The organism is Stenotrophomonas sp. 8(2023), from assembly GCF_030345295.1.
In the GTDB taxonomy this organism is placed as follows: Bacteria; Pseudomonadota; Gammaproteobacteria; order Xanthomonadales; family Xanthomonadaceae; genus Stenotrophomonas; species Stenotrophomonas muris.
Genome location: NZ_CP128404.1, coordinates 4,117,480 through 4,341,680, shown reverse-complemented (window position 1 = coordinate 4,341,680; position 224,201 = coordinate 4,117,480). Strand labels below are relative to the sequence as shown.

Genomic DNA, 224,201 nt, shown 5'->3' with positions numbered 1-224,201 from the left:
GCACCCGCGGTCATGGCGGTGGCAGCCAGCTGGCCCGCGACGCTGCAACGATCACCCTGCATGACATCTACCTGGCCGTGGGCGCACCACCGCTGGTGCAGGTCGGCGCCCGCGACGCCGGCGGCGGCTGCCCGATCCAGCAGCTGGTCAACAGCGCGCTGCTGGAGGGGGCACGCGAGGCACAGCGGTTGCTGGAGGCGCGCCTGCGGGCGACCACGCTGGACCAGCTCGGCGCCGACTTCGCCCGCCATCTCGCCCATCACCGTTCCCTGGAAGGTCCTCATGAATCCTGATGTGCTCATTGTCGGCGGCAGCTACGCCGGCATTGCCGCCGGCCTGATCCTGGCCCGCGCCCGGCGGCCGGTCACCGTCATCGACGCCGGCTCGCCGCGCAACCGCTTCGCCAGCCATTCGCACGGGGTGCCAGGGCTGGATGGCATCAGCGGCGCCGAGCTGCTGAAGACCGCGCGCCAGCAGCTGCTGGATTACCCCAGCGTGCGCTGGGTGCATGCCGAGGCTGTGCAGGCCAACGCCAGCGCAGAGGGCGTGGAAGTACGTACCGCCGATGGCCAGGTGCTGGCCGCGCGCAAGCTGCTGCTGGCCAGCGGTATCGCCGACCAGCTGCCGGAACTGCCCGGGCTGGCCGAGCGCTGGGGCAGCACCGTGCTGCACTGCCCCTACTGCCATGGTTACGAAGTGGGTGGCGGCGCCATCGGCCTGCTTGGCGGCCATCCGATGTCCGCCGGCAAGGCGCGGCTGTTTGCCGACTGGGGCAATGTCACCTTCTTCAGCCAGGGCCTGCCGATCACCGATGAGGAACGGGCTGCCATGCAGCAGCGCGGCGTGCAGATCGAGACCTCGCCGGTGCTGGGCGTGCAGGGCGACCAGCCGACCTGGCTGGAAGTGGAGCTGGCCGATGGCCGCCGCATCGCCCAGCGTGCGCTGTTCGTACCGGCCACCCAGGCGATGGCCACGCCATTGGTGCAGCAGCTTGGCTGCACCTTGGTCGAGAGCCCGCTGGGGGTGCTGATCGAGGTCGACATGATGAAGCAGACCTCGGTGCCCAACGTGTACGCCGCAGGCGATGCGACGACGGTCGGCAACATCACCCTGGCCATGGCCGAAGGCGTGCGCGCGGGCATCGGCGTGCATCATGCGCTGGTGGCCGAAGACAGCGTGCCGCGCTGAATGTGGCGGGGTCAGATCCCTTTCGCAGAAAGCGATCTGACCCCCGACGCGACGTGCTGCTCTGGTAGAGGCCGGCCTTGGCCGGCACTGCTCCGTTACCCCTTCACGCACAGCACCTGGCGCAGGGTGTGCACCACCTCGACCAGGTCCAGCTGTGCGGCCATCACATCGTCGATCGACTTGTACGCGGCCGGTGACTCGTCCAGCACGCCGCTGTCCTTGCGGCATTCCACGTGCGCGGTGGCCTCGCGGTGCTGGGCCAGCGTGATCTGCTGGCGCGCCGTGCCACGGCTCATCACCCGGCCGGCACCGTGGCTGCAGCTGTGGAAGCTGTCGGCGTTGCCCTTGCCGCGCACGATGTAGCTGCGCGTGCCCATGCTGCCGGGAATGATGCCCAGCTCGCCTTCGCGCGCACTCACCGCCCCCTTCCGGGTCACCAGCAGTTCCTGGCCGTGGTGCGTCTCCTTCTGCACGTAGTTGTGGTGGCAGTTCACCGCCATCGCTGCCAGCTGGAACTTCGGCAAGCGGTGGCGCATCTCGGCAAGCACGCGCGACATCATCGCCTCGCGGTTCTGCCGGGCGTAGTCCTGCGCCCACGACACGGCTTCGACGTAGTCATCGAACAGCGGCTCGCCTTCCATGAAGAACGCCAGGTCCTTGTCCGGCAGGTGGAAGCCGAGCACGCGCCGGGCCAGTTCCTCGCGCGCCTTCTCGATGAAGTAGGTGCCGATCAGGTTGCCGGTGCCGCGCGATCCGCTGTGCAGCATCACCCACACCGTGTCCGTCTCGTCCAGGCACAGTTCGATGAAGTGGTTGCCACCACCCAGCGTACCCAGCTGGCGGTCGAGCTTGTCGGTGCGGATTCTGCGGTGCCTGTCCTTGATCTTCTCCAGGCCGACGGCCAGCCCGGACTGCACCAGCCGGGTGTGGATGCTGTCGGGCATGCGGTGATGCTCGCCGCCGCGCCCGTTGCCGACCGGAATGCTGCGCTCGATGCTGTTGCGCAGCTGCCGCAGGTCGTCGGGCAGGTCGTTGGCGCGCAGCGTGGTGCGTACCGCCGCCATGCCGCAGCCGATGTCGACGCCGACCGCGGCCGGGATGATCGCACCGCGGGTCGGAATCACCGAGCCGACGGTCGCGCCCTTGCCCAGGTGCACGTCCGGCATCACGGCCACCCACGGCCCGACGAACGGGATCGCGGCGATGTTGCGCAGCTGCTCATGCGCCTGCGCTTCCAGCGGCACACCGTTGACCCAGCCCTTGATCGGCGTGGTGCCCTCGGCGTGCAGCCATTGATAGTTGTGTTGAGTGTCCATGTCTTCGTGTATGTCCTTGATGGGCCGGCGGCGCGTCCCTGCGCCGCCGCTGCCCCCTACCTGATCGTCACCAGCTGCTTCAGCACGCCATCCAGGCCGCCGAATACGGTGAGCGTGTCGATCTTCTCGGTGACCTTCTCCAGTGCCTCCAGCTCCTTCAAGCGCATCAGCACCGGGTTGTCCTCGATCAGCTTTGCGGTGTTGAGCTGCGAACGCGTGGCGTTGGCCTCCTCGCGTCGACGGATCACGCTGGCCTGGGCCTGCTTCTCGGCCAGCACCACGCCATTGAGGATCTCCTTCATCTCGCCCGGCAGGATCACGTCCTTGATGCCCACGCCGAGCAGCCGCACGCCGTGGCCCTCGATCGCGGCCTGCACATGGGCGGCGATCTCGCCGTCCAGCGCCGCCTTGTCGCCCAGCAGCTCGTCCAGGCTGCGCGCGGCAATCGCCTGGCGCAGGCCGAACTGCAGCTGCCGGTAGACGAACTCATCGGCATTGCTGAGCGTGCGGTGTGCACGCACCGGGTCGATCACCTGCACGGTCGCGGCCAGGTTCACCCGCAGGGTCACCTTGTCGCGGCTGAGCAGCTCCTGGCCGGACACGTCCAGCGAACGTGCACGCAGTTCCACGCGCTCCACCGACACGTTGCCGTTGAAGTTCCAGAACGCGTGCAGGCCGGCGTCCAGCGTCTGCCGCAGCGTGCCATCGATGAACAGCAGGCCGACCGACTCGCTTGGCACGGTGCTGATCACCGCCACACGCGGCAGCACGCCCAGCTGGCCCAGGCGTTGCTGCACGTCCGCCGGGATGCGCGGCTCGTCACCCAGCGCCATCACGCGTACCTGGGTGTCGACCGAACCCCGCCAGTACAGGCGGCGGCTGCCCGGCGGCAGCACTTCATCGATGCGGCCGTTGCGCAGCAACAGGCCGACTTCGGTGGCGCTGACATTGGCCATCACGAAGTGCGTGTCCAGCGTCGCGCCCAGTGCCTCGATCAGGCTGTCCTGGTCGCTGCCGGTATAGGCCGCGCCCTTCGATGCGGTGTGGATGTCCACGTGCGGGCGGCCGCCGAACGGCGACAGGCGGTGCACGCCCGGCAGCAGCATCTGCTGGAAACGACGGTTGCGATACACCAGGCCGCGCTCGCCGTCGCCGATCACGACCTTGATGGTCCAGAACATGGGAGTCTCTCCTTGTATGGCTCTGGTGGTTCGACCCGTTGCGGATGAATCGCCATGACCCGGGTCGATCAGGTCGTGGCGCGGCCGCCTGCACACCACGTGCAGGCAGCGGAAGAGGGCGGCCATCGGCGGACGGTCCGCGCGCGGAGCCTTCGGTGCGCCGGCAGTGCTGCCATCGCCGTTCCCGGCAGGCAGCACCGGGGCGGAACGTGGCTGGCAGTGGCGGCGGGCCGGGGCCCGGCGTGCGGTCCGTTGCCTTCCACGCCCCGCCCGAAGGCGATGGCGGTGGACGGCGACGATGGCCGCTGGGGCTTGCGCCCCGGGTGTTGCTTCAAGTCATGACGTGACAGGTCATGTGGTTTGGAGTGGGAGTCGAACCCACGACAGACGGAATCAGGATCCGTTGCTCTACCCTACTGAGCTATCCAGTTGGGGACCGCGCGGAATCGAACCGCGTACCGGCGAACCGGCGCCTGCCTCCAGCAGGCGATCCAGGCGATGGCATGTCCGCGACCTCCGGCATACGCCACGGCAACGCCGCGCGCACCAGCCCGTGATGGAAACGGGACCGTTGGAGAATCGAGGGTGCAGGCCACCGACATTATCGACGAGCGATAATGTTTTGATGCGATGCAGATAATGTCCGGGCGCAGCCGATCGCGCGAAGTAAATCCTTCGGCGGGGCGGGAGAAACCTGGGTCAGTGAGCGGCGGGTTGCCGCGCGGGGTGCAGTTCTGGCATCGCGGGTGCTTGTGCCGACGCAAACGAAAACGCCCCCGGGACTTGCGTTCCGAGGGCGTCGTCAGGCCTCGGAGATCGGGGGGCCGATCTCCGCAGGGCGGGTATCAGGCCGTTGTCAGCTGGTCTTCCTTGCCAAACGCGCGCGCCAGCCCGTCCATGCGCAGGCATGGCAGCAGTTTGGCGATGGCGACGGAATGCGCGTTCAAGGGAAGTTTCCAGTGGTTGTTGAAACGAGGTGCGCACGATAAACCACGATTTAGTCGCGTGCAACCATTTTGTTCAATTATTTTCTTCGCTGTTGTGCAATGCCGGCCAGCGGCCGGCACTACCGGGCCTCACGCTTCGGCGCTGGCGGCATCCAGCTGCGCGACATCCTGCACGCTCAGCGACACGTTGGCCGCTGCCAGCAGATCGTGCAGCTGTTCGACGCTGGTGGCGCTGACGATCGGCGCGGTGATCGACGGCCGCGCGATCTGCCATGCCAGTGCGATCTGTGCGGCGCTGGCATTGTGCTTGCTGGCCACGTCATCCAGCGCCTGCAGGATGCGCAGGCCGCGCGGGTTCAGATAGCGCTTCACCACCGTTTCGCCACGTGCCGGGCTCTTGGCCGCATCGGCCGGTGTGCGGTACTTGCCGCTGAGGAAGCCACTGGCCAGGGCGTAGTAGCCGATCACGCCGATCTGTTCGCGCTGCACCAGCGGTTCCAGCTCCTTCTCGTAGCCGGCACGGTCGTACAGGTTGTACTCCGGCTGCAGGGTTTCGTAACGCGGCAGCTTGTAGTCGGTGGACACCTTCAGCGCATCGGCCAGGCGCGTGGCGCTGTAGTTGGAGGCACCGATGGCGCGCACCTTGCCGGTTTCGATCAGGCGGCCGAACGCGGCCAGGGTCGCTTCCAGTGGCGTCGACTCATCATCCTCGTGGGCCTGGTACAGATCGATCACGTCGGTCTGCAGGCGGCGCAGCGAATCCTCGACCGCCGCATTGATGTTGTCCGGGGTCAGGCCGGGGCGTTCGGCCCATTTGGCCACCTTGGTCGCCAGCACCACCTTGTCGCGCTTTCCGCTGCGCGCGAACCATTTGCCGATCAGCGTTTCCGATTCGCCGCCGGCGTTGCCCGGCACCCAGGCCGAATACACATCGGCGGTGTCGACCAGGTTGAAGCCGGCGTCGACGAAGGCATCGAGCAGGGCGAAGCTGGCCTTCTCATCGGCGCTCCAGCCGAACACGTTGCCACCGAAGGCGAGCGGACGTACATGCAGGCCGGAACGGCCCAGTTCGCGGGTTGCCGTCATGGGCACGGACTCCTTGGGGGAAGTGCTCCAGAATAAAACGCGTAGTGTGACCGTGCTGCGGCGGCGACCACAAAACAGTGTTCCGCGATACGCACGCGGCTAACGTTTTGTGAACACCTGGGGCGCCGCGGCTGCTAGTCTCGCCGCATCTTCCGCTGGAGTCGCTCCGATGATGCCTGCTTCGTCCCTGCGTGGTTGCCGCCTGCTGCTTGCTTCGGCCCTGCTTGCCGCTGTTCCTGCGTTTGCCGCACCGGCCACGGTCGCGCCGGCGAAGATCCAGGTGTCGCCGGCCATCGACGCGGCGGTGAAGGCGCCCACCCGCGATGCCAACAACGTCAAGCGCGACGGTTTCCGCCACCCGGCGCAGACGCTGTCGTTCTTCAAGGTGACGCCGGAAAAGACCGTCATCGAGATCACCCCCGGCAACGGCTGGTACTCGGAGATCCTGGCGCCGCTGCTGCACGACAAGGGCCACTACGTTGCTGCGGTGGTCGATCCGATGGCGGTGCCCGAAGGCCGCGGCCGTGACTACCAGCAGCGCAGCCGCGACAGCCTGGAAAGGAAGTACGCCGCTGCACCGGCACAGTTCGGCAAGACTGCCGTGGTGGCCTACGATCCGGCCAAGCCGGTGTTCGGCCCGGCCGGTTCAGCCGATGTGGTGCTGACCTTCCGCAACGTGCACAACTGGCGCAAGGCCGGCCAGGCGCAGGGCATGTTCCAGGGCTTCTTCAACGTGCTCAAGCCGGGCGGCGTGCTGGGCGTGGTCGAGCACCGCGCCAAGGCCGACGTGGCCGACGACGATGACACCGGCTATGTCGGCCAGCAGCAGGTGATCGCGATGGCCGAGGCCGCCGGCTTCAAGCTGGACGCGCGCAGTGAGGTCAACGCGAACCCGCGCGACACCAAGGACCACCCGAACGGCGTGTGGACGCTGCCGCCGACCAACCAGCACGACAAGGCCGATGATGCGAAGTACCAGACGATCGGCGAAAGCGACCGCATGACCCTGCGCTTCATCAAGCCGTAAGAGGGGTGCCGGGCTGGCGCATGCTGACTCTGTAGAGCCGAGCCCATGCTCGGCTGCTGTTGCGTTCCGCCGTGCTGTGCGCGATGAGCCGAGCATGGGCTCGGCTCTACAGCCGAGTGGCGCGTGGCGCGGCATGGGACAATGCGCCACCCGCCGACTGCCGTGCCCGCAATGCTGATCGCCTTCAACAAGCCCTTCAACGTGCTCTGCCAGTTCACCGACCGCAGCGTACCGCCGCGACCGACGCTGGCTGGGTTCGGCCTGCCGCCGCGCGTGTATGCCGCCGGTCGCCTGGACCATGACAGCGAAGGCCTGCTGCTGCTGACGGATAACGGCACGCTGGCGCACACGTTGACCGACCCGAAGCACAAGGCCGACAAGACCTACTGGGTGCAGGTGGAAGGCACGCCCAGCGATGAGCAGCTGCAACGGTTGCGCGATGGGGTGGAGCTGAATGACGGGCCGACCTTGCCGGCGAAGATCGAGCGCCTCGATCCGGCGCCGTCGCTGTGGACACGCGATCCGCCGGTGCGCTTCCGCAAGACCGTGCCCGATGCCTGGCTGGCGATCACGATCCGCGAGGGCCGCAACCGCCAGGTGCGGCGGATGACCGCGGCAGTGAACCTGCCAACGCTGCGGCTGGTGCGGGTGGCGATGGGGCCCTACCGGCTGGACGACCTGCAGCCGGGGCAGTGGCGGCAGATCGGTTGAAACAGAAAGGGCCGGATACCTCGCGGCATCCGGCCCTCTCGTAGCTGGTAGGGTCAGAGCCCTTGCTGCGGAAGGGGTCTGACCCGGGCAGCTTCACGCGTCGCTGCCGATATCGCTGTGCTCGTCCACCACGGTGTCGTTGCGGCGGTCGCGTGCGTGGATGCGCTGCGCCTGCCCATTCACCACGTGGCCATTGGCAGCCTTCTTCTTCTGCTGCTTGCGGTACAGCGCATAGCCCAGCAGGCCGACGCCGACGGCAGCCGCGGCAATGGTCACGGCCGGGTTGCGGCGGGCGAACTTGGTGGCGACCTTGCCGCCGGTCTTCACTGCGCCGAGGGCGGCGCCGGTCTTGATCCAGTCCGCGTTGCGCAGGCTGCCACCGGCGCTCTTCAGGCCATCGCCGGCGGTGTGGGCCAGCTCCAGGGCGCGCTCCAGAGCGCGGTCGGTGATTACGGTCAGCTTGCTCATGCGGGGGTCCTTTGCCTCGGGTCGAAGTCCAGTGTCGCGTGTTGCCCGTAAACGGTATGTCAGTCGGGGACGCACGTGGTGTGACTTTACCGCAGCCATTCAGGATCAGGCAGGCTCCGCACCCGGTAGTGCCGGCCGCTGGCCGGCAATGCTCTCCGCCTGGTGCCAGGGGGCTGCCGGCCAGCGGCCGGCACTACCAATCAGGTTCCGCGCGGCTTGGCCCGGTGCGTGGCCGTCGCCGTCCACGGATCATCCGGCCATGGGTGGCGCGGGTAACGGCCCTTCATCTCCTTTTTCACTTCGGCGTAGGTGCTTTCCCAGAAGTTGCGCAGATCCTGGGTGACCTGCAGCGGGCGGCCGCCGGGGGAGAGCAGGTGCAGGGTCAGCGGCACGCGGCCATCGGCGATGCGCGGCGTGTCGGCCAGGCCGAACAGTTCCTGCAGCTTCACCGCCAGCACCGGCGGCAGCGGATCGCCGCTCTCGCTGTCCAGCGCATAGGTGATCGGCCGCTCCAGTCCGGACGGCACGGTGATGCGGGTCGGCGCATGACGCTCGACCAACTGCCGTTGTGACCACTCCAGTGGCGATTTCAGCGCCTCGCCGAAGCTGGATTCATCCAGCGCATCCAGTCGCGTCCTGCCGGCGAACGCGGGCTGCAGCCATTGTGCGCGCGTGGCCAGCAGGGCATCGTCGCTGCAGTCGGGCAGGCCGAGCTCGGGCATCCAGCGCCGCAGCGATTCCACCCGTGCCTGCCACTGGCGCAGGCCCTCGGTCCACGGCAGCGCCTGCAGGCCGAGCTCGGCCACCGCATCGGTCAGCGCCTGCGCGGCGTGCTGCGGATCGACCCGGCCGGCCGAGCGGCTGTCCAGCACGATCCGGTCGAAACGGGTCTCGCGCAGCGCCACCAGGGCGCGTCGCTCGCTGTCCCAGCGCACCACGTCTTCGGTGACGAAGCGCTCCGGCCATGCCTTGCGCAGCTGGCCTTCATCCACCGGTGCGGCACGCAGCAGCAGCGCATCGCGCGCCTCGAAGCGCAGTTCGCTGGCCACCAGCCACGGCTCACCGCGCAGGTCACTCAGTTCGTGCAGGCGCGCGCTGCGGCCATTGGCCAGCAGGTAGCGCAGCGGATCGCCGGGATGCTGGAAACCGATCCGGTCGGGAAAGGCGTGTGCAAGCAGATCGCCCAGTTCGTGCGCCTCGATGCTGGCCGGCGGCGTAGCCTCGCAGCGCAGGCGGCGACGCCACTGCTTGGCGGCGGCATCAATGGCGGCCAGCCCGCTGCGGTTGGCATCGCCCGGCGCGCGGCCAGTGCGGAACGCGGCCAGTGCGCGCCAGCGGGCCGCCAGCGCGTCACCGCCCTGGCGCAGCGGGTCGCGCGCTTCCAGCAGGGCGGCCAGATCGGCGGCCAGCGCCTGCGCGCGGGCATCGGGCGCTGCCAGCAGCATCGCCGCCATCCGCGGGTGCGTACCCAGCGCCAGTACACGGCGCCCGAGTGCGGTGATCGCGCCCGAGTCCGACAGTGCACCCAGGCGTTGCAGCAGCTCGCGCGCCGCACCCATCGGGCCGGCCGGTGGCGGGTCGAGGAAGCGCAGGTCGCTGCTGCCCCACGCGGCCAGTTCCAGCGCCAGTCCGGCCAGTTCCACCTGGTCGATCTCCGCGCGGCGCTGCGGCTCCAGCCGCTGCGACTGCGGCCACAGCCGCCAGGCCACGCCCTCGGCCACCCGACCGGCACGGCCCGCGCGCTGGTCGGCCGACGCCTGCGCGATGGCCACCACGTCCAGCCGGGTGAAGCCGCTGTTGGGGTCGTAGCGCGGCTCGCGCGCCTGGCCGCTGTCGATCACCACGCGCACGCCGGGCAGGGTCACCGACGACTCGGCCACGTTGGTCGCCAGCACCACGCGACGGCGGCCATCGCTGGCGGCCTGCAACACGCGCGCCTGTTGTTCCACCGGCAGTTCACCATGCAGCGCCAGCACCTCGACGTTGCCATCGAGTGACTCCTGCAGGCCGGCCTGGACGCGCGCGATCTCGCGCTGGCCGGGCAGGAACACCAGCAGGTCACCGGGGTGCTCGGCCAGCGCCTGCTGCACCGCGCGGCGCACCTGCAGTTCCAGGGCTTCATCGCGGCGCGCCGGGAAGTGGCTGATCGCCACCGGATAACTGCGGCCCTCGCTGCTCAGCCGCGGCGCATCGAGGAAGCGTGCCAGCCGCTCGCCGTCCAGCGTGGCCGACATCACCACCAGGCGCAGGTCGTCGCGCAGCTGCGCCTGCACGTCCAGCGCCAGCGCCAGGCCCAGATCCCCACTGAGATGGCGCTCGTGGAATTCATCGAACAGGATCGCGCCGACGGTTTCCAGCATCGGGTCGTCCTGCAGCATCCGGGTCAGGATGCCCTCGGTGACCACCTCGATGCGGGTGCGCGCGGATACCTTGTTCTCGAAGCGGATGCGGTAGCCGACCGTGCCGCCGACCTCCTCACCCAGCTGCCGTGCCATGAACAGCGCCGCGCTGCGCGCGGCGACCCGGCGTGGTTCCAGCAGAATGATCTTGCGGCCCTGCAGCCACGGCGCGTCGAGCAGCGCCAGCGGCACCTGGGTGGTCTTGCCGGCACCGGGCGGGGCCTCCAGCACCAGCCGTGGTTGCACGGCCAGCTGCTGCTGGATCTGCGGCAGCAGCGGGGAAATCGGGAAGAGCGGGGCGTTCATATGCAAAGGATAAGGGGCCACGGCAGGCGCAGGTACAATGCGCGGGCACTTTTCCCCCGCGATGACCATGCACCTGATCGATATCGGCGCCAACCTGACCCACGACTCCTTCGACCGCGACCGCGATGCCGTGCTGGACCGCGCGCGCCAGGCCGGCGTGGTGCAGATGGTCATCACCGGTGCCAGCCGCGAGCACTCGCCACTGGCCCTGCAGTTGGCCCAGCAGCACCCCGGCTTCCTGTACGCCACCGCCGGCGTGCACCCGCACCACGCGGTGGAATACACCGAGGAATGCGATGCCGAAATGCGCGCGCTGCATGCCCACCCGGAAGTAGTGGCGGTGGGGGAGTGCGGGCTGGACTACTTCCGCGATTTCTCGCCGCGCCCGGCCCAGCACCGCGCGTTCGAGCGCCAGCTGCAGCTGGCCGCGGACAATGGCAAGCCCCTGTTCCTGCACCAGCGCGATGCGCATGCCGATTTCATGGCACAGATGAAGAACTTCGAAGGCCGCATCGGCCCGGCGGTGGTGCATTGCTTCACCGGTGAGCGTGACGAGCTGTTCGACTACCTGGACCAGGACTGGTACATCGGCATCACCGGCTGGCTGTGCGACGAGCGCCGTGGCGCGCACCTGCGCGAACTGGTGAAGAACATCCCGGCCAACCGCCTGATGATCGAGACCGACGCACCGTACCTGCTGCCGCGCACGCTGAAGCCGATGCCGAAGGACCGCCGCAACGAACCGATGTTTCTCTCGCACATCGTGGAAGAACTGGCGCGTGACCGTGGCGAGGACGTGGCAGTTACCGCCGCGAATGCAACCGCCGCGACGCGTACGTTCTTCCGCCTGCCCGGCGCAGGTTGATGGTAGTGCCGGCCAGCGGCCGGCACTACCGGAGCAGGTCGCGCAGGCCCTCACGGTAGCTGGGGAACCGCGGCGCCCACGCCAGTGCTTCACGCGTGCCACGGCTGTCGATGCGCTTGTTGCTCTGGTAGAAGCGTCGCAGGGTCGGGCTGAGTGCAGGGTCGTCCCATGCCACGGCAGGTGGCATCGCAAACCCGCCCAGCTGCGCGGCGAAGGCCAGTACCTCCTGCGGCGGTGCCGGCTCGTCATCGGCCGGCAGATACAGGCCATCCACGCACGGCCGCTGCATCGACGCGATAACGACCGTCACCAGGTCATCCACGTGCAGCCGGTTGAATAGCAGCCCGGGACGCACTACGTGGCGGGCACGTCCCTGCGCCAGCTGCAGCAGCGCATTGCGCCCCGGCCCGTACAGGCCGGGCAGGCGGAACACTGCCGATGCGATGCCGCGTTCTCCTGCAAGCGCACGCCATTGCGCTTCGGCCCGCAGGCGCTGCACGCCGGCTGCTTCAGTGGCATCGGCTGCGCTGCGCTCGTCGACCCAGCCGCCGGCGCGGTCGGCATACACCGAGGTGGACGACAGATAGCCCACCCAGCGCAATGCCGGGCTGGCCCGCAGCGCGGGCAACAGCAGGCGCAGTGCAGGATCGCCATCGGCGTCGGGTGGCACACTGCACAGTACGGCCTCGGCCTGCGCGATCTCATCGAGCAGGGCGGGCGATGGCGTGGCATCGGCACCCAGCGGATGGCGACGCAGACCATCGCGTGGTGCCGATGCGGGATCGCGTACCGTGCCGGCGACGTGTGCGCCCAATGCCTGCAGATGTCGGGCCATCGCACCGCCACTCCAGCCCAGCCCGAGGATCAGCACCCGCGAGGGCAATGCACTGGCGGCAGAGATGAAGCTCACGCGCCGCGCAGTGCCTGGTAGGCCTGCAGGCTGCTGTAGGCGACCTGCAGCAGCAGGGCTTCCTGGTCGGCCTTGCGCGCGCGGGCCAGCATGTCGCCGACGATCTGTTCGGCCTCCACCTGTTGGCCGGCTTCCAGGTCACGCAGCATCGATGCCTTCAGTGCCGAGCCGGCCTGGGTCAGGGTGCCGCGCGCGGTGTCCTGCGCGGCCTCGGGAACCGGTTCACCGGCGGCTTCGGCCACGGCCAGGCATTCGTCGTACAGGCCGCGCACGATCGCCTCGCCATCATCGGTGGCAACGATGGTGCCGATGTCGGCGCGCAGCAGGCAGGTCGCCGCCGCCAGCGCGGTCAGGAAGGTGTACTTGATCCATTGTTCCTGGCCGATGTGTTCGCTGGCCAGGTGATCAAGATGGGCCTGCGCGCAGACCGCAGCGAAGGCGCGCACGCGCGTCGAAGCCAGGCCGCCGTCGCGCTCGCCGAAGGTGAGCTTGGCCGGTTTGCCCAGGTGCAGCACCGCACCGTCGGGGGCCTTGGTGGCGCTGATGAAGCACAGGCCGCCAAGCACGGCGTCGCGGCCGAAGCGCGCGTCCAGTGCGTTGTAGTGATGCAGGCCGTTGAGGATCGGCAGCACGGTGGTGCCTGCGCCCACGGCCGGGGCAATGGCGTCGATCGAGCTGTCCAGGTCGTAGGCCTTGCAGCTGAGGATGACCAGGTCGAACGGCTTCTGCGCGGCCAATGCGGGCAGTGCATCAGCGGTGACATGCTGCACGGGGAAGCTGGCATCGCCGAGCGGGCTGCGGATGACCAGGCCGTCGCGATCCAGCTGGGCGGCGCGCGCGGGGCGCACGAGGAAGGTCACGTCCACACCGGCCTGGGCCAGGCGACCACCGAAGTAACCGCCGGTACCGCCGGCGCCGAGGATCAGGATGCGCATTGCACGTTCACCGTGTTCTGGGGAATCAGGATTTCGATTGTGCCGGAGATCGCGGCCAACGGCGGTGCCCCTCGTGGTGGTTCGCGGAAAGCACGGTTCAGCGGGGTTGGCCGGGTGCGGCCACCACGGAAAACAGATCAGGAGCGGAAGCGGGTCGCTCGCTGCGCGAGCGCGTGTAGAACCGCGCTCAGGGCAGCTGTTCGCTGAAGCCTTCGGTGTATCCCAATAGAAGCGTGGTGCGGGAGGACAGCGTTGCAGCCAGTTGTGACCAGGTGTCGTGCGTTCCGGCAGCGTAGACGCGCTGCAGGTCCGCGACCAGAGCGTCCGCTTCCGCAGGCGACGGCGCGCTGTCACGCTGGAAGCCCAGCCACGATGCGCCAAGCCCGAACAGGCGGTAGTCGTAATGCTCTTGCAGGTGCCGGATCAGGGCGTGGTTCTGGAAGATGTTCCAGTCCGCGCTGAAGTAGCCGTTGGGCAGGGCGGCGATCAGCAGGTCGTCACGATCCACGGGCACCTGTTGTACGCAGACCACCTCGTCGACGATGAGATCCGGTGCGGCATTGGCCGCGACCAATGCCTCGATGTCCGCGTCATTGCACATCAGCGTGCCCGCCAGCGTGCTCCATTCCAGCCGATGCGTCGAATGCTCAAGCTGCGCGACCACATGCGCCAGCAACCGCCCGCGTGCCGCCAACGCATCGTCGGGGGTTGCCGGGTCTTCGTCCTCGTAGAGCGCGATGCGCGCGTCGTCTGATGCGTGCATGCTGGTGTAGCGGCACTGGCCGGCATCATCGAGCGTGCACAGGTAGCGATACCGGGGATCAGCCGCGTGCCGCGAGGCGAGGTATTCCAGCACCTCATCCAGCGTGGGTGAATCGCGCAGCAACGCATGGCTGAAGGCATCGATGGGGCCGTCCGACACGGCTTTGTCCAGCGCAATGGAAGTGATCTTCATCGCCACAGCCTAGCCGCAATCCCGGACGAGAAAAGCGGAACATCGGCTTTGCCGTGAAAGCTCCATCCACGCATGGCGTCGATCCATCGTGTCGACCAAGGTCGACACCTACCAGCAGCAGCGGAGAACGACATCCCGGCAGATCGCCGGAATTTGCCATCCCCCGGATAGTCAGCTTTTGCCGTTGCCGTTGCCGTTGCCGTTGCCGTTGAAGTTGACGTTGAAGTTGACGTTGATTCGGCGGGTGCAGGGCCGCAAGCCCTGCAGGCCACCCTTAGCTGCGCATGCCCACGCCACGGCGCAGCAGCCACAACGCCAGCGCCGTCAGCGCCACCACGAAGCCGATCATCAACCCATAGGCCACCGGCAGCGGCACATCGCTGCTGCCCAGCAGGCCATAGCGGAACGCATTGACCATGTAGAAGATCGGGTTCGCGTGCGTGGCCGCTTCGGCCCAGCCCGGCAGCAGCTTCACCGAATAGAACACGCCACCCAGGTAGGTCAGCGGGGTCAGGATGAAGGTCGGCACGATCGCCACGTCGTCGAACTTCTTCGCATACACCGCATTGATGAAACCGGCCAGCGAGAAGATCGTCGCGCCCAGGATCACCGTGGTCAGCATCACCAGCGGGTGCGGAATGCGCACCGGGGTGAAGAACATCGCGATGATCAGCACGATCACGCCCACCATCAGGCCGCGCAGCACGGCGCCGGCCACGTAGCCCCACAGGATCACCCAGTTCGGCATCGGGCTGACCAGCAGCTCTTCCACGTGGCGGCCGAACTTGGCACCGAAGAACGAGGAACTGATGTTGCCGTAGCTGTTCTGGATCACGCTCATCATCACCAGGCCCGGCACGATGAACTGCATGTACGTGTAGCCGCCCATGTCACCCACGCGCGATCCGATCAGGTTGCCGAAGATCAGGAAGTACAGGGTCATGGTGATCGCCGGCGGCACCAGGGTCTGGCCCCAGATGCGCATGATGCGGGCGACTTCGCGGCGCACGATGGTCATCAGTGCGATGCGGTTGCGCTGGCCGTCGGTCAGCTCGGTGGTGCTCATGCAGGCTTCTCCAGGTTGCCGGTGAGGCGCACGAACAGCTCCTCCAGGCGGTTGCTCTTGGTACGCATCGAACGCACGCGGATACCGGCCTCGTTGAGCGTGGCGAACACGCGGTTGAGGTCCATTGCGCGCGGCATGTCGATGTCCAGCGTGTGCGGGTCCGGCGCGGTCAGGGTCGCGCCCTCGATCACCGGCAGCTGCGCCGGCAGGTCACCGTCGATGTCCAGCAGGAAGCCCTCCACGTCCAGCTTGGCCAGCAGGGTGCGCATCGGCCCCTGCTCGACGATCTGGCCATGGTTGATGATCGCCAGGTGGCGGCACAGGTACTCGGCTTCTTCCAGATAGTGCGTGGTGAGGATGATCGTGGTGCCGGCAGCGTTGATCTCCTTCAGCACGCGCCACATGTCGCGGCGGATCTCGATGTCCACGCCGGCGGTCGGCTCATCCAGGATCAGCAGGCGTGGGCGGGTCATCATTGCGCGGGCGATCATCAGCCGGCGCTTCATGCCGCCGGACAGCGTGCGGCTCATCACCTGCGCCTTTTCCCACAGGTGGGCCCGCTTCAGTTCCTCTTCGGCGCGCTGCTCCGCTTCCTCGCGCGGCACGCCGTAGAAGCCGGCGTAGTTCACCAGGATGTCGAAGGGCTTTTCGAACAGGTTGAAGTTGATTTCCTGCGGCACCAGCCCGATCAGGCGCATGGTGGCGCTGCGGTTGCGCACCAGGTCGCTGCCGAACACTTCCACCTGGCCCTCGCTGAGGTTGACCAGGGAGCTGATGATGCCGATCAGGGTCGACTTGCCGGCACCGTTGGGGCCCAGCAGGGCGAAGAAGTCGCCCGGGGCCACTTCCAGGGAAACCCCCTTCAGGGCCTGGGTGCCGTTGTCGTAGGTCTTGCGCAGGTCGCGCACGCGCAGGGCGGGCGCCGTATCGTTCTGGGATGCCAAGCTCGAAGCCTTCGCGCCCATGGGCTGGCGCTGGAGAGGGGCGGGGAGGGGCTATTATAGAAGACCCCGAGGGCTTGCCCCGGCCACACACTGTCCCGAAAAGTCGTGCCTGTTCAATTCCCCCTCAAGCTGGTCGGCCGCCGCATGCTGGCCCCGACCGTCGGCCACTACCAGTTCGTGCGTGACGATGGGCAGCCGCTGGATTTCCAGCCCGGCCAGTTCATCCAGGTCCATTTCAGCTACGCCGATGGCACCGAAACCAAGCGCAGCTACTCGCTGGCGACCATTCACGACCACGCACTGGGCCCGGGCGAGGCGGTGGATATCGCGGTCAGCTTCGTGCCCGGTGGCGCCGCCACCGCGCTGTTCGAGGCGCTGGAGCACGGCGGCCAGATCAGTGCATCCGGCCCCTACGGCCGCTTCTGCCTGAATCCCGGTGACCACAATGCCCGCTACCTGCTGATCGCCACCGGTACCGGCGTTACCCCGTACCGCTCGATGCTGCCGCTGCTGGAAAAGGCCATGGCCGAACGTGGTGCGCAGATCGTGCTGCTGCAGGGCGCGCGCAGCCCGGGCGAGCTGCTGTACAGCGAGGATTTCTACAGCTTCGCCGAAAAACACCCGAACTTCCGCTATGTTCCATGCCTGTCGCGCGAACTACCCGCCGATCCGCATCCGGACGTGCAGCACGGTTACGTGCAGCAGGCGCTGGCCGGTTTCACGCCGGACCCGGCCACGGACATCGCCTACCTGTGCGGCAACCCGGACATGGTCGATGCCTGCGCCGAGCTGCTGAAGGCCGCCGGCCTGGGCAACCCGCAGATCCGCCGCGAGAAGTACGTCAGCAGCAAATAGGTCCGGCTGGCGCCGGCCGCTGGCCGGCAACCCCACGAACCTGGTAGTGCCGGCCGCTGGCCGGCAACCGCACGAACCCCGGTAGTGCCGGCCGCTGGCCGGCAACCGCATGAACCCCGGTAGTGCCGGCCGCTGGCCGGCAACCGCATGAACCCCGGTAGTGCCGGCCGCTGGCCGGCAACCCTGGAAACCGGAGGCGACCCCACGCCGCCCCCGGTGCCCTGCCTTCAGTACTCGATCCAGGCATCACGCCAGGCAGAGCCGGTACCCGGGCGGTAGGCCTCTGCATTGATGTTGCACCAGGCGCCTTCCGGGAACGGGCGGCAGGCATACAGCTTGCCGTCGGTGCCCTTCACCACGGTCTGGCCCGGCGTGTAGCTGCCGATACCCGCGGGGTATACGAAGTCGTAGTCGTCAGCCGGCGGCGGATCGATCGGATCGACCGGATCCGGCACGCGGGTATCGAGCTGGAACAGGTGGCCTGGCTTCAGATAGACGCGGTTCCCGGTAGCCGAGGCGACGGGCGTGATCACGCCGTTCTTCATCACCCCCACGCGCGCCTGCTGCGCAGTGCCATTGACCTTGTGGGCCAGTGCCAGCGGCCACTGGTTCGCAGCGGTCTGGCCGGCGGCAAGGGTGATCTGCGGGCTTTCCAGATCGTTGCCCTGGGCGTTGAAGACCCGCAGGGTCAGGATGGTGCCCACGTCCAGCGCACCACGGGCAGTGACCGGACCCGCGTCCTGCCACTGCGGCGGCGGGGTCACACCACCGCCCCCCTCGAAGCGCACGTCTGCGCAGGTATAGAACGCCTCGCCCGAATCCGAGCGCTGCCAGGTGTTGTAGATGATGTGCTGGCCGCTGCGCTTGGGTAGCGGGCAGTCCAGCTTGTAGACGTCACCGGAGATCGGCACGTTGCCCAGCGTGCAGAATTCCTGCAGGTCGGCCCAGCGCAGCGGGCTGCCCGGTTGCCAGCCATCGCGGGTGACATAGAACTTCCACTCGCGGGTGGCATGCGGGGCCGGCGCCTTGAACTCGAACGTGTAGCGGCCACGGGCGTCGGCTCGGATCGGCGAGGTCTCCCAGTCACTGCGGTTCAGATCCAGGCCGCGGTATTTGCTGTTGCCGCCGCTGCACAACTCGCCATCGGGCACGACGGCCTGGTGGTTGCCATGGGCCTCGGCCTGGTTGATCCCGGCCCAGTCATAGAACGGTTGCGCACCACCGATGGCCTTGGCGGCAGCGCAGGCGGGGTTGGTCGGATTTTCGGGATTGCCCTGGTAACAGGCATAGACACGGCTGGCGGGTTTGGACAGGGTGCCGTGGGCGAACGCGCTGCCAGAGGTGGCAATGCCTGCGATCACAGACAGCGCGATGACGGTCCGGTGTGACAGATGCATGGAGATCTCCTGTGGGTGGTGAAACCCCGCGAAGTCTCGACATCCCGCCCGCCCGCATCCATCGGATTACGTTGAAAAAAGCATCGCGTGGTTGCATATGGGAACGGCTTCCCACTCACACGCTGGCGCGTCTCACGCTATGCAGGGAACGGCGCTCTGCCACCGTTCCCTGTACCCGGTCTCAGTATGCAATCCATGCATCGCGCCAGGCCGCACCCACACCCGGCCGGTACGCCTCGGCGTTGACGTTGCACCATGCACCTTCCGGGAACGGGCGGCAGGCGTACAGCTTGCCGTCGCTGCCCTTCACCACGGTCTGGCCCGGCACATAGCTGCCGATGCCCGCCGGGTACACGTGGTCGAAATCACCGCCCGGTGACGGTGTACCCGGGTCGGGCACCTGGGTATCGAGCTGGAAGCGGTTGCCGTCCTTCAGGTACACGCGGTTGTCGGTGGCCGAGGCGGTCGGCGTGATCACGCCATTGGCAAGCACGCCCACGCGCGCGTGCTGGGCACTGGCATTGACCTTGCGGGCGAGCACCAACGGCCACTGCGCGGGTGCGGTCTGGCCGCTGGCCAGGGTGGCCTCCACACGTTCGACGTCATTGCCGTTGGCGTTGAACACGCGCAGCGCCAGCGTCGTGCCAACCGGCAGCTCACTGCGTGCGGTGACCGGGCCGGCGTCCTGCCATTGCGGTGCCGGTGCGGTCCCTCCGCCTCCCTGGAAGCGCACGTCCATGCAGGTATAGAACGCCTCGGTCGAATCCGAGCGCTGCCAGGTGTTGTAGATCACATGCTGGCCGGTGCGCTGCGGCAACGTGCACTGAAGCTTGTAGGTGCCGTCGGCCGACAGCGGCGTATTGCCCAGCGTGCAGAACTCCTGCAGGTCGGCCCAGCGCAGCGGGCTTCCCGGCTGCCAGCCTTCGCGGGTGACGAAGAAGCGCCAGTCGCGCGTGGCGTGTGGTGCGGTCGCCTTGAACACGAAAGTGAACTTGCCATTGGCATCGGCCTGGATCGGCGTGGTCTGCCAGTCACTGCGGTTCACGTCCAGGCCGCGGAAGGTCGGGTTGTTGCCGCTGCACAGCTTCCCGTCGGGCACCACGGCCTGATGGTTGCCGTTGGCGTTGGCCTGGTTGATGCCGTTCCAGTCGTAGAACGCCTGTGAACCGCCAATCGCTTTTGCAGCGGCACAGGCCGGGTTGGTCGGGTTCTCGGGATTGCCCTGGAAGCAGGCATAGACGCGGCTGACCGGCGTGGTCATCGTGCCGTGGGCGAACGCGCTGCCGGCCAGGCACAGGCCCGCAGCGGCGAACGAGGTGGCCAGCAACAGCGGTGTGGATCGTAATGACATGGCGCATCCTTGTGGTCGTCGAAAGGGAACGGTGACCGCAGGAGCTGCGCTGCGCGGCGGACTTTCGGCGGCACCACGGCGAGTATCGAGCCGCACTGCAGGGGACGGAACCATCGCAGTGCCGATCCGTGACTGCGCATGTGAAGCCCTTCCCGCAGGCTTCACGCAGGGCTGAACGGATGCGCTGGACGTCACGTGACCGGCGTGGCATCGATCACGTCATGGAGATCACGCGACGCAGTCCCGGTACCCACCCGATCTGCCTGGCACGAGAAACAGCCATGCGCCGCGTTGTGCAGCTGCACGAACGCCACCGACGGGTCGGCAAACAGTGCATCCAGGTGGTCGGCCACCTCGGTGCCCGCGCAGACCTGGGCACCGCACATCAGCGCGGCGTGGTCATAGGCACGCATCGAGATCATCCGGCGCTGCACATACGGGGGCACCTCGCCCGGCGGCAGGACGCAACGGGTCACGCCGCGCTGCACGAAGATCGGGCCGGCGGCGCGGTACGGCGAATGCAGCGGCAGGTGGACGTGGGACAGCAGGAGCAGCTCGCTGCCAGGCGCGGGGTCGCTCAGGCTGATCCGGCAGGGATGTCCGCCGTTGGCGCCGGCCCAGCGACGCTGGATGCCGAGCGTGGCGAGCGCGCTGTCGCTCATCTCGAACAGGTGCAGGAACGGGCGGTGGTCGATGCCGCCGAGGTACCACGCGTGCATGGGCGTCTCCTTGGGTTTTCCGCGGATTGTGCGCATGCGCCGGTCGCCGTGCTCGCCGTTTTCAGACCCCGCATCGCCGTCGGGCCGGAACACTGGCCCTTGGGGTGCTGCTGGCCGCCGCCGATGCCGCCCTGCACGGGCCAAGGCCGAGCGCGGGACTGCCAGGTCTGCGCGCCGTCGGCGGCGGATTCGTCATTGCCCATCGCCGTCGGCGCGCTGCCCGTGTAAGTTGGGTCACATCTTCCGCGGCAGCCCGTCGTGGTCGACAGGAACGTCCTCCAGGGGAAACGAGCACGATGCAAAGACACCACCTCGCGCTGGCCGGGATGCTGGCCAGCCTGATGCTTGCCGGGTGCAGCCAACCGCCGCCGGCCGCCGCCGGAAGCGCCAGCGATGCACCCAGCCGCCGCTTCGGCACGATCGACTTCCAGCCCTGCACGTTGTCCACCGAAGGCGCCAGCGCCAACGTGGAGGCGCAGTGCGCCACCCTGCAGGTGCCGGAGAACCGGGCCCAGCCCGATGGCCGCCGGATCGGCCTGCGCATCGCCTGGCTGGAATCGGGCAGCAGCGGCGCCAGCCAGCCCGACCCGGTGTTCTTCCTGGCCGGCGGCCCCGGCCAGGCGGCCAGCGAGGTGGCGGTCATCGTCGATACCGCACTGCGCCAGGTGCGCAAGCAGCGCGACGTGTTCCTGATCGACCAGCGCGGCACCGGCGGCTCCAACCCGCTCAGCTGTCTGGGCGCAGATGGCAAGCCGCTGCAGATGGACGAGGATGCCGCGCCTTCCGAGGCATCGCTGCGCGACTACGCCCAGCGCTGCGCCGCATCGCTGCAGGGGCGTGCCGATGCGCGCTTCTACACCACCACCGAGGCGATCGCCGATCTGGATGCGGTGCGTACGGCGCTCGGTGTGGACCAGCTGAACCTGGTTGGCGGCTCCTACGGTACCCGCGTGGCCCAGCGCTATGCCGGGGCCTATCCGCAGCACACCCGCAGCATCGTCATCGATGGCGTGGTACCGAACGAGCTGGTGGTCGGTGGCGACTTCGCGACCACCTTCGAGGATGCGATCGCCCTGCAGTCGGCGCAGTGCCGCAAGGATGCCGCGTGCAGCAAGCGTTTCCCGACCGATACCCGCGCGCAGCTGCGCAGCGTGGTCGACACCCTGCGCCGTGCACCGGTCTCGGTCGAGTATCGCGACCCGGGTACCAACGCACCGCGGCAGGATGTCCTGACGCCGGACAGCGTGGTCGGCCTGGCCTTCGCCTTCTCCTACGTGCCGCAGTATTCCTCGCTGCTGCCACTGGTGCTGGATGAAGCCGCGCACGGTCGTTATGCCCCGTTGGCATCGCTGGCGCGCGGCGCGAACCGCAGCATGGATTTCCAGATCAACCGCGGCATGCAGTGGTCGGTGATCTGCAGCGAGGATGCGCCGCGCTACCACGCGCCGGCCGAGGACCCCGAGCGGCTGTTCGGCAACGAAGTGGCCAGCGCCTTCTTCGCCGCCTGCCCGGTGTGGCCGCACCGTCCGGCGCCGGCAACCGATGCCGTGCCGCTGCGCAGCGACGTGCCGGCACTGCTGCTGTCCGGTGAGCTGGACCCGGTGACCCCCCCGCGCTACGCCGCACAGGTGCTCAAGGGCCTGCCCAATGGCCGTGCGCTGGTCGCCCGTGGCCAGGGCCATGGCACGTTGACCGCCGGCTGCATGCCGCGGCTGCTCGGCCAGTTCATCGACAAGACCGATGCCAAGGCGCTGGATGCCGGCTGCCTGGACACGCTGAGCTACGTGCCGGCGTTCACCTCGTTCAACGGATGGGAACCATGATCGTCGCCGACAACCTGCACAAGGCCTTCGATACCCGCACGGGCCGCATCCAGGCGGTCGCCAACGTCGGCTTCCGCGCCGGCGATGGGCAGATCACCGGCCTGCTCGGCCCCAACGGTGCCGGCAAGACCACCACCATGCGCATGCTCTACACGCTGATGACCCCTGACCAGGGCAGCATCAGCGTCGATGGCATCGATGCCGCCGGCAATCCGGTGGAGGTACGTCGCCACCTGGGCGTACTGCCCGATGCGCGCGGCGTCTACAAGCGTCTGACCGCGCGCGAGAACATCGCCTACTTCGGCGAGCTGCATGGCCTGTCGGCCGAGCGCATCCGCGAACGCATCGAGGTGCTGTCGCACGCGCTGGACATGGGCGACATCCTCGACCGGCAGACCGATGGCTTCTCGCAGGGCCAGCGCACCAAGACCGCGATTGCCCGCGCGCTGGTGCACGATCCGCGCAACGTCATCCTCGACGAACCGACCAACGGCCTGGACGTGATGACCACGCGCGCGCTGCGCCGCTTCCTGCTGGGCCTGCGCGAAGAGGGTCGCTGCGTGATCCTGTCCAGCCACATCATGCAGGAGGTGGGCGCGTTGTGTGACCACATCGTGATCATCGCCAAGGGCACGGTGATGGCCGCGGGCAGCGCCGATGATCTGCGTGCGCAGGCCGGTGAAGCCAACCTTGAGGACGCGTTCGTGAAACTGATCGGCAGCGAAGAGGGCCTGCACGCATGAGCATGATGTCGACCCTGATGACGGTGATGCGCAAGGAACTGCGCGACCTGTCGCGTGACCGCCGCACGCTGCTGCTGACCCTGCTGTTCGGGCCGCTGCTGTACCCGGTGCTGCTGCTGGGCATGGGCAAGCTGGCCGAGAGCCGGGTGCGCACCCAGATCGAGGAGCCGTTGCAGATCCCGACGATCGGCGCGGAGAACGCGCCGAACCTGGTGCGCTTCCTCGCCGCACAGGGCCTCAATGCCGCACCGGCGCCGAAGGACCTGGCCGAGGCCATCCGCAGCCAGGATATCGATGTGGCGCTGCGCATCAGCGGGGACTTCGGCAAGGACTGGGCCGAGGGCAAGCCGGCGCTGGTGGAGGTGATCAAGGACAGCACGCGTCGCACGGCCGAGGTACCCAGTGCACGCCTGGAGGCGGCGCTGGCCACCTACAACGGCCAGGTCGGTGCCTTGCGCCTGATGGCACGCGGCATCGATGCACAGGTGGCACGCCCGCTGGACGTGGCACGCCAGGACCTGGCCAGTGCCGAAGCCAAGCGCGGCATGATCCTGTCGATGCTGCTGCCGGTACTGCTGACGCTGACCTCGTTCATCGGGGGCGCCTACCTGGTGATGGACGCCACCGCCGGCGAGCGCGAGCGGCAGTCGCTGGAACCCCTGCTGGCCACGCCGGGCTCCCGCAGCGCGATCGTCAGCGGCAAGATCGCCGCCGCCTGCGTGGTCGGTTTCGTGTCGCTGCTGCTGACCCTGGTCGCGTTCAAGGTGAGCGCGCAGATCGCACCCGGCAACATCGGCCGCCAGTTCAACATGAACGTCGGCTCGATGCTGCAGATGCTGCTGGTGATGCTGCCGATGCTGCTGATCGGTACCTCGCTGCTGACCTTCCTGTCGGCCGCGGCCAAGAGCATGAAGGAAGCGCAGAGCCACATGACCTGGCTGATGCTGCTGCCGATGCTGCCCGGCTACGCACTGGTGGCCTATCCGCTGAAGAGCGAGATGTGGCAGTACGCCGTGCCGTTCCTGTCGCAGAACCAGATGCTGCTGAAGGTGATCCGCCACGAGACCATCACCCCGACGGTCTGGGCGATCTACCTCGGTGCCAGCCTCGGCCTGGCCGCCGTGCTGTGGTTCGCCGCCGTGCGCCGCTACCACAACGAGCGCCTGGCCATCTCCGGCTGACCCCAAAAAAGGGGACGAAAAAAGGGGACGGAGGGGATTAAGTCGTTTCTGCCCCTCCCGTCCCCTCCTTGCGCGGGCGGCCTTGTCTTCGCATCGCCACCGGGCGCCCGAGCGTCTTCTCTACCATCCGCAGGAACGCAGCATCCCCCAACGGACGCTGTTTGGCGCTATGACTGCGGATTGCGGGCAGATCGGCGGACGCATTCACATCGCGCAGGAATCGCGCATACACCGTCGTCCTGTTGCGAGCGGTTGCGGCCAACGCTCTGAATGCGGGATGCGGGGTCAGCATGGGGTCATCGCGTCGTTGAAGGTTGCCGTGCACGCTGGACCACGGATGATCTTCAGCACTGACCGCAATGCCGGCGCGAACGGGATTGCGTTCGATGTAGCGGTATACGCTGAGCAGGTAAGCGTCGCTGTCGATCATCGAGGAATGGAAGCGGCCCTGCCACAGGGGACCGGTGCGGCCGTGCCGCTGGTTGAAAGCCTGCACATAGTTGTTGCCCTGCATGCGCATTGCATCGGCCAGCCCACGCTGCGTGGATGGCGTGGCCAGCAGGTGGATGTGGTTGTCCATCAGTACGTAGGCATGCAGTGCGACGCGGTGCTTGAGGAAAGCGCTGTGCAGCAGATGCAGGAACAGTTGCCGGTCGATGTCGTCGACAAAGATCGCACCCTTGTTCACACCGCGCTGGATCACGTGATAGGCCTGGCCGGCCAGCATCAGGCGCGCTTGTCGGGGCATGGGATTCCCAGGTCGAAGGGGGCCTCAGCCTGGCATCGGCACCGTGGCGTAGGGCATCAGGTAATGCCGCGCAGGCGTATCGGAGGAGTCAGAAGCGACTTAATCCCCTCCGTCCCCTTTTGCGTACCGCGCGGGCGTTACCCCCATCTCGCGCTTGAACACGTTGATGAAGGAACTGGGCGTGTCGTAGCCCATCGACAGGGCGACGCTGATCACCGGTTCGCCTGCCAGCAGGCGTGGCAGTGACAGCAGCACGCGCAGGCGCTGCCGCCACTGGCTCAAGGTCATGCCTGTTTCGGCCTGCCAACGGCGGGCGAGGCTGCGGCTGGACAGTCCGCTGGCGGCTGCCCACGCTTGGACGCTGCGCAGGTCGTCCGGCGAACGCGCCAGCGCCGCCGCGATCCGCCACAACCGGCGATCCCGCGGCTGTGGCAGGGCAAATGGCAAGGGAGTGCTGGCACGGATCTCATCGGCGATGACGCCGGCCAGGCGTGCCTGCGCAGCGTCCAGTGCCTGATGCGGCCAGCGCAGTGCGCGCGTCACCGCCGCCTGCAACAGCGCATCGGGTTGGAAAATACGGGGCAGCGGGGGCAGATCCAGGCCGGCATCGGCGCGGACGTACAGGCTCCAGCCATCGAACCCGTCTGCCCCGAGCAGCGCATGGGGCAGCAGCGGCGGTATCCAGGCAACGTGCCCGGCCGGAAGCAGCCACTGCAGATTCCCGGCTTCGATCCGCAACAGGCCCTGATGGGCGCCCAGCAATTGACCGCGCCGGTGTTGGTGGCGGGCGGTGCGCCGCCTCCCGGGCACGCGCAGCTGGCCGGCCAGCACGATGGGGCCGTCGTCGGCGTCCGCCAATGCCGGATCAATCAAGCCGGTCGGTGTCTGATCTGCCATATCCATTGGCAGTTATACGGCAGAAGCGCCGATCCGCGCGCGCCACACTGGGCGCCCATTTCAACACGAGCCGCCCCGATGCAGCCCCAGGACATCCTTCCCGACCACCAGAACGAAGTACAGGTAAACGGCCTCACCGTGCGCAAGGGCAGCGTCGGCGCCTTCCTCGCCAGCGTCCGTGACTGGCAGGACCCCGCCAGCGATGACGCCACCCGCGCCACCGCCGAAGCAGATCTGCGTGGGCTGCTGCCGGGCCTGCATGCGCTGGGCCTGTTCCAGGTGCTGGCCGCGCGCGATCCGGCACTGCAACGCCTGATCGACAGCCTCTCCTGAAACGAACACGGCCCGGACATGCCGGGCCGTGTCCTCATTGCGGGGGCGGAAACGACTTAATCCCCTCCGTCCCCTTTTTGCGGTCAGGTGCCGCCCGGGGCGAATACCAGGGTACGGCGGGTGGTGACCGGTGCGCTGACCGGCTCGAAGCGCCAGCGCTTGACCGCGTTCATGGCTTCGCGATCGAAGACGCGCGACGGTGTTGCGCGCAATACGCGGGCGTTGGTCACTGAGCCGTCGGTGCCGACGGTGATTTCCACCAGCACTTCGCCGGAGGTGCCTGCACGCAGTGCCTCGGACGGATAGCGCGGCGCCGGGGTGCTGACCGGGCGCAGGTTCGGCGCCGCAGCGGCCGCTGGAGCCGCGGCCTGGCGTGCGGCACTGGCCTGCTGGGCGGCGGCCTGCTGCTGCTTCAGTTCGGCTTCGCGGCGCGCGGCGGCCTGGCGCTCGGCTTCCTGGCGCTCGTTGTCGCGGCGGGCGGCATCCTGCTGCGCAGCGATCTGCTTGGCCGCGTCGGCTTCCTTGGCACGCTGCTCGGCCAGGCGCTGCTGTTCTGTCTGCTGCTTGCTGCGGTCCTCGGCGTCCTTCTTGGCCTTCTCGGCTTCGGCCTCGGTGCGCTTGGCCGCGTTCTGCACGCCCTTGGCCAGGCCGTCCTTCAGGCGCGGCAGGGCCGGCGCGGATGCATCCACCTTCTCGATCAGCGCCACCAGCCGCTGCGCTTCGGTGTAGTCCTCGCGCCCCAGGTGCTGCTCGGCGGCGATCAGGGTGTAGGGCAGCAGGTCGGTCAGCGCGCTCTTCACCGAGGCGTCGTCCGGGGTCTTGTCGCGCAGGGCGAGGTAGTACTCGATGGCGTTGTCGCCGGCCGGCGCGTACATGCGGTTCTCGCGCAGGGCCTGGCTGGCCGACTCACGCAGCTGCTCGGTGCCCATCGACTGCACCTTGGCGGCGACCACCGGTGCGGCCGGTGCAGCGGCGGTGGGGGCGGCGGCCGGAACCGGTGCTGCGGATTCTTCCTTGCCCGAGCAGGCGGCCAGCGCCAGTGCCAAGGCAACCGGCAGCCACCGGCGCGCGGCGGTGATCGTTGAGACGTGCGACATCCTGCTCCCCTTTAGAAGACGACGTGACGTAAATCATTGATATGCATGGCCGGGACCCGTGGTCCAGGCGCGGCAGGGTGGCGTTTCCCGACGCCACCGCCGGCAACGGCGAGGATGCAATCTAGCATCCCGGCCACCGCCCCGCACAAGGGGTGGTGGCCGGGTGGGGCCGCGGCGATCATGTCGTGGCCGGCAGCGACCTCAGTGGTCGTGTGCCTTGTCGTGCGACTTGCTGTGGCCGTTGGACATCAGCTTGTCGGTCCAGGCGATGCCGATCGCCGACAGGATGAACACGCAGTGGATGATGGTCTGCCACAGCACGCCTTCCTGGGTCATGGTCGTGCAGGTATCGACGCCAGCGTTGTAGAAGCTGGTCGAAGCCGAAGACACTGCTGCCGCCCATTGTTCCGGCTTGCACAGTGGCAGTCCCTTCAGCGCGCTGGTGGCAATGAAGGTCTTCAGCAGGTGGATCGAGGAGATGCCGATGATCGCCATCGCCAGCTTCACCTTCAGCACGCTGGCGTTGACGTGGCTCAGCCATTCCGGCTGGTCCGGGTGGCCTTCCAGGCGCAGGCGCGAGACGAAGGTCTCGTAGCCGCCGACGATCACCATCACCAGCAGGTTGGAGATCATCACCACGTCGATCAGGCCCAGCACGATCAGCATGATCTGCTGTTCGCCCATCGACACCGAGTGGGACAGCAGGTGCCACAGTTCCTTGCCGAACAGGAACACGTAGACGCACTGGGCAAGGATCAGGCCCAGGTACAGCGGCAGCTGCAGCCAGCGCGAGGCGAAGATCAGCGTGGACAACGGGGACAGGGGACGAGGACTGTGGCTCATGAAGGACAGTGCGTTTCGGGGGAGCCGCGAGGTTACCGGCCCGCCATGACGGTGCCAACCCAACTCACGCACTAGACTTCAGGTTCCTTTCCGCACCCCGAGCCGACGCCATGATCGACCTGTATTACTGGCCCACCCCGAACGGCCACAAAGTGACCCTGCTGTTGGAGGAAGCCGGCCTGGAGTACCGCATCCACCCGGTCAACATCGGCTCGGGTGACCAGTTCAAGCCAGAGTTCCTGGCCATCTCGCCCAACAACAAGATGCCGGCCATCGTCGACCACGCCCCGGCCGATGGCGGTGCCCCGCAGAGCGTGTTCGAGTCCGGTGCGATCCTGCTGTACCTGGCCGAGAAGACCGGCCGCTTCCTGCCCAGCGACCCGCGCGGCCGCGTGACCACCCTGGAATGGCTGTTCTGGCAGATGGCCGGCCTGGGCCCGATGAGTGGCCAGATGGGCCACTTCAACGTGTACGCACCAGAAAAAATTCCCTATGCCATCGAGCGCTACGACAACGAAGTGCGCCGCCTGCACGGGGTGATGGACAAGCGCCTGGCCCAGCACGCCTTCCTGGCCGGCGACGAGTACACCATCGCCGACATGGCCAGCTACCCGTGGATCGGCGCCTACGACAAGCTGCCGGTGGACTTCGCCGCGTTCCCGAACCTCAAGCGCTGGCACGAGGCCATCGCCGCGCGCCCGGCCACCCAGCGCGCCTATGCGCTGCGCCAGCAGGTGAACCCGAACGCCGGCAAGCCGCTCAGCGACGAAGAGCGCAAGCACCTGTTCGGCCAGCGCTGACCCGCCGCGGGGTCGGATCCCTTTGCAACGCAAAGGGCCCTGACCCCAGCACCGCAGCATGGGCAGAAGGTCATGCTGCCTTCCTGCACGGGCTTGGTTAGGATGGGGGAACGACCGCCCCGCGCCCGCCGCCGGGCGGACCTGCCGTTTGCCGGGATCCTCCATGCGCCACCTGTTCGCTTCGCTTGCCCTCATGCTCGCCACCAGTACCGCCGCCCACGCCGAAAAGCTGACCCTGGAGGCCATCACCGGCCCGCTGCCGCTGTCCGGCCCGACCCTGATGAAGCCCAAGGTGGCGCCGGACGGTTCGCAGGTCAGTTTCCTGCGCGGCAAGGACAGCGATCGCAACCAGCTGGATCTGTGGACCTACGACATCGGCAGTGGCCAGACCCGGTTGCTGGTTGATTCCAAGGTGGTGCTGCCCGGCACCGAGACCCTCAGCGATGAGGAAAAGGCGCGCCGCGAGCGCCAGCGCATCGCCGCGATGACCGGCATTGTCGATTACCAGTGGTCGCCGGACGCACAGCGCCTGCTGTTCCCGTTGGGCGGCGAGCTGTACCTGTACGACCTGAAGCAGCAGGGGGCGGCGGCCGTGCGCCAGCTGACCCACGGTGAGGGCTTCGCCACCGACGCCAAGCTGTCGCCCAAGGGCGGCTTCGTCAGCTTCATCCGCGGCCGCAACCTGTGGGTGATCGACCTGGCCAGTGGAAAGCAGCTGCAGCTGACCCGCGACGGCAGCACCACCATCGGCAACGGCGTGGCCGAGTTCGTCGCCGATGAAGAGATGGACCGCCACACCGGTTACTGGTGGGCACCGGACGATTCGGCCATCGCGTTCGCGCGCATCGACGAGGCACCGGTGCCGGTGCAGAAGCGCTACGAGGTCTACGCCGACCGCACCGATGTGATCGAACAGCGTTACCCGGCCGCCGGTGACGCCAATGTGCGCGTGCAGCTGGGCGTGATCGCACCGGCCGCCGAGGCGCAGCCGCGCTGGATCGACCTGGGCAAGGAACAGGACATCTACCTGGCCCGCGTCGATTGGCGCGATGCGCAGCACCTGAGCTTCCAGCGCCAGTCGCGCGACCAGAAGCAGCTGGACCTGGTGGAAGTGGCACTCGACTCCAACCGCCAGCGCGTACTCGCCCACGAAACCAGCCCGACCTGGGTGCCGCTGCACAACAGCCTGCGCTTCCTTGAAGACGGCAGCGTACTGTGGTCGTCCGAGCGCACCGGCTTCCAGCACCTGTACCGCATCGACAGCAACGGCAAGACCACCGCGCTGACCCACGGCAACTGGCCGGTGGACGAGCTGCTGGCGGTGGATGAGACGGCCGGCAAGGCCTACTTCCGTGCCGGCATCGAAAGCCCGCGCGAAAGCCAGATCTACGCGGTATCGCTGCAGGGCGGTGAGCCGCAGCGCCTGTCGAAGGCGCCGGGCATGCACAGCGCCACGTTCGCCCGCAATGCCAGCGTCTATGTGGACAGCTGGTCCAACAGCACCACGCCGCCGCAGATCGAGCTGTTCCGCGCCAACGGCGAGAAGATCGCCACACTGGTGGAAAACAACCTGGCCGATCCCAAGCACCCGTATGCGCGCTACCGCGACGCGCAGCGCCCGGTCGAGTTCGGCACGCTCACCGCCGCCGACGGCAAGACGCCGCTGCACTACAGCCTGATCAAGCCGGCCGGCTTCGATCCGTCCAGGCGCTACCCGGTGGCGGTGTATGTCTATGGCGGCCCGGCCAGCCAGACTGTCACCGACAGCTGGCCCGGCCGTGGCGACCATCTGTTCAACCAGTACCTGGCCCAGCAGGGCTACGTCGTGTTCTCGCTGGACAACCGCGGCACCCCGCGCCGCGGCCGCGACTTCGGTGGTGCGCTGTACGGGAAGCAGGGCACGGTGGAAGTGACCGACCAGCTGCGCGGCGTGGCCTGGCTCAAGCAGCAGCCGTGGGTGGACCCGGCGCGCATCGGCGTGCAGGGCTGGTCCAACGGCGGTTACATGACCCTGATGCTGCTGGCCAAGGCGTCGAACCAGTACGCCTGCGGCGTGGCCGGTGCCCCGGTCACCGACTGGGGCCTGTACGACAGCCATTACACCGAGCGCTACATGGACCTGCCGGCGCGCAACGACGCCGGTTACCGTGAAGCGCGCGTGCTGACCCACATCGATGGGCTGCGCTCGCCGTTGCTGCTGATCCACGGCATGGCGGACGACAACGTGCTGTTCACCAATTCGACCAGCTTGATGAGCGCGCTGCAGAAGCGCGGCCAGCCGTTCGAGCTGATGACCTACCCGGGTGCCAAGCATGGCCTGTCCGGCGCCGATGCCCTGCATCGCTACCGTGTGGCCGAAGCCTTCCTGGGGCGCTGCCTGAAGCCTTGAAACACAGACGGGAAGGAGCCCGCCGATGACACTGCCGCCGCCGATTCCCACCCACGGCCCGAAGCCCGCCGGCTGGTGGTCCCGCCACTGGCGCTGGGCGATGCCCGTGGCCGTGCTGCTGGTGCTGGCCGGGGCCGGTGGCACGGTGGCCTGGAGCGTGCTGCGCTGGAGTGAGGCGGCACGCGAGAGCCCACCGATGCGCGAGGCGATGCGTCGCGCCGGCTGCAGCATCGAACTGGTGGAAGCCTTCGGCGAGCCGCTGCGTGCCGAATCGATGCCGCTGGGCAGCATGCAGACCGCGCTCAACGGCCAGCGCGATGTCGGCCTGACCGTGGCCCTGGAAGGCCCCCGCGCACACGGCCGGTTGTTCGTGAAGGGCACCCGCAGTGACGACGTGTGGGACTACCCGGTGATGTACGTGCTGGGCGAGAACAAGCAGACCTTCGACCTGACTGCGCTGGATGACGATGAGGCCGCGCAGGAATGCGAACTGCAGGCCTGCCGCGAACGCGGCGAATGCCCGCTGACCGCAGCGTTGTGACCTCCGGCCGATTGTCGCCACCGCGCTGAGCGCGTAGGGTGCGGGCAACCCTGTCCTGGAGTGCACCATGAAGCCGATCGCGTTGGCCGTTGCCCTGGCCCTGACCGCCGCCCCGCTGCTGTCCGCACCGCCGGCGCTGGCGGCACCCGCCGCCAAGGCCGCCACACCGGCCAGCCCGGCCTGGGTCGCCCGCAGCAACGCACTGGCGCAGATCCTGCTCGATGCGCAGGGCCCGTTCCAGCCGGAAGAAACCGGCTTCTTCGGCGTGCCCGGCTACGACGACAAGGTGGCCGACCTCGGCGCGGACAACGGCAAGCGCTACCGCGCCGCGATGGCCAAGGCCCGCGACGAACTGAAGGCGAAGCTGGCCACCGAGCAGGATCCCAACGTCCGCCAGGACCTGGAGATCATGATCCACGCCGCCAACCAGAACATCGAAGGCAGTGAGCTCAACGAGAAGTACCTGCTGCCGTGGAGTGACGCGCCGCAGACGGTGTTCAGCGGCCTCAACCTGCTGCTGTCCGACCAGGTGCCGGCCGAGCGCCGGGCCAAGGCGATCGACCGCCTCAAGGCTTACGCCGGCCTGCAGCCGGGCGGCACCGCGTTCACCACGCTGGCCCGCCAGCGCTACGAAGAGCGCTTGAAGGACAGCAGCCTGTTGCAGCCGACGAAGATCGAAGTGCAGCAGTCGCTGGACAACGTCGAGACCTACATCAGCGGCATCGAGTCGCTGCTGAAGAAGTACCAGATCGCCGGCGCCGATGAAGCGATGAAGGCCCTGGCCGGGCAGATGAAGGACTACGCCAGCTGGACGCGCTCGACCGTGCTGCCGAAGGCGCGCACCGACGCACGGCTGCCGGCGCCGCTGTACGCCTACCAGCTCAAGCAGGTCGGCATCGACATCGACCCGAAGCTGCTGATGCAGCGCGCGCAGCTGGAGTTCATGGAAACCCGCTCGGCGATGCAGCAGCTGGCGCCGCTGGTGGTGAAGGACAAGGGCCTGAAGGTGGCCGACCCGAGCGACCCGGTGGCGGTGATCCGCGCGCTGAAGGCCGACAAGATCGCCGACGACCATCTGGAAGGCCACTACCGCAAGGTGATCGATGCGATCGATCCGCTGATCCGCGAGCATGCCATCGTCGACGTGCCCAAGCGCGCCATGCAGATGCGCCTGGGTTCGGCCGCCGAGAGCGCGGCCAGCCCGGCCCCGCATTTCCTGCCGGCGCCGCTGGTCAACAACACCGGGCAGCAGGGCACCTTCGTGCTGCCGCTGGGCAACCCGGCCGCGGGCCCGGGCGCACAGTACGACGACTTCAACTTCGGTGCGGCGGCGTGGACGCTGAGCGCGCATGAAGGCCGCCCCGGCCACGAGCTGCAGTTCACCGCGATGGTCGAGCGCGGCGTGTCGCTGGCACGCACCATGTTCGCGTTCAATTCGGTGAACGTGGAAGGCTGGGCGCTGTATGCCGAGGCCGAGATGGTGCCGTACGAGCCGCTGGACGGGCAGATGATCGCCCTGCAGTTCCGCCTGCTGCGCGCCGCACGCGCGATGCTCGACCCGATGCTCAACCTCGGCCTGACCGACCGCGCCAACGGCGAGCGCGTGCTGATGGAGCAGGTCGGCCTGTCCAAGGCGATGGCCACCCAGGAACTGGACCGCTACATGGTGCGCATGCCGGGCCAGGCCGGCAGCTACTTCTACGGCTACACCCGTATCCTGGAACTGCGCATGCAGACTGAGCTGGCACTGGGTGCGAAGTTCGACCGCCTGGCGTTCAACAACTTCCTGCTCGACCAGGGCCTGCTGCCGCCGGACCAGCTGGCCGACGCGGTGAACAAGGTGTTCGTGCCGAAGTACAAGCGCTGAACGCCCTCCGGTAGTGCCGGCCGCTGGCATCAAGAGGATTTCTGAGGTTGCCGGCCAGCGGCCGGCACTACCTGCGGTGATGCTGCCGCGTCACCGCTGCGGGGTGATCACCTGCGTCGGCAGTCGTGCCGGCGGTTCCGGGTTCGGCACCCAGATCGCCACGCCGGCGGCGCGCTTCTGCGTGGTCGGAATACCGATGCCGACGCCACCGCCGACATGCGAGCCGAACGTGCCGGCACCCACCGACATGCCCACCGGTGAGCCGCTGCTGCCCACGCCCATCAGCACCACGCCATTGGCGCCCAGCGCTGCGGCCTCGCGCTTCAGGCGCGCCACCGCTGCATCGGTCTGGCCCTGCGTGCCGAAGCCCACGGCAGACGCCGATTCCAGCTGGGCGATTTCCTGGGAGCCGGCCGGCGGCGTCGAATAGATCTGCACCAGTGCCGGATCGATCGGCGCGCGGGCGCTCCCCAGCATGACCTTGGAGGTGCTGGCACAGCCAGCGGCGACCAGCAGGATGGCCGCCAACGCGGCCCAACGGATGTTCATGGCACGACCCCTGTAGGACTGGTTGCGATCATCGGCGGGCCACTCTGAATCGGCGCCAACACCCGGCCCAGAGCAGGCACGGCGGCACGCTAGCACGGTGCCGGTGACAGCCCCGCCAACGGCAGTAGGCGGCGACGGCGGGAACGACTATGGTGCACAGACAGGAACCAACTGCGGGAGAGTGGAATGGGCGTGATCAGTCTGTTGTGGGGCGTACTGGCGCTGTTGTGGATGATCCTGGCGCTGATTCCGCTGCTGGGCTGGGGCAACTGGTTCCTGATCCCGTTCGCCGCCGTGGGCGCGGTGATCGCCGCGCTGGGCATCCTGTTCACCCACCCGACCAAGCGCGGCCGGGCCTGGGCCGGGCTGGTGCTGAACGGCATCGTGGTGGTGGTCGGCATCCTGCGCCTGGGCCTGGGGGGCGGCGTGATCTGAGCCGCATCGCCGGGTGCGACAGGGCGTCGCAGGTACACGGCCGCGGGCCGGGCAGGGGCGTACAATGAACGGCTGCGCGAGCCCCCCGCGTGCCTGTGAATCCGCGCCCGGCGCGGCTGCCCCATGATCATCCGACCCCGTCCCCACGGCTGGCAACTGCTGTACATCCTGCGCGGCTCGATCGTAAAAGCGATCGCGCCGAAGGTGCTGGCCATCCTGATCCTGTCCATCGCGGTGGCCGCGGTGGTGGAGCTGGCGCCGCCGACCGGCATCGAGCGCGTTTCCGTCACGCCGTTCACCCTGCTCGGCCTGGTGCTGTCGATCTTCCTCAGTTTCCGCAACAGCGCCTGCTACGACCGCTGGTGGGAAGGCCGCAAGCTGTGGGGCCAGCTGGTCTACGAATCGCGTTCGCTGGCCCGCCAGGTGAACCTGCTGCTGGCCGATGACGCCGGTCGCCGCCGCCGCATCGCCTACCTCACTACGGCTTTTGCCCATGCGCTGGCCGCGCGCCTGCGCGGGCGCATCGTGGCCCTGGCGGCGTTGCCGTGGCTGGACAAGCCGCAGCGCGAGCAGCTGGGCCAGCGCGAGAACGTGCCCGACGCATTGCTGTCGATGATCGCTGCCGAGCTGGCCCAGGCCCTGCGCGCCGGCGAACTCGACCCGATCCTCTACACCCAGCTGGAAGAGCGCCTGCACGCGATGTCGTCGATCCAGGCCGGCTGCGAGCGCATCCTCACCACGCCGCTGCCGTTCGCCTACACCCTGCTGCTGCATCGCTGCGCATGGATGTTCTGCGTGCTGCTGCCGTTCGGCCTGGCCAGCTCGCTGGGCTGGGGCACGCCGGTGCTGTCGGCGGTGCTGGCCTACGCCTTCTTCGGCCTGGACCAGCTGGGCGAAGAAATGGAAGACCCGTTCGGCCTGGAGCCGAACGACCTGCCGCTGGACGCGCTGGTGCGCACGATCGAGATCGACCAGCTCGACGCGCTCGGCGAACGCCCGTTGCCCGAACCCCTGCTGCCGCAGGGCTACCTGTTGCAATAGCCACTCCTCGGAGCCTGCCATGTCCCACCCGCTTTACCGCCCGCGCCGCATGCGCCACGACGAGTTCTCGCGCCGCCTGATGCGCGAGAACACGCTGACCACCGACGACCTGATCTACCCGGTGTTCGTGCACGAACGGGCGGGCCGCACCGCAGTGCCGTCGATGCCGGGCGTGGAGCGGCTGTCGATCGAAGAGCTGCTGAAGGTGGCCGAAGAAGCGCTGGAACTGGGCATTCCAGTGATCGACCTGTTCCCGGTGATCGACCCGTCGCTGAAGTCGCTGGACGCGTCGGCGGCGTGGGCCGAGGACGGCCTGGCGCAGCGTGCGATCCGCGCGCTGAAGTCGCGCTTCCCGGAACTGGGAGTGATGACCGACGTGGCGCTGGACCCGTACACCACCCACGGCCAGGACGGCATCATCGACGACAAGGGTTACGTGCTCAACGACATCACTGTCGAAGCGCTGGTCAAGCAGTCGCTGTCGCACGCCGAGGCCGGTGTGGACATCGTCTCGCCGTCGGACATGATGGACGGCCGCATCGGCGCGATCCGCCGTGCGCTGGATGCCGACAACCACATCAACGTGCGCATCATGGCCTACTCGGCCAAGTACGCCTCGGCGTTCTACGGCCCGTTCCGTGATGCGGTGGGCAGCGCGGCCAGCCTCGGCAAGGCCGACAAGAAGACCTACCAGATGGACCCGGCCAACGGCGACGAGGCCTTGCGCGAGATCGCGCTGGACCTGGAAGAGGGCGCCGACATGGTGATGGTCAAGCCGGGCATGCCGTACCTGGACCTTGTGCGCCGGGTGAAGGAGACATTCGGTGTGCCGACCTTCGCCTATCAGGTGAGTGGCGAGTACGCGATGATGAAGGCCGCCTTCGCCAACGGCTGGCTGGAGGAACGCGCCTGCGTGCTGGAGTCGCTGCTGGGTTTCAAGCGGGCCGGCGCCGATGGTGTGCTGACCTATTTCGCGCCGCAGGTGGCGCGATGGCTGCGCGAGCGCTGACAATAGCGCCACGATAGACGGAGGACTGCGCGATGGGACCCGAACTGGGATGGATGCAATGGCTGATCTGGGGCACCGGTACGCTGGTGTTCGGCGCCATCATCGTCGCTGTCTTCATCGCCGCCTGGCGGGCCGGCAAGCGCCCGCCGGAACAGCTCTCCGCTGCCCGCCACGTGGCCCGTGAGCAGGCGCTGCCGGAGACCGTGCAGGCCGAGCTGGCCGCGTTGAACCAGCGCAAGGACAACGGCCAGCTGAGCGAGATGGAGTACGAGCAGTTGCGCGCCAAGGTGTTGTCGCGCTGACGGGGCGTTTCATCCACGCATGGCGTGGATCTACTGGTAGTCGCCAACCTTGGTTGGCGCTTTCATGTATGCCAACCAAGGTTGGCATCTACCAAACGGCCATCCACGCATGGCGTGGATCTACCGCGCGCACCCGGCCACCGCCGCCACCTTCGGCACCGCCAACCGGTACACGTCCACGCCACCGGCACGCGGCGCCTTCGCTGCACTGCTGGCCACCATCATCTCGCCCGGTTTGGCGTTGTCGACCACCGGCGCACCGGTCCAGCCGCCGGCCTGGTTGAACGACAGCCCCAGCGGCTGCAGCGCTACACCGCTCCACGCACAGCCGCTGCTCCAGACCTGCGCGGTACTGCCGTTGCCGCGGCTGAACACCACGGCGCCGTCCTGGCCCAGCCAGTCGCCGTCGGTCTCGTCGTCGACGCTGTTCAACGCGCTCAGTGCGCTGGCCTGGCCGCGCAGGCCCTGCGCATCCAGCGTCGCCACGAACAGGTCCCAGCCGGCGCCACGGCCCTGCTGGCGGGCAAACAACAGCTGCTTGCCGTCCGCGCTCAGGGCCGGCCCGCGCTCTTCCCGGCGCCCACCGTCACCGGCCAGCGGCTGCGCCGGGCCCAGCCGGCCGTCGGCGGCCAACGCGGCGCGGTACAGCGCCAGCGCGCCCTCGCGGCCGGCCGCGAACAGCAGCCAGCGGCCGTCACGGCTGAAGTAGGGATCGCGGGCTTCACCGGCCACGCCTACCGGCAGTACCTGTGCCTGCTGCCAGCGACCGTCCACCACGCGCGCCTCCCACAGGCCCCAGCCGGCCTCGCCGCGGCGGGCGAAGACGATGCGCTGGCCATCGGCGCTGATCGTGGCGCGGCCTTCGTCGGCGCGGGTCGAGACCACGCCCATGCCTTCGATGCCGTACTCGTTCAACGCCATCGCCACGGGGGCAGAGAGTAGACTGGCGGCGAGCACCAGCAGGGGCGGGGTGATGCGCATCATCCGGTTCCGTGCACGAAAGAGCATCAGTCTAGCCAGCTTGAGGATTCCATGACCGACCGTTACGCCGTCTTCGGACACCCCGTTGCCCACTCGAAGTCGCCGCAGATCCACGCGACGTTCGGTCGCCAGGAAGGCATCGCCATCGACTACCGCGCGATCGACCTGGCCCCGGATGCGTTCCTGGCCGGACTGGAGGCCTTCGCCGCCGAGGACGGTGTCGGCGCCAACGTCACCCTGCCGCACAAGGAAGCCGCGTTCTCGGTGTGCACCACGCTGACCGCGCGCGCGCGCCGCGCCGGCTCGGTCAACACACTGCTGCGCAAGGGCGACCGCTGGCACGGCGACACCACCGATGGCATCGGCCTGGTGCGCGACCTGACCGACCGCCACGGCCTGGACCTGCGCGGTCGCCGCGTGCTGATGATCGGCGCCGGTGGCTCGGCGCGCAGCGTCGCCCCGGCGCTGCTCGATGCCGGCATCACCGAACTGGTGGTGGTCAACCGCACGCCGGAGCGCGCCGACGAACTGATCGACGCGATGGGCGAGCCCGGCCGTGCGATCAGCCGCTACTGGGAAGACCTGCGCGACCTCGGCGACTTCGAACTGATCGTCAATGCCACCTCGGCTGGCCGCGACCGCGACGTCGAGTTCAAGCTGCCGCTGTCGCTGGTCAATTCGATGACCACTGCTGTCGACCTGAACTACGGCGAGGCGGCCATCGCCTTCCTGGCCTGGGCCCGTGCGGCGCAGTGCCGCAATACCGTCGACGGCCTGGGCATGCTGGTCGAGCAGGCCGCCGAGAGCTTCCTGCAGTGGCACGGCGTGCGCCCGCAGACCGGCGAGGTCTACCAGTCGCTGCGCCAGGGCTCGGCCGTGCTGGCCGGCGAGGACTGACCGATGGACAGCACAACCCTGATGGTGACCGTGCTGAGCATGGTCGGCGTGCGCCTGCCTGTGCTGATCGCGCTGTGCGTCGGCCTGGTCTGGGTGGTCGGTGCGCCGCGCGATGCCACCCGCACCGGCGCGCTGGTCGGCCTGCTGCTGTTGCTGCTGTCCAGCCTGGGTGGCCTGGCGGCGGGCATGCTGCCGATGTGGCTGGTCAGCAGCGGCAACTTCAGCGCCATCTCGGGCATGAGCGCCATCTTCGGCGTGGTGCACTTCGCGCTGGCGATGGTCGAGGCCATCGGCGTGGTGCTGCTGGTGTGGGCGCTGGTGCGCCTGCTGCGTAGCCGTCCCGCCCCGGTCGCCTGAGCGCTGGCGCCGGGCCACGCCCGGCGTGTTTCGCCCTTGTGCGGCGCGGGCTTCGGACCGTGCGCGCCGGCGGGCGTCGTCGCTGGCTCGTTCAGGGTGCCAGCAACAGTGAACGCGGCCGGCCATGCGACAATGACCGGCCTGATCCAGCTACGGTAGTTCCCGGCGTGACCGAAACCGTCGCCGCTCCGCGCACGCTCGATGACACCTTGAAGGACGCGATCCGCAAGGCGTACACGACGCTGCAGGCCAACACCCCCGGCTTCTCCACCCGTCGCTCGCAGAGCCAGATGATCGGCGTGGTGTCGCGCGCGCTGTCGAAAAGCGGTGGCGTTGGCGTGGTCGAGGCGCCGACCGGCGTCGGCAAGAGCCTGGGCTACCTCACCGCAGGCGTGCCGATCGCGCTGGCCACCAAGAAGAAGCTGGTGATCAGCACCGGCACCGTGGCGCTGCAGTCGCAGCTGGTCGAGCGCGATATCCCGAATTTCCTGAAGGCCACCGGCCTGGAAGCGACCGTGGCGCTGGCCAAGGGACGCACCCGCTACCTGTGCACGCGCAATGCCGCCGAGGCGCAGGGCGAGGGCTCGCAGGGCGGCATGTTCGACGATGACGCGCCACTGTTCGACCGGCCGCTGGCGCCGATCGAGATGGACATCGCCAAACGCCTGACCGACGCCTTCACCAGCGGCAGCTGGGATGGCGATATCGACAATGCGCCGGAGACCATCAGTCCCGGCCTGCGCAGCCGCATCACCACGCCGGCCTCGGGTTGTGCCGGGCGACGCTGCGCCTATTCGGCGCAGTGCGCGGTGCTGCGCTCGCGCAATACGGTGCGCGACGCACAGATCGTGGTCACCAACCACGCGCTGCTGCTGTCGGCGCTGTCGATCGGTGACAGCGACAACGGCCAGCCGTTGATCGCGCCACCCTCGGACATGCTGCTGGTGCTGGACGAAGGCCATCACATCGGCAACGTGGCGATCGACCAGGGCGCGGCCAGCCTCGCGCTGGACGAGATGGCCAAGCGCACCGGCCGCCTGCAGATCCTGATCGCCGGTGCCTACCGCGCGGTCGACAAGGACCGGCTGGGCAACCTGCTGCCCAACGAAGCGATCGAAGTCGCCAGCAACGTGGCCAAGCAGCTGCGCGCGTTCCGTGATCACATCGAGCGGGTGTGGATGCCGGCGCCGGCGGACGAAGAGCCGATGTGGCGCGCGGCCAATGGACGCCTGCCCGAGGCCTGGCGCGAGCCGATCGAGGCACTGGCCGACGATACCCGCAGCCTCTACAACTGGGCGCATGCGGCCACCACGCAGGTGGCCAAGGGCAAGCCGGACGATGCCGCGCGCGAGCGCCTGCAGCGCAACCTGGGCATGGCGCTGGAGATGATCGAGCAGCAGTACAACCTGTGGCAGGCGTGGCGCCGCGAAGACAAGGACGGCGCGCCGCCGATGGCGCGCTGGGTGACTGCCACCCGCGATGGCGACCTGGTGCTGCACGGTTCGCCGGTGTCGGCCGCGCACGTGCTGCGCAAGCTGCTGTGGGATGAAGTGGACTCGGTGGTGATGACCTCGGCGACGCTGACCGGCGGTGGCGACTTCCAGGCGCTGGCGATCGACAACGGCATTCCGGAAGAGGCCGAGATGGTCTCGCTGTCGTCGCCGTTCGACCTGCCCAACCAGGCCGAACTGATCGTGCCGAAGTTCCCGGTCACGCCGGACGACCGCGAAGGCCACCCGCGCGAAGTGGCGCGCTACCTGGACACCGAACTGGACTGGGCCAAGGGCTCGATGGTGCTGTTCACCTCGCGCTGGAAGATGGAGAAGGTGGCCGGGCTGATGCCGGCCGCGCGCCGCAAGCAGGTGCTGGTGCAGGGCGAGATGTCCAAGACCCGGCTGATCGAGGAACACCTGAGGCGTGTCGAGGCAGGCGAGGGCTCGGTGCTGTTCGGCCTGAACTCGTTCGGCGAGGGCCTCGACCTGCCCGGCGAGGCCTGCACCACGGTGGTGATCACCCAGGTGCCGTTCGCCGTGCCGACCGACCCGCAGACCGCCACCCTCAGCGAGTGGTTCGAGGGACGCGGGCTCAACGCGTTCAACCTGATCGCCATTCCGCATGCGCTGCGCACGCTGACCCAGTTCGCCGGCCGCCTGATCCGCACCTCCACCGACACCGGCCGCGTGGTCATTCTTGATTCGCGGCTGCTGACCCGCCGCTACGGCAAGCGCATCATCGACGCGCTGCCGCCGTTCAAGCGCGTGATCGGCTGAAAAAGGGGACGGAGGGGATTAAGTCGTTTGAGGCACAAACGACTTAATCCCCTCCGTCCCCTTTTCCCAGATGGCGGCCAGCGGCCGGCACTACCGGATCGGCATCAATCGCCGAGCAGGGCGGTGTTGCGTACGGCGCCCTTGTCGGCGCTGGTGGCCAGCAGGGCGTAGGCCTTCAACGCGCTGGTGACCTTGCGCGGGCGTGGCGCGCGCGGTTTCCAGCCACGCGCGTCGGCGTCGGCGCGGCGCTGGGCCAGCGTGGCCTCATCCAGCAGCAGGTCGATGCGGCGGGCCGGGATGTCGATGCGGATGCGGTCGCCGTTCTCCACCAGACCGATGACACCGCCGCTGGCGGCTTCCGGCGAGACGTGGCCGATCGACAGGCCCGAGGTGCCGCCGGAGAAGCGGCCATCGGTCAGCAGCGCGCACTGCTTGCCCAGTCCTTTCGATTTCAGGTAGCTGGTGGGGTACAGCATCTCCTGCATGCCCGGGCCGCCCTTCGGCCCTTCGTAGCGGATCACCACTACCTCACCCGGTTGCACCTCGTCGGCGAGGATGCCGGCGACGGCGGCGTCCTGGCTTTCATAGACACGCGCGGGGCCTTCGAACACGTGGATCGATTCGTCCACGCCGGCGGTTTTCACCACGCAGCCATCCACGGCCAGATTGCCACGCAGCACGGCGAGGCCGCCTTCCAGTGAGTACGCATGCTGCAGCGAGCGGATGCAGCCCTCGGCGCGGTCCATGTCCAGGGTCGGCCAGCGCGTGGCCTGGCTGAAGGCCTCCTGGGTAGGGATGCCGGCCGGGCCGGCCTTGAAGAAGGCATGCAGGGTGTCGTTGTCACTGCGCACTACGTCCCAGCGTTCCAGCGCGTCGGCCAGGCTGGCGCTGTGCACGGTCGGCACCGTGGTATCGAGCAGGCCGGCACGGTCCAGTTCACCGAGGATGCCGAACACGCCGCCGGCGCGGTGCACGTCCTCGATGTGGTACTTCGGCGTGTTCGGCGCCACCTTGCACAGCTGTGGCACGCGCCGCGACAGCGCGTCGATGTGGGTCAGGTCGAAGTCGACCTCCGCCTCCTGTGCTGCGGCCAGCAGATGCAGGATGGTATTGGTGGAGCCGCCCATGGCGATGTCCAGGGTCATCGCATTGGCGAACGCGGCCTGGGTGGCGATGCCGCGCGGCAGCGCGCTGGGGTCTTCGCCGCCGTACCAGCGATGGCAGAGTTCGACGATCAGGCGGCCGGCGCGGCGGAACAGCGCCTCACGGTCGGCGTGGGTGGCCAGCGTGGTGCCGTTGCCGGGCAGCGACAGGCCCAGCGCCTCGGTCAGGCAGTTCATCGAGTTGGCGGTGAACATGCCTGAGCAGGAACCGCAGGTGGGGCAGGCGCTGCGCTCGAACGCGGCGACTTTCTCGTCGGAGGCGCTGTCATCGGCGGCCACCACCATCGCATCGACCAGATCCAGCTTGTGCTCGGACAGCTTGGTCTTGCCCGCTTCCATCGGCCCGCCGGAGACGAACACCACCGGGATGTTCAGGCGCAGCGCGGCCATCAGCATGCCGGGGGTGATCTTGTCGCAGTTGCTGATGCACACCAGCGCGTCGGCGCAGTGCGCGTTGACCATGTACTCCACGGCGTCGGCGATGATCTCGCGGCTGGGCAGCGAATACAGCATGCCGTCGTGGCCCATCGCGATGCCGTCGTCCACGGCGATGGTGTTGAATTCCTTGGCGACGCCGCCGACCTGTTCGATCTCGCGCGCGACCAGCTGGCCGAGGTCCTTCAGGTGCACGTGGCCGGGCACGAACTGGGTGAAGGAGTTGGCGATGGCGATGATCGGCTTGTGGAAGTCGCCGTCCTTCATGCCGGTGGCGCGCCACAGGGCGCGGGCGCCGGCCATGTTGCGACCGGCGGTGGAGGTGCGGGAACGGTATTCGGGCATGGCGGGCGGAACGGGCGGGCCGTACGACGTGGGGGTCAGCCGATCATGGCCAATTTTTTCGGTTGCTGCTGCAACCACCTTCACCGCTTGCAGCGGCTTGGCGGTCCGCGCATTTCCCCTTATCCCCGCGCCTTCGGCGCGCCCCCCTTGAACAACAAGGGGGCTTCTTGCCGGAGACTTGGCTGCGCGCGCCGGGCATGACCGGGCGCCGCGGGATGTGTACCAACCAAGGTTGGCACCTACCAGAGCGGTGCGTCGCCTGGGGTCGGATCCCATCGCGGCGCGATGGGCTCTGACCCCAATGCCGACGAAAATGAAAGTCCGTTCATCTTTCGCACTTTGCCGATTCCGGTTGCTGGCCCGGATTTGGCATCATTGGGGCATTGATCCGTCGACAGGGCATGAGGCCATGAAACGTTCCCGCACCACCGCGCTGCTGCTGATGAGCGCCGCGCCGCTGCTGTTCACCGCCTGCCAGAAGGAGCCGGAGGTGAAGGTGCAGGAAGGCCTGTATACCTCGGTGGAGGCCTGCACCGAGGCCACCGGCGATCCGTCGTCGTGCCGCAATGCGTTCGCTGAAGCGCAGAAGCAGGCCGCCGATGCGGCGCCGAAGTACGCCAGCAAGGAAGCCTGCGAGAAGGACTACAAGCCGGAACAGTGCGTGCAGCAGCACACCTCGGCCGGTACCTCGTTCATCGGCCCGATGATGATGGGCTTCTTCATGTCGCAGATGCTGAGCAACCGCGGCGGCCTCGCCCCGCAGGCGCCGGCGTCGGCACCGGCTTATCAAGACAAGAATGCGGGTTGGGCGCGCCCGGCACCGGGCGGCACCGGTGGCCTGAACACCGCCAGCGGCATCGGTGCTGGCAAGGCCGGCCTGGCCCCGGTCACCAGCGAGCCGAACCGTGCGGTCACTGCCAGCCGTGGTGGCTTCGGCAACACCAGCGCACGCCGCAGCACCAGCGGCAGCTACGGCGGCTGATCAACCCATGCAGCGCATCCGGATTGCCGAGCGTGCCCAGTGGCGGGCGCGCGCGGAAGAGGCGGGTTTCCGCTTCCACACCATCGACGGCCAGCCGTACTGGGATGAACGCGCGTATTACGCCTTCACCCTGCGCCAGATCGAACAGGACATCGAAGACCCCAGCGCCGAGCTGCACCAGATGGCGCTGGATCTGGTCGGTGATGTCATCGGCAGCGAACGCTTGATGGACCAGCTGGCGATTCCGTCGCACTACCGCGACTGGATCGCCGACAGCTGGCGCCAGCGCCAGCCGCACCTCTATGGCCGCCTGGACCTGGCCTACGACGGTACCGGCCCGGCCAAGCTGTACGAATTGAACTACGACACGCCGACCTCGCTGTTCGAAGCCAGCTTCTTCCAGTGGCAGTGGCTGGAAGACCAGCGCAATGCCGGCCGCCTGCCGCAGCATGCCGACCAGTTCAACGCGATCCACGAAGCGCTGGTCGAGCGTTTCGGCGACCTCGCCACGCAGCTGCCGCCGCCGCTGTACTTCAGCGCGGTCGGCACTTCGGAGGAAGACCGTGGCACGGTCGAGTACCTGCGTGACTGCGCATCCCAGGCCGGCCTGTTCGGGCAGGCCATCGCCATCGAGGACATTGGCCTGTCCGAGGACGGCCGCTTCACCGCGCTGGACGACTCGGTGATCGGCACGCTGTTCAAGCTGTATCCGCTGGAAGACCTGATGGCCGAGGAATTCGGCCGCGCGCTGCCCGGCTCGGGCGTGCAGCTGCTGGAACCGGCCTGGAAGGCGGTGCTGAGCAACAAGGGCATCCTGCCGCTGCTATGGCAGCGCAACGTGGGCCATCCGAACCTGCTGGAGGCGCATTTCGATGACGGCAGCGCGCTGGCGTCGGGCTGGGTGCGCAAACCGCTGTTCTCGCGCGAAGGGGCCAACATCGAGATGCACCTGGCCGATGGCAGCACCCAGCGCAGCGACGGTCCCTACGACGGCCCGGCGATCATCCAGCGTGCGCATCCGCTCACCCGCTTCGAAGGCGGCTATCCGCTGATCGGCAGTTGGGTGATCGGTGACCATGCCTGCGGCATCGGCATCCGCGAGGATGACAGCGCGATCACCCGCGACAGTGCGCGCTTCGTGCCGCACGCGATCGTCGACGAGGCGCCGACGCGGATCTACGTCTGATGACGGTGCGGCGCAATCGCGACCTGCGGCCTGCGCCGCTGCCGGGCCGGCATCTGGATGACGGCCACGCCCTGTGGCGCTATTCGGACCGCATCGCGGTGCGCTGCCACCGCTGCGATACGCCCGGCTGGGTGGTGCGGACGCCGGAATCGCGACGTTTCCGCTGCCTGGGCTGCAGCGCAGCCCTCGACAGTGGATGCGGCTGCGGTTGCTGTGCCGCGGGCGACTGGGTCGGGCCCGTGCGCTACAGCGGCTATCGTCCCTGCGGATACTGCGGGCACAAATGGGTCCGCGCCGAGCTGCACCGTGCGCGTGCAGTGTCGCCGTTGCGGACGCTGGCGGCGGACTGCAGTCAGTGCGGACGCAGCAGCGAGGTGGAGGTCACGTTGTCGCGATGGCGTGGCAATGAGGCGATCGATCCGCATTTTGGCTTGCCGCTGCGGCTGGTCGAAAAGACTGCGGCCGGCGTGCTGTGGGCCTACAACGAAGCCCATCTGCAGGCACTGCACGACTACGCTGCCGCGCCTCTGCGCGAGCGCGCGGGCGTTACCAACGGTTCGATGTTCTCGCGCCTGCCGCAGTGGATGAAGCTGGGCCGCAACCGGGTGCTGCTGCAGCGTGCGGTGGAGCGGTTGCAACGTCGGTTGCTTCAGGGGTAGTCCCGGCCGCTGGCCGGCAACCGGTTTTGGTAGATGTCGACCCTGGTCGGCGCTGTGGGTTCGTGCCAACCAAGGTTGGCACCTACCAGGGCGATGCATCGGTTGCCGCAGGGGTAGTGCCGGCCGCTGGCCGGCAACCGGTTTTGGTAGATGCCGACCTCGGTCGGCGCTGTGGGTTCGTGCCAACCAAGGTTGGCACCTACCAGGGCGATGCATCGGTTGTTGCAGGGGTAGTGCCGGCCGCTGGCCGGCAACCGGTTTTGGTAGATGCCGACCTCGGTCGGCGCTGTGGGTTCGTGCCAACCAAGGTTGGCACCTACCAAGGCGATGCGGCGGTTGTTGCAGGGGGTAGCGCCGGCCGCTGGCCGGCAACCGGTTTTGGTAGATGCCGACCCTGGTCGGCGCTGTGGATTCCGTGCCAACCAAGGTTGGCACCTACCAGAGCGATCGCGGGTATCAGAGCAGCCCTTCGCGCTTCACCGCCAGATAGCGTTCCACCAGCGCGCCGGGCAGGGCATCGGCGGTCACGTCCAGCACCATCACCTTTTCGCTGCGCAGGGCCTCATGCGCCTTCGCGCGTTGCTGCAGGTACAGCGCGGCGGCACCGGCCTGGGTGGCGTCTTCCAGTGTCTGCACCTCGCCCTCCAGTGCGCCGTCCAGCTCGCGTTCGCGCAGGCTGGCCACGCACACCAGGTGGCGCCGCTGCAGCAGGCGCACTGCCGCCAGCAGGTCTTCGATGTCCTCATCACGCACGTTGCTGACCAGCATCACCAGCGCACGCCGGCGCTGGCGCAGCGACACCTCGGTGGCGGCGGCCAGGTAATCGGTGGCCACCGCGCGTGGCTGCAGGTCGTAGCTGGCGCGCAGCAGGTGCTCGACCGTACCCATGCCGCGCTGCGGTGCCACCCAGCGGCGTTCGCCACCGGCAGCGTACAGGCCGGCAGCGTCGCCCTGGCGCAGCGCCAGGTAAGCCACCACCAGCGAGGCGTTCAAGGCATGGTCGAAGTGCGAGAGCCCGCCTTCGCTGGCCAGCATGCGCCGGCCACTGTCCAGCATCAGCAGCAGCTGCTGGTTCTTCTCGTCCTGGTATTCGCGCGAGATCAGCTTGCGCGCACGCGCGGTGGCCTTCCAGTCGAGCTGGCGCAGGCTGTCGCCGATGCGGTACTCGCGCATCTGGTGGAAATCGGTGCCTTCGCCACGGCGGCGCTTCACGTGCGCACCAACCAGCCGCGAGGCCTGGTCGGCACTGAACAATGCGAAGCGGGTGAGCGGCACGAAGTTCGGATAGACCCGCACCTCCAGCGCCGGCGGCAGCGTGCGTTGCTGCCACCACAGGCGCCACGGCGAACGCATGCGCAGGTGCACCCCCTCGAAGCGGAAGTGCCCACGCTGCAGCGGCTGCAGGTGGTAGTGCAGGGTGGACGCCGTACCGGCCTGCAGGCGCACGCGCTGCGGCAGCGCTTCCAGCGGCCAGCCGCCGGGCACCAGGTCGAACACCTGCACCGTCATCGATTGCTCGGCCTGCAGGCGCAGCGCCGCCTCGCGGCGCACGCCCAGCGCCAGCGCTTCGGGCAGCTCGCGCTGTACCTGCGGCGACGGACGCCGCGACTGCCGCCACAGATCCCACAAGGCGGGCAGCGCGATGACGACGGCTGCCAGCGCCCAGCTCCAGCGCGGCAGCCACCCGCCCAGCACCAGGCCGCCCAAGGCAGCCCAGGCCAGCAGCAGCGCCAGCAGCAGCGGGGCCGGTCTCATCGGCGCGGTGCTTCCACCTTGGCCAGCAGCGCGCCCAGCACGTCGTCGGCGTCCTGGCCTTCGATCTGCAGCTCCGGGGCCAGTGCAATGCGGTGGCGCAGCGCCGGGCGCGCAATGTCGCGCACGTCGTCCGGCGTGACGAAGTCACGGCCGGCCAGCACCGCCTGCGCGCGCGAGGCACGCACCAGCGCGATGCTGCCGCGGGGGCCAGCGCCGACCGCGATGCCCGGCCACTGCCTCGTGGCCGCCACAATCCGCACCGCGTAGTCGATCACTTCGTCATCGACGGTGATCGCCGCGGTCGCGCGCTGCAGTTCCAGCAGCTCGCCGGCCCCCAATACACGCGGCACCTGGCTCAGGTCGAAATCGCTGGCGGCACGGCCACTGGTGATCGCGGTCACCATGCGCTTCTCGGCCTCCAGCTGCGGGTAGTCGATCAGCACCTTCAGCAGGAAGCGGTCCAGCTGTGCTTCCGGCAACGGGTAGGTGCCTTCCTGTTCCAGCGGGTTCTGCGTAGCCAGCGCCATGAACGGCGGCGCCAGGGTGAAGGCCTTGCCTTCGATGGTCACCTGGCCTTCCTGCATCACTTCCAGCAGGGCCGACTGGGTCTTGGCCGGGGCACGGTTGATCTCGTCGGCCAACAGCAGGTTGGTGAACACCGGGCCGCGACGGATCTTGAAGCTCTCGCTCTTCGGGTCGTACACCGCGTGGCCACTGACGTCGCTGGGCATCAGGTCGGGGGTGAACTGCACGCGCCCGTAGTCCAGCTCCAGGGCCTGTGCCAGTGCACGCACCAGCAGGGTCTTGCCCAGACCGGGCACGCCTTCGATCAGCACGTGGCCACCGGCCAGCAGCGCCACCAGGATCTGGTCCAGTACATCGGCCTGGCCGATGAAGGCGTGTCCAACGGCGGTGCGGATGGCATCGACGCGTTCGATCAGGCGGGCGTTGGCGGCCGCCGGCAGCTCGGGGACTTCGGTCATAGCAGGGATCTCATCTGGAGCAGCAAGCGGATGCGCTCGCGCAGGGCGGAGGAATCGTGCGGTGGCGGGGGCGTGAGCGCGCTGGCAACACGGCCTTGCGGCCATTTCAGCAGTTCGGCGATGGCCTGATCGCGCGGCGCACCGTCCAGTGCAGCGGCTACCGGTGCGCGCAGGCGCAGGCGATGCAGGAACAGGGCGAACACGGCGTCGTACAGGCGCGTGCCGTGGCCGAAGCGCAGCAGCAGCTCGCCACTGGCACGCACGTGCTCCAGCAGCGAGCGGCGTTCCAGCACCGGCGACGGCAGCAGGCTGCCAAAGCGCTGCGAGCGGGCCCACAACCAGCCCAGCAGGGCCAGCAGCAGCGGCGCCCACAGCGGCCAGGCCTGGTAGAACAGGCGCGCCCACAGCGACGGCGGGCGGCTGGCGTAGACCAGCCAGAAAGTGCCCTTGCCGTAATTCGGGTCGAGCAGGTAACGGGTCAGGTCGCGGTGCGAGAGATCGTGCAGGCCATCACTGGCCTTGCCTGCGGCCGACGCCAGGCGTGCCGCCGGTGAGTCCACCTCGCCGCGCATGAACTCCATGTCGGCCAGCACGCTCACCTTGCCCTGGCCATGGCGCAGGCGCGCGAACACCAGGTTGCGCTCGTTGCCCCAGCGCCGTTCGGCCCGCGCATTGGCGGCAAAGCCCAGCGTGAAGCGACGGCCGCCGCAGAACTCGACGTGGCTGGGATCATCGATGACGTGGAATGGCTGGCAGTCACTCTGCTGATACAGGCTGTCCACGCCCAGCTGGTCCAGCAGGGGCCCCTGCGTGCTGCTGGCGTCGTCCTCGGCGGGCGGCGGCGTACGCACCAGCAGATGGCCACCACCATCAACCCAGGCCAGCAGGGCCCTGGCCGCCGGTGCCGGCAGTTCGCTGCTGTCCTGCAGCAGCACCACCGTATCGTGCGGGCCCAGCGCCATCTGCTGCAGGTCCAGCCGCGGCCGCGAGTGCACCTCGATGCCATCGGCACGCAGGGCCTGGCCCAGCACGTACAGCGGGTTGTAGCCAGCTTCGCCCTGCGGCGGCAGCTGCACGGTCTCGGTCACGCGTTCGTGCGTGCGCAGGTAAAGGATCGTCAGCGGCACGCCGAACAGCACCAGCGCGCCCAGCAGCAGCGACCAGAACAGGCGCGGACTCATGCCAGCCACCTGTACTGCCGGCGCAGGGTATCGGCCAATGCATCGAAATCGGCGCGGCTGGGCAGGCGGCCACCGTAGGCGGCGTACTGCCACATGCGCACGATGCGCGCGAACAGGTCACGGTCGGTGGCATCGGGCATGCGCCGCGACGCGCGCAGGCATTGCGCTTCGGTAGCACCGGGCGGAAGCGCGATGCCGCTGCGCTCGCCCACCGTGCGCACGCTGGCGCGGTACAGCAGGGCCAGCGCCTGCCGCGGCCGCCCCTGGTCCCACAGCAGGCCGGCCTGGGTGGCCACGTCCGGCGGCAGCACGACCGGCAGTTCCACCGGTTCTTCCACTACCTGCGGTGCGGCCTCGGCCTTGCGCCGGCCACTGCCGCGCAGCCACGGCAGCCACAGCCGCGCGGTCAGCAGCAGCACCAGCAGCAGGATGCCGAGCAGGCCCCACAGGCCCCACTCGGCCAGGCGTGCCAGCCAGGCGATGCCGTCCTTGCGCGCTTTGCGTTCACCCTTGCTGTTGGTGTCACGCTGCAGCTGCTTGTCTTCCTTCTTTTTTTCCTCGGCCTGCTCGATCGGCTTCCAGCGCGTGACCTGGCGGGTCGGGCGCTGCAGCGGGTCCTCATAGGCGCGGTTAACCGCCTGGCGGAAGCCGGCGGTGTCCACTGGCGCTGCACCGAAGATCATGGTCGGTGCATTGGCCGGATCGTTCGCCGCAGTGGCCGGTTCCTCCGCGCTGTCCTCGTCCTCTCCGGCATCGTCCGCCTGTTCTGCGGCCGTCTGCGCGTCCTGCGCATGCACTGGCGCGGAGGCCAGCGGCAGGGCAAGGCACAGCAGCAGGGCCAGCGTCGATGCCGCCGGCAGCAGCCGCTCGCGCAGGCGGCGCAGGGCGATCTCCACGTCCCACGCTTCCATCTGCGTGCGCCGGTTCAAGTACAGGCCGAAGCCGGCGCCGACGTAGAACGGACCGATCAGCAACGAGGCCAGCCAGCACGCCAGGTTGAAGCCGGCCCGCGCCCAGGCGGGTGTGTCCTGGCCGATCATGTCCCACGCGGCACGCCATGATTCGGACATCAGCTCCAGCGGCATGAACATGAACACCGCGCCGATCGCACCGGACACCAGCACCGCTTCAAACGCCATGCAGGCCACGGTCAGCACGGCGGCGGCACCCGCCGCACCAGCGGCCACAGCGCGGCGGCGTGCACCGCGCTGGGCCGGCGCATTGCCCTCCAGCAGGTTCACCGGCAGGCACAGGCTGCGCAGCACGCTGAAACGGCGCCAGCCCAGGTAGCCCCAGAAACCTGCATTGCCCCAGCTGCGTTGCGCGCGCAGGGCCGCCAGCGTACCGACCGGCTCGCCGAAGATGCCACGCGACAGCACGTACAGCGGCGCCCGTTCGAACAGCGGCTTGCACCACCACATCGCCAGCCACGCCCAGCCGAATGCATCCAGCCACCAACCCAGCGCGTTGAAGACCACGAACAGCGGCGCACTGGCCAGCAGCCAGCTGCCCCATACCGCGCGTGCGTGGCGGCGCGACAGGGCACTGCCCAGCTCCATTGCTTCCCAGCCGCTGCGCGCGCGCAGCACCACGTCCAGGTGGTCAATGCGCATGGCCGCCTCCGCGTCCGCCGCGCCACAGCCACAGCAGCACGCCGGCCCACAGCATGCCGGCCACGCTGAACTTGCCCCACGCCGGCACGTCGGCAATCGACGACCAGAAGGCTTCGATGAACGCGGCCACCAGCAGCATGAACGCCACGCCCAGGCACAGGCGCGCACCGATGCGGCCGCCCTCGACCAGTGCATCCAGGCGGCTGCGCCGGCCGGGTGCCAGCAGTTTCATGCCCAGCTGCAGACCGGCACCGCCGGCGATCACGATCGCGGTCAGCTCGAAGGCACCATGGCCTGCGACGAAGCGCCAGAACGGATCACCATGGCCGATGTGCTGCAGGTGGCCCGCCACCGAACCGATGATCACGCCGTTGAACAGCAGCACCAGCAGCGTGCCCAGGCCGGCCAGCAGGCCGCTGGCGAAGGTACGCAGGGCGATGCTGATGTTGTTGAGGATGTAGTGGCCGAACATCATCCAGTCGGTGCCGCTGTCGCGTCCCAGGCGCTCGGCGGCCGGATCGTACATGCGCTCCATCTCGGCGATCTGGCGGTTGTCCATCACCATGTGGATCAGGTCCGGATAGACCTGCACCAGCACGAAGCAGGCCAGCGCCGGCAGCGCGAACATCGCCAGCGCCACCCACATGCTGCGCGCCTGGCTGCGCACCAGCAACGGGAAGTCGGCCACCAGGAATTCCAGCGCACCGCGCCAGCGCGTCGGCGGCGTGCGGTACAGCACGCTGTGGCCCTGCTGCATCAACTGCTGCAGGCGCTGCACCAGCTGCGGGCTGTAGCCGCGCTCGCGGGCCAGCGCCAGCTGCTGGCACAGGCGCCGGTAGCGCTGCGGGAAGGCGGTATCGTCCAGCGCGAGCGCGCTGGCCTTGCGCCGCGTGCGGCGCGAAGCACCGGCGCGCAGCAGCAGCCAATGTTCCAGGTCCTGCCATTCCTGCTGGTAGCGGGCGACGAACTGTTCCTGCTTCATCGCCGCCCCAGCAGCCAGTTGGCCATGGCATACAGGCGCAGCACGCCGACCTGGCCGTGGGTGCCGGTCAGTGGCTCGGCAATGCCGGCCAGTTCCTGCTGGCGTGCCGCCGACAGCCGCGGCGCGCGCTCGGCAAAGGCCATCAGCGCCGCCTGTTCTTCCGGTCGCAGCGGCTGCGGCGGGGCCAGCACGCTGTCGATGGTGGGCGGAGGCGGCAGGTACAGCACCGGTGCATGCACCACCACGGTACCGGCCACCAGGTCGCCGAGGCGGCGGCCGTGGGAATCGAACAGGCTGCTGATCAGGCCCAGTGCATAGCCGAACGGCAGCATGTCCACGGTGCGCAGCAGGTTGCGGGTGATGGCGGCCATCCAGCCCACCGGCGCGCCATCGCGCGCGAGCACGTGCAGGCCCAGTGCGCGCTTGCCCAGGGTGCGGCCCCACCGCGCTTCGCAGACGATCGGGTAGGCCCAGTAGACCAGGAACATCAGCACCAGGCCGAGCCCGGAGCCGAACGAATCCAGCAGTGCCAGCGGAATCGACATCAGCACCAGCACCGCGATGCGCACACCCAGATCGATCAGCCAGGCCATCGCCCGTGGCACCGGGCCGGCCGCCGGCAACTGCAGCGGCACACCCTCCGGCGTCACCACCTCGCGGTAGGTATCGAGCATCGGTGCGGCCATCAGTGCGATGGCCTTCGTTGTGGGCGGCGGAGTCCTCTCCGGCAGGCAGCCACAGGCATGGGGGGTCTCGACAGGTCCTGGTCGGGCCCAGACTTTAGCAGAGCCGCATGGCGGCGTTGGCCGTTCAGCCCAGGTATTCGTCCTTCAGCCGCACGTAGTGGTCGGCCGAATAGTGCAGCGACTCGATCTCCTTGTCGCTCAGCGTGCGCGCCGGGCGGGCCGGGTTGCCCACCCAGAGCTCACCTTCACCGACCACCTTGCCCGGGCCGACCACCGCTCCGGCACCGACGAAGCCATGGCGTTCCACACGGGCGCCATCGAGGATGCAGGCGCCCATGCCGATCAGGCTGTAATCACCGATGGTGCAGGCGTGGATGATGCAGCCATGGCCGACGGTCACGCCTTCGCCGATCAGGGTCGGGTAGCCGGCCTTGTTGTACGGGCTGTGGTGGCTGACGTGGATGATGGTGCCGTCCTGCACATTGGTGCGCGCACCGATGCGGACGTAATTGACGTCGCCGCGGATGATCGTACCCGGCCACACTGATACGTCCTCGGCCAGTTCCACGTCACCGATGAGGGTGCAGGCCGGATCGATGTACACGCGCTCGCCGAGGACGGGCATCTTGTCGCGGAAGGGGCGCAGCGGGTTCATCGGTGTCTCCGGAAATCAGGGCGTTCACCGCGATGATACCTGCGTGGTAGTGCCGGCCGCTGGCCGGCAACGTCATGGGCGTACCTGGAATTCTGCGGTTGCCGGCCAGCGGCCGGCACTACCCGAGTCAGGTGCAGCCGCTCAGATCGGCGCGTGCTCGGCCAGCATCTGCCGGAACAGCTCATCCAGCCACGCCGCATCACCGTGTCCAGCGGGCAGCTGCGGCGCCTGCGCAGTCCGGATGGCCAGTTCACGATCGATGAAATCGCTGATCGCCGCGATGCGTGGTCCGGCACTGACCTCGGCACTGGCGCGTTTAACCGCCAGCAGGGCATCGATGGCTTCACGCACCGGGCCGTGCGTCAGCAGCCGGTCCAGCAGGTCCTCGAAGGCCATCGGCGGGGGGGTCTGTTCGTGCTCGATCCACTGGCAGGCCAGCAGTGGGCGCAGCACGTACAGGTACTTCTTCGTGCGTACCGTTTCGCCACGCAGGTAACCGCGATGGTTCGAGCGCGCCATGTTGAAGTAGTGCCACCACGTGCCCAGTGGTGAATAGAACGACTCAGCTGCCTTCCAAAGCTGCGACACTGCGGTGTGATCCTGCTGGTAGATGATCGGCGAGCGCAGCCATTCAATCAGTGTCGGATTGGATTTTGAAACCAGGCGCAATGCCTTGCGCAGGTCCCAGCCGCTGACATCGAGCTCATCGTCGATCGGCAGTTCGATCACGTCCCGCTGCGCATCGCCGGGGCCGGTGCTCTCGTTGACGGTGAGATACCACGGCTGGCGATGCACGTAGATGAAGCGTGCATCGTAATCGCTGTCCGGCGAAGAGAAGCCCCAGCCACGGCTGCCGGACTCGCACGCCAGCAGAACGCGCACGTCGTGTCGCCGTTCGATGTCGGCGAGGCTGGAAAGAATGGCGGCGCGCTTGTCCGGCGCGATCGGGTGGATGTCGTCCATGCAGTCGTGATCCGTTGATGTCGAGCGTGCTCGACTGTAGCGCAGTTGCGCACGGGTAGTGCCGGCCGCTGGCCGGCAACCTCAATGGACGCACCTGGAATTCTGCGGTTGCCGGCCAGCGGCCGGCACTACCGGCTAGGGTTCGTAGCTGTAGCCCATGCCGTACACCGAACGGATCGGTTCGCCTTCCATGCCGGCGTCGGCCAGCTTGCGGCGCAGGTTGCGCACATGGCTGTCGACGGTGCGGTCGACCACTACGCGGTGGTCCAGGTAGAGGCGGTCGAGCAGCTCATCGCGCGCCCAGATCCGGCCGGGCGTGGCCAGCAGGGTGCGCAGCAGGCGGTATTCCACCGGCGTCAGGTCCAGGCCCTTGCCGTTCCAGGTGGCGCGTGCCGCCGGTTCGTCGATATGCAGGCCGCTGTTGGCGCGTGCAGCGGGGTCCGGGCGGTAACGGCGCAGCACCGCCACCACCCGCGCGACCACTTCGCGCGGACTGAACGGCTTGCAGATGTAGTCGTCGGCACCGATGTCCAGGCCCAGCAGGCGGTCGATCTCTTCCACCCGCGCGGTGACCATGATCACCGGTACGTCGCTGCCGGCGCGCAGTTCGCGGCACAGGTCCACGCCATCGCGTTGCGGCAGCATCAGGTCCAGCAGCACCAGGTCGGGCTGGTAGCGCGCGAATGCGTCGATCACCTGGCCGCCATCGTCCACCCATTCGCTGGTCATGCCGGCGGCGGCCAGGTAGTCGCGCAGCACCGAGGCCAGGCGTGGCTCATCCTCGACGATCAGGATCTTCGCGGACGCGGCGGGGGACAGGCTCATGCGGACTCCGGCAGGGTGACGACCACGCGCAGCCCGCCCAGCGGCGAGGGCTCGGCGTGGATATGGCCGTGGTGGGCGAGGATGATGTTGTGGCTGATGGCCAGGCCCAGCCCGCTGCCGCCGCTGGCGCGGTTGCGCGAACTCTCCACCCGGTAGAAGCGCTCGAACAGCAGCGCGCACTTGTCGGCCGGTACGCCCGGCGCGGTGTCTTCCACGATCAGCTGCACGCCGGCGGGCACGCGCGCAGCCTGCACGCGCACGCGGCCGCCGCCATGGGTATAGCGCAGTGCGTTTTCCAGCAGGTTGGCCAGCACCTGCTGCAGGCGGCGCTCGTCACCGGACACCTGCAGCGGTGTGGCGGGCAGCGCTTCTTCCAGTGCCAGCCCCGCCGTGGAGAAGCGCACGCGCATGCCATTGAGCTCGCTACGCAGCAGCGCCACCAGGTCCAGCGGGGCGAAGCGGTAGGCCAGGCCACCGGACTGGGTCATCGACAGGTCGTGCAGGTCGTCGATCAGCTTGCCCAGCTGGCGGATCTCGCCCTGCAGGGCACCCAGGTTGGCGCGGTCCAGCGGGCGGATGCCGTCCTCGATCGCCTCCAGTTCGGCGCGCACCACCGCCAGCGGCGTGCGCAGTTCGTGCGAGATGTCGGCGATGAAGGCGCGGCGGTTGCGCTCGGTGTCGTCCAGCGCCTGCGCCATCCGGTTGAAGTCGTTGACCAGTGCATCCAGCTCGTCATCGCTGGTGCGCTCGATGCGGGTGGCGTAGTCGCCGGCGGCGAGCCGGTGGGTGGCGGCGGCCAGCTTGGCCAGGCGCTGGCGTAGCGCGCGCGACACCAGCCAGGCCAGCACTACGGTCACCAGCAGCAGCGAGATGCCGATCACCCACCATGCGCGCACCTGGGTGTTGTAGAAATTCAGGTCGTTGGTGGCGATGACGGTCTGGAACGGCACCATGCCCAGCCAGCCGACGGTGTGTCCGTCCACCTGCACACTGTGCGGCTCGTCGTCGCTGATCGCGTCCGGGTTGCCGGCCACGAACCGATGCTGCGCATCGAACAGGCCCAGCCGCGAGGGAACGCCGGTCTGGTCGGACAGCGGCGGCACGGGCCCCTCGTGCCCATGGCCCAGGTCCGGGCGCAGCAGCCGCGCCCAGCGGTCACTGTCACCGCGCAGATGCTCCCAGCCGCCGTGCGTGCGGTACTCGCGCTGCAGGTGTGGCATCACGCGCTGCATGCGCAGGTCGCCCTGGTCGTTGAGGTAGTCCAGGAAGCCGGTCTGGAACGCCACGCGGCTGGCAATGCCGTTCACTGCCAGCACCAGCAGGCAGGCGGTGAAGATCGCGAGGAAGGTCTTCGCGGTCAGGCCGAATTTGAATCGAATCTTCGCCATCGCCGGGCCATTAGCGGCGCATGCGGCGCCGAAAGCAAGCGCCCGCTGAGCCGGTCGCACAATCTCCATATTCTCTGCACACTTTCACGGCAGCGTGCACGGGTCAACGAAAGGCCCCCACGCCCCCCATGTCACTCCTGCGTCCGCTGTTCCGCTTCCCCCGTGCGTTGTTGCTGCCCCTGCTGCTGGCCCTGGCGGCCTGCTCGGCGGGCAGGACCGAGGCCCCGGCCACCCCCGAAGTCGGCGTCATCACCGCCCGCGCGCAACCGCTGGCACTGCAGCAGACCCTGCCCGGCCGGGCGGTGCCGTTCGAGGTGTCCGAGGTGCGGCCGCAGATCGGTGGGCTGATCCGCCAGCGGTTGTTCACCGAAGGCCAGCAGGTCAAGGCCGGGCAGCTGCTGTACCAGGTCGATCCGGCGCCGTACCAGGCCGCCTTCGATACCGCGCGTGGCCAGCTGGCGCAGGCCGAGGCCGCTGTGCTGTCGGCGCAGCCGAAGGCCGAGCGCACCCGTACGCTGCTGGGCATGGACGCGGCCAGCAAGCAGGACGCCGACGATGCCACCTCGGCACTGAAGCAGGCCCAGGCCAACGTGATTGCCGCGCGCGCGGCATTGCAGGCCGCGCGGATCAACCTGGACTACACCCGGGTGACCGCACCGATCGACGGCCGCATCGGTACCTCCAGCGTCACCGCCGGCGCGCTGGTCGCCGCCGGCCAGGATGCGGCGCTGGCGACCATTCAACGGCTGGACCCGGTCTATCTGGATGTGACCCAGTCCAGCACGCAGATGCTGGCGCTGCGCAAGCAGCTCGACGCCGGCCTGGTGAAGGCCATCGATGGCAAGGCCCAGGTGAAGGTGCTGCTGGAGGACGGCAGCACCTATGCCCATGAGGGCACGCTGGAGTTCGTCGGCAGCGCAGTCGATCCAGGCACCGGCAACGTGGTGCTGCGCGCGGTCATTCCGAACCCGGAGGGCCTGCTTCTGCCAGGCATGTACCTGAAGGCGGTGTTGCCGATGGCCACCGATGCGCGTGCCCTGCTGGTGCCGCAGAAGGCGGTGCTGCGCAATGAACGTGGCGAGCCGCTGCTGCGCCTGCTCGACGCAAAGGATCGCGTGGTCGAGCGGCGGGTCAGCACCGGCCAGGTGGTGGGCAACCAGTGGCAGATCACGCAGGGCCTGAAGGCTGGCGAGCGGGTGATCGTCAGCAACGGCAGTGCGGTAGCGCTGGGCCAGCAGGTGAAGGCGATGGCGGCCACCACGGCGCAGCTGGCGGCGATGCCGGCGGTCGACCCGAACGGCAACACCGACGAAAAGTCGCACTGAGGCCTGCCGCGCATGGTTCGTTTCTTCATCGACCGGCCGATCTTTGCCTGGGTGATCGCCATCGCGGTCAGCCTGCTCGGCCTGCTCGCGATCCTGATCCTGCCGGTGGACCGCTACCCGCAGATTGCCCCGCCCACCATCACCATCCGCGCCACCTACACCGGCGCCTCGTCGCAGACCGTGGAAAACGCGGTCACCCAGGTCATCGAGCAGTCCCAGCAGAGCCTGGACCACCTGATGTACATGACCTCGACCAGTGCTTCCGACGGCTCGGCGCAGGTCAACCTGGTGTTCGCCACCGGCACCAACCCGGACACCGCGCAGGTGCAGGTGCAGAACCAGCTGCAGGCCGCGATGGCGACGCTGCCGCAGGCGGTGCAGCAGAACGGCCTGACCATCACCAAGTCCAGCGGTTCGATCTTCGAGGTGCTGTCGTTCACCAGCGAAGACGGCAGCATGGACAACTTCGATGTCGCCAACTTCATGGAAGCGCGCATCGACGACCAGATCAGCCGCGTCAGCGGTGTCGGCAACATCCAGCCGATCGGCCAGGAATACGCCATGCGTATCTGGCTGGACCCGGAAAAGATGCGCCAGTACGCGCTGATGCCGTCGGACATCGAGACCGCACTGCAGGCGCAGAACACCGACGTGTCGGCCGGTGAACTCGGTGGCCAGCCGGCGCTGAAGGGCCAGCAGCTGGACGCGACCGTGACCGCGCGCAGCCGCCTGCACACGCCCGAGCAGTTCGCGCAGGTGGTGCTCAAGGCCGATGCCAGTGGCAGCGTGGTGCACCTGGGCGACGTGGCGACGATCGGCCTGGGCCCGGAAAGCTATGACAGCATCAGCACGTTCAACGGCAAGCCGTCGGCCTCGCTGGGCATCGAGCTCAACGCCGGTGCCAACGCCATCGCCGTCTCCAAGGCCGTCGAGGCACGACTGCAACAGCTGCAGAAGTACTGGCCGCATGGCTACACCTACCACGTGGCGTTCACCACCACGCCGTTCGTGACCATCTCGCTGAAGGAAGTGGTGATCACCCTGATCGAGGCGATCGCACTGGTCGTGCTGGTGATGTACCTGTTCCTGCAGACTGGCGGGCCACGCTGGTCCCGACCATCGCGGTGCCGGTGGTGCTGCTGGGCACCTTCGGCGTGCTGGCCGCCTTCGGCTATTCGATCAATACGCTGACCATGTTCGCGCTGGTGCTGGCCATCGGCCTGCTGGTGGACGACGCCATCGTGGTGGTGGAGAACGTGGAGCGGGTGATGACCTTCGAAGGGCTGGCACCGAAGCCAGCCACGTTGAAGGCGATGGGCCAGATCACCGGCGCGCTGGTCGGCATCGTGCTGGTGCTGACCGCGGTGTTCCTGCCGATGGCGTTCTTCAGCGGTGTCACCGGCGTGATCTATCGCCAGTTCTCGGTGACGATCGCCGCTGCGATGATCCTGTCGGTGCTGGTGGCGATGACCATCACCCCGGCGCTGTGCGGCAGCATCCTGCACCAGATTCCCAAGGGCGGCCATCCGCATGGCGACCACGCTGGCGAGCCGGGCCTGCTGGGCAAGTTCTTCATCTGGTTCAACCATCGCTTCGAGCGCACCTCCAACCGACTGCGCCATCGCGTCGACCGCTTCCTCGGCCGGCGCACGCTGGGCGTACTGTTCTACCTGGTGCTGAGCGTGGCCACCGGCCTGTTGTTGTGGCACCTGCCGGGCGCGTTCCTGCCCGATGAAGACCAGGGCATGCTCAACGCGCTGGTGAAGCTGCCCGCCGGGTCCACCCTGGAGCAGACCCGTGCCGTGATGGATCGCCTGAGCGCCGCCGCGGTGAAGGACGACAGCGTACTGTCAATCCAGGCCACCGCAGGTTTCAGTGTCAGCGGCAGTGGCCAGAACGTCGGCCAGGCCTTCATCCGGCTCAAGGATTGGGACGACCGCAAGGACGATGCCGATACCATCGCCGCGCGCTTGACCGCGGCCATGGCCAGCGTGCCCGATGCGCAGGTGTTCATCACCTCGCCACCGGCCATCCTCGGCCTCGGCGATGCCGGTGGCTTCACCCTGGAACTGCAGGACGAAGGCGGTGCCGGCCATGCCGCCGCCGTGGCCGCGCGCAACACGCTGCTGAAGGAGGCTGCCAAGGATCCGAAGCTGGTCAACGTGCGCTACGCCAGCCTGGAAGACGCGCCGGTGTACGCGGTGAAGGTGGACGACGCCAAGGCGCAGGCGATGGGCGTGAATCCGCAGGACATCAATGACACCTTGAACGCCGCGCTGGGTGGCGACTTCGTCAACAACTTCATCTACAAGGGCCGCATCAAGAAGGTGTTCATCCAGGGCACGGCCGAAGCCCGCATGCAGCCGCAGGACATCGAGCGCTGGAGCGTGCGCAACCAGGCCGGGCAGATGGTACCGCTGTCGTCGCTGGTCAGCGCGCACTGGACCAGTGCGCCGGCCGCGCTGCAGCGCTACAACGGCGTCTCGGCGATGGAGATCACCGGCCAGCCGGCACCGGGCGTCAGTTCCGGCGAGGCGATGGCCGAGATCGCACGCCTGGCCGACACGCTGCCGGAAGGCTTCAGCCATGCCTGGTCGGACATGGCCTACCAGGAACAGCTGTCGGGCAACCAGGCGCCGATGCTGTATGCCATCTCGCTGCTGTTCGTGTTCCTGTGCCTGGCCGCGCTGTATGAAAGCTGGGCGGTACCGTTCGCGGTGATGCTGGCGGTGCCGGTAGGCGTGTTCGGCGCCGTGCTGATGATGAACCTGCGTGGCCTCAACAACGACGTGTACTTCCAGGTCGGTCTGTTGACCACGATTGGCTTGGCTGCGAAGAACGGCATCCTGATCGTCGAGTTCGCGCGCATCCTCGAGCAGCAGGGCAAGCGCACCCGCGAAGCGATCCTGCAGGCGGTCTACCTGCGGCTGCGCCCGATCGTGATGACCTCGCTGGCATTCCTGATGGGTGTGCTGCCGCTGGTGTTCGCCACCGGCGCCGGTTCGGCCGCGCGCCGTTCGCTGGGTACCGGCGTGGCCGGCGGTACGGTCGCCTCGATGGTGCTGGGCATGTTCTTCGTGCCGTTGTTCTACCTGCTGGTGCGCCGCCTGTTCCCGGGCCGCGCGCCGGCCGACGCCACTGCCCCGGAGGCACGCCCATGAAGCCGATGCTGCTGCGCGCCCTGGCGGCCGCAACGATGACCACCGTGCTGGGCGGCTGCGTGAGCATGGCCCCGCACTACCAGCGCCCCGAGGCGCCGGTGCCGGCACAGTTCGCCAATGCCGCCACCGGCGAGACCGGGCCAGCACTGGCGATGCCGGCCTGGCGCGAGGTGTTCCCGGAGCCGCGCCTGCAGCAGGTCATCGCGCTGGCACTGCAGAACAACCGCGACCTGCGCGTGGCGGTGCTGCAGGTGGAGAAGGAACGCGCGCAGTACCGCATCCAGCGCGCGGCGCTGCTGCCGTCGGTGGATGCCAGCGGCAGCGTGACCCGTTCGCGGGTGAGTGATGCCAACAGCGAGATCGGCGTCAGCCAGGTGACCGAATCCGATGCCGTGCAGGTGGGCTTCAGCAGCTGGGAACTGGACCTGTTCGGGCGCATCCGCAGCCTGAAGAACGAGGCGCTGCAGAACTGGCTGGCCAGTGCCGAGAACCAGCGTGCGGCGCGCACCAGCCTGGTCGCCGAAGTGGCCACGGCCTGGCTGGCGCTGGCGGCCGACGAGCAGTCGCTGGCGTTCACCCGGCAGACGCTGGACAGTCAGCAGCAGACCCTGCAGCGCACCGAGGCCCGCCATGCACAAGGCCTGGCCTCGGGCCTGGACCTGTCGCAGGTGCAGACCAGTGTGGACGCCGCGCGCGCTGCGCTGGCCAGGCTGCAGACCCAGCAGGCGCAGGATCGTGATGCGCTGCAGTTACTGGTGGGTGCTCCGCTGGACGCGGCATTGCTGCCCAGCGCTCAGGCACTGGACGGCACCGTGGCGCTGGCGCCGTTGCCTTCCAACCTGCCCTCGAGCGTGCTGCTGCAGCGTCCGGACGTGCTGTCCGCCGAACACGCGTTGCAGGCGGCCAACGCCGATATCGGCGCCGCGCGCGCCGCGTTCTTCCCGACGCTGACGCTGACTGCCAACTACGGCCACAGCTCCACCTCGTTGTCGACGCTGTTCTCGGCCGGCACCCGCGGCTGGTCGTTCGCGCCCAGCATCACGGCGCCGATCTTCCACGCCGGCGCGTTGAAGGCCTCACTGGATGCCTCGAAGATTGGCAAGGACATCGGCATCGCTCAGTACGAGAAGGCGATCCAGCAGGCCTTCAGTGAAGTGGCCGATGCCCTGGCCACGCGCGATCACCTGGCCGCGCAGGTGGAGGCACAACGGGCACTGGTCGCCGCCAGCCAGCGCAGCTACACGCTGGCCGAGGCGCGCTATCGCACCGGCCTGGACGGCTATCTGCAGGCGCTGGATGCGCAGCGCAGCCTGTTTGCCGCGCAGCAGGACCTGATCGCGCTGCAGCAGCAGGAAGCGGGAAACCGGGTGACGCTGTTCAAGGTGCTGGGCGGTGGCGCAGACGCACGGTAACGCGCCCTGCTCTGGTAGGTGCCGACCTTGGTCGGCACGGAAGCATGGAGTGTCGCGATCTGATGATTCGTGCCGACCAAGGTCGGCACCCACCAAGGCAGATTCATGTGCCGACCCAAGTCGGCACCCACCAGAAGCGGACGGTGCTGCCTACGCCACGCGGCCCCGGCGTGCACGCTCCAGGTGCACCAGCAGCAGCGAGATTGCCGCGGGGGTCATGCCCGGGATGCGCTGCGCCTGGCCGATGGTCTGCGGGCGCACGCGCTCCAGTTTCTGCAGCGCTTCGGCCGACAGCCCGCGCACCGTGGCGTAGTCGAAGCCTTCGGCGATCGGCGTGGCTTCATGCCGCTGCTGGCGCTCGATCTCCTCGCGCTGGCGGTCCAGGTAGCCGGCGTACTTCACGCCGATCTCCACCTGCTCGGCCACCTTGGCGTCGGCCACGGCCGGGCCCAGCGACGGCACCTGCATCAGCTGCGCGTAATCCAGCTCGGGGCGCTTGATCAGGTCCAGCACGTTGGTTTCGCGGCTGACCGCCACGCCCAGCGTGTCCTGCACTTCGCGGCCCAGCGCATTGGCCGGGGTCGCCCACAGCGCGCCCAGGCGCGCGCGCTCGGCGGCGACGGCGGCCTGCTTGGTCTCGAACGCGCTCCAGCGCTGGTCATCCACCAGGCCCATCTCGCGGCCGGCCGGGGTCAGGCGCTGGTCGGCGTTGTCCTCGCGCAGCTGCAGGCGGTATTCGGCGCGGCTGGTGAACATGCGGTACGGCTCGTTGGTACCGTGGGTGATCAGGTCATCCACCAGCACGCCCAGGTAGGCCTCGTCGCGACGCGGGCACCAGCCGTCCAGCCCACGCACCTGGCGTGCGGCGTTGAGGCCGGCCAGCAGGCCCTGCGCGGCGGCTTCTTCATAGCCGGTGGTGCCGTTGATCTGGCCGGCGAAGAACAGGCCGTTGACCAGCTTGGTTTCCAGCGAAGCCTTCAACCCGCGTGGATCGAAGAAGTCGTACTCGATCGCGTAGCCCGGGCGGGTGATGTGCGCGTTGCCGAAGCCGCGGATGCTGCGCACCATCTCCAACTGCACGTCGAACGGCAGCGAGGTGGAGATGCCGTTGGGGTAGATCTCGACGATGCCCAGGCCTTCGGGTTCGACGAAGATCTGGTGGCTGGCCTTCTCGGCGAAGCGCACCACCTTGTCCTCGATGGACGGGCAGTAGCGCGGGCCGATGCCTTCGATCTGGCCGCTGTACAGCGGCGAGCGGTGCAGCGCGTCGCGGATGATCTGGTGGGTCTGTTCGGTGGTGTGGGTGATCCAGCAGCTGACCTGCTGCGGATGCTCGTCCACCGAACCCAGGAAGGACATCACCGGGCGCGGCAAGTCGCCGGGCTGCTCGTCCATCACGCTGTAGTCCAGCGAGCGGCCGTCGATGCGCGGTGGCGTGCCGGTCTTCAGGCGGTCCACCTGGAACGGGCGCTCGCGCAGGCGCGCCGCCAGCGTGGTGGCCGGCGGGTCGCCCATGCGGCCGGCGGCGTACTGGGTCGGGCCGACATGGATCTTGCCGGCCAGGAAGGTGCCGGCGGTCAGCACCACGGCCTCGGCATCGAAGCGCAGGCCGGTCTGGGTGATGACCCCGCGCACGGCGTCGCCGTCGATGACCAGGTCATCGACGGCCGCCTGGAACACGGTCAGGTTGGCCTGGCCTTCAACGATGGCGCGGATCGCCATGCGGTACAGGTTGCGGTCGGCCTGGCAGCGGGTGGCGCGCACGGCCGGGCCCTTGGAGGCATTGAGGGTGCGCCACTGGATGCCGGCACGGTCGGCGGCATGCGCCATCGCACCGCCCAGGGCGTCGATTTCCTTGACCAGGTGGCCCTTGCCGATGCCTCCGATGGCCGGGTTGCAGCTCATCGCGCCCACCGTTTCGATGTTGTGGGTCAGCAGCAGGGTGCGCACGCCGGTACGGGCCGCGGCCAGCGCGGCTTCGGTGCCGGCGTGGCCACCGCCGATGACGATGACGTCGTAACGATGGAAGGACGGGTTCATGGGGCCGTTCAGCTGGGGGCGGGCGCGGCCGGGGCGGCGCCGGGGTGGCGATTTTAGCGCCATTCGGGGCCGCGGCGTCGGTGCCGGCCGGCCGGCGTCGAAATCAGCCCTAAAGTTGGCAGGATTATTGCAGATAACCCAATAGCACCCACCGTGGCTGGCGCCGCAGGCGCCCGTGACCGGAATTGGAACAGGGGCCGGTACAGGCGCACGGTGGGGGAGCAGAGGGCCGGCAGTCGGGGGACTGTCCGGCCCTGTTTTTTTGGGATTGCCGGGAAAGGCCCGACCACGCATGGCGTGGATCTACCGACGCTGGGGCTCTCTCCGGTTGGCGACCCGGCAAAACAGACGGCCCCGCAGTGCGGGGCCGTCTGTCTTCAGAGGTGCCGACATCCGACAGGGCCGGAACAGGGGGGATCCAGATGTTCCTGTCGGATATCGACGTAGAGATTTTTGCGGCGGCCCGTCTCGCTTTTTGTCACTTTGTGACGCGGGCCGTCACCGGTTCCGTAGAGTGCAACCTGGACCGGGTGAAATGCAAGACGGTTCAGCGCTCAACTGTGCGCTGCGTCCCACGATCCATGTTGCGCCACGGGGAACCGTTCATCCTCGGCGCGCTCGGCGCCGGGGTCGGACGGGCCGGCGGTGGCGGCGCCGACGGCTGGATGTTCGACTGCGGCGGGCGACGCATCGAGTCCATGTTCCGCCACGGCGAACCGCCGTTGTACGACGGCCGCGGCGGCGGCGGCGGACGGTTCTCGCCACCGTTGCCGGGCGGGCGCGGTGGCGGACGGTGGTTGTGCGGCGGGCGGTAGATCGGGCGCGAGTAGTACGGATTGCCATAGCCGCCGTAGTAGCCGCCATAGCCGCCGTAGTAAGGGTAGCCGTAGTTGTAGGGATAGCCGGCCGGGTAGCGGTACTCCACCGACGGCGCACCGTGGTAGTAGCTGCCGCTGCGGCCACCGCCGACATAGTCGTAGGTGGTGCAGCCGGTCAGGGCCAGCAACAGGCCACCGGCAAGCATCAGGCGCGTTTTCATGGTGGGTCCCCCCAGAGGACGGGTTGTGCAGTCAGCTTCGTGCGCAGGCGTTGAATCGGCCCTTAACTTCACTGCCCAGGATGAATGGAGGTGAAGGCCCTCATGCTGGCATGACCTGTGCCGGGGTCGCCAGCGTGGGGCCATACGTTAATCTTGCGTCATGAGCGATTCACTGTTGCCCCGTGCCGACGATGTCCTGGCTGCCGCTGCGCGGATCGCGCCGCACGCCAGCGTGACCCCGGTGCTGCGCTCGCGCACGCTTGATGCGCTGGCCGGCGCGCAGCTGGCGTTCAAGGCCGAGCACCTGCAGCGCGGCGGCGCATTCAAGTTCCGCGGGGCCTGCAACGCGGTGTGGTCGCTGGATGCCGATCGCGCCCGTGCCGGCGTGGTCACCCATTCGTCCGGCAACCACGGCGCTGCCCTGGCCCTGGCCGCGCGCACCCGTGGCATTCCCTGCCACGTGGTGGTGCCCGAAGGTGCGGTGGCGGCCAAGCTGGCCAACATCGCCCGCCACGGTGCCACGCTCTGGCGCTGCCCGCCGACCATCGCCGACCGCGAGGCCGCTTGCGCCAAAGTACAGGCTGATACCGGCGCGACCCTGGTCCATCCCTATGCGGACCCGGCGGTGATGGCCGGGCAGGGCACCGCGGCCCTGGAGCTGCTGCACAGCGACGGTCCGTTCGACGTGCTGGTAGTCCCAGTCGGAGGGGGCGGCCTGGCCAGCGGTACCGCCCGGGCCCTGCAGTTCGCCAGTCCCCAGACCCGGCTGGTGCTGGCCGAACCGGCCGGTGCCGACGACACCGCGCGCTCGCTGGCCGCAGGCGAGCGCCAGGGCGCGTTCACCCCGGACACCATCTGCGACGGCCTGCGTACCCTGATCGGCGCCCCCAACTTCGCGCTGCTGCGCGCGGCCGGCGTCGAGGTGATCGTGGTCGACGACGCCGCCACCATGGCCGCGATGCGCCTGCTGTGGGAGGTGCTCAAGCAGGTGGTCGAGCCGTCCTCGGCCACCGTGCTGGCCGCGGTACTGGCACAGCCGCAGCGGTTCGCCGGCCTGCGGGTGGGCCTGGTGCTGTCCGGTGGCAATGTCGACCTGCCCGCGCTGCGTTGGGGGGCGCCTTGAGCCGCGACGGGCACCGGCCCCGCACCGGCCTGCTGGGCTGGCTGTGGCGGCTGTTCGTGCTGCTGGTGGTCTGGCTGCTGGGCGTGACCGCCTGGATCGTCTGGGTGGGGGAGCGCGACCAGGCGGCCAAGGCCGACGCCATCATCGTGCTCGGTGCGGCGGCCTATGACGCCAAGCCGTCGCCGGTATTCGAAGAACGCATCCGTCATGGCCTGGATCTCTATGAAGCCCAGTACGCGCCACTGCTGATCTTCACCGGCGGCTACGGTGGCACCGGCGCGCGCTTTTCCGAATCGCAGGTGGCGCGGCGCTATGCGCTCAAGCATGGCGTGCCGGACGATGCGATCCTGATCGAGACCGCCTCGCGCAACACCGTGCAGAACCTGGTCGAGGCCAAGCGGCTGATGGACCAGCGCGACCTGCACCGGGTGATCATCGTCAGCGACCCGTTGCACATGGCGCGCGCGCTGCGCCTGAGCAAGGCGCTGGGCATCGATGCGCTGGCCTCGTCCACGCCCAGCACGCGCTTCCGCAGCTTCCACACCAGCTGGCGCTTCCTGGTGCAGGAAATCTATTTCTTCCACCGCGACCTGGTGCGGCCGCCGCTGAGTTCGCCGGCCAACACCTGAGGCGGAAACCTGATTTGGGCAGACGCCCATCGTGGAATCGTGAGGTTGCCGGCCAGCGGCCGGCACGACCGGGCGATCAGGTCTGCTTGCGCCGGATCGGAATCGCCGACACCGGCACCGAGGCCACGTCATGCCCGCCTTCGCGGATCGGTGCGCCCGGGTCCGGTGCCCAGGCGTGGGCATAGATCACTTCCCAGCTGCTGGGCAGCTTGCCGTCGGCGCGTCGCATCGGTTCATACGCCGCTGCCGCCGCGGCGAAGCGGCCACGCCCGGTCAGCGTGTGGCGGCGGTCCACCCGCGCATTGGTCGCGCCCATCGCGCGCAGCTCCCGCATCAACGAGGGCAGGTCGTCGTAGGTCAGGGTGAACAGGTCGCGGTCCAGCACCGGGTCGCGGAAACCGGCCATCATCAGCGCATCGCCGAACTGGGCGATCTGCGCGAAGCGGCTCACGTGCGGGCGGTCATCGGCGGCCGCGAACGCTTCGTTGAGTTCGACCAGCGTGTCCGGGCCGAAGGTGGAGCACAGCAGCAGGCCGCCGGGCTTGAGCACGCGACGGAACCCGGCGAACACCGCCGGCAGGTCGTCCACCCACTGCAGGCACAGGTTGCTGAAGATCACGTCCACGCTGTTGTCGGCCAGTGGCAGCGCGGCGGCGTCGCCGCACAGGCGCTGGAACGGCTTCCACCAGCCGGCCTGGCGCTTGGCCTGGTCCAGCATCGGCAGGGCCACGTCCAGCGCGATCACCTGCGCCTTCGGCCAGCGCTTCTTCATCAGCGCACTGGCGTGGCCGGTACCCGCGCCGATGTCCAGCACTACCTCGGGCTTGCGTGCCTCCAGGTAGTCCAGCGATTCCACCAGCCGCGCCTGCACCTCGCGCTGCAGGGCGGCGGCGGCGTCGTAGCTGTTGGCGGCGCGGGCGAACGCGCGGCGGACATGGCGGGCATCGAAGTGGGACGGCATTGCGAAAGTCTCTTAGAACGTACCGGGGTAGGCGCCGCCGTCGATCAGCAGGTTCTGCCCGGTGAGGTAACCGGCCTGTGCGCTGCACAGGAAGGCGCAGGCCGCGCCGAATTCATCCGCCGTGCCGAAGCGGCCGGCCGGGATCTGCTGGCGGCGGCGTTCGGCCACTTCGGCAGCATTGCCGTCCTTGCCCGCACTGTGGGCGAAGTTGGCGCGCAGGCGGTCGGTGTCGAACTGGCCGGGCAGCAGGTTGTTGATGGTGACGTTGTGCGCCACGGTACGGCGCGACAGGCCGGCGACGAAGCCGGTCAGGCCGCTGCGCGCGCCGTTGGACAGCGCCAGGATGTCGATCGGGGCCTTCACCGCCGACGAGGTGATGTTGACGATGCGGCCGAAGCCACGCGCGATCATCGCGTCCACGGTGGCGCGGATCAGCGCGATCGGCGCCAGCATGTTGGCGTCCAGCGCGGCGATCCAGTCGTCGCGCTCGAAACTGCGGAAGTCGCCCGGCGGCGGGCCACCGGCATTGGTGACCAGGATGTCCACCTGCGGGCACGCGGCGAGCGCTGCGGAGCGACCGGCCTCGGTGGTCACGTCGGCGGCGACCACGCGGACTTCGGCGGCGCCGGGCAGCGCGCGCAGCGCTTCGGCGGCGGCCTGCAGCGCAGCCTCACCACGGGCCACGATCACCACGTTGACGCCCTCGCGCACCAGCGCGCGTGCGCAGCCCAGGCCCAGCCCCTTGCTTGCGCCGCAGACCAGTGCCCAGCGGCCGTTGATACCCAGATCCATGCATCAATCCTGCGGAATGAGGAAGGCGCTCATTGTCCGCCATCGGCCGGTGACAGGCCGGCAACGAAGTGTTGCAGGGCGGCGGCCACCTCGTCGGCATGGCCGAGGAAGGGCGCATGGCCGCCGTGGGCGATGGTCAGCGCCTGCGCACCGGGGGCCAGTGCCGCGGCGGCCTGCATTGCCGCCGGAGACACCAGCCGGTCACGCTGGCCGGCGATCCACAGGCTGGGCTTGGCCAGCGTCGGCAGTGCGCCACGCAGGTCGGTGCTTTCCAGCAGGCGCAGGCCTTCCAGCAGGGCGCGTTCGGTGGGTGCACCGCGCTCGACCAGGCGCTGGCGCAGCGTGCGCAGCTCCTCGCGGGCGTGTGCCGAGCCCATGACATCCAGCGCCAGGAAGCGTTCCAGGGTGCCACCGAAGTCGGTGGCCAGCTCGCGCCCGAACTGCTCGAACACCGCCGGCTCCACCGCATGCGGCCAGTCGTCGCCACGCACGAAGCGCGGCGTGGCCGCGATCATCGCCAGCCCGCGCACCTTCGGCAGTGTCGCGGCGGCGTGCAGCGCGAACAGGCCGCCCAGCGACCAGCCGCACCACACCGCAGGCGGCGTGGCCGCGGCAATGGCATTGACCACGAACGGCAGGCGCAGCGGCGTGGTGTCCTCGCGGCTGTGGCCATGGCCCGGCAGATCAACCAGATGCAGGGTGAAGTGACCGGCCAGGCGTTGCACCAACGGCGCGAACACGCCGCCCTGCAGGGCCCAGCCATGGATCAGTACCAGGTCCGGCCCCTGGCCGGTGACGTCGATATGCATGGGGAAACGGCAACAGGCTCAGGCAAAGACAGGCAGCGGCGGTGGCGCGGCCTCACGCGCGGCCAGGTCGACGCGATCGCGCGCGCTGGCAATGGCTTCGACCAGGCCACGCACCTGCTCGGGGGTGTGCAGCGCGGACAGCGTGACGCGCAGGCGTGCCTTGCCTTCGGGAACCGTGGGCGGGCGGATCGCGCCGACCAGCCAACCGGCCTGTTCCAACGCTTGGGACATCGCCACGGCGCGATGGTCGTCGCCACACAGCAGCGGCTGGATCGGCGTTTCCGAGGCCATCAGGTCCAGGCCATGGCGGCGGGCTTCGCCGCGGAACAGCGCGATCAGATCGGTCAGTTTCGAGCGCCGCCAGTTGTCACGGCGCGCCAGGCGCACCGCTTCCAGTGCTGCGGCGGCCAGCGCCGGCGGCATCGCAGTGGTGTAGATGTACGGGCGTGCGGTTTCGGCCAGGTGCTCGACCAGGTCGTCGCGGCCCAGCACCAGCGCGCCGGAACCGCCCAGTGCCTTGCCCAGCGTGACCAGCTGCAGCGGCACATCGTCCACGCCCAGCCCGGCGGCGGCCACGGCACCACGGCCATCACCGACCACGCCCACGCCGTGTGCATCGTCCACATAGAACAGCGCCTGCTGCAGGCGTGCCACCAGCGACAATGCACGCAGCGGTGCGATGTCGCCATCCATGCTGAAGACACCGTCGGTGGCCAGCATCGCCGCGCCATCGGGCGCGTGCTTGAGCTGGCGCATCGCGCCTTCGGCGTCGAGGTGCGGATAACGGCGCAGGCGCGCACCCGCCAGCCGCGTCGCATCGAGCAGGCTGGCGTGGTTGAGCTTGTCCTGCACGCACACATCGTTCTCTTCGCTCAGCAGCGCCTGCTGCACGGCCAGGTTGGCGGCGAAGCCACTGCCGAACAGCAGCGCGCGCGGGTAGCCCAGCCACTCCGCCACTTCGCGCTCCAGTGCCTCATGCAGAGCGTGGTGGCCGCAGACCAGATGCGAGGCGCCCGCGCCGGAGCCTTCGCGTGCGGCCGCATCCTGCAATGCGTTGACCACGCTGAACTGCTGGGCCAGGCCCAGGTAATCGTTGCTGCAGAAGCCGGTCAGCCACTGGCCGTCCACCTCCAGGCGGACGCCATCACGACGGCTGACCGTGCGCCGCGTGCGGCGACGGCCTTGGGCATCGCGCAGGGCGCGTTGGGCGTGGAGGCGGGCGGTCAGGTCGGGGCGGGCCATGGCGGCTGAATGCGGCGACGGGGCGGCTAGGGTAGCGCGTTGCCGCGGCGCCTGCTTGCGGCCCGTCTCAGGCCGCGTGAGCGCAGCCACAGGCGGGCGCATCGGCGCTGATATCAGCGTGCACGGTGCCGCCGTGGTCGTGGCCCTCGGCATCCACCTGCACCGCCATCGGCTGCAACCCCAGCCGCGCGAACAGGGCCAGGTCGCGCTCGCTCTCCGGGTTGCCGGTGGTCAGCAGCTTGTCGCCGTAGAAGATCGAGTTGGCACCGGCCACGAAGCACAGCGCCTGCAGTTCGTCGCTCATCGCCTCGCGACCGGCCGACAGCCGCACCATCGAACGCGGCATGGCGATGCGTGCCACCGCGATCATGCGCACGAACTCGAACGGATCCAGTTCGGCACTGCCATGCAGCGGCGTGCCCGCCACCTGCACCAGCTTGTTGATCGGCACCGAATCGGGATGCGCCGGCAGCGTGGCCAGCGCCAGCAGCAGGCCCACGCGCTGCGCGCGCGTCTCGCCCATGCCGACAATGCCGCCGCAGCAGGTTTTCAGACCGGCATCGCGCACGTGCGCCAGCGTGTCCAGGCGGTCCTGGTACTGGCGCGTGTGGATGATCGAATCGTAGTAGTCCGGCGCGGTGTCGAGATTGTGGTTGTAGTAGTCCAAGCCGGCGTCCTTCAGCGCACGCGCCTGCTCGCCACTGAGCATGCCCAGCGTGGCGCAGGTTTCCAGGCCCAGCGCCTTCACCCCGGCGATCATCGCCGCCACCTTCGGGATGTCGCGGTCCTTCGGCGATCGCCACGCGGCACCCATGCAGAAGCGCGATGCGCCGGCAGCCTTGGCCTGGCGTGCCTTGGCCAGCACCGCGTCGGTGTCCATCAGCTTCTGCGCGTTCACCCCGGTGCTGTAGCGCTGTGCCTGCGGGCAGTACGCGCAGTCTTCCGGGCAGCCGCCGGTCTTCACCGACAACAGCGTGGACACCTGCACCTGCGCTGGGTCGAAGTGCTCGCGATGGACTGCGGCAGCGCGGAACAGCAGCTCGGGGAACGGCAGATCGAACAGCGCCTGCAGTTCGTCGTGTTGCCAGTCGTGGCGGATGGCAGCAGCCATGGCGGGACCTTGGGTACGAGTGGAGCGAGGGCGGCAGTGTGGGTGGGTTGGTGAGCCCTGTCAACTTGATTGATTCCCATGTGGTTTACATCGACTGACCGCCATGAATGGGCGCTACGGTGTAAGTTCATTGCTGCATACGGACGCGCGAGCACGTGCCATGAACAGCTACCAGCCCTACCCGATCCGCCGCGACGCGGTGCTGTGCAGTCTTGCCGAACTGCCCGACGGCGGCCTGCGCGTGGTGCTGGATGATCTGCGCCAGTCCGACACGCCAGGGCAGTGGAAGAACCACGTCTTCGTGACCTTCAAGGACTACCCGGCAGGGCAGTTCGATCCGGCGACGTTGCCCAAGGAGGAACTCGAGGCTTTCGGCCACTATGTGCTGGTTCGCCTGTTGGCCATCAATGGCTGCCTGCGCGATACGGACGAGCGCTCCGACAACGATGCCCATCTCACTGACCTGGCGCGGCAGAACATCGCCGCGCTGACCAGCGAGGACATCGCCTCGATCGATGAGCAGCTGTTCTCCCTCTGCGACGGGCAGTTCCGAAAGATCGCCTACATTGTGGGCATGGTCATGTCGCTGCAGCCGAAGTGCCGATCGGGAATTCCCGATGTGTTCTATGCAGGGCGTGTACGCATGCTGGTGGAACGGGGCATGTTGCAGGCACAGGGCGACCTCACGCGGATGGGCTGTTGCGAAGTGCGCGTCCGGCAGTAGGCTTGCGCCCACCAGGACCTGGCTGGAACTGTGCTTACATCTACCTGCTGGAAGGACACATGCTGAAGTCCATCCAGAAGATGGCGGCAGCTGAGGCAATGAAAGAAGGATGCGCATGGAACCGGACACGATGCCGCAGGGCGGAAAGCTGCTGATACTCGATCTGGATGAGACGCTGGTGCATGCCAGCGAGCGTGAACTGGAGCGAGCCGCGGATTTCCGCCTCGTCGGCTACCACGTCTACCTGCGGCCCCATCTGCAGGCATTCCTCGACTATGCCTTTGCCCATTTCACGGTGGGTGTGTGGACGTCGTCCGGGCAACTGTACGCCGAACCGCTGGTGGACCGGCTGATGCCGGGGCGTCCGCTGGCGTTCCTGTGGTCCGCGCCGCGGTGCAGCACGGCCCGTGATTGGGAAACCGGCGGTTACACCTCGCAGAAGCGGCTGGGCAAGCTGAAGCGCCACGGCTTCCGTTTGGAGCAGATGATCGGTATCGATGACACGCCCGGCAAGTACGCCAGAAACTACGGAAATCTGGTCGCGGTGCGTGAGTTCACCGGTGATCCGGCTGATGACGAGCTGGCCCATCTGCAGCTGTATCTGGAGTGGCTGCGGCAGCAGCCCAACGTGCGTGCGGTGGAGAAGCGCCGGTGGCGGGAGCGCCTGCAGGCATAGGTAGCTGCACAGGGCAGGTGCTATCGGCGAGCACCCGCACTCGCGCGTTTCACCGCATCCTGCAAGGCCTGCAGCCACAATAACCGCTGCCCAACGCAAGCGCTGGCGCGCAGACTGTGCCCCATGACCGATCTCCATCGCCTCCGCGGCCGCATCACCGCGCTGGTTCTCAGCGAGGCCTGGCGCCGCCGCGCCGCGCTCTGGGGCGGCGCTGTGGCCGTAGCGCTGGTGGCCATCCTGTTCGCCAAGGCCAGCGACGCGGCCTTCCATCTGTTCCAGCGCATCACCGCGCACTCGCCGTGGTGGGGCCTGCTGCTCACGCCGGGCATCTTCGCGCTGTTGGCCTGGTTGACCAGTGGCGTGCTGAAGCCCACGCGGGGCAGCGGCATTCCGCAGGTCATCGCTGCGTTGGACAAGCCCGATGAGCCATTCCGGAAGACCAATCTTTCGCCTGCGGTCTCAGCCGGCAAGCTGCTGCTGACCTCGTTGTCGCTGCTCGGCGGCGCGTCCGTCGGACGCGAAGGTCCCACGGTGCATGTGGGTGCCAGCCTGATGTACCTGTTCGGCCGCTGGTTCGGCTTCAAGGATCCTCGCGAGCTCTCGCACTTCCTGCTGGCCGGCGGTGCAGCGGGCATTGCCGCGGCGTTCAACACGCCGCTGGCCGGCATCGTATTCGCCATCGAGGAGCTCAGCGGCCGTTTCGAGCATCGCTTCTCCGGCACCCTGCTGACGGCGGTGATCGTCGGTGGCGTGGTGTCGCTGGGCCTGCTTGGCAACTACACCTACTTCGGCCATGTGAGCGCGCGGCTGCCGCTGGGGCAGGGCTGGCTGGCGATCCTGCTGTGCGGCGTGGTGGCCGGGCTGCTGGGCGGCCTGTTCGCGCGCGCGGTGCTGGCCAGTGCGGCGGGCCGCCCGCGTTGGCTGGGCCAGCTGCGCCAGCGGCATCCGGTGCTGCTGGCCGCAGGCTGCGGCCTGGCGGTGGTGGCACTGGCTTTGACGTTCGGCGACGGCGCGTTCGGCACCGGCTACGAGCAGGCGCGCAGCCTGGTGCAGGGGCAGGCGTTGGTCGGCCACGAGTTCGGGTTGATGAAGCTGCTGGCCAACCTGGCATCGTACGTGGCCGGCATACCCGGCGGCCTGTTCTCGCCCGCGTTGGCGGTCGGCGCGGGGCTGGGCCACAACCTGGCGGTGCTGATGCCGGGCGTGGATCCGCGCGCGTTCGTGCTGCTGGGCATGTGCGCGTACCTGACCGGCGTCACCCAGGCACCGCTGACCTCGGCGGTGATCTCGCTGGAGCTGACCGACAGCGGCGATCTGCTCCTGCCGATCCTGGCCACGGTGCTGATCGCGCGGGGCGTGTCCGGTCTGGTATGCCGGGTGCCGATCTATCGTGGGTTGGCGGAGGTGTTGACGGCGTCGGCCGTTGCATCAACCGGGCCTGGGCAGGGCGGACGCCTTTCCTGATCGGCAGCACCCTCTGCAGTTGCGGGCAGTCCCGACACTGCGATCGGTGCTTCGCCGATGGCCGCACATGGGCAGCGCGATGAAGCATGGGCAATGCGTATTGATCTCCTGCATTCGGCAACCCGTGTCTCCCGCGCACTGCTGGGTGTCCTGCTGCCACTGCGCTGCCTGGTCTGCGGCGATCCGGGCCATGATGATCTCGATCTGTGCCGCGCCTGCCTCGCCGGACTGCCCTGGGCCGGTCGCGCCTGCCTGCGGTGTGCACTGCCGTTGCCGGATGAGGGCCTGATCGTCTGCGGCAGCTGCCGCGAGGAAGCACCACCGCAGACGGCCACGCACGCCAGCCTGCTGTACCTGCCGCCGGTGGACCAGCTGCTGCTGCGCTACAAGTTCCATCAGGACCTGGCGGCCGGTCGCCTGCTGGCGCAGTTGATGCAGCGCGCACCACCGCCCTGGTCCTGCCCGCCGCTGGTGCCGGTGCCGCTGCACCGCCGGCGCCTGCGCCAGCGCGGCTACAACCAGGCTGCCGAGCTCTGCCGGCTGCTGCCGTTGCCGGTCTGGCAGGGGCTGTACCGGCGGCGGCACACCGCACCGCAGTCCGAACGCACGGCCGAACAGCGCAGGGAAAACCTGTTCGATGCGTTCGATGTCCACGGGCCGGTGCCCACGCATCTGACCGTGGTCGACGACGTGATGACCACCGGCAGCACGGTGATGGAAATCGCCGAAACCCTGCGCTGCGTGGGCGCCAGAGAGGTGCGGGTATGGGTGTGCGCGCGGGTGCCGTGATCGCTCCCTTCATCGCCACGGGCTAGGATGAACCCGGTTCCGGATCGAAGGAGTGACCATGAATTCCCCCTTGTCTCCCTTGTTGTCAGCGGTTGGCCGCAGCTGGTGGATCCTGCTGCTGTATGGCCTGGTCGCGCTCGGCTTCGGCATCATCGCCATCGGTTGGCCGCTGTCCGCAGCCATGGCATTGGCCTGGACGCTGGGCGTGATGGCCATCATCGAAGGGGTCATCAGCCTGTTCGCACTGATCAGTGGTGGCAGCGGCGCCTCGCGCGGCTGGCTGGCGCTGTATGCCATCGCTTCGCTGGGCTTCGGCATCCTGGCGGTGATCAACCCGCTGGCCACCGCCAGCGTGCTGGTGCTGTTCCTGGCGGCGTGGCTGCTGGTAGCCGGCATCTATCGCATCGTCTTCGCGATCCGCGTGCGCAAGCAGATCCAGGGCGAGTGGCTGCTGATCCTCAGTGGCGTGCTGGCGGTGGTGCTGGGGCTGCTGTTCGCGGCCAATCCATACGCAGGCGTGGCGGTGACCACGCTGTGGATCGGCATTGGCAGCCTGCTGTACGGGCTGCTGCAGGTGCTGGTGGCGTTCAAGCTGCGGAAGCTGAAATGAGGGGCGCGCTTCCGCTCCTGCTGGGCGCGGCGCTGGTGCTGGCCGGATGCATGCCGGGTGCCACGCCCGGTGCGCTGGCAGGCAAGGATCATGCGCCGCGCGCCGGCGTGGACGTGCGCCTGAGCGCGGTCGATGCGGCTGGCAACGGCACTCCGGCGCACTGGCAAGGTGAAACCCTGGCCCTGCGCGAGCCGCCGATTGCCGGCAGTGCGGACATCGCCGATGTGCGCTACGTGCTGGACGATGCCAAGCAGCCAGGCCTGCAGATCCGCTATCGGCCAGAAGCGCATCAGCGCATCCACGATGGCACCTCGGCCCTGGTGGGCCAGCGCGCGGCGATCAGCGTGGACGGCCGCGTGCTGATGGTGGCGACGGTGAAAGGCCCCTTCGGGGAATCGATGATGCTGAGCGGGCTGCCGAGCATTGCCGAGGCGCAGGCGCTGGCCAGGCACATCACCGGTCAGTGACGGGCGCGCCAACACCACCGCGCTACGCGCGGAGGTCGACCAAGGTCGACCAAGGTCGACCGCTACCGTGCGAACCGTGCCTCGATCTCCTCCAGTGACTTGCCCTTGGTCTCCGGCAGCCAGAACGCGGCTACCAGGAAGAACACGAACGTGCACGCCGCCCAGAACAGGAACATGCTGGCGTAGCCGTAGTGGCCCACCGTGGGCAGGAAGATGGCGGCGATGGTCGTGGACACGAACTGGTTGATCAGCAGGGCGATGCTCATGCCGTTGGAGCGGATGCGATTGGGCATCAGTTCCGACAGTGCCAGCCACACGCAGACGCCGGGGCCGACCGCGAAGAACGCGACGAATACCAGGATGCAGGCGGCTACCGCCCAGCCATGCGCCGGCGGCGGCACCGGGCCGATGCGGGCCTGCTCGATGCGCAGCGGTGCCTGTGCGGCCTTGGCCGGGTCGGCGAACGGGTTCAGATGCAGCTTGCGGAAGAACGCGCCGATCACACTGTCCGGCTGCACGGTCCCGGCACGCTCGATGCGCAGCTCGCGGTCGGTCAGGCTGTCGCTGCGCAGGGCGCGCACATTGGTGAAGTCACCGTAGGCGTACGACACGGTCAGCTGCATCGGCCGGCCTTCGCTGTCGATGCCGGCGCCCAGGCGCTGCCACTGTGCGTCGTCCAGCACCAGCTGCAAGCCATCGGCGCTGACCGCCGCGTGCAGTTGCGGCTGCACGTCGGCGCGGCCACGCTCGGCCTGGAAGAACAGCGTGGCGGCGGCCAGCAGGGCCACGCAGATGCCGCCGCTGCCGAGCATCAGCAGGAACTTGCGGCCCTTGCGGTCGACCAGCAGCAGCGCGACCACGGTCATCACCGCGTTGAGCAGCTTGATCGCCACGTCGGCGCCGTTGGCCACCGAGCCGGACAGGCCGGCCTGGTTGAGGATGTTCACCGCGTACGCCAGCACCGAATTGATGCCGGTGGCCTGGGTGCAGGCCAGCACCACGCAGGCCAGCACGAACGGCACCACGTAGCGTCGGCTGAGCAGTGGGTCGCGCTTGCCGTCGCTGCTGCTCGATTCCGGCGCCTGGATCTGTGCAAGGGTGGGTTCCACGTCGGCAGCAGGCAGCACCCGCTGCAGGCTGCGGCGGGCATCATCGACGCGGCCGCGGCGCACCAGCCAGCGCGGCGATTCGGACAGCCAGAAGATGCCGGCACAGAACAGCAGGCCTGGCGCCAGGCAGCTCCAGAAGATGGTGCGCCAGGCCTGGTCCTTCACCGTGAACAGTTCCTGCGCCTGCTGCGCCAGCGGCAGCGAGCGCACGGCTTCGGCGGCGGCATCCACCGCATGTGCGTGGTACAGCCCGATCAGTGCCGCCAACACCAGGCCGATGGTCAGCAGCAGCTGGAACATCGCCGCACCGCGTCCACGCCGCTCGGGGCTGAGCACTTCGGCCAGGTACAGCGGGATCACCACGCCGATCAGGCCGCCACTGATGCCCTGCAGCAGCCGCCCGAGCAGCAGCGGCGTGTAGCCCGAGGCCAGCGCCATGATCGGAATCGACGCGGTGAACAGCAGGCCGGCCAGCAGCATCGCACCGCGGCGACCGATCAGGTCGGCGACCATGCCGGCGAACAGCGAGGACAGCACGCTGCCCAGCAGTACCGCCGCCACCACGAAGCCGAGTTGCTGGCTGCTGAGCTGCCAGGCGTGGCTGGCCGTTGCCTCCAGGTAGGGCAGGGCACCGGCGATGATGCCGATGTCGATGCCGTACAGCAGGCCGCCGAGGCCGCCGATGAAGAGCAGGTAGCGTACGGGCCAGCGCGGGGCGGTGCTTGCAGTCATCGGCAGTTCCTGTGGTAGCGCCGGGCCAGGCCCGGCGGCGGTTCGTCGCAGAGTGCATTCTGTAGAGCCGAGCCATGCTCGGCTGCTTTCCGTTCCGATATCGAGGTTCCCCATGCCGCGCTTCGCGCGGTGAGCCGAGCATGGCTCGGCTCTACAGGGAGCCCGCGCGGCATCCGGGCCGCATCGCTTGCGTCAGGTCAGATCGACCACGCGCCCACCAATGACCACCTGCTGCAGGCGCAGTTCGGCGTCCAGCACCACCAGGTCGGCGCGGGCGTCGGGCGCGATGCGGCCGCGATCGCCCAGGCCCAGATAGTCGGCCGGGAAGGTGGAAACCCGCTGCGAGGCGTCGGCCAGGTCCAGGCCGACGCGCACCAGGTTGCGCAGCGCCTGGTCCATGGTCAGTGCGCTGCCGGCCAGCGAACCCGTCGCCAGGCGCACGCAGCCGCCGCACTTGTGCACGCGCTGCTCGCCCAGCGCGTACTCGCCGTCGGGCATGCCGGTGGCGGCAGTCGCGTCGGTCACCGCGTACAGGCGCGGGATCGCGCGCGCGGCCAGCCGGATAACGCCGGGGTGGATGTGCTGCAGGTCGGGGATGATCTCGGCGTACTGCGCATGCGCCAGCGCCGCCGCCGCAATGCCCGGGCGATAGTGGTCAACGCCAGTCATGCCGTTGAACAGATGGGTGAAGCCGGAGGCACCGGCCTGCAGCGCCGCCACGCCCTCCTCGTAGGTGCCGGCGCTGTGGCCCAGCTGCACGCGGATGCCCATCGCCGAAAGCGCGGGTATCAACGCGGTGTGCTCGCCGATCTCCGGCGCCAGCGTCATCACCCGGATCGGCGCCAGCGCGTGCAGCTGCTGCACCAGTGCCACCGTCGCCTCGATCGTACGATTGGGCTGTGCGCCCAGCCGCTGCGGGCTGATGAACGGTCCTTCCAGATGCACGCCGACGATGCTGGCGGCGTCGGTATCGGGCGCCGCCATCGCCGCAGCGACGCCGTGCAGCGCGTGCTCGATCTCGTCCAGCCCGGCAGTCATGGTGGTCGCCAGCAGCGTGGTGGTGCCGAAGCGCAGATGGGTGCGGGCGATGGTGCGTGCCACGTCGCCGCCCTGCATCAGGTCCACGCCGGCCGCGCCATGCACATGCAGGTCGACGAAGCCGGGCAGGATCACCGGCAGCTGCAGGTCGTCGGCGCCGCTGTGGTCGTCCACCTGCAGCCGGCGCACGCGTGAATCGAAGTGGACGTGCCCGCGCCGCCAGCCCAGCGGGGTGAGGATGCGGCCATGCAGGGTGCGGGTGTCGGTCATGCGGTGGGCTCGGCGATGATCACTTCGATGCCCAGCCGCTGCAGCCCTTCGCGGGTTGCATCGTCGATGCCGGCGTCGGTGATGATGGCGTGGATCTGGTCCAGCAGGGCGATGCGGTGCAGGCTGACGCGGCCGAACTTGGAGGCATCGGTCAGCACCACGATGCGGCGCGCACGCTCGACCATGCGGTGGTTGAGGCGGGCTTCGGCCTCGTCGTGGGTAGTCAGGCCGAACTGCAGGTCCAGGCCGTCCACGCCCAGGAACAGGGTGTCGAAGCTGTACGAGTTGAGGCTGGCTTCGGCCTGGCTGCCCTGCAGCGACAGCGACTGCTGGCGCAGCAGGCCACCGGTCAGCAGCACGGTGATGCCCGCGGCATTGGCCAGTTCCCAGGCGATGTTCAGGCCGTTGGTCATCACCGTCACGTCGCGATGCGCGCGCAGGTGGCGGGCCAGCGTCATCGTGGTCGAGCCGGAATCGATGATGATGTTGTCACCCGGCTGCACCAGGCGCGCAGCGCGCGCACCGATCGATTCCTTCAGTGGCAGGTTCAGCGCGTCCTTCTCATGGATGTCCTGTTCCTGCGGCGGCGTGCGCACCAGGGTCGCGCCGCCGTGGGTGCGGTTGGCCAGGCCCTGCGATTCGAAGTGGGTCAGGTCGGCACGGATCGTCACCGCCGACACGCCGAAGCGCTCGACCAGATCGGCCACCTGCACCGAGCCGTGCTCGATCAGCAGCTGCAGGATCTGTTGCCGGCGGGAGCGGGTGTTGCGCATGGCCATTCTCGGTTTTGCGGGAAAAGGTAGAGATTAGCCGTTCGCAGGAACGCCGGCAGCCGAACCTGCGTTCTGCGTGCGGGGTCCGGCCTGGTTGGCGCTGCAGGCACGGGCGTACTCACCCAGGCACAGGCCGATGCGGTGCTGCACCAGCGCGGTGGGGGTGTTGGCCAGGCTGCCTTCGCGCACGGCGCGGTACTGCTCCGGCAGGTACTGGCTGAGCAGCACCAGCGGCGGCGCATGCTGCTCCAGGTTGGCGAACAGGGTCTGCACCGCCTGTACCAGCGCCGGCTCGCCCCAGTAGTAGCGGCAGCGGTCGCTGAAGGAATAACGGCGCAGCAGGCGCAGCGCGGCGGCATCGCCCTGGTAGTAGGACTGCCAGTACTTCGGCTGCGCCACCATCACCTCGTCCAGCACCTGCGGCAGGCGCGAGCACTGTGCGGCCGGCAGCAGTTCGGCCTCGATCGCGGCCAGCGCGAACAGCGCCTCGCGGTAGGCGAAGGTGGCCGCCGGGCCGACCTTGAGGATGGCGAAGTGGTCGCGTACCAGCGCATGCAGGCCGCTTTCGCGCTGGTAGTCGGTGGAATGCGCTTCGAACACGATGCGCGGCTGCCGCTCGAGGAAGTCGGCCAGCGCATGGGCGGCGTCCGGGTTGTACTCATGCACGCTGCTGTGGTCGAAGTCCACGCCGGGCTGCACCACCATCGCGATCACGCGCTGCCACGCATCGCGCAGCTGTGGCGTGTCGAACGCCTGCTGGTGGATGGCCAGGGTCTGCGCGGCGGCAGCCGGCGTGGTCACCTGCAGGCCTTCGGCCAGCGAGGCTTCGCCGCCGGGAATCGGCACCTCGGTACCGATCACGTAGACCGGCGGCGGCAGGCCGTGTTCGGCGGCGGTGCGTTCGGCGATCTCGGCAAGCTCGGCCGAACGTGCAGCGACGATGGCATCGGGCAGCGGCACCGGGTCATCGGCGCAGGACATGCTGCAGTCGAGGTGGATCTTGTGGAAACCGGCGGCGACGTAGGCTTCGATCAGCACGCGCGCGTGGGTCATCGCTTCGGCCGCCGGGCGCTTCTGCCAGGCATTCGGGCCGAGATGGTCGCCGCCCAGGATCAGCCGTTCGCGTGGGAAGCCTTCCTCATCGGCCAGGGCGCCGACGTAATCGCGGTACTGCGGCGGGGTCATGCCGGTGTAGCCGCCGAACTGGTCGACCTGGTTGGAGGTGGCCTCGACCAGCAGCACGGTGCCATGTGCCTGTGCCACGTGCATGGCCGCGCGCAGCACCTGCTCGTTGCTGCAGCAGACGCTGTACAGGCCGACATTGGCACCGGCGCGGTGGGAAGCAAGCAGGGTCTGCAACGGGGACATGGTCAGGCTCCGGACATCAGGAAAACGAGGGTTGGCAGGCGAGCAGGGCGGCACCACGTGCGCCACCGGCATCGCCGAAGCGTGGCGGCACGATCGGTGGCACCTGCACACCCTTGAACAGGTGGGCGGCGATGGCGGCGGGCAGGTGCTGGTACAGCGGCGCGTACTGCGAAAGGCCGCCGCCGAGCACGATCACGTGCGGGTCCAGCGCCAGCACCAGCGCGGCCAGGCTGTGGCCGAGCAGGTCGCGATGGATGTCCAGCGCCTTGCGCGCGCGGGCATCACCGGCTTCGGCCAGGGCGATCACCGCGCTGGCGTCGGCGGCGCTGCCACCAAGGTGGCGCTCGATCATCGCCACGCCACTGCCGGACACATAACGCTCCACGCAGCCCTGCAGGCCGCAGGCGCAGTCGATCAGCGGCAGGCCGTGGCGCTGCAGCAGATGACCGGGCACGCTCCAGTGGCCCCATTCGCCGGCCAGCCCGTTGAAACCGGTCAGCAGGCGGCCCTGCACGCAGAAACCACCGCCAGCACCGGTGCCGAGGATGGCGCCGAACATGCTGGGGTAGCCGTCGGCGGCACCGCCGTGTGCTTCAGACAGGGCAAAACACTGCAGGTCGTTGCCGAAATGCAGCGGGCGTTGCAGCCGCGCCTGCAGGTCCGCGGCCACGCTGTGGCCGGTCAACGCAGGCACGTTCGCGCTGAGCTGGCGGCCGCTGCGGCGGTCGCGCACGCCGGGCAGGGCGATGCCGATCGCCGCATCACTGCGGCCCAGTGCGGCATCGGCCTCGGCGACCAGCGCCACGACTGCCTGCAGGAAACCGTCGTAGTCACCCTGTGGGGTGGCCACGCGGCGGCGCCAGGTAACCTGCATCGCCACATCGCACGCCACCAGCTCGATCTTGGTGCCGCCGATGTCGATGCCGTAGCAGGCGTGGGCGATCAGCTCAGCCATGGTGGATGGTGACGCCCTTGACGACGCGGTTGACGGTGCCGTCCGGGAACGGGTTGTCCGGGGTCAGGCCCAGCGCGGCCGAGCGCTGTAGTGCGAACAGCTGCGCAAAGCCCAGCCACACCGGTGCCAGCCACGGATCGTCCAGTGCCGGCACGGTGAGGGTGTATTCGTCGTCGGCGCCGATGTCCGAATGCGGACCGATCGCCAGCACCTGGCCGGCCACGCCGTCGCGGCGCAGTTCTTCCAGCAGGTCCTGTTCGTAGCGGCGCGCCAGCGGCTGCACGCTGCGCAGCACCACCACCAGGGTGTTGCCATCCAGCGTCGACTTCGGGCCATGACGGAAGCCCAGGGGTGTGTTGGCCAGCGCCAGCACGCGGCCAGCGGTGAGCTCCAGCACCTTCAGCGCGCACTCGCGTGCCAGTGCTTCCAGCGGGCCGCTGCCGAGGTAGATGATGCGGTTGAACGGGCGCTGCGCCAGTGTCGCCACCGGTGCATCCCACTGCGCCAGGCCTTCGCGGGCCAGCGCGGCGATCTGCTTCAGGCGCGTCACGCGCGCATCCCACGGCGAACGATCGAACACGGTCAGCGCGGCCAGCAGCATGCAGGTCAGGCTGCTGGTCATGGCGAAGGCGCGGTCGCAGCTGGCCGACGGCATCAGCAGGGTGCAGGTGTCGGCACGGCCGGCGCCACGGCGGGCCAGCTCGCCATCGGCGTTGCAGGTGATGTCGAGGAAGCGCGCGTCATCCACGTCGCTGCGCACGCGGTCAACCGCCGCCACGCTCTCCGGGCTGGAGCCACTGCGGCCGAACGAGACCAGCAGGGTCGGACGGTCGCGCTGCAGGTACAGCGCCGGGTGGGTCAGCAGGCTGGTGGTGTGCACCACGCGCACCTCGGCAGGCCATTGCGCGTTGATCGCGTCGGCCACCATTTCGGCGATGAAGCCGGAGCTGCCGGCGCCGGTGAACAGCACGCGCTGGTTGGGATCGTTGAGGCTGTCGCCGAGGAAGGCCTGCAGGCGGTCGCGGGCACGCGACAGGTCCTGTGCGAGGGCGTCCCACAGCGCAGGCTGCTGGGCGATTTCGGTAGCGGTATCGGCTCCGCCAAGGCGCTGCCAGGCGGACACATCGGAAAGCAGGGTGACGTCCATTCGGAGGTTCCAGTTGGGCCAGCGCACCATCTGCGTTTTCTTTCGAAATGTCAAACATCGAAAGTAAAAAGAAAGAAAAAAGGTGGGTGGCTTTGCCCCGTGCGCAATGCCGGGAAAAACGAAAGGACCCACTGAATGCCGTATCGCACAATGCTTAACAGGCACCTGCAAGCGCTTACACAAAGTATTGCGGCGCAACAACTTTCGTTTCAACGGAATATATCTTCCTTTTTTCTTTCAATTTGTTGACATCTTTCGAATCGCTGCCCTAGAGTCGGCCCAATCGCTTTCGAAACGCCCGGTGAACGGGTTGGGAGTCCGCGTGGAAAACTGCGTTCGTCGCTCGCCGCTGATGCTGGCCCTGGTGCCGGCCTTGATGCTGGCGTCCATGACGGCCCGCGCCGAGCCGGTCGGCAACCTGCGTACGGTCAGCGCCAGCGCCAGCCGCGACGGCGTGCAGGGCTGGGACCTGCAGACCGACAAGGGCGCGCGCATCCGCATTGAACTGCCGGCGACCGACATCATCCGCGTGCAGGCCGGCCGCAACGGCACGTTGACCGGCGCCGGCGACAAGGCCGCGCCGATCGTGCTGCCGCAGCCCAAGGCGAGCGTGCAGGCGCAGCTGGAAGAAGACGCACAGGAAATCCGCGTGCGTACCGAGGCACTGGTACTGCATGTACAGCGGCAGCCGCTGCGCCTGCGCCTGGAACGGCTGGACAATGGCCAGCCCACCGCGCTGTGGCAGGAACTGCAACCGCTGGACCTGGATGCCACGCAGAGCGTGCAGGTGCTGTCCTCGCAGGCCGATGAGGGCTACTTCGGTGGTGGCCAGCAGAACGGCCGTTACCAGTTCAAGGGCCGCGAGCTGGAGGTGTCCTATTCCGGTGGCTGGGAAGAAGGTGATCGGCCGAGCCCGGCGCCGATGCTGCTGAGCAGCCGTGGCTGGGGCATGCTGCGCAATACATGGAGCGATGGCAGCTACGACCTGCGCCAGAGCGACCAGGCCACGCTGCTGCATCGCGAAGACCGCTTCGATGCGTACTACTTCGTGGGCGCCGACCTGCCCAAGCTGATCGAACGCTACACCCAGCTGACCGGCCGCCCCAACATGGTCGCGCGCTGGGCGCTGTCCTATGGCGATGCCGATTGCTACAACGACGGCGACAACAGCAGGAAGCCCGGCACCGTGCCCGAAGGCTGGAGCGACGGCCCGACCGGCACCACGCCCGATGTGATCGACAGCGTGGCCAAGCAGTACCGCGCCCACGACATGCCCGGTGGCTGGATCCTGCCCAACGATGGCTACGGCTGCGGCTACAAGCAGCTGCCGGAAACGGTGAAGGGGCTGGCCGGCTACGGCTTCCGCACCGGCCTGTGGACCGAGAACGGCGTCGACAAGATCGCGTGGGAAGTGGGCAAGGCCGGCAGCCGCGTGCAGAAGCTGGACGTGGCCTGGACCGGCAAGGGCTACCAGTTCGCGATGGACGCCAACCGCCAGGCATTCAACGGCATCCTCGACAATTCCGATTCGCGCCCGTTCCTGTGGACGGTGATGGGCTGGGCCGGCATCCAGCGCTACGCGGTGGCATGGACCGGCGACCAGAGCAGCAGCTGGGATTACATCCGCTGGCACGTGCCGACGCTGGTCGGTTCGGGCCTGTCCGGCATGGCCTACGCCAGCGGCGATGTGGATGCGATCTTCGGCGGAAGCGCCGAGACCTTCACCCGCGACCTGCAGTGGAAGGCGTTCACGCCGGTGCTGATGGGCATGAGCGGCTGGTCGTCGAACGCGCGCAAGCACCCGTGGTGGTACGACGAGCCCTACCGCAGCATCAACCGCGACTACCTGAAGTTGAAGATGCGCCTGACGCCATACATGTATGGGCTGGTGCACGAGGCCGCGCAGACCGGTGCACCGCCGGTGCGTGGCCTGATGTGGGACAACCCGCGCGATCCGCATGCGCAGGATGAAACCTACAAGTACCAGTTCCTGCTCGGCCGCGACCTGCTGGTGGCGCCGGTGTACCGCAGCCAGGCCGCCAGCCGTGGCTGGCGCCGCGACATCCACCTGCCGGCCGGCGGCTGGATCGACTACTGGGATGGCCGTCGCGTGCAGGCCGCCGCCGATGGCCGCCAGCTCGACCGCCAGGTGGACCTGGCCACGCTGCCGGTGTTCGTGCGTGCCGGTGCGATCCTGCCGATGTACCCGTCGATGCTGTTCGATGGCGAAAAACCGCTCGATGAAGTGACCTTCGACCTGTACCCGCAGGGCGACTCGCAGTACACGTTGTACGAAGACGATGGCAACACGCGCCGCTACCAGCAGGGCGAGTCGAGCACGCAGGTAATCCGCGTGCAGGCGCCGGCGCAGGGCAGTGGCCCGGTGCAGGTGCAGATCGACGCCGTGCAGGGCCAGTACAACGGCCAGCTGGCGCAGCGCCGCTACGGCCTGCGCGTACTCAGCCGGCAGGCACCACGTGCGGTGCAGGCCGGTGGCCGCGCGCTGCCGGCGCTGGCCGATGCTGCCGCCTTCAACAGCGCCAACGAGGGCTGGTACTTCGATGCCAAGGACCGCCGCGGCACCGTGCATGTGCGCACTGCCACCCAGGACATCCGCCAGCCACTGCAGCTGCAGCTGGACTTCGCAGTCGCTGCCGCAGCCGCCGATGATGCCTATCCGGCCGCGCCGGTGCTGGGCCGCGAACTGCCGGCCGACAGCCTGCTGGTGGTCAACCGCCCGGCCGAAGAGCCGGGCCATGCGTTGGAGAACGCCTTCGACGACGATCCGGCCACCTGGTTCCGCAGCGTGCGCAACCAGGCCGTGCGCACCGGCGCCCACGAGTGGGTGATCGGCTTCGGCGAGCGGAAGATGATCGATGGCATCGACATCGCGCCACGCAATGACAAGAACTGGAAGCACGGGCAGGTACGTGACTATGAGGTCTACCTGGGCGACAGCAACGGTGAGTGGGGCGAGCCGATCGCCCGCGGCCGCCTGCAGTTGAAGGAAGGCGTGCAGCGCATCGACTTCCCGGCCCACGCCGGCCGCCTGCTGCGCTTCCGCGTGCTGAGCGTGCAGAACCCCGAAGGCGACGGCGCCAGCAGCACCGACCCGATGGTCACCGCCGCACAGGGCAGCGCCCGCGCGTTCGATGCACTGCAGCCGCGCGATGTCGGCCCGATCGCCCTGTCCACCTTCCACATCCTTGAACACCAGGAACCGGAGCGACCGGCCCGGCAGCGCTATCTCTCCGAGCTGCCGGTGCCGGCCGCGCTGGCCAGCCAGCTGCGTACCGACCAGTCCTTCCGTGGCGACGCCGGCATGCGCATGAACGGCCTGCAGTTCCGCCGTGGCCTGGGCGTCGGCGCCAGCAGCCGCATCGACCTGCGCCTGCAGGGCGGCTGGCACCTGCTGCGTGCCGACCTCGGCATCGACGACGCCTGCCGCAGCGCCGGCGGCCTGCAGTTCCAGGTCTGGGGTGACAACCGCCTGCTGTACGACAGCGGCCTGGTCAAGGCGCCCGGCGTGGTCAAGCCGGAGCTGGACATCCGTGGCCTTTCCACCCTGAGCCTGCGCACGCTGGGTGCGCAGGGCAGTCAACCCGCCCAGGTCTGCGCCAACTGGGCCAACGCCGTACTGATCGGCGAGGAGGGCGACTCCGCCAGCATCGTCGCCCCATGACCCCCACGTAACACCGCTCCTCCCCCGCCCAATCCGACTACGGCCCTCATGGCCGTGGCCCGGGAGCGTTTTGCCCGCCGAACGCCCACGCGCTCACTTTTTGCGCCGCACCCCTGCCAGGAGAGAACCCCGATGTTGCCCGCCCGCCACCACCGCCCCCCCTGTCGCTCGATCGCTCCGCTGACGCTGGCCATCGCCGGCGTGCTGCTGTCGGTCGCCGTTCCCGCCTTCGCCCAAGAGAGCAAGGACAAGGCGACCGACCTGGCCCGCATCGAGGTCACCGGTTCCAACATCCGCCGCACCGACGTTGAAACCGCCTCGCCGGTGCAGGTGATCAGCAAGCAGGACATCCAGAACATGGGTGCGCGCACGCTGCTGCAGGTGCTCGACAACCTGCCGGCCGCACGCCCTGCGCAGCAGGATGCGCGCTCGCTGTTCACCGGTTCCGATGGTGCCTCGCAGGCCAACCTGCGCGGGCTCGGCGCACAGGGCACGCTGGTGCTGCTGAACGGTCGCCGCCTGTCGTACTACGGTGCGCCGGCCGGCTTCCAGACCCAGTTCGTCAACATCGATGCGATCCCGGCGGCGGCCATCGAGCGCATGGAAGTGCTGACCGACGGCGCGTCGGCCGTGTACGGTACCGACGCGGTGGCCGGCGTGATCAACGTGATCACCAAGCGCAACTTCCAGGGTGCCGAGATCAGCTTCACCAACGACACCTCCTCGCGCATCGATTCCTACGGTGAGCGCCAGGCCAGCATCACCGCCGGCTTCGGTGACTTGGCCGAGAACCGCTTCAATATCTATGGCGCGGTCAACATGTACCGTCGCGACGCGATTCCGCTGAGCGATTTCTACGACAAGCGTCCGGACCAGTACTACGTCAACAACCCGAACTACCTCAACAACCTGCGCCTGGGCGTGGGCAGCAAGCCGGGCGAGTTCAACCCGGGCACCTACTTCGCCTTCGATCCGGTCACCGGCCGCCGCGTGCAGGAAGCTGCGCCGGGCTGCAGGAACGTGCTGACCAGTGAAGCGGCCGGCCCGCGTTGCGTCTGGGAAACCTGGATGAACAACGAGATCGATGCCGGCGCCAAGTCCGAGCGCAACACCGCCTACCTCAACGGCACCTTCCTGGTCGGTGACAACACCGAGATCTTCGCCGAGGCGACCTATACCGACATCGACCTGCGCGCCAACGGCGGCACGCCGCGCACCTATGGCACCACGACCGGTAACCCGACCAGCTGGTTCTCGCGCAACACCGGCAACACCGTCAACCAGTTCCTGTATCCGTTCCTGGGCCCCAACAACGAGTACAACCACGCCAGCCCGCAGTTGAAGGCCATGATGGGCGGCGTGGTCGGCCTGAACTACCTGCTGCAGGATGCCGGCGCGAACTACTTCGGCCAGCGCAATACCGACAAGAGCTACCGCGTGCTGGCCGGTGCGCGTGGCAACCGGGGCGACTGGAACTGGGAAACCGCATTCGCCAGCGCGGGTACCCACTCCACCACCTACCAGACGATCAACGTCAACACCAAGGGCTTCGAGAAGGCCTTCGGCCCATACACGATCGATCCGGGCACCGGTCGGGTGATCATCTCCGACCACCCGGCTTACAAGTTCGGCGAGATCAGCGAAGCCAACGCCGCGCTGATCCGTGAAGCGTTCCCGACCTTCGACATCCAGTCGTGGACCCGCCTGCACACCCTGGACGGCAAGATCGAAGGCCCGCTGTTCCAGCTGCCGGCCGGCGAGATGCGCGCCGCATTCGGCTTCAACGCCAGCCGCGAAACTTTCTACACCCCGGGCAACGCCGATGCAGCCAACGGCCTGATCACCCAGCAGGGCGGCTCGTGGTTCGACGGCAAGCGCAACACCTACGCGCTGTTCGCCGAGACCGTGGCGCCGATCACCGACAAGCTGGAGCTGGATGCCGCAGTGCGTGTGGACAAGTATCCGAACTTCAGCGCCAACATCGCGCCCAAGATCGGCTTCAAGTACCAGGCGTTCGACCAGCTGATGCTGCGCGGTACCTACTCCACCGGCTTCCGCGCACCGAGCCTGGCCGAGTCCGGCAACGGTGGCGTGTTCGCCCAGCTCGGCGGCTTCCGTGACGAGCTGCGCTGCAACGAGACCAACGCCATCGCCAACCTGCTGCTGAAGTCGCAGCGGCCGGGCGATGTCGATCTGGGCAAGAGCCTGCTGAACGTCGATTGCAGCCGCACCGTGGCGCGCATGACCCAGCCGAACAAGGACCTGAAGCCGGAGAAGGCGAAGATCGCCACCCTCGGCTTTGTCTACGAGCCGGCCAGCTGGCTGTCGGTGTCGGCCGACTACTGGTTCATCTACCGCAACAACGAAATCGTCGCGCCGGACTATCGCCGCATGGAAGACATCATCTCGATGTCGCGCTCGCCGATCACCGACAGCGACCGTGCCAACCTGGCCCAGCTGGCGGCAATGTGCGCCGATCCGGCCAGCGGCGTGAGCTGCCCGGCCACTCTGCCGGGCTACTCCGCCGGCAACGTGGCCAGCGTGGTCGGCCAGTACAAGAACCGCGGCAAGACCCTGATCGACGGCTTCGACATCGATGCGCGCAGCCGCTTCTCGCTGGGCGACTGGGGCAACCTGAACATCGGCCTGGCCGCCACCATCGCCAACCGCAACCGCTTCTACATGGACGCGGAGAACGGCTGGTACTACGGCGACGTTGTGGGTTATTACAACAATCCGCGCCTGCGCGCCACGCTCAATGCCGACTGGACCTACAAGCAGGTGACCACCAGCATGTTCGTCAACTATGTCGGCGGCACCAAGTGGGCCACCGACCAGATCGACGAAGAGAGCAACAACAAGGAAACCTGCACCGGCGGCTACCTGGCCCTGCAGAAGAGCAAGTGCGATGGTGCACCGTCGTGGTGGACCGCCAACATGAGCGTCACCTGGCGCCCGGACGATGCGTGGAACCTGAGCTTCACTGTCAAGAACCTGTTCAACCGCCTGCCGTTCTACGATCCGAACAGCTTCCTGGGTGACTCCAGTGACTACGCAACCATCTTCGGCCGTGGTTACAGTGTGACCATCGGCTACCGGTTCAAGTAATTCCGTTTGCGTGACCTGGCGTGCCGGCTGCGGCCGGCACGCTGCCAAGAGGAGAGATGTCTGCCATGAAGCGTAGGGAATTCATCGCGGCCAGTGCCGCTGTCGCCGCCAGCAGCCTGCTGCCGCAGACCCCGGCATGGGCACGCGGGCGCAAGGTGCGCCTGGCCATGATCGGTACCGGCATGCGCGGGCTGGTGCTGCTGAAGGAGCTGGTGCGTCGCGACGACGTCGAAGTGGTTGCCCTGTGCGACATCGAGCCGATCATGCTGGGCCGTGCCACAGAGATGGTGGCGAAGGCCGGCAAGCCCGCGCCGAAGACCTATGGCCAGGATCGTGATACCAACGCGTGGAAGCGCCTGCTGGAACAGAAGGGCATCGATGGCGTGATCATCGCCACGCCGTGGGAGTACCACGCACCGATGGCGATTGCCGCCATGCAGGCCGGCGTGGCCGTCGGCTGCGAAGTGGTGGCCGGCATCACCCTGCAGGACCACTGGGACGTGCTGAAGACCCAGCTGAGCACCGGCACCCCGTACATGCTGCTGGAAAACGTCTGCTATCGCCGCGACGTGATGGCGGCATTGCAGATGGTGCGCCAGGGCCTGTTCGGCGAGCTGGTGCATCTGCAGGCCGGCTACCAGCACGACCTGCGCGGCGTGAAGTTCAATTCCGGCGACCCGAACCAGCCGTACGACAGCGGCGTGGAGTTCGGTCCCAAGGGCTGGAGCGAAGCACGCTGGCGCACCGAGCATTCGGTGGAACGCAATGGCGAGCTGTATCCCAGCCACGGCATCGGCCCGTGCGCGATGTACACCGGCATCAACCGTGGCAACCGCTTCACCCACATCAACGCTTTCGCGACCAAGGCGCGTGGCCTGCACGAATACACCGTGGCCAAGAGTGGCGGCACCACCCACCCCAGCACCAAGGTGAAGTTCAAGCTCGGCGACATCGTGACCACCACGCTGGCCTGCGAGAACGGCGAGACCATCCTGCTGCAGCACGACACCTCGCTGCCGCGCCCGTACTCGATGGGCTTCCGCGTGCAGGGCACCAAGGGCCTGTGGATGGACGTCAACCATTCGATCCACATCGAAGGCCGCAGCCCGCCGCACCAGTGGGAGGAGTTCAAGAAGTACCAGGATGAGTACGAACACCCGCTGTGGAAGCAGAATGCCGACACCGCCGCCAGCGCCGGCCACGGTGGCATGGACTGGTTCGTCATCCATGCATTTGTTGAAGCACTGAAGGCCAAGGCACCGATGCCGATCGACATCTACGACGCGGTGACCTGGAGTGCGATTACCCCGTTGAGCGAGCAGTCGATCGCCAACGGCTTCCAGACGCTGGAGTTCCCGGACTTTACTGCTGGTGCGTGGAAGACGCGCAAGCCGATCTTCGCGTTCGACGGGAAGTATTGAGGTTTATCCCTTCCCTGCTGTGATGGAAACGCCGGGCCATGCCCGGCGTTTCTGTTTCTGTGGGCATTCGCCTTGTAGAGCCGAGCCCACGCTCGGCTGCTTGTGCGGTCGGCCGTTCGCTTTATCAGAAAACTCTGAAATCCGACCCACTCCACAGTTTCTGACTTGAATGTGTAAACCACATCGGAGATAACGTCCCCCATGCGGTCAGGCCGCATTCCGGACCAGGGACGATCCGAAGCATGACGTGGTGAGGCAACCGCCCCACGTTCTCGTTCCTGCCGGTGCTGTGTTTGTCCAGGAAGGAGAACAGGGATGTTGGAACGACTGAAGACCATTTCGTGTGCCGCACTGGCGATGATCGCGCTGGGGAGCTTGGCTCCTTGGGCTGCGCAGGCGCAGGAGGTGCAGAAGAAGTGGGAGAGCTACCTGTCGATGGGCCAGCCGCGAGCCACCGAAGCGGCGGTGCAGAAGGACATCAAGTCGCTCTTTTCCCAGTACGAAAAGGACAAACCCTTCGATTGGCATGTCAAACGCCAACGCGTCCTTGGAAAGAAGGTCATCTACGATTACCGGGTGAGACCCGAGAAGATCGTTACTACCGACTGGGTCTACATCCACTCAGGGCAGGAGTACTCATCCGAAGATCAGATTCGTAGCGTGATCCTCGCTACCCGCGTCAGCGACCCGCAGTGCCCGGCGACTTCACTCACGGAGGATCCTTGGGTGGAGCTCCTTGGACTTGGCAGGGGCGACGACGGTAGCGTCACCAACGAGGAGAAGGATTTCCATTACACCTTGAACTTCTATCATCAGAGCACTCAAGAATGCTCGTCGATAGTGGGGTGGGAGCGTGTGCGCCGGGCCAGAACGGCGCTTTGTCCGAATCGACCGTCCCTGACGTGGAATGAGGCCCTGCAGATGTGCTCACTGGTCCAGCAGGACGAGCCGCACATGTCGCCCATGCTCTCCTACACAAGCGCGCCGCTGCCGCCGCAGCAGTGTCCCGTTGGTAACCCGTGTGACCCGACCACTGGCGATAAATCCCAGCCTGAGCCGGATTTCAACCTTGGATGGGTGAACTTCCAACGCCACTATCACTCCCTGACAAGCACGGCGGGTGGCGCGTTGGGCACGGGCTGGACCCATTCCCACAATCTGCGGCTTACCGCAGGCGTAGACGATTCCACCTTCCCTCCCAGCCCCGAACTGAAAGTTGGGCTGATCGGCGCCGATGGCGGGCAGACCGCATTCCAGAAAGTGGGGGCAAGCTACGAAGCCATCGACGGAAGCGGCGATCGCGCGGTCCAGCAGGGCACCAACTGGCAACTTTCACGTGCCGGAGAGCGCATTCATTTTGATGCTGATGGCTTGATGCAGCGCCGCGATTTCGAAGACGGAACGTCGCTGACCTATGCACACGACGGCCGCGGCCGCCTGCTCAGCATCACCCATTCAACCGGCCGACGCGTGGACGTCCAGTACCTCGCGCCGGGCGACGATTCACTGATCTCGGCCCTGGTGATCGCCGGCCAGCCTGTGGTGAGCTACGCCTACTCCCCGGCCGGGGAACTGATCACCGCGACCTATGCAGACGGTGCCAGCCGTACGTATCATTATGAGGATGCCCGCTTCCCGGGCTACCTGACCGGCGTGACCGCCGAAGACAACCAGCGCTACAGCTGGTACGGCTATGACACGCAAGGGCGAGTCACCTGCAGCCGCCATTCCGGCGATTGCAGCCAAGCCGACGTGGGCATTGATGGCGTGCGCCTGGAGTACACCCCGGCAGGCACCACCATCGTCACCGACGCACTGGGCAAGCAGAGCACCTACGCCTTGACCGCCAGCGGCACCAGTGGCCTTCCGCGCAAGGTCAATGGCATCACCGAAAGCAATGGCAGCATCACTCGCGCCTATCTGCCCGAGGGCACCGATTTCCGGCGTCGGCTTCAGTCAGTGACCGATCGCCGTGGCGTTGTTACCAACTACGCCTATGCGGAGGCCAGCGACGCTGTCGCAGGTGCTGTCAGTGTGACCACCACCACCGAAGCGGCAGGTACTCCGGACCAGCGCATCAGCGAAACGCGCGTGGCCATGGACAGCAATCGGCTGGTCCAGCAGACCGTTGGCAACCGTGAGATCCGCATCGCGCGCAATGCGCGCCTCCAGCCGACCACCATCACCGTGCGCGACAGGGTGACCGGTGACACCCGCGTCACCACGCAGACCTACTGTGAGGCAGAGGGCCCGGAGTGCCCGCTGGTGGGACTGCTGCGTAGCGTGGATGGCCCACGCAGTGATGTGGCGGATGTCTCCACCTATGCCTACTACACCGCGGACGACGCGGGATGCGCGACCAGTGGTGCCTGCAGTTATCGCAAGGGCGACCTGCGCAGCGTGACCAATGCGCTGGGCCAGACGGTCGAGACCTTGGCCTACGACGCGTTCGGGCGGCCGTTGTCGGTCAAGGATGCCAACGGCGTGGTCACCGATTACACCTACCATGCGCGCGGCTGGCCGACCTCGGTCACCGTGCGCGGTGCCACCACAGCCGAGGACCGGGTGACCCAGATCAGCTACTGGCCGACCGGCCAGGTCCAACAGGTCACCGAGCCTGACGGCAGCAGCGTTACCTATGTCTACGACGCCGCCCAGCGGCTGACGGACATCGCGGACAGTGCGGGCAACACCATTCACTATGCGCTGGACAACGCCGGCAACCGCCTCAAGGAAGACACGCTGGATGCAGGCGGCACCCTGCGCCGCACCCTGGCACGGACGTTCAACACGCTCGGCCAGCTGACCGCGCTGAAGGACGCTGGCAATCACGCCACCGGCTTTGCCTACGATGCCAATGGCAACCCGCAGACGGTGACCGACGCCCTGCAGCGCGTGACCAGCCAGCAGTACGATCCGCTCAACCGACTGGCGCAGACCCTGCAGGATGTCGATGGCGTGGCAGCGGAGATCCGCAGCCAGTACAACGCGCTGGACCAGGTCACCCAGGTCACCGACCCGAAGGGCCTGCATACCACCTACGCCTACAACGGGTTCGGTGACCTGACCGGGCAGGTCAGCCCGGACAGTGGCGCCAGCAGCTTCACCGTGGATGCCGCCGGCAATCGCAAGACCGCTACCGATGCGCGTGGCGTCACCGCCACCTATCACTATGATGCGCTGAACCGTTTGATCGGAGTTGCCTATCCGGACCCCAATCTGGACGTGGGCTACAGCTATGACGTGGCGCCGGCCGCCTGTGCCGCAGACGAGCGCTTCGCCAAGGGGCGCCTGGGGCAGGTGCTGCACGCCAATGGCAGCACCCAGTACTGCCACGACCGCTTCGGCCAGATCACCCGCAAGGTGCAGACCGTCAACGGCGTTGCCAGTACGCTGCGCTATGCCTACAGCAAGTCGGGGCGCCTGACTGCGTTGACCTACCCCGACGGCAGCGTGGCCGACTACGTGCGCGATACCCAGGGGCGCATCAGCCAGATCGGCCTGACCCGGCCCGGCCAGGCACGCCAGATCGTGGTGAACAACGTGACCTATGCGGCCTTCGGCCCGGCGACGGGCTGGACCTATGGCAATGGCCGCCAGCTGCAGCGTCCGCTGGACCTGGACTATCGCCCGCAGGCGGTGCATGACCCGGCCGCAGGCGGCCTGTCGCTGGGCTATGGCTACGATCCCGTCGGTTCGATCACCGAGCTGAAGAACGGCGCAGGCTCGTCGGTGCTGGCCAAGTACGCCTACGACGCGCTGGGTCGCCTGACCCAGACCCAGGACGGGACGACCGGCACGCCGATCGAAACCTATGCCTATGACGCCACCGGCAATCGCACCGCGCTGACCACCTCGGCAGGCACGGCCAGCTACACCTATCCCGCAACCAGCCACCGGCTGACCGCCGTGGACGGCGAAGCGCGCGACCATGACGCGGTGGGCAACACCACCCGCATCGGCGGCAAGTCGTTCATCTACAACGATGCCAACCGCATGAACGCGGTGAAGCAAGGTGATGCCGTGCTGGAAAGCTACGGTTACAACCATCGCGGTGAGCGCGTGCTGCGCACCCCGGCTGGTGGCGCGGCTCAGATCACCTTGTACGACGAGGCGGGGCAGTGGCTGGGCAACTACTCGGCCACGGGCCAGGCGCAGCAGCAGGCCATCTGGCTGGACAACTACCCGGTAGCGCTGATCAACGTGCCGGCTACCGGCGTGCCGGAGCTGGCCTACGTCCAACCAGATCATCTGGGTACGCCGCGCGTGGTGATCGATCCGGTGCGTGATGTGGCGATCTGGGAGTGGAGCAACAAGAGCGAAGTGTTCGGCAACCAGATCCCAAGTGCCGATCCGGATGGCGATGGTGTGGCATTCGAGCTGGCACTGCGCTTCCCGGGCCAGCAGGCAACGGACGGGAGTGGGTTGTTCTACAACTACCAGCGTGAGTACGACCCATCCGTGGGGCGGTATTCGCAGAGTGATCCAATAGGGTTGATGGGTGGGGTGTCCACTTATCTTTACGCGTATGCGAATGCGCTAGGTAATGGTGATCCTTATGGTTTGAAGACAACAGTTATTGTCACTTCAAAATCGGGCATAGGCACTCACGCTGCCGTGCATGTAGACGGCAAGGGAGCGGAGGGGGTTTTGTATGATCCGGCTGGAGGCTATCCGGGCGCCAACCCAAATTCGCCCACGCGCGGAAGTGGTGACATATTCTCAGGCGCTGACGCCAATCTCACGAACTTTGTGAATCATCATTTGGCAGAAGGGTCAACGGTACACGCGCTTAGCTTTGAAACTGATGAGTATAGCGAGCTTCAAATTCAAGAATACTCCGAGCAGTTGGGGGGGGCGATCGGAGGGCTTTGCGCCATCAAAACATCCTCCGCAATCAATGGGGTCGGGCCATTTGAGAGTCTTGGTGTTAAATTTACGCCTGCAACACTGGGTAAGTCTTTGTCAAAGCTTCCCGGAGTTAAGATCAGAGTCTATTCTCCAAAGAGGTGATTAAATGGATGGGCGAAATTTACTTTATGCTGGGATTTCACTGGTCGTCTCGATGGTGATGTATGTTGGAATTCCGGAGCCTCTATGGGATATGTATCAGTTTGATACTGAGAGGTTGTTTCCTTGGCTGTATATGGCAGGCCTGGTTCTATTTGGTGTGTTGCTCAGGCCCTATGGAAAGGGGGGGGGGTGGAAATGCGCGGTCTGGGGAGGGGGTGTCGGCGTGGTGGCTGGATTATTTGCTCAGGCGATAGTAATTTTTGTTGAGCGTGAAAGATTTTATTCTTTCAATGCAGGTTTCATGTGGCAGGCATTGGTATCGTTCGGAATTATAAGTACTGTTTTAATGACGCCGGTTTGGGGTGCAGTTTCAAGTGTTGTGTCCTTCTTGCTTTTAAACCGAAAGGCCGGTGCGAACCCGAAGGAATAGAATTGCGCTGAGCTGGTTATGGGAAGGGGGGGGATCGGGTCTTTCGCCCTGATCCGTCTCCGGCAAGCGAAGGGTGGATTCAATGTCCGCGCGCAACGCCTTCACACCTGCTCCGGGCCAATTTCGGTTTGCAGCGATAAGAGGTGGTCCCTGAAGACATGGCCAGCAGCGCCGGCAGCAACATGTTCACCTACAACGATGCCAACCGCATGAACGCGGTGAAACAGGGCAATGCCGTCCTGGAATGCTACATCTGCAACCACCGCGGCGAGCGCGTGCTGCGCAGCCCGGCCGGTGGCGCAGCGCAGGTCACCCTATACTACGAAGCGGGGCAGTGGCTGGGCAGCTTTCGGCCATGGGCCAAGCGCAGCAGCAGGCCATCTGGCTGGACAGCTACCCGGTGGCGCTGATCAATGTGCTGAGCGCCGGCGTGCCGGAGCTGGCTTACGTCCAGCCAGATCACCTGGGTACGCTACGCGTGGTGATCGATCCGATGCGGAATGTCGCGATCTGGAGTGGAGCAGATTGGGTGGCTTCGCCGCCTTTTCTGACTTGAAGATATGGGGCGAGATAAGGTCGGTGGTGGATCTCTTTCGGTCCCTCCACTGCTTGGAGTTGGGTTTGGCGTCATGTCGGGATCTGGCTACACAGTTCCTGGTCAGATAGCTGCGCTGACTGCAAAAGGATGCGGGTGTCCTTGAGATGAGAAAATACAATAGTTTTTTTCAGGCTTACTACATCATGTTCTTCTGGGCGCTCAGGCTGGTTGCTTGCCTTGGAGTTGCCGTAAATTCAGTGCTCCTTGCTTTTGTGCTGGTTGATATTTCTGATGGTGGACGAGACTACGGATTTGCGGGTTTGGCGTTTGTCGCGCTCTCTCTTTGCACAGCGTTTGCCATGTGGAAAATCGGGTCTGTCGGCCTGCTCCGTCTTCGGCAAAGGAGGGCACCATAGATATTTCCAGGGATGCTCTGAACAACTGCCGGGGTAGTGCCGGCCGTACGCAGGTGGCGTCCCGTTGTATTTGGTAGATCCACCTGGTCTGTGCCCGTGTGAGTGCGTCGACTACTTGGGCGTGACGTTCGGTGTGGCAGACCTCGCCTTTGGAGGCTTGGAAGCTGTGAATGGCGAAGGAGTCACCATTGCCGGTGTTTTGTCTCCGCAGCCCGAAGTTGCAATCCCCGGATTCCTGGTAATGGTGAATGGTCGAGCAACGGCGTACGATGGAGTGTCAGTGATACAAACCGCTCAGGATGCAAAGGAAAGAGAGTCCATCTATACCGAGGTGGCGGGGGGCAGTTGGCGCGAAGACGGGAGAGCTGTCGTCATTCGGCTTGACGTTCAACGGTCACCTTAAGGCCACACGGAACTGTTGCACTGCATAGCCCCTGACAAGGATGCGCTGGATGCCATGAAGGCGGTGAAGGATGTTTCGGGTGGGTCTGGGTGCAGTTGCATATAATGGAGGTGATATGCATATGCGCAAGAAAATAATGAATTGGCTTGGTTTGTTGTTATTTGCGCTAGTTTTTTTGAGGTCCTCGTCCTATCTTGTATTGAAGGTGTATGCTATTGGTCATCTTGAGAGGCGTGATTATTTTGTAATGTTGCCTGTGGCGCTGGGGGCACTCCTGATTTGCGGCATGTTCATGGCAATTGTGATTAAAGGAATGAAATCCAATCAGTAGGCTGCGCCTGGAGCATCACGCGCGACGTATGGTTCCGACAGGTGATTGCATGGGTATCACTATTCACGATTTCCAGCTGGTTGGAATTCGTCTTGATCCGGTGTCAGGTGTGACTGTTTCTCTGTTCGATGAATCTTCGCGGGCATCCTATGATTTGGTCTTTGGCCAAGTCAGGAGAGCAAGCATTGATGGTTTCTCTAGCCAGAATGTCGTGCTCGATCTCAAGGTCTTCAATCGAAAGGATGATTCCTTTGAATTCAAGCGGTGTTGCTTCCTCCTTGGCCTAGATCCAGTGGCTGCCAGGGAAATTGTCGACGGTGACACCTTGGTCTTCATTGAGGCTTCTGCCGGCGCAGAGATTGCACTTCTAGTAGAGGGCACTTGGGATAGCCGGTTGATTCCTGTCAAGTCATGATTCCTGATCTGTCGAGCGCATCGCTCCAAGACGCACGCACCGCTTCGCTTGTAGGTCGACAGGGATCTGACGGAGAGATGGATTGTGGGACGGACCACCATCGGGCCAACGCAATGGGCTCTACCGTGCGTGCAGCCCGATGAACATCATGGATCCTGTACTCAGCGAACTGCTTTCCCGGCTCGGTGTCTACACTGACTTCGGAGATGCGGCGCTGACTTGTCCGGAGACCCGAGGAGCCTATGAGGACACGCCCCTGCATGTGGTGGCCTATTACAACGATGTGGCTCTCCTCAGCGCATTGATGCCCTTCGTGACCAACATCGATGTGCGTGGTGATCTTGATCTGACGCCGCTGACAAGCGCGGTGGCACATGGCAGCGTCGCAGCTGCGGCCCATCTCCTATGGTGTGGTGCAGACCCACACGCATGGAATGAGCTTGATCGGACACCACTGGAAATGATGTGCCAGGACCCGAGGTTTGATGATGTGGTGCGTATGGTCGACGCCGCAGATGGAACCTGCTGATGGAAACTTCTGAAAAGAGGTTCTACCGATGCGCCTGATGAGCTTCATCTGTCCACTTTGTGGCGCCAGCGGGCAGCGCTTTCCCCTGCGATTTGCTGGAAGGCGTCAAACAAAGATGTCCTGCCGGAGGTGTCGCGTCGAGCTTCGTTCAGACCCGCGGTTGGGCACGTACACGCTCTATCTTCTGTACACACAGGTCGTCATCTTGGTGGCGGCATTGCCGCTGATCGGGGCCAGTGTCGCGGGTGAATGGGTACGGCTGGGAACGATCTGTCTGGTAGTGCTGGTGCTCTGCTGGTTCCCGGGCGTGATCAGGCACGCACGAAGTCCGATCGTGCGTGCCTGCCGGGATGCCGATTACAGCTATGCGCGCAGGCCAGGTGCTTCGATTGCGCACGCTGCCGCAAATCCGGAGCAGCGTAGCGACACGCCAAGTGCCAGCCCATGATAGGGAATTAAAAAAATGACATGCCATCTTGGGCGCGGGGTACAAATCCTACGAATTGGGGGGCACCAGTTCAGTATGCCCAGCGAGTAAGGAGTTTGGTCAAGTTCCCGGAAAAGGGCAGGGGTCAAACTTGAGCAAGCTTAAAATAATATGCGGAAACCAACTTCACTCCGAGCGGTGAAAAGCCTGGATTCTTTGAAGAGTTCTTTCTCAACTTCAGTCAAGATCCTCTGATGGACGCAATTCCAGAAGAGCTTGGGTCGATGGCGTCATTTAGGTGGGAGCTTGTGATGGCTGATATATATCCGGTTGGGATTGCTGCGCAGGGGAGGGTCGTCTGGTTTGCGTGGGTTTCAGATGAATATGATTATGTGCTATCAAAAAACGGGAGGCCTGTGTCAGCCGGCAGTAGGGAGGGGCTCGATTACGAAGTCGCTGCCTGCGAGGGGGCTGTGGACTGGGAAGGTGAATCGTTACTTGACTTTGAGTCATTGATAGATTCGATCGATTCGGGAGTTGGCGTTAGCCCAGATGCTGTTATTGATGCTTGGAACTTCATGACCGATCTTTTCAGGGTGGTAGCAAATGCTCCGCGAAAGATGTTTCATGCCGACATGATCGATACGTACGACACATTTTTCTCGCAATGCGAGATCGCTCGAGCCGTTGGGCTGGCGGCGGTCTCCATCTCTAGACGTGACCTCGATCGCGCGAAGATCGTTTTGCAGAACGGGTTGCAGATGGTGCTCAGCATTTAGCCGGTCCCTTCTAGGGCTCTCATGTCTATGGCTGGCGAGTCGATCAGCAGTGACGCCCGATGTAGAAGGTTGGGAGTGGAACAGTATGGGTGAAGCGTCCGGTGTTCGGGCATCAGCACGCCGCTCTGGGGCATAGTGCTGGTTGCCCTCACTGCCGCTTGCCACCGCGACAACAACCCACATCAGGCCTCGAACCCATGAAGCGCCTGACTGCCTTTTGCCTCGTGGTTGCACTGACATCCTGTGCGGCGCATCCGAACCGCACCACGAAGTGTCCGCCGGCCCATTTCACCTACGTCGGCACCGAGAGAGTCGACGGACTGACCTACGGGCGCTTCCAGGTCACCCACAATGCTGATCAGCCGCTTCAGCTGTCGGTGGATGAGAGACGCAGGTTGAACTCAAGGACCGCTCGCGCAGAGATGAGGCGAACCGGCGGAGATGCCTGGCGGCCTTACAACGTGATCCTTGAGGAAATCACGCCGGGAGCGATCGGGCTGTCGATCGGGCAGGGTGAACAGCAGAGCGTTTTGTTCGATGGTGATGGCGTGTTCCTGCCCGGCCAATCCAGTGCGGACACGGAGTACTCCATCGTGGTACGGGATGCAGCCGGTTGCGAGCATCGCTCGGCAACGTTCATTCCCTGACATTCCTGGCGGCGTGCCGGACACCTCGCGACATCGCAGCATCGCCCAGTTGGGACGCTGCGTACAGGCAATGAAGGAAAAATGGCGCGCCCGGAGGGATTCGAACCCCCGACCAATGGCTTCGGAAGCCACTACTCTATCCGGCTGAGCTACGGGCGCGTTGTAGAACCGCCGCGCCGTCGGCCGGTGCCGGGGCGGGCATCGCAACGCCATGAAGCGGTGCGGGACCGGCATTCTATCCAGTTTCGCCGAACAAATCTCCCCCCACGGGCAAAGCCGTGCCGGAGGGGCAGGAGTATCCTATCGCCATGGCTGATACCCCCCTCACTTCGCCGCAGTCGCCGGCGACGCCGCGTTGGCGGCATTACTGGAGTCTGATGCGCGCTGATCGCCCGATCGGCACGCTGCTGCTGCTGTGGCCCACCTGGTGGGCGTTGTGGCTGGCCGCGGGCGGCCTGCCGCCGCTGTGGACGCTGTTCGTGTTCACCGCCGGCGTGTGGCTGACCCGCTCGGCCGGTTGCGTCATCAACGACTACGCCGACCGCTGGCTCGACCCGCATGTGGAGCGCACCAAGGCGCGCCCGCTGGCCACCGGTGCGATCAGCGGCCGTGCCGCGCTGGCGCTGTTCGCCGTACTGATGCTGGTGGCGTTCGGCCTGGTGCTGACCCTGAACGGGCTGACCATCGGCCTGAGCTTCATCGGCGTGTTCCTGGCTGCCAGCTATCCGTACCTGAAGCGCTACACCCATCTGCCGCAGGTCTACCTGGGCATGTCGTTCGGCTGGGGCATCCCGATGGCGTTCGCCGCCGTGCAGGGCGAGGTGCCGATGCTGGGCTGGCTGCTGTATGCCGGCAACATCCTGTGGTCCACCGCCTACGACACCTGGTACGCCATGGTCGACCGCGAGGACGACCTGAAGATGGGCTCGCACTCCACCGCGATCCTGTTCGGTGATCTCGACCTGGTCATCCAGGGCGTGCTGTACGCACTGTTCCTGGCCACGATGGCGCTGGTCGGCGTGCGCGGCGGGCTGGGCGGGTACTACCTGGCCGGCGTGGCCGTGGCCACCGCGCTGGTGGTGTACGAGTTCTGGATCTGCCGCAACCGCGAACGCGGCCCGTGCTTCAAGGCGTTCCTGCACAACAACTGGGTGGGTGCCGCGCTGTTTGCCGGCATCGCCGCGGACCTGGCGCTGCGTTGATTGCCCGGGGTCGGATCCCTTTTCCTGTGGGAAAGGGCTCTGACCCTTCTGCCGCGCCGATACCCGGCTCGGGGTCAGAGCCCTCTCCTGTGGAGAGGGATCCGACCCCGCCACCTACGACCAATAGGTGGCTGACAGCCCGCACCCCACCGCCCAGAATCGATCCATCGAACCTGGGAGGGTAGGCGATGGCCTCTACGGCAGCAGTACAGGACGGCTGGATGGCGCGCGCAGCGCTGCGTTCGGCCGCCTGGGCGGAAAAGTGGTTCCCCGACGCGTATGTGTTCGCGGTGCTGGGCGTGGTCATCGTCGCGCTGGCCGCGATGGGCTTCGGCTCGACCCCGCAGGCCACCGCCAGCGCCTTCGGTGACGGCTTCTGGAGCCTGATTCCCTTCACCATGCAGATGGCCTTCGTGGTCATCGGTGGCTACGCCGTGGCGACGGCGCCGGTGGTCGCACGCTTCATCGATTTCCTCGCCCGGGTGCCGCGTACCGGCCGCGGTGCGGTGGTGTACGTGGGCCTGGTCAGCATGCTCGCCTCGCTGCTCAGCTGGGGGTTCTCGCTGGTGTTCGGTGGCCTGCTGGTGCGTGCGCTGGCCCGTCGTACCGAACTGCGCATGGACTACCGCGCCGCCGGTGCTTCGGCGTACCTCGGCCTGGGTGCGGTGTGGGCAATGGGGCTCAGTTCCTCGGCCGCACAGCTGCAGGCCAACCCGGCCAGCATGCCGCCGGGGCTGGTGGAGATCACCGGCGTGCTGCCGTTCACCGAAACCATCTTCCTGTGGCAGTCGATCGCGCTGACCTCGGTGCTGATCCTGGTCTCGCTGCTGATCGCCTGGCTGACGGCACCCGCGGCGGGTAGTGCGCGTACCGCCGAGGCGTTCCCCGGTGCTGCACAGGCCGAGCCGGAACCGCTGCAGCGACGCACGCGCCCGGGCGAATGGCTGGAATACAGCCCCCTCCTGACCGTGCTGCTCTCGCTGCTGGCGTTCGGCTGGCTGTTCAACGAGTTCGCCAACAAGCCGGTGATCACCGCCATCGCCAACCTCAATACCTACAACTTCCTGTTCATCTCGTTGGGCCTGCTGCTGCACTGGCGCCCGCGCAGCTTCCTCAACGCGGTGGCCAAGGCGGTGCCGAGTACCACCGGCGTGCTGATCCAGTTCCCGCTGTACGGCGGCATCGCGATGATCCTCACCCACGCCGCTGGCGGTGACGGGCAGACCCTGGCGCACCGGCTGTCGAGCCTGTTCGTGCACGTGGCCAGCACCGATTCGTTCGCGCTGGTGATGGGCGTCTATTCGGCCGTGCTGGGCTTCTTCGTGCCGTCCGGTGGCGGCAAGTGGATCATCGAGGCGCCGTACGTGATGCAGGCCGCCAACGAACTGAAGGCGCACCTGGGCTGGGCGGTGCAGGTCTACAACGCGGCCGAAGCCCTGCCCAACCTGATCAACCCGTTCTGGATGCTGCCGCTGCTGGGCGTGCTGGGCCTGAAGGCACGCGACATCGTGGGCTTCACCTTCATCCAATTGCTGGTGCACATCCCGCTGGTGCTGGGCCTGTTGTGGCTGCTGGGCATGACCCTGGCGTATGTGCCACCGGTGATGCCGTAGTCCAGTATCCCCGGATCATGCGGCTTCCTGCTTTGAAAGCCGCATGGCCAGAACGCGCGCTGCTCAGATTTCATTGGGCTTGTTGCCCAGTGCGGCATCCGCTTCGAACCAGCTTCGCGCAGTATTGCCAACATACTTGGTCAACGCATAGTTGGCCCCTGAGCCGATGACGACTCCGATGCCGAACGGAACGGCTTTTTCCAGCGCCTTGCGGGTAAAGGTGATGCCGATCTTCTTGAAGAGTTCCTTGAGAGCTTGCAACACGGCGCCCTTCAAGTACTGACGGACCATCTTTACGCCGGCATTTGAGGCGATCCGAGTCGACGCTTCGACGCCGAGCTTCTCCAGAGAACCTCCTGCGGCGATGAGAAAAGCCAGGTGCCTGGCGTCTTCGCCATTCACGTCCCATCCATAGGCCTCAGCCAAGCACATGGTCATGTCGACCTGCAGTTTCATGCTGATGCTTGCATCGGCGAGACCACCGCCAACCATTGCCAGGGCCGTACCAATTCCCGGGATGACCCCGGTCAGAGCAGTCGCTCCCCCCGTGGTGGCTGACATCCGGCAATAACGGCTGATGATCTTGTCGGCCACCAACCCTGCAACCTCGTGCTGGCCGCGTGTTGGATCCCGGGAGAGAATCTGGCGCCTGTACTGGGCGACGAGGGCCTTCGCGTCTGCGGGACTGATCGCGATGCTCTCGACCGCTTTGAGGAGGCGAGAGTCACTTGCTTCTGCAACCACGGCGTTCATTTAGACGTTCCTTGTTGATGCTTGGAAAGATGGGCCGTCCATAGCAGCCCGTCCGCAGCCTATCGGCTTCGGGTAGCCATTCTTGAGCGAACGCTCGCGCATTCCGGTGCGCCCTACAGCACTGAATACGTGCTCCTGTCATTACCACATAAGGACATGCCGAACCCGCATGAATCCTTCAGCGGCTTGTGCCGCAAGGACTTTCGCGTGTTCATTCACGCGCGTACACACAGGTGTAGCCGTCCGCCAACGCGCGATTAACTCTTCGCTGCAGACGATGGCCCCGTCCACCGCATTCCGCGCGTGGCTTTGGAGATCGGACATGGCACAGCAGAACCAGAACCCGAACCAGAAGCAGCAGGGCCAGCAGAACCAGCAGGATCAGCAGCAGGGCCGTGGCCGCGACCAGCAGCAGCAACAGCAGCAGGAACAGCAGCAGCGCAACCAGCGCAATCAGCAGCAAGGTGGGCAGGACGAGGAAGAGTGACGTCGGTACCCACCCTGGGCACCCCCCGAAGCCCCGCCGCGCGCGGGGCTTCGCTTATTCCAGCACGCCGATGCGTTGCAGCACCGGCGCGGCCGACATGTCATTGGGATTGGTGCCGGGCTGATCCTGCGGCACCTCCATGCCCATGCCGCGGTACAGATCGACCCAGTGCTGTGCGATCTGCCCGGTCTGCGGATTGCGGAAGTTCATCGGCTGCAGCGCGAACACATGGTGCGCACGGAACGCACGCTCGATGAAGTCGGAACAGTAGTAGCTGTCCTCGTTCAACACATACGACGTGTTGTACGGCTTGCCCAGCATCATGCGCGCGGTGGCGACCGCATCCTTGATCGCCGCCTGCTGCGGTGCCCGCAGGCGATAGACCACGATCTGCCGCTGCTTGGCCCGGGCGTCCTGGCGGAACTCGACCAGCGATTGCCGACGCGATCCCTTCTCGTCCGCATGCAGTACCTCCCAGCCGTTTGGCGCCACAGCGACCAGGGCCACATGATCGAAGCTGGGCGCGCCCTGCTTGCCGGTGGCATCGTCGATGGCCGCACTTAGGCCGCTGCGGCCGGCGGTGACGAACAGCAGATCGCCTTCGTGGACATCGACGGCCATCGCCAGCGCTGGCCACAGGGCGGGCAACAGCAGGCCGATCATGAGCAGGAGGCGACGCATGGAGAGTCTCGGACAGGCGGAGTGCCGGAATTGTAGGGCGCGCGGTAGCATGGGACGACCCAACCGGATTCAGGATGAGCCCATGCGTCGAAACCGTTCCGCTGCCGTGCTGATGCTTGCCTGTGGCGTGGCCCTGGTTGCCTGCACGCCCGAGCCCCAGGTGACGCCCACGGAAGTGGCGCCTGCACATCCCGCGCCGTCGTCCACGGCGGCAGCGGTCCAGCCCGCACCGGTGCCTGCCAGCGGTGAATGCCCCTACTCGCAGTTCGATGCGTTCCTGAAGCACTTCGGCAACGAGATCGCGCTGCAGGAAAAGGCCACCGCCGATCCGCTGCTGGACAGCTACATCGATGCCGAGGCCGAGCCGGAACCGCGCAAGGTGGAAAGCCGCCTGGCGCTGGCCGATGTCGAGTGGCCGGTGATGCCCGATCCCGCCGCGTTGGCCGGGCAGGGCCGCGAGATGCAGGTCAGCACGCTGGCCGATGGGCAACGACAGGTACAGATCCGCACGCCGGACAGCAGCGACCAGCAGACCTACACCTTCGCGCAGTCGCCCTGCTGGACGCTGGTCAAGCGCGAGGATGAGTCGATCTGATGCCTGTCCCGGCACAGGCGCGGCCGGGCGGGGGCTGCTAGGCTCGGAGCCTGATCCAGGCAGGGAGACGCCGATGCAGGCTCGCAGGATGTGCACCATCACCGCCACCATGACTGTCATGCTGGCAATGGCACCCTTCACCGGCGTCCAGGCGCAGTCGCTGCCGGCCGACGATAGCGCCTACTTCGCCAGTGCGGCAGCCGAACAGGCCGCGCGCGGCGAGCTGGGCAAGCGTGTCGAGGCCCTGCAGCAGGCTTCCGCGCTTGCACCTGCGCAACGCTTCCATCAGGCCGAGGCACTGCAGGCGCAGTGCCTGCGCCATCACAGCTATCTGCATCTGCAGGCCGCACGCAATGCCCGTGACCATCGCCCGACGCAGGCGCTGGACCAGGTGATGGGGCTGTGCAGCCGCATCGCCCACACCGGCCGCGCGGCGCTGCGCGAAGCGCCCGCAGACGCGGCGTGGGCAGCACCGTATGCCTTCCTGCGCGCGCGTGCGCTGAAGGACGCTGCAGCACCGGCCAGTACCGCACTGGATGAGGCCGTGGAGGCCCTGGCCGATCCGGCGCTGGACAGTTTCGCACGGCTGCGTGGGCAGATCCTGCGCAGTGCCGAGTACCCGCAGATCGAGCGTGATGGTCGGCACTGGGACACCGGGCACGACAAGCAGGCACTGGCCCAGCAGCAGGACCGCGCGTTGCGGGAAGCGGGCTGGAAGGGTTACTGGCAGGGCCTGCACTCGCGCCGCGAGCCGATGGCCTCGGTGCTGCTGGGCCTGGTGCAGGTGAACGATGCCGCCGCGCGCCTGCAGGGCGATGGTTCTGCACCGGCGCGGGGCTACCAGCGCATGGGCCTGGATGCATCGGCGGTGGATGCTACGCTGCAGGCGATCGGACGCCATGCAGGGGACCGTCGCGCCTACCAGGACATGCTGCTGCGCCACGCCGCGCGCTCAGGCATCGATGCGCCGCAGCTCTGGGATACCACGTTGCCCGATGCCGGCTATATGCCGCCGGTACTGACGCTGGCGCAGCTGCGCGACAATGCCGCCGATGCCATGCAGCACCTGGGGCCGGCATACGTCAGTGAGCTGCGTGCGCTGCTCGATCCGGCCAACCGGCGCATGGATCTGGCCACCGAACGTGGTGACCGCAGCCAGGACGCGTTCTCGGTAAGCGCTCCCGGCGTGCCGGCAATGCTGTTCGTTGGCGTGCGCCGTGGTGATCTGGAAAGCGATGTCGAGATCGCCCATGAAGCCGGTCATGCCATGCACGGTGAGTGGATGCAGCGCGGCCATGCCTCGCCGCTGCAGCGCAATGGCAGCCAGTGGCTGACCGAGGCCTTTGCCATCTACAACGAACTGCGCTTCCGCGACCAGCTGTACCAGCAGGCAGGGGACCCGCGGGCCAAGGCCTATTACCTGAAGTCACTGCTGGACGATATGGTGCTGCAGCTGTTCACGTCTTCCGAAGAGGCGCAGCTGGAGCAGTCGATCTACGAGGGCGTGGCGGACAACACGCTGGGTACCGCCGATGACCTGGACGCGTTGACCGGCCGGGTGCTGGCGCGCTTCGGTCAGGACCCGGAGCGCTATCCGCAGCTGTGCAACGGCTGGATCGGCAAGCGCCTGATGTATGACGACCCCAACTATCTGGTGAACTACCTCTATGCAGGGCTGCTGGCCGTGCAGCTGTTCGTGCAGGATCAACGCGACCCGGCAGGATTCCGTGAACGCTATCTCGCGGTGCTGGGTGAAGGCTTTGATCGTGCGCCGACCGAGCAGGTGGCGCAGTTGCTGGGGCACGCGCCCGACTGGCCGGCGCTGGTTGATGCTGATCTGCAGGTGTTCAACCAGGCGGTCGCGCAGCTGCAGGCGCTGCATGCGCGGATCGAGGCAGGGCAGGGCACGTGAAGATGCTGCGCAGGACGACGTGCACCCGGGTCACGGCATGGCTGTTGATGCTGTTGTGCCTGTTGCCGATGAGGGTGATGGCCGGTGCTGCGGTCCCTGCGCTGGATGACCCGGTGGTGGACGCCGCCAACGCACTTTCGGCGGATACCCGCGACATACTGCGCACGCAGGCCTTCAAGTTGCAGGCGCGCACCGGCGCGCAGCTGCAGGTGCTGGTGGTCGACCATGCTGGCGACGAGGGCATCGAGGCCTACGCACAGCGGGCGTTCGACCAGTGGCAGCTGGGCCGGGAAGGCGTTGACGATGGCGTGCTGCTGCTCGTGGCCGTGCAGGACCGCCGTGTACGCATCCAGACCGGTTACGGTCTGGAGGGCGCGATTCCAGATGCCTATGCCGCCCGCATCATCGACAAGGCGATCGTGCCGCGTTTCCGCGATGGCGACCTTGACCAGGGCCTGCTGGATGGAACGAAGGTCGTGGTCGCGCTGATCGATGGCGAGGACCTGCCGGCCTGGGAAGCGCCATCGATGCGCAACGTGCTGCCGGCCGATTGGCGCAGCGCGGATTCCGTGGTTGCAATGACGCTGCTGGCCGGCTTCCTTGCGGGTCTGTGGCGCTCACCGCCCTCGGCGCCCGCGGCCAGGATGCCGGACGACCTCGCACGCAGGCATCGCGAGCGCCAGCGTGGAGCGCCACGCGAGGTCACCACGCCGCAGGCGCGCCCGAAGCGATTGCCGGCCTGGGGTCGCCCGCTGCTGGTGACGGCTGTGGTAGCCGCGGGTCTGCTGTCGGCGGCTATGTGGGCGCCACGCCAGGCATTGGCAGCGGTCTGCCTCGTATTGGCGTTGTGCGTACCGGTGGCGAGCCTGCTTGGCTGGTGCTGGCGCCGCAGCCGAGGTGTGCGCGTGGTGCTGCTCGGCATGCTCGGGGTCAGTTCGGGGTTCTTGGTGGTGATGATGCTGCGTGGCCAGTTGCCGCCCAGTCTGGCCCTGCACACGTTGCTGGACCTGGCGGCAGGCATCGTAGCCATGCTGCTGTTCTTCCTCGTGCAGGCGTGCCGCGCGCGCTGGCACAAGGACCGCAGCAGCTTCGGGGTGAGGTTCGCAGTGCTCTTGCTGCTGACCGCTGGCTACGTGCTCTTCGCACTGCTGGCCATTGATCGCGCCGACCCGGTGGCACGCCTTGCCGCGACGATCGGGTGGGGTGCCGGCACGGTCGTGCTGTACTTCGCCTGGATTTTCACCATGCTGCCCGGTGAGAAGGCACGCGGCAGCCGCAGATCATCCGTCGGCCACCGCAGTGCGTCCAGCAGCCCGTCGTCAAGTTCGTCTGCGAGCAGCTCCAGCAGCTGGTCCGGAGGCGGCGGCCGCAGCGGCGGAGGTGGTGCGTCGGGCAGCTGGTAGTTCAGGCTGCCTGTACCCGCCAGCCGAGCACAACGTCCTCCACGACACCGGGGCCAGCCACGTCGCCCACCTGCAGCAACAGCCCCTGCGCATTGGGCAGGTCCTTCTGCTCGGGAAACCACCGTCGATCGGCCGCGACCACGATCAGCAGGCCCTCGTCGTCGCCCATCGGTGCGAACTGCGGCGAAGCCGGGCTGATCGGCTGCAGGCCGAAACGTTGGTTGGACAGTTCGCGTACGGCCTCGACATCGCGGCTGGGCAGGCCGACTTCGCTCAGGCAGGTCAGCTCGCTGCCATGGAACACGCCTTCGCGAGCGCTGGCCGGCAGGCGGCGGCGGCCGATCAGTTCAAGGATCAGGCCGTCCGGGCCGGTGAAGTACACCGACTGCGACTGCCAGCTGCTCTCCAGCGCGAAGTAGTCCAGCCCCGCCGGATTGCGCTGCAGCGGCGTGCGCTCACGCAACCACGTCATTGCCTCGCTGAAGCGGTTGTCCGGCACGTTGAAGGCCAGATGCACGCCACCCACCGGACGCCCCGCCGCAGGCTGAAGTTCGAGGGTGCTCCAGCCGATGTGCACATGGTTGCCGACCACGCGCTGCTGCAGCACATCGTGGAAATATGTGGCCACGGAAGCGACGTCGGATACCGGCAGAGTGAGGTGCAGCAGGCGCATGATCGATTCTCCGTGGACGCGCCCACTGTAGCGCCGGGCCATGCCCGGCGGCCACTAGCGCAGCGAATGGTTGAAGAACCGTATTGCCGCGTCCGCTGCCTGCGCGTGGGTCTGCGCCTTCGGCACCGATGTGCTGCACAGGTCCTGCAGCCGCTGTTGTCCGGCCGGGGTGCATGCGGCGAGGAAATCGTAATGGCCGACACCGGGCAGCACCTGCAGTGCAGCGCCCGCAATCACCGCACGCGCAGCCTCGCCATTGGTCTGTGGTGGCGCGACCGTGTCCGCCTGGCCCAGCACGATCGACACCGGCTGTTTCAGCGAGGAGAGCTGCTCGGGCGCAAAGGCCTGCACGATTGCCGGCGCCAGCAGGAACACCGCGCGCACGCCGGGAATGGCGCGTGCGTCGTTGGCGTGGGACATCCATGGCGACAGTTCGGGCGACGCCGCAGCGGCAACGCGCGCCTCCATCGTGTGCGTTGCCGCCTCCTGTTGGGGCTGGCAGACGCCGTCATCCGGATGTGCGGTGCAGAAGTCCCGCAATCGCTGCAGGTCCGGTCGCGCACCGGCTGCCAGCAGCGCGGTGTAGCCACCGGCCGAGAAGCCGGCGACCCCCAGGCGCTCAGGATCGACATGCGGGCCCAGCACCGGATCAGCTTGCACGGCCGCCAGTGCGGCACGCAGGTCATCGGCGCGCAACCAGGTCAGAAGGCTGCCGGGCAGGGTCATGGTGTCAACGCCGTTGTTGCCTGGATGATCCACCGCAATCACCAGATACCCGGCCCGCGCCAGCGCCGTGCCCAGCCAACCCATCATGCGCGCGCTGCCGCCGTTGCCATGCGAGAGCAGCAGGGTCGGCAGGCGATCACCCGCGACCGGCGCATCCTTGGCCGACCGGCCGGCGTCGAACAGCGGCGCGTCGGGAGGACCGATGGTCAGCGCGTTTTCGCGGCTGCCGGCCTGTGCCGGATACCAGGCCGTGTAGCGCAGCGCGTCGCGGTGCCCTGCGTCGCGCACGGCGGCGCTGGCCAGCGTCGTCGTGCCGTGGCGCTCGCCGGCGACGCCGCTTTCGCGGGCGGCGCCGACGCTCGCGAACGCCAGCAGCATTCCTCCCAGCACAGCAGCGGTCATGCGCATCTTCAACTCCTTGTCAGTGGGGACGTTCTTCCACCGGCAGCCAGATCTCCACGCCGCCGTTGCCGCTATGCTCATCGAAACGCAGGTCGTAGCGTTCCAGATCGGGTGCATCGGCCAGGCTGAGGCCGGAGCCGGGCAGGTAGTGATCCAGCAACCAGAACCAGGTAGAGCGGATGGCCGAGATGTGTCCGCCGTGCCAAGCCACCAGGTAGCGGCGCGCCGGGATGTCCACGCGTCGCCAGTGCGCAGGCACGCTCGGCACCGCGCTTGCCGGTAGTGCCGCAATGTAGTCGAAGCCACCATCGTCATCACTGTTGCAGCACACGCCGAAGCTGACCGGTGCCGGCGTCGGCCACTCGCGGTTGAGCTGGGCCCATTGGCCCGGAATCGCGCCGCTGCTGTCGCGGGTATGCCGCATGCCGACGCCTGCCACCTGGAACGCGGGCGTATCGAGCAGCCGGGGGGCTTCAATGCAGGCTGACGGGGCCTCGTCCAGGCGGATCGCCTGCACCAGCGTCAGCCCATCGGTGCCCTGTTCGCGTACCCGTTCCGGTGTCTGCCCGAACTGTTCGCTGAAGGCACGGGTAAAGGCAGCATGGGTGGTGTAGCCGGCCCCCAGCGCCACCTGCAGGATGTCGCCCGCGCCGTTGGCCAACCGCTGCGCGGCAGCGGTCAGGCGGCGCCCGCGCAGGTAGCGCACCACCGAGGTGCCGGTGCGGGCCTGGAACAGGCGTGACAGATGAAACGGCGACAGGCCGGCCGCAGCGGCGATGTCGGCCAGCGCCAATGGCTGGTCCGCATGGGTTTCGATGTACCACAACGCCTTGCCTGCCGCGCTCATCCTGCCGTTCCCCGCATCCAATGCCGGCACAGTAGCGGATCGGCAGGCACGGCGTTTAGCAGTTCTTGCGCTGCCGGGGCTTTGCGTCTGCCTGCGTACCGGCAACAATGCGCGCTTCATGGACGTGATGGGGGGCAGGGAGATGCGATCGACGACGGGGGATGCCAGGCCAGCGGAGCCCGGCCGATGATCGAGATGATCGAAATGCTGCTTGCCCTCTGGGTACTTCCCAGTCTGTTGACCCTGGCGCTGATGCTGCTGATGTTGTTCGGCGCACCACGGTGGCGCGGCAATCCCTGGGTGTACCGTGTCGGCTTCGCGTTGCTGGGCGGGTTTCTGACACCGACGTTGTTGGGGGCCGGTCACGGTGGGTTGCCGTGCGCGACTATCGGCGGGCTGGTGATGATACTGACGCAGCTGCAATGGATCGGCGATCTGCAGGTCGACTTCATGGGGATCGGGATTCGCAACAGGGGCATCTGGATCATGTCCACCCCCGCCTTGGTGGTGTTCGCTGCCATGATGTTCGTTCCGCTGCGAACGGCACGGCCAGCCCGTTTCGGCTTTGGCGACGACGCCAACGGCTAGCCGCTGTGTGCGGGGATGGGGCGTGGGTCTGCATTGCCACCCATGCATGGCGTGGATCTACGGATGAGCCCTGGCAGGGGCCAACCTTGGTTGGCGCATCAAGCTGTCGTACTGACGTCATGCCTCCTTCACACATCGCGCCGAGACTGCGCGCCTTGTCCAGGCCTGTTGTGTGCGCACAGGTGCTGGCCCTGTCGCGTCCTCCCGGAGCCCTGCCGTGCATCGTTCGAAGCTTTCGCGTTCCATCCTCCTTGCCCTTTCCATGGCCAGCGCAGGAGGCGCGATCGCAACGGAGGCCGATGCGGTCGATGCCGCCGGCGGCAGCCGCGCCGCGCCCACCCAGCTCGACGCGATGCTGGTCACCGGTACCCGCGCGTCCAACCGCACCCAGTTCGAAACGCTGGCGCCGGTGGATGTGTTCAGCAAGGAAGACATCAGGTCCGTCGAATCCACCGACCTGAAGGACGTGCTGGCCCAGCTGGTGCCGTCGTTCGTGGTGCAGCGCCTGCCGATGGCGGACGGCCAGGTGTTCGTGCGTCCGGCGACGCTGCGTGGCCTGTCGCCGGACCAGACCCTGGTGCTGGTCAACGGTCGCCGCTTCCACCGCAGCGCGCTGCTCGGCAACCGTGGTGCACAGGCCGCTGATCTGGCACAGATTCCAACCAGCGCGATCAAGCGCATCGAGGTGCTGCGTGATGGCGCGTCGGCGCAGTACGGCTCGGACGCCATCGCCGGCGTCATCAACATCATCCTGGAGGATGGGCCGGGTAGCGAGATCACCGCCGGCTACTCGCAGTACGCGCAGGGCGACGGTGCTTCGCGCGATTTCAGTGCGCGCACCGGCTGGTCGCTGGGCGACTATGGCAGCCTGGTGCTGTTCGCCGAATCGTCCACCTCCGACGCCACCTCGCGCACCCGCCAGCGCCCCGATGCCATCGCCTACCAGGCCGCGCATCCGGAGCTGGAGGTGCCCAACCCGGTGCAGCGCTGGGGCCAGCCGGAACTGGAAAGCCGCCGCGTCGGCTTCAACGTAAAGGCCAACGCCAGCGATACGCTGGAGCTCTATGCCTTTGGCCTGTACAGCCACAGCAATGGCGTCAGCGATTTCAACTGGCGCAACCCGGACACCACCACCGGCGCGTACCGCACCACCGCCATCTTCCCGGGCTGGAACCTGCGCTCGCTGTATCCGGTCGGCTTCAGCCCGCAGTACGGCAACGTGCAGAACGATCTGCAGCTGGTCGGTGGCCTGCGCGGCGAGATCACGCCGAAGCTGCGCTGGGATGTCAGCGCCTCGTATGGCCGCAACGCCATCGACTATCGCCTGAAGAACTCGATCAACGCCTCGCTCGGCCCGGCCAGCCCGACCGACTTCGATCTCGGCCGCCTGACCCAGACCGAGAAGAACGCCAACGCCGACTTCAACTACGAATGGGACGTGGCTGCGCTGTCCAAGCCGATCAACGTCGCCTTCGGTGGCGAGTTCCGCCAGGAAACCTACCAGGTGCGCGCCGGTGATCCGGCCTCGTACGCGGTGGGTCCGGGCGCGGCCGCGGGCCTGGAGGCCAACTCCAATGGCGCGCCGGGCTTCTCGGCCAGCCAGGCCGGGCAGTGGAGCCAGCGCAGCAAGGCCGCCTACGTGGACATGGAAGTGCCGCTGGGCGAGCGCTGGAGCATCGGTGCAGCCAGCCGCTATGAGGACTTCTCCAGCTTCGGCAGCACACTGGACGGCAAACTGTCGGCGCGCTTCGCGATCACCCCGGACGTCGCCCTGCGCGGCACCGTGTCCACCGGCTTCCGCGCGCCGACGCCGGCGCAGCTCAACACCACCAGCACCACCCAGGGGTTGGATACGCGCACGCTGCAGATCTTCACCAGCGGCCGCCTGTCGCCGAACGATCCGCTGGCGCAGCTGCTCGGTGCCAGGCCGTTGAAGCCGGAAGAATCGCGTACCGCATCGCTGGGCCTGACCTGGCGCACCGACCTGGGCCTGTCCGGCTCGGTGGATGTCTACCAGATCAAGCTCACCGACCGCTTCAGCCAGTCGGCCAGTTTCGCCATTCCGGCCGGTACGCCCAATCCGCTGGGCTATACCTCGGTGAACTACTTCACCAACGACTTCGACACCACCACCACCGGCGTGGACGTGGTCGGCAACTACCTGCGCGACCTCGGCGCGGGCCGCATGACGCTGACCCTGGCCTACAACTACAACCGCACCCGCGTGGACAACGGCAGCACCTCGGTGGCAACCAACGAGACCCAGCGCGTGCTGTTCGAAGACCGCCTGCCCGAGCACAAGGGCAGCCTGACCGGCAGCTGGGACATCGGTGCCTGGTCGCTGATGGCGCGCATGCGCTACTACGGTGCCTGGACCGATTCCAGCGGCAATGCGGTGGGCGATATCTACCAGCGTTTCGGTGCGATGAGCTTCCTCGACCTGGCCGTCGGCTATCGCATCAACGAACATCACAGCCTGCGCGTGGGTGCCGACAACGTGTTCGACCGCTATCCGGACGAAGCCACCTTCCAGGCCAGTCGCGGCCTGGTCTACTCGCGCAACGCGCCGTACGACACCGACGGTGCCAACCTGTACGCACAGTACCGGCTGAGCTTCTGATGGACCGCAACCGCCGCGTCCTGTTGCGTACCGGTGCACTGCTGCCGGCTGCAGCTGCGCTGTCTTCACTGCCCGCCATGGCTGCCGCGGGTTACGCTGCGCCCATGCAGATTCCCGCAACGACCGTAGCGCCGGACGCGCTGGCCCGCGATGAAGGCTACTGGGCCGCCGTGGCCAGCCACTTCGACATCACCGATGAAGTGAACCACCTGGAGAACGGCTACTGGGGCGCGATGGGCCGCGAGACGCTGGCCAGCTACCAGCGCCACACCGCCGAGGTGAACCGTGGCAACGCCTGGTACGGCCGTCATGAGTTCCCGGCGCAGTACATGGCGGTGCACCGGCAGGTGGCCGAACTGCTGGGCGTGGGCGCCGACGAGATCGCACTGACCCGTGGCGCCACCGAAGCGATGCTGGCGCTGATCGGTGGCTACAACCGCCTGCGGCCCGGCGACCAGGTGCTGTACGCCGACATCGACTACGACAGCATGATCGGTGCGATGCGTTGGCTGCAGCAGCGCCGTGGCGTGCAGGTCGAGCGCATCGCGCTGCCGGTGGTGCCCGACCATGCGCAGATCCTGCAGGCCTACGAGGCCGCGTTCGCGCGGCTGCCACGCCTGAAGCTGGTGCTGCTGACCCAGGTCAGCCATCGCCATGGGCTGGTGCTGCCGGTGGCCGAGATCGCCGAGCGTGCACGCGCACGCGGTATCGACGTGATCGTCGATGCGGCGCACGGGTTCGGCCAGATCGACTACGCGGTGCCGCAGCTCAAGGCCGATTTCGTCGGCATCAACCTGCACAAGTGGATCGGCGCACCGGTCGGTGTCGGCGCGATGTACGTGCGCAGGGGCCGCGTTGCGGACCTCGACCCGTACATGGGCGAGACCGACGACGGCCGCGTGGGCAGCCGCGTACATACCGGCACGGTCAACTTCGCCGCTTACCTGGCACTTCCGGAGGCGATTGCCCTGCACCAGCGCATCGGTGCGGACAACAAGCAGGCGCGCCTGCGTTACCTGCGCGAGCGCTGGACGCTGCCGGCGCGGCAGATGGCGCACATCGAAGTGCTGTCTTCGCCGGATCCGGCGTTGGCGAGTGCATTGGCCAGCTTCCGCCTGCGCGGGCGCACCAGCGTGGCTGACAACATCGCGCTGCAGAAGCGCCTGTTGGATGAGCATCGCGTGTTCACCACCCATCGCGACGGCTTGGACTCCGGCGCCTGCGTGCGGGTGACGCCGTCGGTGTTCACCCGGCCGCAGCAGATGGATGCGCTGGTGAAGGCCCTCTCCGCCTTGGCCTGACCCTGCTCTGGTGGGTGCCAACCTTGGTTGGCACATTCCAACCGTGCCGGGGAATCTTCCGCCGGCCAGCGGCCGGCACTATCGGTCGGGTGGGTGCCAACTGTTGGTTGGCACATTCCAACCGTGCTGAGGAGTCTTCCGCCGGCCAGCGGCCGGCACTACCGGTCGGGTGGGTGCCGACCGTTGGTCGGCACATCCCATTCCAGGGCTACCGCTCGATCGCCGGCAACGCGTCCGACAACAACAACCGGTCAATCCGTTGCAGCGCACTTTCCAGCTGCCGGCGATCGGCCGCCAGCCCCAGCGACAGCCGCACGCCGTTCTGATGCTGCACCCCCGGCGGGCAGAATGCCGATGAAGGCGCGATCGCCAGCCCCTGCAGCTGTGCGGTACGCACCAGGGTGGCGTCAGTCCATGGCGCTGGTACCCGGCACCAGGCATGCAGGCCTTCGGCGCGCAGCAGCAGCGAAGGCGCCAGCAGGTAGCGCGCCATGCGCATGCGCTCGTGCGCTTCGCTGCGCACCTGCGCCAGCAGCGACTGCGCCGAACCATCCAGCAGCAGCTGGCTGGCCAGCGCCGAGACCAGCGGATGACCCATCAACCGCGTCGCCCGCAATGCAGCCGTCATCGACTCGGCGTGCGCAGCGCTTGGGCACTGCACGAACGCAGTGCGCAGGCCGGGGCTGATCACCTTCGACAGCGTCGCCACGTAGAACACATGGCGCGGTGCCAGCGCCGCCAGCGGTGTCGGTGCATCCTCGGCGAGGTGCCAGTAAGGATCGTCTTCGATCGCCAGCAGGCCTTCCCTCTCCAGAACACGCGCCAGCGCTTCGCGCCGCTGCAGCGGCAGGCTCAGCGCGGTCGGGTTCTGGCAGGTGGGGTTGAGATAGACCAACCGCGCGCCGCTTTCGCGTGCCAGCCGGGCCAGCGCATCGGGGCACATGCCGTGTTCGTCGCTGTCCACCGGCAGCAGCCGCCGGCCCAGTGCGGCTGCTGCCTGCAGCAGGCCCGGATAGACCAGCGCATCGCAGAGGATCGCATCATCGTCGCGGCCCTGGCTGACCAGGATCGCGGCAAGCGCCACCTGCGCGCCTTCGGTCAGCAACACGCTGGCATCCTCCACCGCGCCCAGCATCGGTTGCAGCCAGCGCGCTGCCGCGTGGCGGTCGGTGGGATTGCCGCCGCCCAGGTGGTAGGTCATCAGGTTCGGCGCGTTGCTGCGCGCAAGCACGGCGGCGGCACCGCGGCGCAGGGTCTCGGCCAGCGCATCGGCATCGGGCACCGGCGGCACGTTCATGCTCAGGTCCACCACCTGGTCGAAGCCGGCCTTGGGTGGTGCGATGAAACTGCCTTGTGGCCCGCGTGCCTCGATCAGGCCGCGCTTGCGCGCTTCGTCGAACGCCCGCGTTACCGTGGTCAGGTCGACGCCGAGCTGCTGCGCCAACGCGCGCTGCGAGGGCAGGCGTTGTCCTGGTGCAAGCCCTCCGCGACGCACCGTGCGCTCCAGCGAATTGACGATGCGCAGGTAGATCGGCCCGTTGTGCGCGAGCACGTCCTGCACCCATTCGCGGGCTGCGACATCCGGTCGCGGCATGTACGGAGCATGTCGGGGCGTATCGTTGCTTCCAACGGCGGGAGCCTGTCCATAACCATCGGTCGGTTCGGACAGGTGACCGCCGTTATTGCTTGTGGCGGCCACAGCGGCCAGCGTCAGTGGTGTCATTGCGCGTCCTCAGCGCTTGGCCTGCCAGGGGCAGTAGCAGCCCACGGCAAGCAGTCCTTTCGGGCGCACGGTTTCGCCGCGCACCAGTCTGTCCAGCAGTGGTTCGACGAAGCTGTTGGCCGAGTTGCAGACCATGCCGATGCTGTACGGGCCGGCATAGGCGAGGTGGCCCTGCCGGTCCCAGATCGCCACGGCAGGGCTCGCCGGGATGTGTTCGATGCCGTCGATGGTCGGCAGGTTGATCACCTTGTTGCGCAGCGGCTCAGGCAGTTCGCCGTGGGTACCGGGGCGGCGGATCGCATAGAAGTCGATGCCGGCGCGGCGGTACATGCTGATCAGGTAGCTCAGGTGTGCGCCGGTTTCGCGGTTGCAGACGGCACACGCCGGGTCCCAGAAGTGCACCACGCGGATGCGGCCGGTATCGCCGGCCAGATCGGACGGCAGGCGCAGCTGCGAGTCGTCGAAGACGATGGCCTGTTCGGTGAACGTCGACTGCGCGCTGTAGCCGAAGTACTGCCACAGCGCAGCCGCCACGCCGGCCATGAACAGGCAGGCGAGGGCGATCATCGTCGGCAGCAGCCAGCGGCGGCGCGGCGCGGCTGCGCCCATCAGGACGCGTCCCCGCCGAACTTGTGCACGTACTGCTTGCGCATCTCGCGGCAGGAGTCGGCCTGCGCGCGACGCTGGATCTCGCTACGCGACGGATCCTCGCTGCGCTGCACGCATTGCTCGATGGCGTGGCGCTCGGCGGCCTGCACATCCACGGTCTGCGGCTGCAGGCAGACCCAGGCCAGCGCAGCCAGCATCAACACCACAAAGCCACCACAGCCGGCCATTACCAGGTGGAACTTCAGTCTCTCGGCGCGCATCGACGCACGTCCCTTCATCCATACATTGCATACAAAATATCATCTTGTATGGATGCGGCGCCATGCGCCCGGTTCAGACGATGGCGTTGTGCCGGGCCCCGGGGGCCTCAGACAGGATCTCGTTCAGTTTGGCCAGCGCCCCGGCCAGCGCATCCTGGTCAACTGCGCCGCCCAGCGACAGGCGGATGGCGTTGCCCGGTGGCGGTTCCTCCACGCTGAAGGCGTCCGAACTGGCGATGCCCAGCCCCTGTTCCTGTGCGGCCTGGATCAGCCGGTACCGGTCCAGCCGCGGCGGTAGCGGCAGCCATACGTGCAGGCCGGCCGGGTGCGCCCGCGCGCGGGACGGCAGGTACTGCGCGGCAATCGCCTGGCGCTCGCGCAGCTCCTGCTGGAAGCGCTGCACCATGTCCTGGGCCTGGCCGCTGCGGATCCACTGCGACGCCACCGCCACCATTGACTGGGTCGGCATCAGCGCGATCGCACGCAGGGCGTCCAGCACCGGTTCCATCGGTTCGCCGCCCGGCACCACCAGGTAGGCGGTGCGCAGGCCCGGTGCCAGGCACTTGGACAGGGTGGAGATGTAATACACCGGGCAGCCGGCGTCGCGGTGGGCGGCCAGCGGCGGTGCGGCGTCCCCGGCCAGCAACCAGTAGGGATCGTCTTCGATCACGGTCAGATCGTGGCGTTTCGCGACCGCCAGCAGGGCCTGCCGGCGTTGTGCCGACATCGTCGCCGTGGTCGGGTTCTGGATGGTCGGTACCAAGTACAGCAGGCGCGGGCGGCGTAGCTGGCAGGCCTCTTCCAGCGCGTCGGGCAGCATGCCTTCGGCGTCCATTGCCACTGGCACCACACCCCGCTGCAGCACGCGCGCGGCGGCCAGCAGGCCCGGGTAGGTCAGTTGCTCGGCGGCGATCAGCTCGCCCGGCTGGGTGCGGGCCAGGATCAGTGCGCACAGTGCGGTCTGCGCGCCGGGGCAGATCACCACCTGGTCGGCACCCACCGTGCCCAGCACCGGTGACAGCCACTGCACGGCGGCGGCGCGGTCCTCGCGGGTGCCGGCGCCGACGTGGTAGCTCATCAGTTCGCCCTGGCCCAGCTGCTGGCCCACGTGCTGGAAACCGGCCTCCATGCCCTGTGCGAACGGCGCGCTGCCCAGCAGCGGCGGGATGTTCATGCTCAGGTCCACCGAGGTGCTGCGGTTGCCGGCCGACAGCGCGATGAAGGTGCCGCCGGCGCCCTGCGCATCCAGCAGGCCAGCCTGGCGCAGCTCGGCAAAGGCCCGGGTGACCGTGGTCAGGTCCACGCCCACCTGCTGGGCCAGGTCGCGCTGCGGCGGCAGTCGGTCGCCCGGACGCAGCACGCCGTCATCCACTGCCTCGCGCACCTGCTGGGCGATCTGCAGGTACAGCGGGCCAGCGCCCTCGCGGAAGGGGCGAACCCAGGTGCGATTGGGGTGTTTCAGGCGGCGGCCGGCGGCAGGTGGCGTCATCGGTCAGTTTTTCCATACGTGCAGATGCACAAGTCCATACAATGATGTATCTTGTATGGGCTTGATTGGAGTGGATCGCTCTCTTGTAGGCGACCTCGTACCCACAGTGTAGCCGCTCCACGCCCGGGCGCTGCGCGCAGGCGAGCCGGTCAAGCGCGCTTCTTCAACAGGGTTGACCTCCAATGAATATCTGCTGGAACCGCATCCGCCTGGCGCTGGTCGCCCTGGCCTGCGTCGGCCTGTCGGGCTGTGACTGGGTGCTGCTGGATTCGAAGGGCATGGTCGGGCTCGCCCAGCGCGACCTGATCCTGATCTGCATCGGCCTGATGCTGATCGTGGTGATACCGGCCATCGTGCTGACCTTCGTATTCGCCTGGCGCTTCCGCGCCGGCAACACCAAGGCGAAATACACGCCGGAGTGGTCGCACTCCACCAAGGTGGAGATCGTGGTCTGGGGCGTGCCGCTGCTGATCATTGCCGGCCTGGCCGTGATCGTGTGGAAGTCGACCCACGAACTGGACCCGTACAAGCCGCTGGACGTGGCCGGTGAGCCGCTGCACGTGGACGTGATCGCCACCGACTGGAAATGGGTGTTCGTATACCCGGACCTGGGCATCGCCACGGTCAACCAGCTCAACTTCCCGGCCAACCGCCCGCTGGCGTTCAACATCACCTCCAACTCGACGATGAATACCTTCTTCATCCCGCAGCTGGGTGGGCAGATCTACGCGATGGCCGGCATGCGCACGCAGCTGCACCTGATCGCCAACGAGCCCGGCCAGTTCCGTGGCATGTCCGGCAACTACAGCGGGCATGGCTTCTCGAACATGAAGTTCATTGCCACCGCCAGCAGCAACGAGGAGTTCGAGCGCTGGGTGGCCGAGGTACGCAGCGCACCACAGGCGCTGGACTTCAACCAGTTCAAGGCGCTGGCCGCACCGTCGAAGAACGCGCCGGTGCAGCACTTCTCCAGCGTCGAACCGCTGCTGTTCAAGAAGGTCATCGACCAGTTCATCGGCGTCGGTGAGAACACCGCTGCTGCGTCCCCGGCGGGTGCTGCCGGTGGTGCCCAGGTTTCCCAGGAGTAACGAACATGTTGGGTAAATTGACGTGGGAGGCCGTGCCGCTGCACGAGCCGATCGTCGTGGTCACGCTGGCGGCCATGGTGCTGGGTGGCCTCGCGCTGCTTGGCGCGGTGACGTACTTCAAGCTATGGGGCGTGCTCTGGCGCGACTGGTTCACCACCGTGGACCACAAGAAGATCGGCATCATGTACGTGGTAGTGGCGCTGGTCATGCTGGTGCGTGGCTTCGCCGACGCGCTGATGATGCGCGCGCAGTTGGCCGCGGCCGGGCCAGGCAGTGATGGCTTCCTGCCACCGGAGCACTACGACCAGATCTTCACCGCGCATGGCGTGATCATGATCTTCTTCGTGGCCACCCCGTTCGTGGTCGGCCTGATGAACATCATCGTGCCGCTGCAGATCGGCGCACGCGACATGGCGTTCCCGTTCCTCAACGCCTTCAGCTTCTGGATCTTCGTGGTTGGCGCTGCGCTGATGATGATCTCGCTGGGCGTTGGCGAATTCGCCATGACCGGCTGGGTCGCCTATCCGCCGCTGTCGGGCATCGAGTTCAGTCCGGGCGTAGGCGTGGACTACTACATCTGGGCGTTGCAGGCCTCGGGCATCGGCACATTGCTGACCGGCGTCAACCTGTTCATCACCATCCTGCGCATGCGTGCGCCGGGCATGACCCTGATGAAGATGCCGGTGTTCACCTGGACCGTGCTGGTCACCAGCGTGATCATCATCGCCGCCTTCCCGATCCTGACCGTGGCGCTGGGTGCGCTCACCCTGGACCGCTACCTGGACTTCAACTTCTACACCAACACGTTGGGTGGCAACCCGATGATGTACGTGAACCTGGTGTGGGCCTGGGGCCACCCGGAGGTGTACATCCTGGTGCTGCCGGCGTTCGGCATCTTCTCTGAAGTCACCGCCACGTTCGCGCGCAAGAAGCTGTTCGGCTACAAGTCGATGGTGGGCGCCACGCTGGCGATCGGCATCCTGTCGTTCATCGTCTGGCTGCACCACTTCTTCACCATGGGCTCGGGTGCCAGCGTCAATGCCTTCTTCGGCATCATGACGATGATCATCGCCATCCCCACCGGCGTGAAGATCTTTACCTGGCTGTTCACCATGTACGGCGGCCGCGTCGAATTCAGCGTACCGATGCTGTGGACCATCGCCTTCCTGGTCACCTTCACCATCGGTGGCATGACCGGCGTGCTGCTGGCCATCCCGGGCGCGGACTTCCTGCTGCACAACAGCCTGTTCCTGGTCGCCCACTTCCATAACACCATCATCGGCGGCGCGCTGTTCGGCTACCTGGCCGGCTTCGCCTACTGGTTCCCGAAGGTGTTCGGCTTCACCCTCAACGAGCGCCTGGGCAAGTGGTCGTTCGCCTGCTGGGTGATCGGCTTCTACCTGGCCTTCATGCCGCTGTACATGCTGGGCTTCATGGGCATGACCCGCCGCATGAACCAGTACGACAACCCGGCGTGGACGCCGTACCTGATCGCCGCCTTCATCGGTGCACTGTTCGTGTTCGCGGGCATCATCCTGATGCTGGTGCAGATCTACGTGAGCGTGCGCGACCGCAAGCGCAACCTGGACCTGACCGGCGACCCGTGGAACGCACGCACGCTGGAATGGGCCACGCCGTCGCCGCCGCCGTTCTACAACTTCGCCGTGGTGCCCAAGGCCGATGAGCTGGATGCCTTCCACGAAGCGAAGAAGCGCGGCCTGCCGCCGCCGCCGAAGACGTACGCCCCGATCCACATGCCGAAGAACACCGGCGTGCCGCTGATCCTCAACATCTGGATCCTGGTGCTGTGCTTCGCCCTGGTCTGGCACATCTGGTGGATGGCCGCAGCCAGCTTCATCGCGATGATCGTGACCCTGATCGTGCGGTCCTACGATGAGGACGTGGATTACTACGTCAGTTCCGAAGAGGTGGCGCGCACCGAAGCGGCCAACCTTGCCAAGCTGAAGGAGGTACGCGCATGAACCTGTTGACCCGCCCGGAGCTGGCCAGCGACACGCAGGCGCACGAGGACCACCACGAGCACGACCATGGCCACGAACAGGGCGGCATGAAGGTGTTCGGCATGTGGGTCTATCTCATGTCCGACCTGGTGCTGTTCGGTTCCCTGTTCGCCTCGTACGCGGTGCTCAGCACCGCCTACGCCGGCGGCCCCACCGGCAAGGACCTGTTCTCGTTGCCGTTCGTGATGGCCGAGACCTTCCTGCTGCTGGTCTCCAGCATCACCTACGGCCAGGCCGTTCTGGCCATGCATCGCCACGATGCCTCGGCGGTGCTGCGCTGGCTGGGCGTGACTTTCGTGCTCGGTGCCTCGTTCATCGGCATGGAGATCTACGAGTTCTCGCACCTGATCCACGAAGGCGCGGGCCCGAGCACCAGTGCCTACCTGTCGGCGTTCTTCGCGCTGGTCGCCACCCACGGCCTGCACGTGGCCAGCGGCCTGATCTGGATGGCGGTGGTCATGCACCAGGTCTACCGCCGTGGCCTGACCCCGACCAACATCACCCGCGTGTCGTGCCTGAGCCTGTTCTGGCACTTCCTGGACCTGGTGTGGATCTGCGTCTTCACCTTCGTCTACCTGATCGGAGCCTTCTGACATGGCCCACGTCGAAACCTCGCGCGCCGGCAATGCGCACGGCTCCACCAAGTCCTACCTGATCGGTTTCGTGCTGTGCGCGCTGCTGACCGTGGTGCCGTTCGCACTGGTGATGAATCCGGTGCTGTCGCGGCCGCTCACGCTGTTCCTGCTGGTCGGCTTCGCAGTGGCGCAGATCCTGGTGCAGCTGGTCTATTTCCTGCACATGGACCGCAAGTCCGAAGGTGGCTGGAACCTGGCCAGCTTCGTGTTCACCCTGGTGATCCTGTTCATCGTCGTCGCGTTGTCGGTCTGGATCATCTGGAGCATGCACTACCACATGATGATCAACTGAGCTGGCGAACCGTGAAAGGCATTGCGTTCCCCCATCGTGGCCTGCGCCTGGCCGCAGGCCTGCTGCTCGGCCTGCTGGCCGGCTGCAGCGCGCAGTCGCGCATGGACTTCTATGCGAAGGACATCGCCTGCGAAGAACTTGGCCAGCAGTGGTCGATGCCCGACAGCCACGGCACCGTGCGCGGCCCGAAGGACCTGCAGGGGCAGGTGACCTACCTGTTCTTCGGCTTCACCAGCTGCCCGGACGTGTGCCCGACCACGATGGTCGAGCTGAGCCAGGTCAAGCACCTGATGGGCAAGGATGCCGATCAGCTGCAGGTGGTGTTCGTCAGCGTCGACCCGGCCCGCGACACGCCCGAGGTCGCGCGCACCTATGTGGAAGCGTTCGATCCTAAGGCAATCGCGCTGGTTGGCAACGATGCGCAGCTGGCCGCGATGGCCAGCGACTTCAAGGCGTTCTACGAAAAGGAACCCGGTCAGGTACCGGATACCTACACCATGAGCCACATTGCCGGCGGCTACGTGTTCGACCGCCAGGGCCGCCTGCGCCTGTTCGCGCCGTACGGCATGCCGGTGGAAAAGCTGTTCTCGGACGTGCAGCGCCTGCTGCTCGAGCCCGGCCACCCGGCCGCCGGCAACGACGCGCTGGCCAGCTGCCACCTCAAGCACAGCGGCACACTGGCCGCGCGGTAACGCCGGTGGGTGCCAACCTTGGTTGGCACGTCCGAATCTGCTCCTGGTAGATGCCAACCTTGGTTGGCACAGCTGTAGAGCCGAGCCCATGCTCGGCGCCGCGCGCACCGCGCCTGCGGCACCCCGTAGACAGCAGCCGAGCATCGGCTCGGCTCTACACGCGCGCGGCCCCGGCAGGTGCCGACCGTTGGTCGGCACACCCCCACACCAATCCCCGGCCGGCCAGGAGAGCCAGCCGGCCGGGGTACCGCTCAACGCCTTACTTGGTCTCTTCCCACTGCACCACGTCCGGCTCGGTGGCGCGGATACCAGCGGTGGACAGCAGCCTGGTGGTCGCATCCAGTGCCGCGTTCACCGACGGGTACTCCACGATGGCCTGGCCCGAAGCCTTCGACACCTTCACCACGGTGCCACCGGTGGCCGTAGCCGCGCGCTGGGCCGATGCTGCATCGGTGAAGAACACCTTGACCCGCGAGGTCGCCACCACCGGCGCTCCGTCACGGGAGACCGCCGCCGCGAACTTGCCGGCACCGGCATCAGCAGGCGCCGCCGCGGCGCCATCCAGCGAACGCTTGGTACGCGCGCTGGTGGTCGCCGCCGCCTGCGGGGTGATCGTGAACTGGCCGCCGCTGGCCTGCTTTACCGTTGCCGAGGGCGACAGCTGGAAACGCGTGCCGCCCACATCGAACGAGCGGCCGGTAGCGGACGCCTTCAGTTCCTGAGCATCCACGGTCGACAGGGTCCTGGCCGGAGGGGTCTGCCCCGAGCTCTGTGCCCAGGCAGGGGAGGTCATCGCCGCGAAGGCGAGCGTGCTCAACAGAATGGTGGTCTTCATCATCAGTGCCCCAGAACGCGGATCTTGAAGAATTCGAGGTTGCCACGCGATGCAGCGGTCGCGGCCTGCCCCATGTCGGTCACTTCCAGCGTCCAGGTGCCCGTGGCGTTCTCATCCAGGAAGGCATTGCTGGACAGCAGGTCCCAGCTGGTGAAGTTGCTCTGCGCGCCACCCGTGCCCGAACCGATCGCGGTGAACGCCGGTTGCACCACGCTGCGGGTACCGCTGGGCGACACCAGCACGAACTGCAGCTGGCGCGTATTGCGGTGGTTGACCCGGAAGCCCAGCTGCACGCTTTCGATGTTGCGCGCGCCGTTGGCCAACTGGAAGGTCAGGCGTGCGGCGGCGGCCGAGGTGTTGCCGATGGCCACGGTACGCGTGGTGTTGCGCCAGCCGCTGTCGACCAGCGCACCGAGCGACTGGAAGTTCTCGGCCACCTGCACCGCGCGTGCAGCGTTGACCACGCCGAAGCCATACCAGTTGCTGTAGGCACGGCCGGCAGCATTCACCGTCCAGCCTGGCACCAGCGTGCGCCCGTCGGCCAGCGTCACCGCCGGCTGGTTCGGGTGGTTGCGGGTGGCGGTGGTGGCCAGGATGTACTTCACATCGCGATAGGACAGGTTCGGATTGGCTTCCAGCACCAGTGCCGCCACGCCCGAGACCATCGGCGCTGACGCCGAGGTGCCGTTCATCTTGGCGGTGTAGTTGCAGGTGCTGTCGATGGCCGACAGGTTGCTGTCCAGCGTGTTCTGGCGGTTGGTGTTCTTGTTGCTGCCCTGCGCGCACCCGGTCACGTCGGTGGTGACGATGGCCGGGTCGTAGGCGCGTGCCACCAGGCCGGGGGCGTACTGGGCCTGCAGGCCGTATTCGCCGCCGAAGGCCGACACCCACAGCGCCGAGCCGGTGGAGGAATACGACGAGCGCACGCCATCGGCACGCACCGCGCCTACCGTGATCACGTTGAACAGGTTGTTGCGCGGATCGCGTCCGGCCGGCACGCAGCCGGTGTTGCGGTTCTTGGTGTCGGTGGTGCAGACATCCTGGGTCTGGCTGATCGAGGCATTGTTGAAGTTGTTGCCCGCCGACTTCACGTAGATGCCGCCGCGGCCACCGCGCGTACCCGACAGTGCCTGCTCATACGAACGAATCGTGTTTTCGCTGTACGCCAGCGGCAGGTTCGGATTGCCCGGGCCGGCGCCCCAGCTGTTGTTGAACACCTGCACGTCGGCCGATTCCGCGCCGTCCCACCAGGCGTACTCGATGTTGCTCTGCTGGTTGCCCAGGGCTGAGCGCGAAATCGGATTGAAGCCCTTCAGCGTCGCCGCCGGCGCCACACCACGTACGCCCAGGTTGTTGGCGCCCACCGCGCCCGCAATGCCGCCGACCATGGTGCCGTGGTTGTCGACATCCGGGTTGGTCGGGGTGGGGTTGTTCGAGCCGTTGATGAAGTTCTTGCCGGCCACCGCGGCCACGTTGGCGGCCAGGTCCGGGTGCGCGATCTGCAGGCCATCGTCGACGATGGCGATGGTGACGCCCTGGCCGCGGATGCCGTTGCGGAACAGGCCATCCACGTTCAGGTCGTTGCCGGCCACCGGCAGGGTGTCAGCCGGGACCGTCTGCCCGGTGTTGAGCAGGTGCCACTGTATCCCCGCCAGTGGATCGGCCTGTTGGGCCTGGGCGGTGACGGCCAGGCTGCCCAGCACCAGGGCAGTGGCAAGGGCCAGGCGCGCAGAGCGCGGTGGCGCGGAGCGTTGCGTGTGTCGCTTCATACACGAATCCTTCTGTTGTGAATCGGCATGGCAGGACGGCGGGGCGGAACTGCCCCATCGCAACGAGCCAAACGCGACACAACGGAGAACCCCCTACCTCTTCACATCCGCAATGTACGAATATGCAAATTGCGTCACAAACACTTAGGACGTCAGGTTATGACAGGGCGCGCGAATGCCTTCACGCCATCTTCGCGCGCTTGCTTCGGGTGCGGGAAACTCGGGTAACCACATGCAGGTGAAGACACATGAAGAAGGAACGCCAGCGTGCACGTGCGCGCGCAGACCAGACCCCGCTCTCGGTTGCCGCCATCCGCAAGGTGGTGCTGTCGATGTACCACCGTCGCCATGATTACTGGACCGATGCGGATATCGCCGAGCTGCTGCCGGCGCTCGCCACATTCAATATCACGACGATCAAACAGTTGCGCTTGCTGATGAAGCGGCACCGACGCGCGCTGCTGCAGGAGGAAAGAGTGAAGATGCGTAGGGCGCAGACACTGCACCTGCTGGCTGAGGATGGTCCCTGTGGCATCGATGTACACGCCAATACCAGCTACTACGCCATCGGCGGCCTGGTCCGCACCAGCATGGAACACGAATTCGGCTTCGAGACGATGCTGCCCTTCCACGAGGTGCGCGAGGACGAACCCACGTAGTGCGGTGCCTGCCCGGTGGGTGTGGCAGCCCCGCCGGGGCGTCATCGCGCGCCCTCACATCGCGCTGTGCTACTACAGTCCGTGCACCCTTCCGCACGGAGCACGATGATGGTCAATCCGCTCGCCCAGGCCCGTCGCGGCCTCGGCACCACGCTGTTCAGCCTGTTGAACCCGATACCCTTCGGCTTCTTCGTCGGTGCACTGATCTTCGACGCGATCTATCTCAACAGCGCCGAGGTGATGTGGGGCAAGGCCGCCGCTTGGCTGATCACGTTCGGCCTGCTGATCGCCATCGTGCCGCGCCTGATCAACCTGTTCGCGGTCTGGCGCCGCAACGGCACGGCCACCCGCATCGACCGCATCGACTTCTTCCTCAACCTGGTCGCGGTGGTGCTGGCCATCTGGAATGCCTTCGTGCACAGCCGCGATGCGTATGCCGTTGCTGTGCCGGGCACGATCCTGTCGGCGCTGACCGTGGCCCTGATCGCCCTGGGCCTGATCCTGTTGTCATTGCAGCCGCCGGTGCTGCAGGGAGGTCGTCATGGCTAAGCACATCCTGCCCACCGTCGCCGCGCTGGCACTGGCCGTCACCCTGTCGGCCTGCGCGGGCAAGGCCGAATACCACCCCACCGACCAGTCGGGTGCGAAGCCGCCGCTGCCGGCGCCGAAGAACTTCCTGATGCCGCCGATGCAGGTGCCTCGTGGCGTGGGCTGGGCCGACGGCCAGTCGCCCACGGTGGCCGAAGGCCTGAAGATCGAGCGCATCGCCGCCAACCTGCAGCACCCGCGCCGGCTGCTGACCCTGCCCAACGGCGATGTACTGGTGGTGGAAGGCAATGGCCCCGGCGAAGAGCCGGTCACCACACCCAAGCAGTGGATCGCCGGCAAGGTGAAGGCGCGCTCGGGCAAGGCTGGCAAGGGCGGCAACCGGGTCACCCTGCTGCGCCGCTCGCCAGGCACGAACACCTGGACCCAGCACGTCTACATCGAAGGCCTGCACTCGCCATTCGGCATCCAGCTGATCGGTGACACGCTGTATGTGGCCAACACCGGCAACATCATGCAGTACCACTACGTGCCCGGCGAAACCCGCATGTCCGACAAGGGCCGCGAGTTCACCGACCTGCCCAGCACCATCAACCACCACTGGACCAAGGAACTGCTGGCCAGCCGCGACGGCCGCAAGCTGTACGTGGGCGTCGGCTCCAACAGCAACATTACTGAAAATGGCCTGGCCGTCGAATATCGCCGCGCGGTCGTGCTGGAGGTGGACGTAGCTAGCCGTGGCAGCCGCATCTTTGCGTCGGGCATCCGCAACCCGACCGGGCTGGACTGGGAGCCGAGCACTGGCCAGCTGTGGGCCGTGGCCAACGAGCGTGATGAGATCGGTGCCGACCTGGTGCCGGATTACCTCACCTCGGTGAAGGAAGATGGCTTCTACGGCTGGCCCTACAGCTACTACGGCCAGCACGTGGACGAGCGCGTGCAGCCGCAGCGGCCGGACCTGGTGGCCAAGGCGATCGTGCCGGACTATGCCATCGGCTCGCACGTGGCACCGCTGGGCCTGCTGTTCTACACCGGCCAGGCACTGCCGGCGCAGTACCACGGCGGCGCCTTCATCGGCGAGCACGGCAGCTGGGACCGCTCGCCACTGAGTGGCTACGAAGTGGTCTACGTACCGTTCAAGGACGGCAAGCCGACCGGGCGGCCGCAGACCGTGGTCAGCGGCTTCACCTCGAAGGACGAGAAGACCCTGATGGGTGCGCCGGTGGGCATGGCGATGGACGCCGAGGGTGCGCTGCTGGTGGCCGACGACGTGGGCGACGTAGTGTGGCGGGTGTCGGCGAAATAGCTGTGTAGCGTCGAGCCACGCTCGACTGCTGTGGATCCGGCCTTTGTAGAGCCGAGCCCATGCTCGGCTTACGCGCGCAGCGCGCGGGTTTCCGTGCACCGAGCGAACAGCAGCCGAGCATGGGCTCGGCTCTACAGTTCGGCGGTACTGCTGCGGAACCCGCTGAACACCGATTCCGCAGCAAACCCCACGCCGCCCAGCAGCACGCCGAAGTACACCACCGTGGCCACCACGAAGCCGTAGCCGGCTGCCACCGCCGCACCATCGCGCTGGATGAAGCCAATCGCAAACGACATCAGCGCCAGCGCCGGCAGCGTGTTGCTGAAGGGAATCGGCCCGGCCGGTGCCATCAGCAGCAGGGTCGCGAACACCAGCATCAGGTTGTTCAGGCGCATCATCTTCTTCGAGCGCACCATCACCGCCAGCCGCATCGGCCGCGACAGCCGCTCCATGCGGTGCACCCATTTCAGCGCACGGCCCAGGTTGGCCTTCAGCTTGTCGGTGGCGATCCCGCGGCGCGCCAGCTTCTGCGGCACCCACAGCGGGCGGTTGCGCACCCGGCTCAGGCCGATCAGCAGGATCGAGGCGCCAAACACCGTGCTCAGCCCGGGAATCGACACCGGAATGATGAAGATGGCCGAGAGCAGGATCACGACCAGCAGCAGGCCCTCATCGCCCAGCGCGCTGAGCAGGGTGCCGACGCTCACCTGGTCGCCGGGCAGCTCGTCGATCATCTGCTCGATCTGCTGGGCCAGGGGGGCGCTGTCGTTGGTTTCGGGGGCACGGTAGGTCATGCGTCGCAAGGTTCTCCAGGGAAGGGCGGTCAGCGGGCCGTCCTGCGGTGGGGGACGCACAGGCTCCTGCAGTATCCCGGCCAACGTGGGCAAAGAGGTGAACCGGGCATGAGGGGGTAAACTGGCGTGCCCCGCACGAGTTGAACGCAATGGACATGGGCCTCAGGCAATCGACCATCGAACTGGTCGCCATCGACATGGATGGCACGCTGCTGGACCCGTCGCACCAGCTCACCCCCCGCGCCAGGAAGGCCATCGCGCAGGCGCGGGCGCTGGGCGTGCACATCGTGCTGACCAGTGGCCGCCCGGTTCCGGGCCTGGCGCCGTACCTGCACGAGCTCGGCATCACCGGCAACGACGACTACTGCATCGCCTGCAATGGCGGCCTGGTGCAGCGCATCGGCACGCGCGAAACCGTGGTCGAGTACCCGCTCAGCTTCGACGACTTCCTGTTCTGCGAGCAGGTCGCCCGCGACCTGGGCGTGCACTTCCAGGCGCTGGACAGCCAGCGCATGTACACGCCCAACCAGGACATCAGCTACTACACCGTGGCCGACTCGCATCTTTCGCGGATGCCGCTGTCGTATCGCCGCGTGGAAGACATGGACCCGTCGATGTCCTTCATCAAGCTGATGATGATCGACGAACCCGAGGTGCTGGACGCTGCCATCGCGCGCCTGCCCAACGCGCTGACCGAGCGCTTCGCGGTATTGAAGAGCGCACCGTTCTTCCTGGAAGTGTTCGACCACCGCGCGGGCAAGGGGCCAAGCCTTCAGAAGCTGGCCGAGCACCTGGGCATTGAGCGGGCCAACGTGATGGCCATCGGCGACCAGGAAAACGACCTGACCATGCTGCAGTACGCCGGCACCAGCGTGGCGATGGGCAATGCCATCGACGCGGTGAAGGCGGTGGCGCGGTTTGAGACCAGCAGCAATGCCGATGAAGGCGTGGCGCGCGCGATCGAGCGTTTCGTCCTGCAGTAGCCGCGCGTCCCTATGCTCTGGTAGCTGCCAACCTTGGTTGGCACACACAATCGGCAAGCGCCGACCAAGGTCGGCCTCTACCAGGCCCCATTCGCCCCGGCAGGTGCCAACCTTGGTTGGCACACGCAGGCGGCCAGCGCCGACCAAGGTCGGCCTCTACCAGGCCCCATTCGCCCCGGCAGGTGCCAACCTTGGTTGGCACACGCAGGCGGCAAGCGCCGACCAGGGTTGGCCTCTACCAATCCCCATTCGCCCCGGTAGCTGCCAACCTTGGTTGGCACGCGCAGACGGCAAGCGCCGACCAAGGTCGGCCTCTACCAGGCCCCATTCGCCCCGGTAGGTGCCAACCTTGGTTGGCACACGAGCACCGACCAAGGTCGGCCCTCACCACGCCGGGGCTATACCCACGTATAGCCCACCCATCCCCACCGCCATCGGCGCTGTACCACCGCGCAATGGCGGATGCGGCAGTGCGATGCAAGAATTCCGCACGTCGAAATCACCCCACCGAATCCCACGGCAGATGATCGTCTTCGTCTGCCACTGACCGGCACGCACCGCGCCGTCACGCCTTCAACGCAACCGCATCGCCAGCCAGGGCGCCGACACCGGCGCTGCAACGCGCTGGGCGTGCGCCTGCGCGGCTCTCTCCCTGCACCCTGGATCTACTGCCATGAACACCCCACCCACGACGCGCCTCGCCCTGGCCATCATCGCGGCCACCACTGCACCTGCCTACGCCGCAGACACGCACGACGCCGCGCTCGACACGCCCACCACGCTCAACGCCCTGCAGGTCATCGCCACGCCGCGCGGCGCGGCCGTGGGACCGACCCAGGTGGTCGGTCCCAACCGCTACATCATCAAGGCCGAGGACCTCGACGCGATGGTCACCGGCAACAATGGCCTGGCCATGCTGAAGCAGGTGCCGGGCGCGAGCTATACCGCCACCGATGGGCTGGGCCTGGATATCTCCGCCACCAGCCTGTTCGTGCGCGGCTTCCGCATGAACGAAATGGGCATCACCTTCGAAGGCGTGCCGCTGAATGACAACGGCTTCCTCTCGCTCACCGGCACCAGCGTGGTGAACGTGGGCGTGCCCGATGGCATCGGCGCGATCACGGTCAGCCCCGGTGGCGCACCGGTCAGCGTGTTCTCCAGCAGCGTCAACGGCGGCAGCCTGGAATACCACCTGCGCGAGCTGCAGGACACGCCCAGCCTGCGCGTGAAGCAGGGCGTGGGCAGCAACAGCACGCTGGTCACCACCGTATCCGGGCAGAGCGGCCAGCTCGGTGAGCATGGCCCGAAAGTGCTGGTCGACCTGCAGCGCGTGTCCGCCGACAAGTACCAGGGCGAGGGCACGCAGAACTTCCTGCGCGGCGACCTGAAGCTGCAGCAGGACGTCGCCTGGGGCGATGTCACCGTGTTCCTGTCCGACAGCAAGGCCAAGGTCTGGGGTTACAACAACATTTCCTTCGACATGATCAGCAAGCTGGGCTGGAAGGCCGACATCTTCTACCCGGACTACGCCTGGGCGTACTACGTGGCCTCGCCGGAGAACGCAGACAAATCCTGCGGCGCCTATACCTGTGGTGAACTGTCCGGGCTGATTCCCTACGACACCGGCCAGAGCACGCGTGACCGCGTGTCCTCGATCAACCACCGCTTCCAGATCAGTCCGGCGCTGAGCGGCAACGTGCAGCTGTACAACGCCAACAGCCACACCCAGGCCACGCTGACCGACCCGAACGTGCCGTCGCCCAACGGCGCGCCGTTCTCCGAACAGGTGCAGACCCCGCGCCTCAACCGGCTGGGCGGCATGCTCAACCTGCAGTTCGAGACCGGCGCGCACACCTTCACCGCCGGTTTCTGGCAGGAGAAGAGCAAGGCCGCTGCCAAGACCGAGTGGTACCAGCAGCCGCTGCTGGGCGAGGGCCCGCCGCTGAAGGCCACCGGTCCGTTCGATGTGTACGGCCCCGCGTTCAAGACCGACAACGCATCGAGCTGGGTGACCCGCTCGCGCCAGTTCTACCTGCAGGACGACATCGTGCTGAACGACACGCTGAAGCTGGGTGTCGGCTTCAAGGCCGTGGACTTCCGCACCAGCGGTGGCGGCCTCGGTGATGCCAAGGACCGGCCGGTGAACGGCACGCTGCGCGCGAAGAGCAACTTCCTGCCGCATGTCTCGCTGTTCTGGAGCCCGACCGAATCCACCGATGCCTTCATCGACCTGGCCAATACCATGAACGGCTACCGCGTGGCCCAGCGCGGCAACATCGGCTACACCGCCTCGGCGTGGACCATCACCGACCAGGAGGAGTTCGACCGCGTGGCCGGCACGCTGCGGCCGGAGAAGAACTGGAACCTCACCGTGGGCGCATCGCATCGTTTCGACCGGCTGACGATCACCGGCGACGTGTTCTACAACGACATCCGCAACCGCTTGCTGTCGGCCGCCATCGGTACCCAGTTCGCGCAGATCAACACCGTGCGGCTGATGCCGAAGATGCACGTGATCGGCGCCGACCTCGGCATCACCGCCGACCTGACTGACCACCTGCAGTTCTACCAGGGCGTGGCCGTGGCCCGTTCGTACTACGACAGCGATTTCGTGGTGGGCGACACGGTGTACCCGATCAAGGGCAACGCCCAGCCGGGCTACCCGCAGATCTCGCTGGTCAGCGACCTGTCCGCCCACTTCGGTGACTGGCGCTTCGGTGCCACCAGCACCTCGTACCTGCGCCAACCTTTCACCTACGAGAACGACATCCGCGTGCCGACGTTCTGGCAGGTCAATACCTATGCCGCCTACCGCTTCGGTACGGACAGCGCGGTGCCCGGCCTGGAGCTGCGGCTGGACGTGAGCAACCTGTTCAACCGCCACAACATCGGCACCGCCACCATCGCCGGCTCGTCGTTCTCGGGGGATTACCAGACCCTGCAGCGCAGCGCGCCACGGCAGCTGATGTTCAGTACCTCGATGGCGTTCTGAGGCGATGAGGGTGGGGTCAGAGCCCTTTGCTGCGCAAAGGGATCCGACCCCGCAGCCACCCCGTGATCGGGGTCAGAGCCCTTTGCGCAGCAAAGGGCTCTGACCCCCAAAACCCGCCTAGAAACCCGCCTTGCGCAAACAACAGGGGTTTTCTGGCGGCGACGCAAGGTTCCCACAATGTTGCTGGGTCATCCTGTTGGCATGGCACAGCACAACCCGCGAACCCCGTTGTTCGGCATCCGGGGCCCAGGACGGCCCCGGCAGGCGCTGTCCGTGGCGCCGGCGATCGATCTGCAGGGCGAGTACCAGTTCTGGCAGGTCTACGAACGCGTGGTCCGCCCGCTGCCCGGCGGTGGGCTGCGCCGGGCCTGGCTGGTGTGCCAGAAGGTGTACCGGGACCGCCTGCGGTTCCCGCATGACACCCGTGAAGCCGCGCTGGCGCGTGTGCTTTTCGGCAGCAACAGCACGCCCGAGCGCGCAGCCGAACTGCAGGACCTCTTCGGCCTTGTCAGCCGCCGCATGGCGTCCGTTGCCGTCCGGCGACAGGCGCCCATCCTGGGAAAGTGAATCACTGGCCAGGAATCGACACGCGTTGATGGCTTTCTCTTGGTCCGCCTGCTTTTGGCCTATTCTGGGGCGGGCTGGTAAGGACGGGAAACGATGGAAATCAGACGATCTGCACGCCTTGTGATCGTTGCTGAGGATGCGGTGTTGCTGTTCCGGTATCACGATGAACACCACGCTCCCTTCTGGGCTACACCGGGCGGGGAGCTTCTGCCCGGGGAGGGATATGCGGACGCCGCACGGCGTGAGCTCAGGGAGGAGACCGGATTGGATCTGCCGATAGGCGTGCGGCTGGAAAAGCGCGATGCCGTCTACGCGGTCGCCCGATCAACGCCCGCGCGATGGCTGGAAGAATATTTTCTGGTCCGCAGCCCCAACCAGCCCGACATCCAGCGTGACGGGTGGACGGAGGAGGAAAATGCCACGATCAGGGCGTGGAAATGGTGGCGCGTAGAAGAGATGAGAGAACAGCCTGCTTCCCTGTTCAAGCCGGAATGGCTGCCGGATCTTTTTGAACGTGTGCCCGCATGACACGGCCTGATTCTGCCCGCTGCGATTACGTGCTCGCCTTCCCCCGGTCCAGCTGCCGGTAGCCAATGGCCTCGGCCAGATGCGCCGTCTGGATCGTTTCGCAACCCGCCAGATCGGCAATCGTGCGCGCCACCCGCAGAATCCGGTGCATCGCCCGCGCCGACAGCTGCAGGCGCTCGATGGCCTGTTCCAGCATGTCCTGATCTGCCTCGCTCAGTCGGGTACAGGCCCGCAGTGCCGCCGGCGGCAGATGCGCGTTGAGCCCGCCACGCACCTGCTGCTTGGCATGGGCGGCTTCCACCCGTGCACGTACCGCCGCACTGGGCTCCCCCAGCGGCGTGCTCTCCCGCAACTCCACTGCGTCCATACGGGCCACACTGATATGCAGGTCGATACGGTCCAGCAACGGGCCGGACACGCGCGCACGGTAGCGGTTGATGCGCTCATCACTGCACAGGCAGCGGTTGCTGCGGTCGCCGGCCCAGCCGCAGGGGCAGGGATTCATCGCCGCCACGAGCTGGAATCGCGCTGGATACTGCACGCTGCGTGCCGCGCGGGCGATGCGGATGTGGCCGGATTCCAGCGGCTCTCGCAGGGTCTCCAACGCACTGCGGTTCCACTCCGGAAGCTCATCCAGGAACAGCACGCCGTGATGGGCCAACGAGATTTCGCCAGGGCAGGGCGGATTGCCGCCACCCACAAGCGCCGCCGCGCTCGCACTGTGGTGCGGTGCCCGGAAGGGCCGCTGCCGCCATCGTCTTGGGTCCAGCCCTTCGCCACTCACCGAGGCAATCGCGGCCAGCTGCAACGCCTCGGCTTCCTCGGTATCCGGCAACAGGCTGGGCAGGCGCGAAGCCAACAGCGTCTTGCCGCAGCCAGGGCTGCCGATCAACAACAGATGGTGCCCACCGGCGGCCGCCACTTCCAACGCGCGCCGTGCATGCGCCTGCCCCCGCACGTCGGCCAGATCGGGTAGGGGCAACGGTGTCGTGTCCACGCGCTCCACGGGCGGCAGCAGGCGCGGATTGCCCAGACCGGCACAGCACTCCAGCAGCGTGCGCGCCACGCGCACATCCGCGTGCTCGGCCAGCGCCGCCTCGGCGGCATTGCCGGGCGGCACCACCAGGATGCGGCCGGCATCAGCCGCCGCAATCGCAGCAGGCAGCGCTCCGGCCACCGGCCGCAGTTCGCCGGTCAGCCCCAGCTCGCCCAGGAACTCGTATTGCAGCAGCGACTGCGGATCGACCTGGCCACTCGCGGCAAGAATGCCCAGCGCGATGGCCAGGTCGTAGCGCCCACCTTCCTTGGGCAGGTCGGCAGGCGCGAGGTTGAGCGTGATGCGCCGCTGCGGAAAGTCAAAGCGCGCACATAGCAGGGCGGCACGCACGCGCTCGCGCGATTCGCGCACGCTGGTCTCGGCCAGGCCGACAATCTGGGTGGCAGGCAGGCCGCCAGAGAGGTGCACTTCCACCCGCACCAGTGGGGCATCGACCCCGGCGCGGGCACGGCTGTGGACCAGCGCCAGGCTCATGTGTGGATTCCTGCAGTCGGGCGCTTGATGATGCGGCAGGTGAGCTGCGGCCAACCATCGGGAATTGCTGGTGAAGCGGCTAGGGGGATTCCGGCAGACGGTTGGGGCATGCCTTCCTCCTCTGCGGAAACAAGATTCGGCCATCAAGTGAACGATGGACGCCAATTCGCCGTGCTACTCAAATTGACGTTCTACTCAAATTGAATGGTGTCGGTTACACATGACCACGCATTTCCAAGCGCTACGCCAATTCCACTTGGGCATCCCAGGTGGTGCAACCATGGATGCTTCTGGAAAAACAGTGTGGCAGCAGCCACCGCTTGATTCACGTCAACTCGCACTGGTTTTCAATGTGACTTCCCCAGCCATCGGGGGCTGTGATATGAAGACGGAATCTTGCTGGAAGGCTCTTTCAAGGGGATGGGGAGAATGGAAACGATTGAGGAGGCTGATCGTCGTGTTTCCCTCGTCCTTTTGGGGGTGGCGAAGCGCATTCCCGAACGGGGCTCCGTGGGGGGCTGGCTCTGTTGCACACTAATGATGAGCCTGGCGCTGACGCCATCGGCAAGTGCCGAGACGGTCACCTACATTCATACCGATGCGCTTGGTTCGGTGGTTGCCGAGACCGACGCCAATGGCAACGTGGTCAAGCGCTATGACTACGAACCCTATGGGGCCGTTGTTGGCGGGCAGGTTGCGGATGGACCTGGATATACGGGACACGTGAGCGACGCTGCCACTGGGCTGAGCTACATGCAGCAGCGCTACTATGATCCCCAGTTGGGACTCTTCCTCTCGGTGGATCCGATCTCTACGCATTCAAGCACGAAACACTTCAATCGATACAGCTACGCTTATGGCAATCCGTACTCCTTCACCGATCCGGACGGAAGGGTTCCAGTAATGCCATTCATCTACGGTGCCGTCCTGGGCGGCCTCGCAGACATCGCGGTCCAAAAAGCCATGAATCCGGATAAGCCTATCGACAAAGTGGAGGCTGGCATTGCTGCTGCGGTTGGCTCAGTCTCCGGAGGCGCTGGTGGAGTGGCCGTTGCGGCAGTGGGTTCCGGCACGATTTCGGTAGGGCGTGCGGTTGCCATACAGACCGTGGTCAATGCGGTGGCGGGTGGTGCTGGCTCCGCCGCAGAGAGCGCAATCAAAGGGCAACCCATCACGGCGGAGGGCGTCGCTTCAAATGCGATTGGCAGTGCAGCGGGTGGATTGGCAGCCTCCGGGGTTGGCGTTGCCATGGGTGATTTCGCAGGCCCAGCTGCACGCGGATCACTCCAACGGCTGAGTCAATCCCGCGGCCCAGGTGGGCCGAACATGGCAAGTGCCACTGCGTCAACCGGAACTGCCATTCCCAGGCAATCGGCACTCCAGGGCGCGGCGTCCCAAGCGGGGCAGGGCCTGGCGGGAGCAGGGGCGACTGTCGTACAGAAGGACCTGGAGAAGAAAAAATGAGTCCCTTGTTGAAAGGCCTCCTAGGCACTCAGCTTCTCGCTGCGGTCTTTGGCGCTTCTTACTTCGCAGTTCTCACGTACCGCAATTACCCGGACGCTATGCATACGGGATTGCGTATTTGGGGCTACTTCGCGGTGATCTTCCTATTCCTTCATCTGTTTCTTGCGTTGAAGCAGTGGTGGGAAAATTCGCGTCGAAGGCGATAGGCGTGCCCCCTTCCGTGATCTCGTTTGCACCAGAGAACAAGTCGCCCAATGGGCGACTTGTGCTTTCTGCGGGGAGGTGCACCGGGCTGCAAGTGAAAGCATGCCCATCTCTACATCAGCTGCTGGAAAAAATGCGTTCACTGCAGGTCCATCGCGGCTTGCGTGTACTGATGGCCCTCTCGCTCGCCATGGGCCTGCCGGGGTGCCGGGATGAGGTGGAGAGTTCAACGTATCCCATTGGCCAGACGGGAGAGACGTGCACCGCCTACAAGGGCTTCGAGCGCCAGCCGCCTGAAGTAGTTGTGGCCGAGCTTGCCAAGCGAGGGTTGGATAGCAGCCGTTTGGTGCATAGGACAGTCTGCGGCCCGATCACAAGTTGGGACATTCTCCCCGCAGGGGCGTCGATCGATCGGATACCTCCGCCAGACGCATATGTAAGCGTCCACCTGCTGGAAGACGGCTCGGTTTCCGTCAGTACAGACCGCCCCTGACGTTGGTGCCGCCCTTGATGATCGAGCGGCGGGGGAACAGACAAAAGTACGGATGGGCTCGCAGGCGGGGCGAGTGGCACCCAGGTGGGCTGGAAGGGTGACAACGATACGACCCTGCGTGCTGAGAGCGGCACCAGGACAGCGGCGGAGTAGACATTGAGTTTTCCACATGTCAGGAGTACCCGGGAAATGTACAGATTCAAGGCCGAAGTCGTTTCCATAGAGGAAGATGACTACTGCATCGTAGTTGGCTTGGCCGACAGCTCGACGAATCCGTCTCGTTACGTGGTATTGCAGAACGCGAAGGCGTATGACGACCAGGACGAAGAGTTGGGCATGGCGCACGCCCATATCGAGGTCGGTGGAGGTCTTGAGCCTTGCTATGGCGGTCTGGTGCATATCTCTCTGCGGCGCATGGAGCTTGAGCTGTCTCTCTCCGAAAGTGCACAGAGGAAGCTTGGGATCACTGGTGGGATTACAGTGACACTGAAAACGTTGGAAAACGGCAGCAAGCTGGAGGCCGCGTTGCGGAAAATCTGTGTTGCGGAGGGTATTCCGCTTGATCTGAACTCGTCTGGACGGGATTGAGTTCATGCTGTGCCGCACTGCCTGCGAGAGGCGGGCTGAGCGGGGACAAGAGGCAGCAGGTCCGGACAGGCGAATGTGTTCCGGCTCATTTTCGAAGCCGGGGGAGTGGTATGAAAGCTGACGAATTTGTATCCGCTATCCAGCGCTATGTGCTTGAATCATCCGTGGGTAGTACGATCTCGAACCTGGCGTATCCACCGGGCCGTCGGGTGGCCCCAGACCTGTTGGCACGGTCCGAATGGTTCAACAGCTTGTCCGCTGTAGAAGCCGACATGTTGCGAGCCGTTGCCGGTGAAGCTGCCCGTTCGGCGGTCTTCGGGTTTCTGGCGGTGCTTGATGGCACCCGTGTCATCGATTCAGAGAAAGGCACCTTCGAGCTTCACCATGTGGGTCGCGAGAAGCGCCTGGTGAATCCGTCTGGCATCGATCTACACGACCTGCTCGAATAGGTGCGGGATGCGCGCGCAGCACTGACATGGAGCGTGGGACTGATGAAACTGAACTTCGTGGCGGACTGCGACTGGGAGTCGCATGTTGGCAGGATAAAAAGTCATTACGTAGAGCGCTCCGCCACATTCGAGTCCAGGAGCTACGGGAACGAAGTGGCTTCTGTGGCATTGCTTTTCGTGTGTCGAGATCCCGAGCTGGATTTCAAGCGAAGAGTGCAGTTTCGACGAAAGAAGGCGGAGTTCTATACCGATGTGATGCTTGACCTGCCGACCATCGTTCCGCTCTCGATGAAGGAGAAAATGCGGTATGTCTCCCGCGAATTGCTTGAGCAGTTGGCGGAGCAACTGGGCAGGGTGAAGTTCAAGGACTTCGACCATGCAAGGTTTCTGATGGATCTGAAGGTATGGCTGGAGGACATCGATAGCCGTTACAACGGCCAATCGTCGGGTGCATGGCACTATGCCTCGGGCGAGGCGTCCTAGTCGCTCCGGAAGTCGCCGATGCTCACTTGCTGGTCAATTTTCTCAACGGAATGAGGGATCCATTGCAGCGCTATCTTTGTGATCTGGATGTAACAGGCAATCTTTCGGTGGGCCGCGATGTCGAGCAGCTGCTCCCCGATCGATATGAGTTGGATCAGCGTGTGATTCGCTTTGTCTCCATTGAGCAGGCCAATCTGAACGCCTGGAGGGTTCGTCTTTGCGAAGTATTTGACAATGGAGCGCCTGGCTTCATCGATGTGTACGAGTTCGAGGCGGTGGATCCGGATCATCCCTTCGGTACCGAGTGGACGTTTGATTCGGTTGACGGCGCCTTGAGGTTCGCGCGGGACGTGCTGAGGACCAGTCAGGGGCGCTATGTGAACCAAGGACTGATTCAAGACGAGTACAAGGACCGCTATCATCCGGAATGGTGATACGCCTCTGGAACGAGTGGGCTATCCGCACATGAGTCAAGAATGCTCTGTGATCATTCTTTCAGATGGATGGACGAAGTTGTCATGAAGACACGCAGACTCATCTGGATTGCGCTGGGTATGTTGCCTGCAGCAGCAGGCTTCCCCGCAGGGAATCCACGCGTAGACTTTGTATCGAAAGCCTTCCGCGATGGAAGTTTCATCCCGCATGTCTACAGCGAGAGGGATTTCCTGCGCCGCTATGGTGATGGCGAGATGGTCGTGGACGCGGCAGGGCTGATACGGCGTAGATACCTGGATCCCACTACCCGATTGGAGGTGCTGATCACCTCCAACCCTGACGTGGCTCCGCAGTTCCGAACCATTGATGAGATCCGCGTTTCATCGATCAGCGCGGCGCAACCCACTGCAGGTAGAACCGAGAGCCTGCGCGGCATGAAGCTGAAAGGCGTTGCGATGGGTGATCCGGCGTCCGAGGCCATCGGCACAGCACGCAGATATGGCCAGGGGAAGACAGAGCAGGCAACGCTGGGGGGCTTCGATGTCGAGCGCACCTGTGGGTTCTCGGAAGGTGGATCGAGCATTTGCTTCTACGTTCGGGATGGGAAAGTGGTTGCGATGGCGCTGGGGTTTGGCCCCTGACCAGTTGCTGTGCCGCATGCGGTGCAGGCACAGCGCAACCGTGAGCGTCAGCCTACGAGGGCACTTCAGCGCTGAGGTAGTTGGTGGAAGCGGCCTGGCGGTTGGCTGGCGCCCCAAGCAGACACCGCTGCTCATCCAGCACCAACCCATTGAAGCGCCCAAACCGTGCCTCAACCCACGAAGGCCCCGCGCTTTCCACCAGCAATCGCCCCTGGCTCTGGTGCAGATCCAGCCAACGCTCGAAGCTGATGCGCAGCCGTTCGATATCCGGCGCCCGCCACCGTGCATCGGCGGGCATGCGGATCAGCACGCGCGAGGGCGCGTTCTCCACCTCCATAACCAGCACGCCCTTGCAGCGGATCTCGAAGGACATTACCCCGGCATGGCGCGCGTGCAGTTCAAAACCCTCGTAGGCCTTCGCGGTCACGAAGCCGAGTGCATCACTGTGCAGCAGGCGGTAATCGGCTGGCTGCAGCTTCTGGTAGGCCCAGACCTGATCGCCCGTGGGCTCGGGCCACTCCACCCACATCGCGCCGATCACCGCGATGCACACCGCTACAGCGGCCAGGCCATGCATCTTCATTCGTCACCCCGCACACAGGCAGAAAGGTCCGCGCCATAAGCGCGCTCAGTCCTTGGGTCGCATCCGCTCGTGGATGAAGGCGGTCAGCGCCAGATCGGCCATCACCAGCCCCTCCATTACCCGGTCGCCGACGTACTGCTCCGGCTCGCCGTTCTGGCGCGTGCGCTCGGCCGCCAGCAGGATCTCCTGCACGACGCGCTGGCCGGTGAGGGCGCAGTCGGCGTCGGACAACTGCATCTGCCGGCTGCGTAGAGGGTGCTGCTCGGGCCAGGGCTGGCCATCGGCCGCAGGGCCCGCGCCGATGGCGTGCAGGATGGCGATGAGGCTGTTGGGATCCAAGGCTGGCGCGGCCGAGGGCACTTGCTGGATGGGCGGCGGGGGCGGGGAGTGCGGTGTAGACATGGCGGGCTCCGTGCATGCAGGCGGACGCCGCCACCGATAAAGGTGGCGGGCAGAGCGTGGCTCGAAAACCGGATGTTGGGAACCGGCGGGTACAAGACCCCCACGCCCCGCCCGCCATAGCCGGCAGACGGATTGCCAGCGGGCACCACGCGCGATGGTGCCGGCTGGCAAGCGCAAACTACTTCCCAACAAAACGGGCTTTCGAGTCCCGACCACCGATGCACGGTGGCGCGGTAACGATTACCTGCAGTTGTTCGGAATGCCAACGGGTAGGGGTCAATGCCGCCAAAACCCGAGACGCTTTTGGCATTGTCGCATAGCACCTGAAGCGGCGAGAGCCTTGGCGTGCTAGGCGTAGCGGCACTTCTGGAACGGAGTCGTCAGAACCTTCCGTCAGAGATGTAGGGCGCGGCAAATGCGACAGCATTGGTCCGACGGTCGCTGATGGATGCCGCGTAACTCGCCTCCATGCGTGAGTGACTTTCTGCCTATTGACCCCGTGGGCCGTCACGCAGAATCTGACTACCGCTGTAGTCACCAGGAACTGTCCTGCCCGCAGCAGGAAGGTTCTGCGGCGTTTGAACGGACTCCACCCACTGGCGCAGGCCGCTACAAGGATCACTGCACGTGTTACGCCGCAATCGACTTCTTCTGTCTGCGGGTCTGCTCCCGCTTCCGTGGTTCCTGTTCTGGACCAGCGTTGCCGCCGTGCTCGCGCCGGGCTACAACCCGCTTGCGCAGCACGCCAGCGAGCTGCTGCAGGCGCCCACGCTTGCAAGCATCTGCGGCAGGATCGCCGCCCTCGGCTCCGGCGTGGGCTTCGTGGCGTTTGCCATCGGGATATGGCGGGAGTCCGGCCGGCGGATTGCCGTAGGCGCAATCTGCTGGGCGATCTTTGGCATCTCCATGCTGACCAACGGGCTCTGGCCCATGGGCCATCCGATGCACGGCTTCTACACCATCGGTATCGCCAACATCATTGCACCGGCGATGTCGCACATCGAACTGAGCGCGTGGTCGGCCAACCGAAGGGCGTACGCCGTGACCGCTGTGGTGAGCATCGCGGGGATTGTCTATCTCTGGTTGAACGTGGTGGGGGCGGATCCGGAGGGATTCAGGGGGCTGACACAGCGCCTGTTCTCGTCGATCAACTCGCTGTGGCCGTTCCTGGTTGCGCTGTACCTGCTGCGCAGGGATTCAAGCGCGCTGAAGGCGCAGGCTGCGCATTGATGGGGGCGCGCGACAGGAACATAGAGGGCCGAACAAGGACTTCTCGATTCTCCGGCCCCAGCTCAAGGTGATCTTCTCGGGATTCATGCCAGTGTGCTCGCTGTTCAAGCCGTGGGTGCTCTTCAACCATCTGTTCCTTGATGCTGGCACCACGGGTGGCAAGAGGGGGAAGGTCGTGCGCGCCTTCTGCTATAAGTAGCGCAACCGCGCCCAGAGAAGGCTCTTGCGATTGATGCCCGCTCTTGGCTGAATGCAAACGTGCCGGCGCCAGACAACGCGACCCGGAATGCTAGAGGCCGCTCTCGATCCGAAGCGGACGTTCGTCCCCTTCAGCCCTACGCGACACCTGCCAGTCCAGTGATTCGTCTACCTGAGGTTCTTGGTTCTCAATGATCGATCTGCCTTGTCCATCGTGTGGCTTCCTGACCCTGGAAGACGTCTACGGGTCCCATGCCATATGTCCGATCTGCAACTGGGAGGATGACGGAGTGCAACTTGCCAACCCCACATCCACCGGCGGAGCCAACGGCGAGTCTCTGGCGCAAGCGCAGCAGAATGCTCTTTCCAGTTTCCCCCTTGGCGTCGAGGTCGCAAGCGGCTTTCGCCGCGGATCTGGCTGGCGCCCTTTGTCCAGCACGGAGATCGGGCACTACGAAGCTCTAAGGGGCGGCAATCACTGGCACAGCAAGAGTGTCTCGTACGAGAAGGAGGCTTACTGGTCGATGCTGGGCGTTCTTTCGATCTGAAGCACTTCGCGGCTCAACTCATGGCGTTCGCGAATGTCCACCACTGGCCGAGAGCGGACATTGGCTCGCGCAGGGTATTTCCTGTGGATCACTGACCAGCCAGCGACCCGTAGCGGACATGGCCCAAATGTCTTGAACGTGGATTTCGCGGGGCTTCTGATCCTATGCCTGGATCTGGCCAATGCGCCGGCTTGATGGCCGAACCCAGCCGCCCTAGGATCGCGCTGTATCAGGGGAAAGTACGCCACATGGTGCTTTGTGGGCAGGTCGTATGACCGGATCCAAGGGTCCATCCATCAGGGAGTCAGGTCCCATGAGAAACATGACAGTGCTCCTACTCGTGCTTGCGATTGCCAGCCCAGCTGCAGTCGCGGCGGATCGCCCTTCGGCACAGGCCGTGCTCAATCGCGTTGCCAACGAAGGGGGCGCAAGGTGCTTTGGGACCTGTGGCAGCACGAGCGGGAGTTTGGGCAGGTCACCGCTGGCATCGAGTCAGGCGATCCTGCATGGCTTGAGGTTGCGGCTGCGCTAAAGCCGTTTTCAGATGCGGGCGCCTCGTTATCCATCAATTACGCGGTAGCCCGTGCATTGCCCAAAGCGCCTGAGCGGGTCTTGGCATTGACCACCCAGGGATTCAAGGTCGAGGACATCTGCACATCGCCGTTCATCGAGCCAGATCCGGGAGTCGCGGAGGCGTATGAACGACGTACGCTTGCGGCACTTTCACGCCTGAAGGGCACATCGGTTGCGTCCGTTGCGGCAGAATGCGCGGCGCAGGTCCGCCTTCCGGATGGGGCTTGATGATTTTTACGGCTGGGCTTTTTGGACATGTTCAAGTAGGGACCGGCCAGCCCTCCGTTTGAGCCCAAGCCGATTCCCCCGGTTCGGCCTATTCCGAAGCTGCTGTCGTCCGGTTCCGGCCGGAATCTGGCATCAACGAGGCCTACGCACTGGAATACGTTCCGAAAAGGACAGCTGGATTCCCATGGCAGCATTCGATCATTCCCTGGTAACCCTCCGATTCTTCGGCGACGACCTCCTGCCCGAAGAAGTCAGTGCCTTGCTCGGAGCGACTCCAACCGCATCGCATCACAAGGGCCAGGAACTCAGAGGCAACCAATCAGGCACCGTGCGTATCGCCAGAACCGGAAGCTGGCAACTTGATGCGGCGCGTCGTGAGCCTGAAGATCTGGAAGCGCAGATCTTCGAGATCCTCGATCAACTCACCGGCGATCTCGCCGTATGGCAGGCTCTGGCACGCTTCCGGCCTGATCTGTTCTGTGGCCTTTTCATGGGCAGCAGCAATGATGGTGTCTCGCTTTCGCCTCGCACGCTGCTCGCCTTGGGTGAGCGCGGCATTGAGCTCGGGCTGGACATCTATGAAGCCGATGAAGAAGTGCGCAACGCCCAGCGCCAGCAGGCCATCAGTTGATGATCTCCCCACTCCCCGAAGCAACAAACGCCTTCAACTGCCGAACGAACTCCGCGTCGTAGGCTTCCCACTCCGTAACCTCCCCAACCACCCGCAACGGCTGCGCACTCCGATACGATCGCGTCGGGTTGCCGGGAAACTTCTTGTTGGTCACGTTCGGATCGTCTTCAAACGGCCCGGTCGGCTCCACCACATACACGCGCGGCCGCCCCTCACCGCGGGCCATCTCCGCAGCCAGCCCGGCGCCCTTGGCAATGGTGGTGAAGTAGATGTGGTTCATCACCACGCTGTCGCGATAGTTGGAGCGGAAGCCCGCGCTCAGCAAGTCGCCCACGGCCAGGTCAGCGCGGGTGCCGTGATAGAACGGCCCAGCCACCTGGTCGCAGGTGTCATGCGAAACGGGTGTCCAGTCGGTGTCCTGTGCCATTGCTGCTGCCCCTCTCTGTGCTGCCGGATCGACAGGCCGGCGAGTCTAGGGCGCCCGGTGGGCCTTGCTGCAAGGCCCCATCCGGGAAATAATCTGTAAACGGGAGGCGCAGTGCGCCTCCTTTTTTCATTCTGCGGCGCCGCGCCCTTCCAGCTCGCGCACGGCGGTTTCCAGCGCGTCCAGCTTCTGGCGGGTCTTCAGCAGCACGGCGCGCTGCACTTCGAACTCCTCGCGGGTGACCAGGTCCAGCTTGGCCAGGCCGGCCTGCAACGCGCTCTTGAAGGTGGCCTGCAGTTCCTCGCGCGATTCGCGCAGGCCCGGCGGCACCAGGTCGCTGAGGCGACGGGCGAGGTCATCGATTTGATTCAGGTCGATCATGGGGTGCTCCGTGGGGTGGGCCCGTGCATCCGGCGCGGGCAGGCCATTCGGGCACAAGGATACTGCCGGCACCCACTGCCCGGACAGGCCGCAGCGGCTTCGCACGGGCCGCGTTCAGGCGCTATCCTCCACGCCGGAAGACAGGAGATAGACGATGAAGATGGTCATGGCGGTGATCAAGCCGTTCAAGCTCGACGACGTGCGCGAAGCGCTGGCCGAGCGTGGGGTCACCGGGATCACGGTGACGGAAGTGAAGGGCTTTGGTCGCCAGAAGGGCCACACCGAGCTGTACCGTGGCGCGGAGTATGTGGTCGATTTCCTGCCGAAGGTGAAGCTGGAAGTGGCGGTAACCGATGACCAGGTGGAGGCGGTGGTTGAGGCCATCGTGAAGGCCGCCGGCACCGGCAAGATTGGGGACGGCAAGGTGTTCGTGTACGACCTGGGCAGCGTGGTGCGTATCCGTACCGGCGAGTTGGACGCGGACGCGTTGTAACCCGCTCGGCGGGATGTTGTAGAGCCGAGCCCATGCTCGGCTGCATTTCGCGCGATGCAGGAACAGCAGCCGAGCGCGGGCTCGGCTCTACAAAGAGCGGTAAAGCGGTCGAGCGAGCTCGACCCCTACCGCCGCTTGGCCCACTTGTAGAACCGCTTCCAGCCCTGGCGCACGGCGGCGACCCAGCCCGGGTCGGCCACCAATGCGGCCTGCGCGGCGCTCGGCGCCTGGCCGGTCACGCGCTGGCGGATCTTCAGCAGGTTCTTCATGTCGCTGCGGCGCATCTGCCGGCTCAGCGGGCCGCGGCGCAGCCAGCGGGGTACGCGCCAGGCGGAGGTGAAATCCAGTAGCACCGGCACGCCGCCACTGACCACCACGTTGGTGCCATGCAGGTCGTTGTGGGTGATGCCGGCGGCGTGCAGACGGCTGAGCGCGTGTTGCAGCTGCTCGAACACTTCATTGCCCACGGCCTGCGCGGTGCTCAGGGTCTGGCCCGGGATGAACTCCATACCCAGTGCCAGGCCACCGAGGGTGCCGAGCAGCGCGGGGGCATGCTTCCAGCCGCCGAGGCGCTGCAGCATGCGGGCCTCGCGGCGCACCATCAGTCGCGCGATCAGCGAAACGGGAGTGCCGCGGTAGCGGGAGTAGTCCTTGATGACCGCCTCGCGCCCGTCCAGGCAGGTGCGGTAGACGTCGGGGGCCAGGAAACGTTCGCCGCGCTTGAGCAGCAGCGGGGAGGCGGCATCATTGCCGCAGGAGGAGGGGGGAAGAGCAGGAAGATGCATGTCGGGGTCTCGGACGACCCGGTGGGTGGCGCAAAGCGTCAAGCGAACCGGTGTTACAGGGAGTTACTAAGTTTTCGTTAATTTTAGTACTCGCCAGTTCGCTATTCCACGATTTGTCGGAGAAATGTCGGGGTCGTGGCTGGAACAGTTCGTCACGCAGAATCGGACAATTCCGTCTCACTTATAAGGTTTGCCCCGCTGAATCAATGAGTTGGGCGCGCTTCCAGCCCATTCATCGGCGGCGCGCTGAACGCCACGCACGTCCAGCTTGACCCCGGCGCACGCCCTGCCGACCATAAGCTGTTAACCCGCGACATCGGCGGCCGCCCCCCTCCGGCACGTCCCCGTCCCCTGCCGCGTTCCGAACCGGTGCTGGCCGCCTGGCCGTGCATCGCCCCGTTTCCCGTTCCGGCCGCGGCTGGAGGAAAGTGCTTTGATCATCAAAATCGTCATTGCAGCGCTGTTCGTGGCCTGCGTGCTGTACATCCACTTCCGTGGCAAGGTCCGCGCGCGCTGGTCGCGCCAGCTGCTGGACCACTCCAGTTTCATGGCCCCGATCAACGTGGTCATGTACATGTTCTCGAAGGTGCCGACCACGCCGTTCCTGGACCCGGGCAAAGAGTTCCCGCAGCTGGAGCCGCTGCGCCAGAACTGGCAGATGATCCGCGACGAGGCGCTGGCGCTGCGCGACGCGCAGAAGATCGCTGCCTCCAGCACGTTCAACGATGCCGGCTTCAATTCGTTCTTCCGTCGTGGCTGGAAGCGCTTCTACCTGAAGTGGTACGGCCCGTCGCACCCGTCGGCGAAGACGCTGTGCCCGAAGACCACGGCGCTGATCGAGTCGATCCCGGACGTGCGTGCGGCGATGTTCGCGCAGCTGCCACCGGGAAGTGAGCTGCGCCCGCACCGCGACCCGTTCGCTGGCTCGCTGCGCCTGCACTTGGGCCTGAGCACGCCCAACGACGATGCCTGCTACATCGAAGTGGACGGCATCAAGAAGAGCTGGCGCGACGGCGAGTGGATGATGTTCGACGAGACCTACATCCACCATGCGCACAACGAGACGCAGCAGGACCGGGTGATCCTGTTCTGCGACATCGCCCGCCCGCTGCGCTTCGGCCTGCCGGGCCTGTTCAACCGCGCGGTGGCGGCCACGCTGCTGGCCGGTGGTGCATCGCCGAACCTGCCGGGTGACCCGACCGGTGGCGTCAACAAGGCGTTCGGCAGTGTGTACAAGGTGCGCCTGAAGGCCAAGGCACTGCGCGAGCGCAGCGTGGTGGCCTACCAGCTGATCAAGTGGGGCCTGGTGGTGGCGGTGATTGCGGGCATCTGGGCGCTTTGACTGTAGAGCCGAGCCCATGCTCGGCTGGGTTTACCGCAACCTGTCCGAAGAGCAGCCGAGCGTGGGCTCGGCTCTACAGAAGGCAGAAAACCCGCGCTGTCGCCAGCGCGGGTTTTTGTTTGGATCAACCCTTCAATGCCGCCTGTACGAACGGCGGGGTCACCAGCACGCCGGTGTGCAGCGCGGCGGTGTAGTACAGGGTGTTGAAGGTCTTGGCGGCCGAGTCGGCCTGGCGGAAGTCGAAGCTGCTGTCGCCCTTGCGCGCCATGGTCACGCTCCACCAGCCGGTGGGGTAGCACGGCTGCGGGAACGGCAGGGTCTTGAACGAACCGAAGCCGGCCTTGCCCATCTCGGTGCGCATTTCGTTGATCAAGTCCAGCTGCATCAGCGGCGATTCGGACTGCTGCACCAGGATGCCGTCGTCCTTCAGGGCCTTGAAGCAGCTCTCGTAGAAGGCCTTGTTGAACAGGCCTTCGCCGGGGCCGACCGGGTCGGTCGAATCGACGATCACCACGTCCACGCTGCCGGCCGGGCAGTTGGCCATGTAGGCCACGCCGTCGTCGAACAGCAGCTCGGCGCGGGCGTCATCGTTGGAGTCGCACAGTTCCGGGAAGTGCTTGCGCGCCATCACGGTGACCTGCTCGTCGATGTCGCACTGGGTCACGCTCTCCACGCCGCTGTGCTTGAGCACTTCGCGCAGGGTGCCGCAGTCGCCGCCACCGATGATCACCACGCGCTTGGGTGCGGCATGGGTGAACAGCACCGGGTGGCTGATCATCTCGTGGTAGAAGAAGTTGTCCTTGCTGGTCAGCATGATGGCCCCGTCGATGGTCATCAGGTTGCCCCAGTCGGTGGTCTGGAAGATCTCGATCTTCTGGAACGGCGACTGCACCTCGTCCAGCTTGCCGGTGATGCGGTAGCCGATGGCCGAGCCGGTGCGCTCGAAGTGTTCGATGTACCAGTTGTTGCTGTCAGTCATTGGAAAACAGTCCTGTTCGGAGGGGTGGAGCCGGGCTGGCGGGCGGGGCCGCGTGGCACAGATGCCACATCCGGACGGATCGGCCCGTTCAGGTTGGAACCTGTCACGGGCGCGGGCGCGCATGATAACGAACCTGTGGGCATATAGGCGTTATCATGCCCCCCCTTTTATTGCCAACAAGGCCGACTGAAATGACCGATTGGTCCCTCGACCAAGCCCGCAAGACCTACTCGATCCCGCATTGGGCGGACGGTTACTTCGACGTGGATCAGGCCGGGCACATGGTGGTGAGACCGACCGGGGCGGACGGCCCGGTGGTATCGCTGCCCAAGGTGGTGGACGCTGCGCGCGCGGCCGGTGCCAAGCTGCCGCTGCTGGTGCGCTTCCCGGACATCCTCGGCCAGCGCCTGGGCAAGCTGCAGGCGGCCTTCGCCCAGGCCCAGCAGGACTGGGAGTACAGCGGCGGTTACACCGCCGTGTACCCGATCAAGGTCAACCAGACCCGCGGCGTGGCCGGCACCCTGGCCAGCCACCACGGCGAAGGCTTCGGCCTGGAAGCGGGCAGCAAGCCCGAGCTGATGGCCGTGCTGGCGCTGTCTCGCCCGGGTGGCCTGATTGTCTGCAACGGGTACAAGGACCGCGAGTACATCCGCCTGGCCCTGATCGGCCGCAAGCTGGGCCTGCAGACCTTCATCGTCATCGAGAAGCCGTCCGAGCTGAAGCTGGTGCTGGAAGAGTCCAAGGCGCTGGACGTGAAGCCGGGCCTGGGCGTGCGCATGCGCCTGGCCTCGCTGGGCGCCGGCAAGTGGCAGAACAGCGGTGGCGACAAGGCCAAGTTCGGCCTGTCGCCGCGCCAGCTGCTGGACCTGTGGAAGTCGCTGCGTGACACCGAGTACGCCGACTGCCTGAACCTGCTGCACTTCCACATGGGCTCGCAGATCTCCAACGTGCGCGACATCGCCAACGGCATGCGCGAAGCCACCCGCTACTTCGTGGAGCTGTCGCGCCTGGGCGCGAAGATCACCCACGTCGACGTGGGTGGTGGCCTGGGCGTGGATTACGAAGGTACCCGTTCGCGCAGCTTCTGCTCGATCAACTACGGCCTGCATTCCTACGCCAGCAACATCGTGCAGCCGCTGGCCAATGCCTGCGAAGAGTTCGGCCTGACCCCGCCGCGCATCGTCACCGAGTGCGGCCGCGCAATGACCGCGCACCACGCGGTGCTGATCGCCAACGTGTCGGAAGTGGAAGAGGCACAGGAAGGCCGCGTGCCGGACCAGCACGACGACGAGCCGGCAGCGATCCGCCACCTGCGCGAGATCCACGACGAACTGGACGTGCGCCCGGCGGTGGAACTGTTCCAGGAAGCGCAGCATTTCCATGCCGAAGGCCTGGCCAGCTACGCGCTGGGCCAGATCGACCTGCCGCAGCGTGCACGCATCGACGACCTGTTCTACGCCATCGCCCATGGCGTGCGTGCGCGCCTGAGCTACGACGAGAAGAGCCATCGCCCGGTGCTGGACGAACTGAACGAGCGCCTGGTCGACAAGTACTTCGTCAACTTCAGCGTGTTCGAATCGATCCCGGACGTGTGGGCGATCGACCAGGTGTTCCCGATCGTGCCGATCGAGCGCCTGGATGAAACCCCGGACCGCCGCGGCATCATCGCCGACATGACCTGCGACTCGGATGGCATGGTGGAAACCTATGTCGAGAACGAGAGCCTGGACAGCTCGCTGCCGCTGCACAAGATGAGGCCGGGCGAGAGCTATCGTATCGGCTTCTTCATGGTCGGCGCCTACCAGGAAATCCTGGGCGACATCCACAACCTGTTCGGCGATACCGACGCGGTGGAAGTGCTGGCCGATGCCGATGGCTACGCCATCACCCAGCAGCGCCGCGGCGACACCACCGACGTGATGCTGGATTACGTGGGTTACCGCCTGGACGAACTGCGTGCGACCTATGCGCAGCGCGTGGCTGCAGCGCAGCTGTCGCCGGAACGCGCGCAGGAACTGTCGGACGCGCTGGAAGCCGGCCTGACCGGTTACACCTACCTGTCCGACGAACCGCTGGTGTGATGGACGGCGCCGGGTTTGCCCGGCGCCACCGTTGCCGATGAGCGCGCGCGCGATCTTCCACCTGTTCCTGCATGCCGCCGTGCCAGCGTTGCTGGCATGGCTGTTCTGGCGCAAGCGCTTTGCCTCGGCGTGGCTGCTGATGCTGCTGGGCTGGATCATCGACCTGGACCATCTGCTGGCCGACCCGATCTATGCACCGAACCGCTGCAGCATCGGGTTCCACCCGCTGCACACCGCACCGGCCATCGCAGTCTATGCCGGGCTGTGCGTGCCGAAGAAAACGCGGTTGTTCGGTATCGGTCTGATCATCCACATCGTGCTGGACGCGATTGATTGCTGGTGGATGCATCACCGTTGATGCTTGGTGCGTGTCGACCAAGGTCGACACCTACCGGGTGCACGGCGACCGGTCGGATTGGCGCTCGGTAGAGCCGGCCACTGGCCGGCTTCCGCTGGGTGTTCCCGGTGATCACGTGGCTGCCGGCCAGCGGCCGGCACTACCCACCGTTGGGTTGGCCGCGTCACGCCACCGGCAACCACAACGTCGCACGCAGGCCCGGCTGCGCATTCTCCAGCTGCAATCGTCCGCCATAGCTGGCGGCGATATCGCCCACGATCGCCAGGCCCAATCCGCTGCTGCCTTCGCGCTCGTCCAGCCGTACACCACGCTGGGTGACCCGTTCCAGCGCGTCTGCGGCCAGGCCGGGGCCATCGTCGCGCACTTCGATGCGTAGCTGCCCTTCGCTGGTTTCCGCTTCGACAGTGACCTGCTGTTGCGCCCAGCGCCAGGCGTTGTCCAGCAGGTTGCCCAGCATCTCCTCCAGATCCGCACTGGCGCCGGCGAACTGCAGCGCCGGATCGATGCCTGCCGCCGTGAACGTGATGCCACGTTCGCCATGCACGCGTGCCATCAGCCGGCACATCGCCTGTGCGACGGCCGCCACGTCGGTGCGCTGGCGATGGTCGGCAGCCAGTCCTGCAGCCAGGTAACGGTCGACACTGGCCTGCATGCGCGCACTCTGCTCGCGCACGGTGGCACGCCAATGCGTGCCGTCGCTGTCAGCTTCGGTGGCCAATACGCTCAGTGGAGTCTTCAGCGCGTGCGCCAGATCCTGTGCACTGGTGCGCGCACGCGCGACCATGCGTTGCTGGTGGTCCAGCAGCGCGTTGAGTTCTTCACCCAGCGGTGCGACCTCCGCGCCCAGTCCCTGTGTGTCGATGCGCTGCGCATCGCCGCGACGTACCCGTTCCAGCTGCGCACCGAGGCGATGCAGCGGGCGCAGGCCGAAGTGCACCTGGCTGGCCAGCACCGCCAGCCACGCCGCGACCAGCACGCCCAGTGCGATGGCGGTGCGCTTGCGGAACGCGGCAACATCGGCATCCAGCGCGCTGCGGTCGGTGGCGACCACGGCCACGAACGGTTCGCTGGCGCGTGGCAGGCGCACCTGCTGCACGCGTGCACGCAGGAATTGTTGCAGCGGCCCGGGCAGATTGCGCGTGGCCGGCCCGGCGGCCTTCGCCGGCAGGGTTTCATCCCACAGCGAGCGCGACTGCAGCAGCACGCGGCCATCGGCACCGGCGATCTGCCAATAGGCACCGGAAAACACGCGCTGGAAGCGCGCATCATTGGGTTCCTGGCGCAGGCGCAACTGCCCGTCCGGGTCCACTTCGGCCTGTGACAGCAGGGTCAGCATGTCCTGCTGCAGTTCGTGGTCGAGGCGGTCGCGCGCGCTACGCTTGAACAGCTCGCCCAGCAGAGCGCTGGCCAGCAGCGAGACCAGCAGCAGCCCGACGCCGCCGGCCAGCAGCAGGCGCCGCCGCAGCGACGGTTGCCGGTTCATGGCTCGGCCAGCCGCCAGCCCTGGCCGCGCACGGTCTGGATCAGGTCGATGCCGAGCTTGCGGCGCACGCGTCCGAGCAGCACGTCCAGTGCGTTGGAGTCCGGGTCGTGGCCGCCGTCGAACACCTGTTCGCCCAGCCGGTCGCGGCTGATCACCTGTCCGCTGTGGTGGATGAAGTAGCTGAGCAGGCGGAATTCCTGCGGACTCAGTGGCAGCGCCTGTCCATCCAGCTCGAAGCGGCCGGCATTGACGTCCAGCTGCAGCGGGCCGCAGTGCAGGCGCGGGCTGGCGTGGCCATGGCTGCGGCGGATCAGGGCGCGCAGGCGCAGCACCAGCTCATCGGCCTGGAAGGGTTTGGTGAGGTAATCGTCGGCACCGGCATCGAAGCCGGCCAGCTTGTCGTGCCAGCGCCCGCGCGCGGTCAGCACCAGCACCGGAAAGCTGCGGCCGTTGCCGCGCCAGCGCTCGATCACGCTCAGCCCGTCCAGCCCGGGCAGGCCGAGGTCGACGATGGCGGCCTGGAGGTCTTCGATCTGCCCGATTTCTTCGGCCTCGCGGCCGTCAGCGACCACCGCCACCACATAGCCGGCCTGTTCCAGCAGGGGCACCAGGCGCTGTGCCAGTGCGGCATCGTCTTCGGCCAACAGGATGCGCATCAGTCGTCGAGCTCCGTCTTCAGCAGCTTTCCGCTGCGCGCATCATAGTCCAGCTCCACCACCACGCCGTCGCCGCGCAGGATCTCCACTTCGTAGACGCCGTCGTCCAGCTCCACTTCCAGCAGCTGGCCGGGGTAGCGCTTGAGCGCATCGCGCACCACGCTCTCCAGCGGCACGTAGCGGCCCTGCTGCACGGCGCGACGCGCGACCTGCTGCGCCGGGTCCTGCAGGGGCGCGGCGGCGGTCGGGGCGTTGGCCAGGGCCAGCAGCAGGGGCAGGGTGGCGAGCATGCGGGTAACGAAAGAGAGAGGGGTACAGGCGCGAGTGTGGCGGGGATGACTAACAGCCGGCTAACAGCCACGGCTACGGCGCTGTTAACCGGGCCATGCATCGTGGCGTTGCCGGGATGGTCCGGCCACGAACAGGAGAACCCCCATGTTGAAGTCGCTCACCCTCGCCACTGTTGCCCTGCTCGCCGTCGCGCCGGCCGTACAGGCCGCGCCGCTGGGCATGGCCCAGGTTGAACAGACCCTGCGCAAGGCCGGCTACACCCAGATCCACGAGATCGAACGCGATGATGGCCTGTGGGAGGCTGACGTGAGCCGCGCCGATGGCCGCTTCAGCGAGGTCTACGTTGACCCGAAGACCGGCGAGATCTTCGATGAGCACAGCGGCCGCGCGCTGCTGACTACCGAGCAGGTGCTGGCACGGGCGCAGTCGCATGGCCTGCGCGAGATCCATTCGCTGGAACGCGATGGTGCGACCTGGTCGCTGGAAGCCCGCAATGCCCGCAACCAGAAGGTAGAGGTGCGCCTGAGCGGTCATGATGGCCGCATCCTGCACAGCGAGCGCGATGGCTGGCTGGATTGACGTTGGCCTCTGTAGAGCCGAGCCCATGCTCGGCTTTGCGGCCAACCGTAGCCGAGCATGGGCTCGGCTCTACAGGGGCTGGCTTACCAGCCGTACGGCGGCGGGTAATCCCAGCCCGGCCCGCGGCCGTAGTAGCCGCCATACGGGCCGAAGAAGCCCGGGCCCTTGCCCTCACTCACGTGGATGTTGAGGTTGACCCCGTGGGTCTTGCCTTCATCGGTGGTGTAGTTCTTGCTCAGGTTCAGCGTGGCCGCGTTGTAGTGGCTGTTGCCGCCGTTCTTCGAATAGCCGATGCCGGTGGTGAAGCTGCCGGACACCTTGACCTTGTCGTCGGTCACGTCGGCGATCTTCGCATCGTCGTGCACGCGCGGGCCGCTCTTGTCACCGTAATAGGTGCCGGGCGGGTCCTGCTGCAGGGCCGGGTCGTTGAGGTAGCGCATCGGCGCCTGCGGCAGCGTCAAGTCCAGGCCGGCAGCCTGCGGCGCAGTGGCGCCAGCGGCGGACTGGGCCAGCACGGTTCCCGGCAGGGCCAGGCACAGCAACAGGGTCAGGGGGCGGATCATGACGGCGCTCCAGCGGACAGGTGGCCACGCAACACGCGGCGGTACAGGCCGACGCTAGCAGGGGTTGCTTGAATGATGCCTGTCGGCGCCCGCTTGCGGTAGAGCCAGGTCATGCCTGGCTGCACGCTACAACCGTTCGAACCCGAACAGCGATTCCAGCGCATGCCTGCGCCGCTCGATCCGGGCCCGCAGCAGCTGGGCGCCGATCATCGAATAAGTGATGCCGTTGCCGCCGTAGGCCATGGCGAAATGGACCCGCGGTCCCCACTGCGCGTGCGGGCCGAAGAAGGGCAGGCCGTCGGCGGTTTCGGCGAAGGTGCCGGCCCAGGAAAAGGCGGGTATCGGATCCAGTCGCGGGAACCAGTGCCGCAGCTGCTTCATCAGCTTGCCGGCCTTGCCATCAACGCGCCGGTCGCGCCGGGCGGGGATATCGATGGCGTCGTCCAGCCCACCCACCAGCAGGCGGCGGTCGCCGGTGGCGCGCAGGTACAGGTACGGGCGGGCGCTTTCCCACACCATCGTGTTGCGCAGCCTGCCGAGCACGTCCGCTTCGATGGGATCGGTGATGAAGGCATAGCTGCTGCGGTTGCGCGCAACCCGCTGTTCCAGCCACGTCTGGTTGGCATAGCCCATGGCCAGGACCACGTGGCGGGCACGGACCGTGGCGCCGGCCTCGGTCATCGCGGTTACGCCCTGCGCGCCAGGCTTGAGCGTGTGCAGCACGGTGCGGTCGTGCACATGGCCGCCGCGGCGGCGCACTCGTTTGAGCAGGCCGTAGGTGAGACAGTAGGGATCGACCCGCGCCGCCTGGCGGGTCAGCAGGGCGCCGCCGGCATCCACGTCGAAACGCTCGCGAAGCGCTTCGCGGTCCAGCCAGCGGGCATCCAGGCCGATGCTGCGCCGCGCCTCACCTTCGGCCATCAGGCGCGGCACGTCGCGATGGCGGCTGGCTAGGTACAGGCTGTCCATGCGCTGGAAATCCACGTCCTTCAACCCGCGTGCCACTTCGCCCAGTGCCGGGATTGCCTCCGCGCAGGCCCGGTACGCCCGTGCTGCGGCGTCTTGCCCGTAGCGTTCGGCCAGTTCGAGCAGATGGGTATCGATCTCGTACTGCAGCAGCGCGGTGCTGGCCGCCGTGCTGCCCCAGCCGATGTCACGCTGCTCGATCACGGCCACGTCATGGCCATGGTGGGACAGCTCGTCGGCAATCAGCGCGCCGGTGATGCCGCCACCGACCACCAGCACATCGCAGCGCAGATCCTTCTCCAGCGGGGGGAACGCCTGGATCAGTCCGTTGCGTACGGCCCACCACGGGTAACCGCTTTTCAGGTCCATGCGTGCGTGGGGCTCAGGCTGTGGGTTTGCCGGTATGTGGCGTCTGGATCAGTTCGGACAGATCGAAGCCCTGCAGGCGGGCCGCCGCCAGATAATGGTCCTGCACGGTCGCGTCCAGGCGCGGCTCGCGCGCCAGCAGCCACAGGTACTTGCGATCCGGGCTGCCGACCAGCGACACGCTGTAGTCCGGGGCGATCTGGATCACCCAGTAGTCGCCCTTGGCGAACGGCAGCCAGCGCAGGCCCTTGGGCAGGAAGCTGACCTCCAGCCGCGCGCTGTCGTTGTCGACAGCGCAGGCCTCGCCGGTGGCCTCTTCGATCTCGCCGTCCATGCGGCAGCGGTTGGTGACGCCGACGTTGCCGTTGTCGAGCAGGGTGTAGTGCGCCGATACGTCGGTGCAGCCTTCCGGCTCGTGGCGCATCGGCAGGCGTGCGATCTCGTACCAGGTGCCCAGGTAGCGCGGCAGCTTGAGGTCGGCGACGGTTTTCAGCGGCGGGTGCTCGGTCATCGGCGGTCGTGGCAGGGGTGGGCCTCCACGATGCCGATGGCCTTGCCATGGGCGGGTGAAGCCGGGGCGATGGCCGTGTCCAGAACGTTCCGTCGCCCCGGCGGAGCGCCCGTTGTCACCGGCCTGGGGGTATCCTGCCGCCAGCGCCGTGTTTTCCTGATCCAACCGAGGTGGAGGTGCCGATGTACCAGGTGATCCTGTTGAAGAGTGAATCTGCGTTCGCGCGCGAACAGTGGCCGCAGGTCGACGAACTGGTCGACTACGAAGGTGTGAGTTACAGCCTGCGCGCCGGCCCGCGCCAGCCGCTGCCGACCGACCACGACTGGCACCCGGTGGCGGTGTACGCGCCCGATGAGATCACCGAGGAAGAGTTCCAGGACTGGTATGCGCTGCAGCAGCCGACGGTGGAAGAGCTTCGGCTGAAGTACTGATGCGCGACGCTGGCGGGGCCGCCCATCCGGCCTTGACCGGCTCTGCCGTATAGTCGCGCGCAGGCGCGGTGGTCCGCGCGAACCGGTGTGGCTGCGTGTCTTCTTTCCTGCGATCGATCCGTGCACGGGGGCCCTGGTGGGTCTTGCTGCTGTGCACCGCCTTCCTGCTGTCCGCGCCGGTGCTGGCGCAGGATGAGGACCCCACGCCGAAGCAGCAGCTGGCGGATATCGATTCCAGCCTGAAGGATGTGGAGCGCAAGCGTGGCGATGCAGAAGCCACCGAGACGCTGGCGATGCTGTCCGAGAATGCCTCGCAGGCACGGCGCGATGCCGAGGCGCTGGAAAAGGCGCTGCAGCCGCAGCTGGACCGACTCAACGAACAGCTGGCGCAGCTGGGAACGCCGGCAGAAGGGGCCGCTGAGCCGCCGGAGCTGGCGGCGCAACGGCGCACCCTCACCAAACAGCGTGACGGCCTGGCCGCTTCGGTGGTGCAGGCCAAGGCCAGTGCCGTGCGTGCGCAGCAGCTGGCGGCGGACATCGAGCAGCAGCGAGCCGCGCAACGCACGGAAGAACTGGGCCAGAAGGTGGCCTCGCCGTTGTCGCCCGCGCTGTGGAGCAAGGTGGCCGAGCGTCTGCCGATCGATATCGCGCGGGTTGTGCCATTGGCCGGGCAGGGCCGCGATGCGCTGGTCGCCGGTATCCGCGCCCATGGCTGGGGCACGCCGTTGCTGGGCCTGCTGGCCGCGCTGGTGATGATGTTCCCACTGCGGCTGTGGCTGCGCAGGCTGGGACGCCGTTTTGCTGCGTCCGAACGTGCGCCTGATGGTCGACTGCGCCGGTCCGGCCTGGCCATGTGGCTGCTGCTGGTCGGTACGCTGCTGCCCGGCTATGCCGTGGTGGTGCTGATGGCGGCGCTGGATGCCATCGATGGAATCGCGCCGCGCCTGCAGGTGGTGGCCGACGGCCTGGAGACCGCAACGTTCCGCGCGGCCTTCATCGCCGCACTCAGCGCCTGCCTGCTGGTGCCCAAGCGCCCGTCATGGCGGCTGTTGAACCTGGACGACACCGCCGCGCTGAAGCTGCGCAAATACGCCTGGGGCGCGGCGGCGCTGGCCTGGCTGAGCACGGTGCTGGTGGCCCTGGACCAGGCCACGCGCACCAGCGACGTCACCACGGTGGCGCTGGACGGACTGATTGCGCTGACTTACCTCGGCCTGATCATGGCCATGCTGGTGACCCTGGCGCGCCTGCATCGCCGGCAGACCGCCGAGGCCGAGGCCAAGCTGGAAGCGCAGGCCGATGGCGTGGGTGCAGCCACGCCGGTGCGCCGCAGCAGCTGGCTGGTACTGGCCCGGGTAGCGGGTAACATCGCGGTGGTGGCCGCCATCATTGCCACATTGCTGGGCTACCTGAATTTCGCCAAGTTCGTGAACCAGCAATTGATCGGCGGCAGCATCGTGGTGTTGGCCGCGACGTTGCTGTTCAAGTTCGTCGATGACCTGAGCACGTGGATGCTCAACGCCGACAGCAAGGTCGGCCAGACCATCCTGCTCAGCACCGGCCTGAGCGTATCGCGGCTGGAACAGGCGGGCGTGCTGCTGTCGGCAGCGCTGCGTACCATCGTCGTACTGATCGCGCTGCTGGCGCTGGTGGCACCGTTCGGCAACATCGGCGCGGTGGTGGAGCGCTTCACTTCACTGTTCACGACCGGATTCGATATCGGTGGCACCAAGCTGGCACCGGCGGGGATCGTGTTGGCGGTACTGGCGCTGCTGGCCGGCCTGGCGATCACCCAGCTGGTGCAGCGCTGGCTGACCGACACCTACCTGCCCAAGACCGAGCTGGACCTGGGCGCACGCAATTCGGTGAGCACCGTTGCCCGTTACGTGGGCATCATCATCGCGGTGATCTGGGCGTTGAGCGCGATGGGCCTGCAGCTGAGCAAGCTGGCATTGCTGGTCAGCGCGCTGTCGGTGGGTATTGGCTTCGGCCTGCAGGTGATCACCCAGAATTTCGTCTCCGGCCTGATCCTGCTGGCCGAGCGCCCGGTGAAGATCGGCGACTGGGTGAAGCTGGGTGACCAGGAGGGCGACATCCGCCGCATCAGCCTGCGATCGACCGAGATCCAGGTGGGCGACAAGTCGACGCTGATCGTGCCCAACTCCGAGCTGGTCACCAAGACCGTGCGCAACATGACGATGGGCAACAACCAGGGCCGCATCCAGATCCAGTTCGCGGTGCCGCCCAGCACCGATGTCGGCAACCTGCGGCAGGCGCTGCTGGACGCATACACCGCGCACACCAACGTGCTGAAGCAGCCGGCGCCGACGGTCTACATCGACAGCATTGCCGGTGGCCAGATCACCATCAACAGTTTCGCGTACGTGGCCAGCCCGCGGCAGGTGTATGCAACCCGCAGCGATCTGTACTTCAGCCTGCTGCAGATCCTGGCCGAGCGGAACATTCCGCTGTCGACCCCGACCGACATCCACATCATCCGCGACCCGCAGGAGTAGGGGTTGTTTTGCAGGGCTGCGCCCTGCACCCGCGGTAGTGCCGGCCGCTGGCCGGCAACTTCAACAGCAACAGCAACAGCAACAGCAACAGCAACAGCTGATTTCCTGCGGGATGGCGGGGTGGGTCCGGTTGCGGTAGACGCCGTAAACCCCCAGGCCGGCCCAGCCCCTGGCGGCTGTGCGTTCGGGCGCTTGCGAAGCAGTGCTTCGCAAGCAAAGCGCCCTCACCCATGGGGGCTTGGCCGCGGCATCCATGCCGCGGACACTCCTGCGACCGGACCCACCCCGGCTTCGACAGTTTCCCGCGATTTGTCGGAAATGCTCTTGGGGTCAGATCCGTTTTCCGGAGGAAAACGGATCTGACCCCATCTTGATTTTCGATATCTGACAGAGTGTGTCGACCAAGGTCGACACCGCCCCGCCAAACCACGGATTGCACGCTGTTGCCGTTGCTTCTGAGGTTGCCGGCCAGCGGCCGGCACTACCACGGGTGCAGGGCGCAGCCCTGCAAAGAACCCTATCCCCGTGGTCGGCTGCGCGAGGGCACCAGTGCGAACGTATCCACCGCCAGCTTCTCGGCATGGTTCAACCACGCGCGGATCTCCAGATCATCCACTTCGTGGTCCAGCCCGAACGACACGTTGATCTTGCCGTCGGCATCGGGCTGCACCCACTGCTGGGCCAGCACCACCTTGCGCTGCGAGGACACCGCCTCGATCCAGAAACCGCGATCCGGGCGCGTGCTCGCCACCAGCTGCAGCATGTACTGGCCGGCACGGGTGCGGCGGCCCTTCTGGGTGATCATGTGCGCCTGGCGCACGCTCGGGCGCGGGCCCTGGAATGCGTCCAGCGGTGCATCGACCGCGATGCCGCCGCGCAGGTCATTGTCGCGGTACAGCTTGATGCCGTTGTCGCGGTTGACGAGCAGCGCACACCAGTCGCCGTCGGCCGAGCCGTCCTCGAATGCGGTGCAGCGATCAACATAGGCCAGCGTGTTGTCCGGATCCGCGTCATCGAACTGGCGCGAGGTGTTCTCCAGGTAGACCGACTTCAGCCCCCAGTCCTTGTCGTACTCCAGCAGCACCGGCGGCTGCACGTGCTGCAGGCCGACTACTACCTGGTCATCGCCATCGATCTTCAGTTCGCGGGTCGGTTCGCCCAGCCACAGTGAGCGGGCGAAGGCCAGGTACTGCGGGTAGTCGCGGCCACCATCGCGCCGGGCCGCCACGCTGGCGCTGGGTGCGCGTTGGCTGTCGATCAACGAGCGGCCAAAGCCCATCGTCTTCAGGTTCGGGTCCAGCAGGCTGAGCAGGGTGGCACCCGAATCCAGGGTGGTGCCGGCGTCGGCGCTGAGCTGCTGCGGGGCAATGCCATCGCCCAGGAACAGCAGCAGGTTCTCGCGCTTCTGCCGGGTCAGGATGTGGGTCAGATCGTTGGGCATCGCCAGGTGGTCGGAGGCGATCACGATCAGCGTGTCCTTGCCGTACGGGCTGGCCTGGATGCGCTGCACCAGCTGCGAGATCAGCCGGTCGCTGCACTTGAGCGCGTTGAGCATGTTGATGTTGCCGTACTGGCTCTGGTAGCGCTCGCCCTTGCACGATACCGGCAGGTGGCCCGCCGGGTGGTGGGTGTCCATGGTCAACGTGGTCAGCATGAACGGTGAACCGGCGCGCGAGAGCTGTTCGAAGCGCTGGTAGGCGGTATCCAGCAGCACGTCGTCGTGCACGCCCCAGGCCGAGTAGTGGATGCGGCCGATCTTCTTTTGCTGCTTGAACCAAGCGAGGTCATGCACTTCATCAAAGCCGTGGCTGGCCAGGAACTGGCCCTTGCCGGCGAACTGGCCGTTGGCACCCCCCAGATAGTGGTTGGTGTAGCCCTGCTGCTTCAGGTAGTCGCCCAGGCAGACCGCCTTGGGCAGGAAGCTGCCCATGCGGTCCATGCTGTTTTCATCGCCCTGCGAGGTGGTCAGCGGCACGCCGCACATCGACGACACCAGGCCGGCGATGGTCCAGCCGCTGCCTTCGGCCGAGGCCAGCCCACGCACGTCCAGCGACTCGGACGCCAGGCGGTTGAGGTTGGGCATCAGGCCGGGAAACACGGCCTCGTCCAGATAGGTGCGTTCCAGGCTTTCGCCGTAGATCCAGACGATGTTGCGCGGGCGCTGCAGCGGCTGCGTCGGCACCTGGTACTCAGGGGCGATGCGGGCGAAGTCGACCGGGCGCAGCTGCTGGTACAGGCGCTGGCCGTCGCGGGCCAGCGGGCTGATCATGATCGTGGCCACCCACACGGCCGCGAAACCGGCGAACAACGCGCCACCGTGGCCGGGCCGGCGCCAGCGCTTCACCCGTGTGGCGAACAGTGGCAGCAGCGAGACCAGCGCCAACACGATGAAGCCGGCGATGTAGCCCTTGAAGTCGGAGACACCGGCACCTTCCATGTCGGCGCCGAGGTGGTACAGGGTGGCGGCATTGAGCCCATCACCGGACAGCTTGTCGATCAGCCACCACGCGCTGAGCATGAGCAGCAGCAGCGAGAACGCGCCGGCCTTCCACCACACCCACTTGTCGGACGCGAGGAACAACCAGCACAACAGCAACAACGACAGCAGCAGTATCCAGAGCATAGGCAGCTTCGGCAGTGACGGGGTGGTGGTGATGGACGTCGTACCGACGCGTGTCCATCCGACCGGCGCTGCCGCAAGCACATGCATGTGACAGGCCGATGACCCGATAGTGCATGCACGAACCTGACTGAAATGTTTGTTGAAATGACGCGCGCGTAGTCGCGCTCAGAAGGTAAAACGAGCGTGAAAGGGGTAGCTGGATTGCATTAAAAACTGCATGAATACGGGCGTTTTCGTCGATGCGCTAGCGATGCCCGCGTTCTTCGCGTGCCCGCGCACGACGGTCGAACAGCAATGCACTGGTTACGATGCCCAGGCCGAGCACCACGCCGATGAACAACAGGATCAGGGCGATGAGCGGGTAACCGAACAGGTGCCAGCCGGTGTCGATCCTCATCATCATCGCGGCGGCCATGATCAATGCGGCGCTGATGATGCCGGCCGCCACGCGGTTGGCGATCTTCTGCAGGTTCTCCATCAGCCGCGATTCTTCCAGGCCGGTGACCTTCATCTGCAGGCGGTTCTCGGCCAGCAGCGCCATGATGTCCGACAGCTTGCGCGGCCCATCACGCAGCAGCTGCTGCAGCTCCATCGCCTCGCTGGCGATGTTGGCTGCAGACAGCGACTTCTTCAGGCGCGCACGCATCACGTGCTGCAGCTGGCGCTCGACGATGCGGCGCGTGTCCAGCTCTGGCGCCAGCAGCCGGCACACGGTTTCCAGGTTGAGCAGGGCTTTGCCGAGCAGGCTCAGTTCCGGCGGCGTGCGCAGGCCGCAGGCGGTGGCGATGCGCACCATGTCCAGCACCACGCGGCCTTCGGAGAAGCTGCCACTGGCCGCATAGCGCGCGATCAGCTGACCGGTTTCGCGCAGGTAGCGCTCTTCATCGAAGGCCTCCAGCCGCGTGCTGATACTGATCAGGTCATCGGCCACTTCCTCGCCACGGCCGTCGACCGCCGCGAACAGGATCTTCAGCAGACGCTCGCGCAGGCGCGGCGGCATGTGCGCGACCATGCCCAGGTCGAAGATCGCCAGCCGGCCGTCGGGCATCACCCGCAGGTTGCCCGGGTGCGGGTCTGCATGGATCTCGCCATGCACGAAGATCTGGTCCAGGTAGCCGCGGATCAGCGCCGCCGCCAACGGGTCCATGTCCTGCTCGGTGCGGCGTACGCCGGAGATCGCATCCACGCGCACGCCGGTGGCAAGCTCCATCGTCAGCACGCGCTGGCTGCTGTAGTCCCAGATCGGCTGCGGCACCCACAGCCGGCGGAACGGCCGCAGGTGCCGTCCGAAGCGCGCCAGGTTCTCGGCCTCGGCGTGGTAGTCCAGCTCCTGCATCAGGGTCTTGGCGAACTCGTTGAGCCAGTCGCGCAACCGCACGCGGCGACCCACCTGGGTCAGGTGGTCGGCGGCCAGCGCGAAGCTGCGCAGTGCCTCCAGGTCCGAGCGCAGCTGTGCGGCCACTTCGGGCTTCTGCACTTTCACCGCCACCTGGCGGCCATCGTGCAGCACCGCGCGATGTACCTGCGCGATCGAAGCACAGCCCAACGGCTCGGGATCGAACGAGGCAAACAGCTTGTTCACCCCTACGCCCAGTTCCTGCTCGATGATCGCGTGGATGCGCTCGACCGGGATCGGCGCCACCTTCTCCTGCATGCGCTCCAGCGCCGTGGCGAACTCTACCGGCACCATGTCCGGCCGCGTGGACAGCATCTGGCCCAGCTTGACGAAGGTCGGCCCCAACGCTTCCAGGTCGCTGACGAACTGTTCCGGATTGCCGTCGGCGGGCACGTCGGCCTGGTTGCTTGCCGCATCCAGGTTCATGCCCGAGAACACGCCCGAATGGCGGTAGCGCATCAGCAGGCGCAGGATCTGGCTGCGCCGGCTCATGCCTTTGACCAGCGGGGGATTGCCATTGGCGGCGGACGGATTGCTCAAGCGGGACTCCCATGCGACGAAGACAGGTAGCGCCGGCTGCGGGCCGGCAATGTCCGGATTCCGCAGTGTCGCCGGGGGGCGGTGGGCATGCGGTGAACCCGGTGTCTTCCGCAGTCCACACCGGATCGGTCAGAATCCGCCTATTCCCTTTCTTGGACGCCCCATGGCCGGTGCCAGCCTGTTCGCCCTGCTCGACGATATCGCCACCCTGCTCGACGATGTCTCGGTGCTGACCAAGGTCGCCGCGAAGAAGACCGCCGGCGTGCTCGGTGACGATCTGGCGCTGAACGCGCAGCAGGTCACCGGGGTCAACGCCAACCGCGAACTGCCGGTGGTCTGGGCGGTGGCCAAGGGCTCGCTGGTCAACAAGGTGATCCTGGTGCCGGCGGCCCTGGCGATCAGTGCGCTGGAAGCCTGGCTGCACAGCCGCGGCTGGAACGTGCCCCTGATCGTGCCGCTGATGATGATCGGTGGTGCCTTCCTGTGCTTCGAGGGCGTGGAGAAACTGGCGCACCGCTTCCTGCATTCGGCCGACGACGATGCCGAGCGCCAGACCGAACGCCGCAAGGCGCTGGCCGACGCGCAGGTGGACATGGTCGCGTGGGAGAAGGACAAGGTGAAGGGTGCGATCCGCACCGACTTCATCCTTTCGGCCGAGATCATCGTACTGACCCTGGGCGTGGTCGCCACCGCATCGTTCACCAACCAGCTGGTCACGCTGGCCGTGGTTGCACTGGCGATGACGGTCTTCGTCTATGGGCTGGTGGCGGGCATCGTCAAGCTGGATGACGTGGGCCTGTACCTGTCGCGCAAGGGTGGGGCTGTTGCCGCCTTCGGTCGCGGCCTGGTCGCGTCGGCACCGTGGCTGATGAAGTTCCTGTCGGTGGCCGGCACCATTGCCATGTTCCTGGTCGGCGGCGGCATCCTGGTGCACAACGTGCCGGCGCTGCACCACGCAGTACAGGCGCTGGGCGGCGAGGGCCAGTGGGGCTGGCTGGTCAGCGCGGCGGGCAACATGGTGGTGGGCATCATCGCCGGCGCCATCGTGCTGGCGGCGGTGACCGGGTTCCAGAAGCTGCGCGGCAAGTAGTCGCCGGCAGGTTCCCGGTAGAGGCCGACCTTGGTCGGCGCTTTGTTTCCCACGCGTGCCAACCAAGGTTGGCATCTACCAAAGCGGTTCAAGGTGGTCGGCATCGTCGCCGGCGGGTTCCCCGGTAGAGGCCGACCTTGGTCGGCGCTTTGTTTCCTGCGTGTGCCAACCAAGGTTGGCACCTACCAAAGCGGTTCAGGGTGGTCGGGATCATCGCCGGCGGGTCGCCGGGTAGAGGCCGACCTTGGTCGACGCTTTGTTTCTGCGTGTGCCAACCAAGGTTGGCACCTACCAACGTAGTTTGCTGCGGGCCGGACGGTCAGCCTGCCTGCACGCGGTTCTTGCCCTGCCGCTTGGCGGCATACAGCGCGTCGTCCGCGCGCCGCAGCAGGGTTTCGGTGTCGTCGCCGGGTTGCCATTGCGCCAGCCCGGCACTGAAATGCACCGGTACGCGCCGGTCCTGCACGGTCAGCACGCGATGCGCCAGTGAACGCTGAAGGCGCTGCACCGTGGCCATGCTGTCGGCGCCCTGGGTTTCCGGCAGCACCAGTACGAACTCGTCGCCGCCCAGCCGCGCGATGCCATCGGTGGCGCGCAGCAGCAGCTTGCAGACGGCCACCAGGTGCTGCAGCAGTGCGTCGCCACCGGCATGACCATGTGCATCGTTGGTCTGGTGGAAATCATCCAGATCGATCACCGCCACGCCCAGCGGCGAGTTGTTGCGTGCGGCACGGGCCAGCTCGCGTTGCAGCAGTTCGTCCAGGCCACGGCGGTTCAGCGCCTGGGTCAGTGGATCGATGCGTGCCAGGTCACCGGCCGCGCGCAGTTCCTGCTCCAGCTCGGCGATGCGCTGCTCGGCACGCTCCACTTCCTGCCGTGCGTTGGCCAGGTGATCGCGCGCCTGCGCGGCCTGCTGCTGCACCTTGCCGGTGTCGCGCATCACGTCCTGCAGAAGCTGGTTGAGGTCGGCGATGCTGCGCGCCTCGCGCAGCTGCAGCGCATAGCTGCCGATGCGATCGTGGTATTCGCCGGTGCTGGTGGCCATGCCATCCATGCGCTCGATGAACTCGCCCATTAGCCCGCGCATCGCCGCCTTCGAATCGTCGATGCCCTGGCGCAGCAGGCCCTGCTTGTAGATCACTTCGCGCAGTTCGGCGCGGGTGCGCTCGACCGCCTCAGCTTCCAACGGCCCGTCCAGCAGCTGGCGCACCGCGGCGATCTGGCCCTGCAGCCAGCTGCGGTCATCCAGCAGCTCGCTCACGTTCTCCAGCAGCAGCGCGAACAGCTCCAGCAGCAGCGCCTGCTGCTCCTGCCAGCTCTCGGCACGCACGCCGACCTGGTGGCCAAGTTCGCGCACGCCCTGCTCGATCGGTTCCAGCGCCGTGCCTGGCTGCCACTGGCGCAGGTGCATGGCCAGTGCCTGCGCCTGTTCGCGCAGGTCCGGGTCGTGCTGCAGCAGCGCCACCACCGCGCCGCCCAGCAGCAGCCGCAGCTGCTCGGACAGGCGCAGGCTTTCGGGTTGCCCATCCGGCGAATGCTGTTCGATGGTGCGGATGTACTTGTCGATCAACTGCCGCATCGCGCGCCCGTAGCGCGGCCAATCGGCGCTGGCCTGCGCCGACTGCAGGCGGTCGCCCATGTCGCCCAGCTCGCCGGGCAGGGTGGCCATGCCGTTGGCGAACGCGGCCAGCAGCGGTTCCGGCGCGTCGGCGCCTGCGAACAGCTGCTGCAGCGCCACGCCACCGCCGCCCTGCAGCACCACGCGGTCGCCCAGCCCATCGTCCACCACCGCGCGCACGCGTGCCGGCGGCCCAAGGGCGGTACCGGGGGCAGGGCGGTGGTCGGGCTGGTCCGTCATGGAGCGAATCCTGGGGGCTGGCAGGGACTGGTTCCAGCATATCGGCGCGGCCGCCGACGGCTTGAACGGCTAGGATGGGCGACAGGATGCCGCAGTGGAGGTGGTGATGCGCGTGATGTTGCTGGGGGCGACCGGCCTGGTCGGTGGGCTGACCCTGCCCCGGCTGCTGGACGACCCGCGCTGCAGCGCCGTGATCGCCCCGACCCGTCGCCCGTTGGGCGCAGCCCACGGGAAGCTGGAGAACCCGGTACTGGCCTTCGATGCGCTGCCCACCGCCGCCGGGTGGGCGGGCGTGGACGCGGTCATCTGCGCGCTCGGCAGCACCATTGCCCAGGCTGGCAGCCGCGAGGCCTTCCATCGCATCGACCATGATTACCCGCTGGCGTTCGCCCGTCTGGCGCAGGCGAAGGGTGCGCAGACCTATGTGCTGAATTCCGCAGCCGGTGCCGATCCGCGGTCGTCGATCTTCTACAGCCGGGTGAAGGGTGAATTGGAGCGCGATCTGCGCGCGCTGGGCTTCACCTCGTTGACCCTGGTCCGCCCAGGGTTGATCGGTGGCGAGCGCAACGAGGTGCGGCGCGGTGAGCGTCTCGCGCTGAAGGTGCTGGGCGTGCTGGGGCCGGTACTGCCACGGGCGTGGCGGATCAACCCGGCCAGCGAGATCGCCAAGGCGCTGGTCGAGGCCGCGCTGGCCCCGCAACCGGGTGAGCACGTGGTGGCATCGAGCGCACTGGCCGGCTGATGTCGCGTGCGCTGCGCCTGACCCAGCTCCAACAGCTGCTGCGCCGCCATCGGCGGCCGGTGGCCGGCCAGGTGCTGGCCGACGCGCTGGGAGTCAGCCTGCGCACGCTGTACCGCGATATCGAAACCCTGCGCGAGCAGGGCGCCGACCTGCGCGGCGAGGCCGGCGTCGGCTACCAGCTGACGCCGAGCGATACCCTGCCGCCGATGACCCTGCCACCGGCCGAGATCGACGCACTGGTGCTGGGCCTGCGCTGGGTGGCGGCCCGTACCGAACCCGCGTTGGCCGAAGCCGCACGCGATGCCCTGGCGCGTATCGCCCATGTGTTGCCCGCAGCGCGGCGCGAGGCCCTGCGTGACAGTGGCCTGCGGGTGGGCCCTTCGCGTGCGGCGGCCAAGGTTCCCCCTGCTCGTCTGCAGGTCGTGCGAGAGGCTGTCGGTTCACAGCAGCGCCTGAAGTTCGGCTACGAGGACGCGCACGGCCAGCGCAGCGAGCGCATCGTCTGGCCGTTCGCGCTGGGCTACTTCGATGAGGTGCCGATGCTTGCGGCGTGGTGTGAGCGCCGCGAGGATTTTCGCCATTTCCGCCTGGATCGCATCCGCCAGGTGCGCGTGCTGGAGGAGCACTACCTCGTACCACGCGCCACGCTGCTGCGGCGCTGGCAGAAGGCGCAGGGCATCGCGCCGGACTGGCTGGACCGTTCGTAGCGTCGGGCCTGCTCGACTGCTGCTGCGTTCTGCTTCCTGCCTCTGGGGGAGGGCGGCCTTCGCACTTTGCTCCTGGTAGGGGGCGAGCTTGCTCGACCGCCTTTGATCTTCGCGAACAGCAGTCGAGCAAGCTCGACCTCTTCCAGGGCAGTGGCAACGGCAGTCGAGCAAGCTCGGCCTCTACCAGGGCAGGAGCGACGGCAGTAGAGCACGCTCGCCGCTACTGACAGAATCTGTCAGCAGGGCCGTACCACCATGATCGCTCCCAACAACGGAGCTTCCCCATGTTCACGCCCAGCACCCTGCTGCAGTACGTGCGCGACGTCGCCACCAGCGCCACCTTCTACAGCGGCATCCTCGGCAAACCGCCGGTCGAGCAGTCGCCTGGCTTCGCCCTGTTCCTGCTCGGCGATGGCGCCGCACTCGGCCTGTGGCAACGCGATGACGTGCAACCGCCGGTGTCTGCGCAGGCAGGCGCCGCCGAACTGGCGATGGTGGTCGCAAACCCCGAGGCCGTGCAGCAGATGCACGATGCGTGGCGTGGGCTCGGCGTGCAGATCCTGCAGTCGCCGGTGACGCTGGAGTTCGGCCACACCTTCGTCGGTGCCGACCCTGATGGCCACCGGCTGCGTGTGTACAGCCGCGCCGAAGGCATGGTCGCGCGCGATTGATCGCCCGCATTGTGTAGATCCACGCCATGCGTGGATGCCGGAAAAAAAACGCCGGGCAATGCCCGGCGTTCTCTCCAAGTCATGTGCCAACCAACGGTTGGCACCCACCGGTCAGGTGGCCGATCAGCTGGCCAGTGCCAGGTCGTCCATCATCGCGCGCAGGAAGCGGGCGGCTTCACCGCCCGTGGCTGCGCGGTGGTCGAAGGTGACCGACAGCGGGATCACCTTGTGTGCCTCCACGCCGCCCATCACCGGGGTCATCTGGTGGCGGGCACGGCCGGCACCGACGATGGCCACGCACGGCGGCACCACGACCGGGGTCGCGTAGCGGCCGGCAAACATGCCGAAGTTGGACAGCGAGATGGTGTAGCCACTCAGTTCCGACGCCGCGATCGAACGCGATTCCACCTGCTCGCGCAGGCGGTTGACGCCTTCGCGGATGCCGCGTGCGTCGAGCATGTCGGCGTTGCGCAGGGCCGGCACGAACAGGCCGTCGTCGGTGTCCACGGCGATGCCGATGTCCACCTGCGCGTGCAGGGTGCGGGTCAGTGCTTCGCCGTCGAACCAGGCGTTCATCGCCGGCACCTTCTGCGCGGCGACCACGATCGAACGCACCAGGCGCGCGGTGACGTCGTTGCCCGGCAGCCAGGCGTGGATGTCGGCGTCGTCGTTCAGCGTGGTCGGCACGACCTTGCTGTGCGCATCGGCCATCACGCGTGCCATGTTGCGGCGCACGCCCTTCAGCGGTTCCGGCTGGCCCTTGGCGACCACGCCCGGCGGCTGGGTGCGCATCGGCTTGCCGGCGGCGGACAGCGGGGTGCGGGCTTCGCTCTGCACCGGGGCAGACACCTGCGCCGGGGCCGGCGCGGCATAGGCAGCAGCGGCAACCGGTGCCGGAGCAGCGCCGAGCTTGGCGCTGCCGTTGGCGGCAGCCTGCTTGACGTCGGCCATGGTCACCGCGCCATCGGTGCCGGTAGCGGCCACGCGGCTCAGGTCCACGCCCAGCTTGCGCGCCATCGCACGCACGGCCGGCACGGCCTTGACGCCACCGACGGCCAGCGCCTGTTCGGCATGCACGGCATTGGAGCTCTGCATCGCGCCGACCACGGTACCGGCGTCATCGCGCTCGGCCGCGGCGGGCTTGGCCTCCTCGGCGGCAACCGGAGCGGCCGCAGCCGGCAGCGGCGGCGGGGTCGGTGCGGCCGCCGGTGCAGCGTGGCCATGGCTGTGGCCGGTGTCCTGGCCATCGGCTCGCTGCGGCAGGTTCGGGTCCAGTTCGAAGCTGGCCAGCACCGAGCCGGTCGGGATGATGTCGCCGGCGCCGCCGGACAGCTTCAGCACCTTGCCGGAGAACGGCGAGGGCACTTCCACCACGGCCTTGGCGGTCTCCATCGACACCAGCGGCTCGTCCAGCTTGATCACATCGCCTTCCTTGACGAACCACTCGACGATGGTCGCGTCCGGCAGGCCTTCGCCCAAGTCGGGCAGGTTGAAGTTCTTGGTCTGGCTCATTTGCAGTTCTCTTCCAGCAGTTCCAGTTCGCGGGCCGGCAGCCAGCCCGTCGCGCCATTGGCGCGCTCGGACCACCACCACCCGCCGTGTTCGTGATGAAGCTTCACCATCTCGCCGCTTTCCACATCCAGCTCGCGGGCGTCGTAGTCGCACAGCGCTTCGGCGCGACCCTCGTCCAGCAGCTGCAACCAGGCGATGGGCGCCCATCCAGCGCGCCCATCGTTGGTGCGTACCCAGGCAAACGCCGGCCATTCCTCGTCACGGACACCTACTTCGACGATCTGGCCGGTGCGGAACCGGAGCGGGTTGGGATACTGGCTGCGGTAAGCCCCCAGAAGGCGGGCCCGCATGTCAGCCGGCCGCCACCGCGCGCTTGGCCGCAGCCACGATCCGCTCAACGCTCGGCAGGTACTTCATTTCCAGGCGGAACAGCGGAATGTGGGTGTCGTAGCCAGTGACGCGCTCGACCGGTGCCAGCAGGTCGTAGATCGATTCCTCGGCCAGGCGCGCGGCGATCTCGGCGCCGAAGCCCGCGGTCTTCGGGGCCTCCTGCACGATCACGCAGCGGCCGGTCTTGGCCACCGATTCGGCGATGGTGGCGAAGTCCAGCGGACGCAGCGTGGCCACGTCGATGACTTCGGCACTGATGCCTTCGCCGGCCAGCTTGTCCGCCGCTTCCAGCGCTTCCTTCACCTGCGCGCCCCAGGTCACCAGGGTCACGTCGGTGCCGTCGCGCAGCACGAAGCAGACGTCCAGCGGCAAGGCTTCGCCGTCGTTGACGACCACTTCCTTGTACTGGCGGTAGATGCGCTTGGGCTCCATGTAGATCACCGGATCCGGCTCGCGGATCGCGGCCAGCAGCAGGCCATAGGCACGCTGCGGCGACGACGGCAGCACCACGCGCAGGCCCGGCACGTTGGTGAAGATCGCCTCGTTGGCTTCGCTGTGGTGTTCCGGCGCGCGGATGCCACCGCCCCACGGCACGCGCAGCACCATCGGGCAGTGCAGGCGGCCACGCGTGCGGTAACGCAGGCGTGCCGCGTGGCAGACGATATGGTCGACCATCGGGTACATGAAGCCGTCGAACTGGGCTTCGGCCACCGGCTTCATGCCCTGTGCGGCCAGGCCGATGGTCAGGCCGGCGATGGTGGTTTCGTCCAGCGGGGTATCGAGGATGCGGTCCGAGCCGAAGCGCTGCTGCAGCCCGGCGGTGGCGCGGAACACGCCGCCGTTGACGCCCACGTCCTCGCCCAGCACCAGCACCGACGGGTCGTGTTCCAGCTCCCAGGCCAGCGCCTGGGTGATGGCTTCGATGAGGGTGATCGGGGTGGTGGTCATGCTCTCTTCTCCGCGCGCGACCGCAGCGCTGTCGGCGGCGTTGGTGTGCGCGCCGGGCGCGCCGTTCTTGATCTCATCCATGGCGCTTCTCCAGGGCGATCGCCTGGGCACGCTGGGCCAGCAGGTCCGGCGGCGGATCGGCATACAGGAAGTCGAACATCGCCTCGACCGGCTGCACCGGCGTGTTGAGGTACAGGTTCACTTCCTCGTCCACGCGCTTGCCGCACTCGGCGACCCAGGCGCTTTCCTCATCCTCGCTCCACACACCGGCGTTGATCAGGTACTTGCGCAGGCGCAGCATCGGCTCGCGCTGCCAGGCATCCTTCACTTCGGCGTCGTCGCGGTAGCGGCGCGCGTCATCGGCGGTGGTGTGGTCGGACAGGCGGTAAGTCATCAGTTCCAGCACGGTGCCACCGTCGCCGGCCAGCGCACGTTCGCGCGCCTGCTCCATGGCAGCCAGCACGGCGATCAGGTCGTTGCCGTCCACCTGCAGGCAGTGCAGGCCGCCAGCCAGGCCCTTCTGCGCCAGCGTTTCGGCACCGGTCTGGGCCGAACGCGGGACCGAGATGGCCCAGCCGTTGTTGACGATGCACAGGATCAGCGGGAGCTTGTAGGCGCCGGCCGAATTCAGTGCCGCGTAGAAGTCGGTCTTGGAGCTGCCGCCGTCGCCGCACACCGCCACGGCGATCTGCGGTTCCTTGTTGAGCTTGAACTTCAGCGCGGCGCCTGCGGCATGCAGGCACTGGGTGGAGATCGGCACGCAGAACGGGAAGTCCTTGGCCGCGTTGCCGCCGTAATCGTTGCCGCGTTCGTCGCCGCCCCAGTACATCAGCACGTCGTGCGGGCGCACGCCACGCATGAACATCGCGCCATACTCGCGGTACGAAGGCGCGAACACGTCGTCCTTCTGCATCGCCGCGCCGATACCCACGTGCGCGGCTTCGTGGCCCAGGCAGGCGGCATAGGTGCCCAGCTTGCCGGTGCGCTGCAGTGCGATGGATTTGCTGTCGAACGTACGTACGAACAGCATCTGCTTGAACAGCGGTACCAGGACCTTGGGGTCGCGCAGCGACGCGGGCAGGTCATCGCGGACGAGTTTGCCGTCCGTATCCAGGTACTGCAGGTATTCGATCTTGAATTCAGCGGCAACCGTCATTGCGTACTGCACCTTCGACAGAGAAGTTACAAATGATATGAATCGCCATGTTAAGGAACGCGTACGGAATAGCCTTCCTGCGCCGCAACACGGCAACGCCCTGTTTTACCCCTGCCGGCGGGTGGGGGGCCAATAACAACAACGTATTCAGTCGTTGCTGCAAAGCATCAGAATACGCCTCTGGCTGACTGCTGGCGCAACGACCCGATCGGTTCCACGCGCAGGCCCCGCATCGGCCAATGCTCCACGGGGCACCGCACGCCCCGGTATGGACCCGGCGGCTGCCAGCGCGGCGGCAACGCGCTACCCTTGCCGCCCCCGATCTGGTCCCGCCCATGTCCGTCGACAACAACCAACGCGATCTCGAAGCCGGCATCCACACCGACCTGCAGGGACGCCTGACCTACGGCGGCTACCTGCGGCTGGACCAGCTGCTCAGCGCGCAGCAGCCGCTGTCCAACCCGCCGCACCACGACGAGATGCTCTTCATCATCCAGCACCAGACCTCGGAGCTGTGGCTGAAGCTGCTGGGCCATGAGCTGCGTGCCGCAATCGGCTTCCTGCAGCGCGATGAAGTCTGGCAGTGCCGCAAGGTGCTGGCGCGCAGCAAGCAGGTGCTGCGCCAGCTCACCGAGCAGTGGTCGGTGCTGGAAACGCTGACCCCGTCCGAATACATGGGCTTCCGCGACGTGCTGGGCCCATCGTCGGGCTTCCAGTCGCTGCAGTACCGCTACATCGAGTTCCTGCTGGGCAACAAGAACGCGCAGATGCTGCAGGTGTTCGAGCACGACCCGGCCGGGCAGGCGCAGCTGCGCACCGTGCTGGAGGCGCCGAGCCTGTACGAGGAATTCCTGAAGTACCTGGCCCGCTTCGGCCATGCCGTGCCGGCGGTGTACGAATCCCACGACTGGACCCAGCCGCATGTGGCCGACGACGCGCTGCAGCCGGTCTTCGAGCGCATCTACCAGGACACCGACCGCTACTGGCGCGAGTACGCGCTGTGCGAGGACCTGGTGGACCTGGAGACCGCCTTCCAGCTGTGGCGATTCCGACACATGCGCACGGTGATGCGCGTGATCGGCTTCAAGCGCGGCACCGGCGGCTCGTCCGGCGTGGGCTTCCTCGCCAAGGCGCTGGAGCTGACCTTCTTCCCCGAACTGTTCCAGGTGCGCACCAGCCTGCAGGCGGCACCCCCGGCAGAACTGGGCTGACCCCCATTCAGCTTGGACCCCGGCCATTGGCTGGATCGTTTCAGATGCAAGTTCAGCGAGCAGGCTGGCACCTGCCTCAAACGGCGTGTATTTGACGTGAACGGCAGAAGTCGGTGATCCTCGCGCGTTGCTCCAACTGCACAGCGGACGTGCTCGTCATCCACCGAACCAGGAAATCCGCATGAGCGTAAACGCCACTGCGAACACCCCAGAGCCGGCGCTGCCGGACTTCAAGACCACGCTGGGCCACCCGCGCCCGTTGTGGATGCTGTTCATGACCGAGTTCTGGGAGCGCTTTGCGTTCTACGGCATCCGCTGGGCGTTGGTGCTGTACATCGTCGCCCAGTTCTACAACGGCAGCGCTGCCGGTGAAGGCGACGCCAGCCGCATCTATGGCGCCTACCTGGCCCTGGTATACGCCGCGGCGATCTTCGGTGGCTACGTGGCCGACCGGGTACTGGGCTACCAGCGCTCGATCCTGACCGGCGCGATCATCATGGCCGCAGGCCTGTTCATGATCTCGCTGCCGCAGGAGCACATCTTCAAGCTTGGCCTGGCCACGATCATCGTAGGCAACGGCCTGTTCAAGCCCAACATCTCGACCATGGTCGGCAAGCTGTACGGCCTGAAGGACGAGCGCCGCGACTCCGGCTTCACCATCTTCTACATGGGCATCAACATCGGCGCGATGATCGCCCCGGTGCTGACCGAGTACCTGGCCCGCAAGGTGTTCGGTACCGACGCGATGCCGTCCTACAAGGTCGTGTTCATCGCCTCGGGCGTGGGCATGCTGATCTCGCTGGTGTGGTTCTACATCGGTCGCGCCGGCCTGAAGGGCATCGGTGCACCGCCGGCCGGCGCTGAAGGCTTCGGCCGCATCATCATGGTGCTGGCCGGTGCCGTGGTCGCCATCCCGGTGGCGTACTTCCTGCTGGCTACCGGCGCCACCGCGCTGGCCTGGATCCTGGGTGCGATGTTCACCGCGCTGGCCGTCCTGCTGCTGGTCGAGGGCATCCGCGAAGGCAAGGTGCAGCGCGACCGCGTGATCGCCATGCTGATCATCTTCGCCTTCAACGTGATGTTCTGGATGTTCTTCGAACAGGCCGGCAGCTCGTTCACCTTCCTGGCCGAGAACATCGTCAACCGCCAGTTCGGTGACTGGACCTTCCCGACCGCGTGGTTCCAGTCGGTCAACTCGGTGGCGATCATCACCCTGGCCCCGGTCATTGCCTGGATCTGGGTGGCCATGGGCCGCGCCAATCCGTCCATCCCGCGCAAGTTCGGCCTGGGCCTGCTGTTCAACGGCGCCGCCTTCGCGCTGCTGATGTTCGCCCTGTCGCAGATGGTCGTGGACGGCAAGATCCCGTTCTGGACCCTGTTCATGGTCTACGTCATCCAGTCGGTGGGTGAGCTGTGCCTGTCGCCGATCGGCCTGTCGATGGTGACCAAGCTGGCCCCGGTGCGCCTGGTCGGCTTCGGCATGGGCGGCTGGTTCCTGTCCACCGGCATCGGCAACAACCTGTCGGGCATCTTCGCTGGCGTGGTCAGTGGTGAAGGCGGCATGACGGTTGAGTCGGCCCTGAAGGGGTATACCTTCGGGTTCTGGGCCCTGATCGGCTCCGGCGTGGTGCTGTTCCTGATCGCCCCGCTGATCAACAAGCTGATGCACGGCGTCAAGTAATGATGAGAGGGTAGAAGGCATGCGCAGCAAGCTCGGTGGTGCAATGGTGGTGGTCTGTGCGGCGCTGATCGGCGCCTGTTCGCAACCGCAACCGCCTGCCGCCGCCGAGCCCACGCAGCCCCTGGATACCCGACCCACCGAGCCACCGGTTGCTGACCCCAGCGAACCGGTGGCCTCGGGCAACACCCCGGTGGCGGCGGACATCGCCGCCATCGCCGGGCTCGGCGCGCAGTTCGACCCGGCCCGCAACCCCGCCGACGACCTGGCCACCGCCAAGGTGGAAGCCCAGCGTGGCAAGAAGCGGATCCTGCTGGAGGTCGGCAACGCCGCCTGTGAGCGCTGCCGGGCGCTGGACGACGTGGTGGAAGGCAACGGCGACCTGCGTCGCTTCCGCGATGCCCACTACGTGTGGGTGAAGGTCAACGCCAGCGACGAGCAGCCCAACACCGCCTTCTTCGCCCAGTACCCGGTGATGGCGCGCGACTACCCGTACCTGCTGGTGCTCGATGCAGATGGCGGCCTGCTGGTATCGCAGGCCACCGGCGAGCTGCGCAGGGGCGAGGCGTTCCAGCCTGCGCGGGTGAGTGCCTTCCTCAAGCAGTGGGCGCCTGACAAACCGGAATAGGGTAGTGCCGGCCGCTGGCCGGCATGCTCTGGTGGGTGCCGACCGCTGACCGCCCACCCCGGTGGGTGCCCACCGTTGGTCGGCACTGAGGCGCATCCACGCCTGGCGCGGATCTACTGCGCGCACCGTCACACTCTCTGAATCGGCGTCTCAACTTCACCGTGAGCACGCCGTTACCGGCAAGGACCTCAGTCGACATCCCGTCGATGCAACCTTCCGGAACGCCCATGCACAGCGACCACGCCGAACGATTGCCCGAACCCGCCAGCGACTTGGCCGAGGGTGGGGCAGGCGAGGGCGTGACCCTGCCGCCGCAGGAAGCGCTGCTGGATGACGCCGGTACCGGAGAGGACAGCGTCGACCTGGCGCCGCCACGCCATCGCCTGCCGCAGATCGCGCTGCCCGACAACGTGGTGCTGAAGGGGGCGGTGCAGAAGCTGGTCGAGCAGAAGTCCCGGCTTGATGCGCTGGCCGCCGAAGGCCAGCTGGCCGGGCTGCTGCCGCCCGAATGGCAGGGCCACGGCGCGCGCGCGATCGAGCTGTCCACCTTCATCCAGGGCGTGCTGCCCTTCCTGCAGACCGGCGAGCGTGGCGAGACCGCCCCCGCGCGACTGCCGGTGCGCCATGTGTTGGGTGACGACAGCCGCTGGGGCCTGGACGATGTGGCCGAACCGAAATCACTGGCGTGGTATCTGGCCAGTGACGAGCGCGCCATGGCCGGCAGCAAGGATGTCGCCGAGGCGTATCTGGTGGGCGCACTGGGCCTGGCGTGGATGCAGGAAGGTCGCAGCCGCCCCGGCTTCCTGCGCGCGATGGGCCAGGACAGCCTGGCCGCGCGGGTGACCATGCTCGGCTATCCGCCGGCCAACGAACTGGCGCTGTACAGCGTCACTGCGCACGGCCAGCCGCAGATCTGGTGCGTGCACGGGCGCCGCCGCATGCGCCCGCTGGTGGCGCCGTGGTTGAGCGTGCCGCTGCTGACCGCCTACGGCGTGCCGGCGCCGGTTGTGTGGCCGTCCAGCTTCCCGCCGGTGGAAGCGGTGGCCGAGCTGCTGGCGACCGCCCGCCTGGGGCGCGCGCTGCCGGAAGTGGACCTGGCCAAGGCCGTGGCGAAGATCGCCGAGGACGCCGCCTCTGACGCCTGGCAGCCGGTCAGCCTGCTGCAGCTCAACACCTGGTCACCGCGCTGGCACTTCTTCCTGGGCACCTTCGTCGGCCTGCCGTCGTTGCTGCTGGTGGCGGCGGCGCTGGCGCTGCCGGGGGCGGTCGAAGCAGCGACGGTGGCCGCCTCGCTGGGCTTCGCCGGCGGCGCCATCGCAGCACTGGCCGTGCCGTGGATCCACGCACGCCGCAAGCACCTCAGCTGAAAAAAGGGGACGGAGGGGATTAAGCCGCAATCAGCACAGGTGTGCCTGATGCGACTTAATCCCCTCCGTCCCCTTTTCTTTCAGACGCCTTCGCCCATCCGCTCCAGGCCTTCGCCGGCCAGGCGAAGGATCAGCTTTTCCAGCACCTGCTCTTCCTCTTCGCTCAGCACCGACATCAGCTTGCGGGTGATCTCGATCACCATCGGCGCGATGGTCTCGTACACCTCGAAACCGGCAGCCGACAGCGCCAGCACCGAGCGGCGGCGATCGTCGCCGTGGGTCTCGCGCTTGATGAAGCCGCGCTCCAGCAGCCGGGCCACGGCGCGGCTGACCGCCACCTTGTCCATCGCCGTGCGGTCGGAGACCTCGCTGGCCGAGGAGCCCGGGTACAGCGCCAGGATGGTGATCACCCGCCACTCGGGGATCGCCAGACCGTAACGATCGCCGTACAGCTTGGCGATGTTGCCGCTGACCCGGTTGGACAGCACGCTCAGCCGGTACGGCAGGAACTGTTCCAGGTCGAGCAGGACGTGCGAGGCACGCAGGCGGGTCGAAACGGGATCGGCGGGGCTCATGTTGCGGTGCACCTTGCTGGTGGTTTCAAGTGTAACTATAAGGGGTGGGTCCAGACCCTGCATTCTCGCCGGGTCCCTACCTGCCCGCACCTGGTTTGTACCGATGCGGTACCGATTCGGAGCCACGCCATGAATACCGCAGTCCCGACCGCCTCGCATCCCAACCCCGGCATGCAGGTCACCACCTTCGAGAACCCGATGGGCATCGACGGCTTCGAGTTCGTCGAATTCGCCGCCCCGGCCGGCCGTGGCCAGGAGCTGCACGAGTACTTCCGGAAGATGGGCTTCAGCGCGGTGCTCAAGCACAAGCAGCGTCCGATTACCGTCTATCGCCAGGGCGACGTCAACTTCCTGGTCAACGAAGACCCCGATTCGTTCGCCGCCGACTTCGCCGAAAAGCACGGCCCGTGCGCCTGTGGCTTCGCCATCCGCTTCAAGAAGCCGGGCCAGGAGGTCTACCAGACCGCGCTGGGCAACGGCGCCGAAGCCATCGCCTTCAAGCCGGACAGCAAGGCGGTCAGCGCGCCGGTCATCAAGGGCATCGGCGACTGCATGCTGTACCTGGTCGACCGCTATGGCAGCGCCGGCAGCATCTACGACGGCGACTACGAGCCGATCGCAGGGGCCGACCTGCACCCGTTCGGCTTCGGCCTGACCTTCATCGACCACCTGACCCACAACCTGTACTTCGGCAACATGCAGCAGTGGTCGGACTACTACGAGCGCCTGTTCAACTTCCGCGAGATCCGCTACTTCGACATCAAGGGCCTGAAGACCGGCCTGGTGTCCAAGGCGATGACCGCGCCGGATGGCATCGTGCGCATCCCGCTGAACGAATCGTCCGACCCGAAGAGCCAGATCAACGAGTACCTGGACGCGTACAAGGGCGAGGGCATCCAGCACATCGCCTGCTTCACCGAGAACATCTACGAGACCGTCGAAGCGATGCGCGCGCAGGGCGTGGATTTCCTCGACACGCCGGAAACCTATTTCGACGTGATCGACCAGCGCGTGCCGAACCACGGTGAAGACGTGGCGCGCCTGGCCAGGAACAAGATCCTGATCGACGCCGATCCGGAAACCCACCAGCGCAAGCTGCTGCAGATCTTCACCCAGAACTGCATTGGCCCGATCTTCTTCGAGATCATCCAGCGCAAGGGCAACGAAGGCTTCGGCGAAGGCAACTTCACCGCGCTGTTTGAAAGCATCGAGCGCGACCAGATCCGCCGCGGCGTGCTGTAAGGTCCGCAGGCAATGTCGGCGTCCCGCCGGCATTGCCTGTCCGAATGGTAGTGCCGGCCGCTGGCCGGCAATCTCTGGAGTTCCCATGTCCCCCGCCATCACCGCCCGCGGCTACCAGTCCGGCTTCGGCAACGAATTCGCCACCGAGGCCGTCGCCGGCGCGCTGCCGGTCGGGCAGAACTCACCGCAGAAGGTGGCCCACGGCCTGTACGCCGAACAGCTGACCGGCACCGCCTTCACCGCGCCGCGCGGCAGCAATCGCCGCAGCTGGCTGTACCGGATCCGCCCGGCGGTGACCCATGGCGAGTTCACTCCGTTCGCGCAGTCGCAGCTGCAGTGTGATTTCGGCGCACAGCCGGCTTCACCGAACCAGCTGCGCTGGAGCCCGCTGCCGTTGCCGGAGCTGCCGACCGACTTTGTCGAAGGCCTGTACACGATGGGTGGCAACGGCTCGCCCGACGCGCATGCCGGCGTGGGCATCCACCTTTACGCTGCCAACCGCGACATGGTCGGCCGCTACTTCTACGACGCCGACGGTGAACTGCTGATCGTGCCTCAGCTGGGCGCACTGCGCCTGCTGACCGAGCTGGGCGTGATCGAGATCGAGCCGCAGCAGATCGCGGTGATCCCGCGCGGCGTGCGGTTCCGCGTGGAACTTCCCGATGGCCCGAGCCGCGGCTACATCTGCGAGAACTACGGCGCGCTGCTGAAGCTGCCCGACCTTGGCCCGATCGGTTCCAACGGTCTGGCCAACCCGCGTGACTTCGAGACCCCGCACGCGGCGTTCGAGGATGTCGATGGCGATTTCGAACTGATCGCCAAGTTCGAGGGCCGCCTGTGGCGCGCGCCGATCGACCATTCGCCGCTGGACGTGGTGGCCTGGCACGGCAATTACGCGCCGTACCGCTACGACCTGCGTCGCTTCAACACCATCGGTTCGATCAGCTACGACCATCCGGACCCGTCGATCTTCCTGGTGCTGCATTCGCCCAGCGACACACCCGGCACCAGCAACATGGACTTCGCGATCTTCCCGCCGCGCTGGCTGGTGGCGCAGAACACGTTCCGCCCGCCGTGGTTCCACCGCAACATCGCCAGCGAGTTCATGGGCCTGGTGCATGGCGCCTACGACGCCAAGGCCGAAGGCTTCGTGCCGGGTGGCGCATCGCTGCACAACTGCATGAGCGGTCATGGCCCGGATGCGCCGACCTTCGACAAGGCCTCCAATGCCGATCTGTCCAAGGCCGATGTGATCAAGGACACGATGGCCTTCATGTTCGAGACCCGCGCGGTGATCCGCCCGACCGCGCAGGCGCTGGCCGCCGGCCATCGCCAGGGCGATTACCAGCAGTGCTGGAACGGCCTGCGCAACAACTACCGCTGACCCGAAAAAGGGGACGGAGGGGATTAAGCCGCAATCAGCACACGCGTGTGCCTGAAACGACTTAATCCCCTCCGTCCCCTTTTTCTTCAGGCGGCCTCGGTGAACGCGTCGCAATGCTCCAGCGGCAGCGCTTCCAGCAGGCGTTGCCGCACACGCTGGCAATAACCCTCCGAGGTCAGCCCGGGCAGCATCTGCATCGCCGAGTGCAGCACCTGCAGTACTTCACTTTCGGCGCGCGCCTGCTGCAGGTCGCGGAACAGCGCCGCCGCCTGCGGGTGGCGCTGCATTTCCAGGATGCCCAGTACATAGATGCGCGCGGCCACCAGCGAGCGGCGGCGCTCGCTGCCGGTTGCGGGTGCAGCCGGTGCCGCAGCCGGCGTGGCGGGTGCCGGTGCTGCCGCGTCTGCGGGTGGTGGCGGTGCGGCTGTGGCGCCGGTACCGGTGCTCAGGTAGCCGGCCTGCACCAGCTGGATGACCATGGCGGGCGCGTCCTGGCCGAGCAGGCCGGTCAGGTCGGCGATGCTGCGCTGGCCGTCGCACAGGATCAGCAGCCGGCGCTGGCGCATGTCCAGCGGCGCGCGATGGGCCTGCAGCGCGGTTCGGGCGAGTTCGGTCTTGCGCGGTTGCATGGAAGGGACAGCCAAGTCGGTGCACGCCGAGCCTGAACGAAGGCGATGAAACCGCGATGACAATGCAGCGCCTGCACACGGGATGGGCTAGCGTGCAGCCATCTTCGTGCCAGGGAACCGCACCGATGAAGCACCTTCCGCTTGCTGGTCTGTTGCTCCTTTCGCTCACCGCCTGCAGTGCTGGCCCCGACAAGCAGGGGGCGGCCGGCAGTGGCAGCGACACTCCGGCCGAAACCGCCTCGGCGACCGGGCCCGCGCAGTCGGCGGATCCCGACCTGGCCGCCCGCCCGGCCAACGACCTCCGCAAGGACAGTCCAGCGCGCCTGGACGGCTTCGGCGGCGTCACGCTGGGCGCCGGCATCGCCGAGGTCCGCAGCGGCTTCGGCACGCCGCTGCAGGGACTGGGCACCGACGCCAATGGCAAGCCCCTGCCGGCCGACGACAGCAACGACGGCTGCTACTTCCTGCGTCCGCAGGGCGCCGAAGACCCTCGCCTGATGATCGAGGCACGCAAGCTGGTGCGCTATGACGTGCGCAGTGCGGCGATCATCGCTCCGGGCGGCGGCAAGGTCGGCATGACCCTGGGCGAGCTGCAGGTGCTGTACCCAGAGCGCGCGGACGTCGGCCCTGACAAGTACGACGAGAAGGCGCAGCACCTGCGCGTGCGACCGGCGCAGGAAGGCGGGGCGGTCATCGACTTCGCGCTCGGCGCCGATGGTCGGGTCAGCGCCTGGCGCGTCGGCCAGACCCCGCAGGTCGATTACGCCGAAGGCTGTGGCTGATCCTTGATCCACCGCCCAGCCATGCGCTCGGGCCAAGCGTAGAATCGCGCCACCACTGCTGGGGAGTGCTCGATGATCGCCATTGCCATTGCCTGGTTCCTGCTCGGCCTGCTGTTGCTGGCGCTGGGCGGGGATTCCATCGTCAAGGCCGTGTCCGGCCTGGCCCAGCGCTTCGGGGCCAGCCCGTTCACTGCCGGGCTGCTGCTGCTCGGGGTGACCACCTCGTTGCCGGAACTGGCGGTCAATGCGCGCGCGCTGGCGGTCGGCCAACCGGAGCTGGCACTGGGCAATGCCGTGGGCAGCAGCATCGTCAACCTGGGCTTCACCCTGGCGGTGGCAGCCATCGCCGCGCCCCTGTTGCTGCGCGCGCGCCTGCAGACGGTGCTGTGGTGGTCGCTGCTGGTGGCCGGCGTGCTGCTGGTCCTGTTCGGGCTGGATGGTCGCCTGGCGCGCTGGGAAGGCGGCGTGCTGGTGGCAGGCTTCATCGTCATGCAGGTGCTGCTTCTGCGCCGCGGCCGCGTTGAGCGTGCCGAGGTGCAGGCGGCCATCGCCGAGTCCGCCCTGAGCCGCACCAGCCTGCCGTTGAACGTGCTGCGGGTGCTGATCGCAGCGCTGACGCTGTACTGGGGCGCGCGCCTGGTCGTGGGCGCCGCCGCTGACTTCGGTGCCGCGCTGGGCTGGACACCGCTGCTGGTCGGCCTGCTGCCGGTGGCGATCGGCACCGCACTGCCGGAGGTGGCAACCGCAATTGCTGCCGCGCGTCGCGGCCACGGCGACATGGTGCTTGGCCACGTGCTGGGCTCCAGCGTGGTCAACCTGCTGCTGGTGATCGGGGCGATGGCGGTGTTGCAGCCGTTGGCGTTGCCGGCCTCGTTCGTGCGCCTGGAACTGCCGGCACTGCTGGCGTTCGCCCTGGTGCTGTACCCGATGCTGCGTGGCGATCTGAAGATCAGCCGCAGTGAAGGCGGAATCCTGCTGGTCGCGTTCGCCGGCTGGTTCGTGCTGGAGCTGCTGCTGGTCGGCGCGGCATGAGGTAGTTCCGGCCGCTGGCCGGCAACCTCACTGCCTCTGACGGAACCCTTGCCACTGCCGGCCAGCGGCCGGCACTACCGGTTCTGCGTGGCTTCCTCTTCCCGCGCCGGTTCCGGCGGCGGAAGCTGTTCCTCGGCAGCCGGCTCGTTGCCCGGCAGGCTGGGACGGGTTTCCATCAGCAGCGACAGCGCCGCCTTGGCCATCATGTGGGCGCTGATCGGCGCGGTGATGAACAGGAATACGGTGATCAGCAGCTCGCGCGGCTGCGGGTCCTGGCCCAGGAAGATGTGGTAGCAGACCGAGCACACCAGCACGCAGCCCACGCCCAGCGTGCTGGCCTTGGTCGGCGCGTGCAGGCGCTTGAAGAACGTGGACAGCTTCACCAGCCCCAGTGCGCCGACCAGGATGAAGAAGCAGCCGAACAGCAGCAGGATCGACAGGCCGATCTGGATCGCGGTGATCATTCGACGATGTCCCGGCGCAGCACGAACTTACTCAGCACCACGGTGCTGCCGAAGCCGAGCATGGCGATGACCAGTGCGGCTTCGAAGTAGATCGCGGAGTTGAGGTACATGCCGAACAGCATCAGCTCGGCAATGGCGGTCACCGACAACGTGTCCAGTGCGAGGATGCGGTCGGGCACGGTCGGTCCGCGCAGCAGGCGCCAGGTGGCCAGCAGCATGGCCAGGCCGACCACGTGCATGCACACCACCAGCGTGGTCTGGATGATCTGGAATCCAGTCATGGGAAGATCTCCATCAACGGCGCCTCGTAGCGGCGCTTGATCGTATCGATCAGGTCCTGTGGGTCCTCCAGGTGCAGCACGTGCACCAGCAGGAACTTGCGGTCGTCGCTGAGCGCGGCCGAGACCGTGCCCGGGGTCAGCGTGATCATGCTGGTCAGCGCCGCGATGCCGTGGATGTTGGCGATGTCCAGCGGCAGCCAGATGAAACCGGGGTGAATCTTCTTCTCCGGGCCCAGCACCTGCAGGGCCACGCGGATGTTGGACATCAGGATGTCCCACAGGGTCACGCATACCAGCTTGGGCAGCGGCCGCAACGTGCCGATGCGCGCGAACTCGCGGTCCAGGCGTGCGGCGAACAGCGGCACCACCACGCCCAGCACCAGCCCCAGCACGATCTGGCCGAGGGTGAAGCTGTCGGACATCAGCAGCCAGAATGCCACCACCATGATGCTGAGCATCGGCGAGGGAATCAGGCGACGGAACAGGGAGCGCTGGGCGGTCATGGCTGGCGGATCTCCGGTGCGGTCGCGCGCAGCTGCTGCACGTACTCGCTGGGTTGCAGCAGCTGTGCGGCGGTGGCGTCGGTGTAGCGCATCAACGGTGCAGCGGCCAGCGTCATCCCGATGCCGTAGGCCAGCAACAGGCAGGCGGCGTAGAGCTCCACCCGGCGCAGAGGAGCCTTGCGCGGCTTCGGCGCCTCCGGATCGACAGGCGGCACGCGCCAGAACAGGCGGATGCCGCCGCGGGTCAGGCCCATGATCACCAGCAGGCTGCTGACCAGCACCGCGGTCCAGACCGGAGCGGTGTACTGCGCCGGCATGCCGGCCAGCAGTGCGGCCTTGGCCAGGAAACCGGACAGCGGTGGCAGGCCGGCCACCGACACCGCGCCGATCAGGAACAGCACGGCGGGTGTCTCCTTGCCCGGCATCGGCGCGACCACTTCCTTGCGGTCGCTGGCACCGCCGCGACGACGGCGGATCAGGTCGGCGATCAGGAACAGCGCGGCGGCGACGAAGCTGCTGTGCGGCAGGTAGTACAGGCCGGCCGACAGCACCTGCGGTGTGCCGACCGAGAAGGCGATGAACAGCGTGGCTGCCGACACGATCACCAGGTAGGAGATCAGCACGCGCAGGCGGGTCGCGGCGAGGGCGCCCAGGCCGCCCAGCACCAGCGTCGCCACACCGGCCCACAGCAGCCAGTCACGGCCGTAGCCGGCCATCGCGCCGGCATCGTCGCCGAACCACAGCATCTGGATGCGCAGCACCGAGTACAGGCCGACCTTGGTCATGATCGCGAACAGCGCAGCCACCGCCGCCGGTGCGCGCGAATAAGCTTCCGGCAGCCACAGGTACAGCGGCATCAGGGCGGCCTTGGCGCAGAACACCAGCAGCAACAGGCCCATCGTCGCCTTCACCAGGGTCAGCTGCGCCGGCGGTACCTCGGCGATGCGCTGCGACAGCTCGGCCATGTTCAGCGAACCCAGCGTGGCGTACAGCAGGCCCAGCGCGATCAGGAACAGGGTCGAGGCGGTGACGTTGAACACCACGTAGTGCAGGCCGATGCGCATGCGCAGGCCACGGCCACCACTGAGCAGCAGGCCGTAGGAGGCGATCAGCATCACCTCGAAGAACACGAACAGGTTGAAGATGTCGCCGGTCAGGAACGCACCGTTGAGGCCGACCAGCTGGAACTGGAACAGCGCATGGAAGTGCGGTGCGCGGCGGTCCCAGCCCGAACAGGCGTGCAGCAGGCAGGGAATGGCCAGCAGCAGGGTGGTCAGCAGCATCCACGCCGACAGCCGGTCGGCCACCAGCGCGATGCCCAGCCGCGACGGCCAGTCGCCCAGCAGGTAGACGTTGATATCACCGCCCGCGGTCGACGCGAACAGCAGGCCCACCGCCAGCGCCAGCGCCGACAGCGCGGTCCAGGCCACCGCGCGCTGCACCCTGGGGCCATAGCGGCGGTGTTCGACGAACAGCGACAGTGCCGCACCCAGCAGCGGAATCAGGATCGGCAGGATCACCAGATGGTTCATGCGCGGTCCTCGCCCTGGCGTGGCGGCACGCGCTCATCCTGCAGGTCGTCATCCGGCTCGTGGGCGTCCACATGGTCGCTGTGGTTGTCGCTGCGGCTGCGCATGGCCAGCACGATGCTCACCGCGGTCATCGCGAAGGCGATCACGATCGCGGTCAACACCAGCGCCTGCGGCAGCGGGTCGGTGTAGTTGCCCAGGTGGCTGTCCACGCCTTCCTGCAGTACCGGCGCCTTGCCCAGCACCACGCGGCCACCGGCGAAGATCAGCAGGTTGGTCGCATAGGACAGGAAGGTCATGCCGAGGATCACATCGAAGCTGCGCGCACGCAGCAGCAGGTAGATGCCGATGGCGGTCAGCACGCCGATCGCGGTAGCCAGGGCCAGTTCCATCAGTGCATCTCCCCGGTGCGTGCCGAGCGGCGTTGCAGGTCGATCTCACCCTTGCGGGCGGTACGGGTACGCGATGGCTTGATCGTGCCCATCATCGACAGCATCAGCATGGCACCGCCGAACACCACCAGATAGACGCCGATGTCAAAACCAATCGCACTGGCCAGCGGCACGTCGCCGATCAGCGGCAGGTGCAGGTCGAGGTGGCCGCTGGTCAGGAACGGCACGCCGAACAGCATCGACGCGCTGCCGCTGAGCAGGGCGATCAGCAGGCCCATGCCGATGCAGCGGATGTAGTCGAAGCCGAAGCGCGACTCCACCGACGCAGTGCCCTGGATCACGTACTGGATCAGCAGCGGCACCGCCAGCACCAGGCCGGCGATGAAGCCGCCACCCGGCGCGTTGTGGCCGCGCAGGAACAGGAAGATCGACACGGTCAGGGTCAGCGGGAACATGATCTGGGCCAGGTCGGCCGGCACCGGCAGCTTGATCGGCGGGCCGGGCATGATCTGCTCCGGCGCCATCCGCGTGCGCCGCAGCAGGGCATGCACCACCAGCGCGGCGATGCCGAACACGGTGATCTCGCCGAAGGTATCGAAGCCGCGGAAGTCGACCAGGATCACGTTGACCACGTTCTGGCCATAGGCCTCGGGCAGGGCACGGGCGAGCAGCTCGCCGGCCATGGTGTTCGGCGGCAGGGTCATCGCGGAATAGGCCAAGGCGCCAAGTCCAGCACCGGCGATGATCGCGATCACCGCGTCACGGCGCTTGCGCCAGCGCGGCCGCTCCGGCCCGGACTGCGCAGGCAGGTAGTTCATGCCCAGCAGCATCAGCACCAGGGTCACCATCTCCACCAGCAGCTGGGTCAGGGCCAGGTCCGGCGCGGACAGGAACACGAAGGTCAGCGCCACCATCAGGCCGACGCCGCCGACCAGCAGCACCGCCAGCAGGCGCTGCTTGTAGATACGCAGGGTAGCCACCGCGCAGGCCATCATCACCAGCCACAGCGCCCAGCCCAGCAGCGGGATCGGCTGTGGCCTGGTCCAGTTCGGCGAGGCGGGGTTGGCCACGAACGGCGCGGCGGCGGCCACGATCGCCACCAGCACCAGGCCCAGCAGCATGCGCTGAAGGCTGCCGTTGGCGATGCCGTTGGTCAGGCGCATGGCCAGTGCGGAGATCGCGTCCAGCTGCGCATGGAACACATTGCGGCCAGTGCTGACGTTGGTCACGGCGTGCAGGTTGATCAGCTTGCGCAGGCCGAAGTACAGCGCCACGCCGCCGATCACGCCGATCGCGCTCATCGCCAGCGGCAGGTTGAAGCCGTGCCATACCGCCAGGCTGTACTCGGGCATGGCGTCGCCGAGGATCGAGGCCGCAGCGGCGTGCAGCACCGGCGCTACGGTCAGTGCCGGTGCCACGCCCACCGCCACGCAGATCACCACCAGCAGTTCCACCGGCACCTTCATCCAGCGCGGCGGTTCGTGGGGCACGCGGTCCAGGTCGTGCGGGCCGGGGCCGAAGAAGGTGTCGTGCACGAAGCGCAGGCTGTACGCCACCCCGAATACGCCCGCCAGCAACGCTGCGATCGACACCGCCGTGCGCATGATTCCCGGGCCGCCGGCCGTGATCGCTTCGGCGAACAGCATTTCCTTGGACAGGAAGCCATTGAGCAGGGGGATGCCAGCCATCGCCAGCGAGGCGATGATCGCCAGCGCGCTGGTGAACGGCATCAGCCTGCGCAGGCCTCCCAGCTTGCGCATGTCTCGGGTACCGGTCTCGTGGTCGATGATGCCGGCGGCCATGAACAGCGAGGCCTTGAAGGTGGCGTGGTTGAGGATGTGGAACACGCCGGCCACCACCGCCATCGGCGTGGACAGGCCGAACAGCAGGGTGATCAGGCCCAGGTGGGAAATGGTCGAGTACGCCAGCAGGCCCTTCAGGTCATGCTGGAAGATCGCATTCCAGGCGCCGATCAGCAGGGTCAGTGCGCCGATGCCGCTGACCGTGTAGAAGAACAGGTCGCTGCCGGCCAGTGCCGGATGCAGGCGCGCCAGCAGGAACACGCCGGCCTTCACCATGGTGGCCGAGTGCAGGTAGGCCGAGACCGGGGTCGGCGCCGCCATCGCGTGCGGCAGCCAGAAGTGGAACGGGAACTGCGCGCTCTTGGTGAAGATGCCGGCCAGTACCAGGAACAGGGCGTAGGGGTACAGCGCGCTGGCGCGGATCTGCTCGCCAGCGGCCAGCACCACGTCCAGGTCGAAGCTGCCGACGATGCGGCCGATCAGCAGCACGCCACCGAGCAGGGCCAGGCCACCGCCACCGGTGATCACCAGCGCCATGCGTGCGCCTTCGCGGGCGTCCTGGCGGTGCGACCAGAAGCCGATCAGCAGGAACGAACTGATGCTGGTCATTTCCCAGAAGATCATCAGCAACAGCAGGTTGCCCGACAGCACCATGCCCAGCATGGCGCCCATGAACAGCAGCAGGTAGCAGTAGAAGCGGTGCGCGTTGTCCTGCTGGCTCAGGTAGTAGCGCGCATACAGCACCACCAGCGCGCCGATGCCGAGCACCAGCCCGGCGAACATCCAGGCCAGCCCGTCCAGTCGCAGGGTGAAGTCCAGCCCGAGCTGCGGCAGCCAGGGCACCAGGGTGCGGACCACCTGGCCATCGAGCACCGACGGGGTCAGCCAGCCGAGGATGGCCAGCCCGCCCAACGGCGCCAGCGCCGCCAGCCAGGCAGCAGTCGAGCGCGAACTACGGGGGAAGGCCGCAACAGCCGCTGCCATCAGGAACGGCAGGGCCAGCAGCAGGGGCAGGCTGGGGAGCATGCAGGGAATCCATGATTCACGAGCAGGTCAGGGAGGATAACAGGCTGCGAAATGTCGCCGAAACCCATCGAACAGCGATCAATTGCATGTAACGTTCGCTGATTCATTTTTTCTGCGATGCAACATCACATTCCTGCATCCCTTCCCTGGCTGCCCTCGGGGGACACCCTACGCCCACGCAGGGAGACCGCAGGCCCTGTCGCACAGGGGCTGCCGTCGACGGGCGGGCAATGGGGAGCGGATCACCGGCGCAGGCTGGCAGGGCTCCCGTGGACTACGGGTGACGGAATCCGCCCGTTCAGGAAACGACGGCCGCTGTCGGCCGCCGCCAGGTCAGTAGCGCCAGTCCAGCTTGCGGTAGAACTTGGCCATCACCCAGGCCGGGCCGATCAGCAGGTAGGTCAGGTCGGTCAGGAAGCTGGGCTTGCGGCCCTCGAATTTGTGGCCGATGAACTGCGCGATCCAGGCCACCACGAACACGCCCACCGCCAGCCAGCGCAGGGCCTGCAGGCCGATCTCGGCCTCCAGCAGCCGGCACAGGCAGCCGAACACGAAGAACTGGATGAGCATGCCGATGCCCAGCGGGCGCGACAGCTTGTTGTAGAAGCACCACGCGCTGAACATCGCCAACGCCGACCAGATGCCGTACTGGAACCAGGTGATCAGCGGCGGCAGGCACCACAGCAGGGCCACCACCGACCACAGGATCGCCGGGACCGCCACCACGTGGATGCGCTGGTTGATCACATTGCGGTGGTCGTCGGAGTAGCTGGCGAAATAGCGGTCGATCGGCCGCGCAAGCTGGGTGGATGTCTGCATGCTGCGTCGCTTCCTCGGGCAACGGTAGTGCCGGCCGCTGGCCGGCACTCCAGAGCATAGCCGAGTTCGCGAGGTTGCCGGCCAGCGGCCGGCACTACCGCGATCAGAGCGCCCCCCGCCTTTCCGGCCGGGGGGACGCGGGGGGATCAGTCGACGCTGATCCCGGCCAGGCGCTGCAGCGCCTCGGCGTACTTGGCGCGGGTGCGCTCGATGATCTCGGCCGGGATGCTCGGGCCCGGGGCGGTCTTGCCCCAGTCCAGCGTCTCCAGGTAATCGCGCACGAACTGCTTGTCGTAGCTCGGCGGGCTGGTGCCCACTTCGTATTCGTCGGCCGGCCAGTAACGGGAGGAATCCGGCGTCAGCATCTCGTCCATGATGTACAGGCGGCCATCGGCGTCGGTACCGAACTCGAACTTGGTATCGGCCAGGATGATGCCGCGCTCGCGGGCGTAATCGGCCGCGAACTTGTAGATGCGCAGGGTGGCGTCGCGCACGCGCTCGGCCAGTTCCGCACCGACCTGCTTCACCATCGCATCGAAATCGATGTTCTCGTCATGGTCGCCGACGGCGGCCTTGGTCGAGGGGGTGAAGATCGGCTCCGGCAGCTGCTCGGCCTGGCGCAGGCCGTCGGGCAGGTCGATGCCGCTGACCTTGCCGGTGCGCTGGTAGTCCTTCCAGCCGCTGCCGATCAGGTAGCCGCGGGCGATCGCTTCCACCGGCACCGGCTTCAGCTTGCGGGTGACCACCGCACGCTTGGCGTACAGGGCTGGGTCCACGCCTCCGGGCAGCACGCTGGCCACGTCGATGCCGGTCAGGTGGTTGGGCATCAGGTGCGCGGTCTTGGCGAACCAGAAGTTGGAGACCTGGCAGAGCATCTCGCCCTTGCCCGGAATCGGGTCAGGCAGGACCACGTCGAACGCCGACAGGCGATCGGTGGCGACCATCAGCAGGTACTCGCCCGGCGGGGTTCCGGCTGGCAGCCGCTCGCGCGGGATATCGAACACATCACGCACCTTGCCGCGATGGCGCAAGGGCAGGCCGGGGAGATCGGATTGCAACAGCGTGGTTGGCACGGGCACTCCTGGGGCGTTGTCGATACGGCTGCTGCCCAACGGACCCGGCGGGCCCGCTGACCAGCGGGCGGCCTAGTGTAAAGCGGTCCGGGCCCGCTGTGACGTAAAATGAGCGTCCATTTCGTCGGTCGACCCCGGAGCGCCATGCGCTGGTACGGAAAACTGCTCGGATTCATCGCCGGCGCCCTGCTGTTCCGGCCCAATCCGCTGTTCGGCGCGGTGGTCGGCCTGTTGATCGGCCACGCCTTCGATTCGGACTGGTTCCGCCTGAACAAGGAGAACCCGTACCGGGAGCTGGGGCTGACCTCCGAGGCCACCGATGCCGAGGTCGAGCGCGCCTACCGCAAGCTGATCTCGCAGTACCACCCCGACAAGCTGGGCGGTGCCGCCGCCGAGCTGCAGCAGCAGGCCGAGCAGAAGTCGCGGCGGATCAATGCCGCCTACGACCGCATCAAGACCCTGCGCAAGCGCTGATTCCAGAGTCCCGCCTGCGGGCGGGAGAACCTTTTCCCCGTTCCGAAGGCCCCGGCCATGTCCAACTGCCTCATCGCCCCCTCCATCCTGTCCGCCAACTTCGCCCGCCTCGGCGAGGAAGTCGACAACGTCCTCGCCGCTGGCGCGGACTGGGTCCACTTCGACGTGATGGACAACCACTACGTGCCGAACCTGACCATCGGCCCGATGGTCTGCCAGGCGCTGCGCAAGCATGGCGTCACCGCGCCGATCGACGTGCACCTGATGGTCGAGCCGGTGGATCGCATCATCCCGGACTTCGCCGAGGCCGGTGCCACCTACATCAGCTTCCACCCGGAGGCGAGCCGCCACGTGCACCGCACCATCCAGCTGATCCGCTCGCTGGGCTGCAAGCCGGGCATCGTGCTCAATCCGGCCACTCCGGTGGACATCCTCGACTGGGTGCTGGATGACCTGGACCTGGTGCTGCTGATGTCGGTCAACCCGGGCTTCGGCGGCCAGGCCTTCATCCCCTCGGCGCTGGACAAGCTGCGCGTGGTGCGCAAGATGATCGATGCCAGCGGCAAGGACATCCGCCTGGAGATCGATGGCGGCGTGAAGGCCGACAACATCGGCGAGATCGCTGCTGCCGGCGCCGACACCTTCGTCGCCGGTTCGGCCATCTTCAACGCCAGGACCAGCTACCAGGATGTGATCGCGCAGATGCGCGCCAACGTCGCTGCGGCACGCTGACAAAAAGGGGACGGAGGCGATTAAGCTCGCCTGATCCCCTCCGTCCCCTTTTCCGCCCATGGCACTGTTGAACATCCGCCCGGCCACCGTCGCCGATGCGGGATTGATCCTGCATTTCATCCGCGAGCTGGCCATCTACGAGAAGGCCGAGCATTCGGTGCAGACCGATGAGATCGGCATCGCCGAGAGCCTGTTTGGTCCCGATGCCACGGCACGCGCACTGATCTGCGAAGCCGACGGCGAGGCCATCGGCTATGCGGTGTATTTCTACAACTATTCCACCTGGCTGGGCCGCAAGGGCATCTACCTGGAAGACCTCTACGTCAGCCAGGAAAAGCGCGGTGCGGGCGCCGGCAAGGCACTGCTGAAGTACATCGCGCGCCAGGCCGTGGCCGAGGGCTGCGGCCGTTTCGAATGGTCGGTGCTGGACTGGAACACCCCGGCCATCGAGTTCTACACCGCTGCCGGTGCCAAACCGCAGGACGAGTGGACCGTGTACCGGTTGCAGGGCCAGGCGCTGCACGATTTCGCCAACGGGTGAGATGACGTGCATCCACGCTTGGCGTGGATCTACTGCTGGGCAAAAAAAAAGCCACGCCAATCACTGGCGTGGCCTCGCTGCATGCGTGGGAGGCTGATCCTGCCTCCATCCATCGTCCCTGCTATGGCCTTCCATTCTCCAGCAACTGAATGACACCTGCGTGACATTCACCGCGGGCAAACAGCGCATTGCTAGCCTGTGCCACCCCCTCCTGGAAGTACCGCATGACCACCCCGCGCTGGCGCCTGATCCTCAATGGCAAATCCGCAGGCAACGAGGAACTGCGCGAGGCTGTCGGCCATTGGCGCGGGCAGGGCGTGCAGCTGGACGTGCGGGTGACCTGGGAGGACGGTGACGCCGAACGCTACGTGGCCGAGGCCATCGATCATGGCGTGGACGTGATCGTTGCCGCCGGTGGCGATGGCACGCTCAGCGCGGTGGCCGAAACCCTGGCGCATCGTGAGGAAGCGGCGGATGCGCTGCCCTCGCTGGCGCTGATCCCGATGGGGACCGCCAACGATTTCGCCACGGCTGCGGGTATTCCGACCGAGCCTGAGGGCGCGTTTGCGTTGATCGGACAAACCACGCCGCGTGCCATCGATCTGCTGCGCGTGGATGCCGATGGCACGCCCTGGTGGTGCGCCAACCTCGCCAGCGGTGGCTTCGGCACGCAGGTGACGGTGGAGACCGATGCCGGCCTGAAGAAGATGCTGGGCGGGCTGGCCTATGTGATCACCGGCATCGCCAAGCTGGGCCGCATCGAGCCGATCACCGCGCGGCTGTCCGGCCCGGATTTCGCGTGGGAAGGCGACTTCATCGCCCTGGGCATCGGCAATGGCCGGCAGGCCGGCGGTGGCCAGCAGTTGTGCCCGCAGGCCGTGATCGACGATGGGCTGCTGGATGTCACCGTGCTTCCGGAACTGGAAGGTGAGGTCACCGCCACGCTCGGCCAGATGCTGAAGTCGGGCACCCAGGCGGCGCTCGAACAGCTGGCCACGCGCGCGCGGCTGCCGTGGCTGCAGATCGACGCACCGAAGGCGCTGACCCTCAACCTGGACGGCGAACCGGTGCAGGCCCGCCAGTTCCGCATCGCGTGCGTGCCGGGCAGGGTGCGGATGCACCTGCCGACCGGATGCCCGTTGCTGGCCGGGTAGGGGGTAAAGTCGACTGTTGGTCGACTGCTTTTCGTTCCGACGGCGTAAAACCCCGCGCTACGCGCGCAAGTCGACCAACAGTCGACTCTACCGGTCCGCGTCGTTGGTTCCCGTGGCCGGCCCCGCCCGTCCCGTGGTTCAGTTTCCCAGGGTTCCCCTCCCGCCCCGGCTGCGATACAGTCAGGGGGTGTCCAGCCTGACGACCCCGCATACCCTTTCTTCCGCACGCCGTTGGTGGCGATGGTGGCCCGTTGCCGTCGTCCGCCCCCATAACGCTGTGTCCCGGAAGGAAAGTCGTCTTGAACTCGCACGCTCAGTTTCAGCAGCAGGCCGCTGAAGGCCACACCCATATTCCCGTCGTCCGTGAAGTGCTGTCCGACCTGGACACGCCGCTTTCGGTCTATCTGAAGCTCGCCGACGGCCCCAATACCTACCTGTTTGAATCCGTCGAAGGCGGCGAGCGCTTTGGTCGTTACTCGATCATCGGCCTGCCGGCGCGTCGCGTGTACGCCTTCCATGGCCACACGCTGACCGTGCGCGAAGACGGCCAGGTGGTGGACACCCGCGAAGTGGCCGACCCGTTCGCCGAGGTCGAGGCGCTGCGCAGCGCCCACTCGGTGCCGAAGCTGGAAGGCCTGCCGGGCTTCACCGGTGGCCTGGTCGGCTGGTTCGGTTTCGAGTGCATCGGTTACATCGAGCCGCGCCTGGCCCCGCCGGCCGGCCGCGATGAGCTGGGCACGCCGGACATCCTGCTGCTGGACTCCAACGAGCTGGCGGTGTTCGACAATCTCAAGGGCCGGCTGTACCTGATCGTGCACGCCGACCCGCGGGTCGAGGGCGCTTTCGAACAGGCGCAGGCGCGCCTGGATACCCTGACTGCGAAGCTGCGTGCACCGGGTGCCGGCTATCCGGCGCCGCTCAACAGCGACGTGCTGGACGAGTCCGACTTCGTCTCCGGTTTCACCCGCGAAGGGTTCGTCGATGCGGTCCAGCGCAGCAAGGAATACATCCGCGCCGGTGACATCTTCCAGGTGGTGCTCAGCCAGCGCCTGAGCGTGCCGTTCAAGGCGCGCCCGGTGGATGTGTACCGCGCGCTGCGTGCACTGAACCCGTCGCCGTACATGTACTTCCTGGATGTCGGCGACCTGCAGGTGGTCGGTTCATCGCCGGAAATCCTGGTACGCCTTCAGGATGGCGAAGTCACCGTGCGCCCGATCGCCGGCACCCGCCCGCGTGGCGCCACGCCCGAGCTGGACCTGGCGCTGGAAGCCGAGCTGTTGGCAGATCCGAAGGAACGCGCCGAGCACCTGATGCTGATCGACCTCGGCCGCAACGATGCCGGCCGCGTCTCGAAGGCAGGTACCGTGGAGGTGGGCGAGCAGTTCGTGATCGAACGCTACAGCCACGTGATGCACATCGTCAGCGAAGTGACCGGGCAGCTGCAGCCGGGCCTGAGCTATGCCGACGTGCTGCGTGCCACCTTCCCGGCCGGCACGGTCAGCGGCGCGCCGAAGATCCGCGCGCTGGAAGTGATCCGCGAGCTGGAACCGATCAAGCGCAATGTCTACGCCGGCAGCATCGGCTACATCGGCTGGCATGGCGATGCCGATACCGCGATCGCGATCCGCACCGCGGTGATCAAGGATGGCCGCCTGTACGTGCAGGCCGGTGCCGGCATCGTCTACGACTCGGACCCGGACAAGGAATGGGACGAGACGATGAACAAGGGCCGCGCGCTGTTCCGCGCCGTCGCCCAGGCCGCCAAGGGCCTGTGATCCTCCCCGTGCCGTGGCCTGCGCCGCGGCACCTTCCGCTGTTCCCATTCAAGACAAGGAGTACCGCATGAAGCTGCTGAGCGCATTGCTGTGGTCGTCACTGCTGGCCACGATGGCCCCGTCTGCGTGGGCGCAGGCCAACACGATTCCCTCGCAGCCGCACCTGCTGGTGAAGGGGCAGGGCAGCCGCACGGTGATGCCGGACCGGTTCGGCCTGCAGTTGAACATCGAAGAGACCGACATGGACGCCGACGCCGCGCGCCGCCGCGTGCAGGACAACGTTGCCCGCGTGCTGGCACTGTTCAAGCAGCACAAGGCGGTGGAGGGCAGCGTGCGTGCGGACAACCTGCGGATCGGCCCGGCCACGCGCTATGAGCAGAACCGGCAGGTCTTCATCGGTACCCGCGTATCGCGCCAACTGCGTGCCAGCTTCGCCAGCGTGAAGGCGATGCAGGATGTGCTGGGGGCGTTGAAGGCCAACGAGAACGTACAGGTGAGCAGCCTGGCGCCGACCTATTCGGGCGAAGTGGCGCTGCGCCGCGAACTCAAGGGCGAGGCAGCGGCCCAGACCCGCGAGTCCGCGCAGGGCCTGGCCAAGGCCTATGGAACAAGAGTGCGTGGCCTGTACAGCATCTCCGATGTGGCGCCGGACTTCGCCTACGGCATCCGGGCCGGGCAATGGCCGCAGCAGGGCGAGGACGGCGGGGACCTCGACAGGATCTCGGTGACCGGCAGCTACGCGCCCGCCTCCGCGCCCGCGCCCGCTGAGCCCGAATCCATTGAAGCCGGCCCCATCACCTACACCGAAAACGTGTACGCCATTTTCCTGATAAGCGACGGAACCTGACCATGTTGTGGATGATCGACAACTACGACAGCTTCACCTACAACCTCGTGCAGTACCTGCAGACGCTGGGCGCCGAGGTGAAGGTGGTGCGCAACGATGCGATGAGCGTGGACGAGATCGCCGCGCAGAAGCCCGAGCGCATTGTCATTTCGCCCGGCCCGTGCACGCCCAACGAAGCGGGCGTGTCGCTGGAGCTGATCCAGCGCCTGGGCCCGACCACGCCGATCCTCGGCGTGTGCCTGGGCCACCAGGGCATCGGCCAGGTCTACGGCGGCACGGTCATCCGTGCCGGCAACATCATGCACGGCAAGACCTCGCCGATCCGCCATGAAGGCAAGGGCGTGTTCGCCGGCCTGCCGGACCGCTACCAGGCCACCCGCTACCACTCGCTGGTGGTGGACAAGAACAGTCTGCCGGACTGCCTGGAAGTGACTGCCTGGACCGAGAACGACGACGGCTCGATCGAAGAGATCATGGGCCTGCGCCACCGCCAGTTCCCGGTGGAAGGCGTGCAGTTCCACCCCGAGTCCATCCTCACCGAACACGGCCACGCCCTGCTGCGCAATTTCCTGCAGCGTCCGGCGGCCTGATCCAAGGAGCATTCCCATGAGCTTCTCCCCCCAGGAAGCCCTGCATCGCACCATCGAACACCGCGAAATCTTTTTCGACGAAATGGTCGACCTGATGCGGCAGATCATGCGCGGCGACGTCTCGCCGATGATGACCGCGGCGATCCTGACCGGGCTGCGCGTGAAGAAGGAGACCGTGGACGAGATCGCCGCGGCGGCCACCGTGATGCGTGAATTCGCCCGGCCAGTGCCGGTGGCCGATACCTCCAACCTGGTTGATATCGTCGGTACCGGTGGCGATGGCTCGCACACGTTCAACATCTCCACCTGCTCGATGTTCGTCGCGGCCGCCGCCGGCGCGCGCGTGGCCAAGCATGGCAACCGCAGCGTGTCTTCCAAGTCCGGCAGTGCCGACGCGCTGGAAGCGCTGGGCGCGGTGATCGAACTGCAGCCGGATCAGGTGGCCGCCGCCATCGACCGGACCGGCATCGGTTTCATGTTCGCGCCGATCCACCATCCTTCGATGAAGGTCGTTGCGCCGGTACGCCGCGAGATGGGCGTGCGCACCATCTTCAACATCCTCGGCCCGCTGACCAATCCGGCCAGCGCGCCGTCGGTGCTGATGGGCGTGTTCCATCCCGATCTGGTGGGCATCCAGGCCCGCGTGCTGCGCGAGCTGGGCACCGAGCGCGCCATGGTGGTCTGGGGCCGCGACAACATGGACGAGATCTCGCTGGGTGCCGGCACGCTGGTGGGCGAACTGCGCGACGGCAAGGTGCGCGAGTTCGAGATCCACCCGGAGGACTTCGGCATCGCCATGTCGGCCAGCCGCAACCTGCGCGTGGACAGCCCGGAGCAGTCCATCCAGATGCTGCGCGCGGTACTGGACAACGAGCCCGGCCCGGCGCTGGACATCGTTGCGTTGAATGCCGGCGCCGCCCTGTACGTTGCCGGCGTGGCCAGCGACATCGGCGACGGCCTGGCCCGCGCCCGTGCCGCCATCGCCAACGGCAGTGCCCGCCAGCGCCTGCAGCAGTATGTTGAGACCACCCGCGCGTTGGTTGCCTGAGCGCGCGGTTCAGCCTGACCCCGTCGATGGCCGATAATGGCCGTCCTCACCGCCCCCGCACCGAACCGAAGACGATGAGCGACATCCTGCAGACGATCCTGGCCCGCAAGGCCGAAGAAGTGGCCCAGCGCCGCGCCCAGCGCCCGCTCGAGGCGCTGCAGGCCGCCGTGGCCAGCGCCCCGCCGGTACGTGGCTTTGTGCGCGCCTTGCAGGCGGCGGTGGCCAACGGCGATCCAGCGGTGATCGCCGAGGTGAAGAAGGCCAGCCCGTCCAAGGGCGTCATCCGCCCGGACTTCCGCCCGGCCGACATCGCCGTCAGCTACGAGTTCGGCGGCGCCAGCTGCCTGTCGGTGCTGACCGACGTGGACTTCTTCCAGGGCGCCGACGCCTACCTGCAGCAGGCGCGCGAGGCGTGCACGCTGCCGGTGCTGCGCAAGGACTTCGTCATCGACGCCTACCAGGTGTACGAGGCACGCGTGCTGGGCGCCGACTGCATCCTGCTGATCGTCGCCGCGCTGGACGACACCCAGCTGGCCACGCTGTCCGAACTGGCGCTGTCGCTGGGCATGGACGTGCTGGTGGAAGTGCACGACATCGACGAGCTGGAGCGTGCGCTGCAGGTGCCGGCGCCGATGATCGGCATCAACAACCGCAACCTGCGCACGTTCGAAGTGTCGCTGCAGACCACGCTGGACATGCAGAACGCGGTGCCGCGTGACCGCCTGCTGGTCACCGAGAGCGGCATCCTTGGCCCGCAGGACGTGGCGCTGATGCGTGACGCCGGCATCCATGCCTTCCTCGTCGGCGAAGCCTTCATGCGCGTGGAAGAGCCGGGCGAGGGCCTGCGTCAGCTATTCTTCGCGGCATGACAACGCACTATCCAACGCCGCGCGAGGATGCGCCGCTGGTGGTCTTCGACTTCGACCACACCCTGTACGACGGCGATTCGGGCACCCACCTGTTCGCCTCGCTGATCAAGCGCAACCCGCTGCGCATGCTGGCGGCGCTGCTGGTCACGCCGATCGCCGGGCCGATGGTGGCGATGCTGCCGACCCGTCGCGCGGGCATCTCGGTCTATGTGTGGATCGGCAGCTTCGGCCTGCACCGTGCGCGTGACTTCAACAAGGTGATCGACGCCTATGTGCTGCGCAACCAGGCGCAGATGCGCGCCAAGCTGCTGCCGCAGGCGCTGGAGGTGTTCGCCGCGCACCGCGCCAAGGGCGACCGCGTGGTGGTTGCCACAGGTGCGCCGCCGGAGCTGGCGCGCGCGATCCTGGCTTTCGTGGCCCACCAGGACGTACCGGTGATCGGCACCGAGGTCGGCCCACGGCTGGGCGGCGTCGGCCCGACCCGCCACTGCCACAATGAAGAGAAGATGCGCATGCTGCGTGAGCGCGGCTACGGCGACATCGATATCGCCTATTCCGACAGCACCGCCGACCTGCCGCTGCTGCTGGCAGCCAAGGCGCCGGTAGTGGTGAACCCGAAGCCGGGCCGGGTGGCGTTCTTCCGCCGCGTGCTGCCGGCGGGCACCCGCATCCTCAACTGGGGTTGCGTGGACCGCGGTGGCGACAAGGCCTGATCCCGCCGCACGGTGATGGATCTGCCGGCCAGCGGCCGGCACTACCCTTCTCCGTCGCGGTTGTGCCGGCGCTTCTCTGTCCCGGTAGTGCCGGCCGCTGGCCGGCAAACGCTCAGCGGTACAGGTGCCCGTACACCGCGTGGCCAATCTGGAACAGGCTGATCCCCAGCACCAGCACGCCGACGGCCACCAGCACCCAGCGCTCCTTCACCCGCTTGACCAGGATGGCGGCTACCGGCGCGGCCATCATGCCGCCGATCAGCAGGCCGGCGACGATCTGCAGGTGCTGCACCCCCATCGACAGCAGGAAGGTCGCCGACACCGTCAGCGTGACCACGAACTCCGCCGCATTGACCGTGCCGATCGTGGTGCGCGCCTGGCCACCCCGGGCGAGCAGGGTGGACGTGGCGATCGGCCCCCAGCCGCCGCCACCGCTGGCGTCGAGCAGGCCCGCGAAGAAGCCCAGCACCGGTACCCGGCGGATCTCGCCCTTGGGCATCCAGCGTCCGGCCGCGCGGGCGAGGATGATGATCGCCAGCACCAGCAGGTACAGGTAGATCAGTGGCCGGATGATCTCGCCCGGGATCTGCGTGAGCACGTACGCGCCCACGGCACCGCCCACCGCGCCAGGCAGGGCCAGGCGCAGGAACAGGCGCTTATCGACATTCCCGGCTGCGAGGTGCGACACACCCGAGGCGCCAGTGGTGAACACTTCAGCGGTGTGGATGCTGGCGCTGACCTGCGCCGGGGGCAGGCCCATGCTCAGCATCACCGACGAAGACACCAGGCCGAACGCCATGCCCAGCGCGCCGTCGACCAGCTGTGCGCCCAGGCCGATGAGGATGAACCACCAGAATTCGCTGCTCAGTTCCATGCCCCGAGCCTAGCGCGCGAAGGAGTGCGGACCAAGGTCCGCACCCACCGGGTGCTCAACGGTCAACGGGTGCCGTACAGCACCACGGTCTTGCCACGGGCATGCAGCAGGCCGTCGGTCTGCAGCTTCTTCAGCACGCGGCCGGCCATTTCCCGCGAGCAGCCGACCAGGCGTGCCAGCTCCTGGCGGGAGACGCGCAGCTGGCTGCCCTGCGGATGGCTCATCGCCTCCGGTTCCTGCGCCAGGTCGTGCAGGGTGCGCACGATCCGGTCGGTAACGTCCAGGAATGCCAGGCGGCTGGCCTTGCGGCTGGTGTCGAGCAGGCGCTTGGAGATCTGCTGGCCCAGCGCGTACAGCAGGCGCGGGGCGTCGGCCGACAGCGGGCCGAGGAACAGCTGATGCAGGCGCTCGTAGCTGATTTCAGCCAGCTCGCAGGCGGTACGGGTCCGCAGGATCACCTCGCGGCGGTCCGATTCGACGAACAGGCCCATCTCGCCGACGAACTCGCCGGCACCGAAGTAGCCCAGCACAAGCTCGCGATCGTCATCTTCCTCGGCCATGATCGAAACCGAGCCGCTGATGACGTAATACAGGGTTCCCGCCGGGTCACCGGGTCGGAAGACGTCGGTACGGGTGGGATATCGCCGCCTGTGGCTGTGCGCCAGGAAACGATCGATTGTGGCGATATCCAGGGCCAGTGGACTGCTAGCTAGGCGCACGGTTGACACGATAGGGGCGCTCCCTCTGCGCATGAACGGATTCACGGGGTCGATAGCGGAGCTTAACCAGCGCAATTGTTAAGGGCAAACAGTGTGCCAGAACTCTTGCGTCTTCACGTTCCCCCCGGGGGCAGTTTGCCCCATAATTCCCCCTTTCCCTTCTTACACAGGAATCGACCGCCGTGGTCAAGCCGTTGCCTCGCCTGAGGCTGCAGGGTTTCAACAACCTCACCAAGGCGCTGAGCTTCAACATCTATGACGTGTGTTACGCGCGCACCGAAGAGGAGCGTCAGCGTTACATTGAATACATCGATGAAGAGTACAACGCCGACAGGCTGACTCAAATCTTGACCGATGTCGCCGAGATCATCGGCGCCAACATCCTGAACGTGGCCCGCCAGGACTACGACCCGCAGGGTGCCTCGGTGACCATCCTGATCTCCGAAGAGCCGGTGATCGACAAGAAGCAGGCCGGCAAGGAACTGATTCCCGACGCCGTGGTCGCGCACATGGACAAGAGCCACATCACTGTCCATACCTACCCGGAAACCCATCCGCAGGAAGGCATCGCGACGTTCCGCGCGGACATCGACGTGGCCACCTGTGGCGTCATTTCGCCGCTGAAGGCCCTGAACTACCTGATCGAGAGCCTGGAATCGGACATCGTGATCATGGACTACCGTGTCCGTGGCTTCACCCGCGATGTGAAGGGCAAGAAGCATTACATCGATCACAAGATCAACTCGATCCAGAACTTCCTGGCCAAGAACATCAAGTCGCGTTACGAGATGTTCGACGTCAACGTCTACCAGGAAAACATCTTCCACACGAAGATGCACCTGAAGGACTTCGACCTGGACCAGTACCTGTTCGAGGAAAAGGCCAAGAACCTGTCGTTCAAGGAACGCATGAAGATCGAAGCGCTGCTCAAGCGCGAGATCGAAGAGCTGTTCCACGGCCGGAACCTGTCCGAGTAAGCCCCATGTGCGATGCCCGCAGGCATCGCCGCCCAGGCGGGACGACCCGCCCCGTGGAACCAGTGCCCCGCACGCGTTACAGTTCCACGGTGATGTACCGACCCACGGCCCGGTGTGAAAACACCGGGCCGTTTCGTTTTTCCCAAAAAGGTAAGGAGCCCCCACCCATGCCCTGGATCTATCTGCTGCTGGCCGGCCTGTTCGAGATCGGTTTCGCCCTCGGAATGAAGTACTCCGAAGGCTTCAGCAAACCCCTGCCCACCGTTGCCACGGTGGTGTCCGCCCTGATCAGCCTGTACCTGATGAGCCAGGCGATGAAGAGCATCCCGGTCGGCACCGCCTACGCGATCTGGACCGGCATCGGCGCCATGGGCGTGGCGGTGCTGGGCATCTATCTGTTCAACGACAGTGCGTCGCCGGCCCGCCTGGCCTGCGTGGGCCTGATCGTAGCCGGTGTGATCGGCCTGAAGCTGGTCTCGCCCAACTGATTGATGGCCCGACCAACGGTCGGGCCCCACCGTCGCCCCCCGCACCTCCTGGTAGGCCCGCACCGTTGGTGCGGGCGACCCTTCAAATGCGGTAGGCGATGGTCTTCATCACCCTGGAAGCCAGCGCCATCGCGCCCGGGATCGGGAACGGCAGGCGGCGTGCGCCGGCCTGTTCGGCGTGCTCCGCATGGCGGGCCTCGTCCTCCTTCATCACCTGGATGACCGCGCGGCTGCGCAGATCGCCGGCCGGCAGGTCGACCAGGTGCTCGTCCAGATGGGCTTCCACCTGGCGCTCGGTTTCAACCACGAAGCCCAGGTTCCAGCCGTCGCCGCGCAGACCCGCCAGGGTGCCGATGGTGTAGCTGCCGGCGTACCACAGCGGATTGAACAGGCTCGGGCGGCTGTCCAGTTCATCCAGCCGGGTCGCGCACCAGGCCAGGTGATCGGTCTCTTCCTGGGCCGCTTCCAGCAGGTGTTCACGGGTGGCCGGGTCGCGGGCCACGGCCGCCTGGCCGAAGTACAGGCCCTGTGCGCAGACCTCGCCGACATGGTTGATCCGCATCAGCCCCGCGGCGTGGCGGCGCTCGGCGCGGCCCATGCCCGGCTCGCCGGTGCCTGCGGCCGGGTAGGGGCGGGCCGCCGGAGGGTTGCCGAACACCGTGTCCAGGGCGCGCTGCGCCTCGGTCAGCAGGTGGTCCAGCGGGGTGGTCTGGCGGAGCACGGTCATGGCGGCACGCGGTGGGGCGGGAGACCCGCCGATTCTCGCCCGCCCCCGCTCCCCTGCCAACCCGGGGCAGGGCCAGCTTGCACCGAGGGCGTGACCTGCGTACAATCCCGCCTCTTGCGCTTCACCTTTCACAACGCGTGGCAGAGTTCCGGCGAGTCCTTCGCCGCAATGAGCCCGACCTAACCTAGAGTTCTTCATGAGCACTTTCACTGCCAAGAACGAGACCGTCCAGCGCGACTGGTACCTCGTCGACGCCGAGGGCAAGACCCTGGGCCGTCTCGCCACCGAGCTGGCCCGCCGTCTGCGCGGCAAGCACAAGCCGGTCTACACCCCCCACGTTGATACCGGCGACTACCTGGTCGTCATCAATGCAGAAAAGATTGCCGTCACCGGCAAGAAGCTGCAGGACAAGATGTATCACCGTTTCACCGGCTACATCGGCAACCTGAAGACCGAATCCCTGGCCCAGGCGCTGGAGCGCCACCCGGAGCGCGTGATCGAGATCGCCGTGAAGGGCATGCTGCCGAAGGGCCCGCTGGGTCGCCAGATGTACCGCAAGCTCAAGGTCTACGCCGGCACTGAGCATCCGCACGCCGCACAGCAGCCGCAGGTTCTGGATATCTAATCATGGCTATCACTCAAAACTACGGCACTGGCCGCCGCAAGTCCTCCACCGCTCGCGTGTTCCTGCGCAAGGGTTCGGGCAACATCACCGTCAATGGTCGTCCGCTGGACGAGTTCTTCGGTCGTGAGACCGCGCGCATGATCGTGCGCCAGCCGCTCGAGCTGACCAAGAACACCGAAAGCTTCGACATCCTGGTCACCGCCGCTGGCGGCGGCACCACCGGCCAGGCCGGTGCGATCCGCCTGGGCATCGCCCGTGCGCTGGTCGAGTACGACGAAACCCTGAAGTCCGAGCTGCGCAAGGCCGGCTTCATGACCCGTGACGCCCGTGAAGTCGAGCGTAAGAAGGTCGGTCTGCACAAGGCCCGCCGCGCCACCCAGTTCTCCAAGCGCTGATTTACCGCGCCTGGTTGGGCTCCTGCGGGAGCCCGCTGGTTGGAAAAGCAAAAGCCCGGCTTCGGCCGGGCTTTTGTCGTTTTGGAGTCAGGCATTTCGTGGTTGCCGGCCAGCGGCCGGCACTACCCGGGGTTTCGCATCTCGGAAGGGGTGGGGTCAGAGCCTTCTCCTTTGGAAAAGGATCCGACCCCGGGCCTCTCTCTGGAGAAGAGCCCCCTTGATGTTCAAGGGGGCGCGCCGACAGGCGCGGGGATAAGGTGGGATGCGCGACCAAATTAAAAGCAAAAGGCCAGATCTTTCGATCTGGCCTTTTGCTTTTAATTTGGCTGCCCCGGATGGATTCGAACCACCGAATGCCTGAGTCAGAGTCAGGTGCCTTACCGCTTGGCGACGGGGCAAAACGTGCGACTATTTTCTCACTTTTCACACTGAAAAACAACTTGATTTTCAGTGTGGTGGCTATGGGTGGACTCGAACCACCGACCCCAGCATTATGAGTGCTGTGCTCTAACCGGCTGAGCTACATAGCCTTGGTGAGCCCGCTATTCTGCGGATGTGTATCGACCCTGTCAACACTTTTGTGTCGTGCTTGTGGGCCGACAGAGGGCATGGGATAGTCCCGACCAGTAGATTTTCTTAGGAGTCCGCATCGTGATCGATCCGGACGGCTATCGACCGAACGTCGGCATCGTGCTGATGCGGCAGGACGGCCAGGTGTTCTGGGCACGACGCGTGCGCCGGGATGGCTGGCAGTTCCCGCAGGGTGGCATGAACACCGACGAGACGCCTGTCGAGGCCATGTATCGTGAACTGCAGGAAGAGACCGGCCTGCTGCCTGAGCATGTGGAAGTGCTCGGGGCCACGCCCGGCTGGCTGCGCTACAAGCTGCCGGCGCGGGCCATCCGCCGCAACGAGCGGCAGGTCTGCATCGGCCAGAAACAGGTCTGGTTCCTGCTGCGCCTGACCGGCGACGAATCCCACGTGACGCTGGACCACACCGACTCGCCCGAGTTCGACCACTGGCGCTGGGTCGACTTCTGGTACCCGGTAGAGCACGTGGTGATGTTCAAACGCGGCGTCTATGCGCGTGCCCTGCGACACCTGGCGCCACTGGCGCGCGGCGTGGCCGGGCAGGGCGTCACCGCCATGCCCAAGAGCGCCGCCGAGGCCTGGATGCCGGGCCACACCGCCGGGCACGACCGCCCGCGCAAGCGCCCGCGGACCCGAGGGTACTGGCCGAAGAAGGTCACGGGCGACGGCCCGGCCAGCTGACCGGCTGAACGGTATCGAGAATGGTTCAGGTCTCTGATTGACAACCATTCTCGTTTCCATTGGAATAGCCACCAGGCCGCTTCTGGCCTGTCAGCCCGGTTCCCGCCTGTGTACGTCTGCATCTGCAACGGAGTCACCGACCACCAGATCCGCGAAGCCGCCAGCCATGGCGTCAGCACGGTGGCCGAACTGACCATGCGTACCGGTTGTGGTGCCACCTGCGGTTCCTGCCTGGACATGGCCGGCGACCTGCTGGCCAAGGCACGTGCGACCCACGATCTGCCGCTGCCGGTATTGGGCCTGGCGCAGGTCGCCTGATCGCCTTTTCGCGGCGCGTTGACGCCGCGCTTTCGCATCCTTCACCTTCGGCCGCGCAGGCCAATGCGCACGATTCGCGTTCCTTCACGAGCGCACGCGAGGCGTTAAAGTGCCTGCGTTTTCAGCGTGCAGGAGCACCCCCATGAAGGGCGACACCAAGGTCATCGAATTCCTCAACAAGGTCCTCTACAACGAGCTGACCGCGATCAACCAGTACTTCCTGCACGCCAAGATGCTGAAGAACTGGGGCATCAAGGAACTGGCCGAACACGAGTACAAGGAATCGATCGACGAGATGAAGCATGCCGACATGCTCGCCGACCGCATCCTGTTCCTCGAAGGCCTGCCGAATTTCCAGGCGCTGGGCAAGCTGCGCATCGGCGAGAACCCGACCGAGATCCTGCAGTGCGACCTGTCGCTGGAACGCGATGGCGTGGTCACCCTGCGCGAGGCCGTGGCCTATTCCGATTCGGTTGGCGACTACGTCAGCCGCCAGCTGTTCGTGAAGATCCTCGATTCGGAAGAGGAGCACATCGACTGGCTGGAAACCCAGCTGGACCTGATCGAGCGTATCGGCGAGCCGAAGTACCTGCTGAGCAAGCTGGAAGAGTGAGTCAGCTGCCCTGGCCGGCGCGGTGCTGTGCCAGGTAGCCCGTCAGTGCAACGCGCGCCCGGGCGAATTCCGCAACCAGCAGCGCCACCGCCACTGCGGGGCGCTGCAGGCTGCCACTACGGGCTTCGTGCTCGATCCGCTGCGCGATCGCCGACAGCGACAATGCGCCGACGTTTGCACTCGATGACTTCAGGCTGTGCGCTGTGGCCTGCAAGCGCAGCTCATCGCCGTTCTGCGCGGCCAGCTGCAACTGCTGCACCATCACCGGCGCATCTTCAAGAAAGACCATGACGATCTGGGTGGCAGCGTCGCCGATCACGGTGTGCAGTTCATCCAGTACGTCGCGGTCGATCACCGGTTTCGGCGCGGCTTGGCTTGTCGTCTCCTGTAGAGCCGAGCCATGCTCGGCTGATGGAGTGGGAGTGCCACTGGCCGTCAGCCGAGCATGGCTCGGCTCTACAGACGGCTCCACAGAAAGTCGTCCAGGTGATGCAGCTTTGCCGCCACCCCAACGCAGCAGCAGCGCATGCAGCGTGGCGCGCGCGATCGGCTTGGACAGGTAATCGTCCATGCCCGCCTGCAGGCAGCGCTCGCGGTCACCGGCCATGGCGTTGGCGGTCATGGCGATGATCGGCAGGCGCGCGCGCCCGGTCTCCACTTCTTCGGCGCGCCAGCGGCGCGTGGCGGCGTAGCCGTCCAGCACCGGCATCTGGCAATCCATCAACACGATGTCCACGCCGCCTTCGCGGAGGGCGGCCAGCGCCTGCTCGCCATCGGCGGCGTTGCGCACTTCGCACTGGAACACGCGCAGCAGTTGTTCGGCGACCATCCGGTTGACCGTATTGTCCTCCACCAGCAGCACACGCAGATGCAACGGCGGCAGCGTGGCAGCCGGTTGCTCGTTGTCCGCGCTGGCCAGCAGCGCAGCGGGGCGGGCGGGGGCGACCGGTGCAGCCAGCAGTGCATGCAGGGCCGCATCGTCGAAGTGCGGGGGCAGCTGGCGCTGGCGCTGGCGTTGTGGAAGTGCGCCCTCCTGCAGCCACAGCACCTGCAGCGCATCGTCGTCATCACGTTCACTCAGCGCCAGCTGCAGCGTGGCCTCACCGTTGCGGCGTGCGCGGGCATCGACCAGCAGCCATGCCGGTGCCGGTTGTCCGGGCCGCGCGGGAGCGCGCAGGCGCTCGACCACGGCATCCAGCTGTGCCAGCACCTGCACCTGCAGCCCATGGTGGGCGGCGATGCGCTCGATACGTGCCTGCAGCGTTGCATCGGCACTGAACAGCAGCAGCGGTGCCGGTGCGCGCGCCATCGCCGGCAGGTCGCCAGCGACCTTCAGCAGCGGGATCTCGAACCAGAAGGTTGCGCCCTGGCCCGGCGTGGAGTGCACGCCGATGTGCCCGTGCATCAGGTCGATGATGCGCTTGCAGATGGCCAGGCCCAGGCCGGTGCCACCATAGATGCGGGTGGTGGATGCGTCGGCCTGGCTGAAGGACTGGAACAGGCGCGCCTGCAGCGCGTCGTCGATGCCGATGCCGGTATCGATGATCTCGAAGCGCAGCTGGTGCTGCGCGGCACTTTCACCCAGGCGCAGCACGCGCAGCTGCACCTGGCCGCGGGCGGTGAACTTGATGGCGTTGGCCAGCAGGTTGCTCAGCACCTGGCGCAGGCGCACCGGGTCGCCGCGCACCGGCAGGCGCACCGATGGATCCAGTTGCAGGCCCAGGGCCAGGCCCTTGGCGTCGGCGGCCCGCTGCATCAGCTGTACCACGCCATCGAGCAGGTCGCGCAGGTTGAAGCTGGTGATCTCCAGTTCCAGCGCCTGCGCTTCCAGCCGGGAGTAGTCGAGGATGTCGTCGACGATGCGCAGCAGCTGTTGCGAACTGGCCGAGGCGGTGGCCAGCATCTGCCGCTGGTCTTCGCCCAGCGGCCCGCGTGCGATCAGCTCCAGCATCGGCAGGATGCCGTTGAGCGGGGTGCGTATCTCGTGGCTCATCGTGGCCAGGAACTCGCCCTTGGCCAGCACGGCCGCCTCGGCGGCCTGCTTGGCCTGCAGCAGCTGTTGCTCCAGCTGGCCCTGGCGTTCGGTGGTATGGCGAAGCTGGTCGCGTTCGGCGGCCAGCGCACTGTGCGTGCGCTGCAGCTGGGCCAGCGCATGGTTGCGCGCGCGCAGGCGCAGGCCCAACAGCAGCAGCGCGATGGCGGCCGCAGCAAGGGCAACCAGCAGCACGCCCCACAGCGGCACGTCAGAGCACCGCGTTGTGGAAGTCGAAGTTCAGGTCGCTGCCGGCCGACTGCACCATGTTGCCCTGGATGTAGTCGACGCCGCCTACCCACATCGCCGCTGCAGCCTGCGGATCCTCGATCTGCTGGCCGATGATCTGCAGTCCGGCGGCATGGGCCTGTTCGATCGTCTTGCGCAGCGCCTCGCGCGTGGCCGGATTGGAGTGGCTGCTGGAGAAGCGCGCAGCCATGCGCACGAACGACAGCGGCAGCTGGGTCAGCAGTGCATCGGCCTCGCCGCTGGGTTCGAACTGGCTCAGGCAGAAGCGCACCCCCGCGCTGGCCATGCGCTGGCAGAACTGCTGCAGCGGCACGGTGTGGATCAGTGCGTCGGGCAGTCGCACGTCGATCACCAGCGCACTGCCAGGCAGGTCACGCTGCTGCAGTGATTCCAGCAGCCAGTCGGCGAAGGCATCGCGCTGCAGGGTGCGCAGCGACTGCGAGACGAACAGGCTCAGCGGCTGCGTTGCGTGCCGGTACAGATCCAGCAGGCCCAGTGCGTGGTCCATCACCTGCTGGTCGAGGTCGGCGATGCGCCCGGCGGCTTCCGCGGCGGGGATCACCTGGCCGGCCGCCAGCACCGTGCCATCGGCCTGGCGCAGGCGCAGCAGCAACTGGTATTGCGCGGTGTTGCCGCCTGCCACGGCGACGATCGGCTGGTAGGCCAGTTCCAGCTGGCCCTCCAGCAGCGCCAGGTGTTCCTGTTCGGTGACCGCCTGGCGATGCACATGGCCCGCCACGCCGGCGCTGAGCAGGCGCGCCTGCAGGGTGGTGCGCTCAACCGCTTCCAGCGCACTGCTGGCATCCTCGAAGCCCGGCGACAGCGGCGCATAGCCGACCACGCCGCGCAGATGCACGGATTCGTCGTCGCGGATCACGAAGGCGCGGGCCGACAGCTGCTCGCGCAGGCTCGCGGCGATGCCTTCGAGGGCGTCCTCGTCGGCGTTGCGGGCCAGCAGCAGGAAGCTGTTGTCGTTCAGCCGCGCCAGCAGGTGCGGATGGCCGGCTTCGGCCAGGCGCTGCCCGGCCTGCACCATCAGCCGTTCAAACGCGGCATAGCCATAGCGTTCGCGCAGGCCCAGCGCACTGGCCACTTCGATGAAGAACACGCCGCCCCGGTCGCGGTGGGCGAGTGCGGTGTTGAGCTGCTGCAGCACATGGTGGCGCGTCGGCAGGCCGGTTTCCGGATTGCTGGTGGCCGGTGCGCCGGTGGCGCCCGGCAGGGTCGCGGCCTGGGCACGCGCGCGGCGGATGCGGTTGGCCACCGCTGCGATCAGGTGGCGCGGCCGGATCGGCTTGCTCAGGTAGTCGTCGGCGCCGCTGTCGAGCACTTCGAACTGGCGCTCTGGATCCGGATCGCCGCTGAGGAACACGATCGGCAGCAGCTGCAGGCCGGGCTGCTGGCGGATCAGCGCGGTCAGGCGCATGCCGTCCAGCCCGGGCAGGTGCAGATCCATCAGGATCAGGTCGGGGCGGTGCTCCTTGATCGCCTGCAGCGCGGCATCGGCATCGCTGTGCACGATCGCCTGCATGCCGGCGCCGTGCAGCACGCTCTGCGCGAACAGCGCCTGGGCGCGATCGTCTTCAACGATCAGCACGCGGTAGGGCGAGTCCGAGGGCGGCGGGGCCAGATCGTTGTTGCCGGCTTCGGCCAGTGCGATCGGGCCGGGCAGCGGCGGCGGTGCGCTGTTGACCGGCGCCGGGGTATCGGTCGCGATGGGCGGCGGGGTCGCAGCCGTCGGTGCGGCCACAGCGGGGCCTGCCGCCTCGGGCGCCCAGCGCTGCCAATGGTCGGCCGGAGGGGTTTCAGCGCGTCCCGGGCGGGCGCCCGCGGGGGATTCGTTTGCGGCCATCGGTGCTCCTGGTGTTCGCGTCCATTATGCGACAAGCCCGGTGCTCAACCGGTACTGCTGTGCCCCGGCGGTGCTGCCGATGCACCGCGCGCCAGCCAGCGCACGCCCTTCCACAGCGCGCGCCAGACCAGCCACACCAGCAGCGCGCCGGCCAGGCTGCAGGCCAGCACCACCACCAGCGCGATCCACGGGTGTGCCAGGGCCAGCGCCAGGCCACCGACTACCACGGTGTCCTCGGCGGCGGAGGCGACCCAGTTGCTGGCCGGTTCCGGCGAGGTATTGAGCAGCGCGCGGGTACCGGCCTTCAGGCCGTGGCTGGCGAGGGCGACGCCGGCACCGGCGGCGAGTGCGCCGGCGCCGAGCTGACCGTCCGGCGACAGGGTAGCCGCTGCGAGGAACGCGCCGGCCGGCACGCGTGCGAGCGTCTGCACCAGGTCCCAGACCGAGTCCACGCCGGGAATCTTGTCGGCGAAGAACTCGGCGATGGCCAGCGCCGCCGACGTGCCCAGCACCCACCAGGATTCGGTGGCCTGCAGGGCGGGCGGCAGGTCGACCCAGCCGAGCAGGCCGGCAAGGCCGACGCCGAACACGGTGAGGTAGACGCGGATGCCGGCCAGCCAGGCCAGCAGGATGCCGATCACGAACAGGTGGGCTTCGGTCATGGCGATGCTCCGGCGACGGAACTGTGCAGGGGACCACACTATCGACGATGGCATGCCTGAACGCCACAGACCGTGGCCGGCCACGGCGCAGGAAACCCACCCGTCCTGTCATACACTAGCCCGTCGTTTGCCACAGGGGCCGTACCGGTGTCGCCCTCGCGATACCCCGGAAACCACCCATGACCAACCGTCCTCCCATGCGCGTGCAGGTACGCCTGCCCGGCGCGCCGCAACCGCCGGCCGACCGTCGCCGCCTGCTGGTGATCGGCGGCATCTGGCTGCTCAGCCTGGTGCTGGCGGTGCTGGGTGGCTGCTGGATGGCCACGCCACGCGATGCCCAGGGCCAGCGCCTGCAGGCTGCCGAGAAGCGCGCCGAGACGCTGCAGGCGCAGCTGACCGAGCTGCGCCAGAAGCAGGCCACGCTGGAAGCCTCCGACCGCATCAGCCGCGCCGCCAATAACGAGGTGCAGTCCTCGCTGGCCGAGCGCGATGAGGAAATCGCCGGCCTGCGTGCCGACGTTGCCTTCTATGAGCGCCTGGTGGGTTCGACCAGCCAGCGCAAGGGCCTGAACACCCATTCGATCGAGTTCAGCCCGGAAGCGGCCGGCACCTGGCAGTACACCGCCGTGCTGACCCAGAACCTCAACCGCGGCGCCATCAGCCAGGGGCAGATGCGCTTCACCGTGGAAGGCGTGAAGAACGGCAAGCTGGCCACGATCAGCTGGGATGATCTGCACCAGCGCAGCAAGGTGCCGGGACAGGATTACTCGTTCCGGTACTTCCAGCAGCTCACCGGCAGCGTGATGCTGCCGGCTGACTTCACCCCGCAACGCGTGCGGGTGACATTGGGGAGTGGTACGGGGGGTACCACCCAGGTATTCGACTGGAAACAGGCCGGTGCGCCGGCCAGCAAAGGGGAGTAGGCAGATGTTCGGAAGCAGCAAATCCAACCGTGAAGGCCAGCTGGTGGTGGATGCCCTGATCGGCAACCAGGTGGTGATCCGCGGTGATGTGGAATTCAGTGGTGGCCTGTATGTGGAAGGTCGCATCCACGGCAAGGTGATCGCCACCGAAGGCGCCAGCGGCGCGACCCTGACGGTCGCCGAACATGGCGTGATCGAGGGTGAGATCCGGGCCCAGGTGGTGGTCATCAGCGGCCGCCTGGACGGCGATGTACACGCCACCGAGAAGGTCGAGCTGACCCCCAGCGCACGGGTCAATGGCAACGTCCATTACCAGGTGGTGGAGATGAATGCGGGCGCCCAGCTGAACGGCCGCCTGATCCATGCCAGCGCCCCGATGGCGGCCCTGCCGGCGCCGGAAGGCGATGAGGCCAATGGCGGCAAGGGCGACACCGCCGCACGCCGCAAGCTGGCCGAGGCGATGGCTTGAAAGCCATCCCCGGCACCCCCATGCTGGCACCATGAGCACGCTAGTCTCCCTGCCCGGCGCCACCCCGGTTGCCGCGCCCGATTACCAATCGCTGGAGCGCCCGCTGAACTTCACCGAGTCGGCGGCCGCCAAGGTCAAATCCCTGATCCAGGAAGAGGGCAACCCCGACCTGGCCCTGCGTGTGTACATCGAGGGCGGCGGCTGTTCGGGCTTCCAGTACGGGTTCGAGTTCGACGAGAACCGTGCCGAGGATGACCTGGCGGTACAAACCAGCGGGGTGACCCTGCTGGTCGACCCGCTGAGCCTGCAGTACCTGATGGGCGCCGAGGTGGACTACACCGAGAGCCTGACCGGTGCCCAGTTCGTGATCCGCAACCCGAACGCAAAGACCACCTGCGGCTGCGGCAGCAGCTTCAGCATGTAAAAGGCCTGTGGCCGGAATGTGCCAACCAGGGTTGGCACCTGCCAGAGCGGGTAGATCCACGCCATGCGTGGATGATCCTTCCTGCATCCACAACGGCAGATTGCGCACAGCGCCGACCTTGCCACCCGCATCGATTGGCGGCACGCTTGCAGGATGCCCAATACTCCTTCGCCGCTTTCCGGTTTCGCCTTCGTGGGTGAACCGCTGGAGCGCGCCGATGCCCTGCGCGAAGATGCCGATGCACTGGCGCGCCTGTGGCCGGGCGCGCGCATCCTCGTGCTCGATCAGGACGGCAGCGCCTTCACCGGCGATGACGATCAGCCACTGGCGCTGACCGGCGCCGACATCGGCGGCGGCCCGGGTGCCGCGATCTTCCTCGGCCTGCGCGGAGAGCAGGCGTGGTTCTCGGTTGAAGCCACCAACGTCACCATCAGCGCACCACGCCGGCTTGATCTGCGCCAGGCCGCGCTGCTGTGGTCGATGGCCGATGCGACCGCCTTCAGCTATGCCCGCGGCATGTCGTACTGGCACTCGCGCACCCGCTTCTGCGGCGTGTGCGGCGGCGCCGTGGCGTTTGCCCGTGGTGGCTTCGTCGGCCGCTGCGGGCAGTGTTCCACCGAACACTACCCGCGTGTCGACCCGGCGGTGATCGTCGCCGTGGAAAACCAGGGCCGGCTGCTGCTGGGCCGGCAGTCGAACTGGGCCCCGCGTCGCTACTCGGTGCTGGCCGGCTTCGTCGAACCCGGCGAGACCTTCGAGCAGACCGTGGTGCGCGAAGTCCATGAAGAGAGCAAGGTGCGGGTGACGGCCTGCCAGTACCTCGGTTCGCAGCCCTGGCCATTCCCAGGTGCGCTGATGGTTGGCTTCCGCGCACAGGCGCAGGATGACCTGCCGACCGTGGACGGTGAGCTGGAAGACGCGCGCTGGTTCAGTGCCGACGAGGTCGGCGCGGCACTGGCGCGCGACGTGGAGGACGATGGCCAGGGTATCCGCCTGTCGCCGCCGATCTCGATTTCGCGCGGCCTGATCGAGCATTGGTACCGGCAGCAGAAGGGCTGAGCCGGGCCGGCTGGGGCGATTGCATTGCCGCCACCTGAACACGGCCCGGGTTACAGTGCGGGTCATCGCGGAGGGCGACGCTGCGACAGGTAAGGTAGCGGCGCCGAGCGTTCTGTTTTGTAGGGAGACCTGCCATGTTCACCACTCTGGCCGCCGTGCTGGTGGCACTGGCCCTGGGCCATGTTGCTCCGGCCGCTGCTGCCTCGCTGCGCCGTTTCGACGGTTTCCGGCGTTGGCTGGGCTGGCTGGATGCGCGTGGTGGCAAGGCCTGGCAGGGACCGGCCGGCGTTGCCTTGGCACTGCTGCCGCCGCTGTTGCTGATGGTGCTGCTGGCGTGGCTGTTGCGCGGGGTGCTGTTCGGCCTGCCGTCGCTGCTGCTGGGCGTAGCGGTGCTGGCCTGGTGCTGGGGCCCGCGTGACCTGGACCGCGATATCGAGGCCATTATCGATGCCGATGATGCGGCGACGCGGCAGGCTGCAGTGCGCAACCTGCAGTCGGCCGGCGGCAGCCTGCGCGAGGACATTCCGTCACTGGTCGAGGCGACGGTGCTCAACGCACTGCGGCGCTGGTTCGCGGTGCTGTTCTGGTTCCTGTTGCTGGGCCCGGCTGGCGCGCTCGGTTACCGGCTGCTGGCGCTGATGGCGGAGAGCCCGATGCGCGCACGCGTGCCGGTGGAGCCGCTGGCGCTGGCGCAGCGCCTGCTGGGCTGGATCGAGTGGCCGGTGGCGCAGCTGATGGCCTTCTCGATGGCGCTGGTGGGCAATTTCGATACGGCGTGGAAGGCCTGGCGCCAGGCCCATGGCGAACGCCTGGCCGGCAACATCGGGTTCCTTGGCGCGGTGGCGCGGGCCAGCGTCAACGCCGAGCTGCGTGAGGATGCGCACGATTACACCGAGGCAGGGTTGCTGCCGGTGTGGCAGCGGTTGCCGGACCTGCGTGATGCGATGAGCCTGGTGTGGCGGATGCTGCTGCTGTGGCTGGCGGTCCTCGCCCTGCTGGTGATTGCAGGCTGGGTGACGTAGTTGTTTTGCAGGGCTTGCAGCCCTGCACCTGCAGAGGCCAAAGCCAATGCCAGAGCCAAAGCGGCTCTGGATTGCTGAGGGTTGGGCGGGGCGGTGTGGGGCTGCAGGACACGCCGTAAACCCGTCCCTGGGGGCTCGATGGCGCCATCCATGGCGCCAACGGTCCTGCTGCCCCACACCGCCCCACCCCCGACAGTTTCCCGGTGACGGTGGGTCAACCGCGACTGCCGGTGGGTGTCGACCTTGGTCGACACGGTCGATCCACGCCATGCGTGGATACAGAGCGAAGCGATCCGCTTCCGCTTTTGATCTTCTCTTTCTTTTCCGTGGTGGACGCACACGGAAACTGTCCGTGGTCGGGCGGGATGGATTTGCGGGGGTGTCCGCGGCATGGATGCCGCGGCCAAGCCTCCACGGACGGATTCACGGCGTCCCCCGCAAACCCATCCCGTCCGGCCAACCCCAGGGCTTCTGCCTTCAAACGTCGCCCACCGCGAGGGGCTGCGCCGTTGGCTGGAAAACCTAGATCGGTGCCAGTGCGGTGAACGGTGCCCACGGCAGGTTGCGCAGCAGCGCATACCCGGGCAGCACCCAGAGCCAGAACGTGGGATTGGCCAGTACCCGCATGAGCGGGTCGAGCACGCGCGGCCGGATGCCGGCGACGTTCAGCAGCATCAGCAGCAGGAACGGCAGGCTGATGACCAGCAGCGGGTTCATCGCCATCGCGCCGGGCAGGTCGAAATGGACCAGTGAATACAGGCAGCGGGTGCTGCCACAGCCCGGGCAGTACAGGCCTGTCAGCGCGTACAGCGGGCAGCTCGGCAAAGGATTGCCGGCGACATACGGATTGACGTTGCGCAGCACCACCGCGGCACCGGCGGCCAGGCCGGTGGCGGCCAGCAGCGGTGCCCAGCGGGCGAATCGGGAGCGGGCGGGAAGTGCGGACATTGCAGCAACGGATCCGGCGCGGGCGCCGGATCCGTCCACGCGGATCAGTAGCCGCTGTTGTTCATTGCACCCATGCCGCCGACAGCGACGATCAGGATGCCGTACAGCACGCCGACCACGACGGCGGCGATGGCCGACCAGATCGCCCACTTCTTGGCCTTGGCGGCGGAGTCCTGGGCACCGGCGATGTCGCCAGCGGCCAGCTTGCCGTTGACCTGCGCGGCGTAGACGATCGACACGATGCCGGCCGGCAGGCAGCAGAACAGGGTGCTCAGGATGGCCCAGACCAGATTGTTCGGGACCTGCGGAGTGGCGGTGTTCATGGGTTCAAGCTCCTTGATGGGTGGTGGTGGTGAATCATTGGTCGGAAAGAGCGCCCAGTACGGCCAAGCCGCCGAACAGCCCGAACCACAACAGCAACAGGACCGGCAGGGCCACGGCCGAAGCCACCGCCCACCAGCCCGCCTTGCGCGACGCACTGTAGGCCCCCGGCAGGTCGCCGGCGGCGCGGCGGCCATCGACCTGGGAGGCATAGACGATCGACACCACGCCCAACGGCAGGCAGCAGAACAGCGTCGTCAGAATCGCCCAGACCAGATGGTTGGGGATGTAGACCGGACGGCTGAGCGGTGGCGGTTGATTCAAAGCAAGACTCCATTCCTTGGTGGCCGGCCATGATGAAACGGCCGAACCTCCCCCCTGTGGGTGCGTAATCTACCTCAACCCGCGCTGCATGTATGCGGTTACAGTCAGATACTGGCCGGTATGGCCCTTGATCTGACGCATCTGACGGACCTCTGCGATGCATCGGAGGGCGAGGATGGGGGGCTTGTCGCTGGGACGGTCTACCCGTGTCCGTGCGGTCGATCAGGCGTGATCACCACGCAGGGCCCGCACCTGGGCCTCCAGCACCGGGGCGCTGGTGGTGCGGCCATCCACGGCCGGTGCCGCCACCACCTCGACCGTGGCGCGGAAACGACGCGGCACCCGCATGCGGCCAAGGCGGCTGTCGCGGCGGCTCCACATGCTCGACCACATGCCGCGCAGCGCCATCGGCACCACCGGCACCGGCCGCCGCTCGAGGATCTTCTCGACGCCGGACTTGAACGGCGCCATCTGCCCGTCGCGGGTCAGCGCGCCCTCGGGGAAGATGCAGACCAGTTCGCCTTCGGCCAGCGCCGCGTCGATCTCATCGAACGCACGCTGCATCAGCGCTGGGTCTTCGCGCGCCCCGGCAATCGGGATCGCCTTGGCGGTCCGGAAGATCCAGCGCATCACCGGGATGTTGAAGATCCTGTAGTACATGACGAAGCGCACCGGGCGCGGGATGGTCGCCGACAGGATCAGCGCGTCCATGTAGCTGACGTGGTTGCAGACCAGCAGTGCGGCGCCTTCGTCCGGCACGTTGGCCTCGATGCCGTGCGGGCGCAGCCGGTACAGGGTGCGCACCATCAGCCAGCTGAGGAAGCGCATCAGGAATTCGGGGACGATGGTGAAGATGTAGATCGCCACCAGGGCGTTGGCGATGGCCAGCGCCAGGAACTGCTGCGGAATGGTCCAGTGCAGCAGCTTGTGGGCGGCCAGCGACAGCAGCGCCGCAGCGACGATGAAGCCCGAGTTCTGGATGTTCAGTGCGGCGAACACGCGCGACATCTGCGCCTTCGGCGTGCGGCTCTGGATCAGTGCGAACAGCGGCACCACGAAGATGCCGGTGAACAGGCCGATGCCGATCAGGTCGATGACGATGCGGATGCTGCCGGGCTGCTGCAGGAACGGCCCGATGGTCAGCCCGTGCACTGTCGCTTCGCCGCTGCGGGCGAAGTACAGGTCGAGCAGGAACGCGGTCAT

211 protein-coding genes, 4 tRNA genes and 1 pseudogene (2 of these 216 only partly in view) are annotated in these 224,201 nt (G+C 66.9%); 117 read left to right on the top strand and 99 right to left on the bottom strand.

Annotated elements, in window-relative coordinates:
* Nucleotides 1-293, top strand: partial view of an Rrf2 family transcriptional regulator gene (locus QP609_RS20080; RefSeq protein ID WP_014648823.1) — the 3' portion only. Its footprint begins 163 nt before the window's first position; only the last 293 of its 456 coding nucleotides appear in the window; its start codon lies beyond the left edge, outside the window; the stop codon is at nt 291-293.
* Nucleotides 283-1,188, top strand: a complete 906-nt coding sequence (locus QP609_RS20075) for an NAD(P)/FAD-dependent oxidoreductase (protein ID WP_289213834.1) — start codon at nt 283-285, stop codon at nt 1,186-1,188. The genes QP609_RS20080 and QP609_RS20075 overlap by 11 nt, the downstream gene beginning before the upstream one ends.
* A 95-nt stretch (nt 1,189-1,283) precedes the next feature.
* On the opposite strand, the gene QP609_RS20070 is transcribed toward QP609_RS20075, so the two are convergent.
* The 4 genes from QP609_RS20070 to QP609_RS20055 all read right to left on the bottom strand — a co-directional run bounded on the left by QP609_RS20070 (nt 1,284) and on the right by QP609_RS20055 (nt 5,718).
* The gene (locus QP609_RS20070; RefSeq protein ID WP_126411501.1) at nt 1,284-2,504 is read right to left on the bottom strand and encodes an RtcB family protein; all 1,221 of its coding nucleotides are present in this window, start codon (nt 2,502-2,504) and stop codon (nt 1,284-1,286) included.
* 56 nt (nt 2,505-2,560) lie between these two features.
* Nucleotides 2,561-3,685 carry a slipin family protein gene (locus QP609_RS20065; RefSeq protein ID WP_197621798.1) on the bottom strand — a complete coding sequence of 375 codons (1,125 nt, stop codon included), beginning with the start codon at nt 3,683-3,685 and terminating at the stop codon, nt 2,561-2,563.
* A gap of 356 nt (nt 3,686-4,041) precedes the next feature.
* Nucleotides 4,042-4,114, bottom strand: a tRNA-Gln gene (locus QP609_RS20060).
* 647 nt (nt 4,115-4,761) lie between these two features.
* Nucleotides 4,762-5,718: an aldo/keto reductase gene (locus tag QP609_RS20055; protein WP_197621799.1), complete on the bottom strand. Its 957-nt coding sequence runs from the start codon at nt 5,716-5,718 to the stop codon at nt 4,762-4,764.
* Between the two features lie 169 nt (nt 5,719-5,887).
* Here QP609_RS20055 and QP609_RS20050 point away from each other — a divergent pair, with 169 nt between their 5' ends.
* Both QP609_RS20050 and QP609_RS20045 read left to right on the top strand, forming a co-directional pair.
* Nucleotides 5,888-6,745 (top strand): class I SAM-dependent methyltransferase, encoded by an 858-nt coding sequence (locus QP609_RS20050; protein WP_134809419.1) that lies wholly within the window; start codon nt 5,888-5,890, stop codon nt 6,743-6,745.
* A gap of 171 nt (nt 6,746-6,916) precedes the next feature.
* Nucleotides 6,917-7,456, top strand: a complete 540-nt coding sequence (locus QP609_RS20045) for a pseudouridine synthase (protein ID WP_014648817.1) — start codon at nt 6,917-6,919, stop codon at nt 7,454-7,456.
* Between the two features lie 93 nt (nt 7,457-7,549).
* On the opposite strand, the gene QP609_RS20040 is transcribed toward QP609_RS20045, so the two are convergent.
* Both QP609_RS20040 and hrpB read right to left on the bottom strand, forming a co-directional pair.
* Nucleotides 7,550-7,924: a hypothetical protein gene (locus tag QP609_RS20040; RefSeq protein WP_014648816.1), complete on the bottom strand. Its 375-nt coding sequence runs from the start codon at nt 7,922-7,924 to the stop codon at nt 7,550-7,552.
* Between the two features lie 200 nt (nt 7,925-8,124).
* Entirely contained in the window at nt 8,125-10,629 is a 2,505-nt protein-coding gene (hrpB, locus tag QP609_RS20035; RefSeq protein WP_046433145.1) for an ATP-dependent helicase HrpB, read from the bottom strand.
* Nucleotides 10,630-10,696: 67 nt separating this feature from the next.
* Here hrpB and QP609_RS20030 point away from each other — a divergent pair, with 67 nt between their 5' ends.
* Nucleotides 10,697-11,494: a TatD family hydrolase gene (locus tag QP609_RS20030; protein ID WP_046433165.1), complete on the top strand. Its 798-nt coding sequence runs from the start codon at nt 10,697-10,699 to the stop codon at nt 11,492-11,494.
* A 25-nt stretch (nt 11,495-11,519) separates the two neighbouring features.
* Here QP609_RS20030 and QP609_RS20025 read toward each other — a convergent pair whose 3' ends face one another.
* From QP609_RS20025 to QP609_RS20005, 5 genes are all read right to left on the bottom strand, one after another.
* Nucleotides 11,520-12,329 carry an epimerase gene (locus tag QP609_RS20025; protein WP_262093735.1) on the bottom strand — a complete coding sequence of 270 codons (810 nt, stop codon included), beginning with the start codon at nt 12,327-12,329 and terminating at the stop codon, nt 11,520-11,522.
* Nucleotides 12,330-12,400: 71 nt separating this feature from the next.
* On the bottom strand, nt 12,401-13,339 hold the full coding sequence (panE, locus tag QP609_RS20020) for a 2-dehydropantoate 2-reductase (protein WP_053496507.1): 939 nt from the start codon (nt 13,337-13,339) through the stop codon (nt 12,401-12,403).
* A gap of 187 nt (nt 13,340-13,526) precedes the next feature.
* Nucleotides 13,527-14,294, bottom strand: a complete 768-nt coding sequence (locus tag QP609_RS20015; protein ID WP_197621501.1) for a hypothetical protein — start codon at nt 14,292-14,294, stop codon at nt 13,527-13,529.
* Between the two features lie 274 nt (nt 14,295-14,568).
* Nucleotides 14,569-15,360, bottom strand: a complete 792-nt coding sequence (locus tag QP609_RS20010) for an ABC transporter permease (protein WP_014038898.1) — start codon at nt 15,358-15,360, stop codon at nt 14,569-14,571.
* Nucleotides 15,357-16,325 (bottom strand): ABC transporter ATP-binding protein, encoded by a 969-nt coding sequence (locus QP609_RS20005; RefSeq protein ID WP_005411567.1) that lies wholly within the window; start codon nt 16,323-16,325, stop codon nt 15,357-15,359. Before QP609_RS20005 ends, QP609_RS20010 begins: the two co-directional genes overlap by 4 nt.
* 84 nt (nt 16,326-16,409) lie before the next feature.
* Between QP609_RS20005 and QP609_RS20000 the strand changes: the two genes are divergently transcribed.
* On the top strand, nt 16,410-17,159 hold the full coding sequence (locus QP609_RS20000; RefSeq protein ID WP_014648809.1) for a ferredoxin--NADP reductase: 750 nt from the start codon (nt 16,410-16,412) through the stop codon (nt 17,157-17,159).
* A gap of 227 nt (nt 17,160-17,386) precedes the next feature.
* Here QP609_RS20000 and QP609_RS19995 read toward each other — a convergent pair whose 3' ends face one another.
* From QP609_RS19995 to QP609_RS19985, 3 genes are all read right to left on the bottom strand, one after another.
* Nucleotides 17,387-18,556, bottom strand: a complete 1,170-nt coding sequence (locus QP609_RS19995; protein WP_197621502.1) for a lytic polysaccharide monooxygenase — start codon at nt 18,554-18,556, stop codon at nt 17,387-17,389.
* Nucleotides 18,557-18,737: 181 nt separating this feature from the next.
* Nucleotides 18,738-19,907, bottom strand: a complete 1,170-nt coding sequence (locus QP609_RS19990; RefSeq protein WP_046433117.1) for a lytic polysaccharide monooxygenase — start codon at nt 19,905-19,907, stop codon at nt 18,738-18,740.
* 191 nt (nt 19,908-20,098) lie between these two features.
* Nucleotides 20,099-20,626, bottom strand: a complete 528-nt coding sequence (locus QP609_RS19985) for a DUF1203 domain-containing protein (RefSeq protein WP_041863955.1) — start codon at nt 20,624-20,626, stop codon at nt 20,099-20,101.
* Nucleotides 20,627-20,922: 296 nt separating this feature from the next.
* Between QP609_RS19985 and QP609_RS19980 the strand changes: the two genes are divergently transcribed.
* Genes QP609_RS19980 through QP609_RS19970 form a run of 3 tightly spaced genes read left to right on the top strand, consistent with a single transcriptional unit; the run spans nt 20,923 to nt 24,373 of the window.
* Nucleotides 20,923-22,449, top strand: coding sequence for an alpha/beta hydrolase (locus QP609_RS19980; protein ID WP_046433112.1), 1,527 nt, complete (start codon nt 20,923-20,925; stop codon nt 22,447-22,449).
* The gene (locus QP609_RS19975) at nt 22,446-23,192 is read left to right on the top strand and encodes an ATP-binding cassette domain-containing protein (protein ID WP_046433110.1); all 747 of its coding nucleotides are present in this window, start codon (nt 22,446-22,448) and stop codon (nt 23,190-23,192) included. The genes QP609_RS19980 and QP609_RS19975 overlap by 4 nt, the downstream gene beginning before the upstream one ends.
* Nucleotides 23,189-24,373 carry an ABC transporter permease gene (locus QP609_RS19970; RefSeq protein ID WP_289213833.1) on the top strand — a complete coding sequence of 395 codons (1,185 nt, stop codon included), beginning with the start codon at nt 23,189-23,191 and terminating at the stop codon, nt 24,371-24,373. Before QP609_RS19975 ends, QP609_RS19970 begins: the two co-directional genes overlap by 4 nt.
* 37 nt (nt 24,374-24,410) lie before the next feature.
* Here the strand turns inward: QP609_RS19970 and QP609_RS19965 are convergent, their stop codons facing one another.
* A complete protein-coding gene (locus tag QP609_RS19965) occupies nt 24,411-25,121 on the bottom strand; it encodes a transposase (RefSeq protein ID WP_014648802.1) in 711 nt (236 codons plus the stop codon).
* A 99-nt stretch (nt 25,122-25,220) separates the two neighbouring features.
* Nucleotides 25,221-26,018 carry a helix-turn-helix transcriptional regulator gene (locus QP609_RS19960; protein ID WP_197621506.1) on the bottom strand — a complete coding sequence of 266 codons (798 nt, stop codon included), beginning with the start codon at nt 26,016-26,018 and terminating at the stop codon, nt 25,221-25,223.
* A gap of 78 nt (nt 26,019-26,096) precedes the next feature.
* Here QP609_RS19960 and QP609_RS19955 point away from each other — a divergent pair, with 78 nt between their 5' ends.
* On the top strand, nt 26,097-26,351 hold the full coding sequence (locus tag QP609_RS19955) for a hypothetical protein (protein ID WP_049442042.1): 255 nt from the start codon (nt 26,097-26,099) through the stop codon (nt 26,349-26,351).
* Nucleotides 26,352-26,434: 83 nt separating this feature from the next.
* Here the strand turns inward: QP609_RS19955 and QP609_RS19950 are convergent, their stop codons facing one another.
* Entirely contained in the window at nt 26,435-27,448 is a 1,014-nt protein-coding gene (locus QP609_RS19950) for an energy transducer TonB (RefSeq protein ID WP_053495956.1), read from the bottom strand.
* A 201-nt stretch (nt 27,449-27,649) separates the two neighbouring features.
* The gene (locus QP609_RS19945; protein WP_197621503.1) at nt 27,650-28,291 is read right to left on the bottom strand and encodes a TIGR00645 family protein; all 642 of its coding nucleotides are present in this window, start codon (nt 28,289-28,291) and stop codon (nt 27,650-27,652) included.
* 110 nt (nt 28,292-28,401) lie between these two features.
* On the opposite strand from QP609_RS19945, the gene QP609_RS19940 reads away from it, so the two are divergent.
* The 4 genes from QP609_RS19940 (at nt 28,402) to QP609_RS19925 (ending at nt 33,888) form a co-directional block, all read left to right on the top strand.
* Complete coding sequence (locus QP609_RS19940) at nt 28,402-29,091, top strand: glutathione binding-like protein (protein WP_014648797.1); 690 nt, start codon at nt 28,402-28,404, stop codon at nt 29,089-29,091.
* Between the two features lie 163 nt (nt 29,092-29,254).
* Complete coding sequence (locus QP609_RS19935) at nt 29,255-31,480, top strand: S9 family peptidase (protein WP_164077006.1); 2,226 nt, start codon at nt 29,255-29,257, stop codon at nt 31,478-31,480.
* Between the two features lie 25 nt (nt 31,481-31,505).
* A complete protein-coding gene (locus tag QP609_RS19930) occupies nt 31,506-32,021 on the top strand; it encodes a cytochrome c oxidase assembly factor Coa1 family protein (RefSeq protein ID WP_049442038.1) in 516 nt (171 codons plus the stop codon).
* A 67-nt stretch (nt 32,022-32,088) separates the two neighbouring features.
* Nucleotides 32,089-33,888: a DUF885 domain-containing protein gene (locus QP609_RS19925; protein WP_053495951.1), complete on the top strand. Its 1,800-nt coding sequence runs from the start codon at nt 32,089-32,091 to the stop codon at nt 33,886-33,888.
* Nucleotides 33,889-33,978: 90 nt separating this feature from the next.
* On the opposite strand, the gene QP609_RS19920 is transcribed toward QP609_RS19925, so the two are convergent.
* A complete protein-coding gene (locus tag QP609_RS19920) occupies nt 33,979-34,437 on the bottom strand; it encodes a hypothetical protein (protein ID WP_197575502.1) in 459 nt (152 codons plus the stop codon).
* Nucleotides 34,438-34,623: 186 nt separating this feature from the next.
* Between QP609_RS19920 and QP609_RS19915 the strand changes: the two genes are divergently transcribed.
* The 4 genes from QP609_RS19915 to QP609_RS19900 all read left to right on the top strand — a co-directional run bounded on the left by QP609_RS19915 (nt 34,624) and on the right by QP609_RS19900 (nt 37,224).
* Nucleotides 34,624-34,872 (top strand): hypothetical protein, encoded by a 249-nt coding sequence (locus QP609_RS19915; protein ID WP_005420185.1) that lies wholly within the window; start codon nt 34,624-34,626, stop codon nt 34,870-34,872.
* A 123-nt stretch (nt 34,873-34,995) separates the two neighbouring features.
* Nucleotides 34,996-35,913, top strand: a complete 918-nt coding sequence (locus QP609_RS19910; protein WP_014038878.1) for a bestrophin family ion channel — start codon at nt 34,996-34,998, stop codon at nt 35,911-35,913.
* Between the two features lie 19 nt (nt 35,914-35,932).
* Nucleotides 35,933-36,922, top strand: a complete 990-nt coding sequence (gene hemB / locus QP609_RS19905) for a porphobilinogen synthase (protein ID WP_164077007.1) — start codon at nt 35,933-35,935, stop codon at nt 36,920-36,922.
* Between the two features lie 32 nt (nt 36,923-36,954).
* Nucleotides 36,955-37,224 (top strand): hypothetical protein, encoded by a 270-nt coding sequence (locus tag QP609_RS19900; RefSeq protein WP_032959066.1) that lies wholly within the window; start codon nt 36,955-36,957, stop codon nt 37,222-37,224.
* A 120-nt stretch (nt 37,225-37,344) separates the two neighbouring features.
* On the opposite strand, the gene QP609_RS19895 is transcribed toward QP609_RS19900, so the two are convergent.
* A complete protein-coding gene (locus QP609_RS19895; RefSeq protein ID WP_197621504.1) occupies nt 37,345-38,208 on the bottom strand; it encodes a PD40 domain-containing protein in 864 nt (287 codons plus the stop codon).
* 48 nt (nt 38,209-38,256) lie between these two features.
* On the opposite strand from QP609_RS19895, the gene aroE reads away from it, so the two are divergent.
* The 3 genes from aroE to dinG all read left to right on the top strand — a co-directional run bounded on the left by aroE (nt 38,257) and on the right by dinG (nt 41,729).
* Entirely contained in the window at nt 38,257-39,102 is an 846-nt protein-coding gene (gene aroE, locus QP609_RS19890; protein ID WP_014648790.1) for a shikimate dehydrogenase, read from the top strand.
* A gap of 3 nt (nt 39,103-39,105) precedes the next feature.
* Complete coding sequence (locus tag QP609_RS19885; RefSeq protein ID WP_014648789.1) at nt 39,106-39,459, top strand: hypothetical protein; 354 nt, start codon at nt 39,106-39,108, stop codon at nt 39,457-39,459.
* 167 nt (nt 39,460-39,626) lie between these two features.
* Nucleotides 39,627-41,729, top strand: a complete 2,103-nt coding sequence (gene dinG, locus QP609_RS19880; RefSeq protein WP_049442037.1) for an ATP-dependent DNA helicase DinG — start codon at nt 39,627-39,629, stop codon at nt 41,727-41,729.
* 104 nt (nt 41,730-41,833) lie between these two features.
* Here dinG and ilvD read toward each other — a convergent pair whose 3' ends face one another.
* Entirely contained in the window at nt 41,834-43,672 is a 1,839-nt protein-coding gene (gene ilvD, locus QP609_RS19875) for a dihydroxy-acid dehydratase (protein WP_049404917.1), read from the bottom strand.
* A gap of 409 nt (nt 43,673-44,081) precedes the next feature.
* Here ilvD and QP609_RS19870 point away from each other — a divergent pair, with 409 nt between their 5' ends.
* Genes QP609_RS19870 through QP609_RS19860 form a run of 3 tightly spaced genes read left to right on the top strand, consistent with a single transcriptional unit; the run spans nt 44,082 to nt 46,499 of the window.
* Nucleotides 44,082-44,654, top strand: coding sequence for a DUF1190 domain-containing protein (locus QP609_RS19870; RefSeq protein WP_005420172.1), 573 nt, complete (start codon nt 44,082-44,084; stop codon nt 44,652-44,654).
* Nucleotides 44,655-44,661: 7 nt separating this feature from the next.
* Nucleotides 44,662-45,840, top strand: a complete 1,179-nt coding sequence (locus QP609_RS19865; RefSeq protein WP_014648785.1) for a glutathionylspermidine synthase family protein — start codon at nt 44,662-44,664, stop codon at nt 45,838-45,840.
* On the top strand, nt 45,840-46,499 hold the full coding sequence (locus QP609_RS19860; protein WP_032957033.1) for a hypothetical protein: 660 nt from the start codon (nt 45,840-45,842) through the stop codon (nt 46,497-46,499). The genes QP609_RS19865 and QP609_RS19860 overlap by 1 nt, the downstream gene beginning before the upstream one ends.
* Nucleotides 46,500-46,955: 456 nt before the next feature.
* On the opposite strand, the gene QP609_RS19855 is transcribed toward QP609_RS19860, so the two are convergent.
* The 10 genes from QP609_RS19855 to baeS all read right to left on the bottom strand — a co-directional run bounded on the left by QP609_RS19855 (nt 46,956) and on the right by baeS (nt 57,530).
* On the bottom strand, nt 46,956-48,254 hold the full coding sequence (locus QP609_RS19855) for a DUF58 domain-containing protein (RefSeq protein WP_014648783.1): 1,299 nt from the start codon (nt 48,252-48,254) through the stop codon (nt 46,956-46,958).
* A complete protein-coding gene (locus QP609_RS19850) occupies nt 48,251-49,237 on the bottom strand; it encodes a MoxR family ATPase (protein WP_197621833.1) in 987 nt (328 codons plus the stop codon). Before QP609_RS19850 ends, QP609_RS19855 begins: the two co-directional genes overlap by 4 nt.
* Nucleotides 49,234-50,418 (bottom strand): DUF4350 domain-containing protein, encoded by a 1,185-nt coding sequence (locus QP609_RS19845; RefSeq protein WP_197621832.1) that lies wholly within the window; start codon nt 50,416-50,418, stop codon nt 49,234-49,236. The genes QP609_RS19850 and QP609_RS19845 overlap by 4 nt, the downstream gene beginning before the upstream one ends.
* Nucleotides 50,415-52,031 carry a DUF4129 domain-containing protein gene (locus QP609_RS19840; RefSeq protein WP_197621831.1) on the bottom strand — a complete coding sequence of 539 codons (1,617 nt, stop codon included), beginning with the start codon at nt 52,029-52,031 and terminating at the stop codon, nt 50,415-50,417. The genes QP609_RS19845 and QP609_RS19840 overlap by 4 nt, the downstream gene beginning before the upstream one ends.
* Nucleotides 52,021-53,013 carry a stage II sporulation protein M gene (locus QP609_RS19835; protein WP_014648779.1) on the bottom strand — a complete coding sequence of 331 codons (993 nt, stop codon included), beginning with the start codon at nt 53,011-53,013 and terminating at the stop codon, nt 52,021-52,023. The genes QP609_RS19840 and QP609_RS19835 overlap by 11 nt, the downstream gene beginning before the upstream one ends.
* Entirely contained in the window at nt 53,010-53,699 is a 690-nt protein-coding gene (locus QP609_RS19830) for an RDD family protein (protein ID WP_014648778.1), read from the bottom strand. Before QP609_RS19830 ends, QP609_RS19835 begins: the two co-directional genes overlap by 4 nt.
* 124 nt (nt 53,700-53,823) lie before the next feature.
* Nucleotides 53,824-54,354, bottom strand: coding sequence for a gamma carbonic anhydrase family protein (locus QP609_RS19825; RefSeq protein WP_014038860.1), 531 nt, complete (start codon nt 54,352-54,354; stop codon nt 53,824-53,826).
* A 141-nt stretch (nt 54,355-54,495) separates the two neighbouring features.
* A complete protein-coding gene (locus QP609_RS19820; protein WP_262216865.1) occupies nt 54,496-55,317 on the bottom strand; it encodes a nucleotidyltransferase domain-containing protein in 822 nt (273 codons plus the stop codon).
* Nucleotides 55,318-55,452: 135 nt separating this feature from the next.
* The gene (locus QP609_RS19815) at nt 55,453-56,142 is read right to left on the bottom strand and encodes a response regulator (RefSeq protein ID WP_014648775.1); all 690 of its coding nucleotides are present in this window, start codon (nt 56,140-56,142) and stop codon (nt 55,453-55,455) included.
* Complete coding sequence (baeS, locus tag QP609_RS19810) at nt 56,139-57,530, bottom strand: sensor histidine kinase efflux regulator BaeS (protein ID WP_014648774.1); 1,392 nt, start codon at nt 57,528-57,530, stop codon at nt 56,139-56,141. Before baeS ends, QP609_RS19815 begins: the two co-directional genes overlap by 4 nt.
* 128 nt (nt 57,531-57,658) lie before the next feature.
* Here baeS and smeA point away from each other — a divergent pair, with 128 nt between their 5' ends.
* From smeA to smeC, 3 genes and pseudogenes are all read left to right on the top strand, one after another.
* Entirely contained in the window at nt 57,659-58,855 is a 1,197-nt protein-coding gene (smeA, locus tag QP609_RS19805) for a multidrug efflux RND transporter periplasmic adaptor subunit SmeA (protein WP_197621063.1), read from the top strand.
* Between the two features lie 12 nt (nt 58,856-58,867).
* Nucleotides 58,868-62,016: pseudogene (gene smeB, locus QP609_RS19800) on the top strand (multidrug efflux RND transporter permease subunit SmeB).
* Nucleotides 62,013-63,428 carry a multidrug efflux transporter outer membrane subunit SmeC gene (smeC, locus tag QP609_RS19795; RefSeq protein WP_197621065.1) on the top strand — a complete coding sequence of 472 codons (1,416 nt, stop codon included), beginning with the start codon at nt 62,013-62,015 and terminating at the stop codon, nt 63,426-63,428. The pseudogene smeB and the gene smeC overlap by 4 nt, the downstream one beginning before the upstream one ends.
* A gap of 150 nt (nt 63,429-63,578) precedes the next feature.
* Here the strand turns inward: smeC and mnmG are convergent, their stop codons facing one another.
* Nucleotides 63,579-65,468 carry a tRNA uridine-5-carboxymethylaminomethyl(34) synthesis enzyme MnmG gene (gene mnmG / locus QP609_RS19790; protein ID WP_197621066.1) on the bottom strand — a complete coding sequence of 630 codons (1,890 nt, stop codon included), beginning with the start codon at nt 65,466-65,468 and terminating at the stop codon, nt 63,579-63,581.
* Nucleotides 65,469-66,015: 547 nt separating this feature from the next.
* A complete protein-coding gene (locus QP609_RS19785) occupies nt 66,016-66,507 on the bottom strand; it encodes a hypothetical protein (protein WP_032957537.1) in 492 nt (163 codons plus the stop codon).
* Between the two features lie 160 nt (nt 66,508-66,667).
* On the opposite strand from QP609_RS19785, the gene QP609_RS19780 reads away from it, so the two are divergent.
* Nucleotides 66,668-67,630: a pyridoxal-phosphate dependent enzyme gene (locus tag QP609_RS19780; protein ID WP_014648768.1), complete on the top strand. Its 963-nt coding sequence runs from the start codon at nt 66,668-66,670 to the stop codon at nt 67,628-67,630.
* Complete coding sequence (locus tag QP609_RS19775; protein WP_080355825.1) at nt 67,627-68,259, top strand: YdcF family protein; 633 nt, start codon at nt 67,627-67,629, stop codon at nt 68,257-68,259. Before QP609_RS19780 ends, QP609_RS19775 begins: the two co-directional genes overlap by 4 nt.
* Nucleotides 68,260-68,335: 76 nt before the next feature.
* Here QP609_RS19775 and bioC read toward each other — a convergent pair whose 3' ends face one another.
* From bioC to bioB, 5 genes are all read right to left on the bottom strand, one after another.
* Complete coding sequence (gene bioC, locus QP609_RS19770; protein WP_014648766.1) at nt 68,336-69,220, bottom strand: malonyl-ACP O-methyltransferase BioC; 885 nt, start codon at nt 69,218-69,220, stop codon at nt 68,336-68,338.
* A 12-nt stretch (nt 69,221-69,232) separates the two neighbouring features.
* Nucleotides 69,233-70,012 carry an SDR family oxidoreductase gene (locus QP609_RS19765; protein ID WP_014648765.1) on the bottom strand — a complete coding sequence of 260 codons (780 nt, stop codon included), beginning with the start codon at nt 70,010-70,012 and terminating at the stop codon, nt 69,233-69,235.
* Between the two features lie 29 nt (nt 70,013-70,041).
* Complete coding sequence (gene bioH / locus QP609_RS19760) at nt 70,042-70,821, bottom strand: pimeloyl-ACP methyl ester esterase BioH (protein ID WP_142235063.1); 780 nt, start codon at nt 70,819-70,821, stop codon at nt 70,042-70,044.
* Between the two features lie 18 nt (nt 70,822-70,839).
* Nucleotides 70,840-72,063: an 8-amino-7-oxononanoate synthase gene (gene bioF / locus QP609_RS19755; protein WP_014648763.1), complete on the bottom strand. Its 1,224-nt coding sequence runs from the start codon at nt 72,061-72,063 to the stop codon at nt 70,840-70,842.
* Between the two features lie 67 nt (nt 72,064-72,130).
* Complete coding sequence (gene bioB / locus QP609_RS19750) at nt 72,131-73,174, bottom strand: biotin synthase BioB (protein WP_014648762.1); 1,044 nt, start codon at nt 73,172-73,174, stop codon at nt 72,131-72,133.
* A gap of 160 nt (nt 73,175-73,334) precedes the next feature.
* Between bioB and QP609_RS19745 the strand changes: the two genes are divergently transcribed.
* The 6 genes from QP609_RS19745 to QP609_RS19720 all read left to right on the top strand — a co-directional run bounded on the left by QP609_RS19745 (nt 73,335) and on the right by QP609_RS19720 (nt 77,904).
* Complete coding sequence (locus QP609_RS19745; RefSeq protein ID WP_197621067.1) at nt 73,335-73,898, top strand: DUF3658 domain-containing protein; 564 nt, start codon at nt 73,335-73,337, stop codon at nt 73,896-73,898.
* 109 nt (nt 73,899-74,007) lie between these two features.
* The gene (locus QP609_RS19740) at nt 74,008-74,574 is read left to right on the top strand and encodes an HAD family hydrolase (protein ID WP_289213832.1); all 567 of its coding nucleotides are present in this window, start codon (nt 74,008-74,010) and stop codon (nt 74,572-74,574) included.
* Nucleotides 74,575-74,697: 123 nt separating this feature from the next.
* Nucleotides 74,698-76,038 (top strand): chloride channel protein, encoded by a 1,341-nt coding sequence (locus tag QP609_RS19735; RefSeq protein WP_164110982.1) that lies wholly within the window; start codon nt 74,698-74,700, stop codon nt 76,036-76,038.
* Between the two features lie 93 nt (nt 76,039-76,131).
* Nucleotides 76,132-76,827, top strand: coding sequence for a ComF family protein (locus QP609_RS19730; protein ID WP_014648759.1), 696 nt, complete (start codon nt 76,132-76,134; stop codon nt 76,825-76,827).
* 58 nt (nt 76,828-76,885) lie between these two features.
* Complete coding sequence (locus QP609_RS19725) at nt 76,886-77,437, top strand: HdeD family acid-resistance protein (protein ID WP_014648758.1); 552 nt, start codon at nt 76,886-76,888, stop codon at nt 77,435-77,437.
* The gene (locus tag QP609_RS19720; protein WP_046433045.1) at nt 77,434-77,904 is read left to right on the top strand and encodes a hypothetical protein; all 471 of its coding nucleotides are present in this window, start codon (nt 77,434-77,436) and stop codon (nt 77,902-77,904) included. Before QP609_RS19725 ends, QP609_RS19720 begins: the two co-directional genes overlap by 4 nt.
* Before the next feature lie 62 nt (nt 77,905-77,966).
* Here the strand turns inward: QP609_RS19720 and QP609_RS19715 are convergent, their stop codons facing one another.
* The 6 genes from QP609_RS19715 to QP609_RS19690 all read right to left on the bottom strand — a co-directional run bounded on the left by QP609_RS19715 (nt 77,967) and on the right by QP609_RS19690 (nt 85,296).
* Entirely contained in the window at nt 77,967-79,745 is a 1,779-nt protein-coding gene (locus QP609_RS19715; RefSeq protein ID WP_197621068.1) for an MFS transporter, read from the bottom strand.
* Between the two features lie 192 nt (nt 79,746-79,937).
* Complete coding sequence (nagA, locus tag QP609_RS19710; protein WP_046433040.1) at nt 79,938-81,053, bottom strand: N-acetylglucosamine-6-phosphate deacetylase; 1,116 nt, start codon at nt 81,051-81,053, stop codon at nt 79,938-79,940.
* Nucleotides 81,050-81,826: a DeoR family transcriptional regulator gene (locus tag QP609_RS19705; RefSeq protein WP_014038836.1), complete on the bottom strand. Its 777-nt coding sequence runs from the start codon at nt 81,824-81,826 to the stop codon at nt 81,050-81,052. The genes nagA and QP609_RS19705 overlap by 4 nt, the downstream gene beginning before the upstream one ends.
* 33 nt (nt 81,827-81,859) lie before the next feature.
* Nucleotides 81,860-83,194, bottom strand: coding sequence for a D-tagatose-bisphosphate aldolase, class II, non-catalytic subunit (locus QP609_RS19700; RefSeq protein ID WP_046433037.1), 1,335 nt, complete (start codon nt 83,192-83,194; stop codon nt 81,860-81,862).
* A gap of 16 nt (nt 83,195-83,210) precedes the next feature.
* Nucleotides 83,211-84,149, bottom strand: coding sequence for an ROK family protein (locus QP609_RS19695; RefSeq protein WP_046433033.1), 939 nt, complete (start codon nt 84,147-84,149; stop codon nt 83,211-83,213).
* Complete coding sequence (locus QP609_RS19690; RefSeq protein ID WP_046433031.1) at nt 84,142-85,296, bottom strand: SIS domain-containing protein; 1,155 nt, start codon at nt 85,294-85,296, stop codon at nt 84,142-84,144. The genes QP609_RS19695 and QP609_RS19690 overlap by 8 nt, the downstream gene beginning before the upstream one ends.
* A gap of 322 nt (nt 85,297-85,618) precedes the next feature.
* Between QP609_RS19690 and QP609_RS19685 the strand changes: the two genes are divergently transcribed.
* The 11 genes from QP609_RS19685 (at nt 85,619) to QP609_RS19635 (ending at nt 103,435) form a co-directional block, all read left to right on the top strand.
* Nucleotides 85,619-88,978: a TIM-barrel domain-containing protein gene (locus QP609_RS19685; protein WP_197621069.1), complete on the top strand. Its 3,360-nt coding sequence runs from the start codon at nt 85,619-85,621 to the stop codon at nt 88,976-88,978.
* 132 nt (nt 88,979-89,110) lie between these two features.
* On the top strand, nt 89,111-92,086 hold the full coding sequence (locus QP609_RS19680; RefSeq protein WP_289213831.1) for a TonB-dependent receptor: 2,976 nt from the start codon (nt 89,111-89,113) through the stop codon (nt 92,084-92,086).
* A 65-nt stretch (nt 92,087-92,151) separates the two neighbouring features.
* The gene (locus QP609_RS19675; protein ID WP_099496146.1) at nt 92,152-93,507 is read left to right on the top strand and encodes a Gfo/Idh/MocA family oxidoreductase; all 1,356 of its coding nucleotides are present in this window, start codon (nt 92,152-92,154) and stop codon (nt 93,505-93,507) included.
* Nucleotides 93,508-93,822: 315 nt separating this feature from the next.
* Nucleotides 93,823-98,520 (top strand): RHS repeat-associated core domain-containing protein, encoded by a 4,698-nt coding sequence (locus QP609_RS19670; RefSeq protein WP_197621071.1) that lies wholly within the window; start codon nt 93,823-93,825, stop codon nt 98,518-98,520.
* 4 nt (nt 98,521-98,524) lie between these two features.
* Complete coding sequence (locus tag QP609_RS19665) at nt 98,525-98,950, top strand: hypothetical protein (protein WP_197621072.1); 426 nt, start codon at nt 98,525-98,527, stop codon at nt 98,948-98,950.
* A gap of 158 nt (nt 98,951-99,108) precedes the next feature.
* Entirely contained in the window at nt 99,109-99,360 is a 252-nt protein-coding gene (locus QP609_RS19660; RefSeq protein ID WP_148277540.1) for a hypothetical protein, read from the top strand.
* Nucleotides 99,351-99,506: a hypothetical protein gene (locus tag QP609_RS19655; RefSeq protein ID WP_158454151.1), complete on the top strand. Its 156-nt coding sequence runs from the start codon at nt 99,351-99,353 to the stop codon at nt 99,504-99,506. The genes QP609_RS19660 and QP609_RS19655 overlap by 10 nt, the downstream gene beginning before the upstream one ends.
* Nucleotides 99,507-100,687: 1,181 nt before the next feature.
* Entirely contained in the window at nt 100,688-101,053 is a 366-nt protein-coding gene (locus tag QP609_RS19650; RefSeq protein ID WP_146256746.1) for a hypothetical protein, read from the top strand.
* A gap of 148 nt (nt 101,054-101,201) precedes the next feature.
* Entirely contained in the window at nt 101,202-101,582 is a 381-nt protein-coding gene (locus tag QP609_RS19645; RefSeq protein ID WP_148277539.1) for an ankyrin repeat domain-containing protein, read from the top strand.
* A gap of 681 nt (nt 101,583-102,263) precedes the next feature.
* A complete protein-coding gene (locus QP609_RS19640; RefSeq protein ID WP_289213830.1) occupies nt 102,264-102,788 on the top strand; it encodes a hypothetical protein in 525 nt (174 codons plus the stop codon).
* Nucleotides 102,789-102,985: 197 nt separating this feature from the next.
* The gene (locus QP609_RS19635; protein ID WP_289213829.1) at nt 102,986-103,435 is read left to right on the top strand and encodes an adhesin; all 450 of its coding nucleotides are present in this window, start codon (nt 102,986-102,988) and stop codon (nt 103,433-103,435) included.
* An 82-nt stretch (nt 103,436-103,517) separates the two neighbouring features.
* Here the strand turns inward: QP609_RS19635 and QP609_RS19630 are convergent.
* Nucleotides 103,518-103,594: transfer RNA gene (locus QP609_RS19630), tRNA-Arg, on the bottom strand.
* Between the two features lie 149 nt (nt 103,595-103,743).
* Here QP609_RS19630 and ubiA point away from each other — a divergent pair.
* Both ubiA and QP609_RS19620 read left to right on the top strand, forming a co-directional pair.
* Nucleotides 103,744-104,637: a 4-hydroxybenzoate octaprenyltransferase gene (gene ubiA / locus QP609_RS19625; protein WP_014648747.1), complete on the top strand. Its 894-nt coding sequence runs from the start codon at nt 103,744-103,746 to the stop codon at nt 104,635-104,637.
* A 188-nt stretch (nt 104,638-104,825) separates the two neighbouring features.
* Nucleotides 104,826-106,250, top strand: a complete 1,425-nt coding sequence (locus tag QP609_RS19620) for a TIGR00366 family protein (RefSeq protein ID WP_181454184.1) — start codon at nt 104,826-104,828, stop codon at nt 106,248-106,250.
* 63 nt (nt 106,251-106,313) lie between these two features.
* Here QP609_RS19620 and QP609_RS19615 read toward each other — a convergent pair whose 3' ends face one another.
* Nucleotides 106,314-107,003 (bottom strand): EcsC family protein, encoded by a 690-nt coding sequence (locus tag QP609_RS19615; protein ID WP_197621073.1) that lies wholly within the window; start codon nt 107,001-107,003, stop codon nt 106,314-106,316.
* 322 nt (nt 107,004-107,325) lie between these two features.
* On the opposite strand from QP609_RS19615, the gene QP609_RS19610 reads away from it, so the two are divergent.
* Nucleotides 107,326-107,490 carry a hypothetical protein gene (locus tag QP609_RS19610; protein WP_005414774.1) on the top strand — a complete coding sequence of 55 codons (165 nt, stop codon included), beginning with the start codon at nt 107,326-107,328 and terminating at the stop codon, nt 107,488-107,490.
* A 54-nt stretch (nt 107,491-107,544) separates the two neighbouring features.
* Here the strand turns inward: QP609_RS19610 and QP609_RS19605 are convergent, their stop codons facing one another.
* Nucleotides 107,545-108,171, bottom strand: a complete 627-nt coding sequence (locus QP609_RS19605; protein WP_049408871.1) for a YiiX/YebB-like N1pC/P60 family cysteine hydrolase — start codon at nt 108,169-108,171, stop codon at nt 107,545-107,547.
* 82 nt (nt 108,172-108,253) lie between these two features.
* On the opposite strand from QP609_RS19605, the gene QP609_RS19600 reads away from it, so the two are divergent.
* The 3 genes from QP609_RS19600 (at nt 108,254) to QP609_RS19590 (ending at nt 112,081) form a co-directional block, all read left to right on the top strand.
* Nucleotides 108,254-108,766, top strand: a complete 513-nt coding sequence (locus QP609_RS19600) for a hypothetical protein (protein ID WP_032958753.1) — start codon at nt 108,254-108,256, stop codon at nt 108,764-108,766.
* 73 nt (nt 108,767-108,839) lie between these two features.
* On the top strand, nt 108,840-110,678 hold the full coding sequence (locus QP609_RS19595; protein WP_197621074.1) for a M3 family metallopeptidase: 1,839 nt from the start codon (nt 108,840-108,842) through the stop codon (nt 110,676-110,678).
* Between the two features lie 2 nt (nt 110,679-110,680).
* Entirely contained in the window at nt 110,681-112,081 is a 1,401-nt protein-coding gene (locus QP609_RS19590; RefSeq protein ID WP_197621079.1) for a TPM domain-containing protein, read from the top strand.
* Nucleotide 112,082: 1 nt separating this feature from the next.
* Here QP609_RS19590 and QP609_RS19585 read toward each other — a convergent pair whose 3' ends face one another.
* Genes QP609_RS19585 through QP609_RS19575 form a run of 3 tightly spaced genes read right to left on the bottom strand, consistent with a single transcriptional unit; the run spans nt 112,083 to nt 114,729 of the window.
* Nucleotides 112,083-112,754: a VOC family protein gene (locus QP609_RS19585; RefSeq protein WP_197556612.1), complete on the bottom strand. Its 672-nt coding sequence runs from the start codon at nt 112,752-112,754 to the stop codon at nt 112,083-112,085.
* A gap of 54 nt (nt 112,755-112,808) precedes the next feature.
* On the bottom strand, nt 112,809-113,888 hold the full coding sequence (locus QP609_RS19580) for an alpha/beta hydrolase (protein ID WP_126411469.1): 1,080 nt from the start codon (nt 113,886-113,888) through the stop codon (nt 112,809-112,811).
* A gap of 13 nt (nt 113,889-113,901) precedes the next feature.
* A complete protein-coding gene (locus QP609_RS19575; RefSeq protein WP_126411468.1) occupies nt 113,902-114,729 on the bottom strand; it encodes an AraC family transcriptional regulator in 828 nt (275 codons plus the stop codon).
* Nucleotides 114,730-114,915: 186 nt separating this feature from the next.
* Between QP609_RS19575 and QP609_RS19570 the strand changes: the two genes are divergently transcribed.
* From QP609_RS19570 to QP609_RS19560, 3 genes are all read left to right on the top strand, one after another.
* Nucleotides 114,916-115,317, top strand: a complete 402-nt coding sequence (locus tag QP609_RS19570; protein WP_014648738.1) for a hypothetical protein — start codon at nt 114,916-114,918, stop codon at nt 115,315-115,317.
* A gap of 217 nt (nt 115,318-115,534) precedes the next feature.
* Entirely contained in the window at nt 115,535-117,937 is a 2,403-nt protein-coding gene (locus tag QP609_RS19565; RefSeq protein ID WP_014648737.1) for a TonB-dependent receptor, read from the top strand.
* Nucleotides 117,937-119,238 carry an aminotransferase class V-fold PLP-dependent enzyme gene (locus QP609_RS19560; RefSeq protein WP_197621075.1) on the top strand — a complete coding sequence of 434 codons (1,302 nt, stop codon included), beginning with the start codon at nt 117,937-117,939 and terminating at the stop codon, nt 119,236-119,238. Before QP609_RS19565 ends, QP609_RS19560 begins: the two co-directional genes overlap by 1 nt.
* A gap of 208 nt (nt 119,239-119,446) precedes the next feature.
* On the opposite strand, the gene QP609_RS19555 is transcribed toward QP609_RS19560, so the two are convergent.
* Genes QP609_RS19555 through QP609_RS19540 form a run of 4 tightly spaced genes read right to left on the bottom strand, consistent with a single transcriptional unit; the run spans nt 119,447 to nt 123,319 of the window.
* A complete protein-coding gene (locus tag QP609_RS19555) occupies nt 119,447-120,961 on the bottom strand; it encodes a PLP-dependent aminotransferase family protein (RefSeq protein WP_197621076.1) in 1,515 nt (504 codons plus the stop codon).
* A gap of 9 nt (nt 120,962-120,970) precedes the next feature.
* Complete coding sequence (locus tag QP609_RS19550; RefSeq protein WP_032958773.1) at nt 120,971-121,570, bottom strand: DUF6436 domain-containing protein; 600 nt, start codon at nt 121,568-121,570, stop codon at nt 120,971-120,973.
* On the bottom strand, nt 121,570-121,848 hold the full coding sequence (locus QP609_RS19545; RefSeq protein WP_169411283.1) for a hypothetical protein: 279 nt from the start codon (nt 121,846-121,848) through the stop codon (nt 121,570-121,572). Before QP609_RS19545 ends, QP609_RS19550 begins: the two co-directional genes overlap by 1 nt.
* 55 nt (nt 121,849-121,903) lie before the next feature.
* Nucleotides 121,904-123,319, bottom strand: a complete 1,416-nt coding sequence (locus tag QP609_RS19540; RefSeq protein ID WP_197621077.1) for a PLP-dependent aminotransferase family protein — start codon at nt 123,317-123,319, stop codon at nt 121,904-121,906.
* Nucleotides 123,320-123,501: 182 nt separating this feature from the next.
* On the opposite strand from QP609_RS19540, the gene cyoA reads away from it, so the two are divergent.
* The 5 genes from cyoA to QP609_RS19515 are packed head-to-tail and all read left to right on the top strand — an operon-like array spanning nt 123,502 to nt 128,047.
* A complete protein-coding gene (cyoA, locus tag QP609_RS19535; RefSeq protein ID WP_032958778.1) occupies nt 123,502-124,407 on the top strand; it encodes a ubiquinol oxidase subunit II in 906 nt (301 codons plus the stop codon).
* A 5-nt stretch (nt 124,408-124,412) separates the two neighbouring features.
* Nucleotides 124,413-126,389, top strand: coding sequence for a cytochrome o ubiquinol oxidase subunit I (cyoB, locus tag QP609_RS19530; RefSeq protein ID WP_032958781.1), 1,977 nt, complete (start codon nt 124,413-124,415; stop codon nt 126,387-126,389).
* On the top strand, nt 126,386-127,021 hold the full coding sequence (gene cyoC / locus QP609_RS19525) for a cytochrome o ubiquinol oxidase subunit III (protein ID WP_014648729.1): 636 nt from the start codon (nt 126,386-126,388) through the stop codon (nt 127,019-127,021). Before cyoB ends, cyoC begins: the two co-directional genes overlap by 4 nt.
* A 1-nt stretch (nt 127,022) precedes the next feature.
* Complete coding sequence (gene cyoD, locus QP609_RS19520; RefSeq protein ID WP_006399830.1) at nt 127,023-127,355, top strand: cytochrome o ubiquinol oxidase subunit IV; 333 nt, start codon at nt 127,023-127,025, stop codon at nt 127,353-127,355.
* 11 nt (nt 127,356-127,366) lie between these two features.
* On the top strand, nt 127,367-128,047 hold the full coding sequence (locus QP609_RS19515) for an SCO family protein (protein ID WP_014648727.1): 681 nt from the start codon (nt 127,367-127,369) through the stop codon (nt 128,045-128,047).
* Between the two features lie 259 nt (nt 128,048-128,306).
* Here the strand turns inward: QP609_RS19515 and QP609_RS19510 are convergent, their stop codons facing one another.
* On the bottom strand, nt 128,307-128,885 hold the full coding sequence (locus QP609_RS19510) for a hypothetical protein (protein WP_046432975.1): 579 nt from the start codon (nt 128,883-128,885) through the stop codon (nt 128,307-128,309).
* A complete protein-coding gene (locus tag QP609_RS19505) occupies nt 128,885-130,651 on the bottom strand; it encodes a S8 family serine peptidase (RefSeq protein ID WP_014648725.1) in 1,767 nt (588 codons plus the stop codon). Before QP609_RS19505 ends, QP609_RS19510 begins: the two co-directional genes overlap by 1 nt.
* 248 nt (nt 130,652-130,899) lie before the next feature.
* Here QP609_RS19505 and QP609_RS19500 point away from each other — a divergent pair, with 248 nt between their 5' ends.
* The 3 genes from QP609_RS19500 to QP609_RS19490 all read left to right on the top strand — a co-directional run bounded on the left by QP609_RS19500 (nt 130,900) and on the right by QP609_RS19490 (nt 133,162).
* Entirely contained in the window at nt 130,900-131,310 is a 411-nt protein-coding gene (locus QP609_RS19500) for a hypothetical protein (protein WP_075076244.1), read from the top strand.
* Nucleotides 131,311-131,418: 108 nt separating this feature from the next.
* Nucleotides 131,419-131,859, top strand: a complete 441-nt coding sequence (locus tag QP609_RS19495) for a DUF2231 domain-containing protein (RefSeq protein WP_197621522.1) — start codon at nt 131,419-131,421, stop codon at nt 131,857-131,859.
* Nucleotides 131,852-133,162: a sorbosone dehydrogenase family protein gene (locus QP609_RS19490; protein ID WP_197621523.1), complete on the top strand. Its 1,311-nt coding sequence runs from the start codon at nt 131,852-131,854 to the stop codon at nt 133,160-133,162. The genes QP609_RS19495 and QP609_RS19490 overlap by 8 nt, the downstream gene beginning before the upstream one ends.
* 131 nt (nt 133,163-133,293) lie before the next feature.
* Here the strand turns inward: QP609_RS19490 and QP609_RS19485 are convergent, their stop codons facing one another.
* Nucleotides 133,294-133,956 (bottom strand): exopolysaccharide biosynthesis protein, encoded by a 663-nt coding sequence (locus QP609_RS19485; protein WP_032958795.1) that lies wholly within the window; start codon nt 133,954-133,956, stop codon nt 133,294-133,296.
* A 149-nt stretch (nt 133,957-134,105) separates the two neighbouring features.
* Between QP609_RS19485 and yidA the strand changes: the two genes are divergently transcribed.
* The 4 genes from yidA to QP609_RS19465 all read left to right on the top strand — a co-directional run bounded on the left by yidA (nt 134,106) and on the right by QP609_RS19465 (nt 139,026).
* Nucleotides 134,106-134,939: a sugar-phosphatase gene (yidA, locus tag QP609_RS19480; RefSeq protein WP_197621524.1), complete on the top strand. Its 834-nt coding sequence runs from the start codon at nt 134,106-134,108 to the stop codon at nt 134,937-134,939.
* Nucleotides 134,940-135,612: 673 nt separating this feature from the next.
* Nucleotides 135,613-137,931, top strand: a complete 2,319-nt coding sequence (locus QP609_RS19475; protein ID WP_197621525.1) for a TonB-dependent receptor — start codon at nt 135,613-135,615, stop codon at nt 137,929-137,931.
* A 177-nt stretch (nt 137,932-138,108) separates the two neighbouring features.
* Nucleotides 138,109-138,498: a hypothetical protein gene (locus tag QP609_RS19470; protein ID WP_041863926.1), complete on the top strand. Its 390-nt coding sequence runs from the start codon at nt 138,109-138,111 to the stop codon at nt 138,496-138,498.
* A 93-nt stretch (nt 138,499-138,591) separates the two neighbouring features.
* Nucleotides 138,592-139,026 (top strand): NUDIX domain-containing protein, encoded by a 435-nt coding sequence (locus QP609_RS19465; RefSeq protein ID WP_032958800.1) that lies wholly within the window; start codon nt 138,592-138,594, stop codon nt 139,024-139,026.
* Between the two features lie 25 nt (nt 139,027-139,051).
* Here the strand turns inward: QP609_RS19465 and QP609_RS19460 are convergent, their stop codons facing one another.
* On the bottom strand, nt 139,052-140,557 hold the full coding sequence (locus QP609_RS19460; protein WP_014648717.1) for a YifB family Mg chelatase-like AAA ATPase: 1,506 nt from the start codon (nt 140,555-140,557) through the stop codon (nt 139,052-139,054).
* 540 nt (nt 140,558-141,097) lie between these two features.
* Between QP609_RS19460 and QP609_RS19455 the strand changes: the two genes are divergently transcribed.
* The 6 genes from QP609_RS19455 to QP609_RS19430 all read left to right on the top strand — a co-directional run bounded on the left by QP609_RS19455 (nt 141,098) and on the right by QP609_RS19430 (nt 145,314).
* Nucleotides 141,098-142,021, top strand: a complete 924-nt coding sequence (locus QP609_RS19455) for an RHS repeat-associated core domain-containing protein (RefSeq protein ID WP_227863693.1) — start codon at nt 141,098-141,100, stop codon at nt 142,019-142,021.
* 886 nt (nt 142,022-142,907) lie between these two features.
* A complete protein-coding gene (locus QP609_RS19450; RefSeq protein ID WP_197621527.1) occupies nt 142,908-143,306 on the top strand; it encodes an Imm10 family immunity protein in 399 nt (132 codons plus the stop codon).
* 110 nt (nt 143,307-143,416) lie between these two features.
* Nucleotides 143,417-143,755 (top strand): hypothetical protein, encoded by a 339-nt coding sequence (locus QP609_RS19445; RefSeq protein ID WP_134709220.1) that lies wholly within the window; start codon nt 143,417-143,419, stop codon nt 143,753-143,755.
* Between the two features lie 42 nt (nt 143,756-143,797).
* Nucleotides 143,798-144,238, top strand: coding sequence for a hypothetical protein (locus tag QP609_RS19440; RefSeq protein WP_049441965.1), 441 nt, complete (start codon nt 143,798-143,800; stop codon nt 144,236-144,238).
* 26 nt (nt 144,239-144,264) lie between these two features.
* Nucleotides 144,265-144,672 carry a hypothetical protein gene (locus tag QP609_RS19435; RefSeq protein WP_157804659.1) on the top strand — a complete coding sequence of 136 codons (408 nt, stop codon included), beginning with the start codon at nt 144,265-144,267 and terminating at the stop codon, nt 144,670-144,672.
* 84 nt (nt 144,673-144,756) lie between these two features.
* Entirely contained in the window at nt 144,757-145,314 is a 558-nt protein-coding gene (locus QP609_RS19430; RefSeq protein WP_197556601.1) for a hypothetical protein, read from the top strand.
* Nucleotides 145,315-145,366: 52 nt separating this feature from the next.
* Here QP609_RS19430 and QP609_RS19425 read toward each other — a convergent pair whose 3' ends face one another.
* Together QP609_RS19425 and QP609_RS19420 are read right to left on the bottom strand one after the other, a co-directional pair.
* Nucleotides 145,367-145,897 carry a cold-shock protein gene (locus QP609_RS19425; RefSeq protein WP_197621528.1) on the bottom strand — a complete coding sequence of 177 codons (531 nt, stop codon included), beginning with the start codon at nt 145,895-145,897 and terminating at the stop codon, nt 145,367-145,369.
* A 45-nt stretch (nt 145,898-145,942) separates the two neighbouring features.
* The gene (locus QP609_RS19420; RefSeq protein WP_142235089.1) at nt 145,943-146,299 is read right to left on the bottom strand and encodes a hypothetical protein; all 357 of its coding nucleotides are present in this window, start codon (nt 146,297-146,299) and stop codon (nt 145,943-145,945) included.
* 627 nt (nt 146,300-146,926) lie between these two features.
* On the opposite strand from QP609_RS19420, the gene QP609_RS19415 reads away from it, so the two are divergent.
* From QP609_RS19415 to QP609_RS19405, 3 genes are all read left to right on the top strand, one after another.
* Nucleotides 146,927-147,529, top strand: a complete 603-nt coding sequence (locus QP609_RS19415) for a DUF998 domain-containing protein (protein ID WP_164077395.1) — start codon at nt 146,927-146,929, stop codon at nt 147,527-147,529.
* Between the two features lie 389 nt (nt 147,530-147,918).
* The gene (locus QP609_RS19410; protein WP_032958808.1) at nt 147,919-148,275 is read left to right on the top strand and encodes a CPCC family cysteine-rich protein; all 357 of its coding nucleotides are present in this window, start codon (nt 147,919-147,921) and stop codon (nt 148,273-148,275) included.
* Between the two features lie 985 nt (nt 148,276-149,260).
* Nucleotides 149,261-149,707: a DUF4279 domain-containing protein gene (locus tag QP609_RS19405; protein ID WP_164077396.1), complete on the top strand. Its 447-nt coding sequence runs from the start codon at nt 149,261-149,263 to the stop codon at nt 149,705-149,707.
* Here the strand turns inward: QP609_RS19405 and arr are convergent.
* Both arr and QP609_RS19395 read right to left on the bottom strand, forming a co-directional pair.
* Nucleotides 149,700-150,134 carry an NAD(+)--rifampin ADP-ribosyltransferase gene (gene arr / locus QP609_RS19400; RefSeq protein ID WP_014648712.1) on the bottom strand — a complete coding sequence of 145 codons (435 nt, stop codon included), beginning with the start codon at nt 150,132-150,134 and terminating at the stop codon, nt 149,700-149,702. The genes QP609_RS19405 and arr overlap by 8 nt on opposite strands.
* Before the next feature lie 126 nt (nt 150,135-150,260).
* Complete coding sequence (locus tag QP609_RS19395) at nt 150,261-150,512, bottom strand: accessory factor UbiK family protein (RefSeq protein WP_005419983.1); 252 nt, start codon at nt 150,510-150,512, stop codon at nt 150,261-150,263.
* A gap of 154 nt (nt 150,513-150,666) precedes the next feature.
* Here QP609_RS19395 and QP609_RS19390 point away from each other — a divergent pair, with 154 nt between their 5' ends.
* Nucleotides 150,667-151,005 carry a P-II family nitrogen regulator gene (locus tag QP609_RS19390; RefSeq protein ID WP_005411374.1) on the top strand — a complete coding sequence of 113 codons (339 nt, stop codon included), beginning with the start codon at nt 150,667-150,669 and terminating at the stop codon, nt 151,003-151,005.
* A 125-nt stretch (nt 151,006-151,130) separates the two neighbouring features.
* Here the strand turns inward: QP609_RS19390 and QP609_RS19385 are convergent, their stop codons facing one another.
* Complete coding sequence (locus QP609_RS19385; protein WP_049406658.1) at nt 151,131-151,790, bottom strand: RIO1 family regulatory kinase/ATPase; 660 nt, start codon at nt 151,788-151,790, stop codon at nt 151,131-151,133.
* 436 nt (nt 151,791-152,226) lie between these two features.
* Between QP609_RS19385 and QP609_RS19380 the strand changes: the two genes are divergently transcribed.
* Complete coding sequence (locus QP609_RS19380; protein ID WP_032954620.1) at nt 152,227-153,132, top strand: aspartyl/asparaginyl beta-hydroxylase domain-containing protein; 906 nt, start codon at nt 152,227-152,229, stop codon at nt 153,130-153,132.
* A 124-nt stretch (nt 153,133-153,256) separates the two neighbouring features.
* Here the strand turns inward: QP609_RS19380 and speE are convergent, their stop codons facing one another.
* Nucleotides 153,257-154,111, bottom strand: coding sequence for a polyamine aminopropyltransferase (speE, locus tag QP609_RS19375; protein WP_014648709.1), 855 nt, complete (start codon nt 154,109-154,111; stop codon nt 153,257-153,259).
* A 191-nt stretch (nt 154,112-154,302) separates the two neighbouring features.
* Between speE and speA the strand changes: the two genes are divergently transcribed.
* Both speA and QP609_RS19365 read left to right on the top strand, forming a co-directional pair.
* Nucleotides 154,303-156,192, top strand: coding sequence for an arginine decarboxylase (gene speA, locus QP609_RS19370; RefSeq protein WP_014648708.1), 1,890 nt, complete (start codon nt 154,303-154,305; stop codon nt 156,190-156,192).
* Nucleotides 156,193-156,229: 37 nt separating this feature from the next.
* Nucleotides 156,230-156,550, top strand: coding sequence for a DUF6122 family protein (locus QP609_RS19365; RefSeq protein WP_005411369.1), 321 nt, complete (start codon nt 156,230-156,232; stop codon nt 156,548-156,550).
* Between the two features lie 163 nt (nt 156,551-156,713).
* On the opposite strand, the gene QP609_RS19360 is transcribed toward QP609_RS19365, so the two are convergent.
* From QP609_RS19360 to QP609_RS19350, 3 genes are read right to left on the bottom strand one after another with little or no spacing between them, the layout of a single operon-like run.
* Complete coding sequence (locus tag QP609_RS19360; protein ID WP_197621529.1) at nt 156,714-158,033, bottom strand: HAMP domain-containing sensor histidine kinase; 1,320 nt, start codon at nt 158,031-158,033, stop codon at nt 156,714-156,716.
* Nucleotides 158,030-158,689, bottom strand: a complete 660-nt coding sequence (locus QP609_RS19355) for a response regulator transcription factor (RefSeq protein ID WP_049441948.1) — start codon at nt 158,687-158,689, stop codon at nt 158,030-158,032. The genes QP609_RS19360 and QP609_RS19355 overlap by 4 nt, the downstream gene beginning before the upstream one ends.
* Entirely contained in the window at nt 158,689-158,979 is a 291-nt protein-coding gene (locus QP609_RS19350; protein WP_049403791.1) for a PepSY domain-containing protein, read from the bottom strand. The genes QP609_RS19355 and QP609_RS19350 overlap by 1 nt, the downstream gene beginning before the upstream one ends.
* Nucleotides 158,980-159,124: 145 nt before the next feature.
* Between QP609_RS19350 and QP609_RS19345 the strand changes: the two genes are divergently transcribed.
* On the top strand, nt 159,125-159,559 hold the full coding sequence (locus QP609_RS19345; RefSeq protein ID WP_032958820.1) for a PepSY domain-containing protein: 435 nt from the start codon (nt 159,125-159,127) through the stop codon (nt 159,557-159,559).
* An 83-nt stretch (nt 159,560-159,642) separates the two neighbouring features.
* Here QP609_RS19345 and QP609_RS19340 read toward each other — a convergent pair whose 3' ends face one another.
* The 3 genes from QP609_RS19340 to QP609_RS19330 all read right to left on the bottom strand — a co-directional run bounded on the left by QP609_RS19340 (nt 159,643) and on the right by QP609_RS19330 (nt 161,965).
* Nucleotides 159,643-160,122, bottom strand: coding sequence for a hypothetical protein (locus QP609_RS19340; RefSeq protein ID WP_014038776.1), 480 nt, complete (start codon nt 160,120-160,122; stop codon nt 159,643-159,645).
* Between the two features lie 126 nt (nt 160,123-160,248).
* Entirely contained in the window at nt 160,249-161,457 is a 1,209-nt protein-coding gene (locus tag QP609_RS19335; RefSeq protein ID WP_197605372.1) for an FAD-dependent oxidoreductase, read from the bottom strand.
* Between the two features lie 13 nt (nt 161,458-161,470).
* Nucleotides 161,471-161,965, bottom strand: coding sequence for a lipocalin family protein (locus QP609_RS19330; RefSeq protein ID WP_032958822.1), 495 nt, complete (start codon nt 161,963-161,965; stop codon nt 161,471-161,473).
* A 182-nt stretch (nt 161,966-162,147) separates the two neighbouring features.
* On the opposite strand from QP609_RS19330, the gene QP609_RS19325 reads away from it, so the two are divergent.
* Nucleotides 162,148-162,396, top strand: coding sequence for a hypothetical protein (locus tag QP609_RS19325; RefSeq protein ID WP_014648700.1), 249 nt, complete (start codon nt 162,148-162,150; stop codon nt 162,394-162,396).
* Nucleotides 162,397-162,491: 95 nt separating this feature from the next.
* The gene (locus tag QP609_RS19320) at nt 162,492-164,912 is read left to right on the top strand and encodes a DUF3772 domain-containing protein (RefSeq protein ID WP_197621473.1); all 2,421 of its coding nucleotides are present in this window, start codon (nt 162,492-162,494) and stop codon (nt 164,910-164,912) included.
* Between the two features lie 517 nt (nt 164,913-165,429).
* On the opposite strand, the gene QP609_RS19315 is transcribed toward QP609_RS19320, so the two are convergent.
* Both QP609_RS19315 and QP609_RS19310 read right to left on the bottom strand, forming a co-directional pair.
* On the bottom strand, nt 165,430-167,535 hold the full coding sequence (locus QP609_RS19315) for a phosphoglycerol transferase I (RefSeq protein ID WP_053496302.1): 2,106 nt from the start codon (nt 167,533-167,535) through the stop codon (nt 165,430-165,432).
* A 244-nt stretch (nt 167,536-167,779) separates the two neighbouring features.
* Complete coding sequence (locus QP609_RS19310; protein WP_227863714.1) at nt 167,780-169,423, bottom strand: AarF/UbiB family protein; 1,644 nt, start codon at nt 169,421-169,423, stop codon at nt 167,780-167,782.
* Nucleotides 169,424-169,634: 211 nt separating this feature from the next.
* Between QP609_RS19310 and QP609_RS19305 the strand changes: the two genes are divergently transcribed.
* Complete coding sequence (locus tag QP609_RS19305) at nt 169,635-170,561, top strand: DUF808 domain-containing protein (RefSeq protein WP_014648696.1); 927 nt, start codon at nt 169,635-169,637, stop codon at nt 170,559-170,561.
* A 319-nt stretch (nt 170,562-170,880) separates the two neighbouring features.
* Here the strand turns inward: QP609_RS19305 and QP609_RS19300 are convergent, their stop codons facing one another.
* Nucleotides 170,881-172,419, bottom strand: a complete 1,539-nt coding sequence (locus QP609_RS19300; protein ID WP_014648695.1) for a GGDEF domain-containing protein — start codon at nt 172,417-172,419, stop codon at nt 170,881-170,883.
* Between the two features lie 106 nt (nt 172,420-172,525).
* Between QP609_RS19300 and QP609_RS19295 the strand changes: the two genes are divergently transcribed.
* The 3 genes from QP609_RS19295 (at nt 172,526) to QP609_RS19285 (ending at nt 174,539) form a co-directional block, all read left to right on the top strand.
* Nucleotides 172,526-173,161 carry an NAD-dependent dehydratase gene (locus tag QP609_RS19295; protein ID WP_197621472.1) on the top strand — a complete coding sequence of 212 codons (636 nt, stop codon included), beginning with the start codon at nt 172,526-172,528 and terminating at the stop codon, nt 173,159-173,161.
* Nucleotides 173,161-173,868 (top strand): YafY family protein, encoded by a 708-nt coding sequence (locus QP609_RS19290; protein WP_197621471.1) that lies wholly within the window; start codon nt 173,161-173,163, stop codon nt 173,866-173,868. Before QP609_RS19295 ends, QP609_RS19290 begins: the two co-directional genes overlap by 1 nt.
* A 284-nt stretch (nt 173,869-174,152) precedes the next feature.
* Nucleotides 174,153-174,539, top strand: coding sequence for a VOC family protein (locus tag QP609_RS19285; RefSeq protein WP_014648692.1), 387 nt, complete (start codon nt 174,153-174,155; stop codon nt 174,537-174,539).
* A gap of 123 nt (nt 174,540-174,662) precedes the next feature.
* On the opposite strand, the gene QP609_RS19280 is transcribed toward QP609_RS19285, so the two are convergent.
* From QP609_RS19280 to pdhA, 4 genes are read right to left on the bottom strand one after another with little or no spacing between them, the layout of a single operon-like run.
* The gene (locus QP609_RS19280) at nt 174,663-176,051 is read right to left on the bottom strand and encodes a dihydrolipoamide acetyltransferase family protein (RefSeq protein ID WP_046432903.1); all 1,389 of its coding nucleotides are present in this window, start codon (nt 176,049-176,051) and stop codon (nt 174,663-174,665) included.
* Nucleotides 176,048-176,401, bottom strand: coding sequence for an SH3 domain-containing protein (locus QP609_RS19275; RefSeq protein ID WP_012512332.1), 354 nt, complete (start codon nt 176,399-176,401; stop codon nt 176,048-176,050). The genes QP609_RS19280 and QP609_RS19275 overlap by 4 nt, the downstream gene beginning before the upstream one ends.
* 1 nt (nt 176,402) lies before the next feature.
* A complete protein-coding gene (locus QP609_RS19270) occupies nt 176,403-177,470 on the bottom strand; it encodes an alpha-ketoacid dehydrogenase subunit beta (RefSeq protein ID WP_005414714.1) in 1,068 nt (355 codons plus the stop codon).
* Nucleotides 177,463-178,545, bottom strand: coding sequence for a pyruvate dehydrogenase (acetyl-transferring) E1 component subunit alpha (gene pdhA / locus QP609_RS19265; protein ID WP_014648690.1), 1,083 nt, complete (start codon nt 178,543-178,545; stop codon nt 177,463-177,465). The genes QP609_RS19270 and pdhA overlap by 8 nt, the downstream gene beginning before the upstream one ends.
* A 335-nt stretch (nt 178,546-178,880) precedes the next feature.
* On the opposite strand from pdhA, the gene QP609_RS19260 reads away from it, so the two are divergent.
* From QP609_RS19260 to QP609_RS19245, 4 genes are all read left to right on the top strand, one after another.
* A complete protein-coding gene (locus QP609_RS19260) occupies nt 178,881-179,756 on the top strand; it encodes a tryptophan 2,3-dioxygenase family protein (RefSeq protein ID WP_046432899.1) in 876 nt (291 codons plus the stop codon).
* 181 nt (nt 179,757-179,937) lie between these two features.
* Nucleotides 179,938-181,437 (top strand): oligopeptide:H+ symporter, encoded by a 1,500-nt coding sequence (locus QP609_RS19255; protein ID WP_005411345.1) that lies wholly within the window; start codon nt 179,938-179,940, stop codon nt 181,435-181,437.
* A 19-nt stretch (nt 181,438-181,456) separates the two neighbouring features.
* Nucleotides 181,457-182,062 (top strand): thioredoxin family protein, encoded by a 606-nt coding sequence (locus tag QP609_RS19250; protein WP_014648687.1) that lies wholly within the window; start codon nt 181,457-181,459, stop codon nt 182,060-182,062.
* A gap of 227 nt (nt 182,063-182,289) precedes the next feature.
* A complete protein-coding gene (locus tag QP609_RS19245; protein WP_197621470.1) occupies nt 182,290-183,429 on the top strand; it encodes a hypothetical protein in 1,140 nt (379 codons plus the stop codon).
* Between the two features lie 80 nt (nt 183,430-183,509).
* On the opposite strand, the gene QP609_RS19240 is transcribed toward QP609_RS19245, so the two are convergent.
* Nucleotides 183,510-184,004, bottom strand: a complete 495-nt coding sequence (locus QP609_RS19240) for a MarR family winged helix-turn-helix transcriptional regulator (protein WP_014648685.1) — start codon at nt 184,002-184,004, stop codon at nt 183,510-183,512.
* 129 nt (nt 184,005-184,133) lie between these two features.
* Between QP609_RS19240 and hppD the strand changes: the two genes are divergently transcribed.
* On the top strand, nt 184,134-185,246 hold the full coding sequence (hppD, locus tag QP609_RS19235) for a 4-hydroxyphenylpyruvate dioxygenase (RefSeq protein ID WP_014648684.1): 1,113 nt from the start codon (nt 184,134-184,136) through the stop codon (nt 185,244-185,246).
* Nucleotides 185,247-185,331: 85 nt separating this feature from the next.
* Nucleotides 185,332-186,630 carry a homogentisate 1,2-dioxygenase gene (hmgA, locus tag QP609_RS19230; RefSeq protein WP_032957134.1) on the top strand — a complete coding sequence of 433 codons (1,299 nt, stop codon included), beginning with the start codon at nt 185,332-185,334 and terminating at the stop codon, nt 186,628-186,630.
* Between the two features lie 86 nt (nt 186,631-186,716).
* Here hmgA and QP609_RS19225 read toward each other — a convergent pair whose 3' ends face one another.
* Nucleotides 186,717-187,259 (bottom strand): hypothetical protein, encoded by a 543-nt coding sequence (locus tag QP609_RS19225; RefSeq protein ID WP_014648682.1) that lies wholly within the window; start codon nt 187,257-187,259, stop codon nt 186,717-186,719.
* Nucleotides 187,260-187,384: 125 nt separating this feature from the next.
* On the opposite strand from QP609_RS19225, the gene QP609_RS19220 reads away from it, so the two are divergent.
* Nucleotides 187,385-188,041, top strand: a complete 657-nt coding sequence (locus QP609_RS19220) for a hypothetical protein (RefSeq protein ID WP_197621469.1) — start codon at nt 187,385-187,387, stop codon at nt 188,039-188,041.
* Nucleotides 188,042-188,113: 72 nt separating this feature from the next.
* Nucleotides 188,114-189,073: a sodium:calcium antiporter gene (locus tag QP609_RS19215; RefSeq protein ID WP_014648680.1), complete on the top strand. Its 960-nt coding sequence runs from the start codon at nt 188,114-188,116 to the stop codon at nt 189,071-189,073.
* A 74-nt stretch (nt 189,074-189,147) separates the two neighbouring features.
* Here QP609_RS19215 and QP609_RS19210 read toward each other — a convergent pair whose 3' ends face one another.
* The 8 genes from QP609_RS19210 to QP609_RS19175 form a co-directional block, all read right to left on the bottom strand.
* Nucleotides 189,148-189,537: a Na+/H+ antiporter subunit G gene (locus tag QP609_RS19210; protein ID WP_014648679.1), complete on the bottom strand. Its 390-nt coding sequence runs from the start codon at nt 189,535-189,537 to the stop codon at nt 189,148-189,150.
* The gene (locus QP609_RS19205; RefSeq protein ID WP_006399171.1) at nt 189,534-189,818 is read right to left on the bottom strand and encodes a K+/H+ antiporter subunit F; all 285 of its coding nucleotides are present in this window, start codon (nt 189,816-189,818) and stop codon (nt 189,534-189,536) included. The genes QP609_RS19210 and QP609_RS19205 overlap by 4 nt, the downstream gene beginning before the upstream one ends.
* Complete coding sequence (locus QP609_RS19200; protein ID WP_032957141.1) at nt 189,815-190,321, bottom strand: Na+/H+ antiporter subunit E; 507 nt, start codon at nt 190,319-190,321, stop codon at nt 189,815-189,817. The genes QP609_RS19205 and QP609_RS19200 overlap by 4 nt, the downstream gene beginning before the upstream one ends.
* Complete coding sequence (locus QP609_RS19195; RefSeq protein WP_053494952.1) at nt 190,318-191,853, bottom strand: monovalent cation/H+ antiporter subunit D; 1,536 nt, start codon at nt 191,851-191,853, stop codon at nt 190,318-190,320. The genes QP609_RS19200 and QP609_RS19195 overlap by 4 nt, the downstream gene beginning before the upstream one ends.
* Entirely contained in the window at nt 191,850-192,242 is a 393-nt protein-coding gene (locus QP609_RS19190) for a Na+/H+ antiporter subunit C (protein ID WP_005419863.1), read from the bottom strand. The genes QP609_RS19195 and QP609_RS19190 overlap by 4 nt, the downstream gene beginning before the upstream one ends.
* Complete coding sequence (locus tag QP609_RS19185; protein WP_014648675.1) at nt 192,242-195,070, bottom strand: monovalent cation/H+ antiporter subunit A; 2,829 nt, start codon at nt 195,068-195,070, stop codon at nt 192,242-192,244. The genes QP609_RS19190 and QP609_RS19185 overlap by 1 nt, the downstream gene beginning before the upstream one ends.
* A gap of 333 nt (nt 195,071-195,403) precedes the next feature.
* The gene (locus tag QP609_RS19180; RefSeq protein WP_014648674.1) at nt 195,404-195,889 is read right to left on the bottom strand and encodes an Mpo1-like protein; all 486 of its coding nucleotides are present in this window, start codon (nt 195,887-195,889) and stop codon (nt 195,404-195,406) included.
* Between the two features lie 146 nt (nt 195,890-196,035).
* Nucleotides 196,036-196,962, bottom strand: coding sequence for a phosphoribosylaminoimidazolesuccinocarboxamide synthase (locus QP609_RS19175; RefSeq protein ID WP_197621416.1), 927 nt, complete (start codon nt 196,960-196,962; stop codon nt 196,036-196,038).
* A gap of 144 nt (nt 196,963-197,106) precedes the next feature.
* Between QP609_RS19175 and QP609_RS19170 the strand changes: the two genes are divergently transcribed.
* The 10 genes from QP609_RS19170 (at nt 197,107) to QP609_RS19125 (ending at nt 205,705) form a co-directional block, all read left to right on the top strand.
* Nucleotides 197,107-197,436: a DnaJ domain-containing protein gene (locus tag QP609_RS19170; RefSeq protein WP_171954949.1), complete on the top strand. Its 330-nt coding sequence runs from the start codon at nt 197,107-197,109 to the stop codon at nt 197,434-197,436.
* Between the two features lie 57 nt (nt 197,437-197,493).
* Nucleotides 197,494-198,168: a ribulose-phosphate 3-epimerase gene (rpe, locus tag QP609_RS19165; protein ID WP_040006972.1), complete on the top strand. Its 675-nt coding sequence runs from the start codon at nt 197,494-197,496 to the stop codon at nt 198,166-198,168.
* A 58-nt stretch (nt 198,169-198,226) separates the two neighbouring features.
* On the top strand, nt 198,227-198,709 hold the full coding sequence (locus QP609_RS19160; protein ID WP_046432872.1) for a GNAT family N-acetyltransferase: 483 nt from the start codon (nt 198,227-198,229) through the stop codon (nt 198,707-198,709).
* Between the two features lie 224 nt (nt 198,710-198,933).
* Complete coding sequence (gene yegS, locus QP609_RS19155) at nt 198,934-199,863, top strand: lipid kinase YegS (RefSeq protein ID WP_014648671.1); 930 nt, start codon at nt 198,934-198,936, stop codon at nt 199,861-199,863.
* Nucleotides 199,864-200,162: 299 nt separating this feature from the next.
* On the top strand, nt 200,163-201,638 hold the full coding sequence (gene trpE / locus QP609_RS19150; RefSeq protein WP_197621415.1) for an anthranilate synthase component I: 1,476 nt from the start codon (nt 200,163-200,165) through the stop codon (nt 201,636-201,638).
* A gap of 67 nt (nt 201,639-201,705) precedes the next feature.
* Nucleotides 201,706-202,485, top strand: a complete 780-nt coding sequence (locus tag QP609_RS19145) for an SIMPL domain-containing protein (RefSeq protein WP_014648669.1) — start codon at nt 201,706-201,708, stop codon at nt 202,483-202,485.
* Nucleotides 202,486-202,487: 2 nt separating this feature from the next.
* Nucleotides 202,488-203,075, top strand: a complete 588-nt coding sequence (locus tag QP609_RS19140; RefSeq protein ID WP_014648668.1) for an aminodeoxychorismate/anthranilate synthase component II — start codon at nt 202,488-202,490, stop codon at nt 203,073-203,075.
* Between the two features lie 16 nt (nt 203,076-203,091).
* Nucleotides 203,092-204,123 carry an anthranilate phosphoribosyltransferase gene (gene trpD, locus QP609_RS19135; RefSeq protein ID WP_032960711.1) on the top strand — a complete coding sequence of 344 codons (1,032 nt, stop codon included), beginning with the start codon at nt 203,092-203,094 and terminating at the stop codon, nt 204,121-204,123.
* Between the two features lie 74 nt (nt 204,124-204,197).
* Entirely contained in the window at nt 204,198-204,992 is a 795-nt protein-coding gene (gene trpC, locus QP609_RS19130) for an indole-3-glycerol phosphate synthase TrpC (protein ID WP_008264665.1), read from the top strand.
* Entirely contained in the window at nt 204,989-205,705 is a 717-nt protein-coding gene (locus tag QP609_RS19125; RefSeq protein WP_005419826.1) for a haloacid dehalogenase-like hydrolase, read from the top strand. The genes trpC and QP609_RS19125 overlap by 4 nt, the downstream gene beginning before the upstream one ends.
* Nucleotides 205,706-205,817: 112 nt before the next feature.
* On the opposite strand, the gene QP609_RS19120 is transcribed toward QP609_RS19125, so the two are convergent.
* Nucleotides 205,818-206,579, bottom strand: coding sequence for a sulfite exporter TauE/SafE family protein (locus tag QP609_RS19120; protein ID WP_010482650.1), 762 nt, complete (start codon nt 206,577-206,579; stop codon nt 205,818-205,820).
* Nucleotides 206,580-206,641: 62 nt separating this feature from the next.
* Nucleotides 206,642-207,331, bottom strand: coding sequence for a cAMP-activated global transcriptional regulator CRP (gene crp, locus QP609_RS19115; protein WP_010482649.1), 690 nt, complete (start codon nt 207,329-207,331; stop codon nt 206,642-206,644).
* Nucleotides 207,332-207,480: 149 nt separating this feature from the next.
* Here crp and speD point away from each other — a divergent pair, with 149 nt between their 5' ends.
* Nucleotides 207,481-208,275, top strand: coding sequence for an adenosylmethionine decarboxylase (gene speD, locus QP609_RS19110; RefSeq protein ID WP_014648662.1), 795 nt, complete (start codon nt 207,481-207,483; stop codon nt 208,273-208,275).
* A 167-nt stretch (nt 208,276-208,442) separates the two neighbouring features.
* Nucleotides 208,443-208,763 (top strand): quaternary ammonium compound efflux SMR transporter SugE, encoded by a 321-nt coding sequence (gene sugE, locus QP609_RS19105; protein WP_005419816.1) that lies wholly within the window; start codon nt 208,443-208,445, stop codon nt 208,761-208,763.
* Between the two features lie 82 nt (nt 208,764-208,845).
* Here sugE and coq7 read toward each other — a convergent pair whose 3' ends face one another.
* Nucleotides 208,846-209,490: a 2-polyprenyl-3-methyl-6-methoxy-1,4-benzoquinone monooxygenase gene (gene coq7 / locus QP609_RS19100; RefSeq protein WP_049440046.1), complete on the bottom strand. Its 645-nt coding sequence runs from the start codon at nt 209,488-209,490 to the stop codon at nt 208,846-208,848.
* 196 nt (nt 209,491-209,686) lie between these two features.
* On the opposite strand from coq7, the gene rplM reads away from it, so the two are divergent.
* Nucleotides 209,687-210,115 carry a 50S ribosomal protein L13 gene (gene rplM, locus QP609_RS19095; RefSeq protein WP_005414692.1) on the top strand — a complete coding sequence of 143 codons (429 nt, stop codon included), beginning with the start codon at nt 209,687-209,689 and terminating at the stop codon, nt 210,113-210,115.
* Between the two features lie 2 nt (nt 210,116-210,117).
* Nucleotides 210,118-210,510: a 30S ribosomal protein S9 gene (gene rpsI / locus QP609_RS19090; RefSeq protein WP_005411311.1), complete on the top strand. Its 393-nt coding sequence runs from the start codon at nt 210,118-210,120 to the stop codon at nt 210,508-210,510.
* 323 nt (nt 210,511-210,833) lie between these two features.
* On the opposite strand, the gene QP609_RS19085 is transcribed toward rpsI, so the two are convergent.
* Nucleotides 210,834-210,908: transfer RNA gene (locus QP609_RS19085), tRNA-Gln, on the bottom strand.
* 55 nt (nt 210,909-210,963) lie between these two features.
* Nucleotides 210,964-211,040 (bottom strand) — tRNA-Met (locus QP609_RS19080).
* Nucleotides 211,041-211,161: 121 nt separating this feature from the next.
* On the opposite strand from QP609_RS19080, the gene QP609_RS19075 reads away from it, so the two are divergent.
* From QP609_RS19075 to bfr, 3 genes are all read left to right on the top strand, one after another.
* Nucleotides 211,162-211,782 (top strand): RNA pyrophosphohydrolase, encoded by a 621-nt coding sequence (locus QP609_RS19075; protein WP_014648660.1) that lies wholly within the window; start codon nt 211,162-211,164, stop codon nt 211,780-211,782.
* A 108-nt stretch (nt 211,783-211,890) separates the two neighbouring features.
* Nucleotides 211,891-212,100 carry a bacterioferritin-associated ferredoxin gene (locus QP609_RS19070; RefSeq protein ID WP_005411309.1) on the top strand — a complete coding sequence of 70 codons (210 nt, stop codon included), beginning with the start codon at nt 211,891-211,893 and terminating at the stop codon, nt 212,098-212,100.
* A gap of 142 nt (nt 212,101-212,242) precedes the next feature.
* Nucleotides 212,243-212,713: a bacterioferritin gene (gene bfr / locus QP609_RS19065; protein ID WP_005419804.1), complete on the top strand. Its 471-nt coding sequence runs from the start codon at nt 212,243-212,245 to the stop codon at nt 212,711-212,713.
* Nucleotide 212,714: 1 nt separating this feature from the next.
* Here bfr and QP609_RS19060 read toward each other — a convergent pair whose 3' ends face one another.
* From QP609_RS19060 to QP609_RS19050, 3 genes are read right to left on the bottom strand one after another with little or no spacing between them, the layout of a single operon-like run.
* Complete coding sequence (locus QP609_RS19060; RefSeq protein ID WP_197621414.1) at nt 212,715-214,955, bottom strand: ATP-binding protein; 2,241 nt, start codon at nt 214,953-214,955, stop codon at nt 212,715-212,717.
* Between the two features lies 1 nt (nt 214,956).
* Nucleotides 214,957-216,846, bottom strand: coding sequence for an EAL domain-containing protein (locus QP609_RS19055; RefSeq protein ID WP_111205888.1), 1,890 nt, complete (start codon nt 216,844-216,846; stop codon nt 214,957-214,959).
* Between the two features lie 44 nt (nt 216,847-216,890).
* Complete coding sequence (locus tag QP609_RS19050; protein ID WP_014648657.1) at nt 216,891-217,508, bottom strand: DUF4126 domain-containing protein; 618 nt, start codon at nt 217,506-217,508, stop codon at nt 216,891-216,893.
* A gap of 179 nt (nt 217,509-217,687) precedes the next feature.
* Between QP609_RS19050 and QP609_RS19045 the strand changes: the two genes are divergently transcribed.
* The 5 genes from QP609_RS19045 (at nt 217,688) to ampE (ending at nt 221,405) form a co-directional block, all read left to right on the top strand.
* Nucleotides 217,688-218,431, top strand: coding sequence for a DUF6776 family protein (locus tag QP609_RS19045; RefSeq protein WP_032956752.1), 744 nt, complete (start codon nt 217,688-217,690; stop codon nt 218,429-218,431).
* A 4-nt stretch (nt 218,432-218,435) separates the two neighbouring features.
* Nucleotides 218,436-218,900: a polymer-forming cytoskeletal protein gene (locus tag QP609_RS19040; protein WP_032956754.1), complete on the top strand. Its 465-nt coding sequence runs from the start codon at nt 218,436-218,438 to the stop codon at nt 218,898-218,900.
* 31 nt (nt 218,901-218,931) lie between these two features.
* Complete coding sequence (gene erpA / locus QP609_RS19035) at nt 218,932-219,324, top strand: iron-sulfur cluster insertion protein ErpA (protein ID WP_005419789.1); 393 nt, start codon at nt 218,932-218,934, stop codon at nt 219,322-219,324.
* A gap of 153 nt (nt 219,325-219,477) precedes the next feature.
* Entirely contained in the window at nt 219,478-220,383 is a 906-nt protein-coding gene (gene nudC, locus QP609_RS19030; RefSeq protein WP_014648655.1) for an NAD(+) diphosphatase, read from the top strand.
* A gap of 134 nt (nt 220,384-220,517) precedes the next feature.
* Nucleotides 220,518-221,405, top strand: coding sequence for a regulatory signaling modulator protein AmpE (ampE, locus tag QP609_RS19025; protein WP_014648654.1), 888 nt, complete (start codon nt 220,518-220,520; stop codon nt 221,403-221,405).
* Nucleotides 221,406-221,927: 522 nt separating this feature from the next.
* Here ampE and QP609_RS19020 read toward each other — a convergent pair.
* From QP609_RS19020 to QP609_RS19005, 4 genes are all read right to left on the bottom strand, one after another.
* Nucleotides 221,928-222,353 (bottom strand): DUF2752 domain-containing protein, encoded by a 426-nt coding sequence (locus tag QP609_RS19020; RefSeq protein WP_014038725.1) that lies wholly within the window; start codon nt 222,351-222,353, stop codon nt 221,928-221,930.
* A gap of 44 nt (nt 222,354-222,397) precedes the next feature.
* Complete coding sequence (locus tag QP609_RS19015; protein ID WP_014648653.1) at nt 222,398-222,676, bottom strand: CD225/dispanin family protein; 279 nt, start codon at nt 222,674-222,676, stop codon at nt 222,398-222,400.
* Nucleotides 222,677-222,710: 34 nt separating this feature from the next.
* Nucleotides 222,711-222,998 (bottom strand): CD225/dispanin family protein, encoded by a 288-nt coding sequence (locus QP609_RS19010; protein ID WP_005419784.1) that lies wholly within the window; start codon nt 222,996-222,998, stop codon nt 222,711-222,713.
* 222 nt (nt 222,999-223,220) lie between these two features.
* Nucleotides 223,221-224,201 carry the 3' portion of an MFS transporter gene (locus QP609_RS19005; protein WP_014648652.1) on the bottom strand. It continues 909 nt past the right edge of the window, so 981 of the gene's 1,890 nt are visible here — the last part of the coding sequence; its start codon lies off the right edge, out of view; the stop codon is at nt 223,221-223,223.

What these genes read in the sequence shown, in the direction of transcription:
- bioH (WP_142235063.1), bottom strand. Translation starts at nt 70,821, where the DNA reads ATGCATATCGACGTCACCGGCCAGGGGCCGGACCTGGTACTGATCCAT.
- QP609_RS19220 (WP_197621469.1), top strand. Translation starts at nt 187,385, where the DNA reads ATGAAGCACCTTCCGCTTGCTGGTCTGTTGCTCCTTTCGCTCACCGCC.
- QP609_RS19660 (WP_148277540.1), top strand. Translation starts at nt 99,109, where the DNA reads ATGGCCAGCAGCGCCGGCAGCAACATGTTCACCTACAACGATGCCAAC.
- QP609_RS19705 (WP_014038836.1), bottom strand. Translation starts at nt 81,826, where the DNA reads ATGCGCAACACCCGCTCCCGCCGGCAACAGATCCTGCAGCTGCTGATC.
- QP609_RS19540 (WP_197621077.1), bottom strand. Translation starts at nt 123,319, where the DNA reads ATGACGCCACCTGCCGCCGGCCGCCGCCTGAAACACCCCAATCGCACC.
- trpC (WP_008264665.1), top strand. Translation starts at nt 204,198, where the DNA reads ATGAGCGACATCCTGCAGACGATCCTGGCCCGCAAGGCCGAAGAAGTG.
- QP609_RS19545 (WP_169411283.1), bottom strand. Translation starts at nt 121,848, where the DNA reads ATGAAGGGACGTGCGTCGATGCGCGCCGAGAGACTGAAGTTCCACCTG.
- QP609_RS19920 (WP_197575502.1), bottom strand. Translation starts at nt 34,437, where the DNA reads ATGAACATCCGTTGGGCCGCGTTGGCGGCCATCCTGCTGGTCGCCGCT.
- QP609_RS19195 (WP_053494952.1), bottom strand. Translation starts at nt 191,853, where the DNA reads ATGAACCATCTGGTGATCCTGCCGATCCTGATTCCGCTGCTGGGTGCG.
- QP609_RS19930 (WP_049442038.1), top strand. Translation starts at nt 31,506, where the DNA reads ATGACACTGCCGCCGCCGATTCCCACCCACGGCCCGAAGCCCGCCGGC.
- QP609_RS19730 (WP_014648759.1), top strand. Translation starts at nt 76,132, where the DNA reads ATGCGTATTGATCTCCTGCATTCGGCAACCCGTGTCTCCCGCGCACTG.
- QP609_RS19055 (WP_111205888.1), bottom strand. Translation starts at nt 216,846, where the DNA reads ATGGCCGCAAACGAATCCCCCGCGGGCGCCCGCCCGGGACGCGCTGAA.
- QP609_RS19270 (WP_005414714.1), bottom strand. Translation starts at nt 177,470, where the DNA reads ATGGATGAGATCAAGAACGGCGCGCCCGGCGCGCACACCAACGCCGCC.
- QP609_RS19870 (WP_005420172.1), top strand. Translation starts at nt 44,082, where the DNA reads ATGAAACGTTCCCGCACCACCGCGCTGCTGCTGATGAGCGCCGCGCCG.
- QP609_RS19240 (WP_014648685.1), bottom strand. Translation starts at nt 184,004, where the DNA reads ATGAGCCCCGCCGATCCCGTTTCGACCCGCCTGCGTGCCTCGCACGTC.
- QP609_RS19460 (WP_014648717.1), bottom strand. Translation starts at nt 140,557, where the DNA reads ATGAGCCTGGCGCTGGTCCACAGCCGTGCCCGCGCCGGGGTCGATGCC.
- QP609_RS19945 (WP_197621503.1), bottom strand. Translation starts at nt 28,291, where the DNA reads ATGAGCCACAGTCCTCGTCCCCTGTCCCCGTTGTCCACGCTGATCTTC.
- QP609_RS19395 (WP_005419983.1), bottom strand. Translation starts at nt 150,512, where the DNA reads ATGATCGACCTGAATCAAATCGATGACCTCGCCCGTCGCCTCAGCGAC.
- QP609_RS20050 (WP_134809419.1), top strand. Translation starts at nt 5,888, where the DNA reads ATGATGCCTGCTTCGTCCCTGCGTGGTTGCCGCCTGCTGCTTGCTTCG.
- QP609_RS19950 (WP_053495956.1), bottom strand. Translation starts at nt 27,448, where the DNA reads ATGTCGCACGTCTCAACGATCACCGCCGCGCGCCGGTGGCTGCCGGTT.
- QP609_RS19925 (WP_053495951.1), top strand. Translation starts at nt 32,089, where the DNA reads ATGAAGCCGATCGCGTTGGCCGTTGCCCTGGCCCTGACCGCCGCCCCG.
- bioC (WP_014648766.1), bottom strand. Translation starts at nt 69,220, where the DNA reads ATGCCGTCCCACTTCGATGCCCGCCATGTCCGCCGCGCGTTCGCCCGC.
- trpD (WP_032960711.1), top strand. Translation starts at nt 203,092, where the DNA reads ATGAGCTTCTCCCCCCAGGAAGCCCTGCATCGCACCATCGAACACCGC.
- QP609_RS19315 (WP_053496302.1), bottom strand. Translation starts at nt 167,535, where the DNA reads ATGCTCTGGATACTGCTGCTGTCGTTGTTGCTGTTGTGCTGGTTGTTC.
- QP609_RS19290 (WP_197621471.1), top strand. Translation starts at nt 173,161, where the DNA reads ATGTCGCGTGCGCTGCGCCTGACCCAGCTCCAACAGCTGCTGCGCCGC.
- QP609_RS19210 (WP_014648679.1), bottom strand. Translation starts at nt 189,537, where the DNA reads ATGATCACCGCGATCCAGATCGGCCTGTCGATCCTGCTGCTGTTCGGC.
- QP609_RS19825 (WP_014038860.1), bottom strand. Translation starts at nt 54,354, where the DNA reads ATGAACCCGCTGCGCCCCTTCCGCGACAAGATGCCCGTCCTCGGCGAG.
- rplM (WP_005414692.1), top strand. Translation starts at nt 209,687, where the DNA reads ATGAGCACTTTCACTGCCAAGAACGAGACCGTCCAGCGCGACTGGTAC.
- QP609_RS19405 (WP_164077396.1), top strand. Translation starts at nt 149,261, where the DNA reads ATGGCAGCATTCGATCATTCCCTGGTAACCCTCCGATTCTTCGGCGAC.
- QP609_RS19390 (WP_005411374.1), top strand. Translation starts at nt 150,667, where the DNA reads ATGAAGATGGTCATGGCGGTGATCAAGCCGTTCAAGCTCGACGACGTG.
- QP609_RS19465 (WP_032958800.1), top strand. Translation starts at nt 138,592, where the DNA reads ATGGAAATCAGACGATCTGCACGCCTTGTGATCGTTGCTGAGGATGCG.
- QP609_RS19940 (WP_014648797.1), top strand. Translation starts at nt 28,402, where the DNA reads ATGATCGACCTGTATTACTGGCCCACCCCGAACGGCCACAAAGTGACC.
- QP609_RS19330 (WP_032958822.1), bottom strand. Translation starts at nt 161,965, where the DNA reads ATGACCGAGCACCCGCCGCTGAAAACCGTCGCCGACCTCAAGCTGCCG.
- QP609_RS19560 (WP_197621075.1), top strand. Translation starts at nt 117,937, where the DNA reads ATGGACCGCAACCGCCGCGTCCTGTTGCGTACCGGTGCACTGCTGCCG.
- QP609_RS19915 (WP_005420185.1), top strand. Translation starts at nt 34,624, where the DNA reads ATGGGCGTGATCAGTCTGTTGTGGGGCGTACTGGCGCTGTTGTGGATG.
- ubiA (WP_014648747.1), top strand. Translation starts at nt 103,744, where the DNA reads ATGGCTGATACCCCCCTCACTTCGCCGCAGTCGCCGGCGACGCCGCGT.
- yegS (WP_014648671.1), top strand. Translation starts at nt 198,934, where the DNA reads ATGACCACCCCGCGCTGGCGCCTGATCCTCAATGGCAAATCCGCAGGC.
- QP609_RS19700 (WP_046433037.1), bottom strand. Translation starts at nt 83,194, where the DNA reads ATGTCCCCGTTGCAGACCCTGCTTGCTTCCCACCGCGCCGGTGCCAAT.
- QP609_RS19780 (WP_014648768.1), top strand. Translation starts at nt 66,668, where the DNA reads ATGAGCGATTCACTGTTGCCCCGTGCCGACGATGTCCTGGCTGCCGCT.
- QP609_RS19935 (WP_164077006.1), top strand. Translation starts at nt 29,255, where the DNA reads ATGCGCCACCTGTTCGCTTCGCTTGCCCTCATGCTCGCCACCAGTACC.
- QP609_RS20030 (WP_046433165.1), top strand. Translation starts at nt 10,697, where the DNA reads ATGCACCTGATCGATATCGGCGCCAACCTGACCCACGACTCCTTCGAC.
- QP609_RS19385 (WP_049406658.1), bottom strand. Translation starts at nt 151,790, where the DNA reads ATGCATCTTCCTGCTCTTCCCCCCTCCTCCTGCGGCAATGATGCCGCC.
- QP609_RS19585 (WP_197556612.1), bottom strand. Translation starts at nt 112,754, where the DNA reads ATGCGCCTGCTGCACCTCACTCTGCCGGTATCCGACGTCGCTTCCGTG.
- QP609_RS19965 (WP_014648802.1), bottom strand. Translation starts at nt 25,121, where the DNA reads ATGCCCCGACAAGCGCGCCTGATGCTGGCCGGCCAGGCCTATCACGTG.
- QP609_RS19690 (WP_046433031.1), bottom strand. Translation starts at nt 85,296, where the DNA reads ATGGACGTCACCCTGCTTTCCGATGTGTCCGCCTGGCAGCGCCTTGGC.
- QP609_RS19855 (WP_014648783.1), bottom strand. Translation starts at nt 48,254, where the DNA reads ATGAGACCGGCCCCGCTGCTGCTGGCGCTGCTGCTGGCCTGGGCTGCC.
- QP609_RS19835 (WP_014648779.1), bottom strand. Translation starts at nt 53,013, where the DNA reads ATGAAGCAGGAACAGTTCGTCGCCCGCTACCAGCAGGAATGGCAGGAC.
- ilvD (WP_049404917.1), bottom strand. Translation starts at nt 43,672, where the DNA reads ATGCCCGAATACCGTTCCCGCACCTCCACCGCCGGTCGCAACATGGCC.
- QP609_RS19715 (WP_197621068.1), bottom strand. Translation starts at nt 79,745, where the DNA reads ATGACTGCAAGCACCGCCCCGCGCTGGCCCGTACGCTACCTGCTCTTC.
- QP609_RS19745 (WP_197621067.1), top strand. Translation starts at nt 73,335, where the DNA reads ATGAACAGCTACCAGCCCTACCCGATCCGCCGCGACGCGGTGCTGTGC.
- QP609_RS19670 (WP_197621071.1), top strand. Translation starts at nt 93,823, where the DNA reads ATGTTGGAACGACTGAAGACCATTTCGTGTGCCGCACTGGCGATGATC.
- QP609_RS19970 (WP_289213833.1), top strand. Translation starts at nt 23,189, where the DNA reads ATGAGCATGATGTCGACCCTGATGACGGTGATGCGCAAGGAACTGCGC.
- QP609_RS19350 (WP_049403791.1), bottom strand. Translation starts at nt 158,979, where the DNA reads ATGCTCGCCACCCTGCCCCTGCTGCTGGCCCTGGCCAACGCCCCGACC.
- QP609_RS19985 (WP_041863955.1), bottom strand. Translation starts at nt 20,626, where the DNA reads ATGCACGCGTGGTACCTCGGCGGCATCGACCACCGCCCGTTCCTGCAC.
- yidA (WP_197621524.1), top strand. Translation starts at nt 134,106, where the DNA reads ATGGACATGGGCCTCAGGCAATCGACCATCGAACTGGTCGCCATCGAC.
- QP609_RS19645 (WP_148277539.1), top strand. Translation starts at nt 101,202, where the DNA reads ATGGATCCTGTACTCAGCGAACTGCTTTCCCGGCTCGGTGTCTACACT.
- QP609_RS19955 (WP_049442042.1), top strand. Translation starts at nt 26,097, where the DNA reads ATGCAGCCCCAGGACATCCTTCCCGACCACCAGAACGAAGTACAGGTA.
- hemB (WP_164077007.1), top strand. Translation starts at nt 35,933, where the DNA reads ATGTCCCACCCGCTTTACCGCCCGCGCCGCATGCGCCACGACGAGTTC.
- QP609_RS19020 (WP_014038725.1), bottom strand. Translation starts at nt 222,353, where the DNA reads ATGTCCGCACTTCCCGCCCGCTCCCGATTCGCCCGCTGGGCACCGCTG.
- QP609_RS19695 (WP_046433033.1), bottom strand. Translation starts at nt 84,149, where the DNA reads ATGGCTGAGCTGATCGCCCACGCCTGCTACGGCATCGACATCGGCGGC.
- QP609_RS19620 (WP_181454184.1), top strand. Translation starts at nt 104,826, where the DNA reads ATGGCCTCTACGGCAGCAGTACAGGACGGCTGGATGGCGCGCGCAGCG.
- QP609_RS19360 (WP_197621529.1), bottom strand. Translation starts at nt 158,033, where the DNA reads ATGAACCGGCAACCGTCGCTGCGGCGGCGCCTGCTGCTGGCCGGCGGC.
- QP609_RS19740 (WP_289213832.1), top strand. Translation starts at nt 74,008, where the DNA reads ATGCGCATGGAACCGGACACGATGCCGCAGGGCGGAAAGCTGCTGATA.
- cyoC (WP_014648729.1), top strand. Translation starts at nt 126,386, where the DNA reads ATGAACCTGTTGACCCGCCCGGAGCTGGCCAGCGACACGCAGGCGCAC.
- QP609_RS19510 (WP_046432975.1), bottom strand. Translation starts at nt 128,885, where the DNA reads ATGATGAAGACCACCATTCTGTTGAGCACGCTCGCCTTCGCGGCGATG.
- cyoD (WP_006399830.1), top strand. Translation starts at nt 127,023, where the DNA reads ATGGCCCACGTCGAAACCTCGCGCGCCGGCAATGCGCACGGCTCCACC.
- QP609_RS20045 (WP_014648817.1), top strand. Translation starts at nt 6,917, where the DNA reads ATGCTGATCGCCTTCAACAAGCCCTTCAACGTGCTCTGCCAGTTCACC.
- QP609_RS20010 (WP_014038898.1), bottom strand. Translation starts at nt 15,360, where the DNA reads ATGAGCACCACCGAGCTGACCGACGGCCAGCGCAACCGCATCGCACTG.
- QP609_RS19425 (WP_197621528.1), bottom strand. Translation starts at nt 145,897, where the DNA reads ATGAAGATGCATGGCCTGGCCGCTGTAGCGGTGTGCATCGCGGTGATC.
- QP609_RS19550 (WP_032958773.1), bottom strand. Translation starts at nt 121,570, where the DNA reads ATGGGCGCAGCCGCGCCGCGCCGCCGCTGGCTGCTGCCGACGATGATC.
- QP609_RS19255 (WP_005411345.1), top strand. Translation starts at nt 179,938, where the DNA reads ATGAGCGTAAACGCCACTGCGAACACCCCAGAGCCGGCGCTGCCGGAC.
- erpA (WP_005419789.1), top strand. Translation starts at nt 218,932, where the DNA reads ATGAGCACGCTAGTCTCCCTGCCCGGCGCCACCCCGGTTGCCGCGCCC.
- QP609_RS19140 (WP_014648668.1), top strand. Translation starts at nt 202,488, where the DNA reads ATGTTGTGGATGATCGACAACTACGACAGCTTCACCTACAACCTCGTG.
- QP609_RS19120 (WP_010482650.1), bottom strand. Translation starts at nt 206,579, where the DNA reads ATGGAACTGAGCAGCGAATTCTGGTGGTTCATCCTCATCGGCCTGGGC.
- QP609_RS19185 (WP_014648675.1), bottom strand. Translation starts at nt 195,070, where the DNA reads ATGCTCCCCAGCCTGCCCCTGCTGCTGGCCCTGCCGTTCCTGATGGCA.
- panE (WP_053496507.1), bottom strand. Translation starts at nt 13,339, where the DNA reads ATGCGCATCCTGATCCTCGGCGCCGGCGGTACCGGCGGTTACTTCGGT.
- QP609_RS19860 (WP_032957033.1), top strand. Translation starts at nt 45,840, where the DNA reads ATGACGGTGCGGCGCAATCGCGACCTGCGGCCTGCGCCGCTGCCGGGC.
- QP609_RS19040 (WP_032956754.1), top strand. Translation starts at nt 218,436, where the DNA reads ATGTTCGGAAGCAGCAAATCCAACCGTGAAGGCCAGCTGGTGGTGGAT.
- QP609_RS19410 (WP_032958808.1), top strand. Translation starts at nt 147,919, where the DNA reads ATGATCGATCTGCCTTGTCCATCGTGTGGCTTCCTGACCCTGGAAGAC.
- QP609_RS20075 (WP_289213834.1), top strand. Translation starts at nt 283, where the DNA reads ATGAATCCTGATGTGCTCATTGTCGGCGGCAGCTACGCCGGCATTGCC.
- hppD (WP_014648684.1), top strand. Translation starts at nt 184,134, where the DNA reads ATGAATACCGCAGTCCCGACCGCCTCGCATCCCAACCCCGGCATGCAG.
- QP609_RS19170 (WP_171954949.1), top strand. Translation starts at nt 197,107, where the DNA reads ATGCGCTGGTACGGAAAACTGCTCGGATTCATCGCCGGCGCCCTGCTG.
- QP609_RS19960 (WP_197621506.1), bottom strand. Translation starts at nt 26,018, where the DNA reads ATGGCAGATCAGACACCGACCGGCTTGATTGATCCGGCATTGGCGGAC.
- QP609_RS19440 (WP_049441965.1), top strand. Translation starts at nt 143,798, where the DNA reads ATGAAACTGAACTTCGTGGCGGACTGCGACTGGGAGTCGCATGTTGGC.
- nudC (WP_014648655.1), top strand. Translation starts at nt 219,478, where the DNA reads ATGCCCAATACTCCTTCGCCGCTTTCCGGTTTCGCCTTCGTGGGTGAA.
- sugE (WP_005419816.1), top strand. Translation starts at nt 208,443, where the DNA reads ATGCCCTGGATCTATCTGCTGCTGGCCGGCCTGTTCGAGATCGGTTTC.
- QP609_RS19590 (WP_197621079.1), top strand. Translation starts at nt 110,681, where the DNA reads ATGCTGCGCAGGACGACGTGCACCCGGGTCACGGCATGGCTGTTGATG.
- rpsI (WP_005411311.1), top strand. Translation starts at nt 210,118, where the DNA reads ATGGCTATCACTCAAAACTACGGCACTGGCCGCCGCAAGTCCTCCACC.
- QP609_RS19160 (WP_046432872.1), top strand. Translation starts at nt 198,227, where the DNA reads ATGGCACTGTTGAACATCCGCCCGGCCACCGTCGCCGATGCGGGATTG.
- QP609_RS19430 (WP_197556601.1), top strand. Translation starts at nt 144,757, where the DNA reads ATGAAGACACGCAGACTCATCTGGATTGCGCTGGGTATGTTGCCTGCA.
- QP609_RS20015 (WP_197621501.1), bottom strand. Translation starts at nt 14,294, where the DNA reads ATGAAGATCACTTCCATTGCGCTGGACAAAGCCGTGTCGGACGGCCCC.
- QP609_RS20070 (WP_126411501.1), bottom strand. Translation starts at nt 2,504, where the DNA reads ATGGACACTCAACACAACTATCAATGGCTGCACGCCGAGGGCACCACG.
- QP609_RS19975 (WP_046433110.1), top strand. Translation starts at nt 22,446, where the DNA reads ATGATCGTCGCCGACAACCTGCACAAGGCCTTCGATACCCGCACGGGC.
- QP609_RS19830 (WP_014648778.1), bottom strand. Translation starts at nt 53,699, where the DNA reads ATGGCCGCACCGATGCTCGATACCTACCGCGAGGTGGTGACGCCGGAG.
- QP609_RS19245 (WP_197621470.1), top strand. Translation starts at nt 182,290, where the DNA reads ATGCACAGCGACCACGCCGAACGATTGCCCGAACCCGCCAGCGACTTG.
- QP609_RS19325 (WP_014648700.1), top strand. Translation starts at nt 162,148, where the DNA reads ATGTACCAGGTGATCCTGTTGAAGAGTGAATCTGCGTTCGCGCGCGAA.
- hrpB (WP_046433145.1), bottom strand. Translation starts at nt 10,629, where the DNA reads ATGAACGCCCCGCTCTTCCCGATTTCCCCGCTGCTGCCGCAGATCCAG.
- QP609_RS19015 (WP_014648653.1), bottom strand. Translation starts at nt 222,676, where the DNA reads ATGAACACCGCCACTCCGCAGGTCCCGAACAATCTGGTCTGGGCCATC.
- QP609_RS19045 (WP_032956752.1), top strand. Translation starts at nt 217,688, where the DNA reads ATGACCAACCGTCCTCCCATGCGCGTGCAGGTACGCCTGCCCGGCGCG.
- QP609_RS19900 (WP_032959066.1), top strand. Translation starts at nt 36,955, where the DNA reads ATGGGACCCGAACTGGGATGGATGCAATGGCTGATCTGGGGCACCGGT.
- QP609_RS19450 (WP_197621527.1), top strand. Translation starts at nt 142,908, where the DNA reads ATGTACAGATTCAAGGCCGAAGTCGTTTCCATAGAGGAAGATGACTAC.
- QP609_RS19310 (WP_227863714.1), bottom strand. Translation starts at nt 169,423, where the DNA reads ATGAGCCGGCGCAGCCAGATCCTGCGCCTGCTGATGCGCTACCGCCAT.
- QP609_RS19275 (WP_012512332.1), bottom strand. Translation starts at nt 176,401, where the DNA reads ATGCGGGCCCGCCTTCTGGGGGCTTACCGCAGCCAGTATCCCAACCCG.
- QP609_RS19650 (WP_146256746.1), top strand. Translation starts at nt 100,688, where the DNA reads ATGGGTATCACTATTCACGATTTCCAGCTGGTTGGAATTCGTCTTGAT.
- QP609_RS19475 (WP_197621525.1), top strand. Translation starts at nt 135,613, where the DNA reads ATGAACACCCCACCCACGACGCGCCTCGCCCTGGCCATCATCGCGGCC.
- QP609_RS19500 (WP_075076244.1), top strand. Translation starts at nt 130,900, where the DNA reads ATGAAGAAGGAACGCCAGCGTGCACGTGCGCGCGCAGACCAGACCCCG.
- QP609_RS19580 (WP_126411469.1), bottom strand. Translation starts at nt 113,888, where the DNA reads ATGCGCATGACCGCTGCTGTGCTGGGAGGAATGCTGCTGGCGTTCGCG.
- QP609_RS19615 (WP_197621073.1), bottom strand. Translation starts at nt 107,003, where the DNA reads ATGAACGCCGTGGTTGCAGAAGCAAGTGACTCTCGCCTCCTCAAAGCG.
- QP609_RS19215 (WP_014648680.1), top strand. Translation starts at nt 188,114, where the DNA reads ATGATCGCCATTGCCATTGCCTGGTTCCTGCTCGGCCTGCTGTTGCTG.
- QP609_RS19570 (WP_014648738.1), top strand. Translation starts at nt 114,916, where the DNA reads ATGATCGAGATGATCGAAATGCTGCTTGCCCTCTGGGTACTTCCCAGT.
- QP609_RS19470 (WP_041863926.1), top strand. Translation starts at nt 138,109, where the DNA reads ATGTTGCTGGGTCATCCTGTTGGCATGGCACAGCACAACCCGCGAACC.
- cyoA (WP_032958778.1), top strand. Translation starts at nt 123,502, where the DNA reads ATGAATATCTGCTGGAACCGCATCCGCCTGGCGCTGGTCGCCCTGGCC.
- QP609_RS19420 (WP_142235089.1), bottom strand. Translation starts at nt 146,299, where the DNA reads ATGTCTACACCGCACTCCCCGCCCCCGCCGCCCATCCAGCAAGTGCCC.
- QP609_RS19600 (WP_032958753.1), top strand. Translation starts at nt 108,254, where the DNA reads ATGCGTCGAAACCGTTCCGCTGCCGTGCTGATGCTTGCCTGTGGCGTG.
- QP609_RS19820 (WP_262216865.1), bottom strand. Translation starts at nt 55,317, where the DNA reads ATGGACGACATCCACCCGATCGCGCCGGACAAGCGCGCCGCCATTCTT.
- QP609_RS20065 (WP_197621798.1), bottom strand. Translation starts at nt 3,685, where the DNA reads ATGTTCTGGACCATCAAGGTCGTGATCGGCGACGGCGAGCGCGGCCTG.
- QP609_RS20005 (WP_005411567.1), bottom strand. Translation starts at nt 16,325, where the DNA reads ATGGGCGCGAAGGCTTCGAGCTTGGCATCCCAGAACGATACGGCGCCC.
- aroE (WP_014648790.1), top strand. Translation starts at nt 38,257, where the DNA reads ATGACCGACCGTTACGCCGTCTTCGGACACCCCGTTGCCCACTCGAAG.
- QP609_RS19725 (WP_014648758.1), top strand. Translation starts at nt 76,886, where the DNA reads ATGAATTCCCCCTTGTCTCCCTTGTTGTCAGCGGTTGGCCGCAGCTGG.
- QP609_RS19665 (WP_197621072.1), top strand. Translation starts at nt 98,525, where the DNA reads ATGGATGGGCGAAATTTACTTTATGCTGGGATTTCACTGGTCGTCTCG.
- QP609_RS19850 (WP_197621833.1), bottom strand. Translation starts at nt 49,237, where the DNA reads ATGACCGAAGTCCCCGAGCTGCCGGCGGCCGCCAACGCCCGCCTGATC.
- QP609_RS19505 (WP_014648725.1), bottom strand. Translation starts at nt 130,651, where the DNA reads ATGAAGCGACACACGCAACGCTCCGCGCCACCGCGCTCTGCGCGCCTG.
- coq7 (WP_049440046.1), bottom strand. Translation starts at nt 209,490, where the DNA reads ATGACCGTGCTCCGCCAGACCACCCCGCTGGACCACCTGCTGACCGAG.
- QP609_RS20025 (WP_262093735.1), bottom strand. Translation starts at nt 12,329, where the DNA reads ATGGCCCGACATCTGCAGGCATTGGGCGCACACGTCGCCGGCACGGTA.
- QP609_RS19445 (WP_134709220.1), top strand. Translation starts at nt 143,417, where the DNA reads ATGAAAGCTGACGAATTTGTATCCGCTATCCAGCGCTATGTGCTTGAA.
- QP609_RS19225 (WP_014648682.1), bottom strand. Translation starts at nt 187,259, where the DNA reads ATGCAACCGCGCAAGACCGAACTCGCCCGAACCGCGCTGCAGGCCCAT.
- QP609_RS19205 (WP_006399171.1), bottom strand. Translation starts at nt 189,818, where the DNA reads ATGACTGGATTCCAGATCATCCAGACCACGCTGGTGGTGTGCATGCAC.
- QP609_RS19840 (WP_197621831.1), bottom strand. Translation starts at nt 52,031, where the DNA reads ATGCGCATTGACCACCTGGACGTGGTGCTGCGCGCGCGCAGCGGCTGG.
- smeA (WP_197621063.1), top strand. Translation starts at nt 57,659, where the DNA reads ATGTCACTCCTGCGTCCGCTGTTCCGCTTCCCCCGTGCGTTGTTGCTG.
- QP609_RS19305 (WP_014648696.1), top strand. Translation starts at nt 169,635, where the DNA reads ATGGCCGGTGCCAGCCTGTTCGCCCTGCTCGACGATATCGCCACCCTG.
- QP609_RS19295 (WP_197621472.1), top strand. Translation starts at nt 172,526, where the DNA reads ATGCGCGTGATGTTGCTGGGGGCGACCGGCCTGGTCGGTGGGCTGACC.
- QP609_RS19190 (WP_005419863.1), bottom strand. Translation starts at nt 192,242, where the DNA reads ATGGAACTGGCCCTGGCTACCGCGATCGGCGTGCTGACCGCCATCGGC.
- bfr (WP_005419804.1), top strand. Translation starts at nt 212,243, where the DNA reads ATGAAGGGCGACACCAAGGTCATCGAATTCCTCAACAAGGTCCTCTAC.
- QP609_RS19910 (WP_014038878.1), top strand. Translation starts at nt 34,996, where the DNA reads ATGATCATCCGACCCCGTCCCCACGGCTGGCAACTGCTGTACATCCTG.
- QP609_RS19125 (WP_005419826.1), top strand. Translation starts at nt 204,989, where the DNA reads ATGACAACGCACTATCCAACGCCGCGCGAGGATGCGCCGCTGGTGGTC.
- QP609_RS19365 (WP_005411369.1), top strand. Translation starts at nt 156,230, where the DNA reads ATGAGCGCGCGCGCGATCTTCCACCTGTTCCTGCATGCCGCCGTGCCA.
- ampE (WP_014648654.1), top strand. Translation starts at nt 220,518, where the DNA reads ATGTTCACCACTCTGGCCGCCGTGCTGGTGGCACTGGCCCTGGGCCAT.
- nagA (WP_046433040.1), bottom strand. Translation starts at nt 81,053, where the DNA reads ATGACCGACACCCGCACCCTGCATGGCCGCATCCTCACCCCGCTGGGC.
- QP609_RS19885 (WP_014648789.1), top strand. Translation starts at nt 39,106, where the DNA reads ATGGACAGCACAACCCTGATGGTGACCGTGCTGAGCATGGTCGGCGTG.
- QP609_RS19990 (WP_046433117.1), bottom strand. Translation starts at nt 19,907, where the DNA reads ATGTCATTACGATCCACACCGCTGTTGCTGGCCACCTCGTTCGCCGCT.
- QP609_RS19490 (WP_197621523.1), top strand. Translation starts at nt 131,852, where the DNA reads ATGGCTAAGCACATCCTGCCCACCGTCGCCGCGCTGGCACTGGCCGTC.
- crp (WP_010482649.1), bottom strand. Translation starts at nt 207,331, where the DNA reads ATGCGCAGAGGGAGCGCCCCTATCGTGTCAACCGTGCGCCTAGCTAGC.
- QP609_RS19345 (WP_032958820.1), top strand. Translation starts at nt 159,125, where the DNA reads ATGTTGAAGTCGCTCACCCTCGCCACTGTTGCCCTGCTCGCCGTCGCG.
- QP609_RS19355 (WP_049441948.1), bottom strand. Translation starts at nt 158,689, where the DNA reads ATGCGCATCCTGTTGGCCGAAGACGATGCCGCACTGGCACAGCGCCTG.
- speA (WP_014648708.1), top strand. Translation starts at nt 154,303, where the DNA reads ATGACCGATTGGTCCCTCGACCAAGCCCGCAAGACCTACTCGATCCCG.
- QP609_RS20055 (WP_197621799.1), bottom strand. Translation starts at nt 5,718, where the DNA reads ATGACGGCAACCCGCGAACTGGGCCGTTCCGGCCTGCATGTACGTCCG.
- QP609_RS19995 (WP_197621502.1), bottom strand. Translation starts at nt 18,556, where the DNA reads ATGCATCTGTCACACCGGACCGTCATCGCGCTGTCTGTGATCGCAGGC.
- QP609_RS19260 (WP_046432899.1), top strand. Translation starts at nt 178,881, where the DNA reads ATGTCCGTCGACAACAACCAACGCGATCTCGAAGCCGGCATCCACACC.
- QP609_RS19765 (WP_014648765.1), bottom strand. Translation starts at nt 70,012, where the DNA reads ATGGATCTGGGTATCAACGGCCGCTGGGCACTGGTCTGCGGCGCAAGC.
- QP609_RS19335 (WP_197605372.1), bottom strand. Translation starts at nt 161,457, where the DNA reads ATGGACCTGAAAAGCGGTTACCCGTGGTGGGCCGTACGCAACGGACTG.
- QP609_RS19485 (WP_032958795.1), bottom strand. Translation starts at nt 133,956, where the DNA reads ATGACCTACCGTGCCCCCGAAACCAACGACAGCGCCCCCCTGGCCCAG.
- baeS (WP_014648774.1), bottom strand. Translation starts at nt 57,530, where the DNA reads ATGGCGAAGATTCGATTCAAATTCGGCCTGACCGCGAAGACCTTCCTC.
- arr (WP_014648712.1), bottom strand. Translation starts at nt 150,134, where the DNA reads ATGGCACAGGACACCGACTGGACACCCGTTTCGCATGACACCTGCGAC.
- QP609_RS19575 (WP_126411468.1), bottom strand. Translation starts at nt 114,729, where the DNA reads ATGAGCGCGGCAGGCAAGGCGTTGTGGTACATCGAAACCCATGCGGAC.
- bioB (WP_014648762.1), bottom strand. Translation starts at nt 73,174, where the DNA reads ATGGCTGCTGCCATCCGCCACGACTGGCAACACGACGAACTGCAGGCG.
- QP609_RS19675 (WP_099496146.1), top strand. Translation starts at nt 92,152, where the DNA reads ATGAAGCGTAGGGAATTCATCGCGGCCAGTGCCGCTGTCGCCGCCAGC.
- QP609_RS19285 (WP_014648692.1), top strand. Translation starts at nt 174,153, where the DNA reads ATGTTCACGCCCAGCACCCTGCTGCAGTACGTGCGCGACGTCGCCACC.
- hmgA (WP_032957134.1), top strand. Translation starts at nt 185,332, where the DNA reads ATGTCCCCCGCCATCACCGCCCGCGGCTACCAGTCCGGCTTCGGCAAC.
- QP609_RS19595 (WP_197621074.1), top strand. Translation starts at nt 108,840, where the DNA reads ATGCAGGCTCGCAGGATGTGCACCATCACCGCCACCATGACTGTCATG.
- QP609_RS19980 (WP_046433112.1), top strand. Translation starts at nt 20,923, where the DNA reads ATGCAAAGACACCACCTCGCGCTGGCCGGGATGCTGGCCAGCCTGATG.
- QP609_RS19300 (WP_014648695.1), bottom strand. Translation starts at nt 172,419, where the DNA reads ATGACGGACCAGCCCGACCACCGCCCTGCCCCCGGTACCGCCCTTGGG.
- QP609_RS19145 (WP_014648669.1), top strand. Translation starts at nt 201,706, where the DNA reads ATGAAGCTGCTGAGCGCATTGCTGTGGTCGTCACTGCTGGCCACGATG.
- QP609_RS19610 (WP_005414774.1), top strand. Translation starts at nt 107,326, where the DNA reads ATGGCACAGCAGAACCAGAACCCGAACCAGAAGCAGCAGGGCCAGCAG.
- cyoB (WP_032958781.1), top strand. Translation starts at nt 124,413, where the DNA reads ATGTTGGGTAAATTGACGTGGGAGGCCGTGCCGCTGCACGAGCCGATC.
- bioF (WP_014648763.1), bottom strand. Translation starts at nt 72,063, where the DNA reads ATGGCCCGCCCCGACCTGACCGCCCGCCTCCACGCCCAACGCGCCCTG.
- QP609_RS19200 (WP_032957141.1), bottom strand. Translation starts at nt 190,321, where the DNA reads ATGACCGCCCAGCGCTCCCTGTTCCGTCGCCTGATTCCCTCGCCGATG.
- QP609_RS19280 (WP_046432903.1), bottom strand. Translation starts at nt 176,051, where the DNA reads ATGAGCCAGACCAAGAACTTCAACCTGCCCGACTTGGGCGAAGGCCTG.
- QP609_RS19250 (WP_014648687.1), top strand. Translation starts at nt 181,457, where the DNA reads ATGCGCAGCAAGCTCGGTGGTGCAATGGTGGTGGTCTGTGCGGCGCTG.
- QP609_RS19785 (WP_032957537.1), bottom strand. Translation starts at nt 66,507, where the DNA reads ATGAAAACGCGCCTGATGCTTGCCGGTGGCCTGTTGCTGGCCCTGACC.
- QP609_RS19680 (WP_289213831.1), top strand. Translation starts at nt 89,111, where the DNA reads ATGTTGCCCGCCCGCCACCACCGCCCCCCCTGTCGCTCGATCGCTCCG.
- smeC (WP_197621065.1), top strand. Translation starts at nt 62,013, where the DNA reads ATGAAGCCGATGCTGCTGCGCGCCCTGGCGGCCGCAACGATGACCACC.
- QP609_RS19605 (WP_049408871.1), bottom strand. Translation starts at nt 108,171, where the DNA reads ATGCGTCGCCTCCTGCTCATGATCGGCCTGCTGTTGCCCGCCCTGTGG.
- QP609_RS19050 (WP_014648657.1), bottom strand. Translation starts at nt 217,508, where the DNA reads ATGACCGAAGCCCACCTGTTCGTGATCGGCATCCTGCTGGCCTGGCTG.
- QP609_RS19865 (WP_014648785.1), top strand. Translation starts at nt 44,662, where the DNA reads ATGCAGCGCATCCGGATTGCCGAGCGTGCCCAGTGGCGGGCGCGCGCG.
- speE (WP_014648709.1), bottom strand. Translation starts at nt 154,111, where the DNA reads ATGACTGACAGCAACAACTGGTACATCGAACACTTCGAGCGCACCGGC.
- QP609_RS19640 (WP_289213830.1), top strand. Translation starts at nt 102,264, where the DNA reads ATGGACGCAATTCCAGAAGAGCTTGGGTCGATGGCGTCATTTAGGTGG.
- QP609_RS19735 (WP_164110982.1), top strand. Translation starts at nt 74,698, where the DNA reads ATGACCGATCTCCATCGCCTCCGCGGCCGCATCACCGCGCTGGTTCTC.
- QP609_RS19635 (WP_289213829.1), top strand. Translation starts at nt 102,986, where the DNA reads ATGAAGCGCCTGACTGCCTTTTGCCTCGTGGTTGCACTGACATCCTGT.
- QP609_RS19815 (WP_014648775.1), bottom strand. Translation starts at nt 56,142, where the DNA reads ATGAGCCTGTCCCCCGCCGCGTCCGCGAAGATCCTGATCGTCGAGGAT.
- mnmG (WP_197621066.1), bottom strand. Translation starts at nt 65,468, where the DNA reads ATGAACCCGTCCTTCCATCGTTACGACGTCATCGTCATCGGCGGTGGC.
- QP609_RS19495 (WP_197621522.1), top strand. Translation starts at nt 131,419, where the DNA reads ATGGTCAATCCGCTCGCCCAGGCCCGTCGCGGCCTCGGCACCACGCTG.
- QP609_RS19895 (WP_197621504.1), bottom strand. Translation starts at nt 38,208, where the DNA reads ATGATGCGCATCACCCCGCCCCTGCTGGTGCTCGCCGCCAGTCTACTC.
- QP609_RS19455 (WP_227863693.1), top strand. Translation starts at nt 141,098, where the DNA reads ATGAGCCTGGCGCTGACGCCATCGGCAAGTGCCGAGACGGTCACCTAC.
- QP609_RS19180 (WP_014648674.1), bottom strand. Translation starts at nt 195,889, where the DNA reads ATGCAGACATCCACCCAGCTTGCGCGGCCGATCGACCGCTATTTCGCC.
- QP609_RS19845 (WP_197621832.1), bottom strand. Translation starts at nt 50,418, where the DNA reads ATGAGTCCGCGCCTGTTCTGGTCGCTGCTGCTGGGCGCGCTGGTGCTG.
- QP609_RS19555 (WP_197621076.1), bottom strand. Translation starts at nt 120,961, where the DNA reads ATGACACCACTGACGCTGGCCGCTGTGGCCGCCACAAGCAATAACGGC.
- rpe (WP_040006972.1), top strand. Translation starts at nt 197,494, where the DNA reads ATGTCCAACTGCCTCATCGCCCCCTCCATCCTGTCCGCCAACTTCGCC.
- QP609_RS19340 (WP_014038776.1), bottom strand. Translation starts at nt 160,122, where the DNA reads ATGATCCGCCCCCTGACCCTGTTGCTGTGCCTGGCCCTGCCGGGAACC.
- QP609_RS19720 (WP_046433045.1), top strand. Translation starts at nt 77,434, where the DNA reads ATGAGGGGCGCGCTTCCGCTCCTGCTGGGCGCGGCGCTGGTGCTGGCC.
- QP609_RS20040 (WP_014648816.1), bottom strand. Translation starts at nt 7,924, where the DNA reads ATGAGCAAGCTGACCGTAATCACCGACCGCGCTCTGGAGCGCGCCCTG.
- pdhA (WP_014648690.1), bottom strand. Translation starts at nt 178,545, where the DNA reads ATGACGGTTGCCGCTGAATTCAAGATCGAATACCTGCAGTACCTGGAT.